We start from the raw sequence: 230,686 nt of genomic DNA on the forward strand, positions 1-230,686 counted from the left end.
ATCAGCAAAAGCACTCGTTAAAGCAGGCAACACTATTGAACGCATTAGTGCATGTGGCGCAGTGACAGTAAGCCTTCCCGTTGGCACTTGCTTTAACTCTGTGGCTTCTAACCACGCAGCTTCTGCTTGTTTTGTCATTTGCGCGCACTGCTCGTAAAAGCGTTCGCCCGTCGAGGTTAGAGTTTGCTTTCTGGTAGTACGTTTGAGTAAGCAAGTATCCAGCTCTAGTTCAAGTTGCTTCAAAGCAGAGCTCAACACTGACTTAGAAAGCTCTAACTTATCGGCAGCTTTGGAGATTGAACCACACTCGACAATATGAACGAACAGAGACATTAAACGCAGCTTATTCATCGCCCTTCCTTATTGTTCTTTTTTACAGAACATTCAATTCTTATTACTTTGTTTTTCCACCTCAATTCTAACCCTATGATGATTACATAAACAAACACCAATCACAGGATATTCAGGATGACTCAATCAGTTTTAGAACGCGCTCAAGCAGGCATCTCAGCATGGCAAATCGCTTTCAACAATCAAGACGCTGCGGGCTGTGCAGCACAATACGCAGAAGACTGCATTATGGTAGCTAAGCCATTTGGCACTTTTGAAGGGCGCGAAGCAATCCAAGCATTCTGGCAAAACATCATGGACCAAGGTTTTAACAGCGTGGACTACACCAACACTAAGTGGGAACAAGACAGCGAAAATGGCTACATTCTTTCTTCAGATTGGACGATGAACAAGGCGTTTGGTGTCGTACACAAAGAGTTATGGGAAATTCAAGAAGATGGTTTGTCTCGCCTAACGTACGATGAGTTTGAAGTGCTTGGTGAACGATAAGCTTTAAGTCTTTCAGAATAAAAAAATCCCCAAGCCGAAACTTGGGGATTTTTGTTTTTCAGTTTACTTAATTACATTAAGCAAAGATGAAGGTGTATAGGTAACCTGCGCCCATTGCCATCGTTAAGATAACGAATAGGAAGGCTGCAATCATTTGGTTCTTAAAGATTGATTTCAACAAAATCACTTCTGTAAGACTTGCGCCTGCGCTACCAATGATAAGTGCCATTACTGAACCCAGTGCCATACCTTTTTGTACTAGCGCCGCACTTAGTGGAATAACTGCCTCTGCACGGATGTACAATGGAATACCAATAATTGCTGCTACTGGAATCGCGTACCACTTCGCTTCACCTGCGTACTCCGCAATAAGATCCGTTGGGATGAAGCCGTAGATGAATGAACCAATCGCAATACCCATCATTAGGTAAGGGAATACTTGTTTAAAGTCTTTCCAAGTTGAGTGCCAAATACGTACCCAGCGGCTAGGCTCTTTTTCTTCCACGATGGTCGCTGTTGCACTACCGTCTGATGAACAGCAAGACACTTCTACTTTAGGCTCCGCTTTTGGCGCGCTATCACCACAACAAGATGTTTTTGTTGCAACTGGTGCAGGTTCGCCACAAGCGCTGGTACCACAGCTTGATGCAGGTTTCGCTTGTTCTTTTTTCTTGCTTGAATCACCGCAAGATGTACCACATGAAGAGGTGCCTGCTGCTTCGTACGCTTCTGGTTTTACGTAACGTTCAAAGCCTAGCTTTTCAAGTACATAGCCTGCAACCACAGACACTGTCATCGCGATAGCAAAGTAGAATACCGCGACTTTCCAACCAAAGGTCACTACAAACAAACCAATGATTACAGGGTTAAGTAGTGGACTGGCAAATAGGAACACCATCATAGGTCCAAAACCTGCTCTTGCACGCAATAGACCTTTCAAGAAAGGAATGGTCGAACACGAACAGAAAGGCGTAATCGAACCTAATAGCGCAGCAATAAAGTAACCTTTACCCTTTTTTGAGCTCAGGATAGATTGAATTTTTTCTGGCGTTAGAAAATCTTGCAACACACCCACTATGTAGCTAATTGCTAGGAATAGGATGATAAGTTCGGTTGCTAGAAACGCAAACATATCAAGCGCTTCCTTAGCCATGGTCATGATTTCTGGATTCATATTGATTCTCCTACTGATGTCACATCAGTAACTGTAAATTTCCTAATGAAGCTGAACTCTTCACTTCTATTTTTCTCGAATTATAGAATTAAAAATCGACGCGTCAACCATTATATTTCGACAAATATCGAAATATAATTTAAAGTCTTAATAATCAATTAATTAACTAGGTATTTTTTCTTGTTTGCTATTCACCCACACTTTCACTATCATCGAAATGTATTTATCGTCTGTCATTCCAAGAGGTCAGTATGGAACTCGAAGCTGTAGCAAAAGCGCTCAAAGAGCTAGGACACCCTACCCGTTTATGTATCTATAAAGAGGTGGTCAAAGCAGGCTATGAAGGAATCGCGGTTGGTGGCGTACAAGATAAACTTGGTATTCCAGCCTCTACCCTTTCTCATCACATTTCGAGCCTAGCCTCAGCAGGCTTAATTAGTCAGCGTCGTGAAGGTCGCACTTTGTATTGTGTTGCTGAGTATGAATGTTTAGATACGGTTATTGGTTTCTTGCGTGACGAGTGTTGCATCAATGAAAACTGCTAACCTCGAATCAATTTGGAGCGAATACGAACACGCTATTCATGCGTTCTTGCGCTCTAAAGTCAGCAATGAAGATGATGTAGACGACTTAAAGCAAGAGATTTTACTTAAGACTTATCAAAACCTTGCGGATATTCGTGATGTATCAAGCGTCAAATCTTGGCTCTTCCAAATCGCGAATAACGTCATCATCGATTTCTACCGTAAACGCGCTCGAAATCAGCGTGATAATGACCTCGTTGCTGACGATCTTTGGTTTGAAGAGCAAGAATCAAACCTGAAACAAGAACTGTCAAAGTGCATTGCGCCGTTTGTGCAAGCATTACCAGATGAGCAATCGCAACTGCTCTCTTCTATTGAGCTTGAAGGCATGAGCCAGAAGAAGTTGGCCGAAGAGCAAGGTATCAGCTACTCAACCCTTAAATCGCGCGTACAGAGAGGACGTGTCGAATTGAAAAAGCTATTTGAAGAATGTTGCAGTTTCTCGTTCGACAAACAAGGTCGTATGACAGATTGCAACCAAAACGGTGCTTCTTGCGATAAATGTTAATCCCTCGCTGAATGCCCACCTCACAATGAATACCGATAGCTTGGCGGCTAGTCATCGAGTCGCCTATCCATGAACTCAATCACAGCTTTATCTCATCGTCCGCTCTCTCATTTGCTATCTTGCTGAATAGTAAGCTTTACTTCTTCTGCTTTAAGGAAGAAGGAAACTTATATTTATGATCTCATTAAGAGAACTCACCAAAGAAAACTATCTAGATTGTATTCGTCTCAATCTTTACCCGGAACAAGAAGAAAACCTTGCCTCCAACGCGATTACGATTGCTCAGTCACGCTTTGAAACCGACTACCGATTGAAAGTGATTTATGAACAAGAGACGGTGATCGGTTTGCTTGCGTTTTGCCATGAAGACGAGCCGCTTGATTACTCCATTTACTGGCTGTTCCGCTTTATGATCGACAAAGATCATCAGAACAAAGGATATGGAAAGCAAGTACTTAACTTGTTAGTTGAAGAAGTGAAACAACTCGGCGGGAAAACCTTACTCACGATGCATAAACCCTCCAATCAGCAGGCAGGTAAGCTTTATCGTACGTTCGGATTTCAAGAGGATGGCGTACTCGATGATGGTGACATATCACTACGATTAGTGCTTTGTTAATTCAGTACGAATCCAAAATGGAGAGTTCTGGCTTTTACACCTGTTTATCAAACCATTCGGTCACCAACGCCACCAGCTTTTGATGGACAGGACTTAACGTATTGCCTCGCTTTAGTAACACATAGCCTGCACGACCTTCGTTTGCCATAAAATCGATATTTAACGGGACAAACTCGCCTTTCTCATCATGAGCTTGCACTAAATGATGAGGAAGCAAGGCAAAGCCATCATTTTTCAATAATCGCATCAACACATCGATGTTACTGATTCGCGAGATGTTCGGTGACATAACCTGTTGATTACCAAGTGCACTGGTACTGAAATTTTCTGCAATGTACTGATGATGTGAAGCAAGATCCTGCAGAGTCACCACAGGTTTCTGCGCTATCGGACTTTTCTGATGCGCATAGAAGGTAAACCTTGGATAACCCAAGTTAATAAAAGACATCCCTTCTGTTGGGAACGCTTTACCACTGTTGAGTACCACCGCGAAATCCGCTTGTTTCGCCATAAGCATTTCTAACGCTTCATCTCGGCTGCGATGTAACCAATGAATCGCTGTACTCTTGTATTGCTTACGTAACGACAGGTCGATGTCCGCTATGGCATCACACGGTACCGACATGTCGTGACAAATCGTTATCTCCGGAACATCCCCTTGAGAGTAGCTGTCGCAAGAAAGCTCTAAAGACTGCATTTGGTAAAGAATATGCTTGGCTTGGGTCAGTAACGTCACTCCTACTTCCGTCAAAACTGGCGTTCTTCCCTTGCGTTCAAACAAGATCACATCCCAATCAATTTCGAGATCGCTGACTTGGTGATGCAGCGTCGCCCTGTCTTTCCCGATTACTCTTGCGGCTTGGCTAAATGATCCATGCTCCGCGACAGCGACAAATGCAGTAAGTTGCTCAAGACTGGCTCTGGGCATTGAAAGATCCTCAAACAATAAACTCGTTTATCTTAGCTCAACCTATATTCTTTTGTTGCAAAGTTTGCAACATAACTGAGATTACATGGTGAATTTTAAGCGTAATAATGACCTCGTATTGAAACGTTACGAGGGCAATTCAATGAAAGGTTTTAGCAAAAAAGTACTTCTAGCAGCATCTGTTGCAATGGCAGTTGGCAGCATCTCTACCGCAGCAAATGCGTGTTCACGTTTGGTTTGGGAGACTCAAGACCACGGTGTATTTGTCTCTCGTACTATGGATTGGATGGAAGCCAATCAGCCAACTATTGATGTTCGTCACGCAGGCCAAACCTACCGCGGCTACGATAAAGACGATGCGCTTACGTGGACATCGAAATACGCTTCTATCGGTGTAAGTATTTACGGCGTTGGCATTATTGATGGCTTTAACGAAAAAGGCTTTGCAGCGAATGCTCTGTTCTTGGATGAAGAAAACCCAGGCGAACCACAAGCTGGCAAACAACAAATTGAAAACTCACGCTTTGTCGCCTATTTGATTGATAGCTTTGCATCCGTTGATGAAGCATTGAAGCATCTAGATTCAATCCAAATCCAACAGTTCAGCCACAATGGCATCGAAATGAAGGGACATTATTCATTAGAAGACGCAAGTGGTGACTCTGCTGTGTTGGAATACATCGACGGCGCTTGGCAAGTTCATCATGGCAAACAATATGACGTGATGACTAACAGCCCAGAGTACGCGCAACACTTGAAAAACTGGCAAGAAGCGCAACCAAAAGCGAAGAGTGATGTGAATGGTGAGTTCCCGATCCCGGGCAACATTAATTCTGCTCAACGCTTTATCTGGAACAGCTACATGAAGGATCAGCTTAAAGAGCCTAGCAGCTACACCAATGGCATTGCGAAACTGGATAGTGTGACCTACAAAATCCCATTGGACGCGGCAAACCGCCCAGTGAATGGCGAAATGCGTGGCTACGCAACCATCTATGGTTTGGTGTACAACCTAGACCAAAAAGTGATGAACATGCGTTACCAGTATGACGACAGTTACACGCAGTACTCAGTGGACTTTAACAAGTTGAATGACGGACATAACTACACCATCAAAGCCGATTTACCGGATCTGTTTGGTGACATTTCATCTCGCTTAGAAAAAGGCGATGGCGTCATGGGTCAGCACTTAGTGAAATAGCTTAAACAGCAGAACTTGAAAGGTGTTTGGACAAACATCTACCAAAGGCGCCGACTTACTCGGCGCTTTTTTTATCCTCACAGCACATAAATAAGACAATAACTCAATTTGGATTACATAAGTTTATGAATATGAGAACAAATGATAATTTTTGAAAGCATTGTCTTAAGGCTAATATACGTGGAACAAAATGAAGATTTCCAACTATTCTAACGTTATTAAGCCATATAACTCGTGCTTTATGCCCTTAGAGGAAAAGAATGAAAGCGATCACTTACCAAAAAGATCAAGATACCTTTACCTATACCGACATCGACACTCCAGCGCTTGCGAGTGGATTAGATGTGTTAGTGAAAGTTCATGCTATTGGGCTCAACCCTGTCGATGCAAAGGTCAACCTTTGGCACGAGATGGTCGATGGCATGGACGATACTTTCGTTGGTGGCCTCGATGTTTCGGGGGAAATCGTTGCCATCGGTGACAAGGTATCGGGTTGGCAGGTAGGTGATCGCGTTCTCTATCATGGCAACATGCGTCGAATGAGCGGTGGTTTCGCCGAATACGCGATTCACGACTCACGCACGTTGGTTGCTCACCCAAATGTTGAACCAGAAATCGCAGCCGCAACACCTTGTGCTGGCTGGACGGCTTATCGAGCTCTTGTCGACAAGCTAAACATCTCAACTCGTAAAAGCATCTTTATTGCCGGAGGGTCGGGAGGCGTTGGCTGTTTTGCTATTCAGCTGGCACGCTTCTTTGGCGTAAAAACCATCATCACAACCAGTTCAGCGCTCAACCATGAATTTGTTCGATCGTTAGGCGCAACACATGTCATTGACTACAAACTAGAAGATGTTCGAGAACAAGTCATGTCTATCACTGAAGGCTTAGGCGTAGAAGTATCTTTGGATTGCGTTGGTGGCGACAACGACATCTTGTGTGCCTCTGTGCTGGGGTTTGAAGGCGAAATGGTAGAGCTAGTAAGAACAACCCGAGCAACCGAATACCCAGGCGCTTTCCTGCAAGGGCTTACTTTCCATCAGTTAAGCTTAGGATCTGGCCATGTTCACGGTGAGATAGGTTTTCATTCTTTGGTAAAAGCCGGGAGTGAGTTTTCTCACATGCTAGAACGCGGTGAGATCACAATACCTAAGTTGGAATTGGTGGAGCTAAAAGACGTCCCTCAAGCATTAATAGCAATTCGTCAGCAACGTACGGTTGGAAAAGTTGTCGCGACAATAACCAATTAGTGCTTAAGCGACAGCATAATGATGAAGCGCAAGCTTGAAAAATAGCTTGCGCTTCCTATCCAACACTTAGTTTGTCACCAACAACATTGCTGATTTCGCCGCCACTTTAACCTCTTCACCGTTAGGCACTTGTTCTCCGGTCATCATATCAACCAGAGCCTTGTTCACTGTCAGTTGCAGTGATTGCGCTCGCGCAGATTTGTTGAGTACCAAGATGCCCTTCTCGCCGCGCTGAAGTACCAACATATCGTCGTTACCTTCCAGTACCGTCATTGGTTCGCCATGAACAAGATTATGGAATGCCACCATCTTTGCCATACGTGCGTCCTTCCACGCATTCTGCCATCTTGGTTTACCGTCCACGCCCTTGATGCCACTGGTATCCAGATCCGTGTAGATAAGCGGAACACCACCATCGCGTCCCAGAATGTAGGCATACGCTAGCCATTCGTTCTCTTCATCCATGACTAAATCCAAGAACACATCATTGTTTGGAATATCATGAGTAATCGCGAAAGTAATAGCTCGACGGTTAGATAAAGCCTGACCAAAACAGTACGGGTCGATCAAAGACTTAAAACTGCCTTTCTTCGAAAATGCCTTAAAAATGGTTGAGAACAACGGGAAGTCGTAGGCCCCCAAACGCGTTTCTTTTAAGTACGGTTCAAGGAACAATTCATATTCTTCTTCTGTCGCGCCACCATCTGTGATGATTTCACCAAAGATATGAACGTCTTGAGTAATGTCATCAGTCCACACTTGCTTTAAATGCTCAAGAGTCATGTGCTTTGCGGCATCAATACGGAAGCCCTTTACGCCTAGTGACTTAAGTGACATCAAGTAAGCTTTCTGCTGCGCAGCCACATGGTGACATACTCGTAATGTCGGCAATCCAGGGTCCGTTGGGCCCCCCGTAATACGACCGTTCTGCACTTCCCACTTGTCTTTCCAATCTTTTATGCCAAATGCTTCAACGAAGTCATTTTCATCAAACAGCGGTTCTGACAAGTCACCGAATAGAATAAGGTCTTGATACTTTTCAGCGTTCTGCTGGTAATCGTCCATCACGGCTTGGCGCGGATATTGTAAATCCGAGCGTAAATGGGCTTCGTTCGCCATGTGATTAAAGACGACGTCGGCATAAACCAATACACCTACACGGTCGAGCGCTTCAACCATGTTTTTAAAATCTGTGGTATTGCCGAGCGCATTGTCGATAACACGATAATCTTGAGGTTGGTAACGCTGCCACCAGCGTTCGTCTTGTGCGCTTTTCATCGGCGGAGAAACCAATACTGAGCCATAACCAAGCTCGCCGATCTCCTTTGCACTTAAGGCAACGTCAGCATACTTCCAATCAAAAGCATGCAAGATAACATTTGCACCTGTTAATTGTGTTTTCTGTAAGCTACTCATGTCTATCTCCTAGTCGCGTTCGCTCACCCATTGTTACTCGTATTCTTCGTGAGCGAATCCAATAGCCAAAATTATAAGAACTATTAGCGAACCTCCCTCACCCCTTTTGCGTTTCTGCTAGGTGGAAAAACAAGGCGTAGCTCATCCCCAGTTAAGGTTTAAACGTCCGTTTAAAAGTATTCAAACGCCCAAGCCAAAACAAAGATCGCAAGGATACCGATTTAAACACCTGTTTTATAAGCATTTTGCAGATAAACCAATCTGATCGCGCCTACTCTCACTATTACGCCTTTTCTCAGTAAGAATCTGAACATGGGGCAATAATTCGATATGTAACAAATATTTAAGAAAGCGAAACTGCCGTTCACGTCACAGTTGGTGCGGTTTATAAATTGACAGGAAAGGAGAGAAAGACTCGAAATGATGACGAGAGGAGCACTAATAAAGAACACTAGATACAAAAATAGCGCGAAAAACGCGCTATCAATAAGAAGAAATAAACGCTTAACTTGAATAGCCAACCAATGCATTCCAAAGCTCTTCGTTAATAATTTCCAACTTAATACCTTCATCTCGGAATGAAAGAGCAGACTCTATCTTTCGTCCGTAACTTGTAAAACGCCAATCCCTGCTGGCGATAGCACCTAGCACAAGGATATCTACACTTTTTGAGACAGAACCTTTAACTTCAGCCCCTAAAGCCAATGCCCTTTGTTCTTGAACTTTACGAGTACCACTCAAGAACTTTCCGGTAAAACAGATGCGCTTTCCATCGACACACATACGACCATCTTGTGTCGTAGAGAAATCAGCAGACATTCCATAAGCGAGGCCAGTATCAAGCATTGATTGACCAGAAATAGCCTTGATCAAATCTAACAGCTCTTTTCTCTCTTCGTCATCAACAATGTCATCCGCTAAGATGGCGTCTAACCTTTTTTTAATTGCACTAGCAGGCCACATGCGTGTTAAAGCCTTATCTTGTTGAAGCAAGCTAGAAAGACGCTCAATTTCCATATCGCAAAGCATACCATCTGCACTGATGCCACTCAGAAATCCCAAGAGGTGATTGACAGTGCTCTCGTATCCACCGTCCTCTAAATCACCATAATCGAGGATGTCTTGCAACATTTGCTGTATATCCTTTAGCTCAGAAGTCGAGATTACTCCATCTTCTAAAATATCTTCAATTTGCTCGTGAATATCAATGAAATCACCATCTTTGAAGTTGAAGATATCATTGTCTTTCCAAGCTCTCAGGTATACCTCTTCAACCTGGTTTAAATGCTCATCTGCATGGATTCCATCAAGAATTCCTTTTAACGTCAAAATTGCCTTTGCTTTATTTCTCTTGTAATTAAAAGCAATGTTGTGTGGCTGCGCGTCGATGTCCAAACGCTTCGTATCTTTTACCGTCATGCCTCTCACCAAAGTAAACAACCATTTGCATATTTAATAGCTCATTAAAGTATTAACATTCAACACGCAAGACGGTTAATTGCTAGTTAGATAACAAAACGCGTTGTTAAGGACACAAAAAAAGCACCTAACAAGGTGCTTCTTAAATACGTTCAACCCTACGTGCGGTATAACACCTTCACAACGTGCCAACCAAATTTGGTTTTGACTAGGTGTGGAGTAAGAACCTCACCAGAAAAACAAACTTTATCGAACTGTGGCACCATTTGACCGCGGCGAAACTCACCTAGGTCGCCACCACGTTTACCAGATGGACAAGTCGAGTATTTCTTTGCCAATGTCTGGAATTTAGCACCTTTTTTAAGCTGCTGGATGATGTCTTCAGCTTGTTCTTTATGCTTTACAAGAATGTGTAAAGCGGCTGCTGTATTTGCCATGTGTCTGTCTCTCACTGTTCGGGTGGCGCAAGTTTACCGAAACGTCCCATCATCGCCAATTATTTCTGTTAATCAGACGCTATCTTCATCTAAAGATGACAAGCACCACCTTACAAATTGATGAAAACTTATTCGTTCTTCTGCTCGATTTCTCACTTAACTTGCTCTATTTCCTAAAAAGCTCACTTTTCTATGCTCTATGGTTGAAGCTGTCGCCTTATAAGATTAGATTAGTTCGATAAATCAGTTATATTGATAAGGTTATTTTCATGGCAAAAGTCGCAAGTAAAGCGAACCAATCTCAAGGCATGTTGGTGTTTAAACTCACCCTGCAACAGAACTTCGCAATTGGCACACTTAAAGTCCGTGAAATTGTACCTTATATGCCGACCACCAAAATTCCTTATTCACACCATCATGTAATTGGCACTGTGACCATTCGTGATTTGACGGTGCCAGTCATTGATATGGCGGCAGCGATTGGATTCCGTCCTATCCAAGAAGAAGAATACAATAATTGCTATTTGATCGTGACGGACTGTCTGCGTACCGTGGTGGCATTTATGGTGCGAAGTATCGAGAAAATCATTGAATGTGATTGGAAATCTATCGAAACACCGCCATCAAGTGCGGGTCATAATATCTTTGTAACGGGTATTACTCGCTATGAAGAGAAGATCGTCCAAATGTTGGATGTGGAACTTCTACTATCGAAGATCTACCCGCAATACGAGAATACCAAGATTCCAATGCTTACAGACATCGAGCGCGAGCGTTTGAAAGCCTTGAATATCCTTTTGGTGGACGACTCTTCTATCGCTCGCAAGCAATTGAGCGACGCGCTAGACCGCATCAACATCCCGTATCAAATCTGTAAAAACGGCTCAGACGCACTTGACTTGATGAAGCGAGATGCAGAAGCGAACCGCCCAATTGACCTTTTAGTGAGTGACATTGAAATGCCAGGGCTGGATGGTTATGAACTTGCGTTTGAAGTTCAAAATGATTCTGCGCTGAATAACTCTTACCGCATTCTTCACACGTCTCTATCAAGCGAGATTTGTGTTGATCGAGCTCACCAAGTTGGCGCTCACGAGGCATTAGAGAAATTCAACGCTGGGGAATTGATTGAAGCGATGCTGCGCGGTGCAAAAGAGCTGGAAGCCAAAGCGATAGCTTCTTAATCATATCTAATAAGTTTGCTTGATCTGGTATACATCAATAACTTTTTCGGCAGTCAACAAACTCGTGATACTTGCTACCGAACATGAAAACAGTGCAACAAAGACGAACATTTTGATGTGACTATTGAGCAATAACCCTCCGCCGAAGAAATACAGTCCTATCGCGATAACCGCCGGCATAATCAATGCGGGTCGACACAACAATTCCATTGAAAGGGAGAAAAAGTAAACCTCCTCCCTTTTCGCAATCGAATACCAGTTGTAGAAAACTATAGAAGCTGTCACACCCACCGCTAACGCTATAGCAATCAGAACACTCGAAAAATGCTGCCCTGCAAACAACACAAACCCCGCTCTGATAGACAATAGCGCGCAAAATAGCCAAATCAATAAAGGCCCCCCAACAACTAAACCCATCGCTTCCTTCCTCTGAATCAATTTTAATCGTTATTCAAACAAAGACAGAAAGATGGGTAAAGGCAATTACAGCACTCGAATGAGAACTCTGCGACGGCTAGCTTAAAGTCATTAAATTCAGACTATTAGGTGATATTTTTCCTATTTACTTGGCATTGTGTAGCTGCGAGACACAAACTCAGTTTCTTCGACTTGATAAGTGTGGTTGATGTAAGACGCCAAACTGTAGAGCACATTCGCGAGCAGGTTTGAATAGCGGAACAAAATCGGAGCGGGTTGTTTCTTACCTGAATGTTCAACGGCAACCAATGCACGAACCACCTTCTTTGCTTGGCAACGACACAGATGCAATTGGCTTGACGTTGGGTGGCCGCCAGGAAGCACAAACCCTTTAAAGCCGCCATCGATACGAGCCTTGATTGCATCGTAATCGGCTTTTAGCTCATCCACTTCCGCTTCTGTAATCGCGAGTTTTCCGCGGATAGAGCCATTCACATGGTATACGTTTGGCTGCATTCGAGTCAGTATGTCCCGGCTAAAGTCATCGAGTTCCATCGATAGAACCAGCCCAATTCGGCTACACAACTCATCAGCAGTGATTTCAAAGTCACATACTGGGCTGTCTTCATAGATGAATGGGTAACAAATCTCGCCAAGTTCCTTGCTTACTGGTCTCATGCTCTTTCTCTGTGCTTTTGTTCTAATAAAAAAGGGAGTCAGTATAACCTAACTCCCTTTGGGCATTCACATCCATTTAGACGATCATAAGTTAGAAAATCGGCTTAGGCGTTTTCGATTTTCTTGTGACCTTCTTGAAGGTGAACGAAATCAACCAGATCATCGCCTGATACTTGGTAAGCTTGACCAAAGCCTTTCACGAATAGACCTTGTTCTGCTTTTAGGTTGAACAGAACGAAGTCTTCTAGTTGGCTCAGACCATCAATGATCTCACCAAAACGGTCTTTCATTTGGCCAACAACTTGTTGCCACATTTCAGTATCACGCTCAACAACGGTTGCAACCGCATCAAACGTTAGACGCTTACGAGCGAACAACTGCTTCGACGAATCTTCGTCTTCAATCATCATCAAAGATACGTTTGGATTCTCTAGTAGGTTGCGTGCGTGACGAGCAATCTGAGAAATAAGAACGAAGTAACCTTCCTGGTTTTGAACGTATGGTGCGTAACTTACGTTTGGACGGCCTTCCGCATCAACGGTTGCTAATTGAATTGTACGGCGCTCCTGACGAAATTCCTTGATTTCTGGTCCTAGACGACCTTGTAAACGCTCTTGTTTAACTTGCTGATCCATTTTGATACCTAACTTTACTTGTTTGTTGTTCCAAGTTTTAACTCGGTTATTCTTTAATAAAATGACACTGCGCTAACGAATTAGTGCAGTGTCATGCTCATTCGAGACTACTTGTTGAACTCTGCTTGCATTGCACGGAATGCTGTTACTTGTTCTTCGATAAGCTCACGCTTCTCGTTACGGCCTAGGTAAATCTTAAAGATGTTGCTGCCACACTCAGAGAAGAAACCAAAATAATGGCTCTCTCGCCCCATGAAACGTTTGCTGACTAGCGCGATGTTTTTCACGTTATCAAGTTTTAGGTGACCATGAAGTTCACCTTCTTTACCCATAAGGTTGTAGTAACCACGAGCCACTTTACCTTTCGGGAACGGCGCTTTTACTTCAAAGATAGAACCAAAAGAATGAACGATAGTTGTTACTGGGCCAAAACCAACAAGACCTTCTAAAATGCTTTGTGCTTGCTCACCAGGAGCTACTGCAACCATCTCTTGGGGAAGTGCAGCTACCACATCAAACTCTGATACACCAAGGCGCTCAGCCATTGCTGCTGGAAGTAGTTGCGGCTCTTGTTCTAGTAGGGCTTCGACCTGTTGCTTAATTGATTCCATTGTTTTTTCCATTTCTTTCAGATTAATTGTTAGATACTTTTGGTACGTTTTCGTTCATTTCAGAAGTCAGTACTTGAATACATGCCTGAGCCAGAGACACAGCCCAGAAGCTACCTGCTAACGTCAGTACTAAACTGCGCTCTTGTAGCTCAACTAAGCCCTTGTCATGCCAAACTTTGAATAGTGGCATCAGGAAATTAAAGGTGTCTTCACCCATAAATGTTGGCAACTTGCTCGCCTGAACAATGCCTCGATCAAAGCCAGACTTCAGCGCTGCGAATAGCGGCTCAAGTGGACTTTGCTTCATCATCATTGCGATGGTGCTCTGCCCTTCATTTATAGCTTTGACGTAAGTGTCTAGCGTGCGGTGCTGCATCATGCCGTAACCGCCGATATTACCGCCCGCGCCACAACCAATAGGCAGTACTTCTGCATAGGTCTTCGCTAAGCTGTTGTATAAGCTGCGTTCACGGTTATCAATTGCCCAATGGTTAACACTAAGCTGCTTCATGTGGTGCTCCGCCATAAACTTAGCACCAAGCTCGTACATGCCCGCTTTTTCCGGTGTCGTTGCTGGTGGCGGCATTTTGCCTTTTTCAACTAAATTGAGCATTGGCGCTGTACCACCAACCACTAACTGATAAAGGTCCAAGCCATGAGCGCCTGTAGACAAAAAGTCCTTAAGATCTTGCTCTAAAACTTCTTTCGTTTGATAAGGCAGGCCGTAAAGCAAATCGATGATGACAGGGATCTTGTCTTCTTTCGCCAACTCACTTACTCGCTGAAGTACATCTTCACGGTCATCTAGACGTTTAGCGCTACGACGAACTTTGGTATTAAAGCTCTGGATGCCAAATGAGAAACGGTTGAATCCACCGTCTAGCGCACCTTGATATAACTCGTCTGAGAATCGGTTGATACGACCTTCAAGTGTAATTTCGCAGTCAGCTGCGAGAGGGAAATAGTCGTGAATGGCCTGGCCTAGAATACGAACTTGGTCTGCAGATAAGTCAGTAGGCGTACCACCGCCGATGTAAACCGCATGGAAGATGCCACTTTGCGTCCACGGCATCGCCGCTTTCTCTTTTAGCTCTTTCATCAGAGCATCAAAGTATTCATCGACTAACTTACGGCTGGCAGCATTTTGGAAGAAGTTACAGAAAGTACAACGCACACGACAAAATGGAACGTGAATGTACAAGCAACGCTTATTGTTCTTTACCGTCGTTTCAGACGTAATCCTTGAAAGAATATCTCCTTGTTGTGGCGGCGGCACTGGCATGCTACTACCACCTGCATGCGCAGAGTGCTTTTTCACAAAAGCAAAGCGCAATGGATCCGGGCTATCACTCCCAAGGATTGATTCGTCAAATTTATAAATATCGACGCTCATATTTACTCACTTAAAGCCCACCACACAAAGGATTGAGGCTCATTTCAAAAAAACTGCAAAGATCATAATTTGCGCGTAATGATAATGCAATTGATAATTGATCTTATTTCCTTTGTAAGTGATAATCAGTCCCAACTTGATAATTATTAGCAACACCGAGATTTACCCGTGAACCTACAAAGATATGTCATTGCCGGAGGCGCCTCACTTGCGATTCATGCAGCGCTTCTTTTTGTCTCTCAAGAGACAAAAGTTTTTGCGATGCCTGCAGGAAATCCGGCAAGCACAGTAAGCCTGAATTTGGTCTCGGCTCCTAAACCTGTTAAAGCGCAAGCGGCTCCTCAAGAGAAAGTCGAGAAGAAGCAAACTGAAACCAAGAAGCAACCGGAACCTAAGCCAGAACCAGTTAAAAAGCCGATCGAAAAACCCGTCGTTAAAAAAGAAGCTATAAAGAAAAAACCACCGGTAAAAAAGAAACCTGAACCAATCAAGCCACCTAAAAAGCCACAACCAACGAAACCAGTGGCTAAAAAAGATCCGGAACCAAAAGAAAAAGTAGAGAAGAAAGTCGCAAAAGAACCAGTACAAGAGCAAAAAGCCGCACCAACAAATAAATCAAAAGGTGCGACTTCAGAGCCAGTACTAGTCGATAAGCCAACTTTTGTCTCCCAACCAGTTCAGCCTCGCTACCCTCGTTCAGCTCGTAAGCGTGGCATTCAAGGTGTTGCACTATACGAAATTTGGCTTGATGCAAATGGCAATCAAGTTAAACAAGTTCTTATTGAATCTTCCGGTGCAGAAATGCTCGATGCTTCAGCGCTACGTGCGATAAAGCAATGGGAATTCTCACCACATATTTCTGGCGGGCAACAAGTTGCTCACCGCGTTCAAATCCCAGTTCGTTTTAAGTTGGATGGATAATGGAACAGCTACAACATTTACAAACCCAATTTGGTCTTATGACTTGGCCTTTAATTATTTGTTCTGCTTTAACAGTCATGATCATTGCGGAAAGACTTTTCCAAGTATTTGTTAGTCTTGGAGTAGGCAAAAGAGCAATTCGTCAAAAGCTCAAAACCCTAGACCCAACAAACAGCAAAGATATCGAAGCACTTGCAGACAATCTTTCTGGCAAGCGACCTCTTCTTTATCGTGGTGTCGCGATGTTACTTGCTCACCATTCTTTCTCTAAGTCACTTCGTGAAGACGCGGCAGGAATCTGGTTGCAAGAAAAGCGTCATCAATTACATTCCGGTCTGCGTCTTTTGACACTCATTGGTGTGATCAGTCCTCTAATCGGGCTGTTAGGTACCGTTCTTGGCCTGATCGATATGTTTAAAGGCATTGCGTCTTCTACAGGTAACATCACGCCAAACGATCTGGCTGATGGCCTAGGTCTGGCAATGCGCACGACCGCAGCGGGTTTGATCATTGCATTGCCCGCAATTTCAGGCGCACAACTGATTGGTCTTTGGGCTGATCGCGTTATCGCTAAGCTTGAGCACACACTGAACTATGTAAACCTCTGGTTAGAAGGCATTTCTTTGCAACACGTTTCTCCAGAAAACAACAAAGAAATCGCAACGGTTGCTGATCATGTTGAAGCGAGAAGCTCATGATTAAAGCACCTCAAGACAATAACAGCCATGGTTTAACTCCGGACCTAACCCCGTTACTGGATATTATCTTTATTGTAATGGTGTTCTTGATGTTGACTGCAGCAGTCAAGCTCGACTCTTTGGATGTCAACCTTCCAAGCACTGATTCTCAAGCCGTTGCCGAAGTTGATAAACAATCCATTACGGTCAACATCCTCAAAGAAGAACCTTTTTGGGCTATCAATGGGAAAACGTATATCGACTGGGAAAACTTTACTCTTGCCTTACTCGAAGAGAGCAAATCAACCGACAAACCTATTGTGATTGGCGCAGAAAAAACCGCTGATATTCAATCCCTCGTTAAGCTTCTTGGCTTTTTACAAGAAAACGGAATTCAGGCGACTCAGTTGTTAACTGAAGAGTCGCAATAAAAAGAACATAAGACAGAGAATAAACTCATGAACAACACACTATTGCCAGTTCGTACCGCCTTAACCGTAGCAGTGACTATGCTTGCAAGTGCGAACCTATTTGCTAACGAAGCCCCGTCAACGGAACGAGTTGTCAGTGCAGGTAGTGCGGTAACTGAACTCCTCATCGCCCTTGATGCAAAAGAAAGCCTAGTCGCAGTTGACGTGACGAGTCAGCTTCCTAAAGAAATGGAGTTACCTAAAGTAGGTTATCACCGTCGTCTATCCGCGGAAGGCTTATTAGCTCTAAGCCCAACAAAAGTGATTGGTTCTGATGAAATGGGCCCAAATACAACGCTTGACCAGTTAAAATCAGCAGGTGTCGACGTTGAGGTCGTAAACACAGAAGCAAACGTTGATGGTTTGATTCATCGTATCGACCAAATTGCTGGCATCATGCATCGTGAAACTGAAGCCACAACACTAAAGAAAGAAGTTGAAGCGCAAGTTCAAGCCCTAGAAGGCAACCAACCAGAAAAAGCGGAGAAAAAGAAAGTCCTTTTCTTGCTGATTCATGAAGGTCGTGCCGCAAACGTTGCAGGTTCAGAAACGACACCAGATGCCATTATTACTCTCGCCGGCGGTGAGAACCCAGCGGCAAGTAAACTGTCTTCATACAAGCCGCTATCAACAGAAGCTATGGTTGAAATGCAACCAGACGTTATCTTAGTGAGTGGCCGTAGTTACCAGACTATGGGTGGCGCTGATGCAATTTTAAAAGCGATGCCACTACTTGCTGCAACGCCAGCAGGTATGACTAAGAACATCGTTACGATTGATGGTCACGCATTAGTCGGTGGTTTGGGTCTAAAAAGCCTATCTGAAGCTAAACGCCTAAACGAGTTACTATACCCGTAGAGAGATTCAATGCTGTTAAGACGTATCCCTTTATCTACTATTCTACTTGCTTTATCCGGTATATTAGCCTTTATAGCTGTAGCTTCAATCACAGTAGGTCCCATGAATATCAGCTTCGCAGACAGCCTACGAAGCCTGAGCGGAGCAGGGTCTGACCTTGCTCCTCACATCCAACTAGTCATTAACGAAATACGCTTACCACGCACTATCCTATGCATGTTCATTGGTGCCATCCTTGCGATTTGTGGTGTGGTTATGCAAGGACTTTTCCGAAACCCTCTCGCTGAACCAGGCATCATTGGTGTTTCTGCAGGAGCCGCTCTTGGCGGGGCTTTCGCTATTGTAGTCTTTGCGGATTTTAGCCAAAACCACCCTCAGCTAATGAACTTAGCCGCGCTGCCTTTCTTTACTTTTCTTGGTGGTGCAATTACAACCGTATTGGTTTATTGGCTAGGAACGAACAAATTCGGCACTTCCGTGACCATTATGCTCTTGGCTGGTGTTGCAATCAGTGCCCTTTCTGGTGCCGCTATTGGTTTTATGAACTTTATCGCCGATGACCAAATGCTTCGCGACCTTACGCTTTGGTCGATGGGATCTTTAGCAGGAGCAAACTGGTCTGGTATTGGTCTAGCAGCAGTGACGCTCGTGATTCTTCTTTTTTGGTTCCAGAAAAAAGCAATGTCACTTAACGCGCTGCTATTAGGTGAATCCGAAGCAAGGCACTTGGGTGTACCCGTGCAAAAGCTTAAGCGTCAGTTGATATTACTTTCTGCTGTCGGCGTTGGTATTACGGTGAGTATTTGTGGTGCCATCGGCTTTATCGGCCTCGTCATTCCTCATTTAGGAAGAATGTTAGCTGGGCCTGACCATAGAACCTTACTACCAATCTCAGCACTAATGGGAGCCTTGCTATTAACCGCTGCGGACATGTTCGCACGAGTTGTTGTTACTCCAGCTGAACTGCCGGTAGGTATCGTAACTGCACTTATTGGTGCGCCGTTCTTTATCTACTTATTGTTCCAACAAAAAGGGAAGATCCTGTAATGAATCCAACGGTTATGTCAGGCAGAAATATCTCCATGAGGTATGGCAGCCGAATCGTACTTGATGACATCAGTATTGATATTCGAGCAGGAGAAGTTACCGCCTTGCTTGGACCAAATGGCGCTGGTAAAAGCACGTTGTTAAAACTCCTATGCGGCGAGATCCCTTCTCAACATGACATTGAGTACTTTGGCAAACAAAAAAACGATTGGGAGTCCGCTGAAAGCGCAAAACACATTGCGATGTTACCACAACACAGCACGTTAACTTTTCCGTTCTTAGCTCGAGAAGTTGTAGAGTTAGGCGCAATTCCGTTGTCGATAACTAACAAAGAAACCACACAATTAGCTTTGCAGTACATGGAGCAGACTGACGTATCTCACCTTGCAGATAGCCTCTACCCTGCTCTTTCTGGTGGTGAAAAGCAGCGCTTACATCTTGCGCGAGTATTAACTCAGCTTCATCAAGCTGGCGACAAAAAAATACTGATGCTGGATGAGCCGACTTCAGCACTCGATCTTGCCCACCAGCACAACACGCTCAAGATCGCACGTGAAGCAGCCAAAGCAAACAATGCGGCCGTTGTGGTTGTATTACATGATTTAAATCTAGCGTCACAGTACGCTGATAGATTGGTTTTACTTCATGATGGCAAACTGGTTTGTGATGACAACCCGTGGAACGCTTTGACACCAGAACGCATTGAACAAGTCTATGGCTATCGCTCTATCGTCACTAAGCATCCGACCTTGGATTTCCCACAAGTCCATGCCGCAGCTTAAATAGCAGCCTTAACGGACAGATTGTCCAGTTCAATATATTAAATAAGAAAAAGCCCCGCATAATGCGGGGCTTTCTTTATTCTGGTTTTATTTGCTCATCTGAATCAACGAACGACCAATTAACCACTCTAACTCTTTGTCGCTACCAGCACCGAACTGGCTCTCAGCCATTTTGTACAAACGGTCAATACCGTTTGCTGCAAACTCATGTGCACTTTCTGAAGTGACGATATGGTGGAACAATAGACGCAAGATCGCTAAGAATTCAGTATCTTCTAGAGCTTTAATCCAGCTCTTCGAAAACGCTTCTAGACCTTTATCAAATTCTAGATGCTCTACGAACATTTTGAAAATACGACCGTCTAACGCGGCGGTAAAATCCGTTTTCTTAGGGAAATGGTGGCTAATACCTGTACGCGATACACCTGTCTGTTGACTTAACGTGGTGTAAGACATTTTGTCATAACCAAGTCTTAGAAGCTGATCAACAACGGCATCCATGATTTTCTGGATAGTGATTTCGGTATCTTCTTTACTACGCTTTGGCATATTTTAAGCTCTTCTCTTTGTAAATCCATCTAACTCACAATTAAATGAGGGCCAGAATGAAAATCATCCTCAGCATTATGTACTGTACGCCCCTAACATCAAATTAGAGGGTCAATCATAACTAAAATGCACTGCGTAACGTGCAATTTACAGTGATATTTCTGTCAATACATGTGACTCAAAATATGGCGAAAAGTCCACTCCATCAAAACCTTGCACCAAATCATTCATCGAAACTATTCTCAGGCTAAGAATGATAATTATGTAAAAATAATTAATCCGGAAATAGTCTTATAAATTGAACCCCAGTTCAACTCACCTGACAAAAATCTCACGAATATCTAGGTTAATTGATTTTAAATATTGATACATATCACATTAATTTTATTAAGGAAGTTCTAATGAATTTAATTAACCCCTTGTTAACAACATAACATACCGTGCCTTTTTTATCCAAAATCATTCATTTTTGTAGATAGAGATCAAATACCTGATAGAATACCCACAGTATTTACAAGAGGATTCGTTATGAGTGTCGAATTAGAAGAAAGCCAAGTTTGTGAAGCTTGCGGTTGCGCTGGTGAAATGGGTTTTATCATCAAAGAAGGCGACGATGTTGCTGACGTAACGATTTTCGCAGAAACTAAAGCAGCACTAGAAGCTGAGTTGGCGAAATACATCGAAATGGCGACAACAGTGTGTGCCGGCGTTGAATACAACGTTTCTGAACTCACTGAAGAATCAAAAGAGCTCACAGCTCGCTTCAAGTTTGAAGTTAGCGCTGAAAAGCTAATCTTTGAACTGAAAACTCGCTCTCTAGCGCGTTAAAAATCAAAGTTATAAGAGTAAAAAAGCGAGCACTCTGCTCGCTTTTGTGTTTTTAGCGCTCTTGTAATAAGTGACATTACTTTTCTTGCTTAAATACCACCCACTTTAACGCGCCATTCGTTTCAAAGTCATTTTCATCAGTACAGACCAATAAAACACCGTCAACACTTAGTACCGCTCCAGTCGTGTAGGCTTTATCATCGTAGTAACAAACTCGTTGCCCTAATTTACCGTCTGCCACAACCAATGCTTTGGCCTCAGGCGTACTGTAAGATTTCGCCATCACCGAGCCAGAAAGTAATACGCTGACAATACTTATGGTGATGCAAGCTATCGGTTTTTTATCCATGGCTCTCCCCTTTATCTTGATAACATACTAACAAGAAGCCATTTTCGGTTCTTGGCAGCATCTCATATTCTTTATATCTCTCGCTCTAGAAGCCCTACTCGCTTTACGTTATTCTTTTCTCTTGAATTTTTGTTGAAGTAGCAATAATGCGTGTATTCCCTCTCTTTCTTACCTTAATGGCCATAAGTACGAACCCTGCTGCATACGAGCTCGATTACTACTCCAAATTTGGCCATACAGACAACTACGGCAATGTTGACCTACGCAACAAACCTTATTCTCAGTTGCCCGACGGGTTCATCGTTAAAGGTAATTTGAATATCTCGCAAACCCCGATTACCAAACTTCCTAGAGGGCTTGACGTAGGGGGTAGCTTGGAGGCCACCAACAGCTCGCTTAAAACCATTAGGTCAGGGACTAAGATCAAAGGGTATGCAAATCTATTGGGAAGCAAAATCGAACGTTGGCCACGAGGAGTGAAGCTTGGGGGTTACCTAAATTTGACAGATACCCCTTTGCAAAGCTTACCGACTCGACTGCGAGTGAAGGGGGACTTGAGTGTTATTAGAACGCCGCTAACTCAATTACCTGAAGGCCTTGTCGTAGAGGGGAATTTGTATATCAGTGGTTCAAAACTCACCGAATTCCCAGAGACCATGACGGTCAATGGCAACATTTTCTTAGGTGGGAATCGTATATCAAAGTGGCCAACGAACTTGACCTTAGGTGGCGCCGTTGCACCTTAGAACAGAATGAGAAGAACGAGCGAAAAATCAAATAACACATCGGCTAAAGATCCTACCCGCTCCTCACAATGTTAACGCTGAGCAATCATACCTCTAAAGCACGACTATTCTTGGTTATTGACTGGATTTGCATAGCTTGCGACTAAATAGCTATGTGCGCCAGCTGGCAGTTGCTCAAGCTTTTCTGCTAACTGAGACTTAACCAATTCGGTGATCGTGTCATCTTCTCGACCCGCTGCAAGCAAGTTCATCGGGAACACTCGGTAATTGTTATGGATTTGACGATCAATTTCATTTGCAAGTTCTTCAGGTGTTTCGAACTCTTGATCAACCACATCACCAAACGCAACATGAACTTTGCCTTTGTAGCCTACGATACCTTGGATAATACTCTCGATATCTTCAAACTCACCCTTCTCGTAGCTACCGTTTTCTGCTTTCTCGTACAGCTCTTTTGCCTTAGCAAGGTCACATGGGTCATTCTGATAAGAAATAGAAACTGGAACGATTTTCAGCGAGCGAGTGTATTCGCCAAAGCTGATTTTTTGCTTGCGCCCTTCTACGTGGAACATCTTAAGGATTGCAGGATCGGTAAAATCATTCCCATCCTTTGCTCGCCCCTCTTTTTGGGCAATCCAAATTGAGTTACCCGTATCAAGAGAGTGCTTGATATAGCCAGATAATTGACCCAGCGTTTTCATCATCTCTCTCGGGCCTTTTGCCGAACGTTTTACAATGAAACTCTTGTTAAGCTTCATGAGCTCTGTCGCACAAGGCTTCTTAAGCAAGTTGTCACCAATAGCAATGCGCACAGTGCGATGATCGGTCTGATGCAAACCGTAATTAACAAGCGCAGGATCCATAGCGATATCGCGGTGGTTAGACACAAATAAATAAGAAGTTTCTTTATCTAGCTTGTCCAAGCCGGAAAAGGTCACACCATCCGTCGTCGTATTCAACGTATCTTGAAGGTACTTCTTAACTTCAAGTTGAATCGCTTCTACGGAGTCCAGCTTGCTCCACTTCGCTTTTAAGTAGACGCGGATAATCGGGCTCATGAGTGTTTTGAACCAGTTCGCTTTATTTGCGAAACGGTGCTCTAAAATCGCGCTGATAAACTCATCGTCTTGGATAAGGCGGTCCAGCGCAGCTGGAATCTCTTCGTCATTGTATGGACGAATTTCAATATAAGGATCGGTATTGGCTGTCATTATTCAATTCATTTCAAAAAAAGCTGGCACATTTTACGCATTGTTTTGCCAAGTAGCAGCATTTCAATCCATACTTTTAACATGGTCATACCAGTCGTATTACAATTTCTATTCGCAAAAAATTCTGTTATTCGGTTGGCATTCTAAGGGTTTAACGTTAACCTTAGCGCCCCAAGAACTCTGGTATTCACAATGAACTACGCAATTGAATTTCACGACGCAAATTACCCTTTTCTCAATGTTGCTGCGCGTAAGAAAGCGCTAAAACACACGCTACTGTTTGTAGTCGAGGGTTTGGCGATCATAAAATTGGGTAAACAAGAGTATGCCATCGAACCAGGTCAGTATTTTTGGATTCCTCAGGGATGTTTGAGCTCCCTCACCTTTTTACCAAATACTCGCACTACTCGTTGTGATTTTTCTGTGCGTTTGAACGATGAGTTTGCTCAACAAGCCGGCTTTGTAAAACCTTCCGCTCTATTAAAAGCGCTAATGGATAAACTGGTAACCACCGAACCACGCAGTGAAAAACAACTGGATTTGTTGACAGTCGCCAAATATGAGGTGTTGGAACTGAAGCCAAAACTGACGGGCTCACACCTCACAAGCTTGATCAATCAATGGAAACCTGGTTGCGAATCACCAATTTCAATCGAGTTGTGTTTGGTGCTAACACTAAGAGAAGCTCGTAAAATGAAACTGTCTGGCAAAAAGCAAATGGACATCGTCGAGCGTTTGTTTGCAGGTAATGAAGAAGAATACGAACAGTTGTGCTTTTTAGTGTTTGGGGAAGCACTGTAACCAACTACCAACTTAGAATCAAAAAGGGCGTACATGATGTACGCCCTTTTTGATTAAGAAGTGTTATTTAGAACGGGACTTCTATCTGCATCATCCAGTCAGCATCGTAGTATTCGTGCCAACGATAATCGAAGCGCATTCTTGGTTCACCATCACTTTTGTCCCCAAAACCGATACTGAACATTAACCCATGACTCTTCAGCCATTCTTCGGTTGTCATTTTGCTTTCATCGTCTCTCAACTCTTCTGGCATCCAGACACCCAAGCCAAAATAGTTACTTTCCAAGCTTTGAGTCAGCAATGGCGTGTCTTCCGACTTAATCGCCCACTCATCCCAGTAGTTTTCTGTGGGCTCATCAAGCGGTCTTTCTTCCGCCTCATACCAATTGAGCGTATCCACACTGAGCACACCGACACTATCAAAAATGTCTTCACAAATGGGCATGGTGTTATCAGCGAATACAACAGAACGATCAGACAAATAGTTACACGCGAAGCTGGCTTGTGTAACAACAAGCAACGTGCATGCACTAAATACCACTATTCTGACCATGAAAATCTGACCTCTTAGTTACCAGATAACGTTTCTTTGTATAAGCGTTCGCTTTGTAAAATGTCACGGACTGTTGATGTTGTAAATGCACTGATGTCTTTATCAGCGAGTAAAGCATCTCGTATGTCTGTGCTTCTGATTTTAACTTTCTCAGGGCACGCCATCACAGTCCAACGTTCCGTAATTTCTTCTGCTTTGTAAAATTTAGCAAATTTGAAGAAATTGTCAGGACCAATGACAAAAGTTATATCGGCTTGCGTGTGGATTTCTTGAATTTTTTCTAATAACGCAAAAGTCGTCACACTTTGTCCAGGTTGGTACAAACTTTGCTCTAAGTCTGAACGTTGAACGTTGGAAAGCCCCATGTCTTTAATAAAGGCATCGACCAACTTGCACCGGATTGGATAGTCCAACATATTTTTGCCCCAAGCATGTGCAATGCTAGGCTCCAGAAGCACGAGGTCGAAGTGACTTAAGGATTCGATCACGCTTTTATGCCCTAAGCTTGGTGGGTTAAATGCGCTACCAAAAACGGCGATTTTTTTCATATCCGGTGATTACCTGGTTGAAGAGAGTTTTCTAATCCGATGAATTCGGTATGATACTACTAATCTTTAGAGTTTTTTGACACTAATGCGACGTTTATGAACATCAATTGAACGCTTTCCCGCCAATTGTGAACAATAAACGTAGGCCTAAGTATGAACACATTCCGACTAATTTAGTGTCTGATGTATTTGCAGGAAAAGGAACCCGAAATGGAACAATCCATCCGCGATGAAATGCGAGTTCTCCCATCAATCGACCCGCATTTCGAAATCGAGCGCCGTGTCGCTTTTATCAAGCGTAAATTGCAAGAAGCAGGCTGTAAGTCTCTTGTTCTTGGCATCAGCGGTGGCGTTGACTCAACGACATGTGGTCGTTTGGCTCAACTGGCTGTGGACCAACTGAACGAAGAAGCTGGCGACAATAGCTACCAGTTTATCGCCGTTCGTTTACCTTACGGTGAGCAAAAGGATGAAGACGAAGCACAACTTGCTCTTGCCTTTATCCAACCAACTCATTCTGTATCTGTAAACATAAAAGCGGGCGTAGATGGTCTTCACTCTGCATCTCATGTTGCATTGGAAGGTACTGGCCTTCTGCCAACTGACGCTGCAAAAGTCGACTTTGTAAAAGGTAACGTAAAAGCACGTGCCCGCATGGCTGCTCAATATGAAATCGCAGGTTACGTAGGCGGCCTAGTTTTAGGCACTGACCACTCGGCTGAGAACATTACCGGTTTTTACACTAAATTTGGTGATGGCGCTTGTGATATGGCACCACTATTCGGCTTGAGCAAACGTCAAGTTCGCGAAGTCGCGGCAACGCTGAGTGCACCGGAACAACTAGTAAAGAAAGTACCGACTGCAGATTTAGAAGAACTTGATCCTCAAAAAGCAGATGAAGACGCACTGAACCTCTCTTACGAACAGATTGACGACTTCTTAGAAGGCAAACCTGTTTCGGAACAAGTGAGTGACCGTCTGGTGTCAATTTACAAGGCCACCCAGCACAAACGTCAGCCGATCCCAACGATCTACGACTAAATTGCAATTTTATTTCTGAGCGACTCGTTTCTGAAACCGCTCTGAGATAGATAAAAAACGCCGCTACGTTAGCGGCGTTTTTTTACTGGTTGCGATCCGTCTTTATGGCAATTAGTCTGTGAGTGTCACGTCCGTCTGCGGAATAGCGCAGCATGCGAGCACTTTACCCATCGCACGCTCCTCAGCACTTATCGCAGGGACATCCGGATGATCGACCTGCCCTGATTCCATTTGAACCTTGCAGGCGCCACACAAGCCTGCTCGACAGCTGTTGCTAATGTTTTTGCCTGCATTCTCTACTTGCTCAAGTAGCGTTTGTTGGTTGTTACCCATCAACTTAAAGCCGTTGAATTCAATCTCAACACTTTTCTCTGGCTTGGCTGTGATAGCCGCAACGCCGAATGCTTCTTGATGATAGTTATCTTCCGTTAGCCCTTTCTTGAATAGGAGGTTTTTCGCCTTTTGCATAAAACCATCAGGACCACAAACAAACACCTGTCGCTGCTCAACGTCTTTGATCTGCTTGATATGAGACAGGCTAATGCGTCCTTTCAGGCCAAACCAATCCACTGCTGGCTGAGTTAAGCAAATCTTCACATTTAATCCCGGATGCTGACGTTTTAGTTCATCGAGCTCCTCTTTGCATGGAATATCAACCTCGCTGCTGCACTGATGGTAGAAAACCACATCATCGAGTTGGTTGTGATCAGCCAAGTAACGAACCATCGACAGCATAGGTGTTACGCCGCTACCAGCAGACAACAAGAGTAGAGGTTGAACTGAATGCTCTTTTAGGTGGAATTGGCCATCTGGCGTTTCAGCTTCAAGCACGTCACCCACTTGTAAGTTGTCGAGAAGTGCATTAGAAACGCGACCACCAGAAACACGCTTGACCGAAATTGCGTAGCGCCCCGGGCGAGAAGGGCTCGATGACAACGTATAACGACGCCCTACTTTCTTACCTTCTATATCCACTTCGATAGGTAAATGCTGACCTGGTAAGTACGTTGGTAACTGACCTTTACTTGGCTCAAGCCATAAGGTTACGAAGTCGCGCGCAATCTCTTCTCGTTCAACACAAGTGAGCGTCATTCGATGAGGAGAGTTATCCGGATAGAACTCTGGCTCTTTGTATTCGAGCACTTCGACTTTGTCACCAGAACGAATAATGCCTTCATTAAGAGCAACAAGGTTTTGGCCAAAGAACACACCGCCACGCTCATTCGCACGGAACTCTTGCAGTGTTTTAAGTGGCTCTTTGCTTTCTCGGAATGTACCGCGTTGAGTGTTAACGGTGGTTAGGATGCAACGCTCACAAGGTTTTACAGATTCAAATTCGACTTCACCAATACGAATACGTTTCCATGAGTCTTCTTCAAATGGCTTGGTGTCAGATACCACTAGGTTGGTTCGGAATTGATCCATTGAGTGCTGCTCAGAGCTTCTGCGATTTAACTCTTCCAGTGACGCTTCACTGATAACAAGCACTGGATAACCATCGGCAAAGCTAACGTTGTGACCCAACTTCTCTCTTACACGATTGGATTGCTCACCAGTAAAAAGCAACTCAACACGAAGACCTAACACTTTACTAAACCAATCATCCGCTTCGTCAGTGGTGGTGTATGCAGTAAAACTGTCTTTCCAAACCGTTGCAGGTGCTTCCTGCATTTTGAAATCTTGATAGCGAATCTTTAGTGGCTCTTCACCAAGGCTAGTAAACACCACACCATCGGGCAATAACGCTGACTTAATGGTCACCATTTGCGGGAACTTTCGAGCTGTCACCATTGAGCCATCTGATGTCGCAATCATAAATCGACGATCAAAACTCAATCCTTGTTTTTCTACCCAAGCGGAAGATAAGGCGACACCTCCGACTGATTTGACTGGAAAAACATTAATTTGGGACAAAAATGACTGCGACATGGCTTTCTTCCTAACGATACTTTTTAATTATTGGACTATCATATCCTCATACGTTTGATGACCCAAGTGCCTATAAAACATCAATTTGTTTAAGGTATCTTCAGTGCGCGGCAATCAACATCGTTGGAATACCGACTTATGCGTCTCATTTTATGAACAGAGTCCCATAAATTTGCATATTCCTGACGAAACAGGATTGCCAAAAAGTGATATAGCGCACATAATTCGCCAACTTTTTGACACCTTTAAATAACCTATCCGGAGCATAGACCATGGATACTAATAAACTGATTCTAATTCTACTTTGTATCTTCCTTCCACCAGTGGCGGTTTACATGGAAAAAGGTCTAGAGAAAGACTTCTTCATCAACCTTATCCTGACGTTCTTCTTCTTCCTACCAGGTACGATTCACGCACTTTGGTTGACGATGAAGTAACCACCTGAGCTCCTATCGTAAAGAAATGTGAAAAATGGGATGAAATGAAAGTGCAATTCCACTATCATCCTGTCGCCTAAGCGCAAGCGTTTGCTCTTGAGGTAAATGCAGCGTTTAGGCTCCAATCACAACTTTATTAATGGTGGGAGCAATTAATGACAACACTGACTATTACTCGTCCTGACGACTGGCACGTTCACTTACGCGATGGTGACGTTTTAAAAGATACCGTTCGTGATATTAGCCGTTACAACGGCCGCGCACTGATCATGCCAAACACCGTCCCACCTGTTACCAATACTGACATGGCGCTAGCCTACCGTGATCGTATCCTTGCTGAACAACACGGTGAGCAATTTGAACCTCTTATGGCGCTTTACCTGACAGACAACACAACACCTGATGAAATCCGTAAAGCAAAAGCAAGCGGTCACATCGTTGCTGCTAAGCTATACCCAGCAGGTGCAACAACAAACTCAGACTCAGGTGTAACAGACGCGAAAAATATCTACCATGTATTCGAAGCGATGGAAGAAGTAGGCATGCTTCTTTTGGTTCATGGAGAAGTAACACACAATCACGTTGATATCTTCGACCGTGAGAAGGAATTCCTTGATACGGTTCTTGCTCCTATCGTCAACGACTTCCCTAACCTAAAGATCGTTCTTGAGCACATCACGACTGCGGATGCGGCTAATTTCGTCAACAAGGCTTCTGATAACGTTGCAGCAACTATCACCGCTCACCACCTGCTGTTCAACCGTAACCACATGCTAGTCGGCGGCATTAAGCCACACTTCTACTGTCTGCCAATTCTTAAGCGCAATACCCACCAACAAGCGCTTATCGAAGCAGCAACAAGCGGCAGTAAGAAATTCTTCCTAGGTACAGATTCAGCACCACACGCAAAAGGCGCAAAAGAGTCGGCTTGTGGTTGTGCTGGGTCTTATACTGCACACGCAGCGCTAGAGCTTTACGCTGAAGTCTTTGAGAACGAAGGCAAGCTAGAAAACCTAGAAGCATTCGCAAGCTTGAACGGCCCTGATTTTTACGGCATCGCTCGTAACACAGATACCGTCACGCTAGAAAAAGCAGCGTGGGATGTACCAGAAACGATGCCATTCGGCAGCGACATCGTTGTGCCAATCCGCGCAAATGAAAAAATTGAGTGGGAAGTGAAGTAATCACCCTCAAGAAATGAAAAAGGGTCATGCCCCATATTCGATATGGAAAGGCATGACCCTTTTCTTTGGGCTTCAATATAGCCTCATCGCGCTTATTTACCGCGAACCTTTTCAACAACCGTCCAAGCAGCAACCACAATCAAGCCAGCAATAACACCAATCACACCGTTAAGCAGTGTCGGTACGATCGCCGTTGCAATCGTGTGACCACGGAAGTCCATAATGATAGGTTCAATCAGATGATGAATTGCAGGGACGTTATGAACAACAATACCACCGCCAACCAAGAACATCGCAGCAGTGCCAACAATCGCAAGCATCTTCATCAGTTTCGGGGCGAACGCCACTAGCGCACCACCGAGTTTGGCTTTCAGACCTTCGCCATTTGATTTACGCTCTAGATAGAAGCCCAAATCATCGAGCTTAACAATGCCAGCCACTAAACCGTAGACACCAATGGTCATCAAGATCGCAATCAGGCTTACTACCAGAATCTGCGTCACGATACTTGTTCCTGTGACCGTACCTAACGCAATCACGATGATTTCAGCAGACAAAATAAAATCAGTACGGATTGCACCCGCCACTTTTCTCTTCTCATACTCTTCCACGGATTCCCCCGTATCAGAGGACTCTTCCGCGTTATCTTCATGCTGATGAGTGTGAGGGAATAGTTTCTCTAAGATCTTCTCTGCGCCTTCAAAACAGAGAAACAAACCACCAATCAAGAGTAATGGCATGATCAACCAAGGAATAAACGCACTAATGAGCAACGCCGCAGGCACAAGTATCAACTTGTTTTTAAATGAACCTTTCGCGACCGCCCATACCACTGGAATTTCTCGTTCGGCAGCAACACCCGATACTTGCTGCGCGTTTAGCGCCAAATCGTCGCCCAATACACCAGCGGTCTTTTTCGCCGCTACCTTTGACATCAATGCGACATCATCCAATACAGCTGCAATGTCATCCAACAGTGTCAGTAAACTTGCTCCAGCCATTTATTTATCTCTTTTATGGAATTGAATAAGTAACAAAATGTAACACCATTAAATCACTCAGCAAAGTTATGATTCTGCAAAGAATAAGGTCACAAATTGTGTTTTGTGTTGATGTGGCTTTGAGACAGGACTAGTCTTGTCTTACCTTTCAAGCACACAAAAGAAAAGTATAGATGAAAAGCGGATACACTTACCCAATCGGTACCCCAGGTCAGCCATGGGGCGAAGCAGAACGCAAAGCTTGGTGTGAGCAACGTGATGTAAAACGTAGCTACCAAGAAGAAGTCGAGACAAAAATTGATGCCCTTCGCGAGCGTTTTGATGTTGAGCAATACGGCGCACTTTCTTACGACGAGGCACGCTTCCCTCTATTTTGTATCAAGACTCGTAACTGGGATGCAGCAAAACCTGTTGTTTTAGTCACCGGCGGCGTGCACGGCTACGAAACAAGTGGCGTTCATGGCGCACTGAAGTTTGTTGATACACAAGCAGAACGTTATGCAGAACACTTCAACATTGTCGTTGCGCCATGTGTTAGCCCTTGGGGTTACGAAGTGATTAACCGCTGGAACCCAAATGCGATCGACCCAAACCGCTCTTTCTATGCAGATAGCCCTGCGGAAGAATCAGCAAACTTGATGAAGCTGGTTGCGACCTTGGGTGATGTTCTAATGCACATCGACCTGCACGAAACCACCGATTCTGATGAAACTGAATTCCGCCCTGCACTTGCGGCGCGTGATGGCCTTGAATACATCGAAGGCATGATCCCAGACGGTTTCTACACGGTCGGTGATACAGAAAACCCGCAACCTGAGTTCCAAAAAGCGGTCATCGAGTCAGTAGCTAAGGTAACGCACATTGCACCTGCTGACGATAAAGGCGAAATCATTGGCTCGCCAGTGGTGCAATTTGGCGTCATTAATTACCCAATGGTGAAACTGGGTTTGTGTGGCGGCGTAACCAACTGCACTTACGGCACCACAACCGAAGTTTATCCAGACAGCCCGAAAGTGACTGATGAGGAGTGTAACGATGCTCAAGTTGCAGCAGTTGTAGGCGGTTTAGACTACGTGCTCGCTCAGCTATAACAAGCGGTTCTTATATTGCTCCGGTGTAATGCCGGAGTATTTCTTGAACATGGCAATAAATGGACTGGCTTGGTTATAGCCCAACGTCAACGCCACCTCTTTTACCGTTTGCCCTTTTCTTAATAGCTCCATTGAGTGCAGATAACGAACTCGCAATCGCCATTCAGTAAAACTCATCCCTAACTCACTTTGGCAATGACGAGCTAGCGTTCGTTCAGTGGTATGCACCTTTTCCGCCCACTCCCCCAAACTAATTTCATCCGTTGGCGCTTCTTCAACGGCTTTAAGAATGGGTTCCAGGTATTTGTTATCTGTGGTTGGCAAGAAGTGATGCTCAACCTCTTGCTTCGCTAACTGATCAAGCAGTACCTGTACGATGCGTTTGTCTTCTTCACTCTTTGCCACGTTAATGTCGCGCTGACGAAAGTCTTCCACAATTGCAGACACTATTGGCGTTACCTTGATCAGACTGGTTTTAGACGGGAAGTGCTGCGTTAGCTCTGGTGCGATATTTAAAGAGCAGTATTCCAATGGTTTACGGTTATAGCTGGTATGACGAATTCCGGCAGGCACCCAAATAGCCAGATGTGGTGGTGCTAAAAAGCGTGTGTCTTCTGCATCCATTTCTAGAATGCCACCACTTATCAACTGTACTTGTCCCCAAGGGTGACTATGAATCCGAGTTTCAGTGTTCGACAGAAAGGCTTCAAAATTCATAAACACATCTGATGGTGCTTGCTCAATTGATAATGAAGGATGAAGATTCCTCGTGCTCTTTTTCAAAATTGTCTTCCTATCGCTTACGATGTCTTTCCAGAGATACTTTTCATTATAAAGACCTGTCAGACTAGCGCCATTAATTATTCTGCGATGAGGTTCTCATGGTTTATTTGCTTCCGTTTTTTACTGTCATGATTTGGGGTGGGAATTCCATCGTAAATAAAATGGCAGCAAGTGCCATCGAACCGAGTGCAATGAGTTTCTATCGTTGGTTTGTCGCTATGGTGCTTCTGACGCCATTTTGCCTACCTGCCGTAATCCGCCAACGTCATGTCATTCGTCCTTACCTGCCAAAACTCGCTTGCCTTGCTCTGCTCGGAATGGTGTTAAACCAATCGTTAGGCTACTACGCAGGCTTGACTACCACGGCTTCCAATATGGCGCTAATCACATCTTTGGTGCCACTTATAAGCGTATTTTTGAGCGTACCTTTACTTGGTAAATCTATCTCGATGTTGAGCGTCGCAGGTGGTGTCATTTCTCTAGCTGGCTTAGCGTTTATGCTCGGACATGGTGATATTACCTACTTCCTACATCAAAATATGACACAAGGTGACAGCTTGATGCTTCTTGCTGCCCTTTGTTACGCGATTTACTGCGTGTTACTTAAGCGTTGGAAAATGCCATTCAACAGTATGACTCTGGTTTACATGCAGGGCTTTTTTACGCTGATAATGCTTACCCCACTTTGGCTTAGCAGCGACCAGTTACTTCCAAGCCAAAGCGCTCTACCCTTAATTGCTTATGCGGGTATTGCTGCCTCTATCTTCGCACCTTTAATGTGGGTGAAAGCCATCGATTTGATTGGCGCGGATTCTAGTGCCATGTTCATGAACCTGATGCCTGTGGTCTCGGTAGCTTTGGCTTCGACTATGCTCGGCGAAGAAGTCCATGTTTACCATATCATTGGTGGCATGCTGGTTATCTCTGGCGTTATCTTGTCGCAGGTTAAGATTCGAAAGAAGGTGCAATCACCAAGCCCAGATTTACCGCCTGCGACATCGTAATTCGATCCCTCAAGCCACGGTATCTTCCGTGGCTTTTTTGTGCTCCCACCTTTTACTGCTCAGGCTGACAGAAAAGTTAATATTTTGTTGCGTCTCCTATTCCAGAATGAATTCCTTGCTGATACATTGAGTCTAATAACAACGACAACAATAAAGGAATGACAGATGAGCAGTGGTCAAAGAGATATTACCCTTCGTTTTCTTGCTGAACCCGGAGACGTAAACTTCGGTGGTAAAGTGCACGGTGGCGCCGTAATGAAATGGATCGACTTGGCCGCTTACGCGTGCAGCGCGGCTTGGAGTGGCAAGTACTGCATCACAGCGTATGCGGGTGGTATTCGATTTGTCGCGCCGATTCATGTCGGTAACTTAGTCGAAGTCAGTGCCAAAGTTATCTACACAGGACGCAGTTCAATGCACATTGCTATCGACGTACAAGCCTGCGATCCCAAAGAGTTAAAAAACCGCCTTACGACACATTGTATCGTTATCATGGTTGCAGTTGATGAAGACGGAAAACCAACCGATGTACCAAAGTGGATTCCTGAGTCGGATGAAGACAAAGCACTAGAACAATCAGCCATTCGCTTGATGAACATGCGTAAGCAAATTGGCGAAGAGATGGAAGCGCACGTTAAGTATCTCAAATAACTCACGTCGCTCAACAAAAGTAAGCGTTTGCCCCCTTGCTGTGTGAAGCAATGTCATGGTTGTGTCATTCGCTTCACACAAGCGTCAAATTGTCATAAATCTTTCACTTTGATTTGCTTAAATCCAAGCACAATTTTGCTATTGGATAGAGTTTGGATCTTGAGATTGAAAGAGACCACATTAAGCGAAGACACACTCACTAATTTGAAAGCCGTTGAATACCAGTGGGTAAGAACGATGTATGTCGAAGGATATAACAAAACAGAGATTAATCATTACATTCAAGCTTGCTTTGGTGGTGATTCTACTTTTGCTGATTTATTTCGTCGCGTTGCGCTGCAACAAGAGAGCTTATATACCTTGCTTCAGTACGTAGGTTGCGCTCCTTCAAGCCGAGAGTTTTAATCTCTCCCAACTCCCTGATCGCCCTTTCGAAAATACCCACAGATTATTTATGTGAAGTGATACGCATGGCATTCCGGCTCAACTGTGTAATCCATTGCAAAGCCGCTAATCTCTACCTGCATTAAGAAAATAAACCTCGTGAACGACGGGCATAAAAAAACCTGAGTCAAGACTCAGGTTATGGTTACAAGAAACTGTTAGTGATTAAAGCGTAAGGAACTAAGCTAACAGCCAGCTATGCGTAACGCCAATTAAAGCGAGATATTACTGATCGGCGGCCAAACCAAAAGCGTAATATCGATTGCTAAATATAAGGGCGACCTAATGGTCGCCCTTTTCTAGTTATTCTTTTGTATCTTAGTGACCAACCAAGATTAACCTTTCACACCACCAGCCGTTAGACCACCAACAAGCCAGCGTTGCGCCAGTAAGAATACCGCAGTGATTGGTACAGCTGAAAGCACTGCTGCTGCTGCAAAGTCGCCCCATAAGTAGTTCTGAGGGTACAAGTACTGCTGCATACCAACCGCAAGAGTGTACGAGTTTACATCAGATAGCAGTAGTGATGCTACCGGAACTTCGCCTATCACCATGATAAATGACAAGATAAACACTACCGCAAGAATTGGCACTGACAGTGGAAGTAGTACCAGACGGAATGCCTGCCAAGGCGTTGCACCATCGAGCGCTGCAGCTTCTTCTAATGAAGAATCGATGCTTTCAAAGTAGCCTTTGATTGTCCATACGTGAAGAGCGATACCGCCTAAGTAAGCGAAGATCAAACCACCATGCGTGTTCAAGCCTAGGAACGGGATGTACTGACCTAGTTTGTCAAACAATGCGTATAGTGCAACCAATGCCAATACTGCAGGGAACATTTGGAAGATCATCATCGCTTTCAGGATAGTGTTCTTACCTTTGAACTTCATACGAGCAAACGCGTACGCTGAAGTGGTCGACAGAGCCACAATCAAGATAGCTGAAATACCACCAACTTTTACTGAGTTCCACAGCCAAGTCATGACTGGGAATGGAGGCGGTGTAACCGACCCATCTGCGTTTGTAACTGATATGCCTAGCGCTAATTTCCAGTGGTCTAGCGTCGGGTTGTCTGGGATAAGGCTACCCGTTGCAAAGTTACCTTCACGGAATGAGATCGCGATGATCATCAGTAGAGGGAAGATAATCAGCGCTAAGAACGCCCACATTGCGATATGCGTAGCCCAAACACGATATTTTAATGACTTACCTTGTACCATTGCCATTGTTCTGTCTCCTTAATCCTGAGCTACTTTAGTAACACGTAGGTTCAATAGTGCTAGCGCGCCAACCAATAGGAAGATAAGCGTTGCAACCGCACTTGCTAGACCGAAGTCTTGACCGCCAGCGCCTTCAAATGCAATGCGGTACGTGTAGCTTACAAGTAAGTCCGTGTAACCTGCTGGCTCTGATGTGCCAATCATGTTAGGACCACCACCCGTCAATAGCTGGATAAGTACAAAGTTGTTGAAGTTAAACGCGAAGCTAGCGATCAGCAATGGCGTTAGTGGCTTAAGCATCATCGGTAGCGTGATTCGAGTAAAGTTGGTGATGAAGTTTGCGCCATCAATAGCTGATGCTTCATAGAGGTCTTCAGGAATGGCTTTTAGTAGACCCATGCAAAGAATCATCATGTAAGGGAAACCTAACCATGTGTTAACCACTAGGATCATGGTTTTCGCCATGAATGGGTCAGAGAACCACGCAGGGCTAATACCAAACAACCCTTCTAACAACATGTTGATCTCACCAAAGCTCTGGTTGAAGAGACCTTTAAAGATCAAGATAGAGATAAACGCTGGTACCGCATACGGAAGAATAAGCAGTAATCGGTATGCAGAGCGGCCTTTCAAGGCTTCCCACTGAACGACACTTGCAAGTACTAGACCGATAACCAGTGTACAAACAACGGTCAACGCAGAGAAAACAATCGTCCAGATAAAGATGCTGATGAAAGGCTCTTTGATACCATCATCTTTCCAAACGCGTTCAAAGTTGTGCGTACCGATGTTTACCACGAAACCTGGAGAAACCGTATTACCAACAAACTGGCCATTTTCATCTACTGGTTGGTAGTAACCCACATCCATATTTGGACGTAGTGTCTCTTGAGTACGATTGTTGTATAGCGTCTCACCATCGTCTTGCAGCGTGTAAAGCGGAACAACAGCCGCAAACTTACGAAGACCGCTCATACGGATGTCATCGCCGTTTGGCAGGTGTAAATCAACTCCACTCAAAGCACTGCGGTTTTTAACGATCGTTTTAATCGGTTCTTTATCGCCCGTCGCTTCTGTGATTGGCGCTAAATCTAAGTCTGTCGCAGAGAAGCCTTTCAATTCAAAGGTTGGTGTTGCTAAAAGCGCCTCACCTTTCTTCACTACAATTTGATGACCCTGCTCAGTTTTGTACAGAGTGAACGGGTAGCTATCACCACTTTGGTACGTTCTGTCCATTAAAACGGTCTGCGCACGGTCAAAAGAGAGTTGGTTTTTTGCGCTGTAGTTAGTGAATGCGAGACCTATGGTATAAGCCAAAGGGAAAAGGATGAATAAGATCATCCCCGCAATACCTGGGTAGATATAACGATGAGCGTAGGTCTTTTTACTACCAAAAATAAATAGCGCTAAACCGGTAAGAATGAGCGTAAGGAGTGCAAACGCAATCTCACCACGAGAATACATAAGGATTGTTGCGTAGCCATTGATAATGCCGACTGTGCCTAATAGTGCCCACTTGATAAACACTTTTTTGCTGCTCGGAAGGCTGGCTTCTGGTGCTGTCATAGCATTTGTACCTTGAACTGACTGCATAGGGAACCTGCTAGCGAATATAGGATAAAAGTAGAAAAGTAAGGAGAGGTTGCCCCCTCCTTAAAAAGGGTATTACTGAATTATTTAGTCATTTGTTTTTCTGCATCTGCTAGAGCAGCATCTACAGTTTGACGACCGTCAACAACGTTGATGATAGCGTTCTTAGCAGCACCCCAGAATGCGTTCATTTGTGGGATGTTTGGCATGATTTCGCCGTTCATCGCATTGTCCATTGTTGCAGCGATACGAGTATCTGAATCTAGCTCTTTTTGGAATGAGTTTAGAGCAACCGCGCCAAGTGGCTTATCGTTGTTAACCATACGTAGACCGTCGTTAGTCAGCAGGTAGTTCTCGATGAACTCTACTGCTAGGTCTTTGTTAGGTGATGCAGTGCTGATACCAGCAGTTAAAACACCAACGAATGGCTTAGAAGATTGACCTTGGAATTTAGGTAGTGTTGTTACGCCGTAGTTCACACCAGACTTCTCGATGTTGCCCCATGACCATGGGCCATTGATAGTCATTGCCGCAGTGCCTTGGTTGAACGCAGACTCAGATACTGAGTAATCCATATCTGCAGAGATAACGCCTTTGTCTACAAGACCTTTCACGAAGTTCATTGCGTCTTTCACGCCTTCGTTCGCAATACCAGCATCTTTAACATCGTAGCCAGTTGAAGTGTACTTGAATGCGTAACCGCCATCAGCCGCCATTAGTGGCCATGTGAAGTACGGTTCTTTTAGGTTCCACATGATTGCAGACTTGCCGTCTTTCTTAAGTTTCGCATCTAATGCTGCAACCTCTTCCCATGTTTTAGGTGGGTTTGGAACAAGATCTTTGTTGTAGATAAGAGATAGAGACTCAACCGCTACAGGGTAGCCGATCAGTTTGCCGTCGTAACGAACTGCATCCCATGCGAAATCAACGATGCCTTCTTGAACCTCTTGAGAAGGTTTGATTTCAGCAAGTAGACCAGCTTCTGCATAACCACCGAAACGGTCGTGAGCCCAGAATACGATATCAGGACCATCACCTGTCGCTGCAGTTTGAGGAAACTTGTCTTGTAGGCCGTCTGGGTGAGCCACTGTAACTTTGATACCAGTGTCTTCTTCAAACTTCTTACCAACCTCTGCAAGGCCGTTGTAGCCTTTATCACCGTTGATCCAGATAGTAAGTTGTCCTTCTTCGATGGCAGCGTTTGCACCGAAAGAGCCCAGAGCAACAAGAGTACCTAGTGCTGCAGCGCTTAATTTTTTCATGTTCGTATCCTTTTTATATTTTTGATGTAGGGCTAGTCCATTGAGGTTCAGCCGTATTTCGACATATATCATCTGAAATAATCCTATATGTCTCATCCTCCTAATCCCTACGCCCTTGCAATTATGACGTATTTTCGTGATCTGAATCGCCAAGGGTTAGAGACTCAAATCACAAAATGAATACTTCCTGTGATCGGTTTCAACTTTAGGTCACGCAATAATGTGATTTCCGCCCAACTCTCCCTCTACTCCTCCTTTTTGCCTCCTCCCCGCCTACTCCCCCTACAATTATTTCCACTAGGAGGATGTAGCAATGAGCACAATCTTAGAAACTGCAGTCATCCAAGAGTGGATGGTAAGAACCCTTTCCCAGCAGTACCTACCCTATAGGTTAAAAGATTTGCTGGTTTTGCATTGCCATACGAGCGGAATTGTCATTATTGGTGTTGTTTGTGGTAATTATTTCACGGGGGAGACAACACGAATAATGTGGGGGAGAGAAACTCGTATTTGGCTATGGTGGGTAACGCTCCTGTTCAGGACATTTTGGAGCGTTACCCTGTTTTTCTTACCAATCCCAATAACTTACCGATTCCTACTGTTACTGCTCGCTAGAAAATTCATATAATGATGAGCGGTGAAAAATAAAAATTGATCGAGGACGAGCTACATGGCGAGTGTCACGTTAAAAAATGTTTGTAAAGCGTATGGCGACGTACTGATTTCTAAAAACGTAGATCTAGAAATCCACGAAGGCGAATTCGTGGTTTTCGTTGGTCCATCAGGGTGTGGTAAATCTACCCTTCTACGTTGTATTGCCGGTCTTGAAGACATTACATCAGGTGATTTGTATATTGGTGACGAGCGCATGAACGACGTAGAACCATCCAAACGTGGTGTTGGTATGGTATTCCAGTCTTACGCTCTTTACCCACACCTAAATCTATACGACAACATGTCGTTTGGTCTTAAGCTGGCAAAAGCAGACAAAGCGGAAATCGATAAGCGTGTTGAGCACGCAGCGGAAATTCTTCAGCTGGGTCACTTGTTGGAGCGTCAACCAAAAGCACTATCTGGTGGTCAACGTCAACGTGTCGCCATCGGCCGTACGCTTGTTTCTCAGCCAAACGTATTCCTTCTTGATGAGCCACTATCAAACCTAGACGCCGCGCTTCGTGTAAACATGCGTGCGCAAATCACTAAGCTACAACGCCAACTAGGCTGTACCATGATCTACGTAACACACGATCAGGTAGAAGCAATGACAATGGCAGATAAAATCGTGGTTCTTGATGGCGGTTACGTTTCTCAGGTTGGTAAACCTCTGGAGCTTTACCACTACCCGCAAAACCGCTTTGTCGCAGGCTTCATCGGCTCACCAAAAATGAACTTCATGAGTGTATTCATTGAAGAAGCCGAAGCAGAGCGCGTAAAAGTACAACTTTCTAATGGTGTGTCGTTCTGGATTCCAGTCGACGGCACAACAGTTAACCGCGGTGACCGTATGTCACTAGGTATTCGTCCAGAGCACCTCATTGAAGCAACAGAAGCTGACGCAGCAATTCACGGCGAAGTGATGATTGTTGAAAAACTTGGTAATGAGACTCAAGTTTACTTGAACCTTGAAGGTGCTGACGCAGATGTTATCTACCGCCAGCCAGACACGTTACCAGTTGATACGGGTGACAAGCTTGAAATCGGTATCCCAGCGCATCGATGCCACTTGTTCCACAGTGATGGTCGCGCGTGTCGTCGCCTACATAAAGAAAATGGCGTAGACGTAGAATAAAATCTCTTTCACCTTTGCTTGCTAACAATCCCTCTCATTCGAGAGGGATTTTTTTATTTCAAAACTATCGTATTAATTTCTCACCTTAAAAATTAATCCAATAGACAATGTTCATCGTCAAACATTAGTTACCTTATCTTACTCCATGATTAGTACTTTTACCCACCAACCCCCAGTAAGTATTACGTTTTTCCTAACCTGTAAATATTAGCCTAAGGTCTAAATTTCATTCTTATTTCCACTTACCCAAACAGTGCAAATTTTTAAACTTGTTTCGGATATATAAGGGCTCTAGCCCAATCTATTACACAAGCCTTAACAATATAAAGCGTTAACGACACGGATATTGAGAACGACACTCAATGGCGGTAGCGTGTCTAAAGGGAAACTTAAGTTATGAAACACAAAGGACTTATTCGTTCGCATGAGGTGGAGTTTGCTTTTCTATACCGCCTGATTGATCTCGTTGTCATTGTGTCATTTATGCTGCTACTCGTAATGAATGACGTTAACACCTCTATTGAGAAAGACTACGTAATCTTATCATTCGTCGGTAGCATCTCATTTCTGATCATGGCTGAAAGCGGCAAGTTATATCGCTCATGGCGTACAAGCTCGTTCAAAGAGCAAATCTCTATCACGTGCATATCTTGGCTCGTTACCTGTACCTTCCTCTTTATGGTTTTGTACTTCTCTCAAGTTCATCAACTATTTGATAAAAACCTATTAGTCGTTTGGTTCCTGCTTACACCCATCCTCCTTTTATCTTGGCGAAGCGTGTTTCGCGTCGCTTTAGCCTACATGCGTAAACTAGGCTACAACACCAGAACAGCAATCATCATTGGACAAACCCAACATGGTTTAACTTTGGCGAATGAACTAGAAAACCACTCTGAACATGGTGTGCTGTTCGATGGTTTCTACGACGAACGCTCAAAGGACCGCTTACCTACGTCAGACTACCCAATCAAAGGCAACGTAAGTTTAGCGCTGGAACGAGCGAAACGTGGTGAGGTCGATTACGTCTATATCGCAATGCCAATGCATGCAAACGAGCGTATCGCGCTATTCCTCAATCAGTTTTCTGATACGACTGCTAATACTTATCTCATCCCTGATTTCTTCACTTATAACCTGTTGCACTCACGTTGGGATCAAATCGGCCAAGTACAAACTCTAAGCGTTTTTGATACCCCCTTCGCAGGGATTTCATCTTGGATTAAACGCCTAGAAGATATTGTTCTCTCTAGCATTATATTGCTTCTAATTTCTCCAGTACTGCTCGCCATTTCAGTCGGGATTAAGCTGACTTCAAAAGGCCCAATCATCTTTAAACAGTTCCGTTACGGGTTGGATGGTCGAAAGATTGCAGTTTGGAAGTTCCGTTCAATGACAACGATGGAACAAGGCAACGATGTAAAACAAGCCACTAAAAACGACCCTCGTATTACGCCTTTCGGTGGATTCCTTCGTCGAACTTCTCTCGACGAACTTCCTCAATTTATCAATGTTCTTCAAGGTACGATGTCAATTGTCGGACCTCGTCCACACGCGGTGTCACACAACGAAGAGTATCGCCAGATTGTCGATCGCTACATGCTGAGACATAAGGTAAAGCCTGGTATTACCGGCTGGGCTCAAATTAATGGTTATCGAGGTGAAACAGACACTCTAGATAAAATGGAAAAGCGCGTTGAATTCGATTTGGACTACATCCACCACTGGTCAGTATGGATGGATCTCAAAATCATTTTCTTAACCATTTTCAAAGGGTTTACAGGTTCCAATGCGTATTAAATTCATCCCAATAAAGAAAGCTCCTGTCATCGCAGCTGTTACCCTCATTTCGGCAGCTGCATCGGCTGAACCGATGGCCTACAAAACAGACTCCGGCATTGAGCTTATTCCTACCGTTGGTTTGTTTTACGAAGGTAATGACAACATCAACAAAGCCGATAGTGGTGAGAACATAGAATCAGTCAACATATGGGGCGTAGAACCTGCTTTGCTGGCCAAAATAGAGCGTAATCAATACCGAGCAAACCTACTCTATAAGCTGAGTGCTGGGTTTTCTTCTGATGATCAGAATGACTACGATGACCACACCTTTCAGTTTACTAATTTCTTTGAATTCAATCGTCGCAATCATCTTGTTATCGATTATCAATTTCGAGCTCAACATGAAGAAAAAGGTGAGGACTTCACTGAGGGTCAAGGCTCCTTACTGATTGATCCTGTTGAATTTCATCGCAATGACCTGAGAACAAACTATGTATTTGGCTCTGAGGGTTCAAAAGGAAGGTTCGAAGCTGGCATTGGATATCGAGACAAAACTTACCAAAACTACCGTGAAGGCTTACCCGGAAAGCGAAGCTCAAAGACGAAGTACAACGACTTTCGTTCACCAAATGCCCATTTAGAATTTTATCTACGTGCAACACCGCGAACTTATTGGCTAGTGGGCACTCAGCAAGCGAACACAGACTACCTGTCAGACAACCCTTCCTCACCTTCAAAAGACAACTATTCCGGCTTCTATTACACCGGAGCTCAGTGGGAAGTAACAGGTAAAACTAAGGGCATAGCCCGCTTGGGCTATCAGGTGAAGAGCTTCGACAGCGATGAGCGAGAAACCTTTGACGGATTGAGTTGGGACATTGGTTTGGAGTGGCTCCCACAAGAGCAAACCCTGTTTACGGTCAAAACCAACCAAGCGGCAGTTAGCCCTGACCAAGACGGCGATTACAACCTTCAAACACGCTACATATTAGATATAAAACACGACTGGAACAGTTACCTAACAACACGATTGGGGGCTTTGTACCAACAAGATGACTATACCGGTATCACTCGAAATGAAGATCGCTACGCCCTCTCTGCGGGACTCGATTACCACATAAAGCGGTGGGTTTTACTTCAAGCTGACTGGCGATATCAGGACAAGAATTCCAATTGGCAGAATTATAGCTTTGATCAAAACATTTGGGCTCTTAGCGCTCGATTTTCTTTATAACAAGGAACGTTAATGAAACTTTTAACCACTTTGTTGAGTTTCGTACTCACCTTGTTCAGTGCTCCGACGTTTTCGGCTGCTAACGAACAGGATTACCAATTAGATACTGGCGACACGATTTCAGTCCAAGTGTATGGCGAAGAAGACCTCACCATTAAAAATATCCTTATCACGTCAGATGGCTACTTTGATTACCCATACCTTGGGCGTATTAAAGCAATCAACAAAACACCAAAACAACTGAAGTATGAAATCGAGACTGGGTTAAAGGGAGATTACCTCATTAATCCAAAGGTGATGGTCACCATCAACAGTTTCCGATTGTTTTATGTCAACGGTGAAGTGAGAAAACCTGGGGGCTTTGAATATCAACCAGGATTGACCATCGAAAAAGCGATAGCACTCGCAGGTGGGTTAACGGATAGAGCCTCCCGTAAAGGCATCAACCTTACTCAACACATTACGGGTAAAACCGTGGAAAGTGTCAGCATGCAACGTTCTGTTGAACCTGGTGACATTGTATTTATCGATCAGAGCTTCTTCTAAATGACAGGCAATTCAATGAACGGAACTCAAGCAAATCATATCCCTTCGAATCACGTTGAGCTAATTCGGTTCGGGCACCACTTCAGAACCCTGAAAAAGAACTGGTTAAGTATTCTTGCTTTTACCATTATCTTTTCTCTCACCTGCACTTGGTATATCTATTCAAAGAATTCGGTATACCAAGCAACGGCAACCCTACTCATCCAAGAAGAACAAAAAAGCGCCCTCTCGATCGAAGAAGTGTATGGGGTTGATACCACAAAGAAAGAGTACTTCCAAACTCAAATCGCGATACTGAAATCCAACCACATCGCCGATAAAGTCATCACTCAACTCAACCTAACTAAGCACCCAGAATTCACCAGTGCTAGCGGTATCAAGCAGAAAATTGATGAAATAAAAGCGATTCCTTTTGTACAGGATTTACTGCACGTCGCACCAAACCCCAAGGAAACATCCCAACACAGCAAACCGTACTATCAAGCGCTACAAACTTTTAAAAGAAAGCTTGAGATTGAGCCCGTTCGCAATACCCAATTGGTGAAGATTCGTTTTCGCTCCACCGACCCTCAACTTGCAACCACCGTTGCAAACGCTGTCGGTCAGGCTTACATCGATGCAAATTTCGAAGCTAAACTGGTTGTCACGCAAAATGCGGCAACATGGTTAACCAATAACTCGCAGAAGTTAGAAGAACGCCTTAGAACCTCAGAGCAGGCTCTGCAAGAATTCTTGATGCAAGAAGGGCTAATCGACATTAATGGCATCGATGACATCTATGCTAACGAACTGGAAGAACTCAACCGAAAACTCAACACTGCTGTCAACAACCGAATAGAAGCACAAACATTAATTGAGCTCCTTAAGCGAAAGTCCTCACAAGATTTGGATAGCTTGTTATCTATTGATGAGTTTGCCAACCAAGCGCAAATACGCGATTTAAAACTATCTGAAGCACAAGCGGCGAAAAGCGTATCGGAATTATCACAACGCTACGGCCCGAAACATGATCGTATGATTCAAGCTCAGGCGCAGCTGACATCTATCCAAGCAAGAACGCAGCGACTGATACGTGAAATTTCTTTTAGTAAGCAGCAAGACTTGCTCGCAGCAAAGTCACAAGAAGATCTTTTACGAGCTGAATTGGATCGTAAAAAGTCAGACTTCCAAATGCTTGGATCTCAAAAAGCACGTTACGAGCAACTCAAGCGAGAAGTGGAATCCAACAAAGATCTTTACGAAGCGTTTTTGAATCGTGAAAAAGAAACGAACGCGACAAGCGATTACAAAAATGTCACTGCGCGATTTACTGACCCAGCGATTGTGCCACTCTTCCCTATCGCCCCACAGCGCATGAAGTTGGTTCTAATCGCTACTTTCTTCGGGTTTGCAATTGCTTGCGCGCTTGTGATTCTTTTAGAAACACTTCGCGAAGTCATTCGAACTTCATCTGATGCTCAAGATAAACTTGGCGTCACGTGCCTTGGTACCATTCCAAAGGTCAAAAAACGTAACCTCAGACAAGGAGGCGTTACCTACTCGGCTTATTTAGACCAAGATGAAAAACTGTTTAGTGAAGCTTGCCGCTCGGTAAGAACATCCTTGTTGTTAAGGCTTACGAATACCAATCAGAAAGTACTGCCTTTCACCTCTGCAATACCAGAAGAGGGTAAGACATCCACCAGCATCAATATGGCCGTATCCTTTTCAACGATGGAGAGAGTACTACTTATCGATTGTGACTTGCGCAGACCATCACTAGCAAAACGATTCAATATTCCAGAGTCAAATCCCGGCCTCACAAACATCCTGACGATGGACGCCCCTTTGAGAGATTGCATTGTACGTAATGAAGAAGCGAATTTAGATGTACTGCCGGCAGGGATCATTCCACCTAACCCACAGGAGTTACTGGCATCAGACCGCTTCGATAAATTGTTGAGCCATCTAAAGGACAAATACGATCGCATCATTATTGATACGCCACCATTGCTGTCTGTTAGTGACGCCTTAATCCTAGGTCAACAAGCTAACGGTCTGATCACGGTTATCCGTTCAGAATCCACTAAAGCATCACTGGTTAACATAGCGTTATCCAAACAAATTCAACACTCGATACCATCTCTTGGTGTTCTTATCACTCAGGCGAAATCTAAGGAAGGAGAAGCGCTTTATGTCCAAAAATACGCCTACTAATCATTCTATGCAGTGGTTTCAGATTCTTAAAAGCCAAGAAAAACCGATCCTTATTTATCAGATGGGCAAAGTAGGTTCGAGCGCACTAGAAAAATCCATTCCAAACTCGCTTCATTTGCATGATTTGATGTCAATTGAAGCAGGAAAGCAGATTTCACCCGTGCGGGCACAACTCCATAAGCCCGTCACTAACCTTGTTAAACGCACATTAAAACGAGCTGTCATGTGCAATATGCTCAAACGTAAGGAACAAGTCCGTATTATTTCCTTAGTTCGTGAACCTGTTGGACGAAACGTCTCGATGTTTTTTCAGTCGTTACCGTTTTGGATGGCAGACAAGTACCTCAAAGATGACAGCGCGGTACGCTCTGAGCGTCCTCAGTTACTTCATGAAGCATTCGAAGAGCATGTTAATCACCAATATCCTCTTGAGTGGTTCGATAATGAAATCAAAGCACTGACAGGCATTGATGTTTTTGTTCAACCATTTGATCACCAACTTGGTTACCAGACTTATCAAAATCGTAATTTTTCACTCATGGTGGTTCGCATCGACAAGCTGGATCAATCGCAACAAGCGATCAGCGAGTTTTTGCAACAAGATGTAGAAGTTGTGCATGAAAATCAGGCCGACAATAAATGGTATTCGCCGTTGATTAAAGAGTTTAAAAGCTCATACCAACCCAAACCTGAATTCGTCGAAGAAATGCTGTCCTCCAAGTTAACACAACATTTCTTTACCGCACCAGAAATCGAAACGTTGAAGAAAAAATACTTAACGGCTTAACCATGACAACAAAAATACTACACATTATCAATGACCTATCCAAGAATGGTGGTGCACAAAAGTTTCTCGTCGATCTCGTCATGGAACACGGGCCAGAGTATGAAATCAAAGTCCTAGTATTATGCGATGACAACGACTATTTGGATCAACTTTCCGCACAAGGAGTCGTTTGCTTCAACTGGCAAGCACTCTCCCTTAAAGAAAGGTGGTCGGTATTGCGTTGGCCAGATTTAGTGCACGGCCATCTTTACCCCTCAATCTACCTTGCTTTATTGGCGTTTGGAAAAAAACGTATTCAAACCGAACACTGCTCTTACAATCGTCGTCGCGACTACCCACTATTTAAATTCTTAGAATACATCCTTTATAGAGGCCATGACCTGACTGTCAGCATCAGTGAAAAAGTGCAAGAAGAGTTGGTTAAGTTTATGCCTCATTATCAACACAAATATCGTGTGGTTCACAACGGAGTAGACCTTGAACGCTTCCCGATGAAGGTGAAAACTGAGAGCCAACTTGCTCAGAAAAGCGTGATTAACATTGGTATGGTTGGCCGACTGCATGAACATAAGGATCATGAAACGCTTATCCGTTCTGTTGCACTATTGCCTCACAATTATGAGCTACACCTTGCTGGCGATGGAGCAAAGCGACATGAATTAGAGTCGTTGTGCCAACAACTCAATATTGTAGAGCGTGTTCATTTTCATGGCGTAGTTTCTGATATCCCCGCCTTTCTTTCTAATATGGACGTTTATGTCCAGTCATCACATGTTGAAGGCTTTGGTCTTGCTGCGGTCGAAGCGATGGCGGCAGGTTTGCCTGTACTTTCTTCTGATGTACCCGGGCTGGATGAGGTCATGGGTAACAAGGAATATTTGTTCACTGTCGGTGCGTCAGAGCAGTTAGCAGAAAAGATCGCTCAACTATGCAACACGACCGGACTCTACGACCACGCCAGTGAATATTCCGTGAATCGTGCCAAGCTATACACAATCGATAAATTCCGAGATGGTTACTATGGTCTTTACCAGCAACTCTGCACCAGCAAGTAACCGTGTGTCGCTGCTTGCTGCGATTACCTTAGCTCTATTCTTCGTGCCGATAAAGGTTGGATTAGGAGGGGTTACTTTAGCACCATCAGATATTGCGAGCTTGCTGTCGCTGGGATTTGCTGCACTGGTTGTCCTTGAAGGAAAAGCGCATAAGTTGTTCCACCCTGAAATTGGATTCTTGCTGTTGTTTACCGGCTACGTGTTTGTTAATGGCATGCTGAATCGCGTACCTATCTTCTCCTTAATCACAGAGACCGTTCAATGGGTTGCAATACTCAGTTTATTGGGGGTGTTATACGCCTATGGTGTATTTAGCGATGAACGAGTGATGGTCTACTTCACCTATTGCTTGCTGATCATTTGCGCTCTCGTCGCAGCGTGGCACTTTGCGCAAGGTTACCACAGCGGTTTTAAACTTCTTGGCGTCAGTAAATACGCCTTTGGTGTTCTTTGCTCCCTTCTCTATTTATATCGAGCACGAATCAAAGCTTTCCCTGTTTTAATGCTGCTTGCGTTTGCTCTACTGCTCATGTCGCAAGAAAGGAAAGCACTGCTAGGTTTCTGTTTGTTAGTCTTCATCGACCAGCTTTTTATTAAACGATTAATCCGTCAAACCCTCAACGAAACATATGCATGGACGGTGTTACTCGTTAGCACTTTGATTATCTTAGCGACGATATCCGCCGCACTCTATTTTGGGTTTGAACAATTGGCGGATAAGCTTGAAATAACCCAAGAGGACATTCTGTTCGCCAACCAAAGTGAGGCTCGCTGGGTTTCCAATTTACACCGTAAATTACTGTTGGCAAACGGCCTCGACATCTTACTTGAGCATCCTATTTTGGGCGTCGGAGCAAAGATGCTGCCTCATTATATGATTCATTATTTCAACTACGACGAGTTGGCTATTTATACCCACAATTTCATTCTCGACACTTCAATAGAGTATGGCTTACTCGGCATTGTCTTACTATTTGGCGGTTACTTCCACTTTATGAAGCAATGCTTCAAGACATTGAAAGTAAACAGAAAAAGCTTATTACTTTCTATTTACGCTCTGGTGATGGTTTTTTTCGTCGCGGTGAATACCACCATCATTTTAATACTTTTACTACCCGTCATGATCAGCAAAAAACGGCATTATAGTCGTCAGATAGAACCTCTTAAACAACCTGATCATAACGATCAAACTGAATTACCGATTCCGCCTATAACTAACAACTAATCACACCGCGGAAAAACGAATTTAAAGTTATCAAGGATAGGATAAATGAAATATTCAATCTCTCGACAATTTGAAAAAAACCGAGAACTTCAAGCAGACAATTTTGTGTTGGTTTATCAAATGGGCAAAGTAGGTTCGTCCTCAATTGAACACACGTTAGGTGAACGAAAAATCCCGAGTTACCACATTCATACTTTTGATGATCATGAAGAATTCCACATGTATCACAACAAAAAGGACGTAAGTAAGTTCTTTGATTTTAAGAACCGCACCATGTACCGCCTAGTACTCAACAAGCGTAAGCGCATTCTACAAAAGCGTGAACATATTAAGATCGTTACGCTAGTTCGAGATCCTATCGCGACAGTATTTTCTCGTTTTTTCCAAGACTTACACCTCCAATTTATTGAAGGGAAGAAAAATGATGCCATCCATCGTGATATGGATGTTACGTATAAGCACATCGAACATTGTTTCGATAACTACATCAATCTTAACTACTTTGCTAACTGGTTTGATAACGAACTGAAGCGCAATTTCAATATTGATGTTTTACGTCAAGATATTGATAACACGAAACCGTTCTATACATTCGACAATGAGAAAGCGAGTGTCATTCTGATCAAATGTGAGCAACTTAGCTCTCTAGACCAAGAAATCGGTGAGTTTCTTCAGCTTGACAAATTCGTGCTTAAAAACAGCAACGAAGCAAAAAACAAATGGTACTCCAATATCCACCAATACTTTAAAGAACGTTACGATTTCTCAAAGCTTTTCTATATGTATGACCTCCCTTTATACCGCCACGTTTACTCTGAGCAAGAGCGCGAAGCATTCAAAAATAAATGGAAGCAAACACCAGGGACAAAGTCATAATGAAAAAAGTACTACATATTACCGAAGCGTTCGGTGGTGGGGTTCAAACAGCGCTATACAGTTATGTACATTCCTCCCGCACCGAGCCTTACGAACACTCCTTACTTGCTCGTGCACGCTCAAACGACATGACTAATGAATCCAGTAATCACGTATTCAAGCAAACAAAGTGGGTTGAAGGTGGCTTATGGCAGTTTATGAAAGACGCCAATGCGCTTATTGCTGAATTAAAGCCAGACATTGTTCATTTGCATTCAAGCAAAGCCGGCTTCCTCGGACGATTCTTGAAACTTGGTCGTTCTCGTCTAGTCTACACGCCACATTGCTATGCATTTGAACGTGAAGATATTTCAAATTTTTCCCGCAACCTCTACAAAACGTTAGAAAAAATATCACTCAATAAGATCGATGTTGTAGCAGGTTGCAGTCAAAGAGAATGCGACCTCGCAGTAAGTATCGGAGCTAAACGTGCGGAACTACTGAATAACTACGTCACTTATAACAGTGAAACACGCGCTAGAAGCCCACAAAAAGACAAGCTAAAACTTGTTGTGCTCGGTCGTGTTGCACCTCAAAAAGACCCTCAGTTTTTGATTGAAACTCTCGCCTCCCTAGAACCAAACCACCTAAACCGAGAGTTCGACATCACTTGGATTGGTGGTGGTGATATTGAGCTCGAAGATCAACTACGTGAGATAGGGATAACGGTCACTGGAATGATTCCACGAAATGAAGTGGTCAACTTGCTGAAAAGTTCAGATATGTATCTGCATACCGCTGCTTGGGAAGGCATGCCTTTGACCATTTTGGAAGCGGCAAAATTACACCTACCTATGGTCATTCGATCAATCGGTGCTACTAAAGATCTTAATTATCCATTCTTAGCACAAACCCCTCAAGACATGGCGAAGCAGCTGACACACTGCATTAATCATTACCATGACATTGACTTCAACCGGTACACGGTCGGTTTAAATGAAGCGTTCAGTGAAGAGAAGCAACGCTTAGCGCTAAACAGTATCTACAGCTAAGGTTTTTTATGCTTCAATCGATTAATCAAAAACTTCAAAACTTGCCAAGTGACAAAAAGCAATTTTTCTCACTTGGTGCTGCAACGGCGATAGTGAAAGCCCTCGCCGCTTTCTTCGCTTTCTTGTTGACCCTCGTGGTTTCAAGATATTCAAACACGACCACAGCTGGTCAGTTTTTTTATCTGTTTAACCTTGTCTCATTAGTCGCAATCATTGCTCAGCTCGGTTTTAATATTTCGTTAGTAAAATTCAACGCAATCGCATTTAAAAATCAAAACCGTCACGAGCAGAGTAACAATTACCGAATCGCACTTGCCCGCAGCTTGCTCTTTTGTGTCGCCGTTTGTTCTTTGCTATATCTAGCCTTTACAACATTTCCTGAACAACTCAATACGACTCAAGCCTCGAATTTCTCTTTAGCGCTTGCCATTATTGCGATTCCTCTTCTCGTTATTGGCCAAACCAACAGTCGCGTCCTACAAGCATCAAGAAAAGTCATTACTTCTCTGATTGCATTGCAGCTTGGCGTAAGCTTTCTAATGGTGGCTTTGATTATCTTTGCCAAAGACGTTTATCCAATCAGTACCGACGTGCTAATGGTGTTGTTTTTAGTCGCTACCACCGTAGTCGCTATCCATTCAACATTAAAATGGCTTCGCTCAGGTGAATACCAACACGGAAGTACCAAACATAATCAGGAACTTACCTATTCAGCAAATCAGGTTTGGGTTGGCAGTATTTTCACTAACCTCGTTCAGTGGGGAAGCCTCGTCATTGCGGGCTTTTTTATTTCGACGTCAGATCTCGGTTTACTTGCAGCAGCACAAAGAACCTCATTGTTGATTGGCTTTGTTCTTGTCACCATCAACTTTGTTGTTGCGCCTATGTTTGCCTCACTCTACAAAGAGGGCAAAATGGACAGACTACGCAATCTAAGCCGCCTTGCATGTCGAGCAAACATTGGGGCTGCGATTCTCCCCGTCATCATTTGTGTGTTATTCCCTGAATTCATCATGCAACTGTTTGGTAAAGAGTTTATTGCTGCTGCACCTCTATTATTGGCCTTATCTCTGGGGCAATTGATTAATGTCGCGACGGGTTCCGTTGGTTTCTTACTGTTAATGAGCGGCCATGAAAAGACCATGAAATACATCACCATTGTCTCTGGTGTTATTTCCATTGCGCTACTGATTTTGCTTTCAAACGGTTACGGCGTTCTGGGGGCTGCATGGGCTATGGCGATAGGGTTAGCCATTCAAAACTTGGCGGCTCTTTATTTTGTTAAACGTCACCTAGGCTTCTTTCCTGTGGGGTAAATATGACCAATACAATTGCTCGACTAAGCTTAGCTGCGGTACTGTTGCTGACGGTGTCTTTATCACTTTGGAAAAGCTCAGATATAGACCACAGCGTTTATCAAGAACTGGAGAGCTATGTGGGCGGCTCCAGTACATTACACTTTACGTTCAGTCTTTTAATCGGATTTCTCGCCGTATTTAATTTCCCTAAATGGGTAAGCGCAACAAAAGCGGACATGTTTGGCATCCGCCTTCTTATATTATTGCTTTGCATTGTATCGTTAGAAGAGCTCAGCCAGTTGTTTATCGCCACTCGTTCATTCGGTTTTGAAGATCTTAGTACTAACTGGATAGGTATTATCTTGGGCTATTTCTGTGCCAAGTTTATAAAGCTCTTTGCTAATCATTAGCTTTTTAGGCCTATTCATCACTCTAAAATGACAAACTACACGCCTGTCCTCCACAGGCGTTATACTCTCTCTATCCTTTCTCCATTCTGTACAGCGCCTTGATTTTAAAAAGAACACTTTCTCGAATTGCATTCAAATCCGCTATTGCCTTAGTTGCTGCGCTCTTGTGCCTAACACAAGTACAAGCACAGGAAGACAAACTCACCGTCATCAACAGTTATATCGACGATCTCTTCACATACAACAAAGCCATGGGCAGCTTCACTATTTTGGATAAAGGTAACGTGGTGTTGGACAAACAAACTGGTTACTCAAACCGTAAAGTTGGTTTATTAGCCAGCCGTGGTTATGTTTCTGCAGACAGCTCAAGCCCATACAAAGTGGCATCTATCTCCAAAACCATGACGGCGACCATGGTGATGCAGTTAATTGAAGCAAATAAGCTTAGTTTGAACACCAAACTGAACGACTTCTTTCCTGAGATTAGCAACGTTGAGAACATCAGCATCAGAGATTTGCTCCAACACCGCTCTGGGTTGGTGAACTTTATTGATGAACCCGACTTTCTGAGTTACTACGCAAAGCCTCAAACGCAAGCACAAATGATTGCGAGATTGGCAGCGCTACCCTCTAACTTTCCACCAGGTAGTCAATATGAATACTCAAACGCAAATTACCTTTTGCTAGGCTATATCATTGAAAAAGTGACGGGAAAGAGCTTTGACGAGGTACTCCGCGCTCAAATCACGCAACCATTGAACTTAACGCACACTCAGTATTGCCTTGATCTCAAGGCGTGCGATATTCACATTACGTCGTTCTATTACTGGAACAACGCATGGGTTGCAGTCACACCGCACTGGTCGCCAACCGTAGCAGGTGCAGCGGCGAGCATTACGTCAACAACACTCGATGTTTCTCGGTTTATTCGGGCACTGTTCCAAGGTGAGTTGCTCCCGAAAGAAGCAGTGCAAATGATGACGAAGGAGTATTTTGGTATTTACAGCCCTGAATACTCGCAACTGGAACGCTATGGACACGATGGCATCTTGGAAGGTTATCGCTCGTCAATGTTGTACTTCCCCAAACAAGATGTTGCGATAGTCATCTCAATCAACGGACTTCATGAAACTTATGACGACATTGTGAGAAATATTATCGGTTTATACTTTGACGAGAAGGTTGAACAGCCAGATTATGACCGCCCAAACATGACAATGAATGAAGGGCAACTTAAGGCCTTCACTGGAACATACAAAGCCTTGGATTACAAAAAGGTAGTAGAGGTGTTCATTGATGATGGAGCATTAAAAGCTCAGATGGTAGGTCAACCTTCATTTACTTTTATTCCAATGACGGAAAACACGTTCGAGAACAAAGCTTTCGGCATCATTTTAACCTTCAGCCCTGTCAAAAATGAACAGGGAAAGACCAATAACGTTAAAGCGAAAAGTGGCAATCATACTGAGACCTACTACCGACTGCGCTCCTCGAAATAGCGACTCATCGCAGGTTTCCTCGGTTAGCACTTTTTTGGATATTTTTCTTAGAGGGCGAGATATACTCTCGCCCTATTACATTAATATGAGCATCGGTTATGCCTTCACATCCAACTAAAATCACCTTCTTTGAATTCCTAACACCACTTATCACTGCGGGTAAAAAGACAATCACGATTCGTGATGAATCAGAAAGCCACTACGTGCCAAACACTGAAGTGGAAGTGTTCACCCTAGAAACAGACCGCAAGGTGTGTGACATCAAAATCCTATCAGTGGCACCACTGAAGTTTGATGACATCAACGAGTTCCACGCAGAACAAGAAGCGATTGAACTGCCAAAACTGAAAGAGCTTATTCGCGAGATCTATCCGAATATCGATGAGCTGTATGTGATTGAATACGAACTGATCAAGTAAGAACCACAATTTACTAGACGACTGGTCTAATCGCTTTTATAGTATTGCTCATGAACGCAAAAACGAACGATACACGCCAACACATTCTCGATGTCGGCTACCAATTGGTAGTGACCAAAGGTTTTACGAGCGTTGGGCTCTCAGAACTTTTAAAGGCAGCGGATGTGCCGAAAGGCTCTTTCTACCATTACTTTAAGTCGAAAGAGCAATTTGGTGAGGCATTGATTGAAGATTACTTCTCTCGCTACCTTAAGATGATCACAGCCCACTTTACTGAAAGTGAAGGCTCTGGTTGCGACCGCCTTTTGAGCTATTTCGAACGCTGGATGGCGATTGAAAATGGCCAATGTAACGCCAACAAATGCTTGGTCGTGAAGTTGAGTGCTGAAGTCTCTGATCTTTCAGAAGCAATGCGCGTAAAACTGGCTTCGGGTGCGACTCAAGTGGTGAAAGCCATCGAAGATTGTGTCCAAGCGGGCATTGAAGACGGCTCAATCCAAGTTGAGTCAGCAGAACAAACCGCCCACTTGATTTACCATCAATGGATTGGCGCAAGCTTACTCAACAAACTGTATCAGGATCGTTCCGGTTTAATGCGTAGCTTTGAGAGCACTCAAAGTATGCTAAAAGGCAAATAACGAACCACACTTAATCCGCCTTATCTTTACCCAAAAAGTACGGCGGATTTTTTAGGAATCAAAACTAGACGACTGGTCTAATAATTAATATAGGAACTTACCATGACCCAAACGCTCAACCGTCAAATCGTATTGGCTAACCGTCCAAAAGGTTCACCTGTCCCAGAGAACTTCCGTTTAGAACAAACTGCCATCCCTAGTCCGAGTGAAGGTGAAGTGCTTTTACGTAGCGTGTACCTGTCTCTTGACCCATATATGCGCGGCCGTATGAATGAAGGCAAATCCTACGCTGATCCTGTAGAGCTAAACGATGTAATGGTTGGCGGAACCGTTTGTCAGGTGGTGGAATCGAAGAACCCTGATTTCCAAACTGGCGAATGGGTGGTGGCTTACACAGGCTGGCAAGATTACGCGCTATCTGACGGCGAAGGTCTGTTTAAATTAGGCAGTGAGCCGACGCATCCTTCTTATGCCCTTGGTGTGCTTGGTATGCCTGGCTTTACCGCTTATGTGGGTTTATTGGAAATTGGTCAGCCTAAAGCTGGCGATACCTTAGTTGTCGCAGCTGCAACTGGTGCGGTGGGCTCTATGGTTGGTCAAATCGGTAAGCTAAAAGGTTGCCGTGTCATCGGTGTCGCAGGCGGCTCAGAGAAGTGTCAGTACGCAAAAGAGACCCTAGGCTTTGATGAATGTCTTGATCATACCGCAGATGACTTTGCAGAGCAGCTAGCAGCAACATGCGACAAAGGTATCGATGTCTACTTTGAAAACGTAGGCGGTAAAGTCTTTGACGCGGTATTACCTCTGTTAAATGTCGGCGCTCGCGTGCCACTTTGTGGTTTGATTTCTCAATACAACGCGACAGCGTTACCTGAAGGTCCAGATCGTATGTCGATGCTGATGGGTAACATTCTGGTTAAACGCATCAAGATGCAAGGCTTCATCATTTTTGACCACTACGAGCAAAGCTACACAAACTTCGTTAAAGATGTAAGCCAATGGCTAGCAGAAGGTAAAATCCATTATCGCGAACATCTAGTAGAAGGTTTAGAAAATGCGCCAGAGGCATTCATCGGTCTACTGGAAGGCAAAAACTTCGGCAAGCTTGTTATTCAAACCAATCAACCTGTATAAGAAAGGATTCTTCTATGATTAAACTGCATCATTTAAACCAGTCTCGCTCGAAACGCATCATTTGGTTGTTAGAAGAATTGGGGGTGGATTATGAGATCGTGCCTTACTTTCGTGACAGCGTCACATTTCTTGCACCACCTGAGCTCAAGAGCATTCACCCACTCGGCAAGTCACCTGTATTGGAAGATGGCGACGAGATCGTTACAGAGTCTGGTGCTATCACTGAATACTTAATTGAAAAGTATGCAGATGGACGTTTTGCACCAGAGCGTGGCAGCAAAGCTTACACGCAGTACATTCAATGGCTGCATTTTGCAGAGAGCTCAGCCATGGTTCCCCTGCTGCTCAAGATGTTTGTTGCTAAAGATGGCGCACAGACCAATTTCCTTGCGGACTACGCCGATGCGGAAACCATGAAAGTCATGGGCTACGTTGATCAAAGCCTAGAAGGGAAAACCTACTTTGTAGAAGAGCGACTAACAGGCGCGGATTTCATGATGTCTTTTGTCGTCGATATCCTAAACAAGTTTGGCGTCATTGAGCGCTTCCCAAACATCCAACGTTATGGTGCACAGCTCGCGACTCATTCTGCGTTTGCTAAAGCAGAAGAACTTGAAGTGAAGTTCGGTTAATCGAGTTGAGACCTTCTCAAACCGTTGAGAATTTCTGTCTATTTCGGGAATCTTTGAAATAGGCAGAAACCATTCACACTAAACATGCCTGAATACCATTTATAATCCACACGACAAATAATGTTAATTGACACAAAGCCATTAATTAACAACCACTTAAAGCATAGGTGATACCTATCACACTGATTGCTAATAACAGTTTTTTTCTTCTCAATTGCAGCGTTATTCTCCTCGCATAACTTTCGGATTCATCCAAAAGACAAGATTTATTATCACTATTGCAAGGAAATTCAAATGAGCAAGAAATTGACTACAGCAGCAGGTTGCCCTGTCGCACATAACCAAAACGTTATGACTGCAGGTCCTCGTGGCCCTCAACTATTACAAGACGTTTGGTTCCTTGAAAAATTGGCACACTTTGACCGCGAAGTGATCCCTGAGCGTCGTATGCACGCAAAAGGTTCTGGTGCTTACGGTACGTTCACAGTAACGCACGACATCACAAAATACACTCGCGCTAAAATCTTCTCTGACATCGGCAAAAAAACAGAACTATTCGCTCGCTTCACTACTGTAGCTGGTGAGCGCGGTGCAGCAGACGCAGAACGCGACATCCGTGGTTTCGCACTAAAATTCTACACTGAAGAAGGTAACTGGGACTTGGTTGGTAACAACACACCAGTATTCTTCCTACGTGACCCACTAAAATTCCCAGACCTAAACCACGCAGTAAAACGCGACCCTCGCACTAACATGCGTAGCTCTACCAACAACTGGGATTTCTGGACATCACTACCAGAAGCATTCCACCAAGTGACTATCGTCATGAGTGACCGTGGTATCCCAGCTTCTTACCGTCATATGCATGGTTTTGGTAGCCACACGTTCAGCTTCATCAACGCAGAAAACGAGCGTTACTGGGTGAAATTCCACTTCAAAACTCAGCAAGGCATCAAAAACCTAACTGACCAAGAAGCAGAAGCGATCGTAGGTAAAGACCGCGAAAGCCATCACCGTGACCTTTACGAAGCGATTGAGCGTCAAGACTTCCCTAAATGGAAGATGTACGTACAGATCATGCCTGAGCTAGAAGCGGACGAAGTCAACTTCAACCCATTCGACCTAACACGTGTATGGTCTCAAAAAGACTACCCACTGATCCCAGTTGGTGAGTTCGAACTGAACCGTAACCCAGAAAACTTCTACGCAGAAGTTGAGCAGTCAGCGTTCAACCCAGCAGCAGTCGTACCTGGTATCGGCTTCTCACCAGATAAGATGCTACAAGGTCGTCTGTTCGCTTACGGCGATGCTCAGCGTTACCGTCTAGGTGTGAACCATCATCAAATCCCAGTGAACGCCCCTCGTTGCCCTGTTCACAGCTACCACCGCGATGGCGCGATGCGCGTTGATGGCAACTTTGGTTCAACACTAGGTTACGAGCCAAACTACAAACAAGAATGGGCAGAGCAACCAGATTACTCTGAGCCACCTCTACGCATCAACGGCAACGCTGATCACTACGATCACCGTGTAGACGAAGACTACTTCAGCCAAGCGGGTGACCTATTCCGTCTAATGAGCGAAGAGCAACGTCAAACTCTGTTCGATAACACAGCTCGCGCAATGGACGGTGTGCCAGAGTTCATCCAACAACGCCACGTTCAACACGCATACCAAGCGGACGAAGCGTACGGCAAAGGTCTTGAGATTGCACTAGGCTTAAACAAGTAAGCGAACGCGGTAATCATCACACTGTGTGATTAAAAGACATAAAAAAGGAGGTGCCCTACAGCACCTCCTGATTTCAAATCACTAATCCTTAATCACTAGTCACAAACCATGCTCAAGGAGATTCATTATGATTAACTTAGATTTCTTTAAGCTCTTTGATACCAAAGAACTGTTTATCTATTACTGATTCATCAACTACTGATTTTTAGCGACCGCTTTGATCAGTACTGATGTATCCATGCGACCTAAACCATCTCGTTGAAGGTCTGCGTATTGCTCATCCACTTTCTTAGTCAGTGGAAGCTCTAGACCCACTCGCTCTGCTTCTTGCAGACAAAAACCCAAGTCCTTGCGCATCCAATCAATAGCGAAGCCAAAATCGAACTTATCTTCCGCCATGGTATTTGCGCGGTTTTCCATCTGCCATGAACCTGCAGCGCCATGCTTCAACGTTTCTACAACTTGAGCGATGTCCAAGCCTGATTTTTGTGCCAGCAGCAAAGCTTCACTCAGACCTTGTAAAACGCCACCAATACAGATTTGGTTTACCATCTTACAGCGTTGACCCTGACCGTTTTCACCCAGTAGTGTCATCTGCTTCGCGTACACATCCATCGCTGAAGAAACACGATCAAAAATGCTTTCTTCACCACCACACATGATGGTTAGTACACCGTTTTCTGCACCCGCTTGACCGCCAGAAACAGGCGCATCAATGAAGTGATTGCCGTATTTAACACACGCTTCAGCCAACTCAACCGCTAGGTCTGCAGAAGTCGTCGTGTGATCCACTAACACTGCATCCGCTTTCAAGCCAACCAGAATGCCTTCTTCACCGTAAACAACACTACGAACGTCATCATCATTACCCACACAGGTAAAAACGATGTCACAGCCTTCTGCCGCTTCACGTGGTGTTTCACAAGCCACACCTTGGTATTCTTCAGCCCATTTGTCGGCTTTCGCTTTTGTGCGGTTGTATACTTTGGTTTCAAAGCCCGCTTTACTTAGGTAACCAGCCATTGGGTATCCCATCACACCCAGACCAATAAATGCTACTCTTAGTTTTTCCATTGCAAGCCTCCTTGAATTCGAAATAAGTGACGTTTTGAAACTATTACTATTTAAAACAGTTAATATTTGAAACATGTTACTAAAGATTTCAGAACATTACTTGCAATAATTTCGTCTTAAATAAGCGCAACAAACTCAATCAAAGGCGAAGCCACCAAAAGTGATAATAAAAGCGTCACAATGGACGGAATCGCATCTTTCCAAGTATCAAAACGAAAATGGAAAAACATCGCACCAACTGAGGTGAAAACAATAAAACTTGCACCTATAGCACTTAACAAGTTGTTCGCCGATAACAAGCCAATTAACATCAAAATTGCACCCGTTACCTCAACCAGTCCAACCAAAAACATAGCGGCACGGTTCAGTCCATATTTATGAAAGAAAGCGAGCTGAGGCTCAAAAATCGGCTTCACCCAACCGATGATTTTGATAGAACTGGCAAACAAGAAAAACGCGATTAACAACCCTTGAATAAACACCATAATTTTAACTCCCGAACAGATGATGGAAGCATTAAAGCATTCCACCTAAAACTTAAGGAGAGTAGTATTTAGCTACTTATCATTCCAAACAGGAATGCGTTATGGATAAATTTGATTGTTTGAAAGTCTTTTCTCGTGTCGCTCAGTTAGGTTCATTTACCTTGGCCTCCAACGAGCTCAATACCACTCAGAGCGCAGTGAGTAAGAAGATCGCGTGGCTTGAGAGAGAAATTGGTATCACCTTGTTTCACCGTCATGCACGCGCTATTAGCTTAACTTCTGGTGGAAAGCAGTATCTCGAACTGGCACAAACACTCACAGAGCAAATGGATTCCTTCGAGTCGCAACTTAGACAAGAGCAAGCGTCGGTCTCTGGCGAGCTCAAGCTTTCAGTGCCGAGTGCATTTAGCGTTCGCTTGTTATCTGCGCCACTGAATGAGTTTCTCAACCAACATCCAGAGCTTAGCGTTGATGTGTCGGTTTCGGACAAGTTTGTCGATTTAGTTGAAGGCAATGTTGATATCGCGATTCGTGCCGCCTACCTAAAAGACTCGGGTTTAAAAGCTCGTTGGCTGATGGATAACGAATTGGTTTACTTCGCGTCTCCCAGTTACCTCGACAAGCACAAACCTATTCATACCGCTAACGATTTGAGCAAACATCTTTGCTTAACCTACTCACTCTCCAATCCGTCTAACTTGTGGCGTTTTAGCGATGGAAATGAAACCATTAAAGTCAAAGTGAAAGAACAGGTTCGAAGTGATAGCCCTGAGATGCTGCTGCAAATGGCGAAGCTAGGGCAAGGTATCGCTGCAATGCCAAAATGGATGGTAGAACAAGAGCTTAACAATGGTGAGTTAATTCAAGTATTAACGCAATATCAATCAGTTAAGCTACCAATGTACATGGTTTACAAAGATAGTGAGTACCAACCTCAGCGCATTCGCACTTTTATTGATTTCTTAGTGCAGCACTTTTCTCAGGGATAAAAAAAGCTCCATCAAAAATGATGGAGCTAACTAGCAGATAGCCTTAATTGGGATTATCCCCAAGTGACTTCAATATGCAGTATTCAGAGCTTGGTCACTGACTCGAGTTCGAGGAAAACATCGCAGCGTAATAGTGAGCTATTTCCAAGGTGTTTGACAAAGAAATCGCTTCAGTGACAAGCTCCCGAAGGGCGAGTTGATTTGGTTTGCATACTTTGTTAACGATTTTTGATTTAGCACCACTAGAACTTCAAATCGTTGCCTCGTCTGAAAACTAAATCATTCTCGCTGAACCATGCATATCGAGGTTACTTGGGGATATGTACTTAAGGGATTCTTTTCGCCTGCAACAGTGCTGCAGCATTGAGCATCGCGTCTTTAGTGCTGACATCCAGCACCTTCATTTTTCTAAATCGCTCCGGCTCTTTGATGGCGACATCGTGAGCGAAGATAACAAACCTCGCCTTGGCGATATCTTTGTCAGTGATTCGGTTAATGATGCCGTTCGCACCTTGCGTTTCGACCTTGATCTTAATGCCTAACGCACAGGCAGCTTTCTCTAATGACTTCGCTGCTAAGAAGGTATGTGCCACACCTGATGGACAAGATGTCACGGCAAGAATATCTGCCTCACCCTCACCTTGCACAGACGTATAAGCTTGAGATTGACCAACCGGACTGTCGTCTTCTGTGACCGTCTTCTTAAGCGCAATAACAATCAATGCTGTGGTAAACGAGCCTGCGATTGTGCCAACTATGTAGCCAATCTTGCCATCCACAACAGGCAGTACAATCCAGCCGCCCCACGGAGCGTGGTTAATGACATGGAACATAAAACCAATCACGTTACCGACAATGCCACCAGCGACAATCGCAGGCAGGACGCGAGCTGGGTCTCCGGCAGCAAACGGAATCGCCCCTTCGCTGATGCCAATCATACCCATGATGCCCGCGGCTTTACCCGCCTCACGTTCATCACGTTTAAATTTACTTGGCGATAGGAAAGTCGCTAACGCCATACCCAACGGCGGAGTACAGATCGCAATACCGACACCACCCATTAGCCACGGCTGAGTGTTCACTTGAGTCTGAGCAAACAAAGTCGCCACTTTGTTGATAGGACCACCCATGTCAAATGCGGTCATTGCACCCAGTACAGTGCCCAACATCACTTTACCAGAGCCCGCCATACCCGTGAGCACATCATTCATGGTCGTCATTGCGCTGGCAATAGGTGAACCAATCACCCACATCACTGCGCCACAGGTGACAAACGTACCAACCAGTGGGTAGATAAAGATCGAGCCGAGCGAACTCATGCTGTCCGGCAATTGAATCTTCTTCAGCAGCCAAACCACAAAGCCGGCGAAAAATCCGACCACAATCGCGCCCAAGAAGCCGGTGTTGTAGTGACTAACCGCAATCCATGAGCCAATCATACCCGGAGCCAGACCCGGCTTATCCGCAATCGAATAGGCAATGTAACCACCCAATACCGCGGTAAACAGCGTCAAGCCTGCGATACCCATCTCAGCGATATCTGCCAGAATCCCCTCTTCCGGAACGCCGCCATGGCCTGAAATCATCACAGACAGAGACAACAGCACGCCGCCCGCGACAATAAACGGAATCATATGAGAGGTGCCAAACAGCAAGTGTTCCTTCATTCTGCCGAGCTTTTGCGCCCAAGGGCTGAGAGGCTCAGATGCAAACTCTAAAGGATCGATACCAGAGTCATTCGTGTTCGATTGAATATCAGTAAGTAGCTCGCGCGCTTCCTCCACCGACTCCGCCGCTTTTAACTTGTTAACGAAACCATCTTCAATGATTTTGGTGGAAATTTGTGCCAAGACTTCGATGTGGTGATGGTCATCCCCATCCGGAGAAGCCAGCATAAAAAATACGTCAGACAGTTCGCCGTCATCGGCACCGTAATCAATCCCTTTTCGGCTGATGCCCACTGCGACTGCGGGTTTAGCGACCGCATTACTTTTGGCGTGAGGAATGGCAATACCCTCGTCAAAGCCGGTATTGCCAATCTCTTCTCGTTTCCAAATGTCCGCCAAGAACTGACTTTTGCTAGTGAGCTTGCCCGCCGCGTCCAACAATTCGACGAGCTCTTTGAGCGCTTCATCTTTGGTTTGAGCCTGCAAATCCAAGCAAATGGTTTCCGGCCCAATAAGGTTTAATATGTCCATTGTTTGTACCTTGCAATGTTCACGCTCGAGAGTCATGAGTTATTTGTTCCATCTATGACTGTGTACAGAGTAACCAACACTCGTCCTTTCCAATACAGGACAAAAAGTGCATTAACTGGATTAATGTAACATGAGATTTAAACTGTGATAGAGCTCTTGCGATTATCTGCTTTAAATCCATCCTTCCGACGGTCACTATGCTAAAATCCACAAAAAAATAAAGTGGATAGAACATGAAGATCGTAGCGGTGACAGCGTGCCCTACAGGCATCGCTCATACTTATATGGCGGCAGATGCACTAATGAAAGCTGCGCCTAAGCATAACGTACAAATTAAGGTTGAGACGCAAGGCGCGATGGGTATTGAGAATCAGCTCACTCCCCACGATATTGCACAAGCGGATCGTGTCTTAATTGTGTCCGATATTGAGATTGAACAACCAGCTCGCTTTGAAGGCACCAACAAAGTCCAAATCCCTATTGAAGACGTGTTACTCAATGTCGATAAAGTGTTCCTTGTACACTGTCGATGATACGCTGTGCTGATGAACGAATACCAGATCACCTTTTTTGTCGACGATATCAATGCCAGTGCTCACGTAGCGCAGCCCCTTAATCGCGTCGCCAAAAAGTTCAAAAGCACATTACACATCATCAACATAACCCAAAATCGCGTTGCTGAGCTCACTAAGTCAATCGCGGTTTTACAAGTTGGCTTGCAGCAAGGCGACTTGTGTCAAATCACGGCTATTGGTATTGATGCCGAGCTTGCCTGTTTCGTTATCAAAGATATGATTGCTGAGAACTTTACCGTTGTGGGTTCTCACATCAACTACGAGTTCTCAAGCCAACTTGCTGAGCGTCTTCCGCAAATCTGCCCGCCTTGTGAAATTAAATGGCATTACGCCAAAGCGCACACTGAACTCACCAAATTTGAGTGCCTGAAAGGGCTAGCGCAGCTTATTCATCCGATTCACCCAGACGAACTCATTCTCGCCTTTATCAAACGCGAAGAACGATCCTCAACCGCAGTAACACCGGGCATTGCTCTACCACATGTCATGTTCGAAGGTGTGGACCACATCTCTGTTGCGGTTATCGCTAACGAGATTCCGATGGATTGGGCATCAAAAATGGGTGAAGTGCATCTTGCTATCGCATTAGTAATGCCAGCGAAACCGACTCGCGAACACATCATTGCGGCAACTAACTTAACCCGTAACCTGCTGACCGACCAAATGGCTGAGCGTTTACTGCTAACAAAAAGCAGCGTCGACTTGCAGGCGCTTCTGATGTACGCCATGTCGAGGCTGCTTGCTTAGTCTTTACTGTTCTAGATTGAACCGCGATATTCCGTCGGCGTTCTGCCCGTTCGGTTCTTAAATACTCGGCAGAAGTAGTTCACATCTTTGAATCCACAGCGCACCGATACCTCATTCAACTTAAAGTTGTATTTCTTGAGCATAAACTTCGCGCGGTCTACCCGTACCCACGTAATGTAATCGGCTAACGTCATGTGACCTTGCTGACGGAACAAACGCGACAAATGGTTAGAAGAGATGCTGAATCTCGACGCAATACTGTCACGTGTGATTGGGCGGTGGAAGTTCTCTTGGATGTAGATACAAATGCCCTGATATAGATCTTGCACTCGGCTGTGCGCCTGCGTCTCAATAGGCGCATCTAACATCGACTTAGCGTATTGCAACAAGGCTTGCAGCAACAACTCATCCATTGGCTTTTTATTGCACTCACGAGCCAATGAACTCAGCGCTTCCAAGATATTATCAATGGCAAATCCAGAACGAGTTTGAATACTGTGTTTTTGAATATCGTAAAAGCTCGCTTCCCCTTTACGTTTGGACACGAGACTCAAACCCAATTGACGGCGACCGAAGAGAATACTTAATACCGAGCAATCTGTATCCCAGTCAGGTTTATTCCAACAGTTAGGCGGAATAAATATGGCATCACCGGTTTTCGCCACGATATGCGTCACTTTGCGATCATGACTTTCCATTTCATTAATATATTCACCAGACAAGACCAATTCTAATCGAGGGAAGTTAACCTGATAGCTAAATTCAGGTGGTGTATGAAAATCACCAGCAAACCATATATTGTGGAATGGTTCTCGCTCGTTTAATACTGATGAAATCAAATCATGAAAAATCATTTTACGTACTCTTAAACACGCATCCATGATGCTATACCTATAGATATACACCCTACTGGATTTTTGTGCTATTGAGCAAAATCACACTTCCATTTCAAGGTTACAAAAATCCAGTTAACGCATCAATTATCCAGTCTAGTAAATCATCAACGAAGCCCTTAAAGCCTTATATATGGGAGCAATAACACATTTCACTTATGGTTCATCGACTTCCACATAATGTCACAGATATGCAGTAAGTTTATCCAGTAGACGATCTACATCACACTCTAGTCGGGCGGTTACAATCGTCCAGTAAATGCATTTTTTCTTCACTACTGTCTCCGCTTGGTTAATTTCAAAATACCCCTGAAATAAAAATTATATTTATAGGGGTTCGACAATGATCACCAAACTAATAAATGAAGACTTGATTAAGCTTGATCTTCAAGCGACTTCAAAAGAAGACGTATTTAAAGAACTGGTTGCGGTTCTACACGCCCAAGGTCGTATTTCAGACCAAGAGCAATTTCTTGCAGATATAAAAGCACGTGAAGAATTAGGTAATACCGGATTTGAGGATGGCGTTGCTATCCCACACGCGAAAAGTGCTGCGGTTCTTGAACCAGCGGTTGTGATCGGCGTAAGCAAATCAGGTATCGAATACGGCGCTGAAGACGGTTTGCCTTCAAAACTGTTCTTCATGATCGCTTCTCCAGACGGTGGCGATAACCACCATATCGAAGTACTTGCAGAGCTGTCTTCAAAACTGATCGAAGATGGTTTCATTGATGCGTTCTTAGGTGCAGCAAACAGCCAAGACGCACTGGCACTTCTACTTGCTAAAGAAGAGCCTCAAGCAGTGACAGACGCACCAGCAAACCAAGGCTTCATCATTGGTGTTACTGGTTGTCCTGCGGGCGTTGCGCACACTTACCTCGCGGCAGAAGCGCTAGAGAAAGGTGCTGCGGCGATGGGTTACGAAATCAAGGTTGAAACGAATGGCTCAATCGGTGTGAAAAACAGCCCAACCGCAGAAGAAATCGAACGTGCAGACGCAATCATCGTGGCATGTGACAAACAAGTCGACATGAACCGCTTTGCGGGCAAACGCGTGGTTAAAACCAACGTAAAAGCCCCTATCCGCGATGCTCAAGGTCTGATTAACGAAGCGTTAAGCGCTCCAGAATACCAAGCAGAAGCAAGCAGCAATGCGCAAACTTCTGTTGCAAACAAAGCCTCTCAGGCTCGCTCTGACCTGTACCGCTACTTGATGAACGGCGTATCACACATGATCCCATTCGTTGTAACGGGTGGTCTGTTGATTGCACTTGCTCTTGCAGTCGGTGGGCAGCCAAGTGAAGCGGGCATGGCAATTCCTGAAGGCAGCATGTGGAACCAAATCCTCAACGTAGGTGTGGTTGCCTTTACACTGATGATCCCAATCCTAGCCGGTTACATTGCTTACGCGATTGCTGACCGTCCTGCCCTAGCTCCTGGCTTGATCGGTGGTTGGATTGCAAACAACGGTTCTTTCTACGGCGCAGACGCAGGTACAGGCTTTATCGGTGCCATCATCGCTGGTCTGCTTGTGGGTTACTTCGTGAAGTGGATTACGTCGATTAACTACCACAAATTCATTCAACCTTTAGTGCCAATCATGATTGCACCAATCACAGGTTCGCTATTCATCGCTGGTCTTTTCATCTTCGTTATCGGCGCGCCAATCGCAAGTCTAATGGACGGCCTGACTGCGCTACTAACGAGCATGAGTACAGGTAACGTCGTTCTACTAGGCATCGTACTTGGTGGTATGGCTGGCTTCGATATGGGTGGTCCATTCAACAAGGTCGCGTTCCTATTCTCTGTGGGCATGATTGCGAGTGGTCAAACTCAATTTATGGGTGCGATGGCGTGTGCAATTCCTGTTGCACCTCTAGGCATGGCACTGGCAACGGCTCTTGGTCGTAAGTTCGACCTGTTCGAAGAATCAGAAACCGAAGCGGGTAAAGCAGCTGGTGCAATGGGTCTGGTTGGTATCTCTGAGGGTGCAATTCCGTTCGCAGCGCAAGATCCAATGTCAGTGATTCCTGCAAACGTACTTGGCTCAATGGTGGCGGCAGTAATGGCGTTCTCATTCGGCATTACTAACAGTGTTGCTCACGGCGGTCCAGTTGTCGCTCTACTTGGCGCGATGAACCACCCAGTACTTGCTCTGATTTGTATGGCAGCTGGCGCAGTAGTTACCGCAGTAACGTGTGTAACTCTGAAGAAAGTTCGCAAAGCAAAAATGATGCAAGCGGCCGCTTAATCACCCCTACCCCCAAATAGCTCCTATGGCTTGGGCAATGTCGCCCAAGCCATGATTTTCTCTCATGGTGACACTCTATGTCTGATTTAACGATGTCCGATACACAAACGATTCAAACTCAAGCTAAGCATCCGATGTTTTTCCTGATGAACAACGTGATTCAAAACTACGCTTGGGGCAGTACTACTTCTGTTAACCAACTGTTTGGCATTGAAAACCCAACGGGCGAACCACAAGCAGAAGTATGGATGGGCGCGCATCCAAACGGTTGCTCATTGGTGATGGTAAACGGTGAAGAGATCAAACTGTCTTCACTGATTGCTCAAGACATGAATGCCTTTTTGAGTGAAGAAGTCACAAACCGTTTTGGTGAACTTCCATACCTGTTTAAAGTGCTTGCTGCTGAGAAAGCGCTGTCAATTCAGGTTCACCCAAACAAACAACAAGCAGAATTGGGTTTTGCACTGGAAGAAAAGCAAGGCATCCCCCTAACCGCTGCAAACCGTAACTACAAAGATCCAAACCACAAACCTGAGTTGGTTTACGCGCTAACCGAATACCAAGCGATGAATGGCTTCCGCCCAACAAGTGAAATCATCAGCTTCTTCTCTGAACTGGCGATTCCTGAGCTACAAGGTTTGGTGGATGATCTAATCGCAAACCAAACGCCAACGGGCTTGGCGACTTTCTTCTCGGGTCTATTGTCACTAGAAGGCGAACAGAAAGAGATGGCGCTGACGGTGCTATTGGCTCAAGCTCGCATCACCGACTTACCTCTGTTCAACCTCATTCTTGAACTAGAGAAGCAATACCCTGGCGATATTGGTTTATTTGCACCATTGATGCTCAATGTCATTACCCTACAACCGGGGGATGCCATGTTCTTGGATGCAGAAACGCCACACGCTTACTTGAAAGGTACAGGTCTTGAGATCATGGCGAACTCAGACAACGTACTGCGCGCGGGTCTGACACCAAAATACATGGACGTGAAAGAGCTTGTTGCGTGTACACGCTTCAACGAGAAGCCATTCGATAGCCTATTGCTTGCACCGAATGAAATCGACGATATGTTGGAATACCCAATTCCTGTGGACGATTTCAAATTCGCCATCGTTAAACAAGCTCACCAGCGCACTCTTGAAGTTCAAACCGCTGAGATCCTTATGCCTCTGGATAGCAAACTTGTGCTGACTCACGCAAACGGCGAAACATGCGAAGTTGAAAAAGGACAATCTGTTTTCATTCCGGCTTACGCAAAACAGGTTACTTTGGATTGTGAAGGTCGCGTCGCACGCGCTTACAGTTAATCGTTATTGTTAATAGTACGCCACTAAAACCAACGCCTCGCCACTCGCGGGGCGTTTTGCTTTTTAACCCTAGTAAAGTAATGGTTAATTAAGCACTATAGTCTTGATCCAAAACAGAAAAATTTCCCTACAAAACCAAGAAACTGTGTAAGACTTATTGAGTAGCCCTGTTGATAAAGGTGGCAAGATGACTCATAGAAACGCTCGCTCTCTTCATGCCATTATCGGCGCACTCGTCGGTGATGCAGCATCTCTCGGATTTCATTGGCTTTACGATCAAGAACTCATCAGGCAGTTTGGTTCTCCGCATCCGGAATTTCACCAACCTAACCGGACTGAATACCATGACAAAGGTTATTTTGCCCACGGTAGTAAGCAAGTCGGTGATCTCACCCACTACGGTGCACAGCTTGTTGCCATGTTAGACGCTCTGGTTCAAACCGGACACTACGACGAGGCGCGTTACATTCGCTCCTTTCGAGAATGGTTTGATTTTGGTGGTAAATGGCAAGGCTATACAGACAAACCGACAAAGCAAACACTGCTCAACATTCATGCATTAGAAGACAAAGAACTGCGTGTGACCTTATGTGGGGCTGACGACACGCAAAACCCAGCACTATCTAAGCTTCCGCCGTTGGTGGCTTTTCATTCCGATGATGACAAACTCGCTAAACTGGTCGATTCCGCAGTGCGGGTTACCAATAACAACGACACCGCAGTTATGTATGCCCAAGCTATCGCAGTGATGATTCAGATGGCGTTGCAAGGCGCTGCGCCCAAAGCGTGTGTGATGGCAGCTCAGACGGTTTCTCCAAAGATTGCTAACAATATTCAACGTGCAGAAGCGATGAGCGGCAGAACCGCCACCAGCGTTGCGGAGTCCGTTGGGATGCATTGCGGTTTAGACGCTTCATTTGTGGTGATTTGTCATTTGTTGATGAACTCAGAAAGCTACGAAACCACCATGCGTGAGAACATTTACTGTGGCGGCGATTCAAGTGGACGAGCTATTCCGCTTGGTGCCATTCTTGGGGCAAGTTACTACGACACACCAATGTCGATTCCAAATCACTGGATGGATAAAACCGCACTACCTCGCCGTTTACTGCAGTGTTTATAAAAGAAGGGGATGTTGCGGATTCAGGGCAAAAAAAGAGGCCCATGAGAGCCTCTTGCTATGCGTTACTCGGCGGGTACTGCCACTGAGCGGAACTTGAAAAGCTTTTTAGGAGCTTTGGTTAACAAAATGCCAAACATAAGAGGTAGCATTAAAATAATCGACTGCTCTGAAAGCATTTCTCCATTAATAAACGCGGATAGGAATAACGCGACCAAAGGGAAAATCAGAAAACAAATCGAAGCTTGAAACGGTGTCGAAACCTGACCCAGTTTAAAGTAAGCCACAATACCGCCAACACTTGCCACAAAGCCAAGATAAACCACCGCTAGAACTGAGTCGTAAGTAAACGCCAATACATCAATTTGCTCAAAGACTGCTGATAAAGCAAATAGTAGAAGAGAAGCAATAAAACAAGGCAGTGCATTATAAGTCAGCACCTGGATGTCCTTACAGTATTTTTGAACTAGCACATACATCACTGCATGCATTGCCACCGCGAGAGCTAATGACATCGTACCCAGTAAGTAATCTTCCCCACCCAGTTGCATCTCGTTGCCCAAAATCAGACAAAGACTTACCACTGCCGTCAACAAGCCAAACACTTGGTGACGCGCTAAACGCAGCCCTAAAAACAGGCCAGACATTAGCATCACCGCAACCGGCATGTTGGCAAAAATAATCGATGCAAGACCCGATGAGATGTATTGCTCTCCGTAAATCATCAGAGTAAACGGCATCGCAAAGTAGAAAACAGCCACGATAAAAATCCAATGACGTTTACCCTTTGGGAACATCAAAGGTTGTTTGAATGCTTTTGCCATCACAAACAGCAAAGGCGCAGCAAGGAAAAAACGCATACCTGTGGCAAGAACAGGGGGAATAGAGTGCAATGCGACTTCCATTGCGAACCAAGTGGTTCCCCAGATCAAACACACGGATAGAAAGAGTACAGCAGTAAAAGATTTTGAATTCATGACGACGACTTACTTAAAACATTTAATATTCACTGGCTTGTTTCACCAGATTGACGTGCCACATTTTAAAAACTTCCATCTAGAAATGTTTTACCATTTACAAACACTATTTAAATAGATATGGAAATTTATTCTACAAAAGCCTTAATTAGAGAAAATTTACTCCACAAAAAAGACACATGGCAATGTCATTGTTTTATTTGTGGTTTTAGAAAGCTATAAAGTGTGCGATCCAAGTTGAGCGCAGTAAATCGTTCTAAATGGAGTTTATCCTTCATAAATCACATGTACTAACCACTCCATCACCTTAACGGCGTAGTAGTGTGATGGCTGGCAACACATATAAAACCAACAGCATATATAATTCTTTAGCAATCCTTAACGCTCTGACTGAGCTTCGCTCTAGCCTGAGCCAATGCAGGCTAGGGTATTTTTTTAGGGTTCGCACAGACAAGTAAAGCTGTCAGAGAGTCTCAGCAAAGTCAAAAATGCACCAGTCATTAACTGGTGCATAAAGCGAAAGGTTGAATACTGACTAATCTAAAAGACTATAGAGATTCAAAGCCAACACTAGCTTCCGTATAGCCTTTTCTTTCTGAGTTGTAGTCGATAGCAACATTCAAGTGACCTGATAGTTCACCTTCTGCGGCATAAACTGGGCAAGTTGCAACATGCGAAAGGTACGTTGCCTCTGTCGGCTTCATAAAGTAGTAAATTTGCTGCAACTCACACTCACCTACGCTCTTACCAGATGACTGAAGACTTCCTCTTTGCTGATGAAAGTTAGGAGCAGCATCTAAAAGGTAGCTTGGTGTTAGCGTGTAGATATGAGTCTGATAGATATCGGTAAACTCGTGGCCCGCTTTGTACATTTGGCTGCCCATATCGTAAACGACGTTTAAGTGCCAATAAGCAATTTCGGATTCATCCGTAACTTGCGCACCAGGTTTTGAGTACATACAAGTAATCTGGCTATGTGGGGTTTCCATATCTTGATCAGCCATGTGGCCTCTCTTGATAGACTGGATACCACAACGATGCAGCGTAAAACCAGAAGACGCCATACGATCATGGACTTGATGAGCAGATTCAAACTTTGTATGTACTCCCTCAGGCGTGCTACTGGTGATATCAACTGAGTTGTTGGCATGAGCTTGTAGGCTAATACCAGCGATGAAGACGACTGCAACTTTTATATTTTTCATAGTAATGTTCTATTCTCCTCATTAGATTCGAGAGGGAAACTAACTCACCAAACAAATATGAAACAACTTTAATATAGAAATTTGTGATATTAGATCCATATATCAGGACTAAAATTACCACAAAATCATATAAAACCCTTTTTATTCATATAATTAACAGCAAATCAACTCAGTAAAAGCCTGTTTTATTCTCCCTTCTAGAACGAACGCTTGCCAAATGTGCTTAAACTTTATTTTACTTTCATAGTCTGCTTACAATGAAAGATAACCAACTGAGAGAGCATGTATGGACCTTAACTTGTTAAAAACGTTTGATGCGGTCATGAAGTCAAAAAGCGTCAACGATGCCGCTACCGCGTTAAACATCACTGCGCCCGCCGTGAGTCACGCACTCAACAAGTTAAGAGATCAATACCAAGATCCCCTCTTTGTTCGTCAAGGCAGAGGTATCGTGCCGACGAATTTCGCGATTGAGTTACACGCAGAAATTAAAGAGCCTTTAAGCCTGCTGATCAACGGTTCGAAATCTCGTCAAGAATTCACTCCAGAAACCAGCCAACGCACGTTTCGAATATCTAGCCATAAAGATATCGATTTAATGCTCGTGCCAGCCTTGGCGAAATACAAATCCCAGCATGCGCCATTGGTATCTATTGAAGCGGATGTGGAACACTTAAACGAACAAGACCGCCAAGACGATTTAAGACGCCGACGCGTGGATGTGATCCTTGCTACCGTGCCTTTGACGGATCATGGTTATCACAATGAATTACTTTTTGAACAAGAACTTATGGTGACAGTAAGCCAAGATCATCCTCGTATTCAGGACGCACTCACGTACGACGACTTCATGCGTGAATCTCATGTAACTTGGCGAACGCAGCGACTTAACACCAACGCTTTAGACTCTTTGATCATCGAAGATACGCTGCCCCCGAGGCAAGTGGCTTACTCCACCGGCTCGACCATGACAGCGCTTCAGTTAGTGTCACAAACCGATTGGATATGCGTTACCTCGCGTTGGTTCTCTGACAACTTGGCAAGCCAGCTCGGATTGAACGCGTTCCCTTTGCCCTTTGAAGCCAATAAGGTGCCTATTTATATGACTTGGCACCAATCACAAAAGAACGACAAAGGGCATGAATGGCTAAGGAATGCGATTAAACAAGCGGTCACTCAATCCATCGAGTAACAGACGAGCAATAGCAGTACACCCATAGAAAAAGGGCAAAGCCTACTGCCTTGCCCTTGATGTCATTAGCCTTCGAATAACCAGTTTTGCCAACTCTGCATTCTAAGAATCACTTTACGTACGATACTGAACATTTCCCATTTCGGTGAGTACACCGCGACGTGTGCATCAGTGCCGGATGGCAATGGCATGTCTTTGACTAAGCCTGGATTATCCAATTCCACTTTCACTAAGATTCGTCCACCCGCAGGAATTTGCTCTGGATACTTCATGTTACCTGATGGTGATATCGCGCCCTGCGCAAAAATGTCATTCACTTGTGTCACATGCGCCTTGTATGCATGACCGGGAATGGTATTGAAGGTCACTTCCGCCGGATAACCGACTTTCACATATCGTGCTGGCGCTTGTTTAAATGCAGCAAACAACTGTTTGTCTTCTTTATGGACGAAGGTCAGGTTGCCTTGAAACGGCACAATACGACTCTTCATACCCGGACGCAGCGCCACTTGCGTGACATAGCCATCCGTTGGTGCGGTAACGGTGGTTTTGCACAGATTAAACTGCGCAACCTCGAGCTCTGATTGGTATTTGCTTTGATTGGCTTTTTGCTCAAGTAATTGGTTCTCAATGTTGTCAATTTTCTCTTGAGAAGAATAACCTTTGCTGCCCAACTTTTTGTATCTCGCTAATTCAGATTGGTAAAAATCAATCGCTGATTCCGTGCGTTTGATGTCACCTTGAATACGGTTCACTTTGTCTTTAAATGGCGTGTCGTCAATTTGATAAAGTGGATCACCCGCTTTCACTTGCTGGTTTCCTTGCACATACACTTGGGTAACCATGCCTTCTACCTGAGAAGTGATTGGCGTCGTCACGCTATACAAACGCGCCATACGAGAAACCGGTTGATACATCGCCATGTAGAGAAAAATCCAACCAACGATGAACATGCCAATGACCGACGCCGTTGTGAGTGTCCACTTGGTTTTAGGCACACGAAATACTCGAAATACGATAACGCACAACGCTACGTAACTTAGGATGATGAGTGTTTCCATTATTCTTCCCCTTTCGCTTGCTCAAGTTGATTGATGCGAACCAACAGTTGCTCGTAATCTTGTTGAGATATCGAAGGCTTAGCACCTAACCAGTTTTTCATCTCTCCGTCGTACATGGTTGCCCAGATCCAAAGGAACGGCCAAATCACATGGAGAAAGAACAAGCTCACCCATCCCGCAACATGAATCGCATCGGCATGAGGGTGGTTACGTTTTTTCGCAATTTCGTAGGGAATATCGTGCAGGGCAATCAATCCAAAAATCAGAATCAACAGCACCACAAATAAGATCGCCAGAGAGGCGTAGTCCAGAGTTAAATTCATTGTGGAAGCTCCTAGTTTAAGACGTTCTAGACGTTTAAGACGCGCTAAACACTGCTAAAACGTAACTGAGTGATGACTTTCCTTAAGCTTGTCGCTCCGTCGCAATGAAGAAATAGTAGGATGAGGCTTACATCAGGACTATTGATTCCTGTTTAAATGACAGTTTAGTGATATTTAATTGTCCATAAAATCATCAAGTTAGACCTCCATACCCATTCAAGTTCTGAATAGTTTCAGAATAAACAGAACAGGATCGAATCTCGCTTTCTACAGATAGAAAAAAAGCGATACCAATATTGATATCGCTTTGGATAAGGTTGCAAGACCAGTAAATATTCCGAAAAAATCGATTGGACCCCTCCATCTCTCTAAACGGGTATTAATAACCCGGCACAAGCAACAAACCTAAAATCACTTTTATTCTTTTACTGTTCAAAATGGAATTGAAATTACGTTATAACATAACATTTATTCAATTAACTGACAGTTATTGCTTAGTGATAAGAGTCACAGAACAAACCCGTGAAGAATTTAAAGTGCCCCAAAGCATACATATAAAAAGAGCAGAGACGAATCTCTGCCCTTTACCTACGCTTAATAATTAAGCTTGATAGAAAACGCTTCTTCCCGACAAATTAGCGCTGTATTAACTTCTGTATGCGTTATTTCTTCGCGTGGAACATCGCTTGCCCACTCTTGTCTTTATTCGACCAGAAATTGATGTTGAACTGAGCATCATCGCTCATCTCAATACGGTGCCAGTACTGCGGTGGGCTGGTAGCAAACTGGCCTGCATTAATCACCACCACTACTTCTGCTTCTGTGGCATTTTCATCAGCAAAGCCGTAGTAAATCACTTGTCCTTCCATGACACACAGCTGTCCAAACACTCCCTCAGCAGTATTGTGATGAGTCAGTAGCGCTGGTGGCACATTGTCTTTGGTGAAGAAAGGCGTTGAACGTTGAACAGTCCAGTCTTTAGGAATTCGTAGATGCGACATAATAATACCCTCTCTAATTACAATTCTTTTCGTTTAAATCGGTTAGGCCTGCGCGGCTTGAGACAACTCTCGAAGTAATGGAAATGCCTGCGTAACTTGTTCTCCCGTCACGACGAAGCCCATGAGTCGGCTATTTTCATCTTCTGCTTTCGCGGCAATGCCAGTTTGAGAAATCTGCACGCTCCAGTTCGTCACCGAACTAAAATCGCCCGCCAGTTGAATTGGATAACTCGGCGTTTTCACCTTTACCATCATAGGCGGTAGTTTCAACTCTGCATCTTGCCCCAGTAGCTGTTTGCCCAAAGCATTGGCACTTAGCACGATCGGTTGGAGGTACGGCATCATTCGACCTTGGATCTCGGCACAATCGCCTAATGCGAACACATTGGCTGCTGATGTCTGTAATCGAGCATCCACCTCGATGCCTTTGTTCACGCTCAACTCACAAGCCTTCGCTAACCAAGTGTTAGCACGTAAACCCGCTGCTGAAATCACTACATCGGCTTCGATTGCTTTACCTTTGCTCAAGCTTGCCACCAGCGAGTCGTCTGAGTGATTGATCGCAACAACCCCAGTCTCCAACGCAAGTTGAATGCCTTGCTGCTTAAGTTGGTTTTCAAGCGGCAATGCGACGAATTCAGGAATCAGGTTAGCGAGCAAACGGGAATTTGGTTCAACCACTGTAACCGCTTTACCACTGGTTGCGAGATCCATGGCGATCTCGACGCCGATCAAACCACCACCCATTACTAGAATTCGTTTCGCACGACTGATTTGCTCTTCCGCTAATTGATATTCTTGTAGCGAGTTTAGCGTTATCACTTCAGGTGCTGCATCGCCAGATATTGGCGGAACAAAGGCTTTCGCGCCTGTCGCAAACACCAGTTTGGAATAAAGATAGGTTTGGCCGTTGGCGACCACTTGCTGAGCTTGCACGTCGACATGCTCAATCATGGTATGGGCGAACAGTTCGATGTTGTGTTCCTGTGCGAACGCTTCACCACTTTTAACCACTAAGTCTTGGGCCGTTTGCTTGTTACTGAATACATGACTCAAATCGGGCTTGTTGTATTCCGTGCCATCATCAGCAGTAAACACTTGCAGCGGAATGTGTGCGTCCATTCGACGCACTGTTTTCACCAATTGGTAAGCCGCAAAACCGCTACCAATAATCACAATAGGTGCTTGCATATTCGCCCCCTTACCCGTTGTATTCGACAAAGACGTCTTTACCCAAGTGGCATTCTGGGCACAAGAAGTAATCTGGCACTTCAGACCATGCCGTGCCCGGCTCAACGCCTTGGTTGGGCTCGCCTTTAGCTGGGTCGTATACCCAATTACAAACGGTGCAAACCATGCATTGACAATCTGCAGGGTGCGCCTCGGTACTAGGGTTACTAGGAGCGGTATCTAACACAGCTTGTGTTGCTACTTGTGCAGCGGGTTGTGATTGAACTTGTGGTGCAGACGCAGCAATCGCCGGAGATATAACAGAACTTTTCAGATCATGCTTTGCCCACAATTTCGCGATGTTCTGACCATGTTCGCGACATTCACGCATCGCTTTACCATCTGGTCGCCATTTGGTTTTCACGCTCACTGCGGTTTCAAAACCTGCGTCGGTCAATCGAGCATGGATACGATCCACCGCGCCACCATTCCACCCGTAGCTACCGAATGCAGCGGCCTTTTTCGCTTTAAAGCGCAGACCGGTAATTTCTTCTAGCATGCCTGCGATCTTCGGCATCATGACGTTATTCATGGTAGACGAACCAACCAAGATGCCTTTTGAGCGGAATACATTGGCGAGAATTTCATTCTTATCATGCTTAGAGACATTAAAGACTTTGACCGCCACGCCAGGGTCGACATCGTGAATGCCTTGCGCAATGGCATCAGCCATCATTCGAGTGTTGTTTGACATAGAATCGTAGAAAATCGTAATGCGATCTTCTTGATAATTGTCTGCCCATGCTAAGTATTGCTCGATGATTTGAACTGGATTATCGCGCCATACAATACCGTGTGACGTAGCGATCATGTCGACAGGCAGATTGAAACTCAGCACTTCTTTGATTTTAGCGGTTACCAAGCTGCTGAATGGCGTTAGGATGTTTGAGTAGTAACGCAAACACTGTTCCATCAACTCATTTTGATCCACTTCATCATTGAATAAGCGTTCATCGCAGTAGTGCTGACCAAATGCATCATTGCTGAATAACACTGCATCGCCAGTTAGGTAAGTCATCATGCTGTCTGGCCAATGCAGCATCGGCGCTTCCACGAACACTAGTTGCTTGCCATTACCGATATCGATGCTGTCGCCCGTTTTTACGGTTTTGAAGTTCCACTCAGGGTGGTGATGATGACCCACAATCGAATCAATCGCCGCTTCTGTACAGTAAATTGGCGTGTTCGGAATCTTCTCCATTAATGCCGACAATGCGCCTGAGTGATCTTCTTCTGCATGGTTTACCACGATAAAGTCGATAGACTTAAGGTCGATTTCCATTTCTAAATTTTGGATGAATTGTTGACTGAATCGATGATCGACTGTATCAATCAATACGGTTTTCTCTTCACGAATTAGATAACTGTTGTAGCTGGTACCTTTTGTCATTTTGTATTCTGTACCGTGGAAGTCTTGAACTTCCCAATCGCGTTGACCTACCCAGTGGATGTTGTTTTTTACGTGAATTGTCATAATTACTACCTTGAATGACGGGATAAACAAAAATAATTTCTTCTTGTATTGCACTGGGCGTGCCAACTTTTAATTGCTATATATTTCAATATCTTAATTGAAACTCAACTTTAATGACTGTCATTTAGACACGGTTGAAAATTGTCATTTAGACACTACAATAGTCATATTGACACAATCGGTATTGGCTATGACTTCTTTAATCGCGCAATGGCTACACATCACGCAAGACCTTAACTCGGCGCTCACTCAACAAGCTCGCTTCGACACGTTATTAACCACGATTCGAGAGGTATTGAAGTGTGACTCTTCTGCCCTTCTTTTGTATGAAGACCAGCACTTTAAACCTTTAGCGATCAATGGATTGGCGAAGGAGGTCCTTGGACGCCGTTTCTCCATTGAGCAGCACCCAAGGTTAGAAGCCATTGCCCGAGCAGGCGATATCGTGCGCTTTCCCTCTGACAGCGACTTACCTGATCCATACGATGGCTTGATTCCAAACCACGATGACAAACTGCATGTCCATTCCTGCATTGGTTTACCTCTGCTGATCGACGATCAACTGATTGGTGCCATTACGATTGACGCCTTCGACCCCAACCAATTTGATGGGCTACGCAACCAAGAGTTACGTTTTGTCAGCGCGTTGGCAGCAGGTGGCCTACACACTGCACTCCTACTAGAACAACTAGAGACACAAGCGAGCCTGCCACGTGATTCTTACGCTGAGAAACGCACCTTAAGTAATGAAATCATTGGCAACTCTCAGGGTATGAAGAATCTTCAAGAGCAGATTGATGCAGTCGCCGATACGGAGTTATCAGTATTGGTTATGGGAGAAACGGGCGTAGGTAAAGAGTTAGTTGCCAGCGCTATTCACCATCGCTCTAGCCGCTCTAGCAATACTTTGGTTTACCTCAACTGTGCGGCGCTGCCGGAATCAGTCGCGGAAAGCGAGTTGTTCGGCCATATCAAAGGCGCATTCACAGGCGCGATCAGCAATCGTAAAGGTAAGTTCGAACAAGCCGACGGCGGCACACTGTTTTTGGATGAAGTCGGCGAACTGTCATTGGAACTGCAAGCTAAGTTACTTCGAGCCCTACAATACGGCGACATTCAACGTGTGGGTGATGACCGCCATATTCGAGTCAATACACGCATCGTCGCTGCCACCAACCGTATATTGCATGAAGAAGTGACTGCTGGTCGCTTCCGAGCCGACTTATATCACCGCCTAAGCGTCTTCCCCCTTCATGTTCCGCCTCTTCGTGAACGTGAAGACGATGTGTTGTTATTAGCGGGCTTTTTTGCCGAACGCTTGAGAAGCAAATTGGGATTAAACAGCATTCGTTTGTCTCCCACTTTGGTGCAAGCACTCAAAGACTATTCATGGCCAGGCAATGTGCGGGAACTTGAACATGTCATTAAACGTGCTGGTGTTTTGGCAAAAGCGCGTACCCACGCTATGGACATCGAGTTAGTTGAACAAGATTTTGATATCCGAACGCCGAATCAGAACATTAATAACGTTGAAGAAACGGAACAAAACTCTCGGCTTGAGCTACCAGAAGGCGGATTAAAGCCTGCTACAGATGCCTTCCAAAAAGCGATGATTGTTCGAGCTCTGGAAGAGAATCAAGGCAACTGGGCAGCAACGGCACGCCAGCTTGAAATAGATAACGGCAATTTACACCGATTAGCGAAACGCCTAGGGATAAAATAGGGATTGGGTAAAAAGCGTGTGAGATGGTGGAATTACGCAGGAAAATCGATCTTGCTTGTGTCAAAATGCGCCATCTCAATCGACAAGTCATAAAGTAATGAATTATCAAGCTGCTATTTTTGACATGGATGGTTTGCTCCTCGATACGGAACGTGTCTGCATGCGCATTTTCCAAGAAGCGTGTGAAGCACAAAACCTCCCATTCTATAAAGACGTTTACCTTTCAATCATTGGTCGCAATGCAGCAGGCATTGAAGTGATTTTCCGCAAAGCTTATGGGGATGATCTTGACCGATTGCACAAAGAGTGGCGTGACCGATACGATGCAGTGGTAAAACATCAAGCGATACCAGTGAAAGATGGCGTAGTTGAATTGCTAGAGTGGTTGAAGGAAAAAGGCATTCCTACCGCAGTGGCAACATCAACAGCGAAAGAAGTAGCACAGAAGAAGTTGGAACTGGCGGGCCTAAGCAAGTATTTCGACAACTTAACGACAGGTTGTGAAGTGTCACACGGCAAACCAGATCCAGAGATCTACCTGCTTGCAGCAAATCGTCTAAACGTAGATCCAACCAAATGTATCGCGTTTGAAGATTCCAACAATGGCGTACGTTCTGCGGTAGCGGCGCACATGGTTACTTTCCAAATCCCAGATCTTGTTGAACCTTGCGAAGAAGTTCGTGCCTTTGGCCATGCGATTGTTCCTTCCTTGAATCACGCATTAGCTGATTTAAAACAGGAATAACCCGTTTCCTCTCATCTAACTGACTAAAAACGCTCCATCTTTTGGGGCGTTTTTAGTGGATAATATTTACCCAACTTTACACATAACTGTGTAGTTATATTCACAACATTAATAGATAATCACTCGCATAACCATACATAAAACGAGGATTATATTATGCTCAACAAAAAGCCATTAACTTGGCAAACTATCGCTTTACACTGGGTAACTGGACTTGCTTTTATCGGGGTGTTCGCTCTAGGGCTTTACATGGTCGATTTGCCACGTAGCCCAGAAAAGTTTGAGTGGTATGGCATCCACAAATCACTAGGCGCTATCATTTTAGTTGTCGCTCTTATCCGTCTAGTGTGGCGCTTAAAAGAAGGTGCTCTGCCACCCGCTTCAGAAATGCCTGCATGGCAAGATAAAGCGGCCAAAGCAGTACACGGCATCCTTCTTCTCGCTACTTTGGCAATGCCTATCTCTGGCATCGCAATGAGCGCTGGTGGTGGCCGAGCGGTCGATATCTTCGGTTGGGTTATTATCGCTGAAGGTCCAGAAACCCCTTGGCTTCAAGAACTCGGCTCAACCATTCATCACTCTGCAGTGGAAATTCTGATTGCTGTGTTTGTTCTTCACGTTGCTGGCGCTATCAAACACCAAGTGGTCGACAAAGATGGCACCATTTCTCGAATGCTTGGTCGCTCGTAGAATCGATATAGATACAAAAAACGCACTCTCAATTGGGAGTGCGTTTCACTTTTAGCTCATCAACATCTCTGAAGAATCGAGCGATTGAGGAGCTACCGCCTGCTTTTTCTGCCAGCGGTCGATCACAAGCGTCGCAATCAAATCCCCTTCCACATTAACAGCGGTGCGGAACGTATCCAACGGTCTTTCTATCACCAATAAAATCGCAATCGCTTCCAGTGGAATACCCGCTGCTAACAGCACTAACTGCATCCCCGACATGGAGCCCGAAGGCATGCCCGGCGCACCAACGGAAGAAACCATTGCCATGATGAAGATCATCACCAATCCAGTGGTACTCAAATCCACACCAAACAACTGTGCTAGGAAAATCGCAGCGACACCTTCAAATAACGCAGTACCGTCCATGTTCATTACAGAGCCGAGCGGCAACACCATGCTACTGACTTCTGGCGCGACATCTAAATTGTCTTCCGCACTTTGCTTTGCCAAAGGCAGCGCTGCAGCACTTGATGACGTTGCAAACGCCATAGCCAATGGTGCTGAAATCGCTTTAAACAGCGCAGCTGGAGAGATACCCGTCATTACCTTGGCAATCGTTGGTAACACGACTAACCCGTGCACCATAGTGAGGGAAAACACCAGTAACGCAAACAACGCGAGTTGCTGAATCAGATTCCCACTTGAAGTCAGCGTGATATCAAACACGATCGCAAAAATAGCAATCGGAGACAGCTTAACGATGCCTCGAATCATGGTGTTGACGCTTTTGTTCAGCCCCGAAATCACCGCTAGCAACGGATGACCTGACGGAACAGAAAGCAAAATCGCAACGCCAGCCATAAAGGAGAAAACCACGATCGCCAGTAAGTTACCATTCGCCAGTGCAGCAAACGGATTCACCATCGCCATCTTAACGAGATTAGTGAGTATGGCGGCACCACCAGCGCCTTGCTCGTCAATCAAATGAACATCACTACCCACAGAAACGCTTTGGCTAAGTGGCTCCCATGCAGGTAAGGCTAACGACGCACCAAGCCCTAAACTAATGGCAATTAAGGTGGTGAAACTGTAGAAGAGCAGTGTTCGCCCACCCAGCGCTTTAAGGCGAACGGTTGAGCCAATATTGGTGATGCCTTCGACAAGAGAAAACAGCACCATCAAGCCCACCACCATTTTTAGTAAGCCGAGATAGACCGTTTTGCCCAACATTAAAATTTGGTAGTAATCACTCGACAGTAAAAGCGATTTGTCTGCCAACCCATGGTCGACTAAAAGAAGGATGGCTTGAGCCCCACCCCACGCAAGTAGGGCAGAAATAAGAAGTTGAACGGGCAGAGAGAGTTGCAAATGACGCATAAGAAACACCTAGCGCCACAAATCCTGATAATTTGGGCGCTCGATAAAAATGAAAAAATGGAAGTAAAGAGTCACGGCTTGGATTAAGACCAAGAGCCTTTGTAATATGGGTTCAATAAACCTTTTACGCGTTTGAGTACTACCAAAGCCGATACGCGGAACCAACCGAAAATAACACGCTGATGCAGCCTAAAGATCGTGTCATACAATCGGCGAACGTAGCGTCCACGCAATACGACTTTATCATTCATCAATGCGCCAACCGCGTAGTCATGTCCAAGAGCCACCACCATTCCGCCGTCTTTGAATACAAACGGTTTTAACTCTTTGCCTTTCACCAAGCGTTTAAATTGCTTCGCCAAATGCGCCGCTGCTTGGTTGGCAGCTTGAGCTCGTGGTGGCACGATGCTTCCATCTTCTTGTGGGCATTCAGCGCTATCACCAATAACAAACACGCTTTCATCAAGAGTGGTTTGCAGTGTTGGCAACACTTTAAGTTGGTTAATGCGGTTGCTTTCAAGACCATCAAGATTCGCTAACCAATCCGGACATCGAATCCCTGCCGCCCAAATTTGTAGATCCGCAGAAATGACTTCATTTTCCGTCACGATACGGTCTGCTTCTGCACGCAGAACTTTAGTGTTTAAGCGAACGTTAACACCTTGCTTTTGTAGCTTCTTCAATACTTTTGTAGACATGCACTCAGAACTTGCAGGTAACACACGATCTGCCGCTTCGATGAGTGTAATCGAAAGCTGAGTATCATCTTGATAGCGGTTTAATTGCTTGCTGACTTTCGCCCATTCGGCCGCCAACTCAACGCCAGTCGCGCCTGCACCCACGATAGAAACACGATGTGAGCCGCCGTTCGCTAGCATTTGCTTCATCTGCTCCCAAGCTTTTTCTGCTTGAGAAGCCGAATCTAAGAACAAACAATGATCGCTTACACCCGGAATTTTGAAATCGTTACTGATCGCGCCAACGGCAATCACGAGGTAATCGTATTTCAATGTTTGCTCTGGAGAGAACTCAGCGCTCACCGTAATGGTTTTATTTGCTCGGTCTAAGCCTGACATACGAGCTTGAACATATTGGTAACCGTGACAAGCAGCATGAAGGCGAAACGCAACCGAATCGAGCTCATTATCAAACGTGCCCGCCGCAATCTCATGCAGTCTTGGTTTCCATAAGTGATGAGAAGATGGCTCAACCAAAGTAACGGTATGGTCAGATTTGCCAGCAAAACTGCTCGCTAAACGCGTGACCATTTCTAGACCCGCAGCACCACCACCGACAACAACAAAATTCGACATACTCCCCTCCCGGAAACCATCCATCGAAAGATAAAAATCAAAAACGCAGCAAATACGTTTGGAATGACGGGCATTATATTGAGTTGCAAATAAATGATAATAAGCTGAAAAAGAAAATGACTATTACGGATTTGTAATAATAAAAACTAAGCATCTGAGCCTTTTGAAAAAACAAAAAAGCCACCACTTTTCAGTGATGGCTCTTATCGATACATAATTGGTTATGAAAAATCTTTTGAGATAATGTTTTCAATATTTCTTTCTGCTAGTGCAGCAATAGTCAACGCAGGGTTTGCACATCCATTGTTTCCAGGAATAAGCGCCCCATCAATAACATAAAGACCATTGTATCCATCTACACGCCCAAATAGGTCTGTCGCTTTCCCCATTTCCATTCCTCCAACTGGGTGCGCACCAGTAAAAATAACGTCGGAGAAACCCTGAGCTCCTATTCGTTGCCAGTTAGCTCGTGCAACTTTGTTGTTTACTGCTCTTAAGGCATCCGTTGCATCTTTCTCGTTCTCTTTCGGATAATGAAGAACCGCATCATCGATAGAGGCATCATAATAAAAATGACCTCGATTCTTAAAGTCCGCAGTCACGGATAGCATCATAGAAATCCCTACGTCGGCAATACCAGCATTTGCCCAATTTTCTGCTGCGACCGGGCTTCTTCTGGCTTCATCAACATAAATTGCTGTAGGAGAAGGAGAAGCTTGAGCAACACCAGCAGGTAATCCAAATAACGACTGTCTAAATGCCATTCGGTTGCCATTATCGCCCCAGTTCTTGCCGACATATTCATTTAACTCCGGCAAGTCTCCTCTCTCTTTTGCTCTAACAAGCATACGTGTTGTGTGGTAAGAACCAGCCGATAGAATAAGCTTGTCGCACGTAATCGTTTTTTGTTGAACAACATTGCCGTGAGCATCGAGCTCTTGAATGTCTAATTCATAAATATCACCATTCATTCGAATGTTGATCAGTTCATGCTTGTGGTGGAAAGTGACATTCCCTGTTGCCTCTGCTAATGGAATATAGTTTTGCCCAAGGTCATTCTTACAACCGTTGCTATTACCGAAATTAGTTAGGCCAATAGTTGCTGAAGGTAAGCTTTTCCCTTTGAGTTCTTGCCTGATAACATCCCAATTCCAGTTACCTTCGATAAGATAAGGAGAGTAGCCTGCTTTTGAAACTTCTCTATTCCAATCTCGACAATGCTTAAACGGCGCACTGGCAAAAACATCTTTAGGCATATTGCTGTAGTTTAAGATGGATTTCACTCTTGGATAATAAACGTCCACCATTTCTTTGTAAGAAAGCTCGTTAGGGTAAAGTTTCTTGAAATGCTCTTCCTTTGGAACAACCATAACACCGGTATAAATCACCGAGCCTCCACCTACCGCAGTTCCTAATAATAGGTCAGAACCATCTTGGTTGTTTTCTCCCGGCTTATCGACAATATCAAGAACACCACCAAATTTTTCGATACTACGTGGAGTAATAGTTTGAAGGAATGGAAGATCAAACGTGAGTGCAGGAAACGTGGTCTTTGTTCTTTGCCAAAACATGCGCTTGTCAGCCAACATATCATGTGCAAATACCGCTCGCTTTGGGTCATTAGGCCAGCGGTTTCCTCTTTCAATTACCGCCGTTTTGATGCCAGCAAGACCAAGTCGATAAGCGCTAATTGCACCACCAAAGCCGCTCCCAATGATAACGACCGGCAAATGGCCATTTATTTGAGGAGGGCGTTCAAAAAGCTCTGGTAGATAACTTTCTAAAACAGGTAAACCTTTAAACTTATCAATCGGTTTTTCATTTTCTGGGCGAAAGAAGAAAGCCTGAGCCTTTGGAGAGGTGACACTCATACCAGCAGCAACCGAGGTAGCAACACAAGATTTTAAAAATACTCTTCGATTTGTACCATCCATTAGTAACTCTCCTTTGTTATTAAACAAGATGAATACTATCGAAGCCTATTGCTTGTAGTTGGCATATACGCATAAATGTTAATACCCATGCTAATTGTCAGCATCCTCATTTATACTGTTCTAAGTCGTATAATACCGCGATAAAACACTGACATGGCGTTTAATACGTTTGAAAAATGTATGCATTCATGCTATTTCAAATCAAACAGCAATTGCATCATAGGTATCATTAAAAAATACATTAGCATCCACGCCATGACTTCGCATTTGCTCATACTCTTTTTCGTAAATAGGGTGATACTTAATTATCAATCCAAGAAAGATAGGGTGGCTAAGAATTTTTTGTAAATCAATATGATAAAGATAAACGTTGCCGTAATCCTTCGAACAATCAATCAATGCTATCTGCTCAGCTCCCAACGTCTCATACAAAGACATATCTTCCCTGCCTCTCGCAGTAAAAAAAGCATTTTTTACATTGAAATGATGGCGGATAATATAGTTTAGAACCAGACCAAATAGAAGCTCATAATCATCCGAATTCTTGAAGAAAGACAACCCAAAAAATAAAGTATCTTTATTTGGATTACTTGTATAACAGTCAATAGACAAACCCAAAATTTCAAACAGAATGCCAACTTCTTGATGGAAGTACATATATGATTCTGGAATTTTACTTTTTATATTCCCTTTATAAAAAACGTCAACATTATATCTTTTACTATAGTCATCAAAACTACTTTCTTTAGTAGATATTAGATTGATTTTAGAAGTGTAATCACCATATATTTCATGAGCTTCGTAATTACTACCTTTGAAGTGGCATACCCTAGAATCACGTTCTGGATTGAGAATAATAGCATGATAATAACTATTAAATTGGTTTAGAAATTTTCGATATTGCGACTCTAAAGAAACCGGAACTTTCGGTGCTGAACATTGATTTAAAAAAATATTTAAACAACTAGCCGCATTGGCAATAAGTAATTGACGACAAGATGATGGTTTCGTTACACCATTTGTCCAACGACTCATCGTAATATTATCCAATCCTTGGAATTCGTCATATTCTAAGTGAAGTTTAATCATCAATTCCTTCCTAGGAATTTTTTTAAAAACCACTTCTTTTAAGAATTCGTGAAACTTTAACATTAAAATGCCCTTCAGAGTTCATGACATATCGGAAACCATGATTATCAACAAGCAAAAGAATGAATACCAGAAAAGGCGGAGAAAAACATAACAAAAGGAACATTCCTACAATTAACGTAAGAAAATAAAACGTCGACTACAGGAATGAACCTACTATCTTGTCTAACGTTATATATTAAAGAGCCACTTTTGTTTGATTTTCCCCGAGCTAACTGTTTACAAATAAAAATTAGTTACGAAATATTAATCATTTGAATGTAACGACTTGATTAGGATAAATAAGATCTGGGTTACTCTGAAACTTAGGGTTCCAAAATAGTAGTTCTTTCAAATACACCTGACACTCACGAGCAATTTTAGATAGTGTATCCCCATAAACAATCACATAAGGCTCTGTGCATACTCTCAGAGGCGAGACGTCTGTCATGTCATCTTCCAATAATGAGTCACTATCATTAAGCACAACGCTTTGAGGCATCACTTCTTCAACCTCAGTGTTGTTTGGGGTGACACGAGACTCATCAAAGCCGGATAGATTAAACGTCAAACCCGCTTCAACAAAGTAGTCTCCATAAGGGTTCGAGCGACTGAACTTGTTTTCAATAAAAATATCGAAGTAATCTGATACTGATACTGAAAATCCCAATCCCAACTTGCTGTCGACTCCACTATCAATAAAGTCTACGCCAAGTATTGGATAAACAGAGTAGATATCATTAAACTCGTACTGATAGCCAGCTTCCAAACCAAAGTAACGCTGAAAGTCACCATTGGAAGAGTGATGCATTTGCCCCTTGAGTAAGTAATTATCTACCTTATACTCTAAAAAGTAGCTGTAATAATTATGATTTTCGTCAGCGTTTTGATTGTCCTTTACATCATAAAAGCCAGTTGAAACACCAACACTCGCAGACTTTTCATACCCAAATACTGGTTGAATAGAAAGAAAAGCCAATAGAAATAAGCTATAAGTCCAATTCAAACCGAACGGTAACCGCATCCCTGTAATCTCCCTCATCCACATCACCAAAATAAAGCTCTTTAAAAGAAAAGGCCAAATCAAAATCTAGCGTTTTTCCAACAAAAGGAATCTTCGAGGTTGCCTGCTTGAGCTCTCCAGCTTCGACAATATTACTCTTTTCACACTTCGAACAAACTAAGCTATAAGGAATAACATCATTTGACGTAGAGTGTTCTAACTCAAACTTATCCACAGTCCCAGAAGAGAAAAACTGCATCTTTATCCCTGGCTCTATATGCCCAGAGATACTAACTTCATAAGTTGTAGTCCCCTCAACACTGTGATTAGCCGTATCATACGAAAGAGAAAAAATACCATCACCTGTCACGTCAACAGCTGAGATGAACGACGGTTTATAGTCAATGGTAAATACCGTCGTGTCATTGTAAGTTTGGTAAGTTGTCGCTGTTCCGTACTTCATGTAATAAGTAACAGGCAAGCTCACCGTTGCATAATAAATACCTGTAGGAGCGTTGGCAGCTTTAAATGCATCAACGAGATTATCCAGCTTGTAAGCACTTCTATAAAAATCAAATGGCTTATACTTTCTAGTCGCGTTCAGATCATAACTTGCACGACAAGTGTTATTATCTCGAAGAATGTATTGGCTTCCAGCCGAGCTTTCATAGCCGCAAGTATCGGCGTTTGAATTGTTCGCTACACTAAAAGGACTTGCCGTACTAAATTGAATCCCAGTATGCTGAAAAGCCGTAGTTACTTGGACTCCAGTCGTTGAGCTAAAAGTGAGCGTTGACGTTGGGCTCTTTTGAAAGCTCGGGTTCCAACTATGAACGGGCAATAAGTTGAAAGAACTGCTTGGTTGCCAAATCTGTTGCACCACTTCTCCGCCAACAACATTTGCATTCATCCAAGTAACCTCACTCCCAACAACTTTTGCCGTAATGTTATTGGATGCATATACTGTTTCTGAGTTTAATCCAGCAGCTAAAACAGCAAGTGATAGGCTACATAGATACTTGTTCATTGATACTTTCATTTGCATTTATCACCGTGATATTTATATTTTTCTTCCCGACATGGCTTTCAGGCAATTTAAACACCTTTTCAGATCCTGCTAATAACTTGTATTGGTAAATACAGTTACTAGAGAAGCCCTTTTCACAGGTATTAATTACAGCATTTAACATGGTGTTACTTTTGTTGGAGAATCTAAACTCTTTGTTATTTACGCGCTTAATTTCGTAATTTAGTTTCACTTCAGACGCAGGGTCCATGAAATAAATTCTGTATCCAAAAGCAACGGAAACCGCAGAGTCTTCACCTTCACCGACATAGGGATAAGGGTTTACATCAACCGCATAAACCTGATCTTCATCAAAATCACATGTTTGCTTCGCGCAATCATTTCGCATCCTAACCGTTCTGGTTTCACCATCTTTTAATATGATCTGACTTGGTGAAACTGAGAACGTCCAAGTTGATAAATTATCTTTGTTTACTTTAGTGACGACTTTCTCTCCATTAACATAAGCGACTTTTGCAATTTCTAAGTTAATGAACATATCCTTACCATCATTATTCGTAATAGAAAAGTCAGCATAATGTTCATCGTTCGCCACCTCAAACAGACTGCTTACTGCTACAGCATGGGTAAAGAAACTCGTTAATGAAGTAATTAATAATAATAATGTTCTCATGACTACTACCTATTTTTAGTAAATTTATTGGAATCGGATGTTGATAACGCGTAGTTTTGTAATTCAAGAATAACTTGTTTATTTTTTGCTATTGATAATGTAGGTTTCGCGTATAACTTAGCAAAATAATGACGGTTCCCATTAAAGGATATTTGTATTACCTCCATATCCGACATTAATTTTTTATACTTTTCAATAATACTATTGTCATCAAAAGCACCTAGGTAATAAATGTGTTCATCTTTATCACCCAAGCCATTTACAACAATTTGCAATCCTAGTTCGTCTTCTTCTATTTGTGGGAAACAATTACTCTTACCATAAGTACTATCTAGATACCCTTCACGTAACGCACAAATCTGTTCATTTGCCGTTAACAGAAACTTTTCACCCCTTTGCACTGAAATGTTATAGACACCATCTCCAACTTTCGCGATAGACGAACATCCTTTGCACTCTACATTATTAATTGGGCGACTATTGAAATCTTCAAAGTAAGTCAAAACGGAGACCACTTCTTCAAACTCGGTGGTGATCTCTTTCAGTGTTCCTGGGTAACTAAACATGTCGCTATTTTCTATTTGTTCGTGTTTATAGCCACTTAGTTCAGTATCCAAGTTGAATCCATACTCATTGTATTCTTCCAACTCAATCAAGGTATATTTACCCTGAATCGTTTCTCGTAGGTTGTTTTGCCCGTTTCGTCGGATCTTAACTAGCCCCAGATCATTCTGATCTTGGGTGCTCGTTTTCGCGTTTTTTATGACTAGATAGGATTGTGCTCGCTCTCTAGATGCGTATATATCATCGGATGTAACGATGGTTGTTGATTCAATGTTAGCGGTAAAATTCCGATAATCTTCAGTAGTGCCATTCGCATATAAATTTGCATTAAATTTATCGTTGCGGATATTTGCATTTACACCGTAGACAGATTGTGAGTCATTGCCATCAACATACTGGGATAAATCCGCGCCTCCGGACAACATCACTCCACCCGCTTCAACTTGAGGTGCAGAATATTGTAAAGTATTACTAAACCGTGTTTTACTTCGTGTCGAATAATCAACACCAGAAATATATGAAAAACTATCATCTAGATCGAAGTTAACGTTAAGTGAGAATATATGCTCGTTTAATCTAGAGTTGTTAAAGTCTTTTTGATAGCTATAACCTAAATCGACGTACACATTATTAAAAATGTTCTTATTGTAATTTGTCGATAAATTTAAATTGCTTACCTCTAAACCAGAGTCCTCATATGTCTCTCGGTATCTATTAGCATAAAAACTAAGCGTCCCCTCATAAATTCGAGACGAATAAGAAACGGTCGCTTGTGTATAGTCATTGCTTCCGTATCGGATGCTCCCCAACTGGGATGATTCTGAAGGCGCTTTATTCGCATCTAACATTTCATAATCGAAATTAACATCAGCGACCCGAAAGTTTGTATTGAACAGGTAGCCGCCCTGAAACTTATTGATATAACCAGCCACTGCTAAATTTGAGTCTGTATAGTTTGCGCCTACGCCAAACGAAGCCTCTTGATTGGTAAATTGAGTATTACTACCAATTAACAATCGGTCACTTAACAACGAATAGGTTGCCGCTAAATCGAGATAAGTTTCCTCATAGTCACGTCGGTTGAACGTATTGCTTGATTTCATGACCGAGGCAGAATAATCGTAGCCTCTTAGAGATGTTTCGGAGTTATTATTGTGTATGATTTTCTTTGAAACTTCTTCTGGATAGCCAACCGGTTTCAAGACGATCGATACCTCGTAGTTTCCTCGCGGAAGGTCACGGTAGCTTACGCTGTGTTGCCCTTTTGACACCGAGTTCGTATAAATGATTTGGCCGCCCCTCAACACTTCAATCGAGCCTCTAGCTTTCATATCGAAAAACAGCTTTTTAGTGTTACCAATATCTTTAACCAGTAGGTTGTCATTCGAGAAATAACTGATCCCTACCGTTTCTTCTTCTCTATTAAAGTTGAAAATAGAGGTCGAGTTTTCTGCTGTGTTTCCGCGATGAGTCTCATACGCTTTTATCGAGCTACCTTCTAAATCATAGGTGTAAGCCAATTCATCAACATCGAACTGACTAGAACTATTGTCGACAACATAGAGTGATGCTTCTAGATCAACGTGTGAACGACCAAAACCAATTGTTGAGTTATTAGTGAGTGTCGCACTTGTTGAGCTTTGATAATGAGTAGTGAAAAGACGATTGGTTGAGATTAGAGCGCGACGATCTTCACTCAATTGAGTAAAGCCTAGATCTGTCATACCTTCTGAAAGGTAGTTTGCAGGTACTTCAATTAAGACTTGTTTCTGTGAATGGTCGTAAACGTAAAGAATGTTCTCGTCACTTTTTTGCTCTTCTACAACCGTTTGTAAAACAGCATCAATATGATCGTTAGCAACACCCGACCTTCTGAGTGCTTGTTTTAACTTCTCTGGTTCTTCAATGGTCTTAATACCATCAAAATTGGAGACAACTGAAACAGATGTACGCGTCTCATTTGGTAGGACAAATACTATTTGGTTTGATTGATACTCATAAAAGTGCTCAAAACCTGGAGGAATAAGCTTTGAATTGGCATACGCTGAAAGCGCAGACGTAGCACTAAGAACCAAGATTGCAGTTTTAGTCGAGCAAACGCCTATTCCTTGTAATTCATTTCTATTTTTTATTTTAGAATCCATGCAGAAAAACAACAAACCAAATACCTCCAAACCTCAGCACATGAACACTCGTAGTGCTAAGTAAACGGGCCACTTATTAAAAATCTAATCCAATGGAGAGCGTGATTTTTCCACTACATCGCTCATCCTCAACATCAACTTGAACGTTGTTATCAAAGTCGATTCGAAAATCCTTCTCTACCCATAATGTGTCTCTATCAGTAAAGAAATCGTCCAACCTGATCTCTTTTCCCACGCTCAATACTTCACCATCCAGCGTATGCTCAGCAAAGTTGGATTTAGTTGGGTTGCCTCTATGGTCAAAACATTCACTTAGAAGAACGTTGGTCGATATTTTATAACCAGCAGAAAAACTGCTTGGAACATCAGTCGTCACGATAAGCTTGGTATCAATAGTTTTCAGCTCACCTGTCGTTCTATTTACATCAACTTTTAAGCTAGGTTCTTTGAACTTGAATTCTTTAATTCTGTATGAGAAAAATTTTTCATTTTGGATCTCTGCCGATAACGGCAACACTTTAGTCACTGAATTAGAAGACAGAGCGATAGAAGGATAAAGCAGAAATAAGATGATAATTTTCTTCATAGACTTAATTTGCGCGGCCTAAGTTATAAGCCGCGCTTTCCACTTTATGGCGTGTAAGTTGCAAATTCTACGTCTGCACGTAGAACAGTTGTTGCAGTAACTACATCACCAGCGACCACATTTCCGATACCAGTACCCGGCGCGTTAGAAATTTTCCACTGGGTTTTCCAAGCGTCACTAGCCGTTGATTTTAATGCCGCATTGGTTGCTACAGGTGAGTCATCTTTAAACACACTTACATCTACGTTAGATAGATCTACACCTTTCTCCGATGTAAATGTTGGAACATCTACGCGGTAAGTAATGCTTTCCGGCGCTACACCGGAGCTCGCCGCACTTTCTGTACCAACAACGACCGGTAAACCTACTTCATTAGTATCAGAATTGTAGTAACGAACCTCAACTAGTACATTTTCAGAAGTGAAGCTACCATCTGGATTAATAGTCAGGCCAGCATCAGCAAGTGCTCCGCCATTTTGACCAGTAATCGTGACCCACTCACCATTTACTACTGTTGGTACTTTTGCTTCCCAAGTTAGTGTTGCGCTTGTTGTATCGATATCGCCTGCAGCTGGGTCAGCAGCAGATGCGCCAAAAGCAAATAGTCCACTTAGTACTGCTACAGATAACATTGTCTTTTTCATATTATTACTCTTACTGTCCTGTTAAAAATATTAATTGTGGCAATGTTGAAAAATTGATTTCCTCCCTCACCCCACAATGCATATATTAATGGTTTCATTTATTTCGGAATTAGCATCACATTTGATTATTAGTCTCTCATGCCAACATACGTGAAAGACACCTTAACCCACAATCTAATTCACAAATAAAGACTAAAATAAAAACACTTAATTTCAATAACTTGCAAAGAGAGAAAGATAAACAAAAAAATTAGATAAGATTATTCCCACAAAACACAACCGCTATTCCTACGTTGTTTTTTTATTATTATCACTCGAAGAGTAAGCATCTATCAAAGATAGATAAACTTACGTTGAAATATCTTTTCTAACTTTAATCATGCAATTTAAGATGAATCCAAGAAATATATTATAATCACCTCGAATTAGCGATTAGAGGTAAAACTCCGTCAGCAAAGCAGGTTAATTCAAATGTTCCCCTACGAGGGTTCGATCATTAACTATCTAACCCCTATCGTATCTGCCTTGCTCATTCTTACTGAACTAACAAACTATCCACGTTACCAAATTGTATTTTCCCTAAACCTTTACTTACGTTAATAATGAAATTAAATCTACAACCTAATCGCTATTACTCGCTTGATGGACACGATATATTTCGAAACAACCAAATTTAGCGGAAGATTCATAACTAATAATAGTGCTCCATTTGAACATACTTTGCGATCATTCATATTTATGTATATACACTTCGATAAAGCCTTATCACCTAATCGTACTCTTGATGATTTTGAAGACGGAACTTGGGGGTAAAAAATGAAAAATCCACCATATACATATTTATGTAAAATATTAAAAACGTTAACTATTTTTAACGATGTAGCCTAAGGTTAGAAAAATAAAAAGGCTTCACATCAAACTATGATGTGAAGCCTTTCCTTTCTATTATCGAATTTTTTTAATGATTAAGGAATTCGATATCAATTTCTTTCAACTGTTCTTCGTTCATAAAACTTAAAGCCACAACCTCAGAAACATGGTCCACAATATAAACATATGCTACACCTTCTTCATTAGTTTTAGTAGTACGAGTTATCTGAGCACTACCCGATACATCAACAGCAACATTCTGATTTTCTTTCGGATTCCCTCTTTCATCTACAAAAACGACACTGACCTTATTAATATCAACTCCATCAGAACGCGCATTTGTTTTAACTAATTCAACACTTTTCATTAAGGTTTTTGATGCATTCTTTGCCTGATATCCCGTTTCTAGAGTTCGATCAATAAATCCATCATAGTTACCTGAACTTTTCAGATAACCACTGCTGCTAGAAGAAGGCGCCGAAAAACCCGCAGTAAAAGTAAATGATCGACTTTCAAAGCCAGCGGTAAAACTAAAAGTTCTAGTCCCAACAATTCGTGAGGTAAAATTTATGTACGCATAACCATTAGAGTCACTAATAGCGTGGAAATAACCCGTATCGGTTCGAAGGTTACCGACTCTTTTCCCCTGTAAAGGCCGACCTGTTTTTCTGTCTTTAATAAGTACACGAATTCGGTTGTAGTTGATCCCATCTGCAGGCCTAAAATTAAATATAAGATTATAAGAGTCTACGTAAGGATCCTCGGGAGTAACAAATCTAACTACCGAGTATATCCCAATTTCCTTATATTTCCCTGTCACAGTAACACTCTCAACTCGAGTGTTAGTTATATTAACTCGTGCATTGCCATCAGCATCAGTTTTAACTTTAGAGGTATTCAACTTGGCTGTTGAACTGTCTGAAGAGAATTCAACTTCAATACCTTCCACAGGATTTAAGTTTGCATCAGCTACATGTGCAATAACTTGGTTTGCTGAACTACCATTAGCTGCCGCGTTGTTTTTAAATGTCGATATTTGTAGTAAGCGAGCGGTAGTTGCATCTGCGACAAAAGTTATTCGTTGAGATACTGTAAAGTTGTTAGCTACATTAACGGATACATCAATATCCTCAGCTTTTTTGTTTGTCAGTTCAAATTTAACTTTACCTTCACTATTTGTAGTTAAAGGCTCCTCAACGAAACTTGCATCCCCTGTTGTTGACGCGTTAATACTTACACCTTTCGCAGCTTCTCCGTTTATCAAAAATGTTACTTCAACAACCGCTTTATCAACATCGTTTGCAACTGCGGTGCCATCGATTGCAATAATCGATAATGAACCATTGCTCACGCAAGTAACATAATAACCTTGTCCATCATCAGTCAATGTACTTCCACTAGATAGACTTACTACTTTATAAGTAGATCCATCCAAAGAAAGATAACCACGAGATAATGGCCAATCTTTTGTATTTCCTTTGTCGTGACTCCAAATAGCCTTTAGTTCTGTAGAAGTAGGTAGTCGACCAAAGCTACCACAATACAAACTAGCGCTTTCCGGTCTAAAGGTTGCCACAGCGGGCTTCACTGAATGTGAAGAGTCAAAGTAGGTGCCGTCATTACGGATACCGCTACTGTCGGCTTCACTCTTAGTTAGAGGGGCACTGTAGACTTGGTTGTTGTGGTAGTAATCGTCCCACAATCCTGTTTGAGTTGGGTTAATCGCAACGATCTTCATCAATGCGACATCAAAACCACCACGATGATCGGTAACAATGGCATTTACATAATACTGCCCTGCGTGCTCAACTCTGAAGGTGAATGTTTTGTTCTTTGTATCTGAGGCATCCGACAAAGCAACTGCTGAATCAAACGCAACAACTTGGATTAATTGGAAGTTGTCGTCCTGCTTATCAATAACGTATGGTGAAATATCGATAGTTGCCGTTTTGCCAACTTCTACGGTATCGAGGATTTCAATTTTGTCAGGAATGTCTATACCAACAGAGCTGCGTTCAGAAACTGTAACCACAGCAGAACCAACCAACACGTTACCGCTACTGTTTTCTAGCGTGTATAAAATACGCTCATTGCCTTTGAACGTTGCTGCAGGTGTATATGAAATCTTGTTATTTGTTTTATCGAGAGAGACCGTTGATGAACTGCCTTTTGGCATTAAGATGACATCATCAGTCAAAGAGAAACCAGACAAAGACGTGTTATCACCAACTTTTGTGAGCTCGTTTTCGATGTTGATTTCCAGGGTCTCACCTTGATAACCAGCAACACCAAATGGAACCAATTCTGCTTGTTGCGCATTGTTTGCAACCACGACACGACTTACGCCACTTCGTTTACCAATCATTTGGTAACCACTTGAATATCCATCAAGTCCCACCGTGTATTGGTAGTCACAAACCATTGCGTGATCAGAGATAATTTGGAAGCTTTCATTATCACTATCAACAAGTTGACAGCTTGGATCTGATGATAAAACTTCAACTTCAGCAAGGGAGATACGCTCTCCTCCCGAACGCGCAACTTTATCGACTACATTAACTCGGACTTCTTCCGAGTCAGTACTTTGAACGACACTATAAAAGTCTTCCGCATGAACAGAAACATACTGGTCAACTTGGTTTTCAGGCCATATTTCGCTTGAATTTCCTGATTCAGATTCGCCACCGCACGCAACTAAGATAGGAAGTAAACTTAGAGGTAGAAGTGTACGTACCCATTTCTTTAAACTATTTACTTTTTGTATCGGCATAGAACTCACACTTAAGTAATCGCCTCTTAAATCTGCGCGAGTGGGCTCATTAGACGGAAGGTTAGCTTTATTTGGGAAAGAAACAGAGCTAGATAAAAGTGCTTTCCCAATACTCGTAGAATTTGAATTTGAGCTAAACCGCACACCACCAATAAAACCACCAACACACGCCAAGGCTTTGGATGCATATTTACCGATTATCATTTTTTAAGCGATTCATTGTTTAGCACTAAAAGCACATTACTCATTAGCTTGCTAACAAACACGAGAAAGCCCTGATAAAAAACAAAAAAGCCACCACTTTTCAGTGATGGCTTTGCTTCATCGATATTGCTTTGTCTTAATTAGCGAGGATCAAGACCTAGCTTTTGTAGTACCAGTTTGAAGTTCTCGCGGCGCTCTTTCACGTTGTGAACATCACCTGTCGAACACGTCAGATCCGGACAGCCACGGTTAACGATGCCTGAAACATCATCGATAAATTGAGAACCTTGCAGACCACTATCCACATACTTCTTCAGCTCGTTGTGGTAGTTCCAATCCGCGTACTGACCGCCTTCATCGTTGTATGCCTGAACTGACGTTACCCAGTAGAACAGACCTGCGATCCACTTGATCTCTTTGTTCTCTTCCGAGCTACAAATCAGACCTGGGTTAGAACAGAAATCTAGCTCAGCATAAAGTGGGTTCGCCGGTGGCGATTCTACCGTTACGCCATCAATTGTCTTACCAATGGTTGATGGATCAACGTGCGAACGACCTAGGTAGTGGTTAAGCGTACCGAAGTTCTGACGACCTGTGGTTTGGATAACACCACGACCCCACCAGCCACAGCCTTCAACGCTTTCTTGGCTGCTGCCGTCCCAAATGAACTTACCTGCTTTCTGACCAACGTAAGTCTTACACTCGTCGCGTTCCCACACTTGCTTAGACGTATCTACGCTTTCTGGAACATCGTTACAGTGACCGTTGTTTGTCCAACGACCTACTGCACCGTTCACCAATAGACCACGCTCTTCAAGTACTGCATCAGGTGCTGCAAAGACTGGAGCTGGAGCGCCATACCATTTCGCATGAGTCAACGCACTAACTTCCATTTTGTCATCACGAGGACAAGAGTACGCATGATCTAAACCTGAAACTGGGTTTACACCGTAATCTGCGTATTTCTGACCCAATTGACCACAACTTGCTGTCATTGGATAATCCGCAGGCGCGCCGTATTTCACTTCAGACCAGTTGTTTTCATCACACGCGTTGTAGCGGATGGTCTCTTGCATACTTTGCGCAAGGAACGCAGCAATCGCGACTTTCGCGTATTTGATGTTGGTTGCGTCATCAACTTCATCGTTCATTAGCCAGAACTTGTTGCCCGCGACACCAATGTTGTGCATTGCGTTCAAGCCATCTAGGAAGTCGTTCCACTTGTAAACCGTTGACGGAACCCACTGAGATTGTGGTGTTTCGTATAGGAAGGCTTCGTTATCCATCACGCTTTCAGCATTTGCTAACTCTTGGTTTAGCGCTTCAATGCGAGTCAATGAACCTTTCTCTAACTCTTCACCTACGTAGTACAGTGGCACTTTCGCCGTTTGGTAAAGCTCAATTTTGCTGGTTAGAGCTTGAGAGTCTTGATCAAACATCAGTGCAAATACGTTGCTGTACGCTGCTTTGCGGATTTGCTGATCGGTTTGCGTGTTACCCATGAAGTAGTTTGCGGTTTGATCCGTCGGCATATTCGCTAGCATTGCAGGCGCTTCAACGTAATCTGTTACCTGTTTTACGTACTCAAGTGCGTGATGCCACTGCTCACTGGTTAGCGCACCGGTTGCGTTCGATTTAGTAAACGCTACAAAGTCAGCTTTGTTCGCAACATCTGCTTTGTAAAGCTCGAAGCTATCAAGTAGATCGGCTGTGAAAACGGACGCTTCATCCCATACAGACTGGCGACCAGAGTGGGTATCGTAAGCAAACTCGCCAATGCTTAGCGACCAACCAAATGTCGCTTGTGGCGCAAGGGTTGTGAAAATCAAGTTGTAAGCATGTGCCCACCCTTTCACGTCGTCGCTCAGTGCGTTGATCGCATCGATATCAATACGGCTACCCGTGATATCAATAGCATTCGTCAGTGCTTGTTTAACCGCTACGGCACCAAACAACGCACCTTTGTCTTGCGTAGCGAGATCCAGAACATCCGATCGAATCACGATAGATGCTGTACCCGCACTCTCTGCTTGTTCGATAGCCGACACAAACGAACGTGTAAGCTGCTCTAGGTCTGTGAGCGCATCACTGCTGCTTGCTGCGATAGTTAGCGTGCTTGGCGCTTGAGTGGAAGGGCTCGCCACTACGAATGTGTTTGGCCAACCTGCTACTTCTAGACGCACTGGATCCATTGGGTTACGCAATGATAGCGCTGGCGCTGTACCCGGCTCAGTACCATCACAGTTTAGATGTAATGACCATGAGCTATCGCTGCCAGGAACAGATTGCGTCCAGTACACCGCTGAGTAAGCAATGTTCTTGTGAACCATAATGTCACCACCTGTCGCGTGATCACCACGAGTCCAGTCTGGGTACACACTAAAGTCAGCACACAGTCCACCTGTTGGCGGAGGTGTCGGTGTTTCTACTTTTTCAACTGTGATGTTTACACGTGCTGTCGCCGTTAGGTTCTCAGCATCCGTCGCAATCGCTTCTAGCTTAACTGCACCAACTTCTGACGCCGTCCAGTTACAAGAGAACTGGTTTGTGGTTGATGCATTAAAATCACAGATTTGCTTGTTGTTTGCTTTCACGACAACGCGAGACAAATCGTCATCAGCATCCGTTGCACGAACAGAAATCGAAACCGCTTCGCCTTTTTCAAACTTCGAACCATTTGAAGGCGAAGAGAAGCTCACTTCCGGCTTAACAAAGCTCGGAGCTGCTTCAATAGCAACAGCGATACTGCGTTGTTCAACCATTTTGTTGTTCTGATCGAGAACCACCACTTTAAGTGTCGCATTGCCCACTTCATTTGGTGTCCAAGATTGAGAATACGTCGTTTGACCTGCAGCGATGTTACGTTGACCTAACTTACGGTCATTCCCCCAGAACTCCAATTTAGAGATCAATTCACCCTCAACACGCGCTTTGATCGTCGTTGCCTGACCCACCACCAATGTTTGACCTTGTGTAGGCGAGACGAATGTCAGCTCATGCACTTCTGGTGTCACAGGTGGTTCAACTGGCTTCTCTTTTACTGAAATGCTGACCGCTTGTTGCTGTGTAAGACCTGAGATGTCTTCCACTACAGCTTTGATCGTGTGAGCACCTGAGCCAACAGAAGTCCAACTCGCTTGGAATGGAGCATGTGTTACGCGAGCTACTTGTTTGTTGTCGACAAAGAAAGTCACCGCTTTAACGCTGGTATTAGTCGCCGTTACGTTTGCTAGCATGGCAACCGCTTGACCTTCTTCAAACTCAGAGCCGTTCACTGGCGATGCCAATTGAAGAGATATTTCTGGTTCCCCTACTTCACCTTCATCGTCAGCAATCAGACGAATGGTATTTTGAAGAAGAGTCAGATCCAACACGCCGCTCACACCGAGCGTTAGCTCAATGCGTTCACCTGCCGGAAGTTGGGATTTCACCCAGCTACCGCTATCAAAAGCGAGCGCAAGTGTGTTCTTGAACACGTTACCTTGCGCGTCGCTGGTGAACTTCATTCCCGGGTAGCTGATGCCAGTCGCAGCCCAAGATGGTGTCGACATTGATAGGTTTGAATCAAACGTCACTTTCGCATCACGCAGTTCAACTGGCTTTGAACCGTCGTTCGTTAGGATCACTTTGTAAGTGTTCCACCACTGGCTTTCTGAGCCGACGATAGTTGCGTCTGTGATCACTCCTGCGTGTGCAGCAGGCAACCCCATACCGATCGCCAGTGCTAAAACACTTGGCATGATCGCTAGCGTATTCTTTCTCATAATTAAGGACTTATACAAACAACAATAAAAAGGAACAGCATTATAGAGGGGGACTTTTTTCGCGCCGCAGCGGCCAGATGTAACCAAATGTAACTCAACTTACAGGTGTAAAAGTGCCAAAAATAAAGCGTCTTTTTACGTCAATTTGACGACATTTCGCGCGCAATCGATAAGCAAACATAAATCTGGGACTCTAGTTCAATTTTCTGAAAGTGTGCGCGAGATAAAACAAATCAATTTATCCGTTTCTACAAATAGTGTGATTTGTGTTTTTTACGCCTTTATGCAACTGAAAATCAATAAGTTACAGAATAAATACAGTTGAAATACTTAGTTACATGTTAGCGAAAAAAACGCCAAAGCTAGAGCGATATGAGAGCACAAAAGAAGCGCCTGAAGCGGTTATAAAGATCGTCTTCACACTTCTTAACTGAAGCGCTAAAAATAAGGTATATGAATGATCATCCAGTAAAAACGATAAGTATAACTTTGCAACAAAACGTCAATATCCGGATTGAAGCACGGTTTCAGATTGACTATTCGATGATAATGAGATGCATTGGATCGGTTTGAATCCAAGTCAGCCCAAAAATAAAATATGGAGAGTGTTATATGTCTTTACGTTTAGTAGCAGCAACCTTTGCACTAGTTGGAATGAGCTTTGGCGCACAAGCAAGCGCAGAGTGTGAAGTGTCTATCGATGCTAACGATATGATGCAGTTTTCGACCAAAACGTTGAGTGTTCCAGCAACGTGTAAAGAAGTAAAACTGACGCTGAACCACACAGGTAAGATGCCAGCGCAGTCAATGGGTCACAACGTGGTCATTGCAGACACGGCGAACCTACAAGCAGTAGGTACAGAAGGCATGTCAGCAGGTCTTGAAAACAACTACGTGAAACCTAACGACGACCGTGTTTACGCATTTACTAAAGTGATCGGCGGCGGTGAAAGCACCTCTATCACGTTCAGCACAGAGAAAATGACTCCGGGAGGTGATTACTCGTTCTTCTGTTCTTTCCCTGGTCACTGGGCAATTATGCAGGGTAAGTTTGAGTTCAAATAAGCGTTTACGCTCAAACTCAAGCCTCTGAAAAAGAAAAGGGAAGCCAAGATAAGTGGCTTCCCTTCTTAATTAGGAAGAATAATGGTCGTAATCGCTGTGCTCTTCTAAAGTTGAAAAATTTAGGGTAAGCACGTCTTCAAAAGGCATCGGCTTATAAAAGTAGAAACCTTGAATCAAATGAATGTTTTGTTCCGCCATAAACTCCAACTCTGCTTCGGTTTCTATCCCTTCAGCAACGGTTTCTGCCCCCGTAATTTTGACCAACTTAGCCGTTAGCCTAAACAGTTCGCGACCATTTTTATTGTTGAGATTCAAAACTAAAGAGCGGTCAATTTTAACTTTATCGAAATCGTACTTAGACAAGTACCCAATTGAAGAGTACCCAGAACCAAAATCATCTAACGCAATCTTCACTCCAGCCTCACGGAGAGAAGTCAAGACTCGGTGGGTACTGTGTTCATCTTGAATCAGCATGTCTTCCGTGATTTCGAATTCCACTTGAGAGTAAGACAAAGCACTTTGGTTAATCATACTCAGCACTTTTTCCGTAAAATCGGGGACAAGACAGGTCTCTGGTGACATATTAATTGAAACCTTAAAGTTAGGCGAGTCTGCTAAAGGAGCGCTCTCTTTTAAAGCTGTTTCAACCACCCACAAATCCAACTCACTCATTAACCCCACTTTGGCAAAGTCATCTAAGAAAGTAGGAGGCGAGATCTCACCCGATTCAGAACGGTGCCTAATCAACACTTCAAGAGAACGAATCTCACCTGTCCGCGTGTTTACTTGAGGTTGGTAATACAAGATAAACTCACCATTATTTTTTAGGTCAGTAATTCGCTTTTGTGCCGCAAATTTACTCGTAATCTCGGGGAAAAAAGCCCCTGCCGATTTACCACTTTCAACACCTTCATAATTAAAGAAATCATCAGAAAGTGACTTAGCAAATGATGCATTAGCATTCCCGATATTGTCCATCTGTTTAAAGAAGGGATAATAGATTATGACACCGACTAAGATGATGATCAGCTGTAGCACCGCGCCTGTCCACGTAGAGCCCGTGCCAACATATCCACTCATCAAAGGTGGCGTCATCCAACTCATGATTTCCGTCATTGGTGCCACCAAGCCAAGCGCCGTTGCCACATAAGCAATGACAAGACCAACAACAGGTGCAATCAAGAACGGTACGATCAACAAAGGGTTAAACATAATTGGCAGCCCAAAAATAATCGGCTCATTAATGTTGAAAAAACTTAAAATTAAAGCTGCGGTTGCCAACGCTTTGTAGCTGCGGTTTTTAGTGAGAAATAACATACAAAGCACCAAAGAAATGGTGTTTCCTGCGCCACCCAAACCCGCATAAAAATCGAAGAAGTTGGTCGTCAGTATTGGCAATGGCGTTCCGAGCAACTCATGGTTTTCTATCGCTACACGTGTCGCTTCATACAACTCCGCTTTATATGGTGCAAAAATAATGTGCCCATTAATACCAATGGACCAAAATAGATTACGTACCAGCTCGTAAATAACACCATCGAAAAGAGAGTATGGGTCCAGATTTGGCAATAAAAAGCCAGCAATATCAGCAGCACAGAAAACGCGTCCTAGCACATAGCCTAATAAGGTATAACCAACAACCAACACCGTCGTTGCCATGATCAAGTTGTAAGACTGGTCGACAATATTAGGCAGCTCCGACCGCATAAACCATTTGCGGTTTTGCATTGCACGGACAGACCATCCCACCAAAATAGGAATGATGATTGCCAGTGGGTAATTGCTCGGTACGACCGTTCCTTCTTGCAGCAGCCCCCACTCATTACACACGATGAAATAGATCATCAACGAAGGCGTAATAACATTAACCCGTGAGACTTTTAACAGAGAAGAAAGAAACTGCGAGAAGTAAACCAATAACAAGATTGGGAACAGTTTCCAGATGATAGAACTCGCGGCTCCAACCGTGGTACCCACTTGCTCGTAACCCGCCATCATAAAAAAATTGCTCAACAAAGTGCTGAATGCGGAAATCAATGACACTGGGAGCAACATGACCAGTACATTACATAAGCCATTTATGTACGAGTTGGAGGAAATTAAAGTAAAAAGCCGATTTACGTATCGATTGTTCATTTGGCTAATTTTATCCATTAGTAAACGACTCGATGAGCCGCTCAGGAAGTTCGCCGCAATTAAGGTCCGTTTAATTTGTATCGCAATGAGGGAGAGTTTCGACAGACAGTCGATGACGGTATCATTCGAGTAACAAAGCGTTGATCGTTCAACGTTGCGAATAGTCACTCAACAAAGGTAGCCATGGCCAACTTGTTGTTATCTACCAAACCAAAAGAGCGCGGACTAGGACGACCGACACTCTCTTCGTTTAGATACAACCCGCTGTTTCTTAGGTCAGCGTGGTTTGTATTTTTGCATGCTAATTAAGCAAGGAGGCGCACATTATCGCCAACAAGCCCCTCTTTCCACTCGACTTTTTAATTGTGACGATAAAAAACAGCACTGTTATTGCTCGCGTAAAATATCCGTAAGAGGAAGTGGACGAGTAAAGAAGTAACCTTGCGCTTTATCGACACCACAACCTTTCACAAAATCGTACTCTTGTTGGGTTTCCACCCCTTCTGCGACCACTTCGCAATGCGTAATATGGCCCAGTTTCGCTACCAATTCATATAAGTCTCTGCCTTTTTGATCATTGGCATCCAGCAGTAGCGAACGATCCAGCTTGATCTTATCAAACGGGTACTTTAGTAAGTGCGGGAACGACGCATAGCCGGTGCCAAAGTCATCCATAGCGATACGAATGCCCTGAGCTTGCAGCGCTTCCATAGTTTTAATTAAGAACACCTTATTACTAAGAATCGCCTCTTCTGTGATTTCAATTTCCAACCACTGCGGCGAGATACCATAATGAGTTAGTCGCGATAGTAAGTGCGGGACAAATTCTTCTTGCTCGATCGTAGCGACTGCAATGTTGATGGCAATTCGACGATCTTTTGATAACGTCATTTTCTGCATGTCTGCCAGAACTTTCTCAATCACGAGCTTGTCCAGTAATGGCATTGAGTTAAGCATTTGGAAGTCACTCACAAATGCCGGAGGGTGCAGTTTCCCTTCTTTATCAATGTATCTAAGCAAGGCTTCATAAGAGAAGATATTGACGTCACTGGTCGACTGGAGCTTTTGATAAAACATGACCAACTCCCCTTCCCTCAAAATCGAAGTCAGTCGCTTTTGTGCTGTCGATTTACTAATGCTTGAGTTATTCGAATCACGAACGTTGTTAAGCAAGGTTTTGAACAGCGAACTCTCAATGCCTGTGTAAGCCGTATTCGCACGAAACTGCGCAGAATACTTGCCGGCGTAAGCCAAATAAAATGGCCGATAAATAAAGACACCAAGGACGATGATCAATAATTGCAATAATGAGCCTTCAATCTGATTCCCCATCGCGACATAACCACTGAACAAAGGCGGCGTCATCCAGTTAACAATATTTTCAACCGGAGGAACAAGCCCTGATGCAATTGACCCGTAAGTGATGAGAAAGCTCAATAGCGGTACCAGCACAAAAGGCACAATCAACAATGGGTTGAAAATAATCGGCAACCCAAACAGCAAGACTTCATTGATGTTGAAGATCACCAGCGGGGTTGCTGCTAATGCAAGCATCTGGTGGTTACGTTCTTTGGCAAACAGCAACACGCACAACAATAGGCTGATGCAATTACCAGAACCACCCATCGACATAAACGCGTCGTAAAAACCTTGGCTAATTACATTTAGAGGAGCGTCACCGGCTTGCCACGCGAAAAAATTTGCTTCTGTAGCGGCGTAGATTTGCTGCTTAATGGCAAACAATAAGTTATGCCCATTGATGCCGATTGAGCCTAAGAGGCCTAGTACCGTTTGGTAAATAATCCCGCCTTTTAGCGTGAGAGGGTCCACACCCAGTCCGCGAATCATCCCACCAAATAGAGCCATAATGGATGCGGTTAGTCGCGATACTGCCAAAGCAATCAACACAAACAGAAAGAAGTGAACAACATGCTTAAGCAGACGAGATGAGAAATCCAGCGCTTGTGGCTCTAGCAAGCGTATTTTGAAAACGCAGCAATAGACATACGTCATCATCGCACTAAACAATGCCAGTAGTGGGTTGTTTGGCAGCATATAAGTCGCAGACAAACTGCCGTTTTCTATCGAGATCAAGTAGAACATGATCAACGAGTAAATGATGAAGACGGCACTCGACACATTGGTTTTATGTGACAGGTAATAACCCGCCACTACACAAAATGCGCTTGGGTACAGATTGATGAGGATATCTGACAGATGAAATAACATCTGTGATAATTCTACCCATCCTGAGAGACGGAACGCGTGGCCTAAAAAAACGGCAAGTGCATTTGATAGAGTCAGGGGTAACAACAAGAGTGCAATAGAGGCCAAATCTGTTAGGTAGGATTTGGAACCTGCACGCCATTGCCCTGTGAGCGCCGATAAACGTTGAAAAGGCGCAAAAGTAAAATTTAAGCCAGTTTGCATGGAGCATCTTATAGTAAAACGGGGGGCAACTGCTGTGTAAACAGTCGTGAGTGCAAGCGCAGCTAAAGAAATCGACTATCTGTGTAGTCTTAGTGGGTGTTTTATTTGTAAATCCATCAACAAACGAAGTTACCTTGCGGGCGTAATTTATCGATTATATGCGCTCCGATCCATTAAGATTATTTATCGTGACGATAAGAAATATACAAATATAACCCTCAGTGTTGACTAATGAGGGTTAATATTTGCTAGATGATTATTGAGCGAGAACTTAATGCTCAGGATTCATTGGAAATCGCTGCTCATAAAGCTCCATAAAGTCTTTACGAATCAGATGCTCTAAGTGGTTTGCTTTATCTGTCGGGCAGAAAATCATGATATGCAGAATTTGCTCACCATTAATGTTACTTGAGATGTGGATGTGCGGCTCAGCGCCCGGTAGATCAACACCAGCGTGCTTCTCAATCATCGCGTTGTAACGGTGAGCGACGTCGGCGAAGTAACTGCAATGCTCATCAATCTTATCGGTCAACAAAGGCAAAAGTGGGTAGAGATTGACGAAATCTTTCACCACAACAGAAAAGTCATGGTACACGTAACGCTTCATGAAATTGAGGTTCTTCACTGGGTAGGTGAAAAACATACTGTTAGGCAGCGTCGCAGTTTTCCCCGTGAAGTGGTATTGACCATGATGCAGATCGATTTCTTGAATCACTGTCGCCATCATGTTGTGTTCAATGACCTCACCACATAGCTTTCCGACTTCAATCCAGTCACCAATGCGAAACGAACGAGAACTTGCACGCTGGATTGACCCCGTAAAACACAAGATGATCTCTTTGGATGCCACCACAATCGCGACAGCAATCGCCGTAACACTTAGAGCGAACTCGCTGATTTCTGATTGCCATAAGATGAACAACAGAATCAAGGTGATAGCAAATGTGCCGTTTTTGGTTCTCGACATCCAACTGCGTTGTTCTTCTGTAATAAAGGCATCGTCGCCACGGATTCGAGACAGAATCAAACGACGTAAAAGAATGATGAACAACAGAATTAATGCGGAAAATAAAATTTTATGAGTGAGAAGAAAATCGACGACTAACTGCACTTTCTCCATTACCCGACTCCCTGTTTGGTTTAGAAGGTTGACCTTTCATGCTAGCTATCACTAAGAAAACAGATAGAGAGCTTGCGAAAGGACAACCTTACCAAATTATTCAGCCGGTTGTCCCAATTCGCTTTCTTTAAATACGATAAACGCTCGGCGGTTTAAAGCATTGGCTTCCGGAGATTCTTCATTGATCACAGGTTGAAGTTCACCAAAGGCTTTTACTTCCCAAACAAACTGTGATGGGTCAAGTTTCGTCTTCAGGTATTCCACTACAGCCTGAGCACGACGCTCTGCAAGTGCTTCATTGTATGAACGAGCACCGACTTGGTCAGTATGACCAGCGACCATAATGCTACCCTCTAAACCTTGCAGTTTTGCGATGAAGTCATCTAATTGTGAAAGGTCTTCCGGTTTTAATTCCGACTTATCGAAATCGAAGTGCGGTGTCATCGCCATGTAAACCTTACGCTCTGGTTTTGGCGGCTCACAGAAAGGCATTTCTTCATATTTCTTCGCCTCTTCAAACATCACGTAAGCGCGACGGTTTTCTGCCCGCGCTTGATCCGATTTACCCAGCGCCAGTGGCTGCGACTCACCAAAGTGTTTCACTTCCCAATCATATTGCTCTGGGTCGAGTTGTTGCTGTAGATACGCTTCTACCGATTCAGCGCGGCGCATAGACAGCTTCTCATTGTATTCGTCAGAACCTTTAAAATCGGTATGACCGACAATCGTAATGCGTCCACTCAAGCCTCGAATATCACGGATGAACGCGTCTAGGCTTGCAGCATCAGCTTCACGAATGATGGATTTATCGAAATCGAAATGTTCAGCAACAGCGATATGAATTTCACGCTGCGGTGCTAAACACTCACTGATTAAAAATTTGGAGACATTCAAGTCTGCAAATTTATCTCGGTTCTCTTGGCTAACATAAGCATCTGCTGCACAGCCACCTAATAATGCTGCGGCCATAATTCCGCTAACTAAACGCATCGTCGTTTTCATGTGACCCTCTTATAACTTACCAACTAGGTTAATGAACACGCCTGATGCATCGTAATCATCATCATTCGCTAGGTTACCGTCAAAGCTTGAGAAGTTGTAACCCACCCCAACTTTAAAGTTATCGCTTAAGTGTTTGTTCACCGAAACCAATGCACCCTGCTCTAGCTCGTCGTAGGTGCTGTCGGTCTTCCAATGGTACTCACCCGTTACATCCCAATCTTTCATGACGCGGTAAGAGGCACTCAAGCCATAGAGAGAAATTTTACTGTCGACTGGAATGTCTTCGCCTGATTGACGAGTAAAAATTTCACTCTTATTTTTGAATGCGTATTTCGCACCTAAATCCCAGTTTGCATCCAACGAGTAGATACCTTCGATTTCGATGATGTGGCTTTCTTCATCTTTGTAATCAACATCTCGATTAAGTTGATCGAAATCCACCAAGTAGGTGTAACGCGATAACACGTTCAAGCGATCGTTGTAGATAGGGCGATATGCCAAACCTGCTGTCGACTCAATGAAGCGTGCTAACACTTTGTCACTCGATTTACTTTCAGAAAGTGAATAGTTGAACTTACCAAATAGGGTGTACTCCTCCGTTAGGTGATGTGTGTAACGGTTGGTGGTGACCCATTGATCAACACGTTTTTTATCTGGGTCTGTCGTTTCATCGGTTTTGTCGACACGGTATTCAACTTTGTTCTTGAAGACCACGTCATCTAGATCAATCGAAGTGCTCACACTCACGGCTTGGCGCTCGGTTGTGATTTTCTGGTCGTCTTCAATTTCCCCTTTTTGGTAGCCAATGCCCATGTCGACGTCATCGTTCATGTCATAGCCGAAACCAAATGAGTCAATACGCCCTTTACCGTTGTTTTCATCAACAAATTGGTTTTCTTGGTAGAAGTCGACCGTTGAAGTCAGATCTGCACGTTGACCGACAATCACATTGTTTTTGCCTTCGTAAGTATCATCTACGTAAGTTAAGTACGTGCTGTAATCTTCGGTTACGTCGTAAGTCACACTCGCTTCAGCAGCATCACCGCGATCACCAGTGGTGTATTCTGCGCCAACCACGAAGTCTTCTAAAATACGGGTTTCACCACCCAGAGTAACGCTGTCGTTCTCATCGTATTCATCTGTCTTACCGACGGTTTTTTGGCCTTTAACATAAACATTATTGTCGCTGTCCCAAATGTAATCGGCACGAAGACCCGCTAAGGTGCCTTGGCCTTTTTCATTTTCGTTATTCAGTTCATCAACTTGCTTACCTGCCGCGGAGATCTTAATGTTTTTGGTAACTTTAACCTGTGCTTCCAGTTCCGCTTGTTGGGTATCTGTTCTTAGATCGCCATCGGATTCGCGCTCTTCAATCGAGGTAAAGCGTGTTTTCACAGCAACACGATCGGTCGCTTGGAAGCGAATTTCAGTGCCGTAAGATTCTTGTTCTAAATCGTCATCTTGGTTTGCGTAACTGTATCCCGCATCTTTAGATTTATACCAGCCCTTAACATCGTTACCCACCGCAGAGAAGATATTCGGCGCAATATCATAAAGGTTCATCACGCCTTTCACCTGATAGATGTCACCTTCTCTATCTTCACCGACAGTACCAATCGGCTCAAAAGTTAAACCACCGTCTAATGAGACAAAGTTTGAATCGGTTTGACGGCCTTTACTATGGCCAAATTCCGCCTTCAAATACGTACCTTCAGAAGCGCGTAATGTCAGATCTGTTCCGTACGCTTCGTAATCTTGGTTGTCTTTTTCTTCGGTTTGATAATTGGCACCAACACCAATGTAATCATTCACCCATCCTTTAACACGACCACCAGCAGTCAATGCATCCAAAGCGTCACTGCCCTGAGGTACATATTCATAGTCCACCGCTAGATAGTTGTCATAACCAGACGATGGTTGGTCATTGATGACGGTGCCGAAGTTATCTGAAATGATGTTGTTCAGCGGTCTGGTCAGAATAATACGACCTTGATACGGGTCAATTTCATAGTCTCGTCCCGATTGCAGTGGCATTTCCTGGACCGTGATGCTGCTGTCAGGGTCAACAACTTTCACCATCACCTTGTCGCTGCCTGGAACCACTTCACCATGACGCAAGAAGTACAGCGAACCGCCAGTCCCTAGGAATTCATCGTGAGCAAAGAGTGAATCAGATTCAGCAGCAAAACCAACAATGTTCAAACGGTCTTCACCAAACTTAGTAGTTGAACGGGTACGGTAATCGCCTTTGAAGCCATACAAGCTACGGTTGTAGTCGTTGTTGTCGGTGCCAGTAATACCAGTGTTGTAGTTACCCCACAAAACATTTGATTTATCGTACTCAACGTTGAGGTAAACTTTACCTTTGGTATTCACCACTTTGTAGATGTTGGAGCTGTCACCATAGTTGCCATAATACATCTCATCGTCGTCTTCCAGAATGTCGAACACACTGGATGAGTCAGAGGCAAACGGGTGCTTAAACATGTCTCGCACGTCGCTTTCTTTGGTATCAAAGTGGGTAGTAATTCTGAGTTTGTCACCAAACTTACCTTGGCCAAAGTACGCTAGGCGACCCTGATTGTAGATATCATCTTGGTATTGGTCATCGACTGCCAATGCTGCGGAGTTGCCCGTCACCTTATTTTTACCGATATAGAAATCGGCAAGACCGGCTTGTACCCAGTATTCATCTGGAATACGTACATACAATTGGTAGCGACGCTCTTCTCCATTGTCGAATACTACGCGCGTCGGGAACAAGTACGCATCCGCGGGTAGATATTGTTCTGCGTACAACTCACCCTCTTCAACATCAAATTCGTCTTCGCCGATAATGACCTTATCAACGCCTTTTAGTCCCGTACCGATGAAACGTGCCAGCCCCGCTGAGGTCGGAATGTTATGGCGCATCAACTGTGCTTTACCAAGTTTACGGCTTTGTTCTTCTTCGCCATCGTTCTTGTCGATGTCGACTTCAGAATCTGGCTCAACTAGGTTAATCACGCCGACCGTCGTCACGTCCATATTGCCGTCTTTATCGAACGCCTTTAAGCGAAACAACAACTGTTCATTTGATTCGAATTGGTAATCTTGTTCGGTTTGACCATCCCAAACTATATTGAAGTCGTTCGCAAATTGCTGACCTTCAACCACTGTTAAAGGATCAACCAAGCCAAGGTCACCACCACGGAATACTTCCAGTTGGTAATGGTCAACGTAGTAGCTGAAGTTAGTTGTGATAGCAAAGCTCATCTCTTGCAGTGGCTTACCATCTTTCACTTCAACATCGCTGCTAATGCTCAGGTCAAGTACCGGGTCAAAACGCATAATGTCACGGCTTGCCCAGATCGCACCTTGTTCTAAATAAATACGCGAATTATCGATTTGCTCATGCGCTTTAACTTCAATACCCAGTGAGTCACTGTCAAGTTTCTCCAATTGACTGGTGTCTTTCGCGAACGAAAGTATCGGCAACCCAGCCGCGATACACATTGTCAGTTTTGATGGTCTCAATCTAATCATAAAATAATCCTGCTTAACCGCTTAAGTGGTCGGCTGGGCGCACCCAGCCTGCATCTGTGCTGCTAACGGTTAATCATCCCCACTGCTTTTGATGCTGAAGTTAAATTTCGTCAGTTTGTTTGGTGTGATTCGGCGCACTTTCGGGTTTTCACTGATTACCTTCATGCCTGTTGGTAGCGAGTCAGTGTCGACTTTGACCAAGAACTGCTTACCTTTTTTATTCAACACCCACTGATCTGGTACATGGTATCGACCATACTGGTCTGTCTCGATGATGATGCCTTCGACAGTCAATAAGCGAACCCCTGGAATACCGTCTTCGTAGATCCCTTTGTTCTCTACGACGATCTCCCAAAGGTAATCGTCACCATCTCGGTAGAGGTTTCGTATCACATCGATATTTTCTGCCGACAATCCTTTCTTCTTATCTCCTTTGTGCTTAGTCGTAGCGTTACCTTGCATGTCAAATTCGATGTAAGTGCCATTATCGGTCGTCACCTTGAATGGGAAGCCTTGGCGGGTCCGCGTCTTAAATTGGAAAGCCACTTTGTTGCTACCTTCAATGGTTCGGTTGCGAGATAAGCCGTACAATTCATCGACTTCATATCCTTTATCCACACTCGACATCACAACGTCTTGCCCTTTCAATTTCACGTTAGCGTCTTTCAACTGAGTCTCTACGCCATCTTGAGTAATGAACGTGGAATTCGGAATGTAATCCCCCTCTGCAAGGTCAACATCGATGTAGATATCATCGGCAGTGGCATCAGCTTGGAAGCCATCACCGTTATGATCTTCAAACACCTTACCGATGATAGATGCAGTATCGAACACCTTGTCTGGCATAACTTCGACCGTTGCGCTGGCAAGGTTTGACTTCACAACGTAGTTGGTCGTGGTGTTTTGTGCGGAGAAGCTTTCTGCCGGTGGCGCTTCCGCCCATGCGGTGTTGGTATAAACGCCAAAGGTAGCACCAACACTCACACGCATTAGGTAACGAATTCGAATTGCGTCTGCAGTTTGCGAGTCACCGTTGCCATAGATATTCATATCTCCAACTTCGAAGAACAACTGATTGGTCTTAGTTGGCTCTACGGTAATTTGGATGTCGTCTGCGGTATCGAACACACCATCTGGTCCACTGTTCACCATCTCGGTAGAGTCAGGGATGTAAGCGAAGCCTCCTGGGTAGCGGTCAACCAAGCGAACCCCTGTGAATGGGTTGTCGTTTTCGTTGGTGATCGTCACTTCATATTCCACAACTTCACCGACGCTCGCTTCTGACTTGCTAGCAACCTTAGTCACTTTCAACATGCCTTCGTTGTACGCTTGCTTCTTGACCTTAATGGTCACATTGGCGGAAGCGGTTTCACCTGTCGATGCTGCGGCAGTGAATACGTTTGTGAAGTTGTCATCGATACCTCGGTTGATTTCACCCTTCACCACGATTTCGTATTCATTACCTTGATACGCCTTCATGGCGTGGTTTGAATCGACATTGCTATCTGAATCAACAGAAACCACAACACCAGACTTGAGCTCGGTGATGGTCGCTTTCCATGTGGTGAACAATGGATTGCCGTTGTTACCAATGAGCTTATCGATTTCATCCAACAAGTTGACGCTTTCTGCATCGGCAGAACCTCGGTTGGTCGCGGTCATTGTGAAGGTAATTTCATCGTCGTCGTTGGTGTATTCCGCTTTATCCGCCACCTTGGTCACCGACAAAATGATCGGCAGTGGTTTGATGGTTGCGAAATCATCAGCAAGGACATCACTTTCTGACTTGTCATAGGCATACGCGTGGTTGGTGATTTCTCCCATCGCATCCGCGTTTACGACACCCGTGATTTCAATGTCCAACTGATCGTTTGGCGCAATAATCACACGGCTATTCACATCTAGGTTGTCGCCCTGAATTTGTGGCAACACGATGGTGCGGTCGTCATTATATGAGCTTGTCATACTCCAACTGGTAAACGCTGGCGCTTCGGTGTCGTGAATCGTATTCACCTTCAACTCAGAGATAAGATCCCTAAGCACTATCTCTTCGGTAAACGAGCCAGATTCATTACTTAACACCACGTGGTAAGTGACGTTTTCACCCGGACGGTAATACTCGTCATCCACGGTTTTCTCAAGTTTGACTGACTCTGGCATCGCTAAGAGCGTCGCTGTTGCGTCTTGAGTATCCCCCCGGAACGTGGCGCTTGCCGTGTTTTCAATCTCACCAATGGCGTATTGGTTTACGAGACCAGTAATCACAAACTCCACCTCATCATTTGCCGCAATGGTCAGCGTCGAATCAATGTCAGCATTCACACTTGGAATATTGGTGATGTCTGTTTCTGGGTTACCTTTGTTGATATCAATACGCCATGAATCAAACGCTTTCACGGTCGTCCCATCAAGTCGAACAACTTCAATATTGCTGATAGCATCTTTCACACCAACATCCGTTGCTGGCACAGTGCCTTCATTCTTCACCTTAACGCGGAATGTCGCTTCCGTGCCGGGAACATAGTATTCCGTGTCTGCGGTTTTCTCGATTGAGATACCTTGAGATTGAGGTTGGATGGTCGCACTTGATTGTTGCGTGGTGCCATTCAGATCCGCAGTGGCCGTATTGGTAATTTCGCTCGCTGCCAATGGATTGGTTTTCACCGTAATGGTGAACTCGACAATATCATGTGGGGCAATATCAATAACTGAGCGAATATCTTGGTTATCGACTGGCATTGGCGTGATAGTCGTACGACTGTCACTCTTAGTCGTTTCGATAGTCCAACTCTCAAAAGCACGTTCATTTACACCGTAGATGTTGATCGCTTTAATGCCTGACAGAATGTCGTCTAGCTCAATATCATTATCAAAGCCATCGGTCCCGTTGTAGACACGAACATGGAATACCACTTCTTCACCCGGGATATAAATTGGCGATTCAGCCGTTTTCTCAATCCAAACTTCTTCAGGTAACGTCTCAAGCGTAGCCGTTGCATCGGTAGTCGCACCACCGAACTCAGCCGTCGCGGTGTTAACGATATTGGCCACTGCACTGCTGTTGACTGTACCTGTAATAGCAAATTCCACCGTGTCACCAGGTGCAATATCAAGGTTGGTAGAAATATCACCGTTTGGTCCCGGAACCGTATCTATGTTGGTACGTGGGTCCCCTTTAGTGGTCACGATCGTCCAATCGTTAAACGCAGGTTCTATCGCTCCACCAGAAGTTTCAACTTCAAGTGAAGAAATGATGTCCTCGACTTTTACATCTGCCGCAAAGCCGGAACCATTATTGGTCACTTTGACGCGGAATGTGGAGAACTCACCTGGTTGGTAGTAACGCTCATCGGTAGTTTTCTCCAGAACGATATCACCCGGACGTGGTTTCAACGTTGCTGTTTCCGTCACGTCTTTACTGTTGTGATTCAACGTTGCGGTGTTAACAATGTCGCCCGTTGCTTCCGGGTTCACTAAGCCAATAACGTAAAGAGTGATGGTGTCGTTCGGTGCGAGGTCGATGTTGTAATCAATATCCTTGTCAACCACAAGTGAGTTCGCATCGACGGTAGTCAGTGAACTGCCCGTAACATATTGAACCGCCCATTGTAGGAAAGCTTGGTTGGCCGAACCATCAATGGTATTCACGGTAAGCGCACCAATTTCATCTTTCAGGTTGATGTCATTCGCGTAGCTGTTACCTTCGTTGACAATTTTCAGGATGTAGCCTGCCGCTTGGTTAGGGCTATAAAACTCCACCATTGGCTCTTTCGTAAAGGTTAAATCTGGGATCGTCGCTGTGCTGGTTGCTTCTGCAGTTTTAGTCGAACCATTGTAGGTCACTTCAACTTGGTTAGTGACATCGCCCACTACTTCTGGGTCAAGCTCCCCTTCCGCCATAATAGTCACGACATCATTTGGACTGATGTCCAAGCTGCCATCTAAAAACTCACCCGTAGACGATGGGAACTTAGTGTCACCCGTCTGTGAAGACGCATTGAAGAAGATGGTGCCAGACTCAAACGCTTTTACTGTCGCGCCAGTAATACTGGTCGAAGTAATGTCGTTGACTAGATCCTTAATGGAAACATCACTTGCCCAGTTGGCTGTGGTGTTTTCAATTGTGATGGTATAAGTCAGCTTGTCACCAGATTCGTATTGGCTCTTATCAACCGTTTTATCGACCGTGAGATCAGCCGTTGCCGCCACATAAGTCGCATCCGCAGTTTGAGAACCGCTTGAATCGCTCACTTCCACTACGTTGGTGATATCGCCAACAAGGTCCGCTTTTACAACACCTTCAACATGAAGTTTCACTGTGTGATCTGGGTGAATGTTGTAGCGAATCTGATAACCATTGTCGCCAGTCACCTCAGAGCCTGCAATGGGCTGAGTCAATGTTGGATCAGTACCGTCAACACTCACTGACGTCGCTGACCAAGAATCAAATGCACGAACTGGTAAGGTCGCACCCGCTTTTTCAGCACGAATCGTCTTCCAAAGGTCAGAAATCAGGACATCGGTCGCATAACCTGTACCTGTGTTTTTCACCTCGATATCGTAGCCAATGGTATCGCCCGGATGGTAAATCGCGGGGGTAATTGAAGTGACTTTCGAAACGGTAAGTGTTCCCGGTTCAGGGATGATAACTTTTTCTTTCAGGTTGTAGGTGAAGTAATTGGTTCCTGAATTTAGTTTGCCTTGTAGTTGGTTAGTAAACTCACCAACTGCATCATCGCGAGCATGACCAACGACTTCGATTAGGATTTCAGTATAAGTATCATCGGCCGCTTTACCACCCATCTGAACCGTCACATCAATATCCGTGTTTGGAGCTACAGAGTTAAGGTTACTAATGTCTGTGTAAGCCGGATTACCATCAGTGATAATTTGAGCACTTACCGTCCAATCCTTTAAAGCAACTTGCTCTGTACCATCAGCGACTTCAACTTTGTAATTGCTAATAATGTCACGAATGTCAATCAACTCGTTATTTGCAGTCTCGTTGCGAACACGCATTTGATACCGAACTTCTGAACCTGGAGTATAAGTTGGTGTGTCCGTTGATTTTTGAGCAATCAGGCTCGACGTACCAGGATCTAGAACAACGGTATTACTATCAACGCCGTTGACTTTGGCCACATTGGTAATTGTCCCTGTGGCGTCTGCCGCTACCGTGCCGTCAATCTCAAACACAACGGTGTCGCCTGGCATCAAGTCGAACGCTGCATTCAGTGGTACAGTTCCTTGGAAGTTACCCGTAATTGAGAATCGGTCTGCATCAGGCGCACTCACGATTGCCACACTGTAGTCTTGGAATGCTGCCTTACCATCAGATGTATCAATGGTGTTTAGTTCATCAACGATAGTCGCGCCATTGGTAATGCTGTCACCCACGTTGGTCACGCTAACTTGATATTGAACTTGACCGTTCGGGTTGTAGTGACAGCCTGTGCCAGTCGTTGATGGGAAAGTACATGTACCACTGTCTGCAGTTGTACTCAGAACTGACTTCTCGAAGTTCAGTACAGGCACAACTGGTGGAATTACGTCCGTGGTATCACTTTGGTTCCCAGCCTTACCCGTGTTGCCATCGATATCACCAAGAGCGTCCGGGCGAACTTTTCCTTTAACCGTAAACTCAATGACTTCTTCCGGAGCGATATCGACTAGTAGGTCAAGATCATCAGTCGCATCATAAGACTCGATGTAAGTGTCTTGGGTTCCCGTTGTACCTGTTGAAGTGAAAGTATGAGATATATCCGTATCTGAGAACGCTGATTTCGTCGTCCCACCGATCACTTCAACGCGAACGTTAGAGACAATATCTTGGATCACGGTTTGGTCACGCCACACGGGCTCGGTGTTGATCACCGTGAATTTGTAGATGACCTCATCTTCAGGTTTGTAGGTGTCACCGGATACATAAGATTTGCCATCGATTGAGACAATTTCTTTGCTCACCGACAGATTACTGCCCTCAGGCGTAACTTTCGCGGAATTGAAGTTACTGCCGTTGTATTTCGGTGTCGCAACAATCTGGTCGAGCGCATCTTGGCGGATCTGTGACTCCATGACAAAGTCAATCCAACCACCCGGCGCGATCGAAAGTACTGAAATATCGATATCTGCATTCGCACCACCAGTGTAGCCATCAATTAGTGTCGTCGCTTCACCGGATGCGGTAGCGGTGACTGTCCAACCATATTGATCAAATGCAGGTAGCGTTTGTGAGTCAGATTCACCAGCTGCATTCTGAGCAACACGTACTTTGACATTTGAGAACAACTCTTTCAGTGATTTGTTGTACTCCAAACCTTTACCATTGTTCTCAATACGCAAGTGGTAAACGATCTTTTCGCCGTCTGTCGTATGGTTGTATGTGGTCTTGTGTGTTGCCAATGATGTATCAGTGTACGCTTTATGCGACTTAACAATGTTCACCGGCAGCATGTTCACCGGTTCTGACGGTAAGTTATGGCTCTTGTCGACCACTGCAACGTTAAGAATTTGGCCAACGGCTTTCTCACTGATCTTCGCTTTGATGGTGTAAGTAACAAAGGTTCCACCTGTCGCGAATCCGTTTGCGGCTAAGTTGAACTTAGTGTCGATATCGCTATTATTGCTGACAGAGCCTGCATCACTGATGCCACTCGAATCGGTACTGGTCACGATAGTCCATGAGTCAAACGCACGACCTTTACCGCTTCCATCGAAGTAATCAGTCTGGATTTTGCTGATTTCATCCTTGATTGGCATCTCATTGATGTGAACGTTGTTCAGGTTCTTCAGTGAGATTTCATACTCGATGTAACCACCTGGCGTGTAGCCACCGCTTAACTCGGTAGTGCCATCCTGATCGTAGATTTTGGTGACATGTTTAGAGAAGTCGTATTTCTCAGCAGACGCTTTGGTCTCCGCACTCACGGTATCACCATCGACAGTAAGCAAGTTCAAGATCTCACCGACGGCGTTGTTGTTCACCTTAGCTGTGACAACGTATTCAATGGTTGTGCCTTTAGGGATGGATGCATGAGTATCGATGTCTGCGTTATCAGCAATCTTGCCATCCAGATCGAGAATAGCCGAGGAGCTACCACTGACGATCCTTGGAACGACCGTCCAACCCGAGTCAAACGCTTTACCGCTTGTACCATCGACAAGATCGACCATGATATTGGACAGTCGGTCGATAACAGGAATGTTGTATGCGTTGCCCTTACCATCGTTTTCGATCGTTAAGCGGTAAACCAAAGGTTGTCCCGGTTCATAGCTTGATTGATCTACCGTCTTGGAGAATGCTAGATGGTAACTGTTCGGAATGACCGTGATGCCACCAATGGTGATTGTTCCAGTCGCGTCTTCGCGCACCACACCAACAACTTCAAAGGTAACAGAATCTTTTCCTGCAACATCGATCGTTGTGTTGATGTCTTGATTATCCGCAACGGTGCCATCTAACGTGCCATCTGTTGTACCGTCGCCACCATTAGAATCGTCCTTCGAAACATCTACTGTGAAACCTTTATCAAATGGCGTCGCTAAAGATCCATCCAAAAGCTGAGTCGTCACACCGGTAATGTTTTCGCTTACTGCGTGGTCATTGACATAACCAGTTTGAGAAGAAACCGTCACTTGATAGGTAAGTGTATCGCCTGGAGAGTAGAATTTTGATTCCACGCCATTAACCAATAGCTTTCTGACTACATCACCACCATTGTATGCGCGCTCCATCTCGTGATGAGAGAGGTGCGATTCTTCAGTCACTTGGCCAAAGTCACGGTAGACGTAGGCGTCATTCTCAATTTTGTCATTTAAGTTACCCATTGAATCCTGAGAACCAATGACATTGTCTTTAACACGAGCTTTAATTCGGAAAGTACGCAATTCGCCCGCAGCAAGTGTCATCGTGTTCGATGCATCACCTGGTGGGTAGATAAAATCTTCGGTAGTTTGAGATTGAAAACCGCCACCGTCATCGAAATCAAACTGCCAGTATTCGAATGGCGATTGATCTGGGTAGTTTTCATATTGGTTGTCTTTGTCATTCGCCAACACAGAGCGAATATCTGTCAGTAAATCAACGACCTTAAGACCATTTTCGACATTCGCGCCGTTGTTCAAGACACGAATTTCATAAGTGACGTCATCGTCAGGAATGAAACGAACTTTGTCCGCCGTTTTCAGAATAGAAACGTTAAGAGAATCCCCTGATGTACCACCAATTTCAGCAGAAGAAGATTGGTTTAAGTTCGTCGATGGGTCATAGATCTCTGCGGTATTAGAGATCTCATCTTCTACGTAGTCATTTTTAACTGTAGCGTTAATGGTATAGACGACATAACCTTCTGAGCCATTGATCTTAGGGTCAATATCGATGTAGCTATTGATGTTGCCGTTGTTTGGGAAACCTGACTTTTCACCTTCATAACTGCCTGTTTTAAATGGTGAATTATTGGAGTCAGTCGACGCTGTAATTGTCCAATCAGAGAACGCATTTAGGCCGAGGATATCATCCGTAACATGCACTTCATTGGCATAGCCTGGACCGGTATTGACGATTGTGACTTTAAACGTCACTTTATCGCCGGGCTTGAAATCATCATCTGGCGTTGTTTTGGCAACAATAACTTTCGGGTCATGAGGATAAACCACCACCGTGTCCGAAGCTGAGTTTTGAATGCTTGAATCAGGCGTTTTAATTTCTGCCGTGTTCTCAAATCGAGAGTAAATGATCTCGTTTTCATTTGAGCGATCGATTTGTGCCACGATGGTGTAAAGCACTTCAACGTTTGGCGGGATCTGCGCTGTGGTGTCTAGATCTGTGTTATCGCTAAAAGTACCGACATCTGTATAAGCAGGGTTGCCATCAAGTTGAGGATCATCCGAGATGATCTCAGCACTGATCTTCCAAGACTTGAAGACTTGTTTTGACGTCGTGTCTGGTTCCAATATCTTCGCGGCGATCGAAGATAAGGCGTCTTTTACTGCCACATTTGTCGCATAACCGTTTTCTTTATCGTTCTTCAGACTGATTTGGTAAGTGACCTCGGTATCCAGCTTAGAGTAAGCCGTCTGCTCACCATGAAAACCTGAGTCAGTATTGGTCTTAACGCGTTTGTTTAGCTCAATCGCAAAATCACGAGGGTCAGAACCACGGTCTGCATAGACAGAACCATCCACCGTGACTTCGTTCGAGATATGACCATTTGCAATTGGGTTAGTGTCAGCAACGATGGTGTATTCGATGTAGGAGTGAGGTTGAAGCGTTGCGATGACATTTAAGTTATCAGGGTGTTTAACTTCTCCGGTCATCCCCGTATTTGAAGCAGTTGCTGGTGTACCATCGTCTTTAAACGCTTCAGCGGTGATCGTCCAATCCGAATAAGCATTGATTTCTTTGCCGTTGATATCGGTTGTTTTTACTGAGTTCAGGTCATCGAGCACCTGAACTTGGTTTGCAAAACCATCACCGTCGTTCGTAACGGTAATGGTGTAAGTAAGAGTCTGGCCTGAAGAGTAAAAACGACTGTCTACATCTTTACTTGCGCGCAAGTTGTCATCTGGTGTTTGAACACCTGATCCTTCTTCAGTGACGTTATCGTTAGAACAACTTGGATCGTCATCAAGAATGAGGCCAGTACTGGTATCATTGGTTTTCGCAGTCAGCTTGTACTTGATGGTTTTACCCGGAGCGATGTCCGGCGTCAGTGAGAGTGGACTCGACGTCCAAGTGCCGTAGCTAAAGGTGCCTGGGTCTGAACCAATCGAATCTTCACCCGAAATAACCTCAACTTTCCACTGCTCAAAAGCTTGACCATCCCCTGCTCCACCCGCTTGCTCGGTCTTCACACACGTTAGGTTATCTTGAACTAACAGGTTGTTGGCAAAGTATTTTGATGAGCCATTTGTAACGGTAATTTCGTACTCAATTTCACCACCTGGTACATATTCGGATGCAGAAGTGGTTTTAGAAATAGAGATATCAGAATCCGTCACACTCAGCACTTTTTCAGCATCAACCGTATCAGAAATACTAGAGCTCTCGACCAAAGAGCCTGAGTCATCCGTTACTGAAGCAGTAAAGCCTTGCAAGGTGCTAATCGTGATTGGGGTAAGAGTTGCTTTAATTTGGTAAGTGATCGACTCACCCGGATAGATAGAAACGGTATCGTCAAAATCGACATCCGTCTGCACGCTGCCTTCGTAGTCAGAAAGTGAGTTACTGCCAATACTTGAAACCGTGATATCCCAAGTCGTAAAGGGGTTACCATCCACATCGGTGTTGTTGTAAGAAGGGGATAAATTGTTAGCTAAACCATTGCGGCTAACTAGGTATTTAATGTTTTGTTTTACATGATAATTATGAGCAATCGCACCACCGTTGTTACTCACCTTCAATTCAAAATCCACCTCACCGTTAATCAGGTATGGCGATGTTGAATTGAGCGTATGTTCCAGTTCAATTTTAGGGTCAGATGGAGGCGTTGATAGTGGGTTGCCGTCGACCGTGCCAGCACGAGTCGTGGAGCTTGCTTGGGTATCAATATCAGAGACTAAATCCGCAGCAACCGTTGCTTTGATGGTGTAAGTAATGTAACCACCAACAGAGATCTCCGCATCGGTGACTGACAAATCTCCTGTTGTTGCAAAGGTACCCGCATCGCTCCCCGATGAAGCAACGGCACTAATGGTAACACTGCTAAATGCATCCCCCGTTGAACCGTCTAACTTCTGCCCCGTTAAAGATGCAAATTCTTGCTCAATATCTAATCCTTTAACCGCATAAGCACCGTTATTGGTTGCCGTCAAAGAGTAAGTCAATGTGCCGCCAACCTCATATTCCTCGGGATTAACATATTCTTCCAGAAGATAATCGTATTCAGCTGGGGGGAAAGTAATCGTGTCCGTGTTTGTAAAAGTCGTTTCTGTGCCGGAAACCGTCCCTTTTACTTCTGTGTTGCCGAGAACGATATCTTCAGCGGCATCATCAGCAACTGTTGCTTCAATTTGATAAGTAATGCGCCCTAGCGGTAATAAGTTAGCGCCGGTCACGTTCAAATTACTATTGCTGGAGGAATAACTACCTGCATTCGTTCCCAAGGTGTGAGTATCGGTAATCTTGACACTGCTGAACGCCCTGCTCGATCCAGACATCACATCCCAAATGGCATTCGTCACTGACACATCACTGATCGTGCTGATCGTCGTATTTCGAACTTCAATCGAGTATGTAATGACCTGTCCATTTTCATAAGGCAGACCGAATGTTGGGCTAAAAGATATTTCAATTTCCCCTGCTGCTAATGCTTTGAAAGGAAGCAAAAACATAAGCAAAAACAAGGCTAGATAACGTTGAACAATTGGCACAATACTTTTCCGACTCATATAAAATATTAATTATTCAGATATTTATGACTAAGCTAGCAATAGCGTCAAAAACTAGGCGCCGAGATATTGTCGACAGAAGAATTTACATTGTCACGTTTCTGTCATTTTTTATTCGGCATTGGTTAAAACTACTTGGCTATCAGCTCTGGTTCAGATTTGCGACAGATTCAAGCTGCGCAGAGGTAATAAATTCACCAAATGTTTCACACCAAATAATAACGGTCGTGTAGTTGTCTAAAGGCAAATCTTGAGGAAGAGTGACCATAAAACGGTCAAATGTTTTCACGTCACCCACATTAATCATTTGCGGCTTCAATCGATTGAAGTCAGCTTCCGTTTCAACAAATTTAGGAGAGAGGTACACTTTATAATCTGGGCCCGGAGCAAGCTCACCTTCAAAAGCCAAGGTGTCTTCTGTTAGCCAGATATCTCCTTGCCCCCAATGCAAAAAGTCACTGTCGATGCGATCTCGTTCAAAGACTCCACGATAGAGCAGCCCCTCAGAAGAATGAGAGATCACTGAGACATCAGGAGAAGTGGGTTGTATAAGAATAGGCAGCGCGTAAATACCGGCGGCAAAACCAGCCAAAACACATAAAGTGTGGCTTACAAGCAACAAAATCCATTTCATAGTTATATACCTAGCTTTAGCTAATACGACGTCATCGATAAATTTAGTCTATAAAGTTCGCTAAATCAGGGTATTAACCAAAACTCAGAGATTTCCTATATATTTTTCAGGTGAAGGTCACAAATCTGATTATTATATTGCGCCTCGTGATGCTTAAATTGAATATTCATCATTTAAACAAACGCAACTAATGGAAATATAAATGAAAAAATTGGTGTTATGGAAGAGTGGTTTTCTTTCGGTGAACGTAGATTTACCTGCATTTGAAAAAGCAGAGGGATAACCAGAAATGGAGTTGAATACGGAAGAAAGGTAAAAAGCCAGCCTTAGTACTTTCATCCTCGGCTGGCTTTATTGATTATTGTTTAGGTTGGATGGTTGGTTGCTCTATCAAACCTTCTTTGAATACGATGAAGGCTCGGCGGTTAAGGGCATTGGCCTCTTTGGAGCGCTTATTAATTGCCGGTTGTAGCTCACCAAACGATTTCACTTCCCATAAGAATTGCGATGGGTCGATTTTGGTTTTCAGATACTTCACAACTTCAGATGCTCGGCGCTGTGCCAACTTCTCGTTGTATGACAGCGAACCAATTTGGTCAGTATGACCCGCAACAAGAATACTGCCCTGCAAGCCTTGCAACTTATCAGTGAAGCTGTCTAATTTGGCTAAATCTTCCGGCTTCAGCTGTGACTTGTCGAAATCGAAGTGCGGTGTCATCGCCATGTAGATTTTGCGTTCCGGTTTTGGTGGCTCACAAAATGGCATTTCTTCATATTTTTGCGCTTCCTCGAACACCACAAAAGCACGGCGGTTTTCAGCACGATCCTGATCGGTTTTACCCAGCGCTAATGGTTGCGTTTCACCAAAATACTTCACTTCCCAGTCATAATGGTCTGGATTAAGTTTTTCTTTAAGGAAGCTCTCCACTGATTGAGCGCGACGCAGTGACAAGGCTTCGTTGTATTCCAGTGAGCCTTTATAATCGGTATGACCAACAATGGTAATTCGACCGCTTAAGCCTTCGATTTCATGCAAGAAGGCATTCAAACTCGTCGCATCTACGTCTCGAATGTTGTACTTATCAAAAGCAAAGTGCTCTGCCACAGCAATGTGAATTTCTCGCTCTGGCGCTAAACATTCGCTGATTAAGAATTTCGATACGTCCAAGTCGGTAAACTTGTCTCGGTTCTCTTGGCTTACGTAAGTATCGGTGGCGCAACCAGAGATAAGCAGCGTGCCCACTACCCCACCAAGAAGACGAAGGGTTGTTTTCATAAATTCCTCTCACTCATTCACGGATGGGGTTATAACTTACCAACCAAGTTGATGAATACGCCTTGTGCGTCGTAGTCATCATCGTTGGTTAAGTCGCTATCAAAGGCAGAGAAGTTGTAACCAATACCGACTTTGAAGTTGTTACCAATGTGCTTATTCACTGACACCAAGGCACCATGTTCCAACTCATCATTTAAGGTATCCGTTTTCCAGTGGTATTCACCGGTGACGTCCCACTCTTTCATCACTCGATAAGAAGCACTTAAGCCATACAGGTCAATGTCGCTTTTGACGATTTCGTTCTTACTGGATTCACGCGCAAAGACTTCTTCTTTGTCTTTATGTGCGTATTTCGCGCCGACATCCCAGTTTTCATCGATGCTGTAAATCGCTTCGACTTCGATGATTTGGCTGGTTTCATCTTGGTAATCCACATCACGGTCTAGTTGGTCATAATCCGCAATGTAGGTATAACGGCTCAATAAGTTCAGACGGTCGTTGTAGATTGGACGGTATGCTAAGCCACCTGTTGCCTCGACAAAGCGCGCCATGGTCTCACCTGTGGTTTGACTCTCAGTAATCGAGTAGTTGTACTTACCAAACAAGGTGTGCTCTTCCGTTAAGCGATGCGTGTAACTGTTGGTCGTCACGATCTGCTCCAGCTCTCGCTGTGCGACATCAGGATCGTCTTCGTTCTTGTCGACACGGTATTCCAGTTTGTGACTCAAGTTGATGTCATCCAAATCGATTGACGCATTCAAGCTGACAGATTGTCGTTCAGTGATTTGGTTTTCATCGTCTTCGATTTCACCTTGTTGATAACCAATGCCCATTTCGACATCGTCCGTCACGTCGTAACCAAATCCGTAGGAGTCGATACGGCCGTGGCCATCGTTTTCATCGACAAATTGGTTCTCTTGGTAGAAATCCACACTTGAAGTCAGATCAGCACGTTGGCCGACAATCACGTTGTTTTCACCTTCGTAGTTATCATCTACGTAAGTGACATAAGTAGAATGGTCGTCAGAGACATCATAGGTCACGGTCGCTTCGGCAATTTCACCACGGTCACCAGTGGTGTACTCACCGCCCAGTGATAAGTCTTCCAACACGCGGAACTCAGCCCCCACAGAAACGCTGTCATTATCGTCGTAGTCATCCGATTGGTTCATGGTGGTTTGGCCTTTGACATACACGCTGTTATCACTATCCCACATGTAATCCAAACGTAAACCCGCCAAGGTTGCATTACTTTGCTCATCGGCTTGGTTGAGCTCATCTACCTGTTGGCCTGCTGCCGATAGCTTGATGTGCTGAGTCAGTTTGAATTGGGTTTCTAGCTCAATGGTCTCGGAATCTGTTTTCAGATTGCCATCCATGTCACGCTCTTCGTTAGCAGAAAAACGCGATAACACCGCAATACGGTCAGTGGCTTGCAGACGCAATTCCGCTCCATACGCTTCTTGCTCAAGATCGTCGCTGCTGCTTGCATAGCTGTAACCGGCATCTTTGTCTTTATACCAAAGTTTGACGTCGTTACCGACCGCACCGAAGATGCTTGGTGCCAAGTCATACAAGTTCGCAACTGCTGTAACTTGAATGCTGTCACCTTCGCGGTCTTCTAGACTGTCACCAATCGGCGTAAAGGTTAAACCACCATCGTACGAGACAAAGTTCGACTCGGTTTGTCGACCTTCACTGTGAGCGAATTCCGCTTTGATGAACGTTCCTTCCGTTGCACGAAGCGTTAAATCAGAGCTGTAAACTTGGTAGTTTTGATTATCTTTCTCTTCCGTCGCGTAGGTGACGCCAAGACCGATGTAGTCATTCACCCAGCCTTTCACACGGCCGCCGTAAGACATCGCATCCAGTGAGTCAGAGCCTTGTGGTACGTATTCGTAGTCCACAACCAGATAGTTTTCGTAATCGTCGTTGCCTTCAATCACGCTGCCAAAGCTGTCAGACATGATGTTGTCTAGTGGCTTCGTCAGGATAATTCGACCTTGGTATGGGTCGAATTCATAGTCACGCCCCGGCTCTAGTGGCACTTCGTTTTGCGTGAGGTTATTTTCATCGACAACCTTAACGTAAACCTTATCACTTCCTGGTACGGCTTCACCATGACGCAAGAAGTAAAGCGAGCCGCCTGTGCCCAAAAATTCATCGTGTGCGTAAAGAGAATCCGCTTCTGCTGCAAAGCCAACGATGTTTAATCGGTCTTCACCGTATTGAGTGGTATCACGAGTGCGGTAGTCTGCTTTGAAGCCATATAAGCTGCGGTTGTAATCGCTGGTTTCTGTGCCTGTGACACCCGTGTTGTAGTTACCCCACAAGTACTGAGACTTGTCGTATTCTACATTTAGGTAGACTTTGCCCTTGGTATTGACCACTTTCTCGATGTTTGAGCTGTCGCCATAATTGCCGTAGTACAACTCGTCATCGTCTTCCAGAATATCAAACACGTCTGAATCTTCCGATGCAAACGGATGCTTAAACATGTCTTTCAGTTCACTTTCTTTGGTGTCAAAGTGGGTAGTAATACGCAGCTTGTCACCAAACTTACCTTGGCCAAAGTACGCCAAACGACCTTGGTTGTAGATGTCGTTTTGGTATTGTTCATCAACGCCAAGCGCTGCACTGTTGCCTGATACGTTGTTCTTACCGATGTACAAATCCGCCAAACCAGTTTGAGCATAGTAAGTGTCTGGGATACGCACGTAGAGTTGGTAACGGCGCTCATCGCCATTATCAAACACGACTTTGGTTGGAAATACGTACGCGTCGGTAGGTAGGTACTGCTCAGCGTATAAGTTGCCATCTTCAACGTTGAATTCGTCTTCACCAATGATGACTTTATCAACGCCTTTAAGGCCGGTACCAATAAACTTCGCCAGACCTGCGTCAGTCGGAATGTTGTGACGCATCAACTTAGCTTGGCCATAGCTGCGGCCTTTGCCTTCTTCGTCCTCGTTGTCGTTTCGGTCGATGTCCACTTCTGCATCCGGACGAACGAGATCCGTCACACCAACCGTAGTGACATCCATATTGCCGTCTTTGTCCCATGCTTTTAGTCGGAACAACAGCTGGCCACCAACGTCAAACTGGTAGTCTACATCTGTAGCACCGTCCCAGTTGATATCAAAATCGTTGGCCAACTTATCGCCTTCCAGCACAGCAATCGGCTCGGACAAACCAAAGTCGCCCACGCGATAAACTTCAAGTTGGTATTTTTTGATGTAGTAGCTGTAGTTAGTGGTAATGGTGAAACCAACGCTATCGCGCAGCGTACCCTCTTCCACCTCCAGCTCATCACTGACGCTCACATCCAGCACTGGATCAAATCGCGTGATATCACGACTCGCCCAAATTGCGCCTTGGTCTAAATAAATACGCGATGCGTCGTCTTCTTGTTTTGGTGTTTCGACCGTGATGTCAGTGGTTTCTGACTCGAGTTTCTCTAGTTTGCTGGTATCGGCGGCCATGCCCATCATCGGCACGGCAGACATAACACAGGTAGCTAAACGAGACTTACTAAATACTTTCATACAAATTCCAGATACTGCTCCAATGACTCACTACTCTTGCTCGGTGTCTTTCGCTTTGCGATGAACACTGAAGTTAAACTTCGTGAGCTTATTCGGGGTAATTCGCAACACTTTCGGGTTTTCGCTCACCACTTCCATCGAAGTCGGTAACGAGTCAGTGTCTAACTTCACAAGGAAGTTTTTCCCTTTCTTATTCAGCACCCATTGGTCGGGCACGTGGTAGCGTCCGTACTGGTCTGTATGAATGACGATGCCTTCCACCGTCATCAGCTTGACACCTGGTATCCCGTCTTCATAAACCCCTTTGTTCTCAATCACGATTTCCCACAAGTAGGCATCGCCATGTCGATAGAGGTTTCTTGTGACGTTAAGATTCTCTGCACTTAGGCCGTTCTTTTTGTCCGATTCATGCGCAAACTTGATTTGGCCTTGCGCATCAAATTCGATGCGTGAACCACCGTCCGATGTGACGGTAAAATCAAAACTCTCACGAGTACGTGTTTTGAATTGAATCGCGACAGATTTTGTTTCAGAGATGGTGCGGTTTATCGAGTGGCCCCAAAGGTCACCCAATTCAACACCTTCTTGCATGGCTGAAATCACTTGACCATTGTCTTGCTCATCCTCAACCGACAGCTCTTTCCCATCGCGGACGACGATTGTAGAGCCAGCGATGTAGTCCTGTGTAGGCAAGTTGGCAATCAATTCCACATCAAATGCCGTCGCGTCTGCTTGGAAACCGTCTTTGTTGTGGTCTTCAAACACCTTACCGATGATGGATGAGGTATCAAATACCTTGTCCGGCTTTACGGTCACTTTGGCACTGTCTTCGTTCGATACCGCAAGGCCATCGACTTTCGATACCGCGGTGTTGATGTAGTCACCAAACGTCGCGCCCACGGAAACTCGCAGTAGATAACGAATACGCAGTTTCTCGCCCGGGTCGAAGTTCAATGAGGTAAACAGCAGCTTGCCCGTGTCTGATGGTTCAATCGTCAACACTCGGTCGTCTTCATTACCAAACTCACCATCTGGACCACTCAACACCACTTCCGATGTATCAAGGATGTACTTGAAGCCGCCAGGGTAACGGTCTTCCACGGTGACGTTTTTGAAGTACGATTCGTTGTTGTTTTCTACAATGACTTCGTATTCCACGGCATCGCCCACTTGTGCGGTGTCTTGCAACGCCGCTTTTGTTAGCAGAAGTTCACCACTGTTATCTGGGATCTTCTTGATGTGCGTGGTCACGCTGTCACTGGTTTGTGTACCGTCGGTTTCTGTCGCAGTAAAGGTGTTGGTGATGTCGTCATCCAAACCTTTACCTAGTGTGCCCACAACTTCAAAGGCAAACGCATTACGTTTTTTCGACTTAAGGTTGACCGTTAAATCCAAATCTTCGCTTGTTGGGAAGGTATGGCGGTCAATCACGCTGCCACTGTCGTCTACTTCGACACCTTCGATGGTCCAGTCGGTGAAGACTTTGTTGCCCGCTTCATTTTGCAGCTCACTGATTTCATCGGTTAGACGAACGTTAGCTGCGTTACCATCACCTTGGTTTGTCACGGCTAAGTAGTAAGTCACGGAATCATCATCCGGAGTGTATTCCGGCTTATCAGAACGCTTCTCGACCACAAGCTCAGCAGGAACAGGCGGTAAATCCAACGCTGCGACTTGGTCTGCAGAACCCTGCACTGAGGTTGGCGACGGCATCATGCCTTTTGAGCGCGCCATTGCAGCCGGATTCCACGTCAGATCTAAGTAGTAACCGAGTACATCAATGTTGGTCAGCATGTCTTCATTGACGGTCAACGTGAAGGTGTAATCAATCTTACCGCCCGGTGCGATATCAACGATGGTGAACAGATCTTTATCGTCTTCATAATCGCCCGGTTGAGTTTCAGCCCCCTGCCAATCGGCCGTTAGCGTCCAATCATCAAAGGCTTTGTCACGAGAACCATCGATGTAATCACCCATGGATTCACTGAACTGGGTATAGATAGCAACGTTCTTCGCAATACCGCGTCCAATGTTTTCAATCACTAGGTGATATTCCACTTTTTCACCCGGCACGTAATGTGGTGCGTCGGTATAAAGCTCAGCTTGTACAACCGCACTCACACTCTGAACAGGAGGGCTGATCACATCCCCACCATCGACTTGCGCGGTGTTCACAATGGCCCCAGTCGCTGAATCCACAACCGTCCCTTTCGCGCGGAATACCACCTTACCTTTTGGTGCGATATCCACGCTGTATTCTGTTGGGCTAACTGATTCGACATTGCTGCCTATGGTTTGTGATTCAACCTCAAGCGATGTTGAACCATCGACAAACGCAGGGCCTGTCGTACCATCGTAATAACCAACTTGGATAGACGACATGTCATCCACCACGCTCAAATCGGTGATGTAGTTATTCGAGGTGTTCTCGATAGTGATCAAGAACTCCAACTCTTCACCAGGCTCGTATTCGGTTTGAACGTTTGTTTTGGTGGCAACAAAATCGGAATCCATCGGCAGCATAATCGCCGTTGAATCTTGAGAAACACCGTTGTAAGTGACGGTTGCAGTGTTGCTAATCTCACCAATCGCTGTGGTACGGATCAGTGCTTTCACACGGAAGGTCACGGTACTCTCAGGCGCAATATCCATGGTTGCATTAATATCATCGCTCAGCTCGAACGTTTTTGGTGTCACAACCGTACGTTCATCCGATGCTTCGTATGTCACTTCCCACAACATAAACGCCGATTCTTTATTACCACTGGTGGTGTCAACATCGATGTCGCTGATGATGTCTTTCAGTTCAACACCAGAAGCAAACGCCAATGATGTGTTACTCACGGTAATGTCATAGTTGATCAGCTTCGTCACTTCATAAGTTGGAGTGTCTACCGATTTGTCGATGGATACCGTCGCGAGGATGGGTGTACTGATTGCGCTTTTTTCTGTTGTATTCCCTTCAAACGTTGTACTCGCGGTATTGGTGATGTCACCCGTCGCATTGGCTACGGTTGTCGCTTGAATGGTATAAACGATCGTATCTTCTGGAGCGATATCCAGCGTCTCTTTCAGATCTTCACCTGTTGTTGGTGCTGGTACTGGCGTTTCACCCGTTGTTGAAACCGCTGAAATCTGAATTGAACTTGGGTCAAACGCTTTTCCTGTGGTACCACCAGCAAGCGTTGTTTCAATCGACTTCAATGTGTCTTCAATTTCAACGGCTTCTGCCCAACCTAAGCCGTTGTTCTTAACCGTCACGGTATAAGTCAGCGTATCACCCGGTAGGTATTCAAGCTTGTCGACTTCTTTCGCCAACGTGACTTGTGCGTCTTCAGGCAAATACGTCGCTTCCGCTGTGTAGTCTGTGCCATCACTGTTCACTTTAACTAGGTTAGTGATGTTGCCTTTGGCCTTGTCATTAACGGTATTCGTCACAACGAAAGAGTAACTATCACCAGGATGGATACTGTAAGTCGCGCTATAACCCTGATCGGTATCGATCACGTTTTTACGAGCGTTCAGCAAAGGATCGCCACTACCACCCAGTACTTCATCACTGATCACCCATTTACCCGCAAAGGCTTGTTCTTTGTCAGTACTATTCGCCACATCCGTCATAATGGTATCGATGCGATCCGCCAGCACTTGGTCGACCAAGTAACCTTCACCGACGTTAGTTAACGTAATTTTGTATGCAACAGGCTGACCCGGTTGGTATTTCGCATCCGGCTCCGCAATAGGTGTCGTCTCTTTTTTCAGTTCCAATTGGCCCGGTTTTGGTGTGATGTAGCCTTGTGTTAGCTTCGCTCGTTTACTACCCAGACCATAAAGAAGGAAAGCGGTATTGGTAAAACGACCTACGGCATCATCACGAACTTTACCTTGGATGTGGATACGAATGACGGTGTATTTATCACCACCAGTACCTGCATCATCGCGTCCTGCCATTTTTATTGAGCCCGCAGGAATATTGATATCCGGATTGGTTACACCAACGAGTTTATCTAGCTCAGAGAAATCATTTGCTGCAGGGTCAGACGGCGCGGAGTCTAACAGCACTTCATAATCCAGAGTCCATTCTTCTAAAGCGGGCTTCATTGAGCCATCGACGGTTTCAACCTCAAAGCTCGCGATGTCATCTAGTAATCCAAAATAACCTGTACTCACATCATCATTAGTGATGTCGATGTAGTAGTTAACCGTTCCGCCCGGTACATATTGAGGAGTATCCGTCCATTTATTGAGCAAATATTGAGATCGACCCGCATCAAGAATAATGTCATTTGTAGTGTTACTAACACCATTGTGCGTCACTTGAGCTGTATTGGTTATCGTTCCCGTCGCAGAAGCAGCTACCGTGCCTTTCACATCAAAGACTATGTGCTCTCCTGGTCGAAGATCTACCGTGGCATTTAGTGGGACGTTGCCGCTGTAGTTACCTGTTACAGAATAAGACCCGACAGGCTCAACCGCGATCGACGTTGCCCACTGTTTAAATGCATACGTGCCATCTGATGTTTTTATGTTATTGATCGCATCGATAACACGAACGCCATGCGCAATACTATCGCCCGTGTTTTCTAGGGTGACTTGATATTCCACATCACCACGAGGTGCATAAGTACAGCCACCGCCATCACTAGAAGGAACCGAACAAGTCGCGGAATCGCCATCGGTATACTCTAACGTCTTGAAGTAGTTGATTTCTGAAGGCTTAGGTGGAATAGGCTCCGACGAATCCGACTTACCGTCAGCAGTCACTCGGTTCGCTTCAATCTCACCCAGAGCGTCGTCTCTTACTGTACCTGTCAGGTTAAAGGTCAACGCTTCTCCAGCTGCAATATCCACTTCGATATCGAGATTGCCGGCTACGCTGTAACCCGGAACATAGGTATCAATGTTCGCGTCGATACCATTACTCACCGTATGACTGATATCACCAGAGGCATACGCCGGTTTGATTGTTCCGCCAATAACTTCAACACCAATATCGGTCACAGTATCTTGAATACGCACATCGTTCGCCCACCCATTTTCTGGGTTAGTAACCACGAACTCGTACTCCACTTCATCACCAGGGATGTAAGTATCTCCTGAGGTGAAAGGTGCACCATTAATAGACACGACGCGTTTTTCGACATTGATATTATTCGCCAAAGGCAGCAATGTGGCTGTTCGGTTTTCGCCATCGTAGTTCGCGGTGTTTTTAATATCACCCAACGCATCTTCACGGATGGTGCCATGGACGGTGAACGTCAATGACTCCTGAGGTGCGATAACAATGTCATTGTCGATATCAATACGAGAACCATCGACAAAACCAACTGCCTCGGTAATCGAGTCTGGTGCTGCATCTTTAGCCAAACTCACTTCCCAACCCGCATTAAATGGTTGACCGACCGGATCGCCACCCGCCGTCGAATTATCCTCCGCAATTCGAGTTTGAATTGCTGAGATGGTGTCTTTTAGACGAGAGCCATACTCGGTGCCATAGCCACTGTTTTTAATACGAATCAGGTAATAAACCTCACTTTCACCGAGCTCCTGAGAGTAAATCGTTTTATCTCGAGTAAACCCAGCATCGTAATACGCTCTTTTATTAAAGTTAATGGATGGATCCGCCATTGACGCTGGAGGAGATACAGCAATAAATTTGTTTCCATTATCCTCGTCAATAAACGCTCTGTTAGTAAACGTGCCCACTGCTTTCGGACTGATCTTCGCAAGAATCACGTAGCGAACATACGGCGTGGTTAAGAAACCACCGAAGTCTTTGGCTGCAATATCAAAGTGGGTATTGATTGGATCTGTAATAGGTGTGCCTGTGACAATGGCACCATCTACATCTGGATCAGAGATACCAGAACGATCGGTGTCTGTCGTAATGGTCCACTCAACAAATGCAGGGCCTCGACTACCGTCATAGTAATCTGTCTTAATTTCATCAATATCATCGCGAATACTAATGTCATCAACGTGTGCTTCTGCAACGTTTTCGATCAGGATTTCATACTCAACGTAGCCACCTGGCATGTAGTGAGTTGCACCAGTCAGCTTGTTTCCATCTACATCATAGAAAGCTAGAATATTTTTCTCGTACTCAACTTTGTTTACAGTCTGCTTAATACTGTGAGCAATACTGTCGCCATCAACCTTTAACAAGTTGACGATTTCGCCTTGCGCTTTGTCATTAACAGTCGCAACCACTTCATATTCCAAGGTTGCCCCCATTGGAATATCAGCCAATACGTCTAGGTTACTGTCGTTGGAGGTATAAACATTGCCAGCACCTGCGCCTGCGTCGACGTACTCTTTATTGTCACCGGTCGCCTTTGAGGTAATGTCCCAAGTAACGTATGCATCATCTGTACTGCCATCAACGAGATCTACCGTGATATCCTCAAGATTATCGACAATAGGAATGTCATCGGCATTGGCTTTACCGTCATTCTCGATGATCAAACGATACGTAACCGTTTTACCCGGCTCGTAAACCGTTTCATCAGTGATTTTGTCAAAATTCAGGTGATAATCATTCGGAATAACAATGGTGTCACGATAGCTGATATCACCAACCGCATCGGGACGAATCATCCCTTTCACGGTGTACGTAACATCTTCTCCTTCATCAATATCAATCGTAGTCACAATGTCACTGTTGTTGGCGACCGTACCGTCTTTAGTACCATCTGTAGTGCCCGCATTCGCAAGATCACTTTTTTCGACGCTTACGCTGAACTGATTGGTATTTGTCGTAGGATCATAGAACGGGTTGCCCGTTGAGCCATCTTGCAATTGAACTGAAATACCATTAATCAATTCATTCACATCAACATTATTGCGGTAGCCTTTACCATCTTGTGAGGTGTACTTGAAGGTATAGATCAGCTCATCACCTGGAGAGTAACGGTTGATATTAGTGGTACGGAAAACATCACCATTGTTGTAAACCTGATGGTTTTCAGCAACGGCACGTTTGAAATACTCACAATCGGTCGTACAACCAGAATCTCGCATATCGAGCAGTAAAGCTTCATTTCGAATAACATTTAGATTGCCAGCTTCCACGCCATTAGAGACCGCATTATCTTTGACGAGAGCCTTGATCTTTATCGTCTTCAACTCAGTAGGGGCAAGAGATAAAGGAATTCTTACATCATTAGTCGATTCACTTCCATAACCGCTGCCAGTATCAACTAACCAGTGTTCAAAGGCTTGTTGAGTTGCAACATCTTCGACATAACCATCTTTGTCATTAGCAAGCGTTGTAAAAACCTTAGAGAGTTCATCTCTAAGCTCCACCTCTGCCACATTTTCTTCATCACTGTTCTTAACCAAAATCGTATATTCAAGGTACTCACCAGGCGTATAACGAACGACATCTGTCGTCTTTGTAATTGAGACATTGATATCAAACGCGCTGTCTTTGTTGTCGATTTGCGCGGATGAACTGTGGTCGCGGTCCGTTAATGGGTCATAAACATCAACACGGTTAGAAACCTGATCGTGTGGATAATCATTTTTGACGATACCGGACACTTCATAATGCACCCACCCTCCCGGAGTGATATCGACGTCGGTATCGATGTTTTCGTTGTCTGACACATCACCATAACGTGAACCTGGCTCATCGGTATTTGTTGAACCTGTTATAGACCAGCTGGAGAAGAAGTTCAGCGCTTCGATGTCATCCTTGACGGTTGCATCATTGGCGTAACCCACTCCACGGTTGTAGATATAGATATCAAACGTTGCACGCTCACCAACAATAAAATCGGTGTTTTGAGCGGTTTTCGCCACAACAAGGTTTGGCTCGTTTGGATGCGTCGTGACTGAATCCGCTAGATTGATGTTGTCTTCTGCGTCAGTCGACTTGACGGTTGCTGTGTTAGAGAAAGATCCCCACAGGATCTCAGTATCAACACTGCGATCAAGAGAACCAACAATGGTATATGTGATGGTTACACCCGGTGGGATTTGAGCGATAACATCAAGATCATTGTTATCAGAAAAGTCTCCAGCATCAGCAGCCACTTTTAACCAAGGCGAATCTGCCTCAATGTCTGCTGAAATAGTCCACGAGGTGAAGACTTTCTTCATCGCATCAGCAGGCTCCAGCAGTTCTGCCTCAATGGTACTGATGTCATCTTTAATTTCGATATTAGAAGCAAAACCATTGCCTTCAGGGTTAGTCACACTGATGGTGTAAGTCACTTCATTGGCCGTATTGGTGTACCAGCTTTCTTCATCATTCCCATCTACGCGCTTATCCAACACTAGGTAGTAATCACGAGGGTAAGAGCCTCGATCCGAATAAAGCTTGCCATCCACTTCAACTTCGTTTCGGATTTCATCATCCGCAATTGGATTAACTACTGCAGCAATCGAATAAATGATGGTTTCTTTAGGGGCAACGGTCGCATTTACATCTAAGATGTTCTTATTGCTCTGATTACCAGCAATTTCGCCCGTAAAGCCCGGCTTACTGTTTGTGGAAACATTGCCCCCCTCATCATAAGAGGTCGCCGTTACCACCCAACTTACGTAAGCTTTGGTTGATGTACCGTTGATAGAAGTCGTGGTTACAGAAGCCAGATCATCATAAACAGGTACATCGATCGCGAATCCTCCACCGCTGTTTTCTACTGTGATGGTGTAGTTTAGGGTGCTACCCGACGAGTAGTAGCGAGAGTCTACTTCTTTTTGAACTTTTAAGTTTGAGTTTGGCATTTGAACACCAGAACCAATTTCGCCTAGGTTATCCCCCAAACAAAGTCCCGCATCTGTGCCATCATCAACAACCTGACCTACACTGTCGTCCGCCACTCTTGCAGTCAACTTGTAACGAACATAACCTTCAGGAGCCAAATCGACTTTTAGGTCAATATCGTCGGTGGTCCAAGCGCCATAATCAAAAGAGCCGTAGTTAGAGCCTTCGCCACGGCTATCCGCGACTTCAAGTTTCCATTCAGAAAAAGCAGATCCAGACGAACCATCAACTTGCTCAGTGACGTTACACGCAAACTTATCTAACACGATGACATCATTGGCAAAGTATTTTGAATCCGCGTTCGAGATTTCGATGTCGTAAACCACTTCATTCTCACCAGAAACACCTGGCACATACGTCGTGTCTTTGGTTCGCTTGTTGCGTTTAATTTGGCTCGATGATGAATCGAGAACATCTTCCGTGTTTAGCGTATTTGCAAGCACGCCAGCTGAATCAGCGCCGCCTTCATCGTTAAGAACTTTCGCCTCCAACTGAGGGACCTTACCGATAGAAACGGGACTTGCATGCACCACAATGGAATAAACGATCTCTTCACTAGGGTAGATAGACACTTTATCGTCGAGTGATTTGTCGGTTTGCTTGCCCGATGCTTGTAGCTCAGAAAGGCTGTTCGAGCCAATCGATACTACTTCATTGGTCCAAGTCGAGTACGGGTTACCCGTTGTGTCGTCGGCATTTTTGTCGTTACTGATGTCGTTGCCTAGATCCGACTTCAACGAGTCCATCAACTGCTGAACAGTGTAGTTGTGAGCGATACCTGCACCAGAAGCGTTACGCACTGTGATGGTGTATGAGAAATCTTCGCTAACGAGATAATCGTCCGTTTTGTTGAGCGAGTGCGAGAGTGTGACATCAGCGTCTTTTGGCGGCGTTGTGATGCCACCAGCTGATTGGTTATCGTCACGTGTTTTTGCTTCAGCGCTATCATTGATGATGTCGCCGACCAACGTTGAATCGACTTGACCTCGAATGGTATAGGTGACCGAACCACCAACGGCGATAGATACATCCTTCGCATCCAGGTTGCCGCTTGTTGAGAACGTCCCCGCATCACTCCCCCTTCCCGAGGTAGAAGAACTGTTCGAGACTGACGTAAAGGCTGGAATCATTGCACCATTAATGTCTTCGGCCTCAATATCTGCTACAAGGTCGGTAACCGTCATACCTTGGATTTTTGCAGAGCCTGTGTTCGATACTTTTAGGGTGTAAACCAGAGCCTGCCCTGCGCCATATTTATCAACCGACGCAGAAAGATCGATGCTGTGCTCATACACCACTCTCTGGTGGGTAGTAGTGTTTGAGTCTTCTCGTGAAAGCGCACCAGAGCGAACATTGGCAACGTTGTTGATATCACCCGCCGCCTGCTCAGAAACGGTTGCTTTGATGGTGTAGGACACCGTGCCGTTGTTGCGAATTCGAACATCAGTGGCAGTTAGGTTGCCATTTCTGTCGTAGTCACCAGCAGAAGATAGAAAAGAAGCGGACGCGGAGATCTCTGCGCTTTCAAATGCATTCACTGAACCGCCAGAATCACCGGAAGTCATGATGTTCATGATCTCATCATTGACCTCTAACCCGGAAAGTGTGGAACCAGAGGTGTTGGTTAAGGTCAATGTATATTCAATCTGGCTGCCGTTATCGTATTGGCCACTTACCGGTGACAATTGGACATCAAGCCCGGCTATATCCGCTTTCGCAGGCATAGCAATCAATACCATTAGGAACGACAAAAACGCACCACCTAAGGAGCGAATCAAACGACTAAAATCTTTCGACATACTTACTTCTACTTTCCAAATCAGCTAGTTAAGAAAACCAGGATTAATCAAGGCGAATTAATCAGCAGAAAAGTTTAGCGAAGCGAATGTGATTACAGTCGGCATCTTTCGAGCGAAGAGTTTTTTAAATGCCTATTACGACCATGAAGAAAAACAATATGTAAGGCAGGGTTTAAGGGGGGTAGCATTCAAAGCATTGATATATCGCTACAACTCGCCAAATCAGAACCAATGATTTTATAACTCTTTAGTTGATAAAAACTTATAAAATCGGTCAATAAGCAATCAATTTAAAATCGGAAAGGGAAATTTTTGTTGACATGAAAGACTAGGAACGCGCTATTTCAGAGCATTCCTAGTCGATAGAAATGGAGCTCTTCTTAATCTAGTAAGCTGTCTTGATAAATCATTTTTTTACTCATTCCACCATCAACGACCAAGTTATGGCCATTAATGAAGTCATTCTCTGGGTGCGTTAAAAAAAGACACGCATTAACAATATCTTTTACTTTCCCGACTCGACCTGATGGGTGCTGTTGATGGTCAAAGCTATCAAGCTCACCATACCCTTCAACCTGAATCCAACCGGGGCTAACCGCGTTGACGGTAATTGGCGTATCTGATAACGAAATGGCCATCGATTGTGTCATAGAGACCACACCACCTTTAGATGCGCCGTAAGCATCCCAACCAGATTCATTTTGATTCCAGCGCGTAGAGGCAATGTTGATGATTCGTCCATAAGGCTGAGCATGATTCAATGCGATAAATCGTCGGGAACAAGCAAACGCGCCTTTGAGGTTGACATCAATCACACGTGAAAACTCTTCAAAAGTCAGCTGCTGAATGGGTTTGTTGAAGTTGGCGATCGCACCATTGTTGATGAGAACATCGACTTTGCCGTACTTTCTTTGAATCTCATCAAAAGCCTGTTCAATCTGCTCTGGTCGCCCTAAATCAACGAGGTGAAAATCCATATCTGGATTCTTATTGGGTGCAATGTCTAGCACGATAACTTTTGCTTGTTGCTCAAGGTAGGCAAGAGCAAGGTGTTGACCGATACCTTGGCTACCGCCAGTAATCACGACCACTTTATCTTTATACATACAGAGTTCTTAATTGTTTTTAATAACCCCAATTTTAGAGCCCCAACGCATAAAAAAATAGGCACTATTCTCGCAAAATCATGCCTAAAGAGTGCTGAGTCAACAACCGCTATTGTTGTTATTCTTTATCCAAAATCACCAGAGATGTATCGCTTAGTACGATCATTATCTGGGCGGTGGAAAATTTTATCGGTCGTGCCATATTCTTCTAACTTACCGAGGTACATAAAACCGGTGTAATCAGAGATACGCATCGCTTGCTGCATGTTATGCGTAACGATAACAATGGTGTATTTATCACGCAGTTCAGTAATCAAGGTTTCAATCGCTGCAGTCGCAATTGGGTCAAGCGCAGAAGTGGGTTCATCCATCAAGATTACTTCCGGCTCTAGAGCGATCGTACGAGCGATACATAAACGCTGCTGCTGACCACCCGACAAGCCATTTGCGTCTGCATCCAGCTTGTCTTTCACCTCTTCCCACAAATGCGCACGTTTTAATGCAGACTCAACACGATCTTTGATTTCTGCTTTGCTAAACGTACCTTGGATTTTGAGACCAAACGCCATGTTATCGTAAATCGACATTGGGAATGGTGTCGGTTTTTGGAAAACCATACCGACTTTAGAGCGCAACTCGTTAACATCGGTGTTGTTAAAGATGCTTTCGCCATCCAACAGGATTTCACCTTCTGCATACTGATGACCATACAAATCGTAAATTCGGTTCAAGGTACGAAGAAGCGTGGATTTACCACAACCAGATGGGCCAATAAGTGCCGTCACTCGGTTTTTGTAAATCGGCATGGATACCGATTTCAGAGCTGCATCTGCGCCTTTGTTGTAGTAAAAATCTAAATTTTGAATATCCATACGATGAATCAGATTTGCTGTCACATCGTTGGTATTAATGCTGTCTACCAAAGTGCTCATAGTAGGTCCGTTCATGTTGTTTGTAGTGACTGGGTTTAAAGTTGCCGTGTTCATGCTCTTCTCGCTTTAAATAGCTGCGGCAACGAAGTCGCCAGTACGTTAACAATCAAAATAAAGGTCGTGATAATCAGTGCACCAGCCCATGCTAGCTCCTGCCACGATGTGTATGGACTCATCGCAAACTGGTAAATCGTTACTGGCAAGTTTGCCATCGGTTGGCTCATGTCCGTGGTCATAAAACTGCTGTTTAGCGCGGTAAACAACAAGGGTGCTGTTTCACCCGAGATACGTGCGATAGACAATAGAATCGCGGTAATAATACCCGGTGCCGCAGCTCGGTAGCTCAGTTGAGTTATCACGCGCCATTTAGGGGCACCTACGCCACTGCCCGCTTCTTTGAGTGTTGGTGGAACAAGACGAAGCATCTCTTCTGTTGAAGCAACAATCACTGGCAATGCAAGTACCGCGAGTGCAATTGCCCCCGCCCAACCCGAGTAACCACCAGTTGGAACCACAATCAAAGCGTAAACAAACAGACCGACGAGAATCGATGGTGCGCTCATTAGCATGCCGTTAAGGAAGCGCAAAGACTCAGCAATCTTGTTGTCTTTACCTGCCTCAGCAAGCCAAGTTCCAGCCAGAACACCAATCGGTGCTGCGATTAAAATGCCCAAACCAGTCAGCATCAAGCTACCAATTAGTGCGTTTTTCAAACCACCTTGGCTGCCAGGACCTGGCGTCAGTTCAGTGAAGGTAGCCAAACTCAAGCCCTTCACACCTTCACCGACAAGCGTGTACAAAATACTGGCAAGAACAAAGACACCGAATGCAGCTGACAAAGAACAAAACGCTAAGAAACTAAAGTTCTTAAATTTTCTAGTATTCATGATGACTTCCTTAGTAAACGTCGAGCAAAGCCCATCACGAAGAAAGTGATAATAAAGAGCACGACGCCAAGCCCAATAAGTGAAGCGATATGAATTGGGTCTGTCGCTTCGTTAAATTGCTGAGCAATCGTCGATGAAATTGAGCTCGATGGCATAAAGAATGAGAACTCAATACGACTCGCACCACCGATAACAAAAGCCACCGCCATTGTTTCGCCAAGTGCTCGCCCTAGGCCAAGGATGCCAGCACTCACCGTTGCATTTTTCACTTTTGGGATAAGAACTTTGGTGATCACCTCAAATGGTGTCGCACCTGTTCCATACGCCGCTTCACGAAGAACATCAGGAACCGATTTAAGTGCGTCACGCGTCAATGACGTCATGATTGGCAGAATCATAAATGAAAGGATAATGCCCGCCGCTAACAAACCGATGCCAATCGGTGGCCCATTAAACCAGCGACCGATCAAAGGAATATCAACTAAATGCATGCCTGCCCACATTTGGAACCCTTCAGAGAACCATGGAACAAAGACAAACAATCCCCACATACCATAGATAATGCTTGGTACGGCAGCGAGTAGCTCAATAGCCTTACTCACTGGCTGACTTAACCATTTAGGTGCTAGTTCAGCGAGGAACACTGCCGTACCTAACGCGATAGGTGCAGCAATAACAATAGCGATGAAAGAAGTAACAAGTGTGCCGTAAATTGCCGAGGCAGCACCAAATTGACCATTAATAGGATCCCAAATATCTCTAAATACAAAGCCAGGGCCAAATTCTTTAAAAGCAGGCCATCCACCTTCAATTAATGATAATAAAATACCAGTTAGAGTCACAAAAATTAATAAAGCACTCGCGAAACTCAATTTATTAAAAACCGAATCACCATTTACTTTATTTTTAATAGCTAATGTAGTCATAATATTTTATTCAGTTGTCTGAAGAATATATTCCCCAGACAACTTAATTAATTATTGAATAATCGCTTGGCCGTCTGATTTCAAACCATTTTTCCAAGTTTCGTTAACCATGTTAACTACCTTGCTTGGCATTGGGATGTAATCTAACTCTTCCGCAAGCTCACCTTGCTCATAGCTCCACTCGAAGAACTTCACGATTTCTTTTGCTTTGTTCGCATCCGATTGGTCTGTGTGCATTAGGATGAACGTAGCAGCCGTCATTGGCCAAGAATCAGCACCTGGCTGGTCGTTCAGTAGCAGGTGGTAACCTGGCGCATTTTCCCAATCAGCGTTAGCTGCAGCTGATTGGAAAGTGTCCATGCTTGGATTTAGGAACTTGCCTTCTTTAGATTGCATTTGTGTGTAAGCAAGGTCGTTTTGCTTAGCAAATGCGTATTCCACATAACCGATCGCTCCGCGAGTTCGGTTTACGAAGTTTGCGACACCTGCGTTACCGTTCCCGCCAATTGTTGTTGCTTTCTTTGACCATGTGATGTCTTTACCAACACCAATAGATTCATGCCATTCAGGGCTTACGCGGTCTAGGTAATCAGTAAAGTTGTAAGTCGTACCAGAACCGTCCGAACGGTGCACTACGTAGATAGGTTGATTTGGTAACTCCACGCCTTCGTTTAGCGCTGCAATCGCCGGGTCATTCCAATTCTTGATGTTGCCTAGGTAGATGTCAGCAAGCACTTTACCTGTTAGCTTGACTTCACCAGCATCGATGCCAGGGATGTTTACTACAGGAACAATTGCACCCATCACCATTGGGAACTGAATCATGCCCTCTTTGTTCAACTCTTCAATGGTCAACGGCGCATCTGTCGCACCAAAGTCTACTGTGTTTGCTGTGATCTGACGGATACCACCGCCAGAACCAATCGCTTGGTAGTTAATCTGAACGCCCGTTTCCTTTTGGTATTGCTCAGCCCACTTCGCATAAATTGGATGAGGGAATGTCGCACCAGCACCATTGATCGTTGTTTTGGCAGCAACGCCAAATGATGCTGCAACCAGAACTGAAGACACTAGAGCTGATTTCATGAATTTCACAATATATCTCCGATATAATTTAGCGATTAAGTTGGGCTAATAAAAAAGCAACATTTAATTAGCCCAGATTAGTTTTAGTGTTCAAGTAAAACTAGGTATTGAAATAAATCCAACAATCAATCGGTGCTCACCAATCGACGGGTGCAGATTAGAAATTCAATATGACAGTTTTATTAAACACCGAGACTAAACCACACAATGTGAATAACAATTATCTCGGCAGAATTAATTATGATAAGAAAACTTCACAAGACTTTTATAAAGTAAGTGAAGATGTAAAAGGATATGTATGCAATGCGCCATAATAAGATTGCAAATATTAAATATTGATGAAGGATAAGGACTCATTTAGACTCAGATGATGGACATGTTACTCATCTTCAAGATCTACCTCTTCTATGGCTTAGCTTTCTTCGCCATCTTTTTTGCCATTCTTTTTCGAGATTTACGCAAAAGCCGTATCGCTATCGCTTCTGCATTACCTATTCTTGCCATGTTCGGTTTCATCCATGGCTTTCACGAATGGTCTGAACTTTATCTAGTTATGTATGAGCATGAGTTCGCGCTTACCAAGGGGATAGAGACTTTTAAGGTATTCAAACTCTGGTTCTCATTTATTGCGCTTGGCGCTTTCGCATGGAAAATGCTGGATCTAACGGGTTGGAAGTACGTAAAAGCCATCAAATATGGCGCACTCACCGTCCTTACCTTATTTGTTATCAGCTTAATTGTTCGGTTCGGAAGTAATGAATACGCGATTTACATTCACAACACAGCAAACCAAGTTCGTTGGATATTCGGCTTAGGATCTGGTGCGATATCAGGTGTAGCCATGATGAGTTATGCCAACATCCTCGAGAAAGAAGGACACGGTGCATCTTTACCATTCCAGTTAACAGGCCTCTCGTTATTTGCATATGGAATCTGTGCAGGCGTACTTACCTCAGATTTGGGACTGTGGGTTTTAGTGGTTCGCACGATCTGTGCGATCTGCATCCTTTGTACATTGTGGATTGCTCTCAGAGTTTTTGACGATGAAAAGAACAAGCAACTAGAAAGTAATATTCAGCAGTCACAACAAGACGCAAAATTAAAAGAACTCGGTGAGCTAACATCTGCGGTCGCTCACGAGATCAAAACCCCGCTCTCTAGTGCAACGATGAGTTGCGATTTGTTGGAAAAACACTTACCAGACAACGAGGCAAGTCATCGCCACCTAACACGAATTCGCCAAGGTCTTGAACGAGCCGCAGAGATCAGCCATGAAGTCCTAAATTACGCTCATCATAAACCCATAAAGCGTAAAGCAGTTTGTCTCAATACTGTACTGAAGAATGCACTGTCACTGAATCAGTACCGCTTAGAAGGCTTCCTAGTGAGTCAGTCACTAGACGAATCTTTACAGGTATTGGGCGATGAGGGGCAATTAGAAGAAGTGGTGACCAACATTATCGGCAACGCTATCGATGCCAGCCAAGAACATAAACAACTGTATATTGAAACCTATCAAGATAAGCTAGTCGCGATACTCTCGATCTCAGATTGGGGGACAGGTATGCCACAAGATAAGATCGCTAAAGCAAAAACCCCTTTCTACACAACCAAGCCACGTGGCGAAGGCACTGGCATGGGATTGGCTATCAGTAATCAAATTATCTTACAACACGGCGGCGAGCTACACTTGAGGAACTCGAAAAAGAGTGATCATATTACAGGCTTAACGGTAGAAATCCGCTTACCAAGGAATATTGAATGACATTAAAACTCTTACTTGCAGAAGATGATGTAGAATTGCGAGAAGTCCTCGTAGAGGCACTAACCTTGGAGTCTTTTGACGTCATCGCATGCGACAATGCAGAAGATGCACTGGATATCGCATCCGAGCAGTATTTTGATTTAGCATTGTTTGATGTTGTCATGACTGGGATGACAGGTATTGAGGCCTTATCGACCTTAAGACGTTTACACCCTAATATAGGAATCATCATCACGACAGCATTTGCAACCGTTGATGTTGCTGTCGATGCCATGAAGAAAGGCGCGGATGAATTTCTTACTAAACCATTCAACCTTGCTGCATTGTCCGTCACGCTAAAACGAGTACATGCAGAACGCTCTCCAAAATCCCCACTTGATGAACGTAAACATGATCAAATCTTCAGCGCTCTCTCAAACCCAATTCGACGCTCGGTGATTAAACAACTCAAAATCCACCGAAAGATGAAGTTTATGGATCTATGCCGAGTCGTGGGCATAGAAGATCATACCAAGTTCAACTTCCACCTCAAACAACTCGTTATTAGTGGGTTGGTGATCAAAGAAGATGGTCGAATTTACTCGCTCACGGAACAGGGGCAGCAAGTCCATTCCAGTATGCTTTAATGCGCCAATTCAAAACGATAAAGCCGACAATATGTCGGCTTTCTAATTTCACAAGTATTACTTGTCGGGGCTGTATATTTTACTTCGCTTATTTTTGTTCAATTGAACGAATGACTTTACACGGATTGCCAGCAGCAACCACATTTGGTGGCACATCTTTTGTCACCACACTTCCCGCACCAATTACAGAATTTTCACCGATCGTTACGCCAGGGCACACGATAACACCACCGCCCAGCCATACGTTGTCACCAATCGTAATTGGCGTACCAAACTCAACACCTTCTTCGACACGACCTTTCACATCCAAAGGGTGGCCTGCTGTGTATATTTGTACATTGGGTGCAAATAACACATTGTCACCAATATGTACTTCTGCGACGTCTAAAACAACACAGTTGAAGTTCGCGTAAAAGTTTCTTCCTAACTTGATGTTAGAACCATAATCACATCGGAATGGCGGCTCTAAAAATGCACCTTCAGCGTCTGGAATAAGCGTATCAATTGCGCTTCGCCATTCGTCCGTATCTGGAATGCTGTTGTTGAGTTTTTGTAGCATTTTTCTGCACTCAATACGTGCCTGGTAAAGCTCCTTATCCCAAGCATCATATGGCTCACCAGCCAGCATCTTTTGTTTTTCTGTCTTCACCGAACACACCATCTCACCAAAATAAAAACGAATCAAAACACATCACAACACCGCAAAATGTGACCCGTCTAATGAATTATTTATTTACGCAATTTACGTTGGCACAATGACGTTAATTCAAACAAAAACCATCCATTAATCTTCTCGAAATGCACGATTCATACTTTCAGTTAATGGTTTAACAAGATAACTCAATGGCGTCCTAGGTTCTGAGAGAATCAACACTTCAGCATTCATACCTGACGTTAACCTATGCTTGGTTACATCCTCTTGAGAAAGTGCAATACGAGCAAGATAGAAGTCGTCTTCATTTTGTTCAGACAACTTATCCGCAGAAATCGTCAAGACGGTTCCATCTAAAGGTGCAAGTGTTCTAGCATTCAATGCTGTCAAACGGATCTGAGCATGCTGCCCTGGCGTAATTAAATCGATATCTTGCGGACTGACTCTCGCTTCCACCAGCAACTTATCGTCCTGAGGTACAAGCTCTAATAAGGTCTCTCCAGATCCAATGACGCCCTTTTCGGTAAAGACTTGCATATTAACCACTCTCCCTGAAATAGGGGCAACAATAGCAGTGCGCGCAACCACATCTTTTGCTGAGCGATATTCTTCTCGAATCGTTACCATCTCAGTTTTGGTGTTTCTTAGCTCCTCAACAATCTCATTAAGTCGCTCTAGCCTAAGTTCTTCTATCTTGGCTTGATTCTCATCCAATCGCTTACTGACCGTCAGTGATTGCCTATCTAATTGGCTTAGTGTGCTTCTCACCTCTGCTGCCAAGCGCTTTAACTGCAACAAAGCCGATTTTCCAGAAAAGCCTTTTTGCACCAAAGCTTGGTTACTTGTGATTTCTTCCTCGATAAACTTGAGTCTTTCTCTTTCAATAACTTTGGTCTGCTTTAAGTTTTCAAGCTCTAGGTTCGCCCCCGAGATACTTTGATTTATAATACTTAATTTACTGTCGAAAAATCGCTTTCTGGCTTCAAAAATTTTGTTTTGAACTGACTTTGCCTCGGTCACGACATCGGTGCTTTGTATCGTTTCAAGATCTTGAGACCAATTGATATCAGGCAGTTCATCTAACTCTGCATTCAAACGATTTTCTTTTGCTAAGGTGTGAATATATTGACCACCGAGCGCATCCAATTTGGCGGTTGCTTGACGTTCAGACAACTGTATTAGTAACTGGCCTTTTTCCACAAGATCACCTTCTTGTACATACAGCTTATCGATAATTCCACCTTCTAAATGCTGAATTTCTTGCCGTTTGCTCAAGACAGAAAGGTCGCCATAAGCTATGGCTGCGCTCTCCAATTTTGCTGTCGCCGCCCAATAACCCAACCCGCCCAAAAATAAAGTCAGCGTTAAAATAGCAAGAAAGATTGGCCCTTTTAAATGAAGCTCTGCATCTGGTTTGAAGCGAAAGACTTTTTCGGCAGCCATTTCATTAACGGTTGGCAGTTGATTGCTCATTTCGCACCCTCGGTATGTCTGTTTTTTCTTCTCCCATCAAACGCTTCAGCACTTCGTCTTTTGCTCCATAAAGCTTAATTCGGCCTTCCGCTAAATAGAGTAGACGATCCATTTGTCTCAACGTACTCGGGTTGTGAGCAATAACAATGACGGTTGAACCTTGTGATTTCAAATGCGCAATCAAGCGTTGGTAAGCGGCTTCACCTTCGCCATCCAAGTTTGCATTCGCTTCATCAAATACCACAACGGATGGCTCTCCATATGCAGCCCTAGCTAATGCGATACGTTGTCGTTCACCGCCTGAAAGCCCACGCCCGTTCTCACCAATCACAAAATCATATCCCTTGTTCTTTTTCAGAATCAATTCGTGGCAACCTGCAAGCTGAGCAGCTTGAATAACTTTTGCAGGATCTTCATCTTTAAAACGTGCAATATTATCTCGAATCGTACCAGGGAAGAGTTCAACCTCTTGTGCCAAATAACCAAAGTGGGCACCGCGATCTTCTGAGGCCCAAGTCGAGACCTCCATCCCATCTAACGTTACCTTGCCGGCTAACGGCTTGATGTTACCCAGTAAAAGCCTAGCAAAAGTCGATTTCCCTGTACCTGAAGGGCCAATAACACCAACAGATACACCAGGAGGAATAGATAAACTAATACCTGATAAAACAGGTTCACTCGCACCGGGGTGGCGATAAGCCATTCCTGTCAACTCAAAGTGCCCTTTTGGCCTTGGTAAAGGCATATCAGATTCTTCTTGCGTAACCACTCGATCAATCTCAAATAAACGCTGATAAGCATTTCTTGCTGACATGGCGCTTCTCCAAGTACCGATAGCTTGCTCCATCGGAGACAGCGCCCTGCTCATTAATATTGAACTGGCTATCATGGCACCCGCGGTGATTTCGTGTTGGATAACCAATAATGCTCCACCACCCAGCAAGCAAATTTGTAACGCACCGCGAACGAATTTGGAAAAGTTGGCCAAGTAAATCGACTTACCTGTAACTCGCTGTTCCAATCGATTCGATTCATTAACGTTTGAATACCACTTTTCTAAAAACGCATTCATCATCCCCATCGCCATAATTGAGTTCGCATTTTGGGTAGCGATCTCGGCATGATTTATATGCGATATAGCCCGAACTTCACTCTCTTGCATCGTCTTTCTGGTCACCAATTCATTGACCACTCCTAAGCTAAAGAGCACAACAGAACCGCCCAGAGCAATATGTCCCAACATAGGATGGAGCAAATACACGAAGAGAATAAAGACTGGAGTCCAAGGGGCGTCAAGCAAAGGATAAGGGGCCTGGCTACTTAAAAAGCTCTTGATGTTTTGGATATCTCTTAATACTTGTGACGTGTAGCTTTTCCCTGAATGAGCTTGATATTGAATGCTTCGTTTCAGCATAAATACCGAAAGTTTCGCATCCATCCAATACCCAAATGTCTTGCTCATTTGAGCTCGAGCAATGTCAATCAGAGACATCGTCAATAAAGCCGCAATGACAATAACCGTCAGAAGGAGCAGTGTATCAATGGAATATGAAGAGATGACTCGGTTGTACACTTGTAACATGTACAACGGAATAGATAGGACTAATAAGTTTATAAATAGACTAAAACCAATCAGCAAGCCTGTGAGCGTGCATAGTTTTTGTCTGACTTCTTTGAAAACCGTTTTTTGCACGATTACTACCACATATTTGCAAGCGTAGGCGCTAGAAATACTAGCGCCTAAAATAGACTCAATTCTAAATAATGAACAAGTCGCTACCGTATGAGTTGATGTCTTCTTGTGTAACACCAATAAGTTTAACGGTCAGATCGACGCCGTCTGTAAAGACAGCATTACCTTTCGCATCATAGGTAAAAGTAAGATCAGAATATGACGTTACAGAATCACTGATGATGTGAAGGGAGTCCTCACCAATGGTAAAATCAACCACTTTTGCCTCGCCGTGACCACCAAACTTGTCCGTAAAGACGAACTTGTCTGCACCGCTACCACCAATAACAACGTTGTCACCAGAACCAGCAACCAAAACATCATCACCGACGCCACCGTTTAGCTTGTTATCTCCCAATAAACCGAGCAATAAATCACTACCTGTACCGCCACCAAGGTAGTCGTTGCCTGTACCAGCCATTAGAATATCGTCACCAGCACCACCGGTTAGACGGTCATTACCAGCGCCGCCTACAACGAAATCGTCACCACCGCCACCAACGAATGAATCGTTGCCACCAAAGCCGACGAAGATGTCATTGCCGCCATCAAAATCAGCGACTTGGTTATTTTCACCCGAATCACCGAAATATGTGTCATTTGTGCTCATTTTATGTCCCTCTTGGCTTTATATTTGAATAGACCTTCACGTCTGGATTAACTTCCTTCAGACATGAGAAGTCTAATAAACATAAACATAGGAACAAGTTTGAATATGGATTGATATTTCAAACTATCAATATTTTTAACACTACAAAAAGTGGTACTTTTAGATATAAACAACATCTAAAACAAAAAGTTAAAAGTAGTACTAAAGGTTTCTCTTCGCCCAACTTGTCGCTTGGGTGCGGTTTTTAACCTCAATTTTTCTGAATATGTTGTAAAGGTGAGATTTAATCGTATGCTCACTAATAAACAGTGAATCTGCTATTTCCATATTAGAACCACCGTCTTTCAACATCTGAAGAACTTGTACCTCTCTTCGAGTAAGTTCAACTTCTATCGCTGGCTCAATAACATAGTTTGACTCCTTACCTTTGTAATAAGTCAAAAGTTGTTCAAGTAGTCGTCTTGATAGCCAATTATCACCATCAATAATCGCTTTAAGTCCTTGACAAAGTTTCGCCATCGAATCGCTTGGACCAAATATACCTTTAACATGTGGCCATGACGCTAATTCTTCTGTATCAAGCTCATGCCCTAGGTTTAACATAATTGTTCCTAGCACTTTTTCATTATCTTTCAGATAAACCAAAGTATCAGATGGTGTTTCTACAGAGAAATCAACTAACAGGAAATACTCTTCAGGAATCAATTCATGGTAGCTTGGATTTTTACTATCGATGATGGTTATTTTGGTTTCTGTATTTTTAGAAAGCATCTCCTTAAAATTTTCACTCTGCAGACTTTGTTGAGTGATCATTAGGATCTCGGGCCTTTCCTTATACTGTTCCATAATGTTTCTCATACTTTCACTAACTTAATGTTCTGAATTTAATAGTTATTGCTGAGCACCTAAACTCATATCTAAGTGCTAGACGATAGAGTAGAGTTATTTGATACTTTTTTAAATTGCAATTTGGTTAAAATCATAAACAAAAAAAGTGTTTCTCATAAAAGAAACACTCCTTACATATTAAAAATGAATGATAGATCTACATCGCAATTTAGAAGAAATAAACGCTAACTTAGCTGAATTTATACTGCTATTGATAAACCAGACATATTTTCTTTAGCCCAAATTAATGCTTGAACTCTATTTTTCACGTCAATCTTCTTAAAAATATTGTGGAGATGGGTTTTCACAGTATTTTCACTCACAAATAGTTGCTCAGCAATCTGTTGATTCGAAGCCCCCATTGATAAGAAGGTAATAATTTGCTGTTCTCTTTTCGTCAAAATTGCGGACATGCTCTTATTAACTGGTCTGCTGTGTCGACGTAAGTGCGTAATATACTGTTGTGAAAACTTACGGCTAAACCACATATCGCCCTGTAAAACTTTGCCAATTCCAACTTGAAGATTATTAATATCATCTGATGTATAGAAAATTCCGGCAAGATTCTGCCAAACGAACAGCTCTTCTGTTGAAATGGTTTTATCGCAATTGATCAGCACTTCAATCGTGCCTTTTAGCTCAGTTTTCTTGAATTCTACATAACGAGCAAAGATTTCATCTGAAACCACACTGTAATCGATTAAGGTTGCCGAAGCTGAGCCGTAGCAATTTAAGGGCTCACTGAGCTTCTCTGGGGTAATCAAAACAACGTTAATACTGAGTTTGGTTTCGAGAACATCTTTAAGCAAAGACGACTGCAAACTGTCCTCAGTAATTAATATGACGTTCCTTGTACTTTTACACTCCATCTCTTTTGCAGCCCTTTAGTTATTTTGATTTAAATAAGCAATAGATTTAGATAGAGCAGCAGTATTGTCAAGTATGAAAAAAAGTAGTAACAAAGAATAACTTATTGATTAAAAGCTAGTTAAAGAAGGTGAGTTAATGGGTAGGTATGAAAAAGGGAGTTCGTAAACTCCCCCTTTATTAGTGCACTGGTGTTGAATTTTTCTGATTGAACTTACCAAAGTATTGCTCAAGAACCTCTGGCGTCAGCTTTCCTTCAGCTTCTAGCTTCTTCAGTTCAACAGCGATTTGCTTTTGCTCTTCTAAAGAAGGAAGCTTTACTTCCGGCTCTTGAGCAGCTTCTTGTGAAATCTGTTCTAGTTCTTTTTCGAAGTCATTCATAGTACTTACCTAAATATATAGTCGTTAAACTTGTAAATTAGGCCTATTCTATCCAACTCTAGAGTTTGAAGCTACCAACCATCTTATCCAAACGAGAGGATAACTCTTGTAGGTCTTGGCTTGCACTTGCCAACTCTTCAGCTGTAGCCGTGGTCATTTCATTAATCGCATTGATTTCTTCAATGTTCTGATTGATGGTATGTACAACCGTTGATTGCTCTTCGGTTGCCGTCGCTACTTGTGTGTTTCGGTCAGAGATATCGGCAATACGCTCAGAGATGTTCATTAACACTTCAACCGCTTCATCAGTTGAGGCAACGCCTTCGAATGTTACCGCTTTACCCGCTTCCATTGCAGTCACTGCATCTTGAGCGTCACTTTGAAGCTGGTTGATCATCTTCTGAATCTCTTCGGTAGAGACAGCAGTGCGTGAAGCAAGGTTTCGAACCTCGTCGGCGACGACAGCAAAACCACGACCTTGCTCCCCTGCTCGCGCAGCTTCAATTGCCGCATTCAGCGCAAGTAAATTGGTTTGCTCAGAGATATCACGAATCACATCCAAAATAGATCCAATGTCCTTGGTAGTGGTTGCTAGTTGCGTCACTACCATGCTGGTCGTTTCAACGTCATCGGCAAGGCGACTGATCACTTCTTTCGCTTGAGTAACCACTTGGCGACCTGTCTGTGTGTTATCAGATGCTTGGTTTGCTGTATCCGCAGCGGTTGCAGCGTTAGAGGCAATCTCACTGATGGTCGCACCCATCTGGTTAATCGCCGTTACCACTTGAATTGTTTGGTCACGCTGCTCTTGGCTATTATCGTGCGTTGATGTGGCTTTGCTGGATACACTGTCTGCAGCTTGGCTTAATGCGCCGCTGGTTAACGACACTTCTTTCATAGTCGCGTGAATCTTTTCAATAAAGCCATTAAAGCCTTTTGATAGCTGAGCAATCTCGTCGTTACCTTTGATTTCGATACGCTGAGCCAAATCGCCTTCCCCTTCACCAAGGTCAGTGAATCGGTCTGCAATTTGGCGAATTGGGTTAGTAATGCTGTTTGCCAGCAAAATACCCATTGCGATGAAGATTAGCGCCACGATTGCAGTCGTAAACAACATTTTCTCTGCTGTTGCATCAAGGTCAGCAAATACCTCATTCACTGGCACGACACCAACCACAAACCAATCCATTGATGGCACATACAGGCTAGATACAAACATATCTTGGCCTTCAAATTCGGTAGTAACGAGATTGAAATGACCTTTGTTAAGCAGCTGAGAAGCGTCTCTTCCAAACAGTTGGCCAATTGAGGTTTTATTTTTGCCTTGCTGGCGATGGATCTGGATGTCACCTTTACTATTCGTTAGGAAAACATAGCCTGATTTCTCAATCTTGAAGCCATTCAGGAGCGACACCATATCATCCATCGATTTTGACAAACCAGACATCGAGATGCCATTCACATCTTGATAATTAGCAAACATTTTCACGTCACCATTGGACTCTTGGAACACGCTCACTGACGTGTCTTGGCCCGAAGAGGTGAACCCAAAAAACCACCCATCCTGTGAGCGATTGAGTTGACGTAGAAAGCCGTTCTGGTTCCAGTAGTATGCGGTTTGGCGGTTTGCTACAGACGCATCGTTTAACTCATATTGAGATTTCACATTATTGAGTTGCTGAACGAGTTGCGCTTCAACTATGGGGTTACGGTCGGTCGTAGATAGGGCTTCAACCACAAATTCGTTGGTTGCTAACTGTTTTGCCGCTTGTTGCATTTGGACAACTTCACGGTCAATTTCGGCATTGATTTGCTGCAACATCGCAGGCAATTCAATGTCAATCAAACGGTGACTAAGCACCTCTCGGGCGTGGCGCTGCGCCATGACACCGACAATAATAGTCGAGGCTAAAACAGCAAAAGTAATACCGAGTACCACCTTTTGTTTGATACTCAGAGAAGTAAGTTTCAACATATTTGGACCTTTAAAAGAATCACTCGTTATCTGCATTCTGAACAGGGTAAACTTGGTGCATAAGTATTTGCTATGCACGGCTCGGAATCTATATCGGCCCAATCCTACAAAACTAGAGAAAAATCTCACAAAAATCTGCAAAAATGATGTAACAGAAACGCTTTCTTCTTTAACGAATCTTTTCTGACCTAATCTGCCAATCCCTGTGCAATAAACGCGTTTAACCTATCTTGATTGATGATGTCTATTCGTCGATAGCCAATTTGAATAATGCCCTCTTTAGACAAACATTGCAGAGAGCGGCTTAGTGTCTGACGAGTACATCGAGATAAATGGGCGAGTTTGTTTTGAGTATATAAGATAGGACTCGGCTCTCCATGGGGTGCATTTAATCGACTCACCAAATACAATAACTTTGCCACCCGGTATTCATTCTTTAAAAGGACAGATTCGGTTGTCCACTCCATAAGTAATCGGAAACGGAAACTGATTTCGTGAATCGCAATCTGATATAAAATAGGATAACGCGAGGCGATCTCTCTCATTTTCTTGACTGGTATAGCAATGATCACAGCATCAGAAGATGAATAGAAATCATGGTTGGTAGGTTCATTCTCAAAACAACCTACCCATGTCAACCAACTGCCCGGCCCCAGCATCGCAATGCAAGCTTCGTCACCACCTTCACTGCAACTCGCTAACTCAATATGACCGCATATAACAAGCCGCATGGTGTCAACGGATTTATGAGCTGAATGTAGCAACGTCGGCATCTTATAAGTCTCAATTTTTGCCGACAAAATCATTTCTTCAATCGCACTTTTCTCTAAGCGTTGAAGCGTTGGGTCTTCATTTAAGATCTGACAAAGCAAAGCATCTTGTTCCAACTGACCAAGTGGAAACTCAACATGAGAATGTAAGTTTTTAGACATTGTTCTCATCCTATCTCCGATATGTTGTTAACCAATTGTTACGGAAGACTAACAATTATCCGATAAGAAAAGCCAGTAAAAGCAACAAGGCTGTGAGAAGAGGATTCAATAATGCTAATGCTATGCTTAAAAACACACCGACGATTACTCAGTCACGTCTCGATATTAGGCGTTCTATTAACCTGCGCGACGTGGAGTACTGCATCTGTCGCCGATGATCATTTTGAGGGAATTCCAGGAGAAAGAACGTGCTTTTTTCGCTACGGCCCGGTCTCAGCCGATCCATACATCAACGTTGCCTACCCTGATGCTGCCGTAAAATATTGGGGGGCCGCTTTCACCGTTCCAGAAGGCGCAACACTGAGATTAGAAGGCCAATTTCCCCACTCCCGCTATATGTCATTAATCAGCTACGACGATCGAGGAAGACCAGTTCAATCCTTACCTGACTATATGATTAAACCGAGCCAAAGCAGCGTAAATCCCTTTAGAAACGGGAGTCAACGAGACAGTGTATTTAGAAGCTATCAAGTTAGAATTCTCGATTCGGAGCCAACAAAAGACTACACCGCAGGCCAAACTCGTGAAGGTGTTGAATCTGATGAACTGCACACACCAAAGTCATCCGCCAATCAGCAAGTACTGATTTATCGTATCTATGCAAAAGATGAAAACAGTGATGGCACCGCAAACGCTGCTCTGCCAGAGCCCGTCGTGACACTTGCGTCAGGTAAAGAGCTAAGAGGCCCAGAAGCGTGCGACGCCCTGCACAGCTCTCAACCATTAGCAGCGAAGTTGAACGCTTTAGGGATACCAGTAGAAAAGTACCGAAAACTGGTGACTCAGCCCAACAAACCTGCCGGTTTCCCTGCTACGAATCCAGCGACTTGGCACATCCAGTTAGATCGCCAAAGTTTGCTAGGAATTTATACAGGAAACATAAACCCAGAGGCAAGGCGTAGTTCTGGTGGCTTTTATCCTAATCTAGACAACAACTATATTCGAACTGTCGTCAACCGCAAGCATGGTCCGGTGTTTGTGCTACGCGCTAAAGCCCCTATCACTCCTAAAACTTTCCACGGTGAAAAAACCATGGGCAACGGTGAACTTCGCTATTGGTCCGTTTGTTCCAACAAAGGATTTGCCGTTACCAAAGTCAATGACTGCCTTTATGATGAACGAATTCCTGTCGACAAAGACGGTTACTATACCATTGCCGTAAGTCGCAAATCAGATAGACCTCGCAATGCTATTACTCAATGTGGTATTGGTTGGCTGCCAATGGCCGATGATGGCGATGGCATTATCGATAAAGACGCGTCAATCGTTCAAATTCGCCACATGCTTGCCTCTCCAACATTTTCTCACGCCATACAAAATATTCAGCAGGACAAAGATATAGCCCCTGTGATGAGAGAGTATTACCCGAGAACCTTCTATACCACCACAAACAACTTCGAACTCATGTTCCCATGTAGCGAAGACTAACCCCAAGCTCTCATTAAGAATGGCAGGTTCTATCCTGCCATTGATTCACATTTATTCTTATCCAGAGGTCGCTATGTTATTAAAACTCGTGCTGTTTCTGTTGTTAATACTCTTAATTACTAGTGTTTACGCATCACCTACAACCCCTAAAACGCTCGAAGATCTCGACGATCCTACCGCTCTTAGCTCATTTATAGGTTTACGAACTGGCACCAATGGATATGGAGCAATTGGACAAATCGGGTTTAATAGCCCCGACAGTGTTTTGGGACACAACAGTTTTCTTCAATTCAAGGACGATTTTGAAACCGTGCATTTACGTCATTTCTCTATCTACAAACCTAGTGGTAGTGGGTTATTTCTTGACGCCCAACGCAATAATACGGGCTCTATTGCGATCAATCGCGCTTCACTCGGGGCCATACAGATTATTCCCGTTTTAGAGAATTTGAGAGTGAATCCAGCATTTCTGTACGGTGAAACTTGGACAGAAAATGAAGCAGCAAAAAACTCTGTGTTCCCAAACACATCAATCTTGACCTTATATACGTTTATACGCTGGCAAGTCACTAGCGATTGGTTCGTTAACTTAGTGCCTCAATATACCTATAGTATAAAAGGGCGAAAGATCCGTTTGTTTGAACTTGTCACACAGGTCGGGCACAACATCACCAAAGATTCGAGTATGGCGATGAATACGGATGAAGATGACAACTTTTGGCTCACGCTAAAACATGCCTTTTGAGAACATAGATAACAAAATATGCGTTGCTGATTGATAGTTTCTCGCCAACAGCTTGTAAACCATAGCAAGATCCCAATATTGGAAAGATAAATTACACGGGCGTACTGGAACTTTTCCCTACGAATGAGTGACCAATACACAAAATAAGAATCAAATGGATACCCAGAGAGTCCACAAAATGCACAAAACGAACTTCGAAACGCTTCAAAGCTATTTAGAGTCCCAGATCATTGGTCAACATGATCTGGTAAAACAGTTACTGATCGCTCTACTTGCCGATGGGCACATCTTGGTTGAAGGTCCTCCAGGTCTTGCAAAAACACGAGCTGTAAAGTCCCTGTCTGATTGTGTCGAGGGCGATTTCCACCGCATTCAATTTACGCCCGACCTACTGCCTGCCGACTTAACGGGTACAGATATATTCCGTCCTGAAACGGGCGAATTTACCTTTCAGTCTGGTCCGATTTTCAATTCTTTGATCCTTGCCGATGAAATCAACCGTGCGCCGGCCAAAGTTCAAGCAGCAATGCTCGAAGCCATGGCAGAAAAGCAAGTAACGGCTGGCCGCAACACGTATGCGCTACCCGAACTTTTCTTGGTAATGGCGACGCAAAACCCGATAGAACAAGAAGGAACTTATCCGCTGCCAGAAGCGCAGCTCGACCGTTTCTTGTTGCACCTTGATGTGGATTACCCAGATGCAGAGCACGAGCTCGCCATCTTACGCATCAACCGTGGTGAAGCGAAAGGCGAAGCAGCGGTGGAACGCCCGAGCTTAAGCCAGGAGGACATCTTCACAGCGCGCAAAGAAGTGCTCAACATTCACATGGCAGACGCGATTGAGCAATACATTGTCCGTCTTGTGATGGCGACTCGTACTCCTAACGATTACGATTCTGAGTTAGCAAAATGGCTATCAATGGGTGTAAGCCCGCGTGCAACGATCGCCCTTGACCGTTGTGCTCGTGCTCATGCGTGGCTGGCAGGTCGTGACTTCGTTTCACCAGAAGACGTTCAAGCCATGGCTTACCCTGTGCTACGTCACCGTCTACTGCTTAGCTACCACGCTCAGGCAGAAGGCATTACAGCAAATCAGGTTATCGACAAGCTTCTTAATCTTGTAGGTAGCGCATAACGTAGGTAGGTGACATGTCTGCATCATATGCATTGCCACCTCATGCGAATGGGGTGACATTAACCCTTGAAGAGCTGCTTCAATATCGCACTCAATCGGTTCGTTGGTTGCCACCAGCACAGAGTATTTGGTCGCAAATGAGCGGTAACCATACCAGCCGTCAAAAAGGGCGCGGTATGGATTTTATGGAAGTACGCCAATACCAAGCGGGTGATGACATTCGCAGCATCGATTGGCGCGTAACGGCCCGAACCGGAAAAGCGCACACCAAGTTGTTTGCTGAAGACAAAGAGCAAGCGGTGATCTTATACATCGACTTGAGCCCAAGCATGCACTTTGGTTCGCAATATGTATTGAAGTCGGTTCAAATGGCGCACTTCGCTAGCGTCTTGATTTGGCTGACGTTAGCCAAGAAAGACCGCATCGGCGCGGTGATAGATGATGGTTCCCAATGTATTGAGTTCCGCCCTTCTTCTCTTCAAAAGCAAGGGCTAAGAATTCTTGACGCGATAGTGAATACTCACAATCAATTGCTTACGAATCAACACGCTGACAGCACACGTACGCTGCCATACATGAGCGCCATTGAAACGCTACACAAACTTACGCCGAAAGGCAGTGAGCTCATTCTATTGAGCGACTTTGCTCAAGTGGAAGAGAAAGAGCTGCTTCAACTGCGTCGACTAAAGCAACACAACAGCGTTCGTGCAGTCCAATTCTATGACCCTTTAGAGCGAGGTGAAACCAAATTTCGAGGTCAAGCGAAAGCGTCTGACGGTCATCGAAGTCAATGGTTCAACTTTGGTTCAAAAGGACAACGAAAGGCATTGGAATCATACTTCGATAGGCATCAGCAAGCCATCAAACAACAATGCCACTCGATGGCGATTCCATTTAATAGTCTGTCTAGTGGGTTTCCCCTGATTCAGCAATTAAGCTAACCACAGTAACAACATATAAAACATTCAAGCAGTAGTAATAATGACAACGAATAACCAAAGCCTAAACCTTGAACCTTTAATCCTACCGAATGCACCAGATTGGTTCCCACTTGCTTGGGGATGGTGGGCTGTTCTGGGCGGGATAATTCTTTCCATCGTAATTGTCGTGTTGTACTTAAGATGGCGTTCAAAACGTCTTGTTGCTAAAAAGACCGCTTTGAAATTGTTGACCAACCCGCTCACACCACATACTCCGTCTTCTGCATTAGAGGTTCTCCGCCAAGCGGCTTTGAGTTACTTCCCTCGGGAAGAGATCGCACCATTAACCGGCTCTGCTTGGTATGAGTTTCTTGATAGCTACACCAAAGAAACTCGATTCGTAGACAAACAACAACAGTGGCAAGCCGCGCTTTACCAAAAATCTGGTCAAGAACAGCATCAAGATTTGATTGATGATTGTGCTTTCTGGATTGACAGCGCTTTGCCTCCGAAGAAAAAGGCAAAAACTCGTGACTGAGGCAAATCTCGTATCGAGCCTCTCTCAATGGTTTAACATTGAGTTGGTCTGGTGGTGGGCTCTTCTTTTACTGCCCCTACCTTGGCTGATTTATAAGTTCTTCCCTGAAGAGACTCAGCAAGCTGAAATCAAACTGGCCTACCTGCCTGACAACGAACACAGCACCAAGCCAAAACAGTTAGCCCAGAAGGCACTGTCTATTGCTATCTGGGCTTTATTGGTTATCGCTTGTGCTCGTCCGGTTTGGTATGGCGACCCGGTTGAGTTCCAACCGAAGTACCGTGACATGATGCTAGTCGTTGACTTGTCAGGCTCAATGCAAAAAGAAGACATGAACGACAATGGCGAGTACATTGACCGTCTCACAGCAGTGAAGAAAGTCCTGTCTGAATTTGTTCAAAAGCGCGACGGGGACCGTTTGGGTGCCGTTCTGTTTGGCGATCATGCTTACCTACAAACACCGCTAACGGCGGACCGTAAAACCGTGATGCAACAAATCAATCAAACTGTGATTGGCTTGGTTGGACAACGCACAGCGATTGGTGACGGAATCGGCTTAGGTACCAAAACCTTTGTTGATAGCGACGCACCACAACGTGTGATGATTTTACTTAGTGATGGCAGCAATACAGCAGGCGTATTAGATCCACTTGAAGCCGCAGACATTGCAAAAAAATACAACGCCACTATTTACACTGTTGGGGTCGGCGCGGGCGAGATGATGGTGAAAGACTTCTTCATGTCTCGTAAAGTGAACACCGCTTCTGACCTCGATGAGCAAACACTTACTAAGATTGCCGAAATGACAGGTGGCCAGTATTTCCGTGCCCGTGATGCGCAAGAACTTGAAAAAATCTACGACACAATTAACCAGTTAGAACCCGTCTCTAGCGACACTCAGACTTGGCGACCTCAATCTGAATGGTTCCCTTACCCACTGAGCGCAGCACTCGTTCTTTCCGTGTTTCTGTTTGTTCTAAGGAGAAAACATGGCTGAGTTTATATTCTTATATCCATATTGGCTGTTGGGTTTGCTCGTCATTCCTATCGTCTTAGCCCTAAATAGCCAGTACAAAACCAAGAAGTCCTCCTTGATAGCGCCGCACTTAGCAAAAATGCTCGGTCATTCCATCAAGACCAAACATTACTTTGCTATCTGGGGACTCGCTTGGGCGACCGCCTGCATCGCTTTGGCAGGGCCGAGCTGGCAATCGAATACTCGCCCAAGTTTCGAACTGAGCCAGAACCGAGTATTAGTCTTGGATATGTCACGCTCTATGTACGCAACGGACGTGAAGCCAAATCGACTATCGCAAACACGCTATAAAGCGTTAGATTTATTACCGAAGTGGAGAGAAGGTTCGACAGGTTTAGTCGCTTACGCAGGTGACGCCTATACCTTAAGCCCACTCACAACCGATTCGAGTACACTTGCTGGCATTATTGAGAATCTATCGCCAGAACTGATGCCTTACCAAGGTTCGAATTTACCATCCGCGATAGAAACCGCTCTTGGTCAATTTACACAAGCCGGTGTCAATCAAGGTGACATCGTTGTGTTGGCAGATGATTTGGATGACTCCGAACTATCACGTTCACTAGCGTTGTTAAATGGTAAAGATGTCAGAGTGTCAGTGCTTGCTATCGGAACATCAAATGGTGCACCAATTGCTCTTCCGGATGGTTCTTTGATGAAGAACCGACAAGGCAATACGGTTGTGGCGAAAACGAATCTGAAAAATTTACAGACGCTGGCGAAGCAAACTGGCGGATTATTCGTTCCGATTCAACATAATAACCGTGATGTAGAGAACATTGCCGCGTTTACCAATAATGCTGGTAACAACCTTGCCGCGAAACAAAGCGAGGATGTAAAAACAGATTCGCGCTTAAATAGCGGTTTCTGGTTGCTTCCACTGCTGTTGATTCCTGCTGTCCTTCTCTTTCGTAGAGGTATGGTTTGGGTGCTGGTTGCGACCGTACTACCAATGACTTGGACACCAAAAGCAGAAGCGAGCGCGTTCCTAAATCAAAACCAGCAAGGCGAGCAGCTTTATCAACAAGGTGAGTACGAAAAGGCACAAAACACCTTTACCGACCCAAACTGGAAAGGTGCTGCCAGCTATCAAGCCGGTGATTATGAAAGTGCCATTGAGGCTTTCTCAAACAACTCGACTTTAGATGGACGTTATAACTTCGCCAATGCACTTGCTCAAAACGGTCAACTTGATGATGCAGCAAACCTCTACAAACAATTGGTAGAGGAGAAGCCCGATTTTGAGGCGGCGAAAAAGAACCTGTCGGTTGTAGAGGAGAAACTGAAGCAACAGCAGCAACAGCAACAGCAGCAACAGCAGCAACAGCAGCAACAGCAGCAACAGCAGCAACAGCAGCAACAGCAGCAACAGCAGCAACAGCAGCAACAGCAGCAACAGCAGCAACAGCAGCAACAGCAGCAACAAAAGTCTCAGAGTGATGCTAAACAAGAGCAAGGGCAACAGTCACAAAACCAGCAACAAAAGTCTCAGAGTGATGCTAAACAAGAGCAAGGGCAACAGTCACAAAACCAGCAAGAACCTGAAAATAAACAAGAAAATCAGAAAGCTGAGCGACAAAAAGCCAAACAAGAAGAAGAGAAACAAGGCGAGCAAAAAGGTGAACCTATGCAGGCTCAAGCTCAGCCAGAGAAAACGCCTCAGGACGATCCTGAGTTCCGTCGCTTAGAAGCGGTAGAAAGTGCGCGTGACCCTAGTTTCTTGATTCGAGCTCAAATGCAGCTTCAAGCTCAACAAAAACAACGTCCACAACAATCTAATAAGGAGTGGTAAGTCCATGATGAAAAAAGGCGCAAAACTGGTCTTTGTTCTGATGGCCAGCCTACTGACTAGCTTTTCGGTTTTTGCACAAAGCCTACAAGCTAGTGTAAACAAAACTCAGGTGGCGAAGAACGAAGTGATCAACCTAAGGATCATGGCAGATACCGAGCTTGGCTCCGATGCGATCGACTTTGACGCATTGAAACAGGACTTCTTTTTAGGACAACCTCGCTACGGCCGTTCTAGTAATAACATTAACGGCCACAAAACCGTTCGCACAGAATGGAGCATCTCGATTGCACCGATGAAAGAAGGCGTCGTCACCATACCGAGCTTTTCTGCAGATGGGATGAAAACTGAGCCAATTAAGCTTCGTGTGACAAAAGACAAAGGTGAGCCGAATCTAGACGATTTGTTTAGCTTCAACATGAGCGTGGATAGCCACACTTTGTACCCACAGCAGTCAGCAACACTACGTATGCAGTTGGCGATCAAAGTAGACCCTCGCCGTTTGGATAATCCACAAGTCGTGCCGCCAAGCATTGATGGGATGAAAATCGAGCCAGCCAGCGATATGAAGCAGGCACAACGCATCATTGATGGCTTAGAAGTGACGGTCGTAGAACAAGCTTTCCGCATTACAGCCGAACAACCTGGTACCTACACGCTAAATGGCCCTAAATTGACGGGTTCTTACATCTATGGTGACAGCCTAACCGGCTCAACCAAGATCATGCCAATCAATACTAAAACTGAGCAAATGCCAATTACTGTAAAGCCTATCCCTAAAGACTTTAAAGGTAACTGGCTGCCAGCTTCTGCTTTAGAATTAACGCAAAGCTGGCAAGATGAGCAAGGCAATCCGCTATCAGCAAATGCCGTCAGCACAGTGAAACAAGGATCTTCAATTACTCGTACGATTCGTATTCGAGCTAGTGGTACACAAGCGGAATATCTACCTCGTATTGGTATTGTCTACCCAAGTACACTGCGTGTTTATCCTGAACAACCTCAGTTCGAAACAGCTCGAGATGGCACCGTCACCATGACAATGAAGCAAGTGCTGATCCCAACGGAAGCTGGTGACCTTACCTTACCCGGTTACAAGCTAAATTGGTGGGATAGCAATCGTGATCAAGCAAGAGAATCAAAAATCGCTGAATTAAATCTTAAAGTCGAGAAAAGTGATACTGGACTGATAACCCTGCCAGAAAGTGTACTGCCAACACAACCAACACAAACGGCATCTCCAACCGCTCCACAAGGTGGCGTTGATACGATTTGGCAAACATTAACATTCGTCTTTGCGGTACTTTGGTTGGTTTCTTCCGCTATTGCCATTGGCTTATGGAGAAAACGCAAAACGCCACAATCAACAGAAGTGATGGTGAGTACTCATAACGCCTCCATTCGAGATATAGAGGATGTCATAAAGCAAGGTGACAGTATCAAGATTGAAAAAGCAGTTAACGACTACTTAAACACTCACTACGCTGATATCGAATCAGAGGCGGTGCAAGCAGTAAGAACTGAATTGAATGTGATGAATCAATCTCGATTTAGCTCCACTCAGCAACCATGGAAAAGTGATACTTTGCTGGCAATACTCAAACAACTCAGCAAAGACAAAACAACCAAAACCAGCCACCAGCTTGAGAAGCTTTAACAAACAATTAAGTGTTAGATAAAAATGGCAGCTTATCTTCAAGCTGCCATTTTTGTTTTTAGTGCTAAGCAACACTCTGCTTCTCTATTTCAACCGCCCGAACACAGTTGCGACCACTGTTTTTAGCTCGGTATAAAGCCTTATCGGAGAGTTGATACAAATGATCGAAGTTAAAGTCTTTACCTTGTGTCAAGTAACAAGAATAACCAACAGAAACAGTAAGTAACTCACCTTCTGGATTATGGCAATGCTTAATCCCCTCCTCCTCAATACAACGACGGATGCATTCGGCTCTCAACCTGACCTCTTCTTGGTGTGACCCAATCATCAACAAAACAAACTCTTCCCCGCCAATTCGACAAAAGACTTCATCTTCATCTTTAGTATGGTGTTCAAGGATGTTACCAATTCGCATTAACGCGATATCACCTTCTAGATGTCCATAGTGGTTGTTGAACAAGCCGAAGTGGTCAATATCAATTAAGATCAATCCAAATGACATGACTTCATCATGCTCTACCGAGCAGTACTTCTGCATGACGTGCTCTAACATTCGTCGATTACCAAGGCGAGTCAAAGGATCGAGTTTAGACAATACTTCCAATTGTCGATTGGCTTCTTCCAGCTCTTTAGTCCGATTTTGTACTTCTAGCTCTAGGTTTTCATTAAGTTCGCGAATCGCCTCTTGTGCTTGTGTACGTTGCAGCACTTCAGCAAGGCTTGATGCAAACATCCGAATCACTTCACGAAGCTGGGAGGTAAGCGGCGCACGAGTTAATAGATTATCAACGGCGATAAAAGCAATAGGCCCACTGCTATTGGAAGTCAGCACTGTCATGGCCGCCCAGCCGAAACCAACAATATTGCAATCGTGATAGATGGGAACCGACTCTTCAAACGCAACCTCATTCAGCATAGATCGTGCTAAATTAATCAAAGAGAAGTCCTGTGTCTCCCCAAAAAAATAAGATTCATCCACCACATTGCCTTGGATGTCGGTCCCCCACGTACCTTGCATATAAGAGCAATTTTCATCGGTCAAGAACACTGCCATACGGTCGATGCCCAAGTTTTTAATGGCAAAGGTCACTGCGGATTTGCACACATCACTGACCGTAGTACATCGAGAAAGCTCCACCATACTTGAGTGCAACATGCGCACATTTTGTTCTTGACGCTTACGGATATAAATTTGCGAGAAAAGTGAGCCAAAAGATTCCAGCATCTGCTTTTGATAAGCCGTCACGGGCTTACGATGAATAAAGTTATCCAGTGCGAACCAACCAAAAGGCTCATTACCATCTCGTAGGATTAACATCGCATTCCAGCCCTGCCCTACGACTTTACCGGCGGTATAAATCGGTGCATCTTCGACAATGACGAGATTACGCTCTGTACTCGACAGTGCTGCGATGTACTCTTCACTCAACTGGTGAAGATCATATTGAGTGTGAAACTCATCAATCGTGATGCCATCCTCATTAGTGCCATAGGTCCCACTAAAACTACGCTTTTTCATGTCCAACAGCATTAAAGTAGAACGGTCAAAACCTAAACGTTCACGCAAGGCTTCAACCGCTTTTAAATAGAGATCTTTAAGAGAGTCAGGATTAGAGATGTCCAACGCCACTTGCTGTACGAGCTTCATGTTTTCAATGAAGCGTTCTCGCTGGCTAAGTTCATCGACGTATTGGGCCTCTCGGACATCACGATGCTTCATTTCTTGCGATGCGCTTTTTTCTGCGCGAATACACTGCCAGCGAGCCGCGGCAAGTTGCATTGCATCGTAACTTTCTTCGTAGATATTGTGGGCGGAGCGAGCTTGGACGTTTTGAATCAGTAGGTAGGTACGTTTGATCGGCGTGTTATCGAGCATCATGATGTAACTTTCGCCGCCAAGGTCTTGGGTGTGGTTCCAATTACAGGTATTGATGGCCAGCGGAATAATACTTTCTGAAGTATCAAATTGGCTCGCCCAATCCCAGAATGCTTCAGGGTACTGACGGATTGGAGTCAAATCACCACGAGAAAACCTCACCGCACCTGATGGATTGGTGAGCGGATCGTCAAAGATCGCTATCGCACTAGGGGAAAAGCGTTGTTCTAGATGCTCGAATATGGCTTCCGCCAATAATCTATGGTCTCTGGTAGAAGAGACCGTTCTTGTAAAACTTTTTAAACTCACCTGGCCAACCTAATCTACTTTTTTATTCTCGATAAAAAACTACTTAGGCCATGATATGCAATCAATGGAATCCAAGTTGAGCTGTTAAGTCTTTCGCAAAAATTTTGTACTTAATTTCACAATCGAGAACCTTTCAACATTTTTAGACAGGTGTTTCATCCGAATTACATACTGCAAAATTAGGCGCAAAAGTGAATCAACATGAACATTATTGGTATTGAGAAAATTCCACATACCCTAAACGAAAAAGGCCCCTCATCAAGAGGGGCAAGAGTACCATCGCTTATAGTTATTCATGTATATGCTGATAAATACGTTAATTAACCAAAGTCGCCGTTTACATAGCCTTGAGTACGGTCGTCTTTCGGGTCACTGAAGATCACTTGTGTGTCATCGTGCTCGACCAACTCACCCATTAGGAAGAACGCAGTGCGGTCAGAAATACGACGCGCCTGTTGCATTGAGTGAGTCACGATAACGATGGTGTAGTTCTTCTTCAGCTCTTCCATCAATTCTTCGATTTTGTGTGTTGCAATTGGGTCAAGTGCCGATGTTGGTTCATCCATTAGGATCACATCAGGTTCCATCGCGATTGTACGAGCGATACATAGACGTTGCTGCTGACCACCAGATAGTCCAAATGCATGTGACTTAAGACGATCTTTCACCTCGTCCCAAAGTGCTGCACCACGAAGTGAGCTCTCAACCACTTCATCAATGTGTTTTTTATCTTTAATGCCTTGAGCACGAAGACCGTATGCCACGTTCTCGTAAATGCTCATTGGGAATGGGTTTGGCTTTTGGAATACCATCCCCACTTTGATGCGAAGATCAGCGACATCGATGTTGCCGTAAATGTCTTCACCATCCATGGACAGTTTGCCAGTGATCTTAACGCCTTCGATAAGATCGTTCATGCGGTTCAAACAACGTAATAGTGTAGATTTACCGCAACCAGAAGGACCGATTAGTGCGGTTACTTGACGTACTGGAATAGGTAGGTTGATTGATTTCAGTGCTTGGTTATCACCGTAAAACAGGTCTAGGTTTTCAATATCAAACTTGTTCATTTTCTTAATCTCTTAAATCTTGAATTCGTGTCTTTTAACGTGCGTTCTTAATTTGTGTTGTTAGTAAGTTGCTGTGTTAAAACGTCGTGCAATCAGTTTTGTAACCATGTTGATCAGTAGAACAACAACAATCAGAACTGTCGCGGTACCGTAAGCCTGATTCCATTCCTCAATGGTAAACAGTTCGGTAGTCAGTTTGTATAGGTGAACGGTTAGTGTACGGCCTGAATCCAATAAAGAATCCGGAATACGAGCAACCATACCTGCTGTCAGGAAAACTGGAGCAGATTCACCAATGACACGACCAATACTTAGAATGACCGAGGTTAAGATACCTGGCATTGCGCTCGGAAGAATCAAGCGCCAGATAGTGTAAATTTTCGATGCGCCAAGACCATAAGAGCCTTCGCGGTACGTTTGCGGTACTGCCATCAATGCTTCTTCCGTGGTACGGATGATCACTGGCAAGATAAGAATACTTAGCGTTAGAGCGCCCGATAGAATCGAGAAGCCAAGGCCAAGAATCGCTACGAAGAAAGTCATACCAAATAGACCGAAGATTATCGACGGAATACCCGCCAATGACTCGGTACAGAATCGGATGATTTTCACTAAACGGCTACCTACTTTTGCATATTCGGTTAAGTAAATTGCCGTCATGATACCGAGCGGCGCTGCCACTGCGATAGATGCGATAACCATGTAGATAGTCGACACAATCATCGGGAAGATGCCGTGCTCGTCCCCTGTGCGCGTATAGTCATCAGTAATGAAGTTCCAATCTACGTGTTGTAGACCGTTAGATAGGATGTACCAGATAATCCAGAACAAAAAGCCTACCGTTAATGCTGCCGAGACCCAGACAAATGCGCTTAATACATTATCTTTGAACTGGCGTGCCTGTTTTAATTTTGCGCGATCCATAATAGTCACCTTTAACGAACGATTACTTCGCTTTTTCTCGGTTTAGGTAAAGTAGTACAGCGTTCAACGACATGATGAAGACCAGTAGTACCACACCTGTAGCGTATAGAGCGTTCGCGTGAACACCACTTGCGTAAGACATTTCAATAGCGATGTTTGCGGTTAGCGTACGAGCCGAATCAAGGATGCCTTCTGGCATTGCCGGCGCGTTACCCATAACCATGATGATCGCCATAGTCTCACCCAACGCACGACCAATACCCAGAATCACACCTGTCATGATGCCTGAGCGAGCCGCTGGAACGAGCAATTTAAATATGGTGTAGATTTTAGAAGCGCCAAGAGCCAAAGAGCCTTCTTTGTAAGTGCGAGGGACTGCACGAATAGACGTTTCAGAAACCGTGATGACAGTAGGAAGAATCATCACACCCAGTACAATGATACCTGCCAAAATAGTATTACCCGCTGGTACATCAAATACGTTTTGGATAAGCGGCACGATAATAACCAAGCCGAAGAAGCCGTAAACCACCGAAGGAATACCGGCAAGGAGCTCAACCGCTGGGCGGATAACATCAGCCAAACGTTTCGGTGCAATTTCTGCGATAAAGACCGCAGTCAACACGCCGATTGGCACACCAACTAATACTGCACCAGCTGTCGAAACGATAGAAGCAACAATCATAGTTGCGACACCGTAAAGTGCTGGTGGCAGCCAGTTTTGGCCGAGCACGATGCCTGATACGCCAACTTCTTGGAAGGCTGGAATACTTTCTCGAACGATGAAGTATGCGATTACTGCTAATGAAACGATGCCGATAACAGCACTCGTTAAAAACAAGCCGTGGAAGATACGCTCTCTCCAGTCAACGCGGCGTTTCTCGCGTAGGCCTGGCTTGCTGATCGCTTTAGCGTCAGTAGTCATAAGCTTTTCACTATTTGTTGCGATGGTCATAAAAATCTCACGGTTCTAGGCAATGCCCTTGAACACAATGGATAGAAAAGGCTCAGCCCGAAATGGTGGGCTGAGCAAACTTGAGAGTCCCGATGGGATTAGTTAACTGAGATGTAACCTTTTTGGTCAACTAGCGCTTGCGCTTCATCAGTTAGCATCCAGTCTAGGAATTTTTGAGTTTCAGCTGATGGCTTGCCTTCTTTGTAAAGAACAAGGAACGGACGAGCAACTTTGTAAGAACCGTTTTTCACGTTGTCTACTGAAGCTTGAATACCGTCAATTGGAAGTGCACTTACAGAGCTATCAACTGTACCAAGAGAGATGTAGCCGATAGCGTATGGGTTAGAAGCAACCATTGTCTTCAGTGCGCCGTTACCGTTAGCAACTTGAGCACGTTGAGAGATTGCCGATACTTTCTTACCAGAAATTTTCATTTTTAGAGACATGATGTCTTCGAACGCGCCACGAGTACCAGAAGCTGTGTCGCGAGTGATTGCTACGATTGGCTTGTCTGCACCGCCAACGTCTTTCCAGTTTGTTACTTCACCTTTGTAGATTGCAGTAACTTGGTCCGCAGTAAGACCCGATAGTTTGTTTTGTGGGTTTACAACAACTGCGATACCGTCAAGAGCAACTGTCTCTTCTTTTAGAGCCGGCTCTTTTTCAGAATCTTTTAGGTTACGAGAAGACATACCTAGGTCAGCAGAACCGTTTTTCGCTGCTTTAACACCCGCAGATGAACCAGGGCCTTGAACTTCAACAAATACGTTCGGGTTTGTCTTCATGTATGTTTCAGAGAAAACTTCCATCAGTGGAGTTACGCTGCTAGAACCCACTGCAGAGATAGTTTCTTTAGCAGAAACAGGAGTCACTGCCATTGCGCCTAGAAGTGCGATTGCACCGATTACTGTCTTTTTCATCACAATTTCCTTTAAGTGGCCTTATTGCCGTTGTGTTTCACTTGAACGATGCTCACTTTAGAATCCAAATATGACAGTTGTGTTTCACTTAGTTGAAAGCTCTATGACACGTTGTCATTTCTGCTTAATAAAACAGCAATCAAACTTTATTTCCTTTCGAGCTCAAAATATATTGCTTCTATTTGGTTATAACAAAATGCCAACTACATCGCTTTTAATATATTTCATAACAAATAAACATCGTTAAATGATTGATATATCAAGCCTAATAATTAGAATCGGTTTGCTTTATTTACAAAAATGATAATAGTTCCAATCTTTAGAGGGTCAATCATGCGTCAATTACTGAGTACGCTGTCTATTAAGTCACAGGTTTTCGTACCCGTATTATTCACTGTCATACTTCTCGTCATTGGGTTGAGTATCGGCATCGGAAAGTTAGAGCAGGCATTCGGCAAGGTCACGGTCTCAACCAATAGCCTTATCGTGCATAAAGAAGAACTCAGTTCTATCGTCGACAACACTTATGCCATGCGCATTAAGGCAATCTACAGCCTGTTCAGAGCAGAAGATGTCCAAACACTGAACCAAGAGTTACAACATCGTCAGGCAACCAACCGTGAGTTTTTAAGCTCCATCGACCAAATTGAAGGCATCCAAGCAGAAGTCAACGCCATGCGCGATGCGATGAACCACTATGTGGATTTCACTCGAATCACCATGACGCCGCTACTGAACACTAAACATTCATCCAACAACGTGTCCTTAGATTTCGAGAGAGAATATGAAACAGCAATGGGACAATACCGCTTAGCAGGTGAAGCAATGATTGGCGCCATTGACAACTTGTCTAAGAAGCTCAATCAAATCGTGACAGACGAAGTCACAGAAAATGGTGCACTGCACTCAGATACCATCACTTACAGCACCATTTCTCTTGTCATTATTTTGTCTATCGCCTCTTTGATCAGTTGGTTGTTAGCAAGCTACATCGTGGCGCCTATTCGTAACCTACAAGAAACCATGCGCGAAGTAGCAAAAGGCAACTTATTAGTAGAAGCAGAAGAAACAGGTAAAAATGAGGTGTCGCAACTGGCACAAGACGTAAACCAAACCATCCACCAACTCCGCGGTACCGTCGACTCACTAGTTCGAATCAGTGAAGACGTCGCCTCGGCTTCGACTGAACTGGCAACAGTAATGACACAAAGCAGTGCCAACTCAGACCAAGAGAAACAAGAAGTAGAACAAGTAGCTTCTGCAATTAACCAGCTTGAATCTACTGCTGCGGAAGTTTCAACCAATGCACAGCAAGCCGACAGCGCATCTAACGAAGCCACAAAACTAACGTCACAGAGCCTAAGCATGTTTGAAGAAAGTACACGTGCGAGTGCGAAAATGGCAGACCAACTGAACGAAGCCGCAAACGTGGTCACGTCACTAAAAGATCAGTCCGAACAGATTGGTAAAGTGATTGAAGTTATTGAGAGCATCTCTGAGCAAACCAACCTACTTGCATTGAATGCGGCGATTGAAGCGGCACGAGCAGGGGAAAGTGGTCGAGGCTTTGCTGTGGTTGCTGACGAAGTACGTATGCTGGCAGCAAGAACTCAAGAATCGACCAAAGAAATTCAAACCATTATTGAAGAACTTCAGCAACAGTCTGGTCACGCAAACGAAAGCATGCATTCAAGTTTAGCCATGTTAGAAGACAACCAATCGCTTGCTACCGAAGTAAGTCGTTCACTTAGTGACATCAATAATGCAATTTCCGATTTGAATGCTATCAACACACAAGTAGCGACCGCATCAGAGGAACAAAAACAAGTAACCTCAGATATCAACAATAACTTGAGCACCATCTATGAGTTGGTGAGCCAGAACGTAACCGGTATTACTCAATCCGCAGCTGCCGCGCAAGAACTGTCTGGGTTAGCGGAGAACCAAAAGCATCAGCTTAAGCAGTTCCAAATCTAAGCCTTACAATGCCTTGTGATCCCAGCACGGTGAGTGAAAAGGTTAGATAATAAAAAGCTCCGCACTGGCGGAGCTTTTTATTTAATATGATTCACTGAATGGCTTATCGGATTCTTCACCGTATCCATCATAGAGAATAACAGCGGTTCCTTTTCCGGTCTTACTCCAAGGAGGTGGCACAACCCAGCCATGAGGATCGGCATTTTTTCTGATACTACAGTCATACCCTCGCTTAGGGTTGCAGAGCTTGACATAGGCTAATACAACCCGCCTGCCGTCAACATATACTTCGATTGCTCCACGGCCTAACTCATCCTCATTGAAATAGTTATCCATTATCTCAATTTTCTTGGCGGCAAGATCGCTGTCTATCGTATCTTTGATGTGGTAGTAAGTTTTCGTTTCGTAAAAATCGCCCCACTCAGCCTGCCACTTTGAGCGCCAACGTTCTTTAGTTTTTAAATGACCTTTCCAAAAGTTATCAGGTAGAGATAAATCCTGTCTCTGCTGCTCAGTGTAGTAACCTCTCTCCCATTCACCTTCAATACCATTTGGTACACTGAGGTTAATACGTGACCTCGCACAACATCCTTGTACCGCTCCCGCAATAATGCTAGAACCATTACCACGAACGTCGCTGATGAGCATTTTAGAGATCCAATGTGGCCCACTCATTGTTCCCGCCCCGCCGGAAGTCGCCACAATGTCCGGTTGAGCTATAGAGCAAGCCGACAACAATAACGTAAGTCCTGTGATTATTTTACGCTTCATTTTCATACACCACTCGTTTTAATTCGTTTCCTTCTTTGGTCACAGCATTTACCAATTTCTCGTAGGCCGAATCATAACCAACATTGATTAAGCAATCATGAGGACGGTGAATCCAAATTGATCCACACTTTTGAATTTCACTATGCCAATGAGAGCGTGTCACCGTACCTAATGGTTGTGCAAGTAACTTTTGATTTAACTCAACCAACATGGAATCACCCCCCGTTATAGTCGTGAAGTCTCGAGGTGGGTCATATTTTGTCATATCCCAAGAAATTCCCATTTCCTCACCTTGCTGTTTCATTCGCTCAAGAGCCAGCGCTGATAACCCGTTACTAATCGGCTGCAATTCATAGTAATACAATACATCACGATCTAACTTCACCTCACCGAACAAACCTTTCTGTTTACAGATTTCGAACCATCGCTCTTGCTCTTGCTTGCGGATTGCAATTCGTTTTCGTGTACCAAGATCGGAGCGAGCATTGTCATAAGGTCGCACTTGTGCAGCTATAGACTCTTGATCATTTAACTCACGATTGTAAGTCGCAGATAAAGGCATGCCGTAACGTGCTGGTAAACCTTCTTGCGCGTACTTTTCTTTCGATGGATAACCCCCACCGATATCGGTATGACAACCTGCAAACTCTTCCTCAAAGAAATTTGAGGGCATGACACCTTTTGGCTCAATCGACGTAAGCGGGAAGTTCTTGCGGTACTCATGATGTGCTGTGATTTGAAATACTCGCTCGGCGCAATTCATATCGAGATCCAGTTCAAAGTTGCCCTCATCCTCATTACCCGCCATATAGAACGAGCCAACCGTATCAAATAGACCTAAAAATCGTACCGTACTTGTACGACTTTCATCAGGATAATACCCCTGATTATCATCATATTGCTCAATAGATGCTTTACCGAGCAAGTTGGGGTGAACGACGCCAAACTTCTTACCGTCCCTTGGTTTGCTTACGTCTGGTAATCCATCTTTAAGTGCATTAACAAAGTGACGAGCCAACGCTGCACCACGACTAAATCCAAAGACATCAAATTCAATATGAGTAATGCTCTCGAACTCTCCATTCACTTCTAATGCATCAATGATTCTTGCGTAGTCATCAGCCCACGTTTGCCACTTATAGAACGCACCTGTTTTTGAACTGGTGTAATCCGCAATAAGATTCGGTAAAGAAATCTCCCACAATAATGAATCACTGACATTGTTAACGTCTACACCAAAGGCTTGCGCAGCATTTGATTCATCATCGCCATCATCAATCATCTTAGGATTTTGCCATGCACCGTCCACAGTCCCCACACCAGATATGTAGATCTTTTCGTAGCCCTCACCTATCGGATACGCCTCAAATAATCGCGCCACATTGGTCCGCGATTTCACGCCGCGCTGTTCTTTGTACGCATCGTTTAAGTTGTTCTGTCCCGTACCATCAAAGAACACACCAATGCGCAGCACCTTCTCAATCACTTGCTTAACGTTCATTACCGGAGTATTCACTAACGATTTTGATTGCGGGTAAATATGTTTAACGGTCGGGGACAACTTCGGATCATCATGTTCTTTACTGACGCTACCAAACGGGCACGCTTTCCCCACCTCGACGGTCGTTATTGAACCTTCCTCTGTCGGTTGCCCTACTGCATCAACCAGCAAGCACGGGTCGATCAGTGTGGCGTTCTTGTCTAACCATGATTGATTAACTTCACCTAAACCGTCAGTGGTTAATCTTGCGCGAGTGTAGTAGATATATTGCGTTGGAGGCGCAGCCCCTTCGATAGATACCGGAACAGTGATCGATGTATAAACCTTATCGCTCACGTAGTCGTCGCTGATAATGTCATATGTCGAGCGGGTGACACGCCAAGCCCAGCGCCCCTCCCCTAAAATATCCATTTCATAGACTAGCTTCCCATCCACAAAGTAATACAAATAACCATGTGTTGGATAACCTAACTGTCCATCCACATCTACTGCTGGGATAAACGGTACAAATTCGGCATTAATATGTTTTTCGTCAGTTTCTTGTGGGTTGATCTTGAACGGCTCACTCATACCAACCATCGAAAAAAGTTCGTGAACTAGAGATTTTTCCTCCTGCTCATTACAGGAACAAACTAAATTGACGTGCCGATATGGCTCATTGATTTCTTCTTTACTCCAAGCAGTAATTTCTTCTTCGTTACTGGTTTTGCTAAGCGAAAACACACCCGTTTGTAATTGTTCCAAATCTACTTTGGGTGCATGTATCTTAATGCGACACTCAAACTCAGCGTCCTTGCTTTCGTCGTCGTCACTCATAAGTGGCATCGGCGTCAGTGCTGTTGTGTCTTGCACTGGCGCATAGCCTCCACCTAACTTATTAGGCTTAGGTACATTGTATTTCAAAGCAACTTCCTATCCTTTAGGGTAAAAGGGCAGTCTAGCAACGCACCCAATATGAAGCTCTAGGCATAATAACGGTTTACATATCCTTTCTATCTGAATTAGAAAAAATGAGAACATCGGCACATACAAAAAGCTCCGCACTGGCGGAGCTTTTTGGTAACAACATTATTAACTGTTTAAGGTGACGATTACTCTTCGTCTGTCACTAGAAGAAGAGAGAATATATAGGTCGGTTCTAGTGGGCTCCAGTTGTAAACCTCACCATTAACTGAATCAAACACCATGACGTTTGAGCCATCACCGTTCGGAGTGTTACTCCAGATGTAACCTGCATAGTCACCCGCTTCTATCGTGTAACCACTTTCGAATGCAGTGCCGTTCATCGCAGGGCTGTGACAAGCACGCTCCGTCAACGCGACCAGCTCCTTAATATTTGGTAAGCGCCAGTTCTTTTTGCCCGCGAAGTCATGCAAAGCATGGTTACCAGATTCATTACGGATTTGCTCAGCGGTTGATAAAGCTAACTGCCATGACATCTTAGTCGCAGCGCCATCACATGCTTCATTTGCCGCATTCCACGTTGAGCCAACAGGGCAACGCATCCACGTTAGGCCCGTTTTTAAATCCGTGACCGTCCCAACATCAGAGTAAGTGTAACGAGAGTTAGGCGCTGTTTTTCCAAAATCCGTTGAACATTCTTGTGCCGCCATGGCTGCTTGAGAAGCCAAGACAAGAGATAGCGCGGTGATTAGTTTCTTCATCTTATTGGCCCTTAACTGCTACTAGACGGATTGGGAATTGGAATGACGTGCCAGTGTCACGCTCCACTTTGTCAGAATAAATTTCTACAAAGCTGATGTAACCACGGTCAGCGCCTTTCGCAGCAACTACTGCAAACTGAAGCGCACCTTCGTAGTTAAAACTAGAGTAATTGTTAAATGTGAAATCACTTAGCCAAATAGCACCTGATTCAACATCTGGGCTGCCCTTACCCTGTTGAGGGAAGTAAGCTGTCGTCATACCATAGACATTGCCGTCGGCATCTTTCTCTGTCTCACCTAAGTCGAGGACATCGTAGAACTCTTGGTATGTTGGTAGGCGCCAATCAGTAATGCCACATAGTGATTGCTTGTTTATATGTTCAACATATTGGCTTGTTGAACAGATGCCATCAGCAGCATCCACGCAACCAACGACTTCAAGATCTTCGTAATACGGTTTGAATGTTGCTGACTCATACACGAATGTACGATCTTTAAATTGAACCGAGCTCGCATCCGCACTCTTGTTTTCCCAAACAAGACCAGTACGCTCGTCCATAGTACAAGCCCACTCAGTCGCATCTGCAGCTAAAGCAGCACCTTGTGAATCTAGCTTAACGAACTTAAAGCCAGCGCCTGTCGACGTTTGCTTGTCCTCTTTGTCGAAGCCGTATTCCGCATCTTGACCAGGGTAAGAAGCTTGGACCTCAGCAACGTCTGCTGCGCCATCAGCAAAATGAAGAACGGCGCCCGTATCGTTGCTGCCAACCGTTTGTTCAGCAACCGCTGCAATTTCTTCAGCAAATGCACTCACTTCCGCTTTAGACAGAAGAGAAGAGGCCAACGATTTACCTTGGAAGCTAAGGCTTTGAGCAAGCAACGCTACGCCTTTGGTCATTTGTTGTGGTTGCATCGCAGCTAATAGTGCAACCGTGTTTTGCTCTAGCTTGTCTAACTCGCTGGCTTCTGCGTTAGACATTACCGTACCAGACAGAGAAACGCCGGCATCGGTGAGTTGCGCTTTTACGATCTCTTCAGCTTGAGCAACGGTTTTACCGTCAACCACAAGACCTGCGAGTAACGTTGTTACACCATTGACCGTGTTACCTGTTGCTAAATTTTGGCCCGGAGCCGCAAGACGCAATGTTTGGTTTGAACCTTGATCAACTTGAGCAAGAATGGTGCTGGTTAGTACGTTTTTGTCGCTTGAAGTCAGGCTAAATTTACCAGCATTATCCGTTTTAGCACTCGGTTCAGTCGTATCACAAACGTAGTTTTGGTTTAAATCGATGCACACTGGCGTATCAAGAAGTGTACCTGCAGAAACGATGGTGCCAGCTACATCATAGGTCGGTGCCGACGTGTCACCACCAGAACCACCGCCACAGCCAGCTAGGGCTAGTGACATAGCAACGAAAGAATATTGAAACTTCATAGATTTTATCTTCTTTTGATTTTAATTAACGAGAGCGAATCACTCTCACCATTGAAAGCAGGAAAAGTCCTAACAAGGTCCAAGGCGAGCCACTGCCACCTGAACCACCACCACTGCTTTCTTTAGTGGTATCAGCACTACACTGATACTGAGCAAAGTGACTCACACCCCACTCTTTCAACACCCCAGAGTTCCCTGACACGCGGTCAGACACTTCGAGACGCCAAGTACCCCAACTCGGTTGACCGACAAGTGCTTGTAACTCCTCGTCATACTGAGCTGTGAAGTAACCTTTAAATCCATTGGTATTGCTTGATTGATGGCTAAGTAGCACGACCGATTTGCCTTGTGGAGACACTAGCGTCACTTGCAGATCCTGCAGTGAGTCATGTTCGATGTTCAGGTAAACCGCAAACGAATCATCAATCGTGAGTGACTTGTCCGATAGCGTCTGAGAGAACAGTCTGTCGCCCTGCTCTGGCAAAGCGGAATTCACTGATTGAGGCTGGATATCAAGCTCTGGCGTACCATTAACCAGCATCACCTTTTCACTCCACTGGTGAGTCTTTAAGCCTTCTGCAAATTGGTAACCCAATGAAATAGAGGAATCGAACTGCGTGCCACACGTCAGACCGCTTGGTAACGCCACCTTCATTGAGGTCGAATCAGAAAGCGTTTCATCAAAGTCGAAAACGGATGCGTTGTTTAGCTGCCATTGCCCTTTGATGCTCGCTTCGCGGCCAGTTTGACTTAGGTTCACACCCACGTCTTGACCTTGTGCGATGTATCGAGCGTCATAGCGAACACGAAGAGGCGCTTTAAGTAAGTTGTGTCTGTTGAAGCTGTCCGTCAGGAATTGGGCGTAATCTTTATTTGGGAACAAGGTGTTTGCGGCAAACACGGTCGATTCCGCCAGATCATGCATTTTCACGCCACGACCAATGCCATACATGCCTTCAAGAACAATGGCGTCAAACTCACGGAACACGTTATCGGTATCATCACCGTATCGCTCAACCGATGCTTTAAGTGCTTGGAACAGTGGCGTTGACCATAGCTCATCGCCTAGTTCACCGCCCACACTAACGTGCGCTGGATACTCTGAGCCCTCAAAGTAACGCGCTCTTTGGTTCCATAAGCTACGAGTTGTTTTGCGTGTTCCGAACACACCGTCCCAGTTGAACACCGTATCTAACTCGAATTCTTGACCACGACGCGAAGCATCCAAATATTGAGTGCGGTAGCTCGCGCTGCCCGCCCAGTAATCAGCAAAACCTTCTGCGATAGCACCAGTGTGACCGTACGCCCAATCCGGTACGATTTGGTAATGAATGCCATGCCCAAGCTCGTGTATCACAACATCAGCATCGACTGCATCCGGAGAAACACCACCGACACCCAGCATGAGTGCTTTCGGACCGTGATAGTAAGTAGAGTTATCTTTTGATAAACCGCGAGCATCAAAACGAAGCGGTTCGTCAAACAAGTCGTAAGTCAGGCTTGTCAGATATTGGATCGAGCTATCAAGATGATAAAAAGCCATCAACTGTGGGAACGCATTGTCACCAAATTCGGTGCTTTGCATCTCATCAACACTGTCAAACGCTTGAACCCCTTCTGCGCTGAGAAAGTCCAACGTATCAAGCACAGGCGCTTCACCAGGTGCTGGGGCTGCAAATAAGCCCGTCGCATCCACTTGCTTCAATCTTGGGTTAGAGAGATAGAACTTACCGCCCGACTTTAAAACCTCAATCGACTTGGTGACATACTCGATCGGCTGAGGGTAATCAGACAGTGCTGACCACGTCGATTCTGGTGCCGCTTGCTGTTGCATGGTGCGCAGATCTGGGTTGAATAAAGAAACCTCAACATCAACCAGACTTCCAGAGCTCAAAGCTGGCGGCTCTTGCGCTTGCAGTTGGCGAGGCGATTCCAATTCCATTGCAACCGTTGGTTTACCGTTGCGAATTATCGTATCTTCAAGGCTCTTAAACACTCGCACAACGTGATGATTTTTGTCGGTTGTTACTACGAGGGCACGCTGTGCTTGATATTCACCGTTTACCCAAACATCAAAATTGTAATGCTCACCAAGCTGAGACTGGGTTTTGTAACGGAACTTAAACTCGCCCGCTTCTGAGTAGTGGCTGTCTAGATAAGTTTTCGCTTGCGCTTCATTCGTTACCACAGAGTCCGTTGCGGGATAATCCCACTCTGCAGCCTGCGCCGCAGGGGTACAAGCAATAAGCAGCGAAAACGCCAATGGTTTTAGCTTCATGATTTCGTCCTAGAATTCGTATTTTGCATTTAGCGTGAAGTAGCGCCCAGGCTCAGTTGAGTAACGCTTACTTTCCTCAGCGATACCCGCTACGTCTTGGTATCGGATGTACTCTTTGTCGAACAGGTTGACGATATTTGCGCTAACACGAAGGTCTTTGGAAACGTGGTAAGTTGCGCCAATATCAAACGTATTCCACGCACTTGTCTGCGCGCACTCTGTCGCTAGGCCAAGCGTGGTCTGGCATTTAGGAACGCGATCCATGGCCGCAGCCCAGTTCCAAGCCACATAAGCGTTGAAGTCTTGGTTGGCGTATTTCAGTTGAGCGTTACCTTCGAATGGCGTAATGCTTCGAACGTACTCGCCTTCCGCGTCTTTGCCATCTACGTAGCCAAACTTAGTGCTGATGTCCCATTGTTTGGTGAGCGCGTAACCCGCAGAAAGCTCTGCGCCATAAGTCTCTACGCCATCAAGGTTTTGGTACTGTTTGATGTAATTACCAGTGCTTGAATCAAAGCCAGTGGTCACAACATCGATGAAATTTTCAAACTTGTTATAGAACACAGACGCATAGACATACGCACGACCGTTATCGAACTTGTTACCGATTTCAAATGAGTCCGAAGTCTCAGCTTCTAGGTCTAAGTTAGGTGCGATAACAAAAGGCGTTAGCGGTACGAAATCATGGTTCACGAAGCCATATGCTTTGTCGTATTCCGGAGCACGGTAACCGTGGTTGTACGACACATAAACGATGTTGTTGGCAAACATTTCACGAGAAACCGACAGGCTTGGAGACACCTCTGAGCTATCGATGTCTTTTAATGGGAAGCCGCCTACTTCGCCCTCACCGTCCGGCGTTAAACGGTGCGCATCAAAGCGCAGGCCGCCTGTGATGGTCCATTTATCCAGTTCCACCATGTCTCGAACGTACAAACCAATGTTATAAGCACGAGCAGGAGCGAAAGGTTGTTTGGTCGAAGGCGTTACGCCGTTCCAATCAATCTTGGAATCGCTATCTGTGCGTTCATAATAGTCAGTAGCAAGCTCAACACCGTAAGCCAATTGGTGCTCAGCATTTTCTGCATAAATCGTATTGGTGAAGTCGCCACGGAAGCCAATTGTCTCGTCAATGAAGGTTTTGTGTTCCAGTTCGCGACGTTTGGTGATCAAACCATTGTGATCCACTTGGCGCATTAAACGGTTGGTGTCTTCCACGACTTCGGTGTGACGCCAGTAAACTTTGGTATCCAACTCTTCGAACCAAGTTGGATTAATTGGTGTCACCTCTGCACCAATGTAAGCGCTGTACTCTTCGGAGGTTTCATCTTCAGCAAAGTCTTCAATATGCCAGATTCCATCAGGTTGAATGGACGGTGAACCCTCCAAACGCTCTTGATTCTGGGTGTAGAGTTCCGCTTTGGCTTTCAACATCACCTCTTCACTGAAAAAGTGGTTGATCGTATAAGCACCGCTGTAACCATCTAGATCGCGGTTATACAAATCTTCATCAAAGTTACGCGTCTCTTGCCCTTGCCAATATGAAACGTTGAACAAACTCTCTGTATCACCGGAGCGGAAAGCTAGGTTGCTCGTACCTTTGTACTTGTTGCTGATATCGGTGTAAGTACCAGAAACATCGGTGTAGAAGTCTTTGTCTTTTAAGAAATCACCCGGCTGACTGGATTCTAAAATCACCACACCGCCGATCGCGCCAGAGCCATGCACCGAAGAGCTTGCACCTTTAATGATTTGCAGCGATTCAAAATTGGATAAATCAAAAGTATCTCGCCCAACTGCATCATTAATGTCATTCGCACCGAAGCCATCCGCAGAACGAATGCCATCACGAACGATCATAATGCGATTACCTGTCATACCACGGATGGTTATGTTTTGCGGACGTCCTGCACCGCCCGTCACGCTTACACCAGGTTCGTTACGCAGCACGTCATAAAGCTCGGTTTCGCCTCTTTCTTCGATTTGCTCGTTTGTGATAACCGCGACACTACCTGCCACTTTTGACAATGGCTGATCGATTTTATTGGCGGTTACAACCACCTCTTCCATTGAGAAAACCTTAGATTCGGCGTGCACTTGACTGGCAGCAAGTACCGAAAGTACTGCCGCTGACACTGGGGTAAGCTTCATTTACTGCTCCGCTTTAGATGTTTTAATTAGTGATAGTAGAAATGCGTATTCCTTCGCTTGTTGCTCTCTTGCCTGCCTTGAATCCATGCGGTGGCCAGAGTGAAAATCCGTTTGCAACAAATAAGGGCCTGTCGATTCACTGGTCGACGAAATTTGAGCGAGATACTTCGCGCCTTCCCAATAAGGCACACGTTGGTCGTTTAATCCGACTTGAACCAACATGGGTGGGTAAGCGTCTTTGTGGATATTGAGAATAGGATCATAAGCTTGGATCGCTTTGAGCTGCTCTGGGAGTGTCGGATTCCCCCATTCCCCATATTGTTGTGCGGTAAGTGGTAACGTCGTATCGGACATGCTAGCAACGACATCGACAAACGGAACCTTCATCACCGCGCCAGCAAACAAGTCCGGAGCTTGGTTGATCGATCCGGCAACTAAAGTACCACCAGCACTCGATCCAATCGCGTAGACATCACGCTCACCACCATCAAAGTGTTTAAGTGCTTGCGCAGCTGCCGTGAAATCATTGATAGAGTTAACTTTAAGAACGCCTCGGCCTTGCTCGTGCCAGTCGGCACCAAAGTAACCGCCGCCACGAACATGTGCTATCGCGTAGATAACACCCTGATCCAGTAAGCTCACGGTTTGAGGCATGAAGTAAGGTTTCATGGTAAACCCGTAAGCGCCATAGCCGTACAGCACAACAGGAGCGTTGTCGCTGAGCTTATCTTTGCGATAAGCAAGAGAAACCGGCACTTCCACACCATGACTTTTTACCATAATGCGTTGAGAAACATAATCTTGGCTGGAGAAGCCGTGATAAACATCTTGCGAGAGATTTGTCTTTGTCAGTGCTTTAACATCAAACTCTTCCCACAACGGCGGTGTCGTCATCGACATACTACGAATGCGGATTTTGTTAGAGCGGTAATCACCAAGAGTGCTCAACCAAGCTACACGCCCTTCCGACTCTAACGGCAGAGATTTCTTCGCCTTGCCATCGTAAGAGTAAACCGAGATTGTCGTTTGATTGTCTTGCTTGGTTAATGCCACAAGTCCCGCTTCATACAAATAGAATTGCTCTACGCTATTTTCCGAGCGTAAGAAAGACTTCCAATTAGATTCAGCAGTGTCCGCATGTTTCTCGGGCATCGTAGCTTCAAACAAACCAAACTGACCATTAAGATTGCTGTTGATAAAGACTTTGTCTTGAGCAACATCTGCATAATACTCCACACCGGATTCTGGTTTACGTAGCGAGGCCGTTAGCTCTCCAGAATCAAGGTTTAGGATCTTTTGTTCGGTGGTCGATTCATTGTTACTTTGTACCAGTGCGAAACGCGCGTCGGCTGAGGGATAGAAGGACATGAGCCAATCGGTCTTGTCCTCTTGCCAAAGTACTTTCTGCTCGTTGGTTTGAGTATTAATTCGAACGATTTGGTAGGGACGCTGAGTTTTCGCTTCTTTTGAGACGGCGAAAGCAAACTTGCCATTTGGTGAGAGCAGAACCCCATTATCAATGTTGCTGATAAGCTCACGTGCAGCCCCACTCTTTAGATCAACCAACACAGCACGGTACTGCTCGCTGCCATCAATATCTTCTGTAAACAACAAAGAATCGCCTTGAATACGCCATTGACCAATTTGGAAATACTGACGTTCTTCTTGGCGAGAAGAGAAATCGTAAACCACTTTCTCTTGCGCGTTGTTATCAGCTCGCGAAAGCAAAACAAAGTTGCCTTGTCGACGAGTGAGATTCCATTCTTGGCCGTTTTTAATCACCCAAGGCTTCTCGCCTTTTTCTGCTGCCATGGCTTCCCATTGGCTCAAGAGATTTTGGGTAATCTCGTCATAGCGTTTCTGAAATTGTTCTGTTTTTTGGTTCTGTTGCTTGAGGTAAGAAAGGACTCGCTCATCTTGTCTGGAATCGTCTCTCAGCCAATCAAAGTTATCCGAAGCAACACTGGGCATAGAGGTGACTAAAAGCCCCAAAAAAACATGACTAAATTTCATATAAATGGCACAACTATTTATAGGATTAATATTATGTCGCGTATTCTGCCCTTAAATAAAAATGAGATCAATTATCATTTACATATTTTCGTGACATTTTTATCGGTTTTTATTATGCCAAACGTTTAAATCATGGATGAATGCACTGTGATGCAAAGCTATTGTTAGATAAGTCATCTATTGCTATGCAATTAAGAATCTAGAAATGAAAACGTCACCTAAAGAAGGTGACGAGGGTAACTTTTTTACTTTAGTCAGTAGCTCAAAAGAGGTAGAAAAACTAGAAAAGATGACTAGTTACAACCCAAAGTAAAGCAAGAAATCCAACAAAATAAAGGGAGGAAAAAACTACCGATTTAATCAATTCACCCATTTGAGACTTTTCAGTAATCATGTGAGCCTCTGCGATTGTGTACTAAGGTACAACTCACCAACGCTACGCAGAGAAACGCCAACATCTCAACCCAAACGTCTTTCTTTCCCCAACCTAACGATTTGCACTGTTGTTCTGTAAGGCTCAGATCGATGTCTTCTAACCACTGTTTTTCTTGATACATATTCTGTCTCCTCTTCTGGAAACCTATGTTAAGCAAAATTGGCGTTCAGAAAAATCAAAGACTATTTAACCCTTGTTTAGAGCAGCTAAACAATAGCCCGTGAGAAGACAAATTCCAGATATAAAAAATCCGAGCTCGTAAGCTCGGATTTGAATTCAGTTAACCTCTAACGCTGAGTTGAAGATTAATCTTCAGCTTTTGGTTCCGCTGGCTTTTTCTTAGGGATAAACACATTGTCACCCACTGCCACGTTTTGATAGAAACCTTTATCACGCTGAGCGGGTTTCTTCGCCACTTTCTTCGCTTGAGGGCGAGCCTTCTTCGGTGCTGCTTTATTACCACGGAAATCAGGTTTACGCGGCTTCAAACCTTTAAATTTGCCCTTTAGGTCATCAAATACCGAGAATTGTAAATCTTGTTGTAGGTAGAGCTCAACACGCTTGAAGCTTTCCCAGTCTTTAGGGCCAACCAGTGAAATCGCATCACCTTTATTACCAGCACGGCCTGTACGACCAACACGGTGCACGTATTCTTCTGTGTGTTTCGGCATATCAAAGTTGATAACGTGCGTAACTGTTGAGATATCAAGACCACGTGACGCTACGTCTGTCGTAACGAGGATCTTAAAGACTGCGCGTTCAAACTGACTCATGATGGTATTACGTTGAGTCTGGTTCAAATTACCACTCAATGCGACTGCTTTTAGCTTTTTCTCGTTAAGCTTAGTAGTCAAACGTTCAGTATCGTCACGAGTCGCTGTAAAGATGATCACTTGACGATATTCAGCTTCTTCTAACACACGCTCAAGAATCGCTTCTTTGTGGTCAAGGTGATCACACAAATAGAATTTCTGAGTAATGTCTTTGTGCTCTTCGTTTGAAACACCTACAGCAATGCGTTTTGGTGCATTCAACATCTCTGATGCAATACCGTTCACTTCTGCGTGGTCCAATGTTGCAGAGAACATCAACGTCTGACGACGGCGGTGTTTAGCTGCGTTGTGGATGCGGCGAAGCTCTGGTGCAAAGCCAAGATCGAGCATACGGTCTGCTTCATCAAGAATCAGCGTTTCCAATCCATCTAGGTACAATGAACGGTGTTCTAGATGGTCAGCCAAACGTCCTGGTGTAGCAACGATAAACTTAGGGTAACGACGCAATGCTTTTACTTGGTCGTTAAAGTTCTCACCACCTAAGATCAAAGTAGCATCGTAAGACAAGCCAACTAACATTGAGCGTAGCTCGCCATATACCTGTTTCGCTAACTCACGCGTTGGCGCAAGAATGACCGCACGTGGGTCTTTCGCAGAAAACGACTTCGTCTTTAATGACTTGTGAAGCATTGGTAATACAAACGCCAAAGTCTTGCCAGAGCCCGTTTTCGAAGATGCCAATAGATCCTTGCCTGCAATCGCAACAGGAATCGCCTGCTGCTGAATATCAGTCGCTTTTTTGAAATCGTAGTGTTTTAGGTTCTTCAACAATCGGTTGTCTAGGCCTAGATCTTTAAATTGCAAAGTATTCTCCAATAAATAGTCATCGTTTGAGCGCTTTTTCAGTGTCGTTTCCGCTCTAACGCAGCAAAAAATAAAAGCTCGATATAATACCGCAAATCATAGGAGTATAGATAGAGATCACACAAACTAATTCCATTAGAAAAAATAAAGATTCATCTAAGAAACTTTCATTTGTGTAAATTTCGTCTAAATTATTGATATCAGGGACGTGGTAAAAGAGCTGCTGTACTACCCGATACTGGCGTTAAAGGTGAGTAAACGCTCACTTATGTAAACTAAAGGTTAGCGTCCGTATCAGGTACTCTATGAAATCCTTGGATTTTTTTGACTTTTGCTACATCATGTACTGATAGAATGTATTCACATTTACCACTATGACTATATGACACAAAACGTATAGCGTAGGAATTTAACTATAGGCAAGGAGTTCTAAAATGAACAAAACGTTGATCGCAGCTGCAGCAACTTCAGTACTTCTACTAGCAGGTTGTGCTTCTTCTGACGAAGCAGCAACAGCTACTAAACTAGACGAACTAAGCAACCAAGTTAGCCAACTAAGCCAAGACGTTCAGTCTCTACAATCTGACGTTCAAAAGTCTAACGACGCGGCTATGGCAGCTCAAGAAGAAGCTGCACGTGCTAACGAGCGTATCGACAACATCGCTCAGTCTTACACTAAGTAAGATGTGATTCCGCGCTTTAACGCTTGTTAAGGCGCGGTTATTTCTACTGGAACACCATTCTGAGCAGCAATCGTTGCTTTAGCTTTCGCATTCGTCATCCCATATTCATCCAACCACCAATTCAACTCTTGTGGAATTTGTAAGTGATCTTTCTCGCCGTTACTGCGAGTCAATGGTTCATGCGCCTCAACAAATACACTGCGGTCTGGTTCTAGCGTTACTTTAACCGGCTGATTGATGATCTTCACTTTTTCGCCACGACGTACTTTGTCGAATAGCCACTCGATGTCGTTAGGGTCCATACGAATACAACCCGCACTTACACGCATACCAATACCAAAGTCCTTGTTAGTACCGTGGATCAAGTACTCACCATGACCATACGCCAAGCGCAGCGCAAACATACCGAGTGGGTTATCAGGCCCAGCTGGCACAACTGCAGGTAGGTCAATGCCCTTCGCCTTGTATTCCGCACGGATAGATGAAGGTGGTGTCCAGGTTGGGTTTGGACGCTTCTGGCTGATACTCGTTGTCATCTCTGGCGTGTCTCGACCAATACGGCCAATACCTACCGGGAATACATGAACCACATTTTCTTTAGCTGGAAAGTAGTAAAGACGCAGCTCCGCTAAGTTAATAACGATGCCTTTGTGGGGAACGTCTGGAAGAATAAGCTGAGTCGGAATAGTCAGAACGTGGCCTTCTTTTGGTAGAAAAGGGTCCACGCCTTTGTTGGCCGCCATTAACGCCAGCATGCCAACATCGTACTGCTTAGCAATGTTTGCCATGGTTTCGCCTTGTTCAACCACATGGTTTTCCATGCGGCCTATGACGCGCGCCCCGTCCTCCGGCAATTCGTACATCTTTGCGAATGACAAACCACTCACTAAAGATAGCGATACAGACAACAGGGTTCGTTTAGCGATACTCATCGGACGCTTCTTGCTAGGCATCTCTCTCTATTCCTTGGCGTTTTTGAAGAGCCGTAAGGTTATCTCTCTTTCCACCTTGTGATCAACCATCGGCTTGTGATAATCCAGTAAATTAAAACCACTCCATAGCCAAGGGTTATGAATAAACTTATTCGGCACCTCTTTAATTTCCGGTACCCAATGGCGAACAAAGGTGCCGTCAGAGTCAAACTTTTCACCCTGACTGATAGGGTTGAAGATTCGGAAATAAGGTTGCCCATCACAGCCCGTGGACGCCGACCATTGCCATCCACCATTGTTGGCAGCGAAATCGCCATCCACCAGCTTACTCATGAAGTATGCCTCTCCCCAACGCCAGTCGATATGCAGGTCTTTGGTTAAGAAGCTCGCCACAACCATGCGTAGACGATTGTGCATCCAACCCGTCGTATTCAGTTGGCGCATAGCGGCGTCAACAATAGGATACCCTGTTGTGCCTGTTTTCCATCGTTCGAAAGCTTGCTCATCATAAGACCATTGAATCTTCTCTTCCCACGGAATAAAGCCCTTTCCTCTAACAAGCTTTGGTTCAAACACCAATAAATGTTGGTAAAACTCTCGCCAGATAATTTCACTCAACCAAGTAGCTTTCCCTTCAGTGAGATCAGGAAGCGGGTTTTCTGCATAAAGCCTTGCGATACATTGTCTTGGAGACAGCGCGCCAATTGCGAGATACGGAGATAACTGACTCGTGCCATCGACAGCAGGTAGATCTCTTTCTGCTTGATACGCATCGCTGCGCTCACGGGCGAACTCTCTCAGTTGCTGGACAATGTCTGTGGTTGAGGCATGCCAACGTTCACTGGACTCGCGCGGATAAGAAAAAGGCACATCAGCATGATAGCGATAGGCTTCAACCTCTTGGAGCACGTCTTTAGGCAGCTCGGCTTGCGGTTGTGGCTTGAACACCATTGGCAGTTGGAATTTCAACAACCAAGCACGTTTAAATGGTGTGAAGACTTTGAAATACTGCCCCTGCTTGTTTAACACCGTGGTTGGTGCATGAACACATTTGTCGTGGAAAGCTTCAAACGTAACTTCGCTTTCAGCCAGAACTCTCGCTACGTCTCTATCTAAAGCTTGCTCGTTGACCTCATAATGAATATTCGCCATGACACTTTTCACGCTCAACGATAATGCCCAGCTCTTGATGACCTCAGTCACGTCGGTAAATTCAGGCACCTCTTTATACAGAAGCGGGATATTAAGATCAGAAAGCTCTTCTTCGAGATGCATTAAACGTCTCGCAATAAGGTCTGCCTGCATTGGTGCCATATGGTGCTTTTTCCATTGCTCTGGCGTTGCAACATAGCAAGCGACCACAGGGTGCCCAGTATCAAGGGCGGCCTTCAATGCAGTGTGATCTAACGTTCTAAGGTCTCGTCGAAACCAAACCAGAATCATGTCGTCTCCTTACGAGGGTAAGCTAGTTAGCAAAATGCAACTTCTCAATAACTTCAGAGAACTGAACTTGCTCAGGGCATTGCGTTTTCAGCGTGGATAACGCTTCTACTTGCTTAATTGGCAGGGCCTTGTTTGAGAAGAAATGAAGCTTTTGGTATAGAGCCACTACATCATGATCGATAAGACCCGAAACATCTTCGACTTTGTCTATCAAACTAATATGGAAGCCTTGCTCGCATAATCTTGCCGCTTGTACCCAGCTTTCAAATTCTCGAGCTTGCTCGAAACTAATAAGCAGACATTTGCCTTTCGAAGAGGCTTTGTTTTCAGACTCAACAACCATGGCAAGGCGTGTAATTAAGCAAGTTTGAAAGAGGCCCGACTGAAGTGAGCGTAGTGAGACCTTCACGAGTTCAAGAGCTTCCACCACCGGCGTGATCAGCTGATCGATGACAATAGTTAATGGATACTCTTTCAAAACGTTGGTTAGAAGCTTCTCCGTTTTACCACGGTTTAGTTCGGCAAGAGCTTTGAGCAAAGATTCCACTTCTTCTAAAGGCTGCACACTAACAGCAATATCAGCTTTTTCTTCTTGTCCAAGCAGACCTTTTACTTTGCCAATGGCAACCCCTTTCGACAACCAACCTTGTATCTCTTTAATCGTATCTAGATCTTGTTGGCGGTATAAACGATGACCTTTTTCGGTTCGTTGAGGTTGGATCAAGTTGTAGCGTCTTTGCCAAGCTCTGAGTGTAACGGGCTTAACACCCGTTAACTCAGATACATCTCGAATGGCGTAGAGTTTTTCTTCTTGGCTACAATCCATAACGTAATCTCATCTCCTGCGGGTATGGTTCTAGATATTTTTGCTGTTGCAAATACTCATCTGGGTATGTGTTGAGATAATGCTTAATAAGCGTTAACGGGGCAAGTAATGGTAACAATCCTGTGCGGTAATTACTGATGACTGTCGCGAGTTCTTCTCTTTCTTTACCAGTTAATGAACGCTTGAAGTAACCTTGTAGGTGCATCAGAACATTGGTGTTGTTCTTGCGACTCGCTCGGTTTTGCAGCGCTTTCATTAAGCCCAAACGATACTCGTTAAAGAAGTCGTCAATCTCATAGCTCGCGACATCTGCCACCAACCTACCCAGAGAGCGGTAGGATTCTGGGTGGTGCGCCATCAACGTCAGTTTGTAACGAGAGTGAAAAGCGATGATTTTACCGCGTGTTGGTTCTCCACCCATGGATTCATAGAAGTCGTTCAAACAGTAAATGCGCGTAATGAAGTTTTCTTTTAATACTGGATCGTTAAGGCGGCCGTCTTCTTCTACCGGTAACCACGGCATTTTTTCCATCAAGGTACGGGTGTACAAGCCAATCCCCTCTTTTGCAGCGTTGTTTTTACTGTAAACCTTGACTCGCTCCATACCACAGGTTGGCGACTTCGCGCAGACGATGTACCCACACAACTGCTCACTTTGCAATTCATTCACTTTATTTTCTGAATAAGTGAGCATGTTGTCGGTGTGGTCATTGTCTGGATTTTTCGTCTCAACCAATGCAATTCGCTCTTCGTTACTGACTAAGCGGATAGTAGGACGAGGCACAGACATACCGACGCCAACTTCTGGACAAACCGGCACGAAACTAAAGTACCCGTCGAGTTCTTTTGTTACGAAGTTACTTATTTTATGTCCTGAGTCGAAACGTACACGTTCACCTAATACACAAGAGCTAATACCGACTTTGATTGAAGATTCCATGATGGCACATCCTATACAAAATGTTTTGTTGTATAACTTATAGCAAGTGAATTTGAATTGTACAAGAAAATAAATTGTACAATTTATTCGTTTTACTGAGCTATCTAGGAATTCGATCAGTGAGATCTCAGAAAATATTGTGCTTCGAAACGGTTTTTTGTGCACACAATCAACAAATCGCTCAAAAGCAAATCGATTGCCTTTTTGCTTTCAACATATTTAGTTATCAACAGAATATTTAAACACTAGAACAGACCGTTTTGTGACTTAACTCTCAAGCCACCTTTGCACGTCCCGATATTATTGCCTCAACGATAACGAACAAGTTCAACAGAATTGGTAATAGCATTCTATAATAGAGTCATTTTACCAGAACCAAACTTTGGAGAGCACTTATGGCAACCCCACATATCAACGCACAACCAGGTGATTTCGCTGAAACAGTTCTAATGCCAGGCGACCCGTTGCGCGCTAAATACATTGCAGAAACATTTCTAGAAGATGTGAAACAAGTTTGTGATGTTCGCAACATGTTCGGCTTCACTGGCACTTACAAAGGTAAGAAAGTTTCTGTAATGGGCCACGGTATGGGTATCCCATCTTGCTGTATCTACGTACACGAACTCATCGCTGAATACGGCGTGAAAAACGTTATCCGTGTAGGTAGCTGTGGTGCAGTACGTGACGACGTGAAACTAATGGACGTTGTTATCGGTATGGGTGCATCTACAGACTCAAAAGTTAACCGTATCCGTTTCAACAACCACGACTTCGCTGCAATCGCTGACTACGGTCTTCTAGAAGAAGCGGTTAACCAAGCGCGTGCTCAAGAAGTACCAGTTAAAGTTGGTAACGTATTCTCTGCAGACCTGTTCTACACACCAGAGGCAGACCTGTTCGAGAAGATGGAAAAACTAGGCATCCTAGGTGTAGACATGGAAGCGGCTGGTATCTACGGCGTTGCTGCTGACCTAGGCGCGAAAGCTCTAACTATCCTAACAGTTTCTGACCACATCATCCGTGGCGAAAAACTAAGCTCTGAAGAGCGTCAAAAGTCGTTCAACGACATGATGAAAGTTGCTCTAGAAACAGCAATCAACATCTAAGAAACACCTAAGTAGTAAATAGCAGCCGGGGCCTGACCGGCTGCAAGAATTATCCCGAGGGGGCGATTGTGTCTAACGGCGAACTGCCAAGGGACGCAGATGGGTTACAACTCAACTTTTGTAAAACATTGGCGTGTGACAACTTTGGATTGAGTGATGCAAAGCGATACGTTTTGCAACATGCTAACCCTAAACGTCCGGCGATGGTATGCCGTGAGTGTGGAGCTTTCCCCCCCTTACTTAATAATCGCGATGTAGTGAACGAGCTTCATCGTCTGCGTCACGTCCACAGTGACGGATTACCTGCTTGTCGCAACGATGACTGCGATAACTTTGGGCTTTCTGTCCATACTCATAAACACCTCTATCACGCTTTCGGTTACAGTGGCGATCGCCAACGTTACCGCTGCAAAGTGTGTCAAAGTACCTTTGTCGATAAATGGTCTGGTGCCAATAAAAAGCTTCAGTTCCAAGAGAACTTGATGGGCTTGTTGTTTACCGGTTATTCCGTTCGCGAGATCTGCCGTAAACTCAGCATTAATCCAAAAACCTTTTACGATCATGTTGATCATATTGCTAGCCGCTGCCGCCGCAAACTGGCGACGATCGATGCTCGCTGGGTAAACCATGCCGAGCACTATGAGTTGGCGTCGAACTATGTTTCCCTGCAACCACATAGCAACAACGGCGTATACTGGATCGCTTCTGGTGAAGCACACTCTGGCTATATTCTATGTCAGCATGTGAACTATTCTTCTAATGATGAGCCGGTCGCAGCACTGGATCATAACCCTTACGATGAAGTGTCACGTTTTGTATCACAGGAATACACCGCAGAAGCAAGTGAAGCACCCGGCGAACCTTCGAAGAAACTTCGCGAGCGTATCGACCAGAAGTACCAAACCATTTTGGCGCGTGGTAACGTAGAGGACCCACTGGGCAACCTTTCTGTTTTCCATTACCCTTCAAAAGGTGCTTTGATTCGCCCGCCTTACACCTCTTACGCTCACTACCTACATGTATTGGATATGTGCTGCCCAGAGAAACGGGTTTCTATTTACATGCCTCAAGATCCCCTGCTCCGCTCTGCCGCGTTGAGCGTTTGTTTATCTCGTATTCAAGAGAAAAACGTTGACTTGATGTACGTTGAAGAAGATGCAAACTGGGATATGACTGCGCCATTTGGCAAAGTAGACATTGCTTACATGAGTTGGTGGCGAGATCGTTGGGCGATTTCACGTCAATACGAAGCAAACAAAGGCATTTGTTACTTAGCTGGCGACAATAACGAACCTGAGTCATGGTTCAATGTTGCGACAACACGCCACATTCAATTCTATCAAAATCGTTTTCAGCTTCTGTTTGAGAGCTTCATCAACGAGCCACGTCGCAAATTACGACCTGCTGGCATATTACCTCTTTTAGATATATTCAGAGCTTGGCATAATTTGTGCTATCAAGATAAGCAAGGGCTTACCGCCGCTCAGAGGCTGAAAGTAACGGACGCACCTCTGACGATCAAACAACTGCTGTCGTGACTATTTAACACTTTACTCATTTAAATGTGGTAAATAGATGCTGACCACGGTATATATTACGGTACCCAATACCTTATTGGTGTAGCATTCTTCCTACACCTGAAATGATAGTCGCATCTAACCACATAATATTTAGGTGTAAATTCCAGTTCGATAGTCATGGATGTGAACGTTGGATAAAAGCCAAATTCAGCTAGAAGCAGAGCTAAACGCCCTCGATGGCCAGATAAAATCTGATCCGGAACGCGCATTTCGAATAGCCGAACAATGCAGAATTCGTGCGGAGCAAATCCTATTTGTTGATGGCGAAATTCGAGCATTGATCATCATGGCGCATGCCTGTTGGTGTAGCATGGACTACCGACACGGGCTCAAACTCGTCAAAGACGCCTACAGCCTTCAAATTCAACTCGACACCGACGATCATTTACCTGAAATCCTTCACCTCTTCGCCTTGCAATACTGGGGACAAGCTAAATACTACTCCGCCCAACAGTACTGGATAAATGCGTTAGAACAATCCGCATTGGTTGATGACATTGAAATCCAAATTGAGGCCCTTATCGGACTTGGTAACGTTTGGCGCATCACCAACGAACACAAACTAGCCGCATCCACACACGAATTAGCCGTCAAAGTGGCAAACAACGTCCGTATTGCATGGTTAGAAGGCAAAGCTCGAATCCTACTCGCATGGGATTATTATCTGCTGAATAACTTCGTTGAAATGCTGACGGTGCTAGATGGCGCTACCGAGGTACTTCGTGATCATGACGACAACACATGGCAAGCTGAAATTTGGGATTTTAAGGGATTGGCATTACTGGGATTAGAACGTCTCGATGCAGCAGAAGAGGCGACTCAGAAAGCGCATCAACTCGCGATTGAACAAGACCTAACTTGGATGAAAGCGCACTCCTTCATCAGCCGAGCCCGACTCGAATTGCTGCGCAAGAATACCGAAAACGCCGCCTCCTTACTGCAATCTGCAGAGCAGTCCGCCCTGAGCTTTGATAATGGTGAACTGCTCAGCCAAATCTGCTTTCAGCAATCGCGCGTCGCAGAAGAACAAGGCGATTATGAAGGCGCTTTCCAAGCCTTCCAAAAATATCGCAAACATGCGCTTAAAATGCTCAAGGAGCAGACGCATCGAGTAAGTATGGATAAAGCGCGAGGATCTAAACGTCAGTTAGAGCAACGCGCGAGAAAGCTCATTAACCGTATTCGTGCCCAGCATGAATACGATCCAGAAAAACAGTTCTCCAACGTTGTATCCGAAACCTATTGGTGGGAGCAACTGGTTCTATTCAAAACAGAGCTTAAGCAATCAAACCACGCGATCATTATGATCCGCCATACTGAGCCAGCTTTCCTTGATGTGTGTACTGAGCTCGTTCACTCATTAACGACATCCAGTGACTTGATCTCTCGTTTGAGCAGCGATCGCTTAGCTATGTTGATCGCAGAGAAAGATCAAGCGGCAGAAGACTTGTACCGCACGGTTTGTGCCATGTTAGACATCTACCCTTGGAAACGACGTGGCTTAGCCGGAGCTAAACCGACCCTCTATCTGCAAGATATCCTGACCTTCCCGTTCACATTGGAGCAATTGGAAGAAAGCCACATTGAGGTAATGAAGAATGGAACAACTGCTTAGTAAAGTGACCGATGCAGGCATGGACCCTTCTTCTGTTACTGGCGAAGAAGCGCTGATCCTTTGGGAACATATCCGCTTTCATATCGCGTCAACAAATCGTGAAAAAGCCCATTGCCACATCATCAGCGCAGAATATCGCAGCAAAATCAAACAGCTGAGTACCAGCATTGAAGAGCTTAGACAAGCTTTAGACTTACTCAAATTGCCTGAGGATGTCGAAGACATTCTATCCGTCAAAGCGAGCCTGAGCGATCGTCTGGTTGAAAAGGGCGATTACAACGCAGCGTTAACGGAATACATAGCTTCCACCAACATTGCGGTGGAATACGGTTATATCGACGAATACGTACTTGCCATTATTGGCATGGGCAACTTGTGTGACGCTTATGGTGACCATAACAAGGCGCTACGCTACTACCAAAAGATTGATGCTATAGACCATGCTATTGGCAGTCGTTCGCTTAGGTTGCGTTACAAGCTTTACATGTTAGCTTGCTATATCAGTATACAGCGCATTGGTTCAGCAACTGACTTACTTAGCGAATGTGAAGAGTTGAGTATTTTGGTGAGTGACAAAAACCTCACCAGCCAAATTCATTTATACCGTGCTAAGTTATTGCGTCTACAAAACGAGTGCAACCAAGCCCTGATTGCGATTTCACATATTCAATACTCGACAGGTAAGCAGCACACTCAATGGCTGTCGACCATGGTGAAAATCGAAACGGCTTACTGCTTAAACGAAATCGGACACCAATCTCTGGCAAACCTGCTTTTATCCTCGACAGGCAAGCGCATTAATGAGTATTCCTCTCCACTGATCGCCAATCGCTTTTACAATGCAATGAGTCAAGTGTGCTCTTCTCAAGGCCAATTTAAAGAAGCACTCAACTACGAGAAAAAAGCATTCCGTGTTGAATCCGACCTCATCAAACATATCCCAATCGGTGAGCTAGGTGCAGCCCAATTACGTCGCCTCACTCGCTTTGAGTTGCAGCTTAAATTGATTCTTTCTGAGATTGAAAACAAAGAGCTGAAAGAAACCACTAAACAGCACAAAAATACCGTAGCGCAACTACAGCAGGATGTATTTACCGACCCACTCACTTCGCTGCACAACCGCCGTTGGTTAGAAGTGAAGCTGAAAGACTTGTTGTTGCATGACACGTCATTTGCATTGATGGTGATTGATATTGACCATTTCAAATCAATTAACGATGAACTGAGTCATTTAGTCGGTGATAAAGCAATTCAGAACGTTTCAAAAGAGCTGTCTAGCTATTTTAAATTCCGAGGGTCATCTTGCGTTCGCTTTGGCGGTGAAGAATTTTTGGTGATTCTGGAAAATACAGAACTTGCCCGTGCAGAGATGCACGCAGAAAACTATCGCGAACGTATCTATCAGTTTGGTTGGCATGAAATATTAGGTGAGCGTGGCTTGACCGTTTCCATCGGTATCACACTTCATCGTGAAGGTGAGAACACACAACGTACCTTCTATCGCGCTGACAAAGCCCTGTACCGAGCCAAGGCCAACGGCCGGAACCAAGTGTGTACGGAGCTTTAAAGCAATCAATAAAAAACGCCCCAGCATCAACTGGGGCGTTTTCTTTGGATTCAATCAACAATATTACAGGAAGAAAAGCGAAATACCGCCCAACGCCATCAAGGTTCCCATGACACTTTTCACACCCACCTTTTCCCCGCGCACAGCATAGATCACCAAGATAAACAACGGACTGGTTGCAATGAGAGTTTGTGCAATCGCTGGATTGGCGTATTTCAATGCAACTTGCTGTAACCATAACGCTAGGAAAGTCCCAACGAAAATCGCCAGCAATAGCCAACCCATGGCTTTATTCCCCATTGTTGTGATGTGCCGTTTAATCCCTTTAAATGGTTCAGGTTCGACAACCTTAATCACAAGACACACGGCAAGCACACCAATGCTCAATCGAATCAATGCGCCTAAGAGCGGCGGCAAATCACCCGCGACGAGGGCATAGTGAGAAATCACCACACCTGAAGCTTGGCAGACACTGGCCAATAAACCAAAACCAATGCCACTCCAATTTGTCGCCTCACCGGAAGAAGAAGGCTGGAACACAACAAAAGTCACCGCTGCGGTGGTAACCACCACACCCAGCCAACTCTGCAAGGTTAACTCCGAACCTAAAAAAACCAACGCAAGCACACCAGACAACGGCGGAGCTAGAGATTCCAACAGTAAGGTTTTGTTTGGCCCAATGCGCTTGAGCGCGGCGAAATAGGCAGAATCACCAATCGCAATACCAATCACCCCAGACACCGCCAACACCGCCAGATGCAGAGGCTCGATCTGGGTAGGTAAACCTTGCGGCAGTAATGGCATCACCACCAGCATCATCATTGATGCAATGATGCCTTTCACAATGTTCAGCTGCATCGCCGAAAAGCGGTGGCTAAATTGGCTATATATCCAAGTGGCCAAAGCCCATACTATCGCAGCGCCAATGGCCGCGATCTCACCAGAATATTGCACTGCTTACTCCTTCGTATTGCATGCCGTATCTCTCAATAACAGTGAATCAAATTATAAATAACTTGATTCACTTATTGTTCTATCAAATACTTAAACAGTTAATTTACGTAAGTTTTTCTATTTGGCAACAAGCACAGGGAAGTAAGATGTTTCTAGACTATTTTGCACTTGGGTTACTCATTTTCGTTGCTTTGGTTATCTTCTACGGAATCATTGTGATTCACGATATTCCTTATGAAATAGCGAAAGAGCGCGAGCATCCTCACCAAGATGCGATTCATTATGCAGGCTGGGTTAGCCTTTTCACATTACATGCACTTTGGCCGTTTCTGTGGATTTGGGCAACCTTGTGGCGTAAAGAACGTGGCTGGGGCTTTAAGCAGCTCGAACAAGAAACACATGATATACATCATCGACTTGAAGAGCTAATTGATGAAGTCAACGAATTGAAAAAAGAAGTCTCAACGCTGAAAGGTAAACAACCTGTATCAAGCGTTTCAGTTCAAAAAGAACAAGGTAAGGAGGAACAATAATGGATTTACTACTGGTTCTGACTTACGCAGCGCTATGTATCGCGATTTTTAAAATCTTCAATATCCCATTGAATAAGTGGACAGTACCAACGGCTGTACTCGGTGGCGTAGTGTTGGTCGGTACACTTATCTTACTGATGAACTACAACCACCCATTCACACAGATTGGTAACCAAGTATTCTCAACCACACCGGTGGTATCAGGTGTCCGTGGTCGAGTGATTGAAGTACCTGTTCAAGCAAACCAACCGTTGCAAAAAGGCGATGTTCTTTTCCGTATCGACCCGATTCCGTTCCAAGCAGAAGTCGATAAGCTACGCGCGAAAGTGAAAGAAGCAAGCCAAGGTGCATTGGGGTTAGAGTCGGGCGTTCAAGAAGCAGAAGCTGCGGTCATCAAAGCCCTTGCAGAGCGTGATAAAGCGCAACGCGAATTCGACCGTTATCAACGTGGTTTTGATCGTGGCGCGTTCACTGAGCAACAACTGGATACTCGTCGACAAGCGTTTAAAGCCGCCCAAGCAGCACTAGAGGTGTCGCAATCTAAACGAGAACAAGCACAAATCGCACTTGACTCGGAAGTTGGTGGAGAGAATACGCAAGTTGCCTCATTGCTAGCAGAACTTCGCCAGGCTGAATTCAATCTTGATCAGACCGTTGTTAGAGCCCCAACCGAAGGCTATGTAACGCAGCTTGCTTTGCGCCCGGGAGTGATGGCGGTGCCTTTACCGCTAGCACCGGTGATGACTTTTGTGCATACCGAGCAAAAACTGTACACAGCCGCTTTCCGCCAAAACTCTTTGCAACGTTTAGAACCCGGATTTGAAGCGGAATTCATGTTCCGTGCACTACCTGGTAGTGTGTTCAAAGGCAAAGTGATTGAAGTACTGCCGGCAATCGGTGAAAGCCAATTCCAAGCTCGTGGTGCGCTACTTGGTACAGAGGCCCTCCGTACAAGCGGACGTGTATTTGTAACGCTTCAAATCACTGACGATCTAACTGAATATCATCTACCACTAGGTACAGCCGTAGAAGTCGCAGTTTACTCGGACAGTTTCACCCACGTTTCTATCATGCGTAAAGTACTTATCCGAATGAAGAGCTGGCAAAACTACCTATACCTAGATCATTAATTTAACGAACAAAAATCGTACTAAAAAGTGTAATCAGGGGCTGACAGTTAGCCCCTGGTTGCATTCTAGCCATCCAGACAGATAGCATTCCCACTTTTATCAATATTCTGTATAATGCGCGCCTTATTTTTGATGCTTGCTGTAAAACTAAGCCAGTCAAAAGGATGCGTGAATCCAATCACACATTTCTTGAAGAAAGATAGAGCAAACAATAAGCAGCTTGGTTGTTTCCAAACTTTGTTACACAATCAGCGCTATAAAAACAAAGCAAGTGAACGTTCTTTAAAATCGACAATTGAACTGAGGTTATCTATGAATCTTTCTGCTAAAACCGTAGTGGTTATTGCAATCGGTGCTGCGCTATACGGCGTCGGCGGTTTGCCAATGTTTGGCATTCCTGTGTTTGCAAACACGACGCTGAAACCAGCAATGGCGGTATTGGCATTGTTCTCAGTGTTATTCGGCCCTCTTGTAGGCTTCTTGGTTGGCTTCATTGGCCACTGGGTTACTGACCTATTTGCAGGCTGGGGCGTATGGCTAACTTGGGTACTTGGTTCAGGTATTGTTGGTTTGATCATCGGTCTTTTCCCTTCTCTAACACGTAATCGCTTAGAGACAGGGGACTTCAATATGAAAGATTTCGCGTTGTTCGTGGTGCTTGCTCTATTGGGTAACGTATTTGGTTACGGCTGCTCAGCCTTCCTAGACACCATCTTGTATGCAGAACCGTTCACTAAGGTATTTACACAGCTGTCGATCATCGCACTGGGTAACACCATTCTTATTGCTATTGTTGGCTTCTTCATTCTTAAGTCTGTCGCAAAACGTAACAAGCAAAGCCGCAACTTAACAGAGGCTTAATGTCGAATGACAATCGAATTTTCTAACTTCTCTTTTAGATATGAGTCGCTGGACAAACCGACGCTAAAAAATATCAATCTAAGGATAGAGAAAGGAGAGAAAATCGTCATTATCGGTCCAAGTGGTAGTGGTAAATCTACCCTTGGCCAATGTCTTAACGGACTGATCCCACATGCGATTAAAGGGGAAACCAGTGGCCAGCTGACCATCAATGGTCAAGACACTGCCCCTTTTGACATGCACCAATTCACCGAAAAAGTTGGTACCGTACTGCAAGATACGGACAGCCAATTTGTTGGTTTGAGCATTGGTGAAGACATCGCATTCGCGTTGGAAAACCAATTGATGTCTAACATCGACATGTACCCATTGGTCAAAGCGACGGCCAAAATGGTCGATTTGGAACAGATGTTAGATCGCTCCCCTCACGATTTATCAGGCGGTCAGAAACAACGCGTTTCTTTGGCGGGTATTTTAGTCGATGACGTCGACATCTTGTTGTTTGACGAACCACTTGCTGCCCTTGATCCAAAGACGGGTAAGAAGACCATCGAGATTATCGATGATCTGCACCGCGAAACGGGCAAAACCATCATCATTATCGAGCACCGTCTTGAGGATGTGCTGCATCGCTCTGTTGACCGCATTATTCTGATGGAAAGTGGTGAAATCATCGCAGATACCACACCAGATGAGATCTTAGCGTCCCCGCTTCTTGAAGAATACGGTATCCGTGAGCCTCTTTATCTTTCTGCTTTGAAAGAAGCAGGCTGCGCGATTGAAGGCGATGCAAAGCCATTGAGCTTAAGCATATTGCCATTGGCGCAATACCAATCCACCGTCAGCGCATGGTTTGAAGCCTCACAAGTAGCAGAGGTTGCAACCCCAACCGATACGCTTCTAGAAGTTCGTGATCTTACTTACTCATACGATGGCGAAAAGAACGCGCTTGAAGGGGTCAGTTTTGATGTCAAACGCGGTGAGTTTTTATCGGTATTGGGTAAAAACGGCTCTGGGAAATCCACCATCACTAAGCTTGTGATGGGCGTGATTGAACCAGATAACGGCTCGATGATCTTGAATGGTCAGGACCTCAATGAACTAAGCATTTTTGAGCGCAGTCAAAAGGTTGGCGTGGTAATGCAAAACCCAAATCATATGATTTCGCATCACATGATTTTCGACGAAGTGGCTTTTGGCCTGCGTAACCGTGGCGTTGAAGAGAAACAAGTCGAAGCGAAGGTATTGGAAGTCCTTGAGCTGTGTGGTTTGAGCAAGTACCGCCATTGGCCAATTGAGGCATTAAGCTACGGTCAGAAGAAGCGTGTGACAATTGCATCGATTCTTGCCCTAGAGCCTGAGCTTTTGATTCTGGACGAGCCTACTGCTGGACAAGATTACCGTAACTACACATCAATGCTGAGCTTTATCGAGAAGCTTAATCGTGAACTTGGCATTACGGTGATGATCATCTCGCACGACATGCACTTGGTCTTGGAATACACCACTCGTTCCATCGTGATTGCTGATAGCAAGTTGATTGCCGACGCACCAATGATCGAAGTGTTTAGTTCCCCAGCACTGTTAGACCAAGCGAACTTGGCGACAACTAGCTTGTATGAACTGGCTACTGAGTTAGGCATTGAGAACACGAACGACTTTATGCAGCACTTTATTGACGTTGAAAAAGCGCGTCGAGAACGTGAAAACAACGCCGATATCCAAGCTTCAAAAGCTCAAGATTCACAAAATAATGATGCTAAAAACATTGAGACAGTAGTGGCATGAAAGACAACAAGATGAAGTTTGGTATCAACTACATCGATACCCAATCGCCACTGCACAAACTCAATGGCATCACCAAGTTTTTGATGTTCATTGCATGGGTAACGGTGGTACTTACAACCTTTGATTTGCGCATCATTACTCTACTGATCGTTGTAGGTCTTGGTTTGCTAAAAATGACCAAGGTACCTTTCCATGTGTACAAGCCTTTACTGATCGGTACAGGCAGTGTTTTGTTGATTAATGCGCTGTTTATGTTTGCATTAGCGCCGCAACAAGGCAGTGAATACATGGGATCAACAACAGTATTGTTGTCGTTACCGGGTAATTACTCACTCACCCAAGAGACCTTGTTCTATCTGGTCACCGTGACACTGAAGTACTTCAGTATGTTCCCAATTGCCTTGGTGTTTGTATTTACCACGCATCCTACTGAGTTTGCAGCAAGTTTGAACCGCATGGGTGTGCCTTACAAAATCGCTTATGCCGTCAGTTTGACCTTGCGTTACTTGCCAGAAGTGAAGAAAGACTTCGTGAACATCATGCACGCTCAACAAGCTCGTGGTGTTGAACTGAGTAAGAAAGCGCCGTTGTTTACCCGTATGAAGAACGTTTCTAAGATCTTAGGTCCGCTGATTTTCTCTAGCCTAGATCGCGCTGACCAAATCTCTAACGCGATGACATTGCGTGGTTTTGGTCGTCATTCGTCTCGTACTTGGTACAGCCTAAAGCCGCTGACCAAAGCCGATATGGTGTGTATGGCAGGCATCGTCGTGATTGTCACCGCTGCGATTAGCAAACGCGTTATAGACACTCAACTGTTTTGGTATCCGTTCTAAACGAACCAGTCTCACGTTGAAAACCGAATACAAAAATGGGATGCCTCTGCATCCCATTTTTATAACCCAATTTCTCGGTAATTTATTGAGTAGTAAGTACTAACTTAGTTCCATCTCAACACACGAGTTTCGTTACCCTCTTCCGGCTTAGCTGGGATATTCAAGGACAGTAACAAGCTCACTGCGGCCATAGCTGCGCCAATGTAAAACACGCTTGAAGGCGAAACCAACCAAATCACACCAAAGGTTACCGGAATCACGACCGCTGCAATGTGGTTGATGGTAAACGCTACACCAGCGGTTGATGCCATGTCCGCCGGATCGGCTATCTTCTGGAAGTAAGTTTTGATTGCAAGTGCCAGTGCAAAGAACAAATGGTCAATCACGTACAATGCTGCCGCCCACTCCGCAGTTTGCACTAAACCGTAACCGACGAAGACAAAAATCAGTCCCACATATTCAAACATCAATGCTTTGCGCTCGCCAACGGCTCCGATAAAGCGACCAATACGTTTAGCAAACAGGAAGTTGAACAAGTAGTTGATTAAGAAAAGCAGTGTGATGTCCGCAGCCGAATAGCCAAACTTCTCCACCATCAAGAAACCAGCGAAGACCGTGAAGATTTGACGGCGAGCACCACTCATAAAGGTCAATGCATAATAAAGCCAGTAACGCTTACGCAACACCAACTTTTTGTTTTGTGGAACTTCCGTTTTGAATTCAGGGAACGCAAACGCCATCACCAGAATCAATACAAAACCGATACCGCCCGCCAGCAAGTAAACCGTTTTGAATTCTAATTTGAGCTGCTCAAGCAGAATCCAAATCGCACCATAAGTAATCAAAGACGCTAGTGCACCAACCGATATAAATTTGCCTAACATTTCTGGTGCTTCTTCTTTGGTTAGCCATTGCAAAGAAAGGGATTGCTTTAACGTTTCAAAGTAATGAAAACCAGTCGACATCAACAAGGTTGTAAAAAGAAGTCCAAACAAAGATGGGAAGTAACCTGTGATTGCCGTGCCCAGTGTCAGCATGGCGAGCGAGACCAACATAAAACGTTGCTCGCGGATAAACAACAAAACAAAGACAACAGTGAAAGCAAGAAAACCGGGAATCTCACGCACACTTTGCAGTAAGCCGATATCTGCTCCATCAAAGTTGGCTTTTTCGATAACGAAGTTGTTCAGTAGCGCCATCCAAGTGGAGAAGGCAATAGGAACAATAATGGAAATCAGCAGAAGAAAGTTCTGTGGCGTTCTCCAGCTTTTATGTGGCGTATTCATGATGAGTCCTTAGAATATGAAGCCGCCATCATACCGCCAAATGTAACAAAATCGCAATATCCTTATAAATTATTTACCCAGCCACTTTCTTAACATTATCCTAAACTTAGCGACAAATTCCATTAAAAATACTCACTACTAAGATTGCAATCTTGCTACTTTTAAACATTTCTTTACATCCTCTTCCTTTGAAACAAACCCGTTTTCGTCGGCAACAATTGAAGCTTATGCCTGGAGATAAAAGGTTGTGAGCTTCTTGTTGAACGCGTGCAGAGTTATACTATTGCCATTCGTCTTTCTTTTCGGCATCAGCCACACTTTTTGTCTCGATATTATGAAAAAACAAGTCCTGTTTCTTTGCACTGGTAATTCCGCACGATCTCAACTTGCTGAAGCGATATTTAACCATATGGCGGGCACGCTCTTTCATGCTGATAGTGCAGGTGTTCACCCTAGCGAAGTAGACCCAAGGGTGTTTGAAGTATTAGATGCACATTCAATCTCTGGCGAGTCACTGCATTCGAAGGATTATGCCGACGTTGAGAACAAGTCTTATGACTTTGTGGTTACATTGTGCGATAACGCCAAAGATGAATGCGTGATCTTCGAACAAAACATCGACCAATTACATTGGAACCTAGTCGATCCAAAACCACTCGAAGGCACAGAACCGTTCCAAAATACGGCCAAAGAATTGATCGAGCGCATCAGTCTATTTCTACTAGTAAACAGTGAAGAAAACCGTACACAAGTGGATCCAAGTAGTTTCTTTAAACTGATGAGCGATCCGTTGCGACTCAAAATATTGATGCTGCTAGAAGATGAACAAGACTTAACCGTCACCGATCTCAAAAACGCTTTGAACGAAAGCCAGCCAAAAGTCTCTCGTCACTTAGCATTGCTACGAGACACGACATTCTTAAAAGATACACGCCATGGCTTATGGATCCATTATCGTCTTTCCCCTTCGCTTCCTATGTGGATTAAGCATCTACTCCAAATAGTGCGTGTCGGTAATCCAGGCATCATTAATATTGAAAAGAACCGCTTGAAAGCCGCACAACAAAGTGAGCAATAACCTTTTTCACTCAGCTTAAGACATACTGATGCCTCGATGAAAAACCGCTGCATAAATGATTTGGAGCGGTATCACTTTGTCAGCGACAAGTCAGTATCAAAACTTGGTGTTAACCCAACCCACCCTTACAAATAAGACGCTGATAATATTGGTAAAAATCACCTTCAATTCGTCATGTTGAGTACAACCCAATACCATAAATACCCCATGAACAAGTGAAATGCCTTCGTGGTGAGCATCGTTAAAATACCCTTTATTCAAGATGCCTTTTGCAACCGTAACCAACACGATATTGTTGAACTCGATTTGCTACTTATTGTCCCGACTCCAGCTAGTAGCAGTTTGTGACTCCACATAAGCCTTTCCCACCCACTCCTAGGGTGGGCTTTTTTTCAAAAAATGCAGTGTGTAGGCATTCCAGTCCTATATCTTTTAAAGGTGATAACTTCGGCTAGTATTCATTGAGGTATCATCTGAACATCAGCCAATAAACGGCTCAATCAATATTTCATCTTTGATAATCGAGAGTACCCATGCGAAACGCTAAAATCGCGAAGACCATTTTGTGGGTTGTGGTCGGCAGTTCGATGCTTTGGCGTCAGCTAGTCAGCATGGACTACCTGCTCCATTAAACAAGCAGACCGCACGCCTAGTGATAATGAGGTAAAGCCTCATCGAAAGCCCTTTTCTCACGGAAGAGAGAGGGCTTTCAACTTTCTGTTCCTATCTAAACGTCTATAGTCATCTGGATGATGAACAATCTTGGGAATGCCTAAATCCTTTTTAGTACCGATGCTAAATTAAGCACCGAATTGAGAGATTAGGATTAATGAGATGAAATACGCATTTTCAGTGATGTTATTGTCACTGCTTCCTGTGGTCGCAAACGCTGGCCCTATCGACCCGAAATGTAGCCCTAAGAAGCTGGCTAACGGTGTAACGAAGGTTGTAGGTAACCGTTGTACGCTTGATGAGACGATCGCGGATACTACGAAAGAAGCGCTAGGCGTCGACCATCGCGTTAACCCTAAGAAGCGACTAGAAAGAAAAGGTCTTATCAAAGACGAAAAGTCGGACTAAGCGCCACCTTCCATTCCTTCCTAAAATGGCCAGTGTTTATCGACACTGGCCATTTGGTTTTAGCTCAACCGAAGCCCCCTCGCCTTTAATGGTCGTAGGCCCAATATCAAAGCGGCATGCTTCGCCACTAAGGTAAACGGTATTCAATAGATTGTGCTCTTGATAAGTGACTCTGACTTGAGACTTCATAGGAGCAACAACGATGATGTCAACTTCACGACCAGTGGGTTGAGCTTGGTTAACACAACCAGCGCCAAGTAAAACAAGAGGAACTAAGAGGCTTTTCATAACAATAGAGTCTTTCATTCACGTCATAACAGTCAAAAAAAACCACCCAGATACAAGGGTGGTTAATAAAAAAGAATACGCTATTTCTATAACAGTGATGAATCTTAATTAAGCTCAATAATATTTTGATGGCATCGTAAAATTAAGCAAAACTAGACTGCCTGCCAGCTAAACTCGCTCTTTGTTCTCTTACTCTTTGTTTTGTTACTCAATGTTCTTCACATTCAGTCGATTCTGGAACTCAAACACCTTTTCAGGACAAACATCTAAACAACGCCCGCAACTCATACAGGTTTGATCCATCACGCGACGGTCGCCTTCTTTTAACGGTTGACGCAAAATCTCCGGCTCGGGGCAAACATAAAAACAATCCATGCACTTAGTACAGTCTTCTCGGCGCACGGCAGTGACTCGCATTAAACTCTTGCTACCAATCACACTGTACGTTGCTCCCAGTGGACACAAGTGTCCGCACCAACCATGTTCTACGAGCAATAAATCGAGAACAAACACCAGCAAAATAAGTACCCAACCTGCTCCCATGCCAAACACTAGGCCTCGATGCAATGCCGCTACTGGGTCTAACCAAGTCCAAAGCACTGAGCCCGAAATCGCGCTGCCAAACATCAATGCAGGAATTAACCAATAGCGAATATTTGGCGACCAACGATAACTCGCTTTGAGATTGAGTTTTCTGCGCAGCCACGCAGCAAAATCCGTCACGATATTGAGTGGGCATACCCAAGCACAAAAAGCGCGCGGAGCAAGAATCGCGTAAAACACCAACACAATCGCTACACCTAGGAAAGCGTTAAACTCTGGAATATGACCTGTGGCGAGAGACTGTAATACAATCAAAGGATCGCTTAATGGCACGGTATTAAGCAGCATACTGGAAGACAAATTGCCTTGCAGAATGCCCCATGTTGGCCCTGCCATAAACAGAACAATGATGGTCAGTTGGCATAATCGACGTAGAATGAGAAAACGATGCGCACGCCACCATCCCAGTTTTTCGATGGCTTCTTTGCCAGCATCTTGCGCTAAGTTCTTGGCCATTATTGACCTCCTTTGAGCGACTCAAGCGCACCACTTGGTACTGGATTATCTGCTGGTAAGACATTTTCAAGCGGCTTGTCGATTTCTTGCCAGCCAAAATTGTAGTGGCTACCAACCTTACCTTTGGCGAGATCGGTCGGTACTACTTTGATCGCTGCCACATCTAGCACACAAGCTTGTTCGCATTTGCCACAACCCGTACACACATCAGAATTGACGGTCGGGATCAGTTTCGCGTGATAGCCCGTTCTATCATTACGAATGTTCTCCAGCGTTATCGCTTCATCAATTAGCGGGCAGACACGGTAACAAACGTCGCAACGCAAACCTTGCCAGTTCAGACAGGTCTCGTGGTCGATCAGCACAGCCGTCCCCATTCTCGCATCGTCTATATCGGTAAGATCATGATCCAACGCACCGCTAGGACAAGCCACGACACAAGGGATGTCTTCACACATTTCGCAAGGAATATCGCGCGCAGTGAAGTACGGTGAACCAGTTGCAACTGGGGATAGCAGACTCGCAAGCTTCAAAGTGTCATAAGGGCACGCCTGAACACACAGCCCACAACGAATACAGGCAGACTCAAAATCACCTTCTGGCAAAGCGCCAGGCGGACGAATAGGCACACCTTTAGTTTCGCGTGCTTGGCTCTGCAAAGACTGCAAACCAAGAACACACGCTGCCGCACCCACACCAGCGGCGGTACGGGCAGTGTCACGCAAAAATCGACGTCGACTTTGCGAGACTTTTGACTGAGAGGATTTCATTATTATTTTCCTCAAACACGCTCTAATTGCTCTTAAATAAGTTAAGCATAAATAGCGCTAAAAAGGCGTGCTCCCCATACCCCATAAGAGGTAACTCAAGTGTCTCTTGATTAAAATCAACTCGTTGCAGATACCGACTTCACACTTTAGTGAAAATGGCTTTATTTCGTTATTTCAAAGTTCACCATTATTCTCCACAAAATGAGAGTTACTCAGTATAAAAATTCAACACAAAATCACTCTCATTGGTATTTTCAATGATAATCCACTATGAAAACTTAAAATTAGAAATACGTAACATACTCAATTAAAAGTAGTTTGGTGCCTAAAACTAAAAAAACACTATTCAAACCGCATTTCTCTGGTTAGATTGAAATTAATTCCAATAAACCAAAGGAGAGAAGCATGGAAATCATCGTACGTCCAACCACTGTTGAAGACGCTGCTGCACTAGTCGAAATCTATTCACAACCGAAAGCACAACGTGAAACCCTGCAACTCCCTAAGCCATCTCTCGCGATGTGGGTCGACCGACTATCCAACATACCCACAGGTGTTTACAGTTATGTCGCAGAAATCGATGGTAAGGTGGTCGGAAACATTGGCTTTCATCACTCCCAGCGCCCAAGAACATCACACACGGCCTCGTTTGGAATCGGTGTGCACGATGAGTTTCACGGTTTAGGGGTCGGCAACGCGTTGATCAGCACCGTAACGGAGCTCGCCGACAACTGGCTCAATGTTCGACGTATTCAAATCGAAGTAAACACCGATAACGAAGCTGCCATTGGCTTATACAAGAAACACGGTTTTGAAATAGAAGGAGAATTGGTCGATGCCTCTTTTAGAGACGGTGAGTTTATTAATACTTACAGCCTAGCCCGTATCAATAAACCGAAAAACTAACGTCTATTGACCTAAAAACTGCCTTTATATACCCAAGTAACCTCGAGATACTTGGGTATATCTACCTTCGGGCCGATTTTTCTTTCTTCGCTATTTCTACCCCAAAGAGTCCAGGGCACGTTTGGTGAGCGCTTCGGTATAAGGGTTAATCTTCCAATGATCTGGACTCCATCCTTTTACAAAGCGTTGGAAATCCGCCCAAGCCACGGCAAATAAAGGTCGCCACTCTTGTTCAACCTCAGATGGTTCTAACTCGGTTTGATAATGTTTCAGTGCTGTATTTAACGCAACAAAATAGGTATCAAGCACCCAAGGTTCCATTTCAGCACATTTATCAGGATCGACAGCACTGCTCATAAATAGCGCGACATCTTTCATCGCACAACCATGACCGACGTATTGAAAATCGACCGCGGCAACCGCCGAGTTGTGCGAATTGAAGCAGAAGTTTGCTAGCTTCGCATCGCCATGAATCAAGGTTTGAAATCGCGCTTGTTTTAGAGTTTGGTCGATTAGCCTTGCCCTCTTTTTCAACCGAGCATCTTGAAGGACTGCCAATTCATCAGGTCGCGTATCTAAGTGCCAATACGTTCCCGTTTTCCATAAAGCATCATGATGAACGCCAATGTATCGCGCATGAAAGTTAGCAAGCCATTCTAAACACGCTTTTAGTTGGGCTTTTCCTGCACTTTTCATTACGTTTGGGTACCCCGCCAGAGTAAGATCTTCCATCACGATCAACCATTCCGCCTCATTCTGAAAGCATTTAAGCCCTTGAGGAATGCGGCAACGCTCATCAACTGTTTGACTGAAGTATTGATACCAACTCACTTCAACTTGGTAAGAATGCAGCTTACGTTTATGGGAGCGGTCGGTATTCCAGCCTCGCGGATGCTCAGACGGTTTTGGTAATTGAACATGCTTTACGATAATAGAGCGCTGCGAAAAGGTCAGTCTGACCAACTCTCCGTATCCGCCCCATAAAGACTGGATCACATCGACACCTTGAAGCAAACCAAGTTCCAGTTCATCTCCGATGCTTTGATAATGTGGGTTATTCATTGATTCCATCAAGCGAGTAAATGCGACCATTCTGGGTGTGTTGCCATGTATTTAATCACGTATGGGCAAATGGGCACAATAGTGTAGTCAAGCGCTTCAATCTCAGGTAGAACCGATGCCATCATGACGCTTCCATAACCTTTGCCGCGAGCTTCTTCCGGAATAAGCGTCGAAGTAATATGCATCTCCCCATTCTCGAGTTTATAAGCCACTTTCGCTTTATGGTCTTGGTCTAAATCGACCCAGAAAATCTGGTTTGTTGTGTCATGTGTCACTTTCTGCATTATCTACCTCCCACTTTTGGCCTCTGTTTTATTGAATCAATCTATATGACTGCATAGAATGATATCAACGCAATAATCTAGTCAATTCCTACTAATTATCATAGCGCGGAACACCTTCTCGAATCAGGTACGACAATAAGAATGAGAAATATGATGGCGAGCGCCAGGGACAGTCGAGCGTCTCTACAGAACAAAAACGCCCCAGAACGTCAGGCGAGCACATTAAATAGCACCGATGCAATGGCAATGGTGGAACACGGCAGTGAAGTCACATTGAACGTGACGACACCTGTTGGAACGAAGTTCATCACCACGAGCACCTTCATGGGTTGCCATTCAAATAATACCGCGCTGATAGAAATTCCAAACATTTCAGATGAAGATTTGAAGTTCTATTTCCAAGAAGGTTTTTGGATTAACGTAAAAGCGTATTCGCATCGCGGCGAAGGTGCGGTTATCCCTTTCCGAGCACAATTACAGCACCGCTTGGGTGATCCATACCCGTTACTGGTGCTGAGTTTGCCAAATACCATGCAAGTGTATCAACTAAGAAAAGAAGTGCGTTACGAAGTAAATTTACGTTCTCGACTTCAGTTTGAACAGTACCGAGCTGAGTGTGAAATACGCGACCTATCAAAGAGTGGTTGCCGTTTTGTAACTTCACCAATGAGTCGAACACTTCAAGTCGGAGATCAGATTACGTTAGATATCACCATGCCAGGAAATGGACGTCTGCTTGCACCATTAAAAGGGAAAATTTGTAATCTGCAAAAATCGGTGCATTACGCGCGTTACGGCGTGGAATTTGATGACTTTGGCAAAGCAAACGCTAAGAACTTATTAAGCCACCTAAAATTTGATGGTACCAAGCTAAAGCTGAAAGGCTAACGCAAAGCTTCTGTTCTGAATTTTAACGTTACAATGGAAAAACCCCTTACCATCTGGCAAGGGGTTCTAAACAACTAAAAATAAGGCAGTATATTTTCAGTCATATTCGACTTAGAAATCGTAGCGTAGGCCTAGTGCTAGCTCGTCTTTCTCTTCAGTACCTTTGCTGTCCATTAGGTCGAAGTTGTATGACGCGTAACCACGGAAGTTAGGCTTGAAGTAGTAAGTTACGTCAACCGCTAGGTTATCGACGCTGTCGTCGTTATCTTGCTCTGCTTTGTTGTACGTAGAAGTGAACACTGTTTGGCCCATTGTGTAAGCTACTGCTAGCTCATAACCTTTGTAGTCAACATCACCAGAAGCAGGAGCCACATTAGCATCTTGATCTAGGTTATCACCACCAGTGTAAAGACCAGAAACGTAGAAGTTGCCAACAGTGTAAGCAGCCGCTAGCATGAACTCGTCACCTTCGTTCTGATCTGCGTAGCCAGCACCAACTTCGAAACCAGTGTCAGCAAATGCGTAGATTGCTGATAGAGAGAAGCCATCTTCATCGTTATCACCAAAGCCATTCGCTTCTTCAGTACGGTCAGCAAAACGGTAGCTTGCACGCAATGCTAGTTGCTCGAACTGACCAGCGTAAGAAACCATGTTGTCTGTACGATCAGCCACTGCTAGTTTGTATGCTGCAGTATTGCCGTGGTAAGCCATGATATCTGTAAAATCAGTGATTACACCTAGTGCACCATCGTTTTTACCGTAAGTGATTTCACCGTACTTACCACCAAGACCTGCGTAAGCGTAGCGAGTTTCAAGATCACTGCTCTCATCGACAGCGCCTTTTTCAGAAGTTTCGAATTCACCTTCCCAAAAACCAACACCGTATAGGCTGTCGTTGATTTCCTGTTTGCCTAGGAAGTTAAGACGGATACGAGAAGCATCTTCTGCTTTGCCATCCATCATAGAAAGACGCGCTTCAGCACGGCCGCCCATGTTTAGTGAAGTACCGTCTTGGTTGTATAGTTCTGAAGCGACAACTTGAGATCCAGATGCTAACAGTGCCACTGCTACAGCTAATGTTTTCAATTTCATTTTAATTTTCCATATCTTTGTTTTTAGTTGTTTCCTCACCAGAAAACAGGACATTTCTGTACCAACGAGAAAACGGACGGCATAGTAGCAGCCTCGACTTATAGCGCAACAAGTTGAATAGACAGGATATATAGAAGAAAACACCATTCGAGATGGCAATATGAATACAGCAAAACCATCAAGTTAGCGGATAGATAGGAAAATGTGTGTGTGTCAAAAAAATTTTGACGCAAAAAACACGCTCAAAAGATTTATAAATGTGACATAAATCACACATAGTCTCATGTAAACATCTGATTTATATGATGTTAGTTTTATCAATATTGAGTTAAAGGTAAAAAAATCCCCAAGCCAACGCTCAGGGATTCTTTTCGATCAGTCGATGTTTATCACTTACCGCTTTTTATTAAAGCTTGAAGAAGCTCAACTGTTCTTTTTGCTTTTCAGCGAGGTGAGAAAGCTCTGTACTTGCGCTCGCGCTTTGGCTGATGCCTGCTACGTTTTGGTTCACAAGCTCAGACATGTTTACCACGTTGCGGTTGATGTCTTGAGTCACCTGAGACTGCTCTTCTGCCGCTGTTGCCACTTGCGTATTTGAATCGTTGATGTTGGCAACAGATTCTGTAATACCAATCAACGCATCATTCGCTTGCTGCGTTAGTTCATTGTTGCGGTTCAGCATTTCTAAGCTCACCTGCATACTGTCGTTTGCAAGGCCAGACTGTGCTTGAAGCTCTTCAATGATAGAAGAGATTTCTTGCGTTGAATCTTGAGTGCGCGCTGCCAGCATACGAACTTCGTCTGCTACAACAGCAAAACCACGACCAGATTCACCAGCACGTGCCGCTTCAATCGCCGCATTCAGTGCTAGAAGGTTAGTTTGCTCAGATACGCCACGAATCACTTCAATAACGTCGTTGATTTGAACCGATTGCTCTTTCAGACGAAGAACCACTTGCGCCGCATCGTTAAGTGCTTGAGACATTTGCTCGCTTGCTTGTGCACTCTCTTGGAAGATCGTTAGGCCAGATTGCGCTAGACCATCCGCTTCACGAGCTGTCGCATCTGCTGATGTAGCATTATCGCTAACGTTGTTTGCCGTGCTTGCAAGCTCATTAACCGCCGATGCCACTTGCTCGATTTCCGCCAGTTCTTGCTGCGCATTGGCTTCAGCTTGCGTCATTACCGCCGCAAGTTCAGTTGAAGCAGACGCGACTTCTTCGCTAATACGCATCAATTGATCAACCGTATCATGAAGCTGTTTCGCTGTTTGGTTAACGTCTTTGCTTAGCTGAGCGATCTCGTTGTCACCATCAATGTCTGCACGTACTGACAGATCACCACCCGCGAGTTTACGCATCACTTCTTGTAGTTTTTGGATTGGCGTAACAATCATGCCTGACAAGAACCACGCGCCTAGCAAGGAGAAGGCAAAAACAGCAATCACTGACATCATTGCGTTGTTTTGTACGCGAACGTGTTCACGAGCACTTGCTTCTGTCGCTTGTGTTGCAATTTGGTTTACGCGTTGAGACAGCGCATTGATCGTTGCAACCATTTCATTACCTACACGACGGTAACCAGAAATAAAGTTAGTGTATTCGCCATCAGAGACCAAGCCACGATCATGACGATTGAAGAACTCAACCGCACGAGTTGAATAGTCGATGTATGTATCGATGCTTTGGCGTACTTTTTCCGCTTCTGATGCAAAAGTGCCACGCGCATCAATCTTGTCGATATCCATATCAATGGCTTTCGCGCCTGCTTTAAGATCAACAAGGAAGGCATCACGACGAGACGCATCATAAATCGCGTAAACCGCGCTAATACGTAGTGGGTAAACTTGGTCGTCAATTTGAGCCAGTGTGTCTTTATAGAACACGAGCGATTCGGAGTTAGAAGCAACCAATTCTTGCTCTGCTTCTAGATTGTTTTGCGTGATCCACAATGCAATAAACAAAGTGATCGCGGTGAATAGAACTGGAACCAAAATTTGCGTTCGAACCGACAAATTTTTCAGGGATAGCTGCATGAGTGACCTCAGGTATTTGCGTGTGGCTTCCTTGCGATGGGATTATTCCCAGACGAATAGACAAGGGGGCAAATACTAGAGGTAGATCACATTTTTGTCCAGAGCGAAAAGTCATCAATTTCATAACGTTAGTGACAATATCCCGTCAACTGCGACGGGATATTGTCGTTATGACAAATTATGAAAACTTGTACGCTTTTTTATCAGCTTTTACGCCAATGAGTGCTTATTTTCTAAGCGCATTCAACTTAGCTTGTGCCAACCCGAAGATGGTGTCGATTGGGTATGTACCTTCGTCGGTTGCTTCACCAGCCGCTTTGCCTGTGAATAGCTCTATTGCTTCCGTTACGTGGTCGATAGCCCAAATATGGAAGTCCCCCTTCTCTACTGCTTTCACTATATCTGGACGAAGCATAAGGTTGTGCACATTTGAACGCGGAATAATCACCCCTTGCCCCTCGTGACGGCCTTTGATAACACAAACATCGTAGAAGCCTTCGATCTTCTCGTTCACACCACCGATAGGTTGTGACTCACCAAACTGGTTCATTGAACCGGTAATCGCAATATCCTGACGGTTTGGTTGTTTCGAGAACGCAGAAACGACAGCACAGAACTCAGCCATACTCGCACTGTCTCCGTCCACACCACCATACGATTGTTCGAAGGTGATGGTGGTCGTTAGTGGAACACGAGCGGTTTTGCCAAATACAGAAGATAAGTAAGCCGACAGAATCATCACGCCTTTAGAGTGGATGCTGCCACCCAAATCAACACTGCGCTCGATATCAATCACATCACCGTCACCGAAACACGTCGTTGCCGTAATTCGGTTTGGCGCACCAAACATGTGGTCACTGGTACTTAATACAGAGAGCGCATTCACTTGGCCCACAGCCATGCCTTCGGTGCGAATCAAGGTAGTACCATTGACGAAGGTTTCCATCACGCTATCTTGTAAGCGACTGACACGCATCTCCTGATTGCTCAGCGCCTCTTCCACGTGTCCGATGCGAATCATGTTCGAGTTCGCTTGGCGAGCCACGTAGTTAGATTCACGCAGCAAGTTGGCAATATTCGCAGAGTGCAGTGACAGTTTCGTTTGGTCACCTGATAAGCGAGAACTGTATTCGATAATGCGTGCAATGGCTTTCTTATCGCAATGCAACATGTTGTTGTCATTCACGACACTTGAGATAAAACGCGCGTACTGCAGCTCTGAGTCAGGTGTACGCTTCATCTCATCTTCAAAGTCTGCTGTTACTCTAAACAACTCACCAAACTCCGGATCATAATGCTGGAGCAACTGGTAAGTGCGGTAATCACCAAACAGGATTATCTTTATATCAAGAGGGATCGGTTCTGGATCGAGAGACACCGCACCAGTTAGCGTTACCTCTTTCTCTAACGAGGTAAAACTTAACTGACGCGAACGCAACGCTCGTTTGAGACCATCCCAGACGTAAGGCTGCTCTAGTACTTTTTGTGCATCCATCAAAAGAACGCCACCGTTGGCTTTATGTAGACTGCCCGCTCGAATTAACGAGAAATCAGTAAATACTGTGCCTTTGAAAGTTGCGGTTTCAATCGAGCCAAACAGAGAGTGATAGTTCGGGTTTTCTTCCACTACAATTGGAAATTCACACTTGCTGCGATTGACCAACACATTCACTTTGTAGCGACGTGGTAACTTCTTATCTAAAGAAGCGGTAGCAATCTCACCTTGCTCTCCACTCTGCTCCAAGAAAATATCTGCATTTTCAACGATGTCTTTTTGCAGATCAGTGAGATACGTTTTGATCTCAGAGTACCCCGCATAATCCACTTTCAACTGTTTGATGAAGTGGGTAATTACATCCAGCGTGACATCATCATTGAGCTTTTTGATCTTTTCACTGAACGACTCTTCCCACTCGGTCAACTCACGAATCATGTTACGTAGACTGACCTCTAGTGCATCAATGCTACTGGAGAAGTATTCTTGCTCTTTCTTACTCAGAGCATCAAACGTCTCTTCGGTATGCAACTCTTCGCCATCCATCGCGACGAACTGGTAATCACCTTGAGTCGTTATCGTTAAGCTAATGCCTTTTTCTTTTGCTTCTTTACTGATGCTGTCCAATTCAAGCTGTTGCTTGTTCGCCAATTGGTTTTTTAGGCGATCGGCACGGCTGTAGTACATCTCGTTATCGAATGCTAAAGGCAGTGCGTTCAGCAACTTCCCCATCAACTTTTCAATATCAGCTTTCAGTTTGTTACCGATACCGCAAGGTAACTTGAGGACTTTGGGAACACGTGTGTCTTCAAAGTTCGCCACGTAGCACCAATCAAACAGTGCCGCTTCATCATGTTGATGACGATTTAAATAGCGCAGAATCATGGTGCGCTTGCCCAGACCATTCTGACCAATAGCGTAGATGTTGTACCCTTTCTCCTTGATTGACATCGCGAACTCGACCGCCTTTTGAGCGCGCTCTTGTCCAACGATTTCATCAATCGGAGGCAATTCCTTGGTCGACTTACATGGCATATTCTCTAGATCCGCTACAGAATACAGCTGTTTAGGTTCCAATCTTTGTACTGCCATACTCGCCTCCTTTTTCTTATTGTCGTTACCTCAGTGTAGAGATTATTTGTTTAAAATTAAGTGATTTATCTTCCACACCAGTTCGTTTGGACATTTTACGAGCAGTCACTCAGCAACAAAATGAAAACAAGTCGCACTTGCAATTGATAATGATTTTCATTTAATATCTCTTCAAATCGAATTTTGCGGAGATGAACATGAATATTGAGCAATGCTGGATGCGCTATTTGAAAGCAGAGCAATTGATGGAGCAAGGACATTGGCCTGAAGCTCACCGTCTATATGAAGACGTGCTCAATCATCTACCTAACCATATTCAATCCGCACTCGACAATGAACAAACCAAACCGTGTCAGTTCGTTTGTTTGATAAGTGGTTTGCGTGATGCAAGCGTCGCGCAATCAGAGATTCTAAACAAACTGGGCTTGCATCAAGAAGCGTTCGCTGCACTCAATCAATCCTATGCTCTATTTCAGTTCTTACAGCTCGAAAGCCATGATCTGATTGGCCGTGTAAGCCAATTGCTTAGTAAACAAAGTGAAGACTTGTTAGCGCACATGGCCGCATTTTGCTCTGCACAGCGCAATGCGCAATGGATGATTGAGTTAGACCATGTCACACGAGCTCATGAGCAGTTCTTGTATCTACAAGCGATGAGTTCTGCAGAAGCGGGAGCGTCTCAGCTATATAACTAAACCGTACCGCATAATTAAAGCCTCACTGTATGAACAGCAAGTAAGGCGATACATAACAACTCGATACACAAGGAAACGTGATGTCCGCACAAACCATTCTTTCGGTGAAAAACCTGTCTGTCAGCTTTACGACAAACGATGGTATCGTCGATGCAGTAAAGAATGTGAGCTTCGACTTACAAGCAGGAGAAACACTGTCTATCGTTGGTGAATCAGGCTCAGGCAAATCTGTCTCAACAAATGCGTTGATGAGGTTGCTGCCAGATAATGCCATTTTGCATAATGGCGCTTCTATCGTCTTTGAAGGCGAATCAATCCTAGAGAAAACCGAACGCCAAATGCAAAGCATCCGTGGCGATCGCATTGGTATGATTTTCCAAGAACCAATGACGTCTCTAAACCCATACATGCGCGTCGGTATTCAAGTGGCGGAAGCCATTATGTGTCATCGTCCAGTGAGTAAGAAACAAGCGAAAGACAAGGTGCTTGAGTTGTTTGACTTGGTGCATTTACCAAATCCTCAACAAGCTTACACTAAGTATCCGCACGAATTCTCTGGTGGTCAGTTGCAACGCATCATGATTGCCATGGCTTTAATCAACGAGCCAGACATTCTGATTGCCGATGAGCCAACCACGGCGCTAGACGTTACCGTTCAGGCAGAAGTGCTTTATCTGATCAAAGAGATCCAAGCCAAGATGGGCATGGCAATTTTGTTCATCACTCACGACTTAGGCGTAGTGAAACACTTTGCTGACCGAGTATTGGTGATGTGTAAAGGTGAAGTGGTCGAAGAAGGCATCACAGAAGCACTCTTCTCCGAACCGCAGCATGATTACACCAAGATGCTGATTAACTCGATTCCTAAAGGCAGCAAAGACTCGATTGAAGAAAACGCCGCTGAACTTCTTAAAGCCGATGATATCCGAGTTAAATTCCTTGTTAAGCCGCACTTCATCGCCAGCAAGAACGAGTATTTTGAGGCAGTTAAAGGCATCTCATTAGAGTTAAAACAAGGCGAAACGCTTGGTATTGTTGGTGAATCGGGTTCCGGTAAATCAACACTAGGACGAGCTTTGATTGGTTTGTTGCCATCAAGTGGCAAGATTCAATTCAAAGGTCAGGATCTTTCCCTACTTACTGCCAAACAGCGTTTTCAGTTAAAGAAAGATGTACAGATGGTGTTCCAAGACCCTTATGGTTCGCTTTCTCCTCGCATGACGGTCGGTGATATCATCACTGAAGGTCTCACAGTGCATCAACCTCAAATGGGCAAAGCAGAACGAATGCAAAAAGCACGAGATGTTCTGCGAGAGGTGCGCTTAGATCCAGCATCTATTAACCGCTACCCGCATGAGTTTTCTGGTGGCCAGCGTCAACGTATCGCGATTGCACGTGCGTTAATTCTTGAGCCTTCTTTCATTTTGCTTGACGAGCCAACCTCTGCTCTCGACCGCTCTGTTCAGTTGACCGTCATTGATCTTCTGAAAGATCTGCAGAAGAAACACAACATCGGCTTCTTGTTTATTAGCCACGATCTCTCTGTAGTCAAAGCGCTGTCGGACCGTGTTCTGGTGATGCAAAAGGGTGAAGTCATGGAGCAAGGAACGGCAGAAGAAATTTTCCACAACCCGCAAAGTGATTACACAAGAAAACTGATTGATGCCTCATTTGATCTTGAAAACAATGAAAATCAAGATGATGCAGCCTAGATTCATCACAATTTCATATTCATAAACTAGGATTAAAGTATGGCGAATTTTTCGCCATAACTACGAAAAATGGTATAGCTGCCATTCGGTTTGGCCGCCGAGACTGGTTGGTTCAAAGTTAGGCTTAGTCACCCTAGCGATCATATTGAGTTCCCCCAACCATGAAAAATGCCGCGATGGATGTCGCGGCATTTTTTATTATGTTGAGCCTGCGCTTTGTATTAAATATCGAGCGTTTCAATGCCCATGTTATGTAATGCAAACGCGTAAACATCGGTAGTCAGGTCGATTTGTTTGCTCAGCGGCATCCCAGCCCCATGGCCAGCATTCACATCGATACGAATCAGTACCGGGTTGTCTCCTTGATGCTTCTCTTGCAACTCTGCAATGAACTTATATGAGTGCGCAGGGACAACACGGTCGTCGTGGTCTGCGGTCGTGACAAGCGTAGCTGGGTACGAGACACCCTCTTTCACGTTATGCACTGGTGAATATCCTAGGATGTATTTAAACATCGCCTCACTTTGCTCAGAGGTACCAAAATCGTATTTCCAACCTTCACCAGAAGTAAAGGTGTGGTAGCGAAGCATATCCAATACGCCAACCGCAGGAATCGCCACTTTAAACAACTCTGGTCGTTGAGTCACACACGCACCGACCAACAAGCCGCCATTTGAGCCGCCACGAATCGCAAGACGCTCTGAGCTAGTGTAGTCGTGCTCAATCAAGTATTCCGCCGCTGCAATAAAGTCATCAAATACGTTTTGCTTTTGTTGCTGAGTACCCGCATTGTGCCAAGCTTTGCCGTACTCACCACCGCCACGCATGTTAGCGACTGCGTAGATACCACCAAGTTCTAACCAGTTTGCGACATTTCCTGAGAACATAGGAGTCAAACTGATATTAAAGCCACCATAGCCATAAAGCATGGTTGGCGCGCTGCCATCCAGTTTGGTGCCTTTTTTATATGAGATGATCATCGGCACCTTTGTTCCATCTTTCGAGGTGTAGAACACTTGTTGAGATTCGTATTCTTTACGGTCGAACGGTGCTTTCGATTCTTTATAAAGTACTGACTCACCGCTTTCTACATCAAAAGAGAAGATGGTTGGTGGTGTCACGTAGTTAGTAAAGGTGTAATAAAGCGTCTTATCTTCTGCTTTGCCCTGCAAGCCATATACGGTGCCTTGGTCAGGTAGAGTAACTTCACGTACTAACTCACCTTGATAAGTAAACTGCTGAACTTTAGACAAAACATCGACCATGTAAGTCGCAAACAAGTAACCACCACCTTTGCTGATATCCAGTGGCTGTTCCTGCTCGGCAATGATCTCTTCCCATTGTTGAGTTTGGGTGTGGTAACCAACCACCTTACCGTTAGGCGCATCTAAGTTGGTGTAGAAAATCAGGGTATCATCTTGGTTATCAATCAAATACGTATCACCATCGGTTGTATCTCGAAGCGTGATAACTGCCTGTTCTTCCGAAGTGAGATCCACATAAAACAGTCGGTTTCCTGATGTAGATTCCGCACCTGTGATAATCAAGAAACGATCGTCTTTGGTGGTCACTCCCCCTACATAACGGTGCTTTTGTGACTCCAACGCGCCAAAGACCACTTTGTCTTGAGATTGTGGTGTACCTAACTCATGGTAGTAAAGCTTGTGCTGCTCAGTACGAGCCGAAAGCTCACTACCCTTTGGTTTGTCATAGCTCGCATAGTAAAAGCCCTTGTTACCAAGCCAAGAAATTGTCGTGAACTTAGCGTCGACAATTTCAGGTTCAAGCTGTTCTTTCGTTTCCACATCAATGACGAAGATCTTGCGCCAATCACTGCCACCCTCAGAAATGGAATACGCGACAAGAGAATCATCTTTAGAGAACTTCACTTCACCAAGTGATGTTGTTCCTTCTTCTGAAAAGGTATTCGGGTCTAGGAAGATTTCCGCTTCTTCATCCCCCTTTTGGCGGTATAAAACGCTCTGGTTCTGCAAGCCATCGTTTTTGTAGAAGTAAGTGTATTCACCATGAACAAAAGGTTGAGAGTACTTTTCGTAATTCTGACTGCTCGCAACTAAATCGCGAATTTGTTGGCGAAAAGGAATCTGACCTAGGTAATCAAAGGTCACTGAGTTTTGTCCTGAAACCCACTCTGCGGTTTCTTGGCTAAGGTCATCCTCTAACCAGCGATATGGGTCTGCAATATCGTGACCAAAATAAGTGTCGACGACAGAATCTTTACGAGTTTTTGGGTAATGCATAACGTCCGTGTTACTCCGTTTGAAGTTAAGTGTTTTGTTTTATTATTTTGTTGAGATTTATTCTCAATACCTACCTTAGGGCTCAGGTATAGAATTTCAACCAATAGATTGAAACATTTCTTGTATTTATGAACTAATTAAAAGTAATGCGAAATAGTGAGGTATCGCTCTCGAATGTGCTCAATCAAGAGTTTTACTTTGTTCGGAGGTTGACGAGTAAATGGATAAACTGCGTAGATACCCAGCTTTTTACCGACTAATTCAGGGAAAATATCCACCAGCTCACCACTGCGAATGTCGTGATAAACCAAGCAACGTGGTACGTAGGCGATACCATGCCCACCTAGGGCTGCTTTTCTTAGTGCAGTAGCGTTATCCGTAGAAAAGCTACCCGACACTTTGACGATGTAGTCCCCTTGTTTACCTTTGAACTGCCAATCGGTAGCACCGGTAGTTTGATAGGCGTATTGCAAACAGTTGTGTGCGGTTAGGTCGATAGGCTCAATCGGTTTGCCATTCTTCGCGATGTAAGAGGGCGAGGCACAAACCACCCATTGTGAGTCCAAAATATGTCGCGCAATCAGGCTAGAATCTTCGAGATAACCAGTGCGAATCACTAAGTCATATCCACACTCCACCAAATCCACAAAACGATTATCCAATGACATGTCGACCGTTAAGCCTGGGTGCATATTACAAAACTCAGCGACCGCGTCCGCTAAAATCAAATCACCCGAGATAGTCGGTACCGACATTTTGATATGGCCACTAACATTCTCACCAAAGCCTGAAACTGCATCCATAGCTTCTTGAGTGGCTTGCTTCACATTTTTAGCACTGTGTAACAAAACCTTTCCCGCTTCGGTCAGGGTCAATTTACGTGTTGTTCGATATAATAGCTGAGCACCAATTTCTTCTTCTAGCCGAGCAATCCTCTTACTAACTACTGAATTTGTAAGGTTATTTTCTTCCGCCACCTTACTAAAGCTACCCATTTCTATCACCTGAGAGAACAGGATTAGGTCATCTGCACGCATCGATTATGTTACTTTTGGAATAAATTAATTTCATTATTTCCCTATATCTATAAAAAATAAAGGGGTAAATTCACGCCAAATTAACAAAACCATTACAACAAAAATCATCTCTACAGCATAAAGCCGTTCGAGAAGTCAGCGTACGAGGATGTACCAATGAGTGAAACCCTACTTGCCCTTGTGGCGTTTTCGCCAATTGTTGTCGCCGCCATATTATTGGTTGGTCTCAACTGGCCTGCGAAAAAAGCCATGCCCGTTGCGTTCGGAATAACCGTCGCTATCGCCCTAATGTTTTGGGATATGTCAGCAACTCGCGTACTGGCGTCTGTCTTCCAAGGATTAGGTATTACTGTCTCTGTTCTATGGATCGTGTTTGGTGCCATCTTCTTGCTCAACACTTTAAAGCACACCGGCGCGATCACCACTATTCGCAATGGGTTTACTGATATTTCAGCCGACCGTCGCGTTCAAGCCATCATTATTGCTTGGTGTTTTGGCTCCTTTATTGAAGGCGCATCAGGCTTCGGTACACCTGCTGCTATCGCCGCTCCTCTATTGGTAGCCATTGGCTTCCCCGCTCTTGCAGCAGTACTGATGGGCATGATGATCCAATCTACGCCAGTATCCTTCGGTGCGGTTGGCACACCAATCATCGTAGGTGTGAACAAAGGTTTAGATACGCACAACATCGGTGAAGCACTGGTTGCTCATGGCTCAACATGGGACGCGTACCTACAGCAAATCACCGCAAGCGTAGCAATGATTCACGCAACGGTTGGTACTCTCATTCCTGTACTCATGGCAATGATGCTTACGCGCTTCTTCGGTAAGAATAAGAGCTGGAGCGAAGGTCTAGACATCCTACCTTTCGCGCTATTCGCAGGCATTGCCTTCACTGTGCCTTACGCACTGACAGGCGTGTTCCTAGGTGCTGAGTTCCCGTCACTAATCGGTGGTCTAGTTGGTCTGGCGATTGTAGTGACTGCGGCGAAGAAAGGTTTCCTCGTTCCAAAAACCAAGTGGGACTTCGAAAGCGAAGATAAGTGGCCAGCAGAATGGCTAGGTTCTCTAAAGATCAATCTTGATGACAACCCAGGCAAACCAATGAGCCTAACCAAGGCTTGGGCACCTTACGTGATGCTAGCAGTTATCCTAGTAGCAAGCCGCGTAAGCCCTGAATTCAAAGGTCTGCTTAAAAGTGTAAGCCTATCGTTTGGTAATATTCTTGGCGAAACGGGTATCAGCACGGCAATTCAACCTCTTTACCTTCCGGGTGGCATCTTAGTCTTCGTAGCATTACTTGCAGTACTTCTTCAAGGTGGCGGCGCTAAGTCATTGGGCAAAGCATTTGGCGAATCAAGTAAGACGTTAATCGGCGCAGGTTTCGTTCTTGTGTTCACCATCCCTATGGTTCGTATTTTTATTAACTCAGGAGTCAACGGCGCCGAGCTAGCAAGTATGCCTGTAACGACGGCGAACTTTGCAGCAGACCTCGTTGGCTCAGCATTCCCGGCGTTGAGTGCTACTGTTGGTGCCCTTGGTGCATTCATCGCCGGCTCTAATACCGTGTCGAACATGATGTTCAGCCAGTTCCAGTTCGAAGTGGCACAGACACTGACTATCTCAAGTGCCATTGTGGTTGCCCTTCAAGCGGTTGGCGCTGCTGCCGGTAACATGATTGCTATCCACAATGTAGTGGCTGCCTCTGCAACGGTCGGCCTACTAGGACGTGAAGGCGCAACACTGCGTAAAACCATAATCCCAACATTCTACTATCTTGTTGTGACAGGCATCATCGGTTTGATTCTGATTTACGGATTCCAACTGACCGACGCCTTAATGAAGTAACACTTACGCAGGGTTTCCCCGCCCTGCACTTTCTCTGGCACAGCGGTCAGCACTACTACCCCGACACTTTTGATGTGGCTTGCTGCATCAATCCCCCGACCGATATGCCAGTCTTTTTCAGTGCAGATAATTGATTGTTCCGTGTATGGAATGTCTCACAGCTCAATCACTTATCTATACTCTATTCTGATGTCGACTGCCGAAAGGATGGCAGCCAGTGAAACACTGACAGAGCAGGTGCTCATTGACTCAGGACGCAATCTTAGAATAACAGCCAGGACACACGAATATGATTATCTCTGCTTCTACAGATTATCGCGCTGCTGCGAAAGCCAAGCTACCTCCATTCCTTTTTCATTACATTGATGGCGGTTCATACGATGAGCGCACGCTAAAGCGCAACACTGATGACCTAGGTGACGTTGCATTGCGTCAACGTGTTCTGCGCGATATGAGCGATCTAAGCCTAGAAACGGAAATCTTCGGCGAGAAGTTGGCAATGCCAATCGCGCTAGCGCCTGTTGGTCTGACCGGCATGTACGCGCGACGTGGTGAGGTTCAAGCAGCAAAAGCGGCAGAAAAGAAAGGTATTCCTTTTACCATGTCGACCGTATCCGTTTGTCCAATTGAAGAGGTGGCACCTGCGATTGAACGTCCAATGTGGTTCCAACTGTATGTTCTAAAAGACCGTGGCTTTATGAAGAACGTACTTGAGCGCGCGAAAGCGGCTGGTGTAACAACGCTGGTCTTCACCGTGGATATGCCAGTACCTGGTGCGCGTTACCGTGACATGCACTCTGGTATGAGTGGTCCCAATGCAGCAATGCGCCGTGTATTCCAATCTATGCTTCATCCAAGCTGGGCTCTTGATGTTGGTGTATTAGGCAAGCCACACGACTTAGGTAATATCTCCACTTACCGTGGCGAACCAACAAAGCTTGAAGACTACATCGGCTGGCTGGGCGCAAACTTTGATCCTTCGATTTCGTGGAAAGATCTAGAGTGGATTCGTGACTTTTGGGATGGCCCGATGGTCATCAAAGGTATTTTGGATGAAGAAGATGCAAAAGACGCAGTTCGCTTCGGAGCAGACGGTATCGTTGTCTCGAATCACGGCGGTCGCCAGCTTGATGGTGTCCTTTCAACAGCAAAAGCGCTGCCAAGCATTGCAGATGCCGTAAAAGGCGACTTAAAGATTTTCGTCGATTCAGGTATTCGTACCGGTTTGGATGTCGTGCGTATGCTAGCACTCGGTGCAGACTGTACGCTTCTGGGTCGTTCTTTTGTTTACGCTCTCGCAGCCCAAGGCGGTGCCGGCGTTGAGAACTTGCTCGACCTTTACGACAAGGAAATGCGCGTGGCAATGACGCTTACAGGAGCGAAAACTATCTCTGACCTGTCGCGTGATTCTTTGGTGAAGATTCCTTAGGCAAATCGCCCTAAACCATGTTCATACAAAAAGTGACAGCACAATTGGCTGTCACTTTTTCATTTCATCCGGCGTTACGCCATTCTTAACACAGGCTCGAACTCGGCTTGTTCCTCCGAAAGAAACAATCGAATCGCATGGCATTTCTCACCCATTAACCCAAATCGTTGTGGGCACGTTTCCGTATAAAAACCAAAGCAAGTTGCACCTGCGGCATCCGCTAAATGCAGCGGCCCCGTATCACAGCAAAGAAAGCCATCAAGATAGCGCAACGTCGCACCCAATTGACGCAGATCTTTGCACGCCAAAGTTCGGGAGCCTTTTAATAGCGGTTGCTGAATATCCGGGCTTAGCACTTCCACCCAATTAACGCTCTGTCCTTGCTTGCGTTCAAATTCAGCCAGAATGGTTAGCCAAGCATGGTCACTGAGCTTTTTCTTGCCTCGCGCACCACGGAAGAAAGCAAATGTTGGCTTGCCTTCTTCGCGTAATTTACGTGCTTGCTGAATACCAGAGGAAAGCTCTTTTGAATCAAGCACAATATGATGAACCAAGGCGTTATCAAGCTCATGTCCCATCGCTTCAAGGATAGAAAGTGGCTTGTAGGCACCATGACGAAAAGGCGAATCGGAGACCGAGGAGTGAGTAAATACTTGCTCTGTTTTAACTTTCTTAAAAGCGATCTTGTTCTTCGCGGGAATAAAAGCGGAAAGAAAAGTGTCACACGCGCCCGCAGTCGGTGCGAACAACAAGTCATATTTCTCTCGCTTTAACAGACGGATGGTCGCAAGTGCTTTATCTGGCGATTTGAATGACAAGTTAGAGTAATGAATCTGATTGACGCCAAGATTCTTGAATACTTCCCCCTGCCAAGACGAATTCAACAATAGATCAACTTTCGTATTTGGGTATAAACGCAGAACCTGATGAACAAACGGAAGCA

181 protein-coding genes (2 of these 181 running past the window's edge) are annotated in these 230,686 nt (G+C 44.5%); 81 read left to right on the forward strand and 100 right to left on the reverse strand.

All coding sequences use genetic code 11. The annotated features are described in order from the left end of the window. Window positions 1-351: the start of a LysR family transcriptional regulator gene (locus L1076_RS03020; RefSeq protein WP_054755193.1), read on the reverse strand. Its footprint begins 516 nt before the window's first position; 351 of the gene's 867 nt are visible here — the first part of the coding sequence; its start codon is at window positions 349-351; its stop codon lies off the left edge, out of view. 117 nt (window positions 352-468) lie between these two features. Here L1076_RS03020 and L1076_RS03025 point away from each other — a divergent pair, with 117 nt between their 5' ends. Beyond that, window positions 469-840 (forward strand): nuclear transport factor 2 family protein, encoded by a 372-nt coding sequence (locus tag L1076_RS03025; RefSeq protein ID WP_039975012.1) that lies wholly within the window; start codon window positions 469-471, stop codon window positions 838-840. 76 nt (window positions 841-916) lie between these two features. Here L1076_RS03025 and L1076_RS03030 read toward each other — a convergent pair whose 3' ends face one another. Then, window positions 917-2,014, reverse strand: a complete 1,098-nt coding sequence (locus L1076_RS03030) for a permease (RefSeq protein WP_039975013.1) — start codon at window positions 2,012-2,014, stop codon at window positions 917-919. A gap of 251 nt (window positions 2,015-2,265) precedes the next feature. Here L1076_RS03030 and L1076_RS03035 point away from each other — a divergent pair, with 251 nt between their 5' ends. The 3 genes from L1076_RS03035 (at window position 2,266) to L1076_RS03045 (ending at window position 3,725) form a co-directional block, all read left to right on the forward strand. Beyond that, window positions 2,266-2,559 carry a metalloregulator ArsR/SmtB family transcription factor gene (locus tag L1076_RS03035; protein WP_005433559.1) on the forward strand — a complete coding sequence of 98 codons (294 nt, stop codon included), beginning with the start codon at window positions 2,266-2,268 and terminating at the stop codon, window positions 2,557-2,559. Next, window positions 2,546-3,106, forward strand: a complete 561-nt coding sequence (gene sigZ, locus L1076_RS03040; protein WP_104026571.1) for an RNA polymerase sigma factor SigZ — start codon at window positions 2,546-2,548, stop codon at window positions 3,104-3,106. The genes L1076_RS03035 and sigZ overlap by 14 nt, the downstream gene beginning before the upstream one ends. 175 nt (window positions 3,107-3,281) lie before the next feature. Beyond that, a complete protein-coding gene (locus L1076_RS03045) occupies window positions 3,282-3,725 on the forward strand; it encodes a GNAT family N-acetyltransferase (RefSeq protein ID WP_054755190.1) in 444 nt (147 codons plus the stop codon). 34 nt (window positions 3,726-3,759) lie between these two features. Here L1076_RS03045 and L1076_RS03050 read toward each other — a convergent pair whose 3' ends face one another. Further along, window positions 3,760-4,653, reverse strand: a complete 894-nt coding sequence (locus tag L1076_RS03050; RefSeq protein WP_063345558.1) for a LysR family transcriptional regulator — start codon at window positions 4,651-4,653, stop codon at window positions 3,760-3,762. 85 nt (window positions 4,654-4,738) lie between these two features. On the opposite strand from L1076_RS03050, the gene L1076_RS03055 reads away from it, so the two are divergent. After that, complete coding sequence (locus L1076_RS03055) at window positions 4,739-5,854, forward strand: linear amide C-N hydrolase (RefSeq protein WP_237303103.1); 1,116 nt, start codon at window positions 4,739-4,741, stop codon at window positions 5,852-5,854. 260 nt (window positions 5,855-6,114) lie between these two features. Further along, window positions 6,115-7,104 (forward strand): zinc-binding dehydrogenase, encoded by a 990-nt coding sequence (locus L1076_RS03060; protein ID WP_237303104.1) that lies wholly within the window; start codon window positions 6,115-6,117, stop codon window positions 7,102-7,104. A 66-nt stretch (window positions 7,105-7,170) separates the two neighbouring features. On the opposite strand, the gene L1076_RS03065 is transcribed toward L1076_RS03060, so the two are convergent. The 3 genes from L1076_RS03065 to ppiC form a co-directional block, all read right to left on the reverse strand. Continuing rightward, window positions 7,171-8,520, reverse strand: coding sequence for an alpha-amylase family protein (locus tag L1076_RS03065; RefSeq protein ID WP_237303105.1), 1,350 nt, complete (start codon window positions 8,518-8,520; stop codon window positions 7,171-7,173). Window positions 8,521-9,024: 504 nt separating this feature from the next. Next, window positions 9,025-9,939, reverse strand: a complete 915-nt coding sequence (locus L1076_RS03070) for a BRCT domain-containing protein (protein WP_186175329.1) — start codon at window positions 9,937-9,939, stop codon at window positions 9,025-9,027. A 158-nt stretch (window positions 9,940-10,097) separates the two neighbouring features. Further along, window positions 10,098-10,391 (reverse strand): peptidylprolyl isomerase PpiC, encoded by a 294-nt coding sequence (gene ppiC, locus L1076_RS03075; RefSeq protein WP_223976268.1) that lies wholly within the window; start codon window positions 10,389-10,391, stop codon window positions 10,098-10,100. Window positions 10,392-10,645: 254 nt separating this feature from the next. Between ppiC and L1076_RS03080 the strand changes: the two genes are divergently transcribed. Next, window positions 10,646-11,560, forward strand: coding sequence for a chemotaxis protein (locus tag L1076_RS03080; RefSeq protein ID WP_039975021.1), 915 nt, complete (start codon window positions 10,646-10,648; stop codon window positions 11,558-11,560). 6 nt (window positions 11,561-11,566) lie between these two features. On the opposite strand, the gene L1076_RS03085 is transcribed toward L1076_RS03080, so the two are convergent. From L1076_RS03085 to hutW, 5 genes are all read right to left on the reverse strand, one after another. After that, window positions 11,567-11,977 carry a hypothetical protein gene (locus L1076_RS03085; protein ID WP_045404700.1) on the reverse strand — a complete coding sequence of 137 codons (411 nt, stop codon included), beginning with the start codon at window positions 11,975-11,977 and terminating at the stop codon, window positions 11,567-11,569. 141 nt (window positions 11,978-12,118) lie between these two features. Continuing rightward, on the reverse strand, window positions 12,119-12,655 hold the full coding sequence (locus tag L1076_RS03090; RefSeq protein WP_042604917.1) for an ATP:cob(I)alamin adenosyltransferase: 537 nt from the start codon (window positions 12,653-12,655) through the stop codon (window positions 12,119-12,121). 104 nt (window positions 12,656-12,759) lie between these two features. Continuing rightward, window positions 12,760-13,290: a heme utilization protein HutZ gene (gene hutZ, locus L1076_RS03095; RefSeq protein ID WP_005441121.1), complete on the reverse strand. Its 531-nt coding sequence runs from the start codon at window positions 13,288-13,290 to the stop codon at window positions 12,760-12,762. A gap of 107 nt (window positions 13,291-13,397) precedes the next feature. Next, window positions 13,398-13,901: a heme utilization cystosolic carrier protein HutX gene (gene hutX, locus L1076_RS03100; RefSeq protein ID WP_181028070.1), complete on the reverse strand. Its 504-nt coding sequence runs from the start codon at window positions 13,899-13,901 to the stop codon at window positions 13,398-13,400. A 22-nt stretch (window positions 13,902-13,923) separates the two neighbouring features. Then, the gene (gene hutW / locus L1076_RS03105) at window positions 13,924-15,294 is read right to left on the reverse strand and encodes a heme anaerobic degradation radical SAM methyltransferase ChuW/HutW (protein ID WP_104038444.1); all 1,371 of its coding nucleotides are present in this window, start codon (window positions 15,292-15,294) and stop codon (window positions 13,924-13,926) included. A gap of 168 nt (window positions 15,295-15,462) precedes the next feature. Between hutW and L1076_RS03110 the strand changes: the two genes are divergently transcribed. The 6 genes from L1076_RS03110 to L1076_RS03135 are packed head-to-tail and all read left to right on the forward strand — an operon-like array spanning window position 15,463 to window position 20,049. Further along, complete coding sequence (locus L1076_RS03110) at window positions 15,463-16,215, forward strand: energy transducer TonB (protein ID WP_045404703.1); 753 nt, start codon at window positions 15,463-15,465, stop codon at window positions 16,213-16,215. Continuing rightward, window positions 16,215-16,913, forward strand: a complete 699-nt coding sequence (locus L1076_RS03115; RefSeq protein ID WP_237303106.1) for a MotA/TolQ/ExbB proton channel family protein — start codon at window positions 16,215-16,217, stop codon at window positions 16,911-16,913. The genes L1076_RS03110 and L1076_RS03115 overlap by 1 nt, the downstream gene beginning before the upstream one ends. Then, window positions 16,910-17,323, forward strand: a complete 414-nt coding sequence (locus tag L1076_RS03120) for a biopolymer transporter ExbD (protein ID WP_104038443.1) — start codon at window positions 16,910-16,912, stop codon at window positions 17,321-17,323. Before L1076_RS03115 ends, L1076_RS03120 begins: the two co-directional genes overlap by 4 nt. 27 nt (window positions 17,324-17,350) lie before the next feature. Beyond that, window positions 17,351-18,220, forward strand: a complete 870-nt coding sequence (locus L1076_RS03125) for an ABC transporter substrate-binding protein (RefSeq protein ID WP_104038442.1) — start codon at window positions 17,351-17,353, stop codon at window positions 18,218-18,220. Window positions 18,221-18,229: 9 nt separating this feature from the next. After that, window positions 18,230-19,267 carry an iron ABC transporter permease gene (locus tag L1076_RS03130; RefSeq protein ID WP_237303107.1) on the forward strand — a complete coding sequence of 346 codons (1,038 nt, stop codon included), beginning with the start codon at window positions 18,230-18,232 and terminating at the stop codon, window positions 19,265-19,267. Further along, on the forward strand, window positions 19,267-20,049 hold the full coding sequence (locus L1076_RS03135) for a heme ABC transporter ATP-binding protein (RefSeq protein ID WP_237303108.1): 783 nt from the start codon (window positions 19,267-19,269) through the stop codon (window positions 20,047-20,049). Before L1076_RS03130 ends, L1076_RS03135 begins: the two co-directional genes overlap by 1 nt. 87 nt (window positions 20,050-20,136) lie before the next feature. On the opposite strand, the gene L1076_RS03140 is transcribed toward L1076_RS03135, so the two are convergent. Beyond that, window positions 20,137-20,598 carry a TetR/AcrR family transcriptional regulator gene (locus L1076_RS03140; protein ID WP_038867249.1) on the reverse strand — a complete coding sequence of 154 codons (462 nt, stop codon included), beginning with the start codon at window positions 20,596-20,598 and terminating at the stop codon, window positions 20,137-20,139. A 528-nt stretch (window positions 20,599-21,126) separates the two neighbouring features. On the opposite strand from L1076_RS03140, the gene L1076_RS03145 reads away from it, so the two are divergent. After that, window positions 21,127-21,426 carry a YfcZ/YiiS family protein gene (locus L1076_RS03145; protein ID WP_039975028.1) on the forward strand — a complete coding sequence of 100 codons (300 nt, stop codon included), beginning with the start codon at window positions 21,127-21,129 and terminating at the stop codon, window positions 21,424-21,426. Window positions 21,427-21,502: 76 nt separating this feature from the next. On the opposite strand, the gene L1076_RS03150 is transcribed toward L1076_RS03145, so the two are convergent. Beyond that, on the reverse strand, window positions 21,503-21,775 hold the full coding sequence (locus L1076_RS03150) for a YnjH family protein (protein ID WP_039975029.1): 273 nt from the start codon (window positions 21,773-21,775) through the stop codon (window positions 21,503-21,505). A 146-nt stretch (window positions 21,776-21,921) separates the two neighbouring features. Between L1076_RS03150 and L1076_RS03155 the strand changes: the two genes are divergently transcribed. Next, entirely contained in the window at window positions 21,922-22,521 is a 600-nt protein-coding gene (locus L1076_RS03155) for a hypothetical protein (protein WP_038867245.1), read from the forward strand. Window positions 22,522-22,625: 104 nt separating this feature from the next. Here the strand turns inward: L1076_RS03155 and L1076_RS03160 are convergent, their stop codons facing one another. Beyond that, window positions 22,626-23,732: a 1-acyl-sn-glycerol-3-phosphate acyltransferase gene (locus L1076_RS03160; protein WP_042600140.1), complete on the reverse strand. Its 1,107-nt coding sequence runs from the start codon at window positions 23,730-23,732 to the stop codon at window positions 22,626-22,628. A 192-nt stretch (window positions 23,733-23,924) separates the two neighbouring features. On the opposite strand from L1076_RS03160, the gene L1076_RS03165 reads away from it, so the two are divergent. Further along, complete coding sequence (locus L1076_RS03165; protein WP_237303109.1) at window positions 23,925-24,533, forward strand: AraC family ligand binding domain-containing protein; 609 nt, start codon at window positions 23,925-23,927, stop codon at window positions 24,531-24,533. Between the two features lie 67 nt (window positions 24,534-24,600). On the opposite strand, the gene L1076_RS03170 is transcribed toward L1076_RS03165, so the two are convergent. Next, window positions 24,601-25,086, reverse strand: coding sequence for a hypothetical protein (locus L1076_RS03170; RefSeq protein ID WP_038867242.1), 486 nt, complete (start codon window positions 25,084-25,086; stop codon window positions 24,601-24,603). A 14-nt stretch (window positions 25,087-25,100) separates the two neighbouring features. Then, window positions 25,101-25,634: a nicotinate-nicotinamide nucleotide adenylyltransferase gene (locus L1076_RS03175; protein ID WP_038867237.1), complete on the reverse strand. Its 534-nt coding sequence runs from the start codon at window positions 25,632-25,634 to the stop codon at window positions 25,101-25,103. A 210-nt stretch (window positions 25,635-25,844) separates the two neighbouring features. On the opposite strand from L1076_RS03175, the gene nadE reads away from it, so the two are divergent. Then, a complete protein-coding gene (gene nadE / locus L1076_RS03180) occupies window positions 25,845-26,675 on the forward strand; it encodes an ammonia-dependent NAD(+) synthetase (protein WP_038867235.1) in 831 nt (276 codons plus the stop codon). A gap of 111 nt (window positions 26,676-26,786) precedes the next feature. Here nadE and L1076_RS03185 read toward each other — a convergent pair whose 3' ends face one another. Beyond that, the gene (locus L1076_RS03185) at window positions 26,787-28,604 is read right to left on the reverse strand and encodes a hybrid-cluster NAD(P)-dependent oxidoreductase (protein ID WP_237303110.1); all 1,818 of its coding nucleotides are present in this window, start codon (window positions 28,602-28,604) and stop codon (window positions 26,787-26,789) included. A gap of 272 nt (window positions 28,605-28,876) precedes the next feature. Here L1076_RS03185 and L1076_RS03190 point away from each other — a divergent pair, with 272 nt between their 5' ends. Continuing rightward, the gene (locus tag L1076_RS03190; protein ID WP_005453437.1) at window positions 28,877-29,041 is read left to right on the forward strand and encodes a YqaE/Pmp3 family membrane protein; all 165 of its coding nucleotides are present in this window, start codon (window positions 28,877-28,879) and stop codon (window positions 29,039-29,041) included. 155 nt (window positions 29,042-29,196) lie between these two features. Continuing rightward, window positions 29,197-30,225 (forward strand): dihydroorotase, encoded by a 1,029-nt coding sequence (pyrC, locus tag L1076_RS03195; RefSeq protein ID WP_186175322.1) that lies wholly within the window; start codon window positions 29,197-29,199, stop codon window positions 30,223-30,225. Between the two features lie 92 nt (window positions 30,226-30,317). Here the strand turns inward: pyrC and L1076_RS03200 are convergent, their stop codons facing one another. After that, window positions 30,318-31,226, reverse strand: coding sequence for a DUF808 domain-containing protein (locus L1076_RS03200; protein WP_237303111.1), 909 nt, complete (start codon window positions 31,224-31,226; stop codon window positions 30,318-30,320). Window positions 31,227-31,399: 173 nt separating this feature from the next. Here L1076_RS03200 and L1076_RS03205 point away from each other — a divergent pair, with 173 nt between their 5' ends. Further along, on the forward strand, window positions 31,400-32,317 hold the full coding sequence (locus L1076_RS03205; RefSeq protein WP_237303112.1) for a M14 family metallocarboxypeptidase: 918 nt from the start codon (window positions 31,400-31,402) through the stop codon (window positions 32,315-32,317). On the opposite strand, the gene L1076_RS03210 is transcribed toward L1076_RS03205, so the two are convergent. Beyond that, window positions 32,312-33,100: a helix-turn-helix transcriptional regulator gene (locus L1076_RS03210; protein ID WP_038893499.1), complete on the reverse strand. Its 789-nt coding sequence runs from the start codon at window positions 33,098-33,100 to the stop codon at window positions 32,312-32,314. The genes L1076_RS03205 and L1076_RS03210 overlap by 6 nt on opposite strands. A 98-nt stretch (window positions 33,101-33,198) precedes the next feature. On the opposite strand from L1076_RS03210, the gene L1076_RS03215 reads away from it, so the two are divergent. From L1076_RS03215 to L1076_RS03225, 3 genes are all read left to right on the forward strand, one after another. Beyond that, the gene (locus tag L1076_RS03215; RefSeq protein ID WP_095760011.1) at window positions 33,199-34,104 is read left to right on the forward strand and encodes a DMT family transporter; all 906 of its coding nucleotides are present in this window, start codon (window positions 33,199-33,201) and stop codon (window positions 34,102-34,104) included. A gap of 165 nt (window positions 34,105-34,269) precedes the next feature. Then, on the forward strand, window positions 34,270-34,755 hold the full coding sequence (locus L1076_RS03220) for an acyl-CoA thioesterase (RefSeq protein WP_038867221.1): 486 nt from the start codon (window positions 34,270-34,272) through the stop codon (window positions 34,753-34,755). A gap of 159 nt (window positions 34,756-34,914) precedes the next feature. Beyond that, entirely contained in the window at window positions 34,915-35,160 is a 246-nt protein-coding gene (locus tag L1076_RS03225; protein WP_237303113.1) for a hypothetical protein, read from the forward strand. 374 nt (window positions 35,161-35,534) lie between these two features. Here L1076_RS03225 and malG read toward each other — a convergent pair whose 3' ends face one another. From malG to malE, 3 genes are all read right to left on the reverse strand, one after another. Continuing rightward, the gene (gene malG, locus L1076_RS03230; RefSeq protein ID WP_020194055.1) at window positions 35,535-36,425 is read right to left on the reverse strand and encodes a maltose ABC transporter permease MalG; all 891 of its coding nucleotides are present in this window, start codon (window positions 36,423-36,425) and stop codon (window positions 35,535-35,537) included. 12 nt (window positions 36,426-36,437) lie between these two features. Further along, window positions 36,438-38,012, reverse strand: coding sequence for a maltose ABC transporter permease MalF (gene malF / locus L1076_RS03235; RefSeq protein WP_039975037.1), 1,575 nt, complete (start codon window positions 38,010-38,012; stop codon window positions 36,438-36,440). 80 nt (window positions 38,013-38,092) lie between these two features. Continuing rightward, window positions 38,093-39,271: a maltose/maltodextrin ABC transporter substrate-binding protein MalE gene (gene malE / locus L1076_RS03240; RefSeq protein ID WP_038877780.1), complete on the reverse strand. Its 1,179-nt coding sequence runs from the start codon at window positions 39,269-39,271 to the stop codon at window positions 38,093-38,095. 670 nt (window positions 39,272-39,941) lie between these two features. On the opposite strand from malE, the gene malK reads away from it, so the two are divergent. From malK to L1076_RS03330, 18 genes are all read left to right on the forward strand, one after another. Continuing rightward, the gene (malK, locus tag L1076_RS03245; RefSeq protein ID WP_038867207.1) at window positions 39,942-41,060 is read left to right on the forward strand and encodes a maltose/maltodextrin ABC transporter ATP-binding protein MalK; all 1,119 of its coding nucleotides are present in this window, start codon (window positions 39,942-39,944) and stop codon (window positions 41,058-41,060) included. A 396-nt stretch (window positions 41,061-41,456) separates the two neighbouring features. Continuing rightward, window positions 41,457-42,857 carry an undecaprenyl-phosphate glucose phosphotransferase gene (locus L1076_RS03250; protein ID WP_038867206.1) on the forward strand — a complete coding sequence of 467 codons (1,401 nt, stop codon included), beginning with the start codon at window positions 41,457-41,459 and terminating at the stop codon, window positions 42,855-42,857. Further along, window positions 42,847-44,073, forward strand: a complete 1,227-nt coding sequence (locus L1076_RS03255) for an outer membrane beta-barrel protein (RefSeq protein WP_054755178.1) — start codon at window positions 42,847-42,849, stop codon at window positions 44,071-44,073. Before L1076_RS03250 ends, L1076_RS03255 begins: the two co-directional genes overlap by 11 nt. Before the next feature lie 12 nt (window positions 44,074-44,085). Beyond that, window positions 44,086-44,619, forward strand: a complete 534-nt coding sequence (locus L1076_RS03260; RefSeq protein ID WP_237303114.1) for a polysaccharide biosynthesis/export family protein — start codon at window positions 44,086-44,088, stop codon at window positions 44,617-44,619. Continuing rightward, on the forward strand, window positions 44,620-46,815 hold the full coding sequence (locus L1076_RS03265) for a polysaccharide biosynthesis tyrosine autokinase (RefSeq protein WP_237303115.1): 2,196 nt from the start codon (window positions 44,620-44,622) through the stop codon (window positions 46,813-46,815). Beyond that, entirely contained in the window at window positions 46,793-47,602 is an 810-nt protein-coding gene (locus L1076_RS03270; RefSeq protein WP_237303116.1) for a putative capsular polysaccharide synthesis family protein, read from the forward strand. The genes L1076_RS03265 and L1076_RS03270 overlap by 23 nt, the downstream gene beginning before the upstream one ends. A gap of 2 nt (window positions 47,603-47,604) precedes the next feature. Continuing rightward, window positions 47,605-48,657, forward strand: a complete 1,053-nt coding sequence (locus tag L1076_RS03275) for a glycosyltransferase (RefSeq protein WP_038877788.1) — start codon at window positions 47,605-47,607, stop codon at window positions 48,655-48,657. Next, window positions 48,623-49,882, forward strand: a complete 1,260-nt coding sequence (locus tag L1076_RS03280) for an O-antigen ligase family protein (RefSeq protein ID WP_102388139.1) — start codon at window positions 48,623-48,625, stop codon at window positions 49,880-49,882. Before L1076_RS03275 ends, L1076_RS03280 begins: the two co-directional genes overlap by 35 nt. Before the next feature lie 45 nt (window positions 49,883-49,927). Then, window positions 49,928-50,758, forward strand: a complete 831-nt coding sequence (locus tag L1076_RS03285) for a putative capsular polysaccharide synthesis family protein (protein ID WP_038867197.1) — start codon at window positions 49,928-49,930, stop codon at window positions 50,756-50,758. After that, window positions 50,758-51,789 (forward strand): glycosyltransferase, encoded by a 1,032-nt coding sequence (locus L1076_RS03290; RefSeq protein WP_237303117.1) that lies wholly within the window; start codon window positions 50,758-50,760, stop codon window positions 51,787-51,789. The genes L1076_RS03285 and L1076_RS03290 overlap by 1 nt, the downstream gene beginning before the upstream one ends. Before the next feature lie 8 nt (window positions 51,790-51,797). Continuing rightward, window positions 51,798-53,105, forward strand: coding sequence for an oligosaccharide flippase family protein (locus tag L1076_RS03295; protein WP_237303118.1), 1,308 nt, complete (start codon window positions 51,798-51,800; stop codon window positions 53,103-53,105). 2 nt (window positions 53,106-53,107) lie between these two features. Beyond that, window positions 53,108-53,497, forward strand: a complete 390-nt coding sequence (locus L1076_RS03300; protein ID WP_054755174.1) for a VanZ family protein — start codon at window positions 53,108-53,110, stop codon at window positions 53,495-53,497. Window positions 53,498-53,595: 98 nt separating this feature from the next. Continuing rightward, on the forward strand, window positions 53,596-54,996 hold the full coding sequence (locus L1076_RS03305) for a serine hydrolase domain-containing protein (RefSeq protein ID WP_237303119.1): 1,401 nt from the start codon (window positions 53,596-53,598) through the stop codon (window positions 54,994-54,996). 98 nt (window positions 54,997-55,094) lie between these two features. Continuing rightward, on the forward strand, window positions 55,095-55,415 hold the full coding sequence (yqfB, locus tag L1076_RS03310) for a N(4)-acetylcytidine aminohydrolase (RefSeq protein WP_038867188.1): 321 nt from the start codon (window positions 55,095-55,097) through the stop codon (window positions 55,413-55,415). Between the two features lie 50 nt (window positions 55,416-55,465). Then, entirely contained in the window at window positions 55,466-56,053 is a 588-nt protein-coding gene (locus L1076_RS03315; protein ID WP_045417243.1) for a TetR/AcrR family transcriptional regulator, read from the forward strand. A 102-nt stretch (window positions 56,054-56,155) separates the two neighbouring features. Beyond that, complete coding sequence (locus tag L1076_RS03320; RefSeq protein WP_237303120.1) at window positions 56,156-57,187, forward strand: NADP-dependent oxidoreductase; 1,032 nt, start codon at window positions 56,156-56,158, stop codon at window positions 57,185-57,187. Between the two features lie 14 nt (window positions 57,188-57,201). Next, entirely contained in the window at window positions 57,202-57,819 is a 618-nt protein-coding gene (locus tag L1076_RS03325; RefSeq protein ID WP_237303121.1) for a glutathione S-transferase family protein, read from the forward strand. A gap of 294 nt (window positions 57,820-58,113) precedes the next feature. Next, the gene (locus L1076_RS03330) at window positions 58,114-59,550 is read left to right on the forward strand and encodes a catalase (protein WP_009704876.1); all 1,437 of its coding nucleotides are present in this window, start codon (window positions 58,114-58,116) and stop codon (window positions 59,548-59,550) included. 195 nt (window positions 59,551-59,745) lie between these two features. Here L1076_RS03330 and L1076_RS03335 read toward each other — a convergent pair whose 3' ends face one another. After that, a complete protein-coding gene (locus tag L1076_RS03335) occupies window positions 59,746-60,624 on the reverse strand; it encodes an NAD(P)-dependent oxidoreductase (protein ID WP_054755171.1) in 879 nt (292 codons plus the stop codon). A gap of 116 nt (window positions 60,625-60,740) precedes the next feature. Then, complete coding sequence (locus L1076_RS03340) at window positions 60,741-61,109, reverse strand: DoxX family protein (RefSeq protein WP_045404742.1); 369 nt, start codon at window positions 61,107-61,109, stop codon at window positions 60,741-60,743. A gap of 101 nt (window positions 61,110-61,210) precedes the next feature. Between L1076_RS03340 and L1076_RS03345 the strand changes: the two genes are divergently transcribed. Then, complete coding sequence (locus tag L1076_RS03345) at window positions 61,211-62,098, forward strand: LysR family transcriptional regulator (RefSeq protein WP_237303122.1); 888 nt, start codon at window positions 61,211-61,213, stop codon at window positions 62,096-62,098. A 326-nt stretch (window positions 62,099-62,424) separates the two neighbouring features. Here the strand turns inward: L1076_RS03345 and L1076_RS03350 are convergent, their stop codons facing one another. After that, window positions 62,425-64,296, reverse strand: coding sequence for a fructose-specific PTS transporter subunit EIIC (locus L1076_RS03350; protein WP_237303123.1), 1,872 nt, complete (start codon window positions 64,294-64,296; stop codon window positions 62,425-62,427). A 233-nt stretch (window positions 64,297-64,529) separates the two neighbouring features. Between L1076_RS03350 and L1076_RS03355 the strand changes: the two genes are divergently transcribed. Both L1076_RS03355 and L1076_RS03360 read left to right on the forward strand, forming a co-directional pair. Further along, entirely contained in the window at window positions 64,530-64,829 is a 300-nt protein-coding gene (locus L1076_RS03355; protein ID WP_005441202.1) for a PTS fructose transporter subunit IIB, read from the forward strand. A gap of 12 nt (window positions 64,830-64,841) precedes the next feature. Next, window positions 64,842-65,618, forward strand: coding sequence for a PTS sugar transporter subunit IIA (locus L1076_RS03360; protein ID WP_017819357.1), 777 nt, complete (start codon window positions 64,842-64,844; stop codon window positions 65,616-65,618). Window positions 65,619-65,629: 11 nt separating this feature from the next. Here the strand turns inward: L1076_RS03360 and L1076_RS03365 are convergent, their stop codons facing one another. Further along, the gene (locus tag L1076_RS03365) at window positions 65,630-66,472 is read right to left on the reverse strand and encodes an AraC family transcriptional regulator (protein ID WP_005451367.1); all 843 of its coding nucleotides are present in this window, start codon (window positions 66,470-66,472) and stop codon (window positions 65,630-65,632) included. Between the two features lie 382 nt (window positions 66,473-66,854). Between L1076_RS03365 and L1076_RS03370 the strand changes: the two genes are divergently transcribed. The 3 genes from L1076_RS03370 (at window position 66,855) to L1076_RS03380 (ending at window position 71,195) form a co-directional block, all read left to right on the forward strand. Beyond that, window positions 66,855-68,762 carry a fructose-specific PTS transporter subunit EIIC gene (locus tag L1076_RS03370; RefSeq protein WP_237303124.1) on the forward strand — a complete coding sequence of 636 codons (1,908 nt, stop codon included), beginning with the start codon at window positions 66,855-66,857 and terminating at the stop codon, window positions 68,760-68,762. A 77-nt stretch (window positions 68,763-68,839) separates the two neighbouring features. Further along, on the forward strand, window positions 68,840-70,072 hold the full coding sequence (gene manA, locus L1076_RS03375) for a mannose-6-phosphate isomerase, class I (RefSeq protein WP_237303125.1): 1,233 nt from the start codon (window positions 68,840-68,842) through the stop codon (window positions 70,070-70,072). Between the two features lie 187 nt (window positions 70,073-70,259). Beyond that, the gene (locus L1076_RS03380; RefSeq protein ID WP_045404751.1) at window positions 70,260-71,195 is read left to right on the forward strand and encodes an ADP-ribosylglycohydrolase family protein; all 936 of its coding nucleotides are present in this window, start codon (window positions 70,260-70,262) and stop codon (window positions 71,193-71,195) included. A 62-nt stretch (window positions 71,196-71,257) separates the two neighbouring features. Here the strand turns inward: L1076_RS03380 and L1076_RS03385 are convergent, their stop codons facing one another. Further along, a complete protein-coding gene (locus tag L1076_RS03385; protein WP_038870406.1) occupies window positions 71,258-72,169 on the reverse strand; it encodes a DMT family transporter in 912 nt (303 codons plus the stop codon). Window positions 72,170-72,717: 548 nt separating this feature from the next. Next, window positions 72,718-73,374, reverse strand: coding sequence for a hypothetical protein (locus tag L1076_RS03390; protein WP_045404753.1), 657 nt, complete (start codon window positions 73,372-73,374; stop codon window positions 72,718-72,720). A gap of 286 nt (window positions 73,375-73,660) precedes the next feature. Between L1076_RS03390 and L1076_RS03395 the strand changes: the two genes are divergently transcribed. Further along, window positions 73,661-74,566, forward strand: a complete 906-nt coding sequence (locus L1076_RS03395; protein WP_237303126.1) for a LysR family transcriptional regulator — start codon at window positions 73,661-73,663, stop codon at window positions 74,564-74,566. A 65-nt stretch (window positions 74,567-74,631) separates the two neighbouring features. Here L1076_RS03395 and L1076_RS03400 read toward each other — a convergent pair whose 3' ends face one another. From L1076_RS03400 to norV, 5 genes are all read right to left on the reverse strand, one after another. Then, window positions 74,632-75,627, reverse strand: a complete 996-nt coding sequence (locus tag L1076_RS03400; protein ID WP_053049139.1) for an efflux RND transporter periplasmic adaptor subunit — start codon at window positions 75,625-75,627, stop codon at window positions 74,632-74,634. Beyond that, window positions 75,627-75,950: a DUF3302 domain-containing protein gene (locus tag L1076_RS03405; protein WP_237303127.1), complete on the reverse strand. Its 324-nt coding sequence runs from the start codon at window positions 75,948-75,950 to the stop codon at window positions 75,627-75,629. Before L1076_RS03405 ends, L1076_RS03400 begins: the two co-directional genes overlap by 1 nt. Before the next feature lie 662 nt (window positions 75,951-76,612). After that, window positions 76,613-76,951, reverse strand: coding sequence for a DUF1971 domain-containing protein (locus L1076_RS03410; protein ID WP_237303128.1), 339 nt, complete (start codon window positions 76,949-76,951; stop codon window positions 76,613-76,615). Between the two features lie 42 nt (window positions 76,952-76,993). Beyond that, window positions 76,994-78,142, reverse strand: a complete 1,149-nt coding sequence (gene norW / locus L1076_RS03415; RefSeq protein WP_237303129.1) for an NADH:flavorubredoxin reductase NorW — start codon at window positions 78,140-78,142, stop codon at window positions 76,994-76,996. 10 nt (window positions 78,143-78,152) lie between these two features. Then, window positions 78,153-79,655 carry an anaerobic nitric oxide reductase flavorubredoxin gene (norV, locus tag L1076_RS03420; RefSeq protein WP_237303130.1) on the reverse strand — a complete coding sequence of 501 codons (1,503 nt, stop codon included), beginning with the start codon at window positions 79,653-79,655 and terminating at the stop codon, window positions 78,153-78,155. A gap of 190 nt (window positions 79,656-79,845) precedes the next feature. On the opposite strand from norV, the gene norR reads away from it, so the two are divergent. From norR to L1076_RS03435, 3 genes are all read left to right on the forward strand, one after another. Then, complete coding sequence (gene norR / locus L1076_RS03425; protein WP_237303131.1) at window positions 79,846-81,378, forward strand: nitric oxide reductase transcriptional regulator NorR; 1,533 nt, start codon at window positions 79,846-79,848, stop codon at window positions 81,376-81,378. A 97-nt stretch (window positions 81,379-81,475) separates the two neighbouring features. Further along, window positions 81,476-82,123, forward strand: coding sequence for an HAD family phosphatase (locus tag L1076_RS03430; protein WP_237303132.1), 648 nt, complete (start codon window positions 81,476-81,478; stop codon window positions 82,121-82,123). A 156-nt stretch (window positions 82,124-82,279) separates the two neighbouring features. Continuing rightward, entirely contained in the window at window positions 82,280-82,813 is a 534-nt protein-coding gene (locus L1076_RS03435) for a cytochrome b (protein ID WP_038870389.1), read from the forward strand. Window positions 82,814-82,864: 51 nt separating this feature from the next. Here the strand turns inward: L1076_RS03435 and L1076_RS03440 are convergent, their stop codons facing one another. The 12 genes from L1076_RS03440 to L1076_RS03495 all read right to left on the reverse strand — a co-directional run bounded on the left by L1076_RS03440 (window position 82,865) and on the right by L1076_RS03495 (window position 102,796). After that, entirely contained in the window at window positions 82,865-84,172 is a 1,308-nt protein-coding gene (locus L1076_RS03440; RefSeq protein ID WP_039975063.1) for a dicarboxylate/amino acid:cation symporter, read from the reverse strand. Window positions 84,173-84,255: 83 nt separating this feature from the next. After that, on the reverse strand, window positions 84,256-85,485 hold the full coding sequence (locus L1076_RS03445; protein ID WP_237303133.1) for an NAD(P)/FAD-dependent oxidoreductase: 1,230 nt from the start codon (window positions 85,483-85,485) through the stop codon (window positions 84,256-84,258). 221 nt (window positions 85,486-85,706) lie between these two features. Next, complete coding sequence (locus L1076_RS03450; protein WP_237303134.1) at window positions 85,707-87,419, reverse strand: GMC oxidoreductase; 1,713 nt, start codon at window positions 87,417-87,419, stop codon at window positions 85,707-85,709. Between the two features lie 201 nt (window positions 87,420-87,620). After that, on the reverse strand, window positions 87,621-88,571 hold the full coding sequence (locus L1076_RS03455) for a hypothetical protein (RefSeq protein ID WP_237303135.1): 951 nt from the start codon (window positions 88,569-88,571) through the stop codon (window positions 87,621-87,623). Window positions 88,572-88,818: 247 nt separating this feature from the next. Next, window positions 88,819-89,358 carry a LysM peptidoglycan-binding domain-containing protein gene (locus L1076_RS03460; protein WP_237303136.1) on the reverse strand — a complete coding sequence of 180 codons (540 nt, stop codon included), beginning with the start codon at window positions 89,356-89,358 and terminating at the stop codon, window positions 88,819-88,821. Between the two features lie 178 nt (window positions 89,359-89,536). After that, window positions 89,537-90,595, reverse strand: coding sequence for a hypothetical protein (locus L1076_RS03465; RefSeq protein ID WP_237303137.1), 1,059 nt, complete (start codon window positions 90,593-90,595; stop codon window positions 89,537-89,539). After that, complete coding sequence (locus L1076_RS03470) at window positions 90,558-91,250, reverse strand: hypothetical protein (protein ID WP_045417307.1); 693 nt, start codon at window positions 91,248-91,250, stop codon at window positions 90,558-90,560. The genes L1076_RS03465 and L1076_RS03470 overlap by 38 nt, the downstream gene beginning before the upstream one ends. A gap of 5 nt (window positions 91,251-91,255) precedes the next feature. Next, window positions 91,256-93,958 (reverse strand): TcfC E-set like domain-containing protein, encoded by a 2,703-nt coding sequence (locus tag L1076_RS03475; protein WP_237303138.1) that lies wholly within the window; start codon window positions 93,956-93,958, stop codon window positions 91,256-91,258. Between the two features lie 76 nt (window positions 93,959-94,034). Then, window positions 94,035-94,544 (reverse strand): hypothetical protein, encoded by a 510-nt coding sequence (locus L1076_RS03480; protein WP_237303139.1) that lies wholly within the window; start codon window positions 94,542-94,544, stop codon window positions 94,035-94,037. A 44-nt stretch (window positions 94,545-94,588) separates the two neighbouring features. Further along, window positions 94,589-95,188, reverse strand: a complete 600-nt coding sequence (locus tag L1076_RS03485) for a hypothetical protein (RefSeq protein ID WP_237303140.1) — start codon at window positions 95,186-95,188, stop codon at window positions 94,589-94,591. A gap of 958 nt (window positions 95,189-96,146) precedes the next feature. After that, window positions 96,147-99,032, reverse strand: a complete 2,886-nt coding sequence (locus tag L1076_RS03490; RefSeq protein ID WP_237303141.1) for an Ig-like domain-containing protein — start codon at window positions 99,030-99,032, stop codon at window positions 96,147-96,149. A 140-nt stretch (window positions 99,033-99,172) separates the two neighbouring features. Beyond that, the gene (locus tag L1076_RS03495) at window positions 99,173-102,796 is read right to left on the reverse strand and encodes an Ig-like domain-containing protein (RefSeq protein WP_237303142.1); all 3,624 of its coding nucleotides are present in this window, start codon (window positions 102,794-102,796) and stop codon (window positions 99,173-99,175) included. Window positions 102,797-103,408: 612 nt separating this feature from the next. On the opposite strand from L1076_RS03495, the gene azu reads away from it, so the two are divergent. Further along, window positions 103,409-103,861, forward strand: a complete 453-nt coding sequence (gene azu / locus L1076_RS03500) for an azurin (protein ID WP_005441233.1) — start codon at window positions 103,409-103,411, stop codon at window positions 103,859-103,861. Between the two features lie 69 nt (window positions 103,862-103,930). Here azu and L1076_RS03505 read toward each other — a convergent pair whose 3' ends face one another. The 15 genes from L1076_RS03505 to pstS form a co-directional block, all read right to left on the reverse strand. Next, complete coding sequence (locus L1076_RS03505; protein ID WP_039975750.1) at window positions 103,931-105,997, reverse strand: EAL domain-containing protein; 2,067 nt, start codon at window positions 105,995-105,997, stop codon at window positions 103,931-103,933. A 387-nt stretch (window positions 105,998-106,384) separates the two neighbouring features. Beyond that, window positions 106,385-108,427, reverse strand: coding sequence for an EAL domain-containing protein (locus L1076_RS03510; protein WP_237303143.1), 2,043 nt, complete (start codon window positions 108,425-108,427; stop codon window positions 106,385-106,387). Window positions 108,428-108,698: 271 nt separating this feature from the next. Beyond that, complete coding sequence (locus tag L1076_RS03515; RefSeq protein ID WP_038881031.1) at window positions 108,699-109,547, reverse strand: mechanosensitive ion channel family protein; 849 nt, start codon at window positions 109,545-109,547, stop codon at window positions 108,699-108,701. A gap of 96 nt (window positions 109,548-109,643) precedes the next feature. Further along, a complete protein-coding gene (locus L1076_RS03520) occupies window positions 109,644-110,549 on the reverse strand; it encodes an OmpA family protein (RefSeq protein WP_237303144.1) in 906 nt (301 codons plus the stop codon). Window positions 110,550-110,558: 9 nt separating this feature from the next. Then, entirely contained in the window at window positions 110,559-114,074 is a 3,516-nt protein-coding gene (locus L1076_RS03525) for a hypothetical protein (protein ID WP_237303145.1), read from the reverse strand. 69 nt (window positions 114,075-114,143) lie between these two features. Next, window positions 114,144-125,405 (reverse strand): DUF11 domain-containing protein, encoded by an 11,262-nt coding sequence (locus L1076_RS03530; protein WP_237303274.1) that lies wholly within the window; start codon window positions 125,403-125,405, stop codon window positions 114,144-114,146. Window positions 125,406-125,604: 199 nt separating this feature from the next. Continuing rightward, complete coding sequence (locus L1076_RS03535; RefSeq protein ID WP_038870374.1) at window positions 125,605-126,096, reverse strand: DM13 domain-containing protein; 492 nt, start codon at window positions 126,094-126,096, stop codon at window positions 125,605-125,607. A 358-nt stretch (window positions 126,097-126,454) separates the two neighbouring features. Beyond that, window positions 126,455-127,372 carry an OmpA family protein gene (locus tag L1076_RS03540; protein WP_237303146.1) on the reverse strand — a complete coding sequence of 306 codons (918 nt, stop codon included), beginning with the start codon at window positions 127,370-127,372 and terminating at the stop codon, window positions 126,455-126,457. A 29-nt stretch (window positions 127,373-127,401) separates the two neighbouring features. Further along, window positions 127,402-130,917, reverse strand: coding sequence for a hypothetical protein (locus L1076_RS03545; RefSeq protein ID WP_237303147.1), 3,516 nt, complete (start codon window positions 130,915-130,917; stop codon window positions 127,402-127,404). A 30-nt stretch (window positions 130,918-130,947) separates the two neighbouring features. Continuing rightward, window positions 130,948-141,489, reverse strand: a complete 10,542-nt coding sequence (locus L1076_RS03550) for a DUF11 domain-containing protein (RefSeq protein WP_237303148.1) — start codon at window positions 141,487-141,489, stop codon at window positions 130,948-130,950. A 380-nt stretch (window positions 141,490-141,869) separates the two neighbouring features. Beyond that, complete coding sequence (locus tag L1076_RS03555; RefSeq protein WP_237303149.1) at window positions 141,870-142,595, reverse strand: SDR family oxidoreductase; 726 nt, start codon at window positions 142,593-142,595, stop codon at window positions 141,870-141,872. A gap of 125 nt (window positions 142,596-142,720) precedes the next feature. Beyond that, on the reverse strand, window positions 142,721-143,581 hold the full coding sequence (gene pstB / locus L1076_RS03560) for a phosphate ABC transporter ATP-binding protein PstB (RefSeq protein ID WP_237303150.1): 861 nt from the start codon (window positions 143,579-143,581) through the stop codon (window positions 142,721-142,723). After that, window positions 143,578-144,414, reverse strand: coding sequence for a phosphate ABC transporter permease PstA (gene pstA / locus L1076_RS03565; RefSeq protein ID WP_237303151.1), 837 nt, complete (start codon window positions 144,412-144,414; stop codon window positions 143,578-143,580). The genes pstB (L1076_RS03560) and pstA (L1076_RS03565) overlap by 4 nt, the downstream gene beginning before the upstream one ends. Further along, window positions 144,411-145,340, reverse strand: a complete 930-nt coding sequence (gene pstC, locus L1076_RS03570) for a phosphate ABC transporter permease subunit PstC (protein ID WP_237303152.1) — start codon at window positions 145,338-145,340, stop codon at window positions 144,411-144,413. The genes pstA (L1076_RS03565) and pstC (L1076_RS03570) overlap by 4 nt, the downstream gene beginning before the upstream one ends. Before the next feature lie 51 nt (window positions 145,341-145,391). Beyond that, the gene (gene pstS / locus L1076_RS03575) at window positions 145,392-146,426 is read right to left on the reverse strand and encodes a phosphate ABC transporter substrate-binding protein PstS (RefSeq protein ID WP_237303153.1); all 1,035 of its coding nucleotides are present in this window, start codon (window positions 146,424-146,426) and stop codon (window positions 145,392-145,394) included. A gap of 370 nt (window positions 146,427-146,796) precedes the next feature. Here pstS and L1076_RS03580 point away from each other — a divergent pair, with 370 nt between their 5' ends. Together L1076_RS03580 and L1076_RS03585 are read left to right on the forward strand one after the other, a co-directional pair. Further along, window positions 146,797-148,191 carry a HAMP domain-containing sensor histidine kinase gene (locus L1076_RS03580; protein ID WP_038870368.1) on the forward strand — a complete coding sequence of 465 codons (1,395 nt, stop codon included), beginning with the start codon at window positions 146,797-146,799 and terminating at the stop codon, window positions 148,189-148,191. Beyond that, window positions 148,188-148,817: a response regulator gene (locus L1076_RS03585; protein ID WP_038870366.1), complete on the forward strand. Its 630-nt coding sequence runs from the start codon at window positions 148,188-148,190 to the stop codon at window positions 148,815-148,817. Before L1076_RS03580 ends, L1076_RS03585 begins: the two co-directional genes overlap by 4 nt. Window positions 148,818-148,905: 88 nt before the next feature. Here L1076_RS03585 and L1076_RS03590 read toward each other — a convergent pair whose 3' ends face one another. The 9 genes from L1076_RS03590 to L1076_RS03630 all read right to left on the reverse strand — a co-directional run bounded on the left by L1076_RS03590 (window position 148,906) and on the right by L1076_RS03630 (window position 158,327). Next, window positions 148,906-149,466 (reverse strand): sugar O-acetyltransferase, encoded by a 561-nt coding sequence (locus L1076_RS03590; protein ID WP_045404794.1) that lies wholly within the window; start codon window positions 149,464-149,466, stop codon window positions 148,906-148,908. A 135-nt stretch (window positions 149,467-149,601) separates the two neighbouring features. After that, window positions 149,602-150,942, reverse strand: coding sequence for an HlyD family type I secretion periplasmic adaptor subunit (locus tag L1076_RS03595; RefSeq protein WP_039975740.1), 1,341 nt, complete (start codon window positions 150,940-150,942; stop codon window positions 149,602-149,604). Beyond that, complete coding sequence (locus tag L1076_RS03600) at window positions 150,917-152,635, reverse strand: type I secretion system permease/ATPase (protein WP_038881108.1); 1,719 nt, start codon at window positions 152,633-152,635, stop codon at window positions 150,917-150,919. Before L1076_RS03600 ends, L1076_RS03595 begins: the two co-directional genes overlap by 26 nt. A 64-nt stretch (window positions 152,636-152,699) precedes the next feature. Beyond that, the gene (locus tag L1076_RS03605) at window positions 152,700-153,284 is read right to left on the reverse strand and encodes a calcium-binding protein (protein WP_038870360.1); all 585 of its coding nucleotides are present in this window, start codon (window positions 153,282-153,284) and stop codon (window positions 152,700-152,702) included. 201 nt (window positions 153,285-153,485) lie between these two features. Further along, entirely contained in the window at window positions 153,486-154,142 is a 657-nt protein-coding gene (locus L1076_RS03610) for a LuxR C-terminal-related transcriptional regulator (RefSeq protein ID WP_038870359.1), read from the reverse strand. Window positions 154,143-154,372: 230 nt separating this feature from the next. Beyond that, window positions 154,373-155,041, reverse strand: a complete 669-nt coding sequence (locus L1076_RS03615) for a LuxR C-terminal-related transcriptional regulator (RefSeq protein ID WP_237303154.1) — start codon at window positions 155,039-155,041, stop codon at window positions 154,373-154,375. A 178-nt stretch (window positions 155,042-155,219) separates the two neighbouring features. Continuing rightward, entirely contained in the window at window positions 155,220-155,420 is a 201-nt protein-coding gene (locus tag L1076_RS03620) for a restriction endonuclease subunit S (RefSeq protein ID WP_237303155.1), read from the reverse strand. A 58-nt stretch (window positions 155,421-155,478) separates the two neighbouring features. Beyond that, entirely contained in the window at window positions 155,479-157,395 is a 1,917-nt protein-coding gene (locus tag L1076_RS03625) for a methyl-accepting chemotaxis protein (RefSeq protein WP_237303156.1), read from the reverse strand. Between the two features lie 188 nt (window positions 157,396-157,583). Continuing rightward, window positions 157,584-158,327, reverse strand: a complete 744-nt coding sequence (locus L1076_RS03630; protein ID WP_082041423.1) for a Crp/Fnr family transcriptional regulator — start codon at window positions 158,325-158,327, stop codon at window positions 157,584-157,586. 111 nt (window positions 158,328-158,438) lie between these two features. Between L1076_RS03630 and L1076_RS03635 the strand changes: the two genes are divergently transcribed. The 8 genes from L1076_RS03635 (at window position 158,439) to L1076_RS03670 (ending at window position 167,635) form a co-directional block, all read left to right on the forward strand. Then, a complete protein-coding gene (locus L1076_RS03635) occupies window positions 158,439-159,815 on the forward strand; it encodes a hypothetical protein (protein ID WP_237303157.1) in 1,377 nt (458 codons plus the stop codon). 19 nt (window positions 159,816-159,834) lie between these two features. Continuing rightward, window positions 159,835-160,560, forward strand: coding sequence for a hypothetical protein (locus L1076_RS03640; RefSeq protein WP_237303158.1), 726 nt, complete (start codon window positions 159,835-159,837; stop codon window positions 160,558-160,560). Window positions 160,561-160,738: 178 nt separating this feature from the next. Continuing rightward, the gene (locus L1076_RS03645) at window positions 160,739-161,695 is read left to right on the forward strand and encodes a MoxR family ATPase (protein ID WP_237303159.1); all 957 of its coding nucleotides are present in this window, start codon (window positions 160,739-160,741) and stop codon (window positions 161,693-161,695) included. A 14-nt stretch (window positions 161,696-161,709) separates the two neighbouring features. Next, window positions 161,710-162,636, forward strand: a complete 927-nt coding sequence (locus L1076_RS03650) for a DUF58 domain-containing protein (protein WP_237303160.1) — start codon at window positions 161,710-161,712, stop codon at window positions 162,634-162,636. A 40-nt stretch (window positions 162,637-162,676) separates the two neighbouring features. Further along, on the forward strand, window positions 162,677-163,153 hold the full coding sequence (locus L1076_RS03655; RefSeq protein WP_038881008.1) for a DUF4381 domain-containing protein: 477 nt from the start codon (window positions 162,677-162,679) through the stop codon (window positions 163,151-163,153). Beyond that, window positions 163,146-164,150, forward strand: coding sequence for a VWA domain-containing protein (locus tag L1076_RS03660; RefSeq protein ID WP_237303161.1), 1,005 nt, complete (start codon window positions 163,146-163,148; stop codon window positions 164,148-164,150). The genes L1076_RS03655 and L1076_RS03660 overlap by 8 nt, the downstream gene beginning before the upstream one ends. Then, the gene (locus tag L1076_RS03665) at window positions 164,143-165,981 is read left to right on the forward strand and encodes a VWA domain-containing protein (RefSeq protein ID WP_237303162.1); all 1,839 of its coding nucleotides are present in this window, start codon (window positions 164,143-164,145) and stop codon (window positions 165,979-165,981) included. The genes L1076_RS03660 and L1076_RS03665 overlap by 8 nt, the downstream gene beginning before the upstream one ends. 4 nt (window positions 165,982-165,985) lie before the next feature. Continuing rightward, window positions 165,986-167,635, forward strand: a complete 1,650-nt coding sequence (locus tag L1076_RS03670; RefSeq protein ID WP_237303163.1) for a BatD family protein — start codon at window positions 165,986-165,988, stop codon at window positions 167,633-167,635. A 64-nt stretch (window positions 167,636-167,699) separates the two neighbouring features. Here the strand turns inward: L1076_RS03670 and L1076_RS03675 are convergent, their stop codons facing one another. The 5 genes from L1076_RS03675 to L1076_RS03695 form a co-directional block, all read right to left on the reverse strand. Further along, entirely contained in the window at window positions 167,700-169,766 is a 2,067-nt protein-coding gene (locus L1076_RS03675; protein ID WP_038873316.1) for a GGDEF domain-containing protein, read from the reverse strand. Between the two features lie 374 nt (window positions 169,767-170,140). Continuing rightward, window positions 170,141-170,890, reverse strand: coding sequence for a phosphate ABC transporter ATP-binding protein PstB (gene pstB, locus L1076_RS03680; RefSeq protein WP_038873314.1), 750 nt, complete (start codon window positions 170,888-170,890; stop codon window positions 170,141-170,143). 60 nt (window positions 170,891-170,950) lie between these two features. Next, entirely contained in the window at window positions 170,951-171,814 is an 864-nt protein-coding gene (gene pstA, locus L1076_RS03685; RefSeq protein ID WP_038873313.1) for a phosphate ABC transporter permease PstA, read from the reverse strand. Window positions 171,815-171,836: 22 nt separating this feature from the next. Beyond that, a complete protein-coding gene (gene pstC, locus L1076_RS03690; protein ID WP_038873310.1) occupies window positions 171,837-172,769 on the reverse strand; it encodes a phosphate ABC transporter permease subunit PstC in 933 nt (310 codons plus the stop codon). Between the two features lie 98 nt (window positions 172,770-172,867). After that, the gene (locus L1076_RS03695; protein ID WP_038876298.1) at window positions 172,868-173,689 is read right to left on the reverse strand and encodes a phosphate ABC transporter substrate-binding protein; all 822 of its coding nucleotides are present in this window, start codon (window positions 173,687-173,689) and stop codon (window positions 172,868-172,870) included. Between the two features lie 333 nt (window positions 173,690-174,022). Between L1076_RS03695 and L1076_RS03700 the strand changes: the two genes are divergently transcribed. Beyond that, window positions 174,023-175,666, forward strand: coding sequence for a methyl-accepting chemotaxis protein (locus tag L1076_RS03700; RefSeq protein WP_038873305.1), 1,644 nt, complete (start codon window positions 174,023-174,025; stop codon window positions 175,664-175,666). An 81-nt stretch (window positions 175,667-175,747) separates the two neighbouring features. Here the strand turns inward: L1076_RS03700 and L1076_RS03705 are convergent, their stop codons facing one another. From L1076_RS03705 to L1076_RS03745, 9 genes are all read right to left on the reverse strand, one after another. Next, window positions 175,748-176,443: a hypothetical protein gene (locus tag L1076_RS03705; protein ID WP_237303164.1), complete on the reverse strand. Its 696-nt coding sequence runs from the start codon at window positions 176,441-176,443 to the stop codon at window positions 175,748-175,750. Beyond that, on the reverse strand, window positions 176,427-178,841 hold the full coding sequence (locus L1076_RS03710) for a DUF2235 domain-containing protein (RefSeq protein ID WP_237303165.1): 2,415 nt from the start codon (window positions 178,839-178,841) through the stop codon (window positions 176,427-176,429). The genes L1076_RS03705 and L1076_RS03710 overlap by 17 nt, the downstream gene beginning before the upstream one ends. Before the next feature lie 188 nt (window positions 178,842-179,029). Continuing rightward, complete coding sequence (locus tag L1076_RS03715; protein ID WP_045408281.1) at window positions 179,030-179,602, reverse strand: DUF1566 domain-containing protein; 573 nt, start codon at window positions 179,600-179,602, stop codon at window positions 179,030-179,032. Window position 179,603: 1 nt separating this feature from the next. Beyond that, window positions 179,604-181,037 (reverse strand): DUF1566 domain-containing protein, encoded by a 1,434-nt coding sequence (locus L1076_RS03720; RefSeq protein WP_104047262.1) that lies wholly within the window; start codon window positions 181,035-181,037, stop codon window positions 179,604-179,606. 25 nt (window positions 181,038-181,062) lie between these two features. Then, a complete protein-coding gene (locus L1076_RS03725; RefSeq protein WP_237303166.1) occupies window positions 181,063-183,315 on the reverse strand; it encodes a proprotein convertase P-domain-containing protein in 2,253 nt (750 codons plus the stop codon). Window positions 183,316-183,324: 9 nt separating this feature from the next. After that, window positions 183,325-185,466 carry a TonB-dependent hemoglobin/transferrin/lactoferrin family receptor gene (locus tag L1076_RS03730; RefSeq protein WP_237303167.1) on the reverse strand — a complete coding sequence of 714 codons (2,142 nt, stop codon included), beginning with the start codon at window positions 185,464-185,466 and terminating at the stop codon, window positions 183,325-183,327. Then, window positions 185,467-187,479 (reverse strand): prolyl oligopeptidase family serine peptidase, encoded by a 2,013-nt coding sequence (locus L1076_RS03735; protein WP_237303168.1) that lies wholly within the window; start codon window positions 187,477-187,479, stop codon window positions 185,467-185,469. A 383-nt stretch (window positions 187,480-187,862) separates the two neighbouring features. Next, a complete protein-coding gene (locus L1076_RS03740) occupies window positions 187,863-188,036 on the reverse strand; it encodes a hypothetical protein (RefSeq protein WP_237303169.1) in 174 nt (57 codons plus the stop codon). A 184-nt stretch (window positions 188,037-188,220) separates the two neighbouring features. Beyond that, complete coding sequence (locus L1076_RS03745) at window positions 188,221-189,564, reverse strand: DEAD/DEAH box helicase (protein ID WP_237303170.1); 1,344 nt, start codon at window positions 189,562-189,564, stop codon at window positions 188,221-188,223. A 422-nt stretch (window positions 189,565-189,986) separates the two neighbouring features. Here L1076_RS03745 and L1076_RS03750 point away from each other — a divergent pair, with 422 nt between their 5' ends. Beyond that, window positions 189,987-190,235, forward strand: a complete 249-nt coding sequence (locus L1076_RS03750) for an Lpp/OprI family alanine-zipper lipoprotein (protein ID WP_005441096.1) — start codon at window positions 189,987-189,989, stop codon at window positions 190,233-190,235. 26 nt (window positions 190,236-190,261) lie between these two features. On the opposite strand, the gene L1076_RS03755 is transcribed toward L1076_RS03750, so the two are convergent. Genes L1076_RS03755 through L1076_RS03770 form a run of 4 tightly spaced genes read right to left on the reverse strand, consistent with a single transcriptional unit; the run spans window position 190,262 to window position 194,376 of the window. Further along, on the reverse strand, window positions 190,262-191,188 hold the full coding sequence (locus L1076_RS03755; RefSeq protein ID WP_005441098.1) for a L,D-transpeptidase family protein: 927 nt from the start codon (window positions 191,186-191,188) through the stop codon (window positions 190,262-190,264). Between the two features lie 6 nt (window positions 191,189-191,194). Beyond that, entirely contained in the window at window positions 191,195-192,610 is a 1,416-nt protein-coding gene (gene phrB / locus L1076_RS03760) for a deoxyribodipyrimidine photo-lyase (protein WP_237303171.1), read from the reverse strand. Window positions 192,611-192,632: 22 nt separating this feature from the next. Then, window positions 192,633-193,436, reverse strand: a complete 804-nt coding sequence (locus tag L1076_RS03765) for a MerR family transcriptional regulator (protein ID WP_038868477.1) — start codon at window positions 193,434-193,436, stop codon at window positions 192,633-192,635. After that, window positions 193,426-194,376: a DUF523 and DUF1722 domain-containing protein gene (locus tag L1076_RS03770; protein ID WP_237303172.1), complete on the reverse strand. Its 951-nt coding sequence runs from the start codon at window positions 194,374-194,376 to the stop codon at window positions 193,426-193,428. The genes L1076_RS03765 and L1076_RS03770 overlap by 11 nt, the downstream gene beginning before the upstream one ends. A gap of 395 nt (window positions 194,377-194,771) precedes the next feature. Here L1076_RS03770 and deoD point away from each other — a divergent pair, with 395 nt between their 5' ends. The 4 genes from deoD (at window position 194,772) to L1076_RS03790 (ending at window position 200,244) form a co-directional block, all read left to right on the forward strand. Further along, window positions 194,772-195,482, forward strand: coding sequence for a purine-nucleoside phosphorylase (gene deoD, locus L1076_RS03775; RefSeq protein ID WP_005441106.1), 711 nt, complete (start codon window positions 194,772-194,774; stop codon window positions 195,480-195,482). A 68-nt stretch (window positions 195,483-195,550) separates the two neighbouring features. Beyond that, window positions 195,551-197,020: a lactate dehydrogenase gene (locus L1076_RS03780; protein ID WP_038876325.1), complete on the forward strand. Its 1,470-nt coding sequence runs from the start codon at window positions 195,551-195,553 to the stop codon at window positions 197,018-197,020. 172 nt (window positions 197,021-197,192) lie between these two features. After that, complete coding sequence (locus L1076_RS03785) at window positions 197,193-198,677, forward strand: hypothetical protein (protein ID WP_038868473.1); 1,485 nt, start codon at window positions 197,193-197,195, stop codon at window positions 198,675-198,677. Continuing rightward, window positions 198,661-200,244: a GGDEF domain-containing protein gene (locus tag L1076_RS03790; RefSeq protein WP_039976813.1), complete on the forward strand. Its 1,584-nt coding sequence runs from the start codon at window positions 198,661-198,663 to the stop codon at window positions 200,242-200,244. The genes L1076_RS03785 and L1076_RS03790 overlap by 17 nt, the downstream gene beginning before the upstream one ends. Window positions 200,245-200,307: 63 nt before the next feature. Here the strand turns inward: L1076_RS03790 and L1076_RS03795 are convergent, their stop codons facing one another. Then, window positions 200,308-201,198: a DMT family transporter gene (locus tag L1076_RS03795; RefSeq protein WP_038876329.1), complete on the reverse strand. Its 891-nt coding sequence runs from the start codon at window positions 201,196-201,198 to the stop codon at window positions 200,308-200,310. 146 nt (window positions 201,199-201,344) lie between these two features. Here L1076_RS03795 and L1076_RS03800 point away from each other — a divergent pair, with 146 nt between their 5' ends. The 5 genes from L1076_RS03800 to L1076_RS03820 all read left to right on the forward strand — a co-directional run bounded on the left by L1076_RS03800 (window position 201,345) and on the right by L1076_RS03820 (window position 206,346). Then, window positions 201,345-201,731 carry a DUF3302 domain-containing protein gene (locus tag L1076_RS03800; RefSeq protein WP_038868469.1) on the forward strand — a complete coding sequence of 129 codons (387 nt, stop codon included), beginning with the start codon at window positions 201,345-201,347 and terminating at the stop codon, window positions 201,729-201,731. Further along, on the forward strand, window positions 201,731-202,861 hold the full coding sequence (locus tag L1076_RS03805; protein WP_038868468.1) for an HlyD family secretion protein: 1,131 nt from the start codon (window positions 201,731-201,733) through the stop codon (window positions 202,859-202,861). Before L1076_RS03800 ends, L1076_RS03805 begins: the two co-directional genes overlap by 1 nt. 312 nt (window positions 202,862-203,173) lie before the next feature. Next, on the forward strand, window positions 203,174-203,722 hold the full coding sequence (locus L1076_RS03810) for an ECF-type riboflavin transporter substrate-binding protein (RefSeq protein ID WP_237303173.1): 549 nt from the start codon (window positions 203,174-203,176) through the stop codon (window positions 203,720-203,722). 6 nt (window positions 203,723-203,728) lie between these two features. Continuing rightward, complete coding sequence (locus tag L1076_RS03815) at window positions 203,729-205,510, forward strand: DUF3744 domain-containing protein (RefSeq protein ID WP_237303174.1); 1,782 nt, start codon at window positions 203,729-203,731, stop codon at window positions 205,508-205,510. After that, window positions 205,507-206,346: an energy-coupling factor transporter transmembrane component T gene (locus L1076_RS03820; protein WP_038868466.1), complete on the forward strand. Its 840-nt coding sequence runs from the start codon at window positions 205,507-205,509 to the stop codon at window positions 206,344-206,346. The genes L1076_RS03815 and L1076_RS03820 overlap by 4 nt, the downstream gene beginning before the upstream one ends. Window positions 206,347-206,450: 104 nt before the next feature. Here the strand turns inward: L1076_RS03820 and L1076_RS03825 are convergent, their stop codons facing one another. Then, window positions 206,451-207,632: an MFS transporter gene (locus tag L1076_RS03825; protein WP_042601201.1), complete on the reverse strand. Its 1,182-nt coding sequence runs from the start codon at window positions 207,630-207,632 to the stop codon at window positions 206,451-206,453. A 331-nt stretch (window positions 207,633-207,963) separates the two neighbouring features. Here L1076_RS03825 and L1076_RS03830 point away from each other — a divergent pair, with 331 nt between their 5' ends. Continuing rightward, window positions 207,964-208,710, forward strand: a complete 747-nt coding sequence (locus L1076_RS03830) for a metalloregulator ArsR/SmtB family transcription factor (protein WP_039976830.1) — start codon at window positions 207,964-207,966, stop codon at window positions 208,708-208,710. An 834-nt stretch (window positions 208,711-209,544) separates the two neighbouring features. Beyond that, complete coding sequence (locus L1076_RS03835; protein WP_005439002.1) at window positions 209,545-209,790, forward strand: hypothetical protein; 246 nt, start codon at window positions 209,545-209,547, stop codon at window positions 209,788-209,790. A 36-nt stretch (window positions 209,791-209,826) separates the two neighbouring features. Here L1076_RS03835 and L1076_RS03840 read toward each other — a convergent pair whose 3' ends face one another. The 3 genes from L1076_RS03840 to napG form a co-directional block, all read right to left on the reverse strand. Beyond that, a complete protein-coding gene (locus L1076_RS03840; RefSeq protein WP_038876536.1) occupies window positions 209,827-210,078 on the reverse strand; it encodes a hypothetical protein in 252 nt (83 codons plus the stop codon). A 204-nt stretch (window positions 210,079-210,282) separates the two neighbouring features. Further along, complete coding sequence (gene napH / locus L1076_RS03845; protein WP_038876339.1) at window positions 210,283-211,137, reverse strand: quinol dehydrogenase ferredoxin subunit NapH; 855 nt, start codon at window positions 211,135-211,137, stop codon at window positions 210,283-210,285. Next, window positions 211,137-211,907: a ferredoxin-type protein NapG gene (gene napG, locus L1076_RS03850; protein ID WP_005439014.1), complete on the reverse strand. Its 771-nt coding sequence runs from the start codon at window positions 211,905-211,907 to the stop codon at window positions 211,137-211,139. Before napG ends, napH begins: the two co-directional genes overlap by 1 nt. 405 nt (window positions 211,908-212,312) lie before the next feature. On the opposite strand from napG, the gene L1076_RS03855 reads away from it, so the two are divergent. Then, the gene (locus L1076_RS03855; RefSeq protein ID WP_039976819.1) at window positions 212,313-212,813 is read left to right on the forward strand and encodes a GNAT family N-acetyltransferase; all 501 of its coding nucleotides are present in this window, start codon (window positions 212,313-212,315) and stop codon (window positions 212,811-212,813) included. A 96-nt stretch (window positions 212,814-212,909) separates the two neighbouring features. Here L1076_RS03855 and L1076_RS03860 read toward each other — a convergent pair whose 3' ends face one another. Together L1076_RS03860 and L1076_RS03865 are read right to left on the reverse strand one after the other, a co-directional pair. Next, on the reverse strand, window positions 212,910-213,884 hold the full coding sequence (locus L1076_RS03860; RefSeq protein WP_237303275.1) for an ecdysteroid 22-kinase family protein: 975 nt from the start codon (window positions 213,882-213,884) through the stop codon (window positions 212,910-212,912). Next, on the reverse strand, window positions 213,884-214,159 hold the full coding sequence (locus tag L1076_RS03865; RefSeq protein ID WP_039976821.1) for a GNAT family N-acetyltransferase: 276 nt from the start codon (window positions 214,157-214,159) through the stop codon (window positions 213,884-213,886). The genes L1076_RS03860 and L1076_RS03865 overlap by 1 nt, the downstream gene beginning before the upstream one ends. Before the next feature lie 150 nt (window positions 214,160-214,309). Here L1076_RS03865 and L1076_RS03870 point away from each other — a divergent pair, with 150 nt between their 5' ends. Continuing rightward, window positions 214,310-215,047 (forward strand): flagellar brake protein, encoded by a 738-nt coding sequence (locus L1076_RS03870; protein ID WP_227742656.1) that lies wholly within the window; start codon window positions 214,310-214,312, stop codon window positions 215,045-215,047. Window positions 215,048-215,158: 111 nt separating this feature from the next. On the opposite strand, the gene L1076_RS03875 is transcribed toward L1076_RS03870, so the two are convergent. From L1076_RS03875 to L1076_RS03885, 3 genes are all read right to left on the reverse strand, one after another. Continuing rightward, window positions 215,159-216,139, reverse strand: a complete 981-nt coding sequence (locus L1076_RS03875) for a porin (RefSeq protein WP_038876351.1) — start codon at window positions 216,137-216,139, stop codon at window positions 215,159-215,161. Window positions 216,140-216,545: 406 nt separating this feature from the next. Next, complete coding sequence (locus tag L1076_RS03880) at window positions 216,546-218,174, reverse strand: methyl-accepting chemotaxis protein (protein WP_054755131.1); 1,629 nt, start codon at window positions 218,172-218,174, stop codon at window positions 216,546-216,548. A 226-nt stretch (window positions 218,175-218,400) separates the two neighbouring features. Next, on the reverse strand, window positions 218,401-220,761 hold the full coding sequence (locus L1076_RS03885; RefSeq protein ID WP_237303175.1) for an ATP-binding protein: 2,361 nt from the start codon (window positions 220,759-220,761) through the stop codon (window positions 218,401-218,403). Between the two features lie 197 nt (window positions 220,762-220,958). Between L1076_RS03885 and L1076_RS03890 the strand changes: the two genes are divergently transcribed. Together L1076_RS03890 and L1076_RS03895 are read left to right on the forward strand one after the other, a co-directional pair. Further along, window positions 220,959-221,456: a hypothetical protein gene (locus tag L1076_RS03890; protein WP_038868455.1), complete on the forward strand. Its 498-nt coding sequence runs from the start codon at window positions 220,959-220,961 to the stop codon at window positions 221,454-221,456. A gap of 80 nt (window positions 221,457-221,536) precedes the next feature. Further along, entirely contained in the window at window positions 221,537-223,168 is a 1,632-nt protein-coding gene (locus L1076_RS03895) for an ABC transporter ATP-binding protein (RefSeq protein WP_104037227.1), read from the forward strand. 221 nt (window positions 223,169-223,389) lie between these two features. On the opposite strand, the gene L1076_RS03900 is transcribed toward L1076_RS03895, so the two are convergent. Both L1076_RS03900 and L1076_RS03905 read right to left on the reverse strand, forming a co-directional pair. Beyond that, window positions 223,390-225,429, reverse strand: coding sequence for a prolyl oligopeptidase family serine peptidase (locus L1076_RS03900; RefSeq protein WP_237303176.1), 2,040 nt, complete (start codon window positions 225,427-225,429; stop codon window positions 223,390-223,392). A gap of 137 nt (window positions 225,430-225,566) precedes the next feature. Continuing rightward, window positions 225,567-226,466 carry a LysR family transcriptional regulator gene (locus tag L1076_RS03905; protein ID WP_038868452.1) on the reverse strand — a complete coding sequence of 300 codons (900 nt, stop codon included), beginning with the start codon at window positions 226,464-226,466 and terminating at the stop codon, window positions 225,567-225,569. Window positions 226,467-226,622: 156 nt separating this feature from the next. On the opposite strand from L1076_RS03905, the gene L1076_RS03910 reads away from it, so the two are divergent. Then, a complete protein-coding gene (locus tag L1076_RS03910) occupies window positions 226,623-228,314 on the forward strand; it encodes an L-lactate permease (protein WP_237303177.1) in 1,692 nt (563 codons plus the stop codon). A gap of 289 nt (window positions 228,315-228,603) precedes the next feature. Beyond that, window positions 228,604-229,743, forward strand: coding sequence for an FMN-dependent L-lactate dehydrogenase LldD (gene lldD / locus L1076_RS03915; protein ID WP_005432246.1), 1,140 nt, complete (start codon window positions 228,604-228,606; stop codon window positions 229,741-229,743). A 74-nt stretch (window positions 229,744-229,817) separates the two neighbouring features. Here lldD and L1076_RS03920 read toward each other — a convergent pair whose 3' ends face one another. Continuing rightward, a protein-coding gene (locus L1076_RS03920; RefSeq protein ID WP_237303178.1) for a glycosyltransferase family 9 protein crosses the window boundary here: on the reverse strand, window positions 229,818-230,686 show its 3' portion. It continues 187 nt past the right edge of the window; only the last 869 of its 1,056 coding nucleotides appear in the window; its start codon lies beyond the right edge, outside the window — the gene reads right to left on this strand; it ends in the stop codon at window positions 229,818-229,820.

This window comes from Vibrio sp. MMG023, from assembly GCF_021654215.1.
GTDB classification, from domain to species: Bacteria; Pseudomonadota; Gammaproteobacteria; order Enterobacterales; family Vibrionaceae; genus Vibrio; species Vibrio jasicida.

Excerpts from the sequence above, each read along its gene's own strand:
- L1076_RS03025 (WP_039975012.1), top strand. The coding sequence starts at position 469 with ATGACTCAATCAGTTTTAGAACGCGCTCAAGCAGGCATCTCAGCATGG.
- L1076_RS03030 (WP_039975013.1), bottom strand. The coding sequence starts at position 2,014 with ATGAATCCAGAAATCATGACCATGGCTAAGGAAGCGCTTGATATGTTT.
- L1076_RS03035 (WP_005433559.1), top strand. The coding sequence starts at position 2,266 with ATGGAACTCGAAGCTGTAGCAAAAGCGCTCAAAGAGCTAGGACACCCT.
- sigZ (WP_104026571.1), top strand. The coding sequence starts at position 2,546 with ATGAAAACTGCTAACCTCGAATCAATTTGGAGCGAATACGAACACGCT.
- L1076_RS03045 (WP_054755190.1), top strand. The coding sequence starts at position 3,282 with ATGATCTCATTAAGAGAACTCACCAAAGAAAACTATCTAGATTGTATT.
- L1076_RS03050 (WP_063345558.1), bottom strand. The coding sequence starts at position 4,653 with ATGCCCAGAGCCAGTCTTGAGCAACTTACTGCATTTGTCGCTGTCGCG.
- L1076_RS03055 (WP_237303103.1), top strand. The coding sequence starts at position 4,739 with ATGGTGAATTTTAAGCGTAATAATGACCTCGTATTGAAACGTTACGAG.
- L1076_RS03060 (WP_237303104.1), top strand. The coding sequence starts at position 6,115 with ATGAAAGCGATCACTTACCAAAAAGATCAAGATACCTTTACCTATACC.
- L1076_RS03065 (WP_237303105.1), bottom strand. The coding sequence starts at position 8,520 with ATGAGTAGCTTACAGAAAACACAATTAACAGGTGCAAATGTTATCTTG.
- L1076_RS03070 (WP_186175329.1), bottom strand. The coding sequence starts at position 9,939 with ATGACGGTAAAAGATACGAAGCGTTTGGACATCGACGCGCAGCCACAC.
- L1076_RS03080 (WP_039975021.1), top strand. The coding sequence starts at position 10,646 with ATGGCAAAAGTCGCAAGTAAAGCGAACCAATCTCAAGGCATGTTGGTG.
- L1076_RS03085 (WP_045404700.1), bottom strand. The coding sequence starts at position 11,977 with ATGGGTTTAGTTGTTGGGGGGCCTTTATTGATTTGGCTATTTTGCGCG.
- L1076_RS03090 (WP_042604917.1), bottom strand. The coding sequence starts at position 12,655 with ATGAGACCAGTAAGCAAGGAACTTGGCGAGATTTGTTACCCATTCATC.
- hutZ (WP_005441121.1), bottom strand. The coding sequence starts at position 13,290 with ATGGATCAGCAAGTTAAACAAGAGCGTTTACAAGGTCGTCTAGGACCA.
- hutX (WP_181028070.1), bottom strand. The coding sequence starts at position 13,901 with ATGGAATCAATTAAGCAACAGGTCGAAGCCCTACTAGAACAAGAGCCG.
- hutW (WP_104038444.1), bottom strand. The coding sequence starts at position 15,294 with ATGAGCGTCGATATTTATAAATTTGACGAATCAATCCTTGGGAGTGAT.
- L1076_RS03115 (WP_237303106.1), top strand. The coding sequence starts at position 16,215 with ATGGAACAGCTACAACATTTACAAACCCAATTTGGTCTTATGACTTGG.
- L1076_RS03120 (WP_104038443.1), top strand. The coding sequence starts at position 16,910 with ATGATTAAAGCACCTCAAGACAATAACAGCCATGGTTTAACTCCGGAC.
- L1076_RS03125 (WP_104038442.1), top strand. The coding sequence starts at position 17,351 with ATGAACAACACACTATTGCCAGTTCGTACCGCCTTAACCGTAGCAGTG.
- L1076_RS03130 (WP_237303107.1), top strand. The coding sequence starts at position 18,230 with ATGCTGTTAAGACGTATCCCTTTATCTACTATTCTACTTGCTTTATCC.
- L1076_RS03135 (WP_237303108.1), top strand. The coding sequence starts at position 19,267 with ATGAATCCAACGGTTATGTCAGGCAGAAATATCTCCATGAGGTATGGC.
- L1076_RS03140 (WP_038867249.1), bottom strand. The coding sequence starts at position 20,598 with ATGCCAAAGCGTAGTAAAGAAGATACCGAAATCACTATCCAGAAAATC.
- L1076_RS03145 (WP_039975028.1), top strand. The coding sequence starts at position 21,127 with ATGAGTGTCGAATTAGAAGAAAGCCAAGTTTGTGAAGCTTGCGGTTGC.
- L1076_RS03150 (WP_039975029.1), bottom strand. The coding sequence starts at position 21,775 with ATGGATAAAAAACCGATAGCTTGCATCACCATAAGTATTGTCAGCGTA.
- L1076_RS03155 (WP_038867245.1), top strand. The coding sequence starts at position 21,922 with ATGCGTGTATTCCCTCTCTTTCTTACCTTAATGGCCATAAGTACGAAC.
- L1076_RS03160 (WP_042600140.1), bottom strand. The coding sequence starts at position 23,732 with ATGACAGCCAATACCGATCCTTATATTGAAATTCGTCCATACAATGAC.
- L1076_RS03165 (WP_237303109.1), top strand. The coding sequence starts at position 23,925 with ATGAACTACGCAATTGAATTTCACGACGCAAATTACCCTTTTCTCAAT.
- L1076_RS03170 (WP_038867242.1), bottom strand. The coding sequence starts at position 25,086 with ATGGTCAGAATAGTGGTATTTAGTGCATGCACGTTGCTTGTTGTTACA.
- L1076_RS03175 (WP_038867237.1), bottom strand. The coding sequence starts at position 25,634 with ATGAAAAAAATCGCCGTTTTTGGTAGCGCATTTAACCCACCAAGCTTA.
- nadE (WP_038867235.1), top strand. The coding sequence starts at position 25,845 with ATGGAACAATCCATCCGCGATGAAATGCGAGTTCTCCCATCAATCGAC.
- L1076_RS03185 (WP_237303110.1), bottom strand. The coding sequence starts at position 28,604 with ATGTCGCAGTCATTTTTGTCCCAAATTAATGTTTTTCCAGTCAAATCA.
- L1076_RS03190 (WP_005453437.1), top strand. The coding sequence starts at position 28,877 with ATGGATACTAATAAACTGATTCTAATTCTACTTTGTATCTTCCTTCCA.
- pyrC (WP_186175322.1), top strand. The coding sequence starts at position 29,197 with ATGACAACACTGACTATTACTCGTCCTGACGACTGGCACGTTCACTTA.
- L1076_RS03200 (WP_237303111.1), bottom strand. The coding sequence starts at position 31,226 with ATGGCTGGAGCAAGTTTACTGACACTGTTGGATGACATTGCAGCTGTA.
- L1076_RS03205 (WP_237303112.1), top strand. The coding sequence starts at position 31,400 with ATGAAAAGCGGATACACTTACCCAATCGGTACCCCAGGTCAGCCATGG.
- L1076_RS03215 (WP_095760011.1), top strand. The coding sequence starts at position 33,199 with ATGGTTTATTTGCTTCCGTTTTTTACTGTCATGATTTGGGGTGGGAAT.
- L1076_RS03220 (WP_038867221.1), top strand. The coding sequence starts at position 34,270 with ATGAGCAGTGGTCAAAGAGATATTACCCTTCGTTTTCTTGCTGAACCC.
- malG (WP_020194055.1), bottom strand. The coding sequence starts at position 36,425 with ATGGCAATGGTACAAGGTAAGTCATTAAAATATCGTGTTTGGGCTACG.
- malF (WP_039975037.1), bottom strand. The coding sequence starts at position 38,012 with ATGCAGTCAGTTCAAGGTACAAATGCTATGACAGCACCAGAAGCCAGC.
- malE (WP_038877780.1), bottom strand. The coding sequence starts at position 39,271 with ATGAAAAAATTAAGCGCTGCAGCACTAGGTACTCTTGTTGCTCTGGGC.
- malK (WP_038867207.1), top strand. The coding sequence starts at position 39,942 with ATGGCGAGTGTCACGTTAAAAAATGTTTGTAAAGCGTATGGCGACGTA.
- L1076_RS03250 (WP_038867206.1), top strand. The coding sequence starts at position 41,457 with ATGAAACACAAAGGACTTATTCGTTCGCATGAGGTGGAGTTTGCTTTT.
- L1076_RS03255 (WP_054755178.1), top strand. The coding sequence starts at position 42,847 with ATGCGTATTAAATTCATCCCAATAAAGAAAGCTCCTGTCATCGCAGCT.
- L1076_RS03260 (WP_237303114.1), top strand. The coding sequence starts at position 44,086 with ATGAAACTTTTAACCACTTTGTTGAGTTTCGTACTCACCTTGTTCAGT.
- L1076_RS03265 (WP_237303115.1), top strand. The coding sequence starts at position 44,620 with ATGACAGGCAATTCAATGAACGGAACTCAAGCAAATCATATCCCTTCG.
- L1076_RS03270 (WP_237303116.1), top strand. The coding sequence starts at position 46,793 with ATGTCCAAAAATACGCCTACTAATCATTCTATGCAGTGGTTTCAGATT.
- L1076_RS03275 (WP_038877788.1), top strand. The coding sequence starts at position 47,605 with ATGACAACAAAAATACTACACATTATCAATGACCTATCCAAGAATGGT.
- L1076_RS03280 (WP_102388139.1), top strand. The coding sequence starts at position 48,623 with ATGGTCTTTACCAGCAACTCTGCACCAGCAAGTAACCGTGTGTCGCTG.
- L1076_RS03285 (WP_038867197.1), top strand. The coding sequence starts at position 49,928 with ATGAAATATTCAATCTCTCGACAATTTGAAAAAAACCGAGAACTTCAA.
- L1076_RS03290 (WP_237303117.1), top strand. The coding sequence starts at position 50,758 with ATGAAAAAAGTACTACATATTACCGAAGCGTTCGGTGGTGGGGTTCAA.
- L1076_RS03295 (WP_237303118.1), top strand. The coding sequence starts at position 51,798 with ATGCTTCAATCGATTAATCAAAAACTTCAAAACTTGCCAAGTGACAAA.
- L1076_RS03300 (WP_054755174.1), top strand. The coding sequence starts at position 53,108 with ATGACCAATACAATTGCTCGACTAAGCTTAGCTGCGGTACTGTTGCTG.
- yqfB (WP_038867188.1), top strand. The coding sequence starts at position 55,095 with ATGCCTTCACATCCAACTAAAATCACCTTCTTTGAATTCCTAACACCA.
- L1076_RS03315 (WP_045417243.1), top strand. The coding sequence starts at position 55,466 with ATGAACGCAAAAACGAACGATACACGCCAACACATTCTCGATGTCGGC.
- L1076_RS03320 (WP_237303120.1), top strand. The coding sequence starts at position 56,156 with ATGACCCAAACGCTCAACCGTCAAATCGTATTGGCTAACCGTCCAAAA.
- L1076_RS03325 (WP_237303121.1), top strand. The coding sequence starts at position 57,202 with ATGATTAAACTGCATCATTTAAACCAGTCTCGCTCGAAACGCATCATT.
- L1076_RS03330 (WP_009704876.1), top strand. The coding sequence starts at position 58,114 with ATGAGCAAGAAATTGACTACAGCAGCAGGTTGCCCTGTCGCACATAAC.
- L1076_RS03335 (WP_054755171.1), bottom strand. The coding sequence starts at position 60,624 with ATGGAAAAACTAAGAGTAGCATTTATTGGTCTGGGTGTGATGGGATAC.
- L1076_RS03340 (WP_045404742.1), bottom strand. The coding sequence starts at position 61,109 with ATGGTGTTTATTCAAGGGTTGTTAATCGCGTTTTTCTTGTTTGCCAGT.
- L1076_RS03345 (WP_237303122.1), top strand. The coding sequence starts at position 61,211 with ATGGATAAATTTGATTGTTTGAAAGTCTTTTCTCGTGTCGCTCAGTTA.
- L1076_RS03350 (WP_237303123.1), bottom strand. The coding sequence starts at position 64,296 with ATGGACATATTAAACCTTATTGGGCCGGAAACCATTTGCTTGGATTTG.
- L1076_RS03355 (WP_005441202.1), top strand. The coding sequence starts at position 64,530 with ATGAAGATCGTAGCGGTGACAGCGTGCCCTACAGGCATCGCTCATACT.
- L1076_RS03360 (WP_017819357.1), top strand. The coding sequence starts at position 64,842 with ATGAACGAATACCAGATCACCTTTTTTGTCGACGATATCAATGCCAGT.
- L1076_RS03365 (WP_005451367.1), bottom strand. The coding sequence starts at position 66,472 with ATGATTTTTCATGATTTGATTTCATCAGTATTAAACGAGCGAGAACCA.
- L1076_RS03370 (WP_237303124.1), top strand. The coding sequence starts at position 66,855 with ATGATCACCAAACTAATAAATGAAGACTTGATTAAGCTTGATCTTCAA.
- manA (WP_237303125.1), top strand. The coding sequence starts at position 68,840 with ATGTCTGATTTAACGATGTCCGATACACAAACGATTCAAACTCAAGCT.
- L1076_RS03380 (WP_045404751.1), top strand. The coding sequence starts at position 70,260 with ATGACTCATAGAAACGCTCGCTCTCTTCATGCCATTATCGGCGCACTC.
- L1076_RS03385 (WP_038870406.1), bottom strand. The coding sequence starts at position 72,169 with ATGAATTCAAAATCTTTTACTGCTGTACTCTTTCTATCCGTGTGTTTG.
- L1076_RS03390 (WP_045404753.1), bottom strand. The coding sequence starts at position 73,374 with ATGAAAAATATAAAAGTTGCAGTCGTCTTCATCGCTGGTATTAGCCTA.
- L1076_RS03395 (WP_237303126.1), top strand. The coding sequence starts at position 73,661 with ATGGACCTTAACTTGTTAAAAACGTTTGATGCGGTCATGAAGTCAAAA.
- L1076_RS03400 (WP_053049139.1), bottom strand. The coding sequence starts at position 75,627 with ATGGAAACACTCATCATCCTAAGTTACGTAGCGTTGTGCGTTATCGTA.
- L1076_RS03405 (WP_237303127.1), bottom strand. The coding sequence starts at position 75,950 with ATGAATTTAACTCTGGACTACGCCTCTCTGGCGATCTTATTTGTGGTG.
- L1076_RS03410 (WP_237303128.1), bottom strand. The coding sequence starts at position 76,951 with ATGTCGCATCTACGAATTCCTAAAGACTGGACTGTTCAACGTTCAACG.
- norW (WP_237303129.1), bottom strand. The coding sequence starts at position 78,142 with ATGCAAGCACCTATTGTGATTATTGGTAGCGGTTTTGCGGCTTACCAA.
- norV (WP_237303130.1), bottom strand. The coding sequence starts at position 79,655 with ATGACAATTCACGTAAAAAACAACATCCACTGGGTAGGTCAACGCGAT.
- norR (WP_237303131.1), top strand. The coding sequence starts at position 79,846 with ATGACTTCTTTAATCGCGCAATGGCTACACATCACGCAAGACCTTAAC.
- L1076_RS03430 (WP_237303132.1), top strand. The coding sequence starts at position 81,476 with ATGAATTATCAAGCTGCTATTTTTGACATGGATGGTTTGCTCCTCGAT.
- L1076_RS03435 (WP_038870389.1), top strand. The coding sequence starts at position 82,280 with ATGCTCAACAAAAAGCCATTAACTTGGCAAACTATCGCTTTACACTGG.
- L1076_RS03440 (WP_039975063.1), bottom strand. The coding sequence starts at position 84,172 with ATGCGTCATTTGCAACTCTCTCTGCCCGTTCAACTTCTTATTTCTGCC.
- L1076_RS03445 (WP_237303133.1), bottom strand. The coding sequence starts at position 85,485 with ATGTCGAATTTTGTTGTTGTCGGTGGTGGTGCTGCGGGTCTAGAAATG.
- L1076_RS03450 (WP_237303134.1), bottom strand. The coding sequence starts at position 87,419 with ATGGATGGTACAAATCGAAGAGTATTTTTAAAATCTTGTGTTGCTACC.
- L1076_RS03455 (WP_237303135.1), bottom strand. The coding sequence starts at position 88,571 with ATGTTAAAGTTTCACGAATTCTTAAAAGAAGTGGTTTTTAAAAAAATT.
- L1076_RS03460 (WP_237303136.1), bottom strand. The coding sequence starts at position 89,358 with ATGCATCACTCTTCCAATGGTGACTTTCAGCGTTACTTTGGTTTGGAA.
- L1076_RS03465 (WP_237303137.1), bottom strand. The coding sequence starts at position 90,595 with ATGCAAATGAAAGTATCAATGAACAAGTATCTATGTAGCCTATCACTT.
- L1076_RS03470 (WP_045417307.1), bottom strand. The coding sequence starts at position 91,250 with ATGAGAACATTATTATTATTAATTACTTCATTAACGAGTTTCTTTACC.
- L1076_RS03475 (WP_237303138.1), bottom strand. The coding sequence starts at position 93,958 with ATGGATTCTAAAATAAAAAATAGAAATGAATTACAAGGAATAGGCGTT.
- L1076_RS03480 (WP_237303139.1), bottom strand. The coding sequence starts at position 94,544 with ATGAAGAAAATTATCATCTTATTTCTGCTTTATCCTTCTATCGCTCTG.
- L1076_RS03485 (WP_237303140.1), bottom strand. The coding sequence starts at position 95,188 with ATGAAAAAGACAATGTTATCTGTAGCAGTACTAAGTGGACTATTTGCT.
- L1076_RS03490 (WP_237303141.1), bottom strand. The coding sequence starts at position 99,032 with ATGATAATCGGTAAATATGCATCCAAAGCCTTGGCGTGTGTTGGTGGT.
- L1076_RS03495 (WP_237303142.1), bottom strand. The coding sequence starts at position 102,796 with ATGAGAAAGAATACGCTAGCGATCATGCCAAGTGTTTTAGCACTGGCG.
- azu (WP_005441233.1), top strand. The coding sequence starts at position 103,409 with ATGTCTTTACGTTTAGTAGCAGCAACCTTTGCACTAGTTGGAATGAGC.
- L1076_RS03505 (WP_039975750.1), bottom strand. The coding sequence starts at position 105,997 with ATGAACAATCGATACGTAAATCGGCTTTTTACTTTAATTTCCTCCAAC.
- L1076_RS03510 (WP_237303143.1), bottom strand. The coding sequence starts at position 108,427 with ATGCAAACTGGCTTAAATTTTACTTTTGCGCCTTTTCAACGTTTATCG.
- L1076_RS03515 (WP_038881031.1), bottom strand. The coding sequence starts at position 109,547 with ATGGAGAAAGTGCAGTTAGTCGTCGATTTTCTTCTCACTCATAAAATT.
- L1076_RS03520 (WP_237303144.1), bottom strand. The coding sequence starts at position 110,549 with ATGAAAACGACGATGCGTTTAGTTAGCGGAATTATGGCCGCAGCATTA.
- L1076_RS03525 (WP_237303145.1), bottom strand. The coding sequence starts at position 114,074 with ATGATTAGATTGAGACCATCAAAACTGACAATGTGTATCGCGGCTGGG.
- L1076_RS03530 (WP_237303274.1), bottom strand. The coding sequence starts at position 125,405 with ATGTTTTTGCTTCCTTTCAAAGCATTAGCAGCAGGGGAAATTGAAATA.
- L1076_RS03535 (WP_038870374.1), bottom strand. The coding sequence starts at position 126,096 with ATGAAATGGATTTTGTTGCTTGTAAGCCACACTTTATGTGTTTTGGCT.
- L1076_RS03540 (WP_237303146.1), bottom strand. The coding sequence starts at position 127,372 with ATGAAAACAACCCTTCGTCTTCTTGGTGGGGTAGTGGGCACGCTGCTT.
- L1076_RS03545 (WP_237303147.1), bottom strand. The coding sequence starts at position 130,917 with ATGAAAGTATTTAGTAAGTCTCGTTTAGCTACCTGTGTTATGTCTGCC.
- L1076_RS03550 (WP_237303148.1), bottom strand. The coding sequence starts at position 141,489 with ATGTCGAAAGATTTTAGTCGTTTGATTCGCTCCTTAGGTGGTGCGTTT.
- L1076_RS03555 (WP_237303149.1), bottom strand. The coding sequence starts at position 142,595 with ATGTATAAAGATAAAGTGGTCGTGATTACTGGCGGTAGCCAAGGTATC.
- pstB (WP_237303150.1), bottom strand. The coding sequence starts at position 143,581 with ATGAACACGGCAACTTTAAACCCAGTCACTACAAACAACATGAACGGA.
- pstA (WP_237303151.1), bottom strand. The coding sequence starts at position 144,414 with ATGAATACTAGAAAATTTAAGAACTTTAGTTTCTTAGCGTTTTGTTCT.
- pstC (WP_237303152.1), bottom strand. The coding sequence starts at position 145,340 with ATGACTACATTAGCTATTAAAAATAAAGTAAATGGTGATTCGGTTTTT.
- pstS (WP_237303153.1), bottom strand. The coding sequence starts at position 146,426 with ATGAAATCAGCTCTAGTGTCTTCAGTTCTGGTTGCAGCATCATTTGGC.
- L1076_RS03580 (WP_038870368.1), top strand. The coding sequence starts at position 146,797 with ATGGACATGTTACTCATCTTCAAGATCTACCTCTTCTATGGCTTAGCT.
- L1076_RS03585 (WP_038870366.1), top strand. The coding sequence starts at position 148,188 with ATGACATTAAAACTCTTACTTGCAGAAGATGATGTAGAATTGCGAGAA.
- L1076_RS03595 (WP_039975740.1), bottom strand. The coding sequence starts at position 150,942 with ATGAGCAATCAACTGCCAACCGTTAATGAAATGGCTGCCGAAAAAGTC.
- L1076_RS03605 (WP_038870360.1), bottom strand. The coding sequence starts at position 153,284 with ATGAGCACAAATGACACATATTTCGGTGATTCGGGTGAAAATAACCAA.
- L1076_RS03610 (WP_038870359.1), bottom strand. The coding sequence starts at position 154,142 with ATGAGAAACATTATGGAACAGTATAAGGAAAGGCCCGAGATCCTAATG.
- L1076_RS03615 (WP_237303154.1), bottom strand. The coding sequence starts at position 155,041 with ATGGAGTGTAAAAGTACAAGGAACGTCATATTAATTACTGAGGACAGT.
- L1076_RS03620 (WP_237303155.1), bottom strand. The coding sequence starts at position 155,420 with ATGAATGACTTCGAAAAAGAACTAGAACAGATTTCACAAGAAGCTGCT.
- L1076_RS03625 (WP_237303156.1), bottom strand. The coding sequence starts at position 157,395 with ATGTTGAAACTTACTTCTCTGAGTATCAAACAAAAGGTGGTACTCGGT.
- L1076_RS03630 (WP_082041423.1), bottom strand. The coding sequence starts at position 158,327 with ATGTCTAAAAACTTACATTCTCATGTTGAGTTTCCACTTGGTCAGTTG.
- L1076_RS03635 (WP_237303157.1), top strand. The coding sequence starts at position 158,439 with ATGCTAATGCTATGCTTAAAAACACACCGACGATTACTCAGTCACGTC.
- L1076_RS03640 (WP_237303158.1), top strand. The coding sequence starts at position 159,835 with ATGGCAGGTTCTATCCTGCCATTGATTCACATTTATTCTTATCCAGAG.
- L1076_RS03645 (WP_237303159.1), top strand. The coding sequence starts at position 160,739 with ATGCACAAAACGAACTTCGAAACGCTTCAAAGCTATTTAGAGTCCCAG.
- L1076_RS03650 (WP_237303160.1), top strand. The coding sequence starts at position 161,710 with ATGTCTGCATCATATGCATTGCCACCTCATGCGAATGGGGTGACATTA.
- L1076_RS03655 (WP_038881008.1), top strand. The coding sequence starts at position 162,677 with ATGACAACGAATAACCAAAGCCTAAACCTTGAACCTTTAATCCTACCG.
- L1076_RS03665 (WP_237303162.1), top strand. The coding sequence starts at position 164,143 with ATGGCTGAGTTTATATTCTTATATCCATATTGGCTGTTGGGTTTGCTC.
- L1076_RS03670 (WP_237303163.1), top strand. The coding sequence starts at position 165,986 with ATGATGAAAAAAGGCGCAAAACTGGTCTTTGTTCTGATGGCCAGCCTA.
- pstB (WP_038873314.1), bottom strand. The coding sequence starts at position 170,890 with ATGAACAAGTTTGATATTGAAAACCTAGACCTGTTTTACGGTGATAAC.
- pstA (WP_038873313.1), bottom strand. The coding sequence starts at position 171,814 with ATGGATCGCGCAAAATTAAAACAGGCACGCCAGTTCAAAGATAATGTA.
- pstC (WP_038873310.1), bottom strand. The coding sequence starts at position 172,769 with ATGACCATCGCAACAAATAGTGAAAAGCTTATGACTACTGACGCTAAA.
- L1076_RS03695 (WP_038876298.1), bottom strand. The coding sequence starts at position 173,689 with ATGAAAAAGACAGTAATCGGTGCAATCGCACTTCTAGGCGCAATGGCA.
- L1076_RS03700 (WP_038873305.1), top strand. The coding sequence starts at position 174,023 with ATGCGTCAATTACTGAGTACGCTGTCTATTAAGTCACAGGTTTTCGTA.
- L1076_RS03705 (WP_237303164.1), bottom strand. The coding sequence starts at position 176,443 with ATGAAAATGAAGCGTAAAATAATCACAGGACTTACGTTATTGTTGTCG.
- L1076_RS03715 (WP_045408281.1), bottom strand. The coding sequence starts at position 179,602 with ATGAAGAAACTAATCACCGCGCTATCTCTTGTCTTGGCTTCTCAAGCA.
- L1076_RS03720 (WP_104047262.1), bottom strand. The coding sequence starts at position 181,037 with ATGAAGTTTCAATATTCTTTCGTTGCTATGTCACTAGCCCTAGCTGGC.
- L1076_RS03725 (WP_237303166.1), bottom strand. The coding sequence starts at position 183,315 with ATGAAGCTAAAACCATTGGCGTTTTCGCTGCTTATTGCTTGTACCCCT.
- L1076_RS03730 (WP_237303167.1), bottom strand. The coding sequence starts at position 185,466 with ATGAAGCTTACCCCAGTGTCAGCGGCAGTACTTTCGGTACTTGCTGCC.
- L1076_RS03735 (WP_237303168.1), bottom strand. The coding sequence starts at position 187,479 with ATGAAATTTAGTCATGTTTTTTTGGGGCTTTTAGTCACCTCTATGCCC.
- L1076_RS03740 (WP_237303169.1), bottom strand. The coding sequence starts at position 188,036 with ATGTATCAAGAAAAACAGTGGTTAGAAGACATCGATCTGAGCCTTACA.
- L1076_RS03750 (WP_005441096.1), top strand. The coding sequence starts at position 189,987 with ATGAACAAAACGTTGATCGCAGCTGCAGCAACTTCAGTACTTCTACTA.
- L1076_RS03755 (WP_005441098.1), bottom strand. The coding sequence starts at position 191,188 with ATGCCTAGCAAGAAGCGTCCGATGAGTATCGCTAAACGAACCCTGTTG.
- phrB (WP_237303171.1), bottom strand. The coding sequence starts at position 192,610 with ATGATTCTGGTTTGGTTTCGACGAGACCTTAGAACGTTAGATCACACT.
- L1076_RS03765 (WP_038868477.1), bottom strand. The coding sequence starts at position 193,436 with ATGGATTGTAGCCAAGAAGAAAAACTCTACGCCATTCGAGATGTATCT.
- L1076_RS03770 (WP_237303172.1), bottom strand. The coding sequence starts at position 194,376 with ATGGAATCTTCAATCAAAGTCGGTATTAGCTCTTGTGTATTAGGTGAA.
- deoD (WP_005441106.1), top strand. The coding sequence starts at position 194,772 with ATGGCAACCCCACATATCAACGCACAACCAGGTGATTTCGCTGAAACA.
- L1076_RS03790 (WP_039976813.1), top strand. The coding sequence starts at position 198,661 with ATGGAACAACTGCTTAGTAAAGTGACCGATGCAGGCATGGACCCTTCT.
- L1076_RS03800 (WP_038868469.1), top strand. The coding sequence starts at position 201,345 with ATGTTTCTAGACTATTTTGCACTTGGGTTACTCATTTTCGTTGCTTTG.
- L1076_RS03805 (WP_038868468.1), top strand. The coding sequence starts at position 201,731 with ATGGATTTACTACTGGTTCTGACTTACGCAGCGCTATGTATCGCGATT.
- L1076_RS03810 (WP_237303173.1), top strand. The coding sequence starts at position 203,174 with ATGAATCTTTCTGCTAAAACCGTAGTGGTTATTGCAATCGGTGCTGCG.
- L1076_RS03815 (WP_237303174.1), top strand. The coding sequence starts at position 203,729 with ATGACAATCGAATTTTCTAACTTCTCTTTTAGATATGAGTCGCTGGAC.
- L1076_RS03820 (WP_038868466.1), top strand. The coding sequence starts at position 205,507 with ATGAAAGACAACAAGATGAAGTTTGGTATCAACTACATCGATACCCAA.
- L1076_RS03825 (WP_042601201.1), bottom strand. The coding sequence starts at position 207,632 with ATGAATACGCCACATAAAAGCTGGAGAACGCCACAGAACTTTCTTCTG.
- L1076_RS03835 (WP_005439002.1), top strand. The coding sequence starts at position 209,545 with ATGAAATACGCATTTTCAGTGATGTTATTGTCACTGCTTCCTGTGGTC.
- L1076_RS03840 (WP_038876536.1), bottom strand. The coding sequence starts at position 210,078 with ATGAAAAGCCTCTTAGTTCCTCTTGTTTTACTTGGCGCTGGTTGTGTT.
- napH (WP_038876339.1), bottom strand. The coding sequence starts at position 211,137 with ATGGCCAAGAACTTAGCGCAAGATGCTGGCAAAGAAGCCATCGAAAAA.
- napG (WP_005439014.1), bottom strand. The coding sequence starts at position 211,907 with ATGAAATCCTCTCAGTCAAAAGTCTCGCAAAGTCGACGTCGATTTTTG.
- L1076_RS03855 (WP_039976819.1), top strand. The coding sequence starts at position 212,313 with ATGGAAATCATCGTACGTCCAACCACTGTTGAAGACGCTGCTGCACTA.
- L1076_RS03860 (WP_237303275.1), bottom strand. The coding sequence starts at position 213,884 with ATGGAATCAATGAATAACCCACATTATCAAAGCATCGGAGATGAACTG.
- L1076_RS03865 (WP_039976821.1), bottom strand. The coding sequence starts at position 214,159 with ATGCAGAAAGTGACACATGACACAACAAACCAGATTTTCTGGGTCGAT.
- L1076_RS03870 (WP_227742656.1), top strand. The coding sequence starts at position 214,310 with ATGATGGCGAGCGCCAGGGACAGTCGAGCGTCTCTACAGAACAAAAAC.
- L1076_RS03875 (WP_038876351.1), bottom strand. The coding sequence starts at position 216,139 with ATGAAATTGAAAACATTAGCTGTAGCAGTGGCACTGTTAGCATCTGGA.
- L1076_RS03880 (WP_054755131.1), bottom strand. The coding sequence starts at position 218,174 with ATGCAGCTATCCCTGAAAAATTTGTCGGTTCGAACGCAAATTTTGGTT.
- L1076_RS03885 (WP_237303175.1), bottom strand. The coding sequence starts at position 220,761 with ATGGCAGTACAAAGATTGGAACCTAAACAGCTGTATTCTGTAGCGGAT.
- L1076_RS03890 (WP_038868455.1), top strand. The coding sequence starts at position 220,959 with ATGAATATTGAGCAATGCTGGATGCGCTATTTGAAAGCAGAGCAATTG.
- L1076_RS03895 (WP_104037227.1), top strand. The coding sequence starts at position 221,537 with ATGTCCGCACAAACCATTCTTTCGGTGAAAAACCTGTCTGTCAGCTTT.
- L1076_RS03900 (WP_237303176.1), bottom strand. The coding sequence starts at position 225,429 with ATGCATTACCCAAAAACTCGTAAAGATTCTGTCGTCGACACTTATTTT.
- L1076_RS03905 (WP_038868452.1), bottom strand. The coding sequence starts at position 226,466 with ATGCGTGCAGATGACCTAATCCTGTTCTCTCAGGTGATAGAAATGGGT.
- L1076_RS03910 (WP_237303177.1), top strand. The coding sequence starts at position 226,623 with ATGAGTGAAACCCTACTTGCCCTTGTGGCGTTTTCGCCAATTGTTGTC.
- lldD (WP_005432246.1), top strand. The coding sequence starts at position 228,604 with ATGATTATCTCTGCTTCTACAGATTATCGCGCTGCTGCGAAAGCCAAG.